Here is a 178,868-nt window from a genome sequence, read left to right as displayed (position 1 = left end):
GTCCGGACAGGCGGCTAAAAGACCGCTGCAAACCCCGCGACCCGACACACACTGGAGAAACCATGAGCAGACTGACTATTCTTACGACAATCACATTCCGGCGGCACCCGCTCTTTGTAGCGGGCAGCCACGAAGGTGGCCATGGCGACGAGATGGGCTGTCGCCGAACCTGGCGACGCAGTTTCACATCGACCGCACGGTCGAAGTGACGATGACCGAAACGGACGACGGCCAGATGCCGTACGCGCCAAGTTACGTGTCGTCTCACAAAGGTGAAACCGTCAAATTCGTCATCACCCCTCACAGGCCAATACTAGCATGAATTCGTTCTCGATACGCCCGAAAAAATCAGGAGCACAAAGGCCTGATGGAAGAGTTTCCTGAAACTTAAGACGCCGACCCGAACGGGGTAAGACTTGGTGCCGGGCGCATCGGGAGAGGTCATCTGGATCTCCGCCAACGCAGGCACATTCGAATACGCCCGCCTGATCCTCGGCCACTACGAATCCGGGCATGTTCAGCCCTGTCGTCGTCAACTGAACACTCGCAACACCCAAATCTCACACAAGGAAAACACCATGAAAAAGATCATTCTCTCGACCCTCGCCGCAGCAACACTTCTGTCATCGGCACCTCGACCGCCCTGTTCGCGCAGCAGGACGCGGCCTATACCAAAGTAGTCCACCGTCGGGGCGCTGGATGCTGAAGCGGGCAAAGTCACCATCGTTCACGAAGAACTACTCAACCTCGGCATGCCCGCCATGACGATGGTGTTCCGCGCCGATGAAGACATGATGGCCAAACTGTCGGAAGGGCTGTGACATTGAATTCGTCGCTGACCGCGTCGAAGGCAAGCTGACCGTCGTCGAGCTTTGCGACTGAACAACCACAGCAGCACCGCGTTTCCCGCTTTGCAGAGCGGGGCTCAATTCACTTATTTTCTCGCACGGGGTCCTCAGCGTCTCACCACATCGGGCCCGGCAATACCGGCTATGAAAGTCGACCTTATCATGAAAAACGATCTTTACCGTCCTACTCTGACGGCCGCGGTTTTGATCGCCGGTCTGTCCGGTGTCGCGTCTGCCGAAAGCAGCCATGACGGATCCCATGACCCGAGTCTCAGCCGTCGTGGCCGAGCACACGCACCAAGTCAGGGCGGGTGATCTCTTTCCTACAAGGAACTGGTTCGCAAGAACCCGGCGCCGGATGACGTCATCGAAGTGACCAACATCCACACAACCGGCATCGTCGACGCTCCAAGTCGCAACGACTGAAACCGTCGTTGACGGAGGAGTGTGGGGCGTCTGCGTGCCGTGGGCGCCCTCTCTTCCGCAGGCCGAAATCTACTTCAGTCTGAAGAGATACGGCGGAATCCATTTGTCCGAAACGGCAGCACCATAATGCCGCACGACAAGAAAAAGAGGCAGGCATGACCAGTTACCACCAGATTGTGCACGATGTGGCCGTCGTGTTCGGATTTCAATACGACGACAGCGCCCCGGACTGGATTCATCCGTTCATCCACCTGATCCTCGTCCTGGCCCCGGCGCTGCTCAGCGTCGTCCTGATTTATTTCCTGATCCTGGCGGTCGTGCGGATCTGGCGACGTCGCGGAACGACCGGGCCGTCGCGCCAACATGTCCGCGGGCTCGATCCAAGTCTGGTCGTCACCGTGCTGCGCTACTCGAGACTGCAGCAGGCAGCGATGATTGGCCTGAGCTTGCTGTCCATGCCCATTCTCTATGTCACGCTGGAGTTGCCGAAGAAAATCGTCAACAACGCCCTCAACTCCAGTAATTTCCCCGCAAACTTCATGGGCCTGCCGCTGAACCAGGTCGAATTTCTGTTGATGCTCTGCGGGCTATACCTTGTTGCCATCGTCCTGAACGGGGGCAACAAATACGTTCTGAATGTCTTCAAAGGGTTCGTGGCCGAACGCGTGTTGCGGCGGTTGCGACTTCTGATTTACCGGCAGTGGCGGAGCGACCCGACAACTGCGCGACAAAGCGAAATCATCCCAATCCTGGCGCAGGAAGTCGAACCGATCGGAGGCTTTGCAGCCGATGTTCTGGCGCTGCCCATTCTCCAAGGTGGGACACTGGCGACGATCCTGCTCTTCATGTTCGTTCAGGATCCGCTTCTCGGAGCGGCCGCACTGACGATCCTGCCGCTGCAGCTGATCCTTCTGCCAAAACTCCAAAGGCGCGTGAACGCTCTGTCGCGGACCGGGATCAAGGAAGTGCGCTGTCTTGGGCGCACCCTTGGCGATCAGCTTTTGTCCGATATGAAGGGTAAGGGCGACATCTCACGCATTGCGGCGAGCCTGCGGGATCTTGAACGCATCCGCCGGCGCATCTTCAGGCTCAAATTTTTCATCAAGGCGCTGAACAACTTCCTGACGTCACTGACACCGTTTCTCTTCTATTCCCTTGGCGGCTACTTCGTGATCGAGGGCCGCATCAGCCTCGGCGCTCTCGTCGCCGTACTCGCGGCACACAAAGACTTTTCTGCGCCTCTGAAAGAGCTGTTTGCGTACTATCAGGCGCTCGAGGACACCAGGATTCGCTACGCCGAAATCATGAATTTCTTCACACCCCGATCATCGATCACGGCCATTCAGACCGTCAACGCAGCACCGTACCGGGTCGAAGCCAGTGCATCCGCCGCCTGACGTCGGTCTGATCGCGCGAACGATACGTCCGGCGACTTCCGCGCGTCCTCCTCATCGGCCAATGCCTGACCGGCCCGGGGGTACAATCTGGCAGTTCAGACGCTGCACAGGGTACACATGAGCGACAAAACCGGAGTATTGTCACGATTGTACCGCAGCACAGGGTCGCCGATACTCCAGGCGACATCGGTGAAGCGCGAGACCCTGATGAGGTCGCAGCACGAAACAACGGGATCAGAAAACAATGCTGACGGCCATAATGATAAGCACGACTCTCATACTTTTAACGCTGACGGTCCACTATCTGGTCCTTCGGGAGGTCAGCATGAAACTTATCCAGTGGGGATGCCCCTGCTATCGCGGGCTCGCTCTGGCAGTCGTATCGATCACTCTGGCGCACATATTCGAGGCAGGTGCCTTTGCGATCGGGTTCTGGTTCGCAGACAAAATCAGCCACATCGGTTCTTTCGATACCGATCAGCCGATGTCGTGGATGGACTATTTTTACTTCTCTCTGGTAAACTTCACCACGCTGGGACGTGGCGATATTACACCTTTGGGACATCTGAGGTTTATCGGTGGCATTGAAGCCTTCGTCGGGTTTCTGATGATCACCGCGTCAGGCAGCTACGTGCTCCGGGTCATGTCAGGAAACCCGCCCCGCGTCGGCGTCAAAAATAGTTCCTGAAAACCGAACCGATACCCGGGCCTTGCTGTCAGGTGCAGTTCCGACCGCGCACCGACGCTTAACCTTGCCGCTTCGCGTACTGGCCTGGGCACAGTTGCCGCTCACAATGGCCAGCCCCTCATGTTGCAAGGAGGGCCGTCGAGAGATAAACAATCGACTGCGATTCCAATCAAAGTTGATCCTTTTCCGACATGTCATTGTGAATTGCCGTGGCCGCGATGGCGGCCTGACCCATCGCGTGCGCGATCTGATCGAGCCCGTCGGTGATGTCACCGATCGCATAGACCCCGTCGATGCTGGTTTTACGTTGGACATCAGTCACAATGCACCCATCTTTAGTGAGTGGCGCGCCCAGTGTTTCCGCGAGCTTGGAACAGGCGGATGTACCAAGAGCGACGTAGAGCGTGTCAAAATGCGCGACGGTGCTGTCTTCCAGCGTGACGATGACCTCCGACTCCGACAGCGACAGGCTGCTCATCGGTGAATCCGGGACATGAATTTTGTCCGCCGAAAGAGGACGGTCTCCAGTCGGCCGAATGAGTGTGACCGTGGATGAATAGTCACGGATGAAGCGAGCCTCTGCGAGACCGTGTGTGCCACTTCCCAGAACCGCGATGCGTTTATCGCGGACCTCGTACGCATCACAGACCGGGCAATAACGGATCAATCCTCTAGCCACGCCGCGATCATGAACGGGGTCGGGCAGGGGGTGGCCTGTGGTTCACAACGCCCGCTGCAAATATGACATATCTTGCAGTCTCACTCCCCCGGTCAGTCGTGACGCAAAAGCCATCATCCTGCCTTTCGACGGCTTCAACGGTACAGGTCTCGATGACGGCACCGTAACGCTCGGCATGCGATTGCATCCGGTCCAGAAGGTCGGGCCCGGAAATGCCGTCAGGAAAAGGTGCAAAGTTATGCGTCTTCGGGATCATTCTGGCCCGGCCCCCGCGCGCATCAAATACCGTGACGCTGTGCAGAAATCGCGCGAGGTAAAGTGCGGCGGTCAGACCCGCCGGACCGCCACCAATGATAACGCAATCTTTCATGTTCCGTTTTCCCTTTTTGTATGCGGCTCATAGTGGCCGGAGCCCATCACGCGGATGGACGTGTTGCGGTGATGTCGAGATCAGATGCAGTCCCTATCCATCCTTCGTCCAGAGTTGACCTCGAAATCGCGTTCGATATCCGGGGCATTTTTCCCGTCCCACGGGTGTCATTCTGCCGGTTGCTCTGTCGTCTGAGGCGAAGCCTCGCTCACTGTCTCGAGTCTCCATCCCTTGATGATGCCATATACCGCCGGAATGACGATCAGGGTCAGTAGCGTCGATGAAACCATTCCCCCAATCATCGGCACGGCAATACGCTGCATGATTTCCGAACCGGTGCCATGAGCCCAGAGGATCGGCATCAGGCCCGCCATGATTGCGACAACGGTCATCATCTTGGGACGGACACGGTCCACCGCGCCGACCATGATGGCGGCATAAAGTTCGTCGCGGGTCAGATCGCGGCCACCTACGCGAACACGCGCTTCAATAAGTGCATGATCGAGGTAGATGAGCATGATGACCCCGGTTTCTGCTGCGACACCAGCCAGTGCGATGAACCCGACGGCTACGGCGACCGACATGTTGAAGCCCATGAACCACATCAGCCAGATACCACCGACAAGGGCGAAGGGCAGCGACAGCATGACGATCAGGGTTTCGGTCAAACGTCGGAAGTTCAGGTAGAGGAGCAGGAAGATCACTGCCAAGGTCAGCGGTACGACTGTCGCCAGTCGCGCCTTGGCGCGCTCAAGGTACTCAAACTGACCGCTCCAGCCCAGTGAATAACCCGGTGGAAGCGTCACGGACGCCGCGACCGCCGCCTGCGCGTCGGCCACGTAGCCACCCAGATCGCGGCCGGCGATGTCGACGAAAATATAGACCGCCAACTGGCCGTTTTCCGTGCGGATCGAGGTGGCGCCGCGTGTGCGTTCGATCTTGGCCACATCACCCAAGGGCACCGTGCCGCCGCCCGGCAATGCAACCTGCACTTCGCGTGCGATCGCGTCGGGGTCCGACCGCAGTGCTGCCGGATATCGGACGGCGACGTCATAGCGCTCGCGTCCCTCGACGGTCTGCGTGATCGCCTTGGCACCAAGCGCCATGCCGATCACCTCCTCGGACGTCCTGAACCGACAGGCCGTATCGCCCCAGAGCCGCGCGGTCCGGCGTGATGTCGAGATAGTAGCCTCCGATCACACGTTCGGCGTAGGCACTGGTCGTGCCCGGAACGGTGCGCACGACCGCCTCGACCTCACGGGCGACCTTTTCCATCTCCGTCAGGCTGGTGCCAAACACCTTGATACCGACAGGTGTCCGGATGCCCGTCGACAGCATGTCGATCCGGGCGCGGATCGGCATGGTCCAGGCGTTGGAGACGCCGGGAAACTGCAGTGCGGCATCCATCTCCTGCCGCAGGCTTTCGGTCGTCACGCCGGGGCGCCATTCTGCCTCGGGGCGGAGCTGGATGATCGTCTCGAACATCTCCGTCGGTGCAGGATCGGTGGCCGTCAGGGCGCGGCCTGCCTTGCCGAAGACGGACAAGACTTCCGGGAAGGACTTGATGATGCGGTCCTGGGTCTGCATCAGTTCAGCTGCCTTTGTCACTGACAGTCCCGGCAAAGTGGTCGGCATGTACATCAAGGTGCCCTCGTTGAGGACCGGCATGAATTCCGACCCCAGTTGCCGCGCTGGCCAAATGGTGACGGCCAGTGCTGCCAGCGCCACGATGATCGTTAGCGTCTTTGCCTTCAGCACGGCACGGATGATCGGGCGGTAGACGGCAATCAGCGCCCGGTTCACTGGGTTCCTGTGTTCCGGTATGATCCGCCCCCGCACAAAAACCACCATGAGTGCAGGCACCAGCGTGACCGACAGGAACGCCGCTGCCGCCATGGAAAATGTCTTGGTGTAGGCCAACGGTCCGAACATGCGTCCCTCCCGCCCTCCAGCGCAAAGATCGGCAGGAACGACACGGTGATGATCAGCAGGCTGAAGAACAGAGCCGGACCGACTTCCGTCGCGGCCTCGATCAGCACTTCGAGGCGTGGCGTGTCGGGATCTGCGCGTTCCAGATGCTTGTGCGCGTTCTCGATCATCACGATGGCGGCGTCGATCATGGCACCGATGGCGATGGCGATACCGCCAAGGCTCATGATGTTCCCCCCGATCCCGAGAAACTTCATCGCCGTGAAGGCCATGAGCAGCCCGACGGGCAACATGATGATGGCAACCAGCGCTGAGCGGACGTGCAGCAGGAACAGGATCGTCACCCCCCGCCACGACAAGGCTTTCCTCCAGCAACGTGGTCTTGAGCGTTTTGAACGCCGACAGGATCAACTCGGACCGATCGTAAACCGGCACGATCTCAACACCGTCCGGTAGGCTTTGGGCCACGGTGTCCAGTTCAGCCTTGGCATTGTCGATCACATCCAGCGCATTCGCACCCACCCGCTGCAGGACAATGCCGCTGGCGACCTCTCCGTCGCCGTTCAGCTCGGCGATGCCACGGCGTTCGTTGGGCACGATTTCGACGCGGGCCACATTCTTCAGGCTGATCGGCACCCCCGCGACGCTTCGCAAGGTGATATTACCGATATCCTCTGTGCCAGACAGATAGCCCCGTCCGCGCACCATGAACTCGAATTCGGACAACTCCACCGTCCGACCGCCTGTGTCCATGTTGCTCGAGGCGATAGCGCTCCCGATATCCGAGAGGGTGACCCCCTGTGCGCGCATCCGCACCGGATCGACCGTTACGGAGTATTGTTTGACGAAACCACCGACGCTGGCCACCTCTGACACGCCGTCGGCCCGGCTGGCACCGTAGCGGACGACCCAGTCCTGCAGCGACCGCAATTCGGCGAGCGACAGGTTTTCCCCAGTGATCGCGTATTGGTAGACCCATCCCACCCCGGTGGCGTCGGGCCCTAAGGCGGGCGTCACCCCGTCAGGGGAGGCGGGCCGCTGCAGCGTTCAGATATTCCAGCACACGGCTGCGCGCCCAGTAAGGATCCACGCCATCCTCAAAGATGATGTAGACAAAGGAAATACCAAAGAACGAGAACCCCCGCACGACGCGGGACCGCGGCACCGTGAGCATGGCCGACGTAAGCGGATAGGTGACCTGATCTTCGACCACCTGCGGGGCCTGCCCCGGATAATCCGTCAGAACGATGACCTGTACATCTGACAGATCAGGAATGGCGTCGATGGGCAGGGACCGGAGCGACCAGACGCCGGCGGCCACGATCAGTGCGGTGGCAAAGAATACGAGGACCAGATTGCGGGCCGACCGGGCGATGATGCGGCCGATCATTGGTCCGCCTCCGGTGCGGTCAATGCCGCGAGCGCTGCATTCAGATTGCTTTCCGCGTCGATCAGAAACGTCGAGGTGGTCACGACGCGGTCACCGGCCGCGATGCCGTCCTGGACCTCGATCATCCCGGCGTTCTGCCGGCCCACGACGACATCCTGCGGTGCAAACTTGCCATCGCCAAGATCGCGTATCACCACTTGTCTGTCACCGGTGTCGATCACCGCCGTTTCCGGCACCTGCACCACGGGTGTCCCGTCGCCGCTTGCCAGTGCTACGTCTGCAAACAAGTTCACCAACAGCCGTCCGTCCGGGTTGGCCAAATCGATACGGACCCGCGCCGTCCGGGTCTGCATATCCACCTGTGGGTAGATCTCGTCGACGACGCCGACAAAGGTTTCCCCTTGCAGGCCTGGAAAGGTGATCGTCGCCGCATCGCCGCGGGTCAGCCCCATCACCGCACGTTCAGGGACATCGGCCATGATCCAGACCATGGATGTATCGGCGATCCGAAACAGCGTCTCGCCCGCACCGGACATCATGCCTTCGACAGCCATCCTTTCCAGCACGACGCCAGATCGCGGGGCCGTCAGAGGAATGCTCACCGGTGCGCGCCGGTCTGCCGCAATCTGGTCGATCACGATAGCGGGCACCCCCAGGTTGGCCAGTCGCTGGCGGCTGCCGTCGGCGCGTGCCTCCCCGTTGCGCAGGTCCGATACATAAAGCGCTGCAGCGGCGGCCACATCGGGCGAATAGAGCGTCGCCAGCGGTGCACCCGCGACGACATGCGATCCAGTCGTCACATCCTCCACGGTTTCAATAAAGGCATCGGCGCGTAATGCGATGACACTGACCCTGCGATCATCCAGCGCTACGATGCCCGGTGCGCGAATGGTCGTGGCCATGGGGGCCAGCGCCGCGAGTGTCGTGCGCACACCGGTACGCTGCAGTTTTCCCGGTGAGACGGTGACCGTTCCGGCGTCGCTTGCCTCGTCGGCGAAGACAGGAAGGTAATCCATGCCCATCGAGTCCAGTTTCGGCACGGGTGACGTGTCTGGCAGACCCATGGGGTGTCGATAGTAAAGGACGGTGCGCTCGCCGCCATCCGCCGCAACCGTTTCGGCTACCGCTGGATCGAAGGATACATCCTCGCTGGCGAAGACCGGTATAAAGGACCGGCCATCGGGCGTCGTTGCAGGCTTGGCAGACCAGTCCGCCACACCGTCCGGGTGGCGGTAGTAGATGACAGGACCTGACGCCTCCGGGGCCGCGGCAGTCATCGCTTCGGCTTTTGTTCCCGTCACGGCAGCGACCTGCGTCCTTACCCCGTCCGCAAGTGTCGCCGGTGTCCAGCCCCTGTCGCCGGCCTCAAGACCGGCCCACCCCGCCGCTCCGCCGACAATGCCAATCAGCACGACCTTTCCGAGGACGCTCATGGCTGCACCTCGATCACGATCTGCGCCTGCACTGTTTCCGCTTCGCCCTGCACCTTGGCCGCGACCGAAAACCGCCAGTTGCCATCCATCGTCAGATCCGCGGAAAAGCGATACTGACTCGGCTCTCCGGTTGGCACAGCCACCACCGGGGTTGTCATCGTCTCCATCCCGTCCGGCTCCATATCCAGACGAGTGGCAAAGATGACGGCACTGTCAACCGGCGTATCGGTGCGCATGTCGGTCAGGCGTAGATCGAGGAGCGCACCAGCACCGAACGGGAGATATGGGCAAAAGTTGGTGACGCTTGATCAGGCGGCGGTTTGAAGGTGACGGATACCGTCTCGGAACTCAATCCCTTGGACGATCTCAGGTAGGCGGTTTTGGCCGTCGAGTTTGCGCCATTTCTTTTGCGCTGACATCATCAGCTTGAAGGCCATGGCCAAACCGGTCTTTCGGCTCAGGCATCCCTTGGTGCGTTTCGTGCGATGCCGGACGGTGGCGAAGGTGCTCTCGATCGGGTTTGACGTCCGGATGTGTTTCCAGTGTTCCGCCGGGAAGTCGTAGAAGGTCAGAAGCGCGTCCCTGTCCTTGACCAGCTTGGCCACCGCCTTATCCCATTTCACGCCATAGGTTTCGACGAAGAAATCGAAGGCGGCGTTGGCTTCGGCTTTCGTCGCGGCCTGCCAGATATCGTGCAGATGCGCCTTCGCCTTGGCTTGGATGGAGTTCGGGAGCGCGTTCAGCACGTTCATGGTCTTGTGGACCCAGCAACGCTGCTCCCGCGTCGTCGCGAATACCTCGCGCAGGGCCGTCCAGAACCCCAGGGCGCCGTCGCCAACAGCCAATTTGGGGTCCTGTTTCAGGCCACGGCGCTTGAGATCGAGCAGCACCTCGCGCCAGCTCTGGGTGCTTTCGCGGAAGCCATCGGTCATCGCCAGCAGCTCTTTGCGGCCGTATTCGTCCGCCCCGATGATCACCAGAACACATTGTTTTTCCTCGGCCATGCGCGGTTTGAAGTAGACCCCGTCCGCCCAGATGTAGAGAAAACGCCGGTTGCCGAGATCGCGTTTCTGCCAGGCCTCGTAGTCTTTCCACCAGTCGGCCTTCAGCCGCGTGACGGTCTTGGCAGACAGGCCCTTGGCATTCGGGCCAAGCAGCGCCCCCCAGCGCCTCGGTGAAGTCGCCCGTGGACACGCCCTTGAGGTAAAGCCACGGCAGCAGATCCTCGACCGACTTTGCCTTACGCAGATACCGCGGCAGGATGCTGGGCGTGAAGGTGACCTTGTCTTCGCCTACGCCCCGATCCCGCACGCGCGGCACCTTCACGGGCACTGGACCAATGCCGGTCATCACCTCGCGTTCCGGTAAGTGACCGTGGCGCACTAGGCGCGCCCGCCCATCTTCGAGTTTCTCCCCGGAAAAGGCGCTCATGAGCGCGGCCAGTTCCGCGTGGATCGCCTGTTCGATCAGCTTGCGCGCTCCATCGCGCAGGACGTCAGTGAACGGGTCAGATGTAAAACCCGATGGATCGGACAGTTGAGTGATGGTAGTCTCTGACATGTGGCATATCCCTTTCTCACCAGAGAATTGACGGCGACTCGACACCGCCTTGATATGCCGCCCCTCAGGGCATCACCAACTTTCGCGCGTACCTCACCGAACGGGTAAGTCGTCTCGACAAGAACGAGGCTGTAATCGGATGCGGCAGCCTGTGCCATCGGCACGGACAACGGGGTCGAAACCACAAGGGCCGCAAGGATGCGGAAGATGAAATGGGGCATGAAAGGCCTGTCTTGACGGGCAGCGGTGGCACGCTTTTGCATCGCGACCGGAACTGGTCATGACAATACGAAAAAGCGCAGGTTCAGGGTGCGTGAAGCATCCGTCCCATCAAATCTTTGGCGGTTTACGCAAGCCTTCCATGGCATACTGCTGGCGATCGTTCTGCCTTACCGGCCGGAACCTGGCAGGCTCTGACAACAGATGGCTTTGCGAAAGCGCAAGGGTCGGCCCTGCCACGTATGGCATGGCACGACACTGTATTGAAGAGACGCAGATCGCGTTGCACTCCGGCATGTCCGGGCAGTCGTCAGGGCAGCAGTCTTCCTGCATCGCCATCATATGAGACGCACTGTCAGCTGAAATCGACGCCTGACTGGACTGCGCCAAGCCCAGGCCGATCATCAGTACCAACAGGAAAAGGCGCAGATTTTGCCACATGAAGCATCCTATGGGGGAAACCTGGCGATGCGACAAGACACGTTGTGCTGAACTCAGATGTGCCGCGCCAATGCCCTGATCGCGTTTTGAAACATAATCACCTGCGCTGTCATAAAATAGGGTCAGATTTTCTGCCGCGCGGATAATGTGGTCCCGCCCTGAGAGTTTTCGTTCACCGAAACAGCGCGCGTCCGGGAGTGGAACAAAAAATGAACAGGAGCAGTGTCAGCAAGTGCCTTGAGTACTTGCAGCCCCATCATATCATTTTAAATGTCGCGTCAACGCTCATGCGGCGTATTATCACTCCTTCGACAATCTGGAAGATGTCTCCGGCACAAACAAAAGGGCGACACCTGTCACGATCGCAACATCAGCGATGTTGAACGCTGGCCAATGGGTGTTGCCAACATAGAAATCCAGAAAATCCGTAACCGCCCCGAACCGAAGCCGGTCAATGATGTTGCCGAGTGCGCCTCCGACAATCAGCCCGTAAGCCATTGCCTCAATGCGCCGCGTGGAGCGCCACATCATCATTGTAATCAGACCGCAGACGGCAACGCCAACAAGTGCCAGCGCCCACCATGGCACATCGCCAAGCAGACCGAATGTAACGCCATCATTTCGCAGAAATGTCAGGTTGAACCCCGGGAGCAACGGCAGGCCATCCGAGAGGCGATCAGCATTCATCGCCACGATGGTTTTCGAGACTTGGTCGGTAACCAAAGCCGTGCACAGCGCCATCAACCCTGCTTTTCGTGTGTTCAGGACTGGCACTCGATGACCTCCCGCGCAGGTTTACCCGACAAAATAAGACCCTTTCGCTTCACGGTCACTTGACTGGACATTGATGACGCCTTCTCTTTTGGGTGGACCATACTCATTGCTGTCAAAGGCATGACCATCATATTTCTTGCCGGGGACACTTCCACATGTTGACCAGACGCCATTTCATCGCGACGACCGCAGCCATGTTCTCCGCTCCACTTGCGGGGCCCGCCTTCGCGAACACGTGGCCGACCGGCGCGGAAAAAGCTGCCTGGGATGCGCAAGTTACCCCACCCGGGTACAACCCGACCACGTCGAACCCATGGGGATTGCATCCGCGCCTGTTGCCGCAGCGTGTCGAGGCGCGGCCCGGTCTTCTGCCCGGCGACATTCATGTCGATGCCGTGGCGCGTTATCTCTATCATATCGAAGAGGGTGGAACGGCCATGCGCTACGGCGTCGCCATCGGTCGCGACGGCCTTTATGAGCCGGGCATCTACACCATCAAGCGCAAGGTCGAATGGCCGCACTGGACCCCGACAGCGACGATGATCGAACGCTCGCCTGATACCTATGCGCAGTTCGCCGACGGTCAGGAACCCGGTCCGGGCAACGCCCTCGGATCGCGGGCCCTCTATCTCTACATTGGGGATCGGGACACCTATCTGCGGATCCACGGCACGCCGCAACCATGGTCGATCGGCAGCCGTGCAAGTTCCGGCTGCGTACGTATGGTGATGCCGCACATCAACGATCTCTATGAGCAGGTGAATACGGGAGTTACGGCTCACCTTTATCCGGCTGAAGGCGATGGCCCGATGACGGCGCATACAACCTGAGATCAAACCACAGAGTGGGCAGGGCATGCCCTTACTCATCCTGTGATCTGCGGCATACCCTCACGTTGCAGGCAGATTTGGCGACCCTCCGATGTGCGCAATGGCAAGAGCGTCGTTTCGACCGGTCCTGCATGTTGGTACCAGTAACAGCCATCTTCCGGCTTCAACCGTACCAATTGCAGATTCTGGTAGGGGGCTGCCATCGCGACGACCTCAGGCGGAACCTCCGCGAGAAAAAATGGTGGTTCCGCCGGGACAGGCGGTAGCGGTCTGGCACAGGCTGCAACGGTGATCAGCGCCAACCCGATCCCAGCAGATTGAACCCAGTTTCGTGTCCGCCGACCACGTGTCTGATGTATTGTCGTCAGATTGTTGCCTGTCTGACCGGTTTGTCTTGGATAAATTACAAGATGCATGAATCAGTTTCCCGGATAGCTGGCAAAGACGTCCGTGGAACCGTCGTCGTTGATGAGAAAGACGTCGTAAGCGTCCGCACGTCGCCCCTGATCCATACCTGGCGAGCCAAGCGGCATATCCGGCACGGCAAGTCCGACTGCATCCGGGCGATCCTGTAAAAGGCGACGGATGTCAGCAGCGGGAACATGTCCTTCGATGATATAACCATCAACCATGGCGGTGTGGCAGGACATCATATTTTGTGGGACCCCATTTTCCATCTTGTACCGAATGAGCAGTCCACCATTCACATCTTCGCCCGTTGGCGCAAAACCATTGGCTTTGAGGTGCTCCATCCAGGCGAGGCAGCACCCGCAACCATTGGTTTTCTGCACATTGATCGGAGTCGCTTCTGCAAAGGCCTGCGTGGCCGAAAAGAGTGCGAGGGTGCCTATCAGAGCGGCGATACGTGGTTTCATGTTTCAAAGCCTTCCGTTTGTTTCTGTGACGTGCGCGCTGGCCAGACTTCGCTCCAGACCAGACCGTGCGGAGGCCAATTGTACCAGGTTCGCGGCATCATCGCCTTTGGCTTCCAAAGCCTCATTAAGCCGGTCGTCGGAGAGTGGATCTGTAGGACGACCGTTCACGCGCACTTCGTAATGCAAATTTGGGCCGGTGGCGGTGCCAGTGGCACCAACATTACCGATGATATCGCCTGCTGTGACGCGGTCGCCGGTGGATAGCCCTTCGGGTACGGCACTCAGGTGTGCGTATCGGGTCATGGTGTCTGATCCATGTGCGATTTCTACGGTCCGGCCGTAGCCGCCGCGGGTCCCGATGAAGCTGATGCGTCCTGGGGCTGTTGCCTGCACTGGTGTGCCGCGTGCCGCCGCAAAATCGATGCCCGTATGCATCCGTGTGTTCCCGAAAACCGGATGCTTGCGCTGGCCGTAGACCGAACTCAGGCGCGCACCCTCAACCGGCTGCGCAAAGGTCCGCATCACGGCACCATCGCGGTAGATGACAGCTCTCCCCGACCCATCTTCTGGCCAAACGATCTCGAAGACCGCGTCTCCGAGATCAAGAGCCGCAAACGTCATGTCTGGTTCGCCAATCACTGCATCGCCGACCCGTGCCTCGCGCCACATCACTTTCAGTGTTTCACCACCGGACAGGTCGCGACGAAAATCCACGGTACCGCCCAACATCTGAGCCAGATCGACAGCAAATCGTGCGGGTATCCCGGCATCCTCAAGCGCTGCGAAAATCGAACTGTCGATGACGGTCTCGCCTGCAAGAGTCGTGATATCCGGCGCGGGGGTCACGACACGCGTTGCAACACGGTCTCCAAAGACGGCTTCGATCTGAACGCCGTCGTCCACGTCGAGCGACACGCGTTTCGGGCGGCCATCCCCAGTTGTAACGACGGTGAGTGAATGACCTGGACGCAACCGCCTCAAATCGAATTCCGCCCCGAGTGCCAAGGCGATTTCTGCACGATCGGTGGCGGACAGTCCGGCCTCGCCCAAAACCGCGTCCAAAGTCTCACCTGTGGCGATCTCGCGGGACCAAGTCGTGACTGAGGGTTGAAGCGCGGGAAGGGAAATTTGGACCGGCGCTATGTTCAAGACGGCAGGTGCCGCGAGCGCCGGCGTTTCGTCTGGCGAAGACACTATGGAAGCCATATCGACCATGTCATCGAATGGCAGGGGTGCCACGGTGTCAGGCTCCCAGCGACCAATGTCCGTCAGTGCGACGGGAACAGCTTCCTTCGCCATAACATTCGACAGTACGATGACTGCAGACGAAGCGCCGCCTGCCAAAACAAGGCCAACGGCCAGGTATCTGAGTTTCATGTGGTGTCCCCCGTCTCGTTGTCCAAAGCGCGGCGGATTTTGGGCACCGCAAACGCTCTCGGCTCGTGATAGTCGATGGTGCCGGAAAATGCACCGGTTGCCGCGAAGGTAAACACGGTCGCGGTATGGTTCATCGTGTAGCTCCCGGTTTCGGCGGGAACCTTCTCATAGCGCACACGAAAGCCATCGGCCGCGCGTGCAATCTGATCCGCCGTGCCCGTCCAGCCGCGAATTGCAGGATGAAAATAGCCGACGTAGTCAGCCATGGCCTCCACTGTGTCACGGTCAGGATCGACGGTGATGAACACCACATTCAACCGCTCGGCGTCTGTCCCCAATTCATCGAGCCAGCCTGAGATATCCGACAAGGTGGTAGGGCAAACGTCAGGGCAAAAGGTGAACCCGAAAAATACCAGTGAAGCGCGGCCAATCAGATTTTCTGGCCCCACAGTGCGCCCTTCGTGGTCGGTCAGCTCAAAATCCATCGACGTCAGTGGCACCGGTCGCTGTGCAACCGGTTCTTCCGCGCCGGGGCCGTCGACGCGCCACCAGCCGGCAACGAGTGTCAGCCCGAGCGCACCCAGACTTGCTGCACCATATGTCAGAGCCGCGCGGCGTTGCATCAGCCGTCGGGCCCGCGGGCAGCGACACCAAGGATGGGAACCTCGACAACAATTTCGCTGCCGTCGTCAAATGTCAGTGTGAGTGGGAAGGTCTCGCCTGCGACCATCGGACCTTGCAGCATCATGAGCATCGCATGCAGTCCGCCCGGTTCCAGCGCAGCGCTATCTCCGGGTGAAATCTCGATCTGTCCGGCAGGTGCCATCGAACTGACGCCGTCTGCACTCAGTGTTGATTGGTGAATCTCAGCCATCATAGCCAGGGGAGTGGCGATGCCTGTCAGCGTCACTGCTTCAGTTCCCGTGTTGCGGACAATCAGGTAGGCCGCACCAGGGCGCGTGGTCCCGATCGCGGCGCGGGCCCAGGGGCTTTCCACGACGACGTCGTCGGATCCCGCAAAGGCATTTCCGGGGATTGAAATGATGGCGGCGCATGCGGCAAGTGCCGCAAGTGTCAGGCGTGTCATGCTATGGGGCCTCGAGGTGTGAAACATTGTTTTGTTCATGAGTCAGCTGCCGCAACCTCTGCCGCTACGAGGGCCCGCAGTTCCGCCTCACCGAATGGGTCGACCGGTTTGCCGTTTACAAAAAACGTAGGCGTCTGCCTGATGCCCATGGTCTCGACGTCGGTGCGGTCCTGATTGATGACCGCGACCACGTCCGGCATCAGCATCTGCGATTGTGCGGCGGCGACATCGAGCCCGGCGGACCGTGCGATTTGCAGGATCAGTCCGGGTTCGGGCGCACCATGGGATGCCCATCGCGGCTGTTCGGTCAGGATCGCTTCCAATACCGGCTCATAGACGTCCTGCATCCGCGCGGCTTCCAGAATGCGAATTGCCTCGTCAGACCCCGCACCATGGAATGCGGTGTAGCGTATCGCGACGCGCACTGCGCTGCCATGTTCGGCCATGATGTCTTTCACCACCGGATAGTAAGCGCGGCAGGCTTCGCAGGCGGGATCGAAAAATTCGACGATGGTCACGGGGGCATCCTGCGGCCCAAGGATCGGCGAGTAAGGACGCAGCAGAGCCTCGACCTGTTCAGGTGGCACCGTTGCCACGTCAGTCAGCGGCTCAGAGCGGCTTACAAACCAGCTTGCAGCGGCAAAGAGCACGATCGCTCCCGCAAGAACGGACAACAGAAGTGGCTTACGGTTCATGACCAGGGTCCTTCAAAGAGAGAGCGGAGAGGGTCGCTGTCAGGGCGAAGGCCAAAAGCGACAGCAGTGGGATTGGTACGCCGACGATCAACTGGTTGTCGTCGGTACAGGACGGGCCGGTTGCCGTGCAGGGCTGGATCGGTTCGGGGATAATCCCTGCGTACAGGCCCACATGCCAAAGAGCGATGGCCCCGCCGCCAAGGCTGAGAAGCACGCCATAACGTCCGATACGGGTGTCGCCCCACCACAGGCCAAGACCAAGGATGATTGCGAGCGGGAACATGAAGACCCGTTGATACCAGCAGAGCAGGCAGGGCATCTGACCCAGCACCTCGCCGATGAACAACACGGCCAACGACGCGCAGAGCGCCACGACCCATGCGCCAATCAGCGCGGGCTCTCCGGTCATGCGCACCGTCATTCGCGCAGACGACCGGTCAGGTCGGCAAGAATGTCTTCCGCCGGGGTGCCGTAAGCGTAGGTCTTCAGAAAGTCGCCCTCGGGGCCAAACAGAAATAACTGCGATGAGTGGCCCATCGTGTATCCCCCGGGTGCGGCGGCTTCCGCAACCTTCTCATAGAAGATGTAGAAGCCCTCGGCCGTGCGTTCGATCTGCTCGGGCGTGCCCGTCAGGCCGACGATCCCGGCGTCGAACTGTGGCACGAACTCTGCCAGTGCTTGCGGGCCATCGCGAGCCGGATCGATTGAGATGAAGAGCGGTTGCACAAAGGAGGCGTCAGACCCCAGCCCATCCATCACGGCCGCCACCTCAGCCAGTGTCGTAGGGCAAACATCCGGGCAATTCGTGAAGCCGAAAAAGACCAGCATCCACTTGCCTGCAAAGTCATCCTGTGTGCGGACCATACCGGTATGGTCCGTCAGCTCAAACACGGCCTTGAAGGCGGTGTCCTGTGTCGCTGCCACCTCCGTTGGATCGGTGCCCCAGATCTGAAGTGCCATGACGGTCGCCGCAGCGACGCCCACCAGCCCCCAGAGAATCTTTTGAAGAGATGTCAGTTTCAATGCGGATGGCCTGCCAAGCATTCTTAAGTCTTGAGGCTGATACAACCTCCAGCCACTTGAGCTTCAAGCGGTTATCGCAATTATATCCGCAGGATCACTCCTCTGTGAAACAGCGTGAAGGAGATCGCATGACGAGACCCGACGCAGGGATACGTGGCAGGTCGAAATCCTCCCCACGCTGGCAATTTCCAAGGTTGCGCATCCGCCGCTGATGTTTCAGTCGCTTTGGTGATGCTCGGACCGCATGTTGGTTTCAGACGGGTCGTGATCCAAACAGGATAATCCCCGCGCCAACCACGCAGATCGCAGCACCGGTCAAATCCCACGGATCAGGGCGCTGCTTCTCGATGACCCACAGCCAGGCCAGCGATGATGCGATGTAAACTCCACCATAGGCGGCGTAGGACCGACCGGCGAATACCGACGGGGCGAGAGTCAGCAGCCATGCAAATACACCTAAACTGAACAGGGCAGGGACCAGCCACAAGCTGCTCGCTTCGTGGCGCACCCACATCCAGACGGCAAAACAGCCTGCAATCTCCGCCACTGCGGCAAAGGCAAAGACGATGAGTGTCATGGCGGTCGTTATGGTGTCGCCTCCATTTCGGGATGATGATGGTCATCCGTTGCGCACAATGAATGGTCCCCCAACACTTCAATGACGCGGCAATTCGCAATGCGCCCGCCCGAGCATTGGACAACCATGCGCTCCAGTTCGGCTTTCAGGGCCGTCAGTCGCACGATGCGGCTTTCGACCTCCGCCAGTTGCGCACGTGCGATAATGTCGGCAGCGGCGCATGACTGGTGAGGACTGTCAGACAAGCTCAACAGATCGCGGATGGCTTCCAACCTGAAGCCCAGGTCGCGGGCATGCCGGATAAAGGCGAGACGGTCGAGTGTCGCCTGGCCGTAAAGGCGCTGGTTTCCCGCACTCCGGTCGGCCTCAGGCAGCAGACCGATTTGCTCGTAATAGCGGATCGTCGGAACCTTCACCCCCGCCGCCGCCCCGAGTTTCCCTATGGTCAACATCAGATACCTCTTGAAGCTATAGTTGCTAGAGACATTAAATCTATGATTCGATGAAGGCAACGGCCCGTGCCGGGCAAGAGGAACACGATGACACAAACGGAAATCGACGGTGGGACAGCCTGTGACTGGACCGTATCCGGCATGGACTGCGGATCCTGTGCGACCAAGGTCAGGTCAGCAGTGGCTCGTTTGCCAGGTGTCAGCGATGTCGAGATTGGCATCATGACCGAACGGTTGCGCCTGACGCTCGATGAAACGCAGACGGCGCGGGACAAGGTCGAAAAGACCGTACGCTCGCTTGGCTATGGCATCGCCCCTCGGACTGATGCAGCCAAAAAGGAATTCGTGATCCCGGGCGACGGCAAAGACCCCCACGGTGATGGCGATCATACGGGGCACGACCATACCTCGAATTCTGAAACGTCTGCTCCCGCTGCCACTGGTCATGGCAGCCCGGGTCACGTGCACGACGATCCCGCCGATCGGGGCAAATCCTGGTACCGGACGGGCAAGGGGCAGTTGGTTATCTTTACGGCTCTCTTGCTGGCGGCAGCCTGGAGCGTGGAACTGATTGCGCCCCAAATTGGCAGCTGGGCTTTCGTCGCGGCCTGCCTGATCGGTGTCGCGCCCGTCGCACGCCGTGCCATAGCTGCGCTGCGTGTCGGACAACCGTTCACCATCGAAAGCCTGATGACCATTGCTGCAGTCGGTGCGCTGTTTATCGGCGCCGCCGAGGAAGCGGCCTTGGTCGTCTTTCTCTTTGCCGTGGGCGAGGTGCTGGAAGGTGTTGCCGCAGGCAAGGCCCGTGACGGGATCCGCGCCCTTGCAAACCTCGTCCCCAAAACGGCTCTGCTGGAGACGGACGGCGTCACCCGTGAAGTGCCCGCCGCAAGCCTTGCTGTGGGCCAGATTGTCCTTGTCCGTCCGGGCGACCGCATCCCTGCCGACGGAGAAATTGTCGACGGCACCAGCGGCATCGACGAAAGCCCGGTCACCGGTGAGAGCGTGCCCGTGACGCGCGGCCCCGGCGAGGGGGTCTTTGCAGGCTCCATCAATACCGAAGCTGTACTGCGCGTCACGGTGACGAAGGCCGCGGAAGACAACACGATTTCGCGCATCATTCGCCTTGTCGAAGAGGCGGAGGAGGCACGTGCGCCAACCGAGCGGTTCATCGACCGCTTCAGTCGCTGGTATATGCCAGCCATTGTCGCCATCGCGGCGCTGGTCATCGTGGTTCCACCTCTGGCCTTCGGTCAGGCTTGGGACACATGGATCTACCGTGGCTTGGCGCTCCTGTTGATCGGGTGCCCCTGTGCGCTGGTCATATCGGTCCCGGCTTCGATTGCATCCGCCATGTCCACGGGGGCCCGGCGCGGTCTTTTGATGAAAGGCGGTGCGGTCATCGAAGCGGCGGCACAGGTCAGCCACATCGCATTCGACAAGACTGGCACCCTGACCCATGGACGACCGCGGGTCACTGACGTCGTGACGTTTGGTGCGACGACACAAGCCGAACTTCTGGCCGTTGCCGCCGGTGTGGAAAGCGGGTCCAGCCATCCCTTGGCCAAAGCGATCCTGAGCAAGGCTGAAGAAGGCGGGATCACACCGTTGGTTGCAGGGGATGCAAAGGCCCTGCCGGGCAGTGGCGTCGTTGCCTCAGTGGGCAGCGCGTTGGCCTGGGTCACCTCGCCTCGCTACGCGACGGACAACGGCGGTCTCGATGCGGAGAACCTGAAAAAAGCGACGGCCTTTGAAGAGGAAGGCAAAACAGCCGTTGCCGTCTACCGGGAAAACCAGCCACTCGGCTTGATCGCGATGCGTGACGAACCACGCGCCGATGCAGCAGACGCGGTGCGCCAGCTGTCGGCTATGGGGATCACGCCGGTGATCCTGACCGGCGACAACCCCCGCACGGCGGCCGCCATCGCAGGCAGCCTTGGCATGCAATTCCAGGCGAACATGATGCCCGAAGACAAGCTCGCAGCCATCCGCACGATGAGTGAGCAGGGTGGCGTCATGATGATCGGGGACGGGATCAACGATGCCCCGGCACTGAAACAGGCAAGTGTCGGTGTGGCCATGGGCTCGGGTACCGACGTGGCACTAGAAACGGCCGACGCGGCGATCCTGCGTGACCGCGTAACCGACATTCCCGCCACGATCCGGCTGTCACGTGCGGCCATGGCCAATATCCGGCAGAACGTGACCCTCGCGCTGGGGCTCAAAGCCGTGTTTCTGGTCACGACTATCTTTGGACTGACGGGACTGTGGATCGCAATCATGGCCGATACCGGAGCGACGGTTCTAGTCACGCTGAACGCCCTGCGCCTGCTGCGGTTCGAACCGGAGCGCGAGGCCTGACGGATGATCGCCGGCTTCGGGTGGGGTGCCCTCACCATTCTCTTTGGCTATATGGGCCTTTTCGCCTGGGGCAATGCCATGAGCAGAAAAGCGGCGGATGAAACGGTCTGGCTTTTTAGCCGTGCCACAGGTCGCGATCGCCTTGCAGCGATCGGCTTTTGTGCCGCGTTCGGTCTTGCCTTCTTTGGTCCCATGATCTGGCTGGTTTTGCCACGGCTGCACAAGATCGAATATCGGCAAACGGAAAGCCACGAGAAGATAAACCTGATGAAAAAAATGTGCCCCCGCTTTACTACTTCTGTCCTTGCGCTGATAATATTAGTCGTTGCGGGACCGAGCTTTGCCGATAATTCCACCGAAATAAAACTGCCTCTCGGCTCTGTCATCATGACGCAGACCTACGCCAACAATGATCTGACGCTCATCACCGATGTCGACATACTGACCTTTCAAAGCGCATATCTTCCGGAGGTAGAAGCCCTGTCGGGCAATTCCTTCTTAATCTTTCTGGCTACAGGCGAACACAAATGCGCCGGATATTACATCTGGGGGACACTTGACGACGCTGGCCTCCGCGCATCCCCCCAGTTCGGGAGCTGCTCTAACAGAGGTAAAGTCTTGCGCACCGCAAAGGGGTTGATGCTGATCATGCCCGGCCCGAATTCGTCCGCTGCCGTGAGGTACTACCTTAACAGAGATGGGACCGTCACCGAAAACACACAAGGGTTGGAAGCGGAGGGTATCGTCGATCCGTTCTGAGGCGGTTGAAGTTGTCGGATCGGAGAGAGTAGCCGAAAAGTCCCAGAAGCAGACCTAACGCATGTTTCAAAAACGCTCCAGACCGTGTGGAAACGCGCCTAATCGTGGGGAATGGAATTCCGAGGCTTGCATTGCGGTTTCGACGGGTTTGAACCGTGTGGGCGATGAGACCGCCAAAAAGCGGTTTCTGCATGGTATTTTGAGGCCTGCTTTGGTCCGTTTTGGCGGGCAATGCTCCCGTCAGGCCACGATTGCCTGAATGAGGCCGGTTGCCCCCAGAAGGGTTAAGGCGCGGCGCATATTGTAGTGCCAGTGCCGTCAGGGGTCGTTTGCGGAAGATTGTGAAATCCTACGCTAAGGCCAAGGGGGCTTGCTCAGGCATCACTCGTGGCGCTTGATCGGGCCACTTGCCGAATAACTGCTTCAGAAGCCGATCCGATTTCCAGATCGTGTCCCCATACTTGGTCTAAGAAGCGCGACCCTTGGAGAGGTCCGTGACTGATCAGGAGGCCACGGCGGGCATCTCGCGAGGTTGCGTGAGGCTGGCATGGTAGCGACAAGGCGCGAAAGCCAGGCCATTCACTATAGCATTGCCGATCCCCGTCTGCACGACATGATGGATGCGCTCTTCGCGTCTAATGTGAAAGGGATGAGAGCGCGTTGGGTTTACGAACCTACCGGCTACGTTGCCCGGACGGGCACGATTCTAACTACGGTGAAGAGTTCAGGATTTCGTGGACCACGATATTATCGCTCACGCTCCGCGAAAATTGTCACACACCTCAACACCCTTTGCGACCATATCGAGAAGGGCGTCAACATCATTCAAAAGGGCTGCAATGCGCGAACTGCTGATGCGGTAGCGGATGAAGCGTCCGTCGCGATCGCTGGCCACAAGTCCGCAATCCAGAAGACATCGGAGATGGTTGGAAACGTTTGGCTGCGATAAGTCCGTACGCGTCACTATCTGGTGAACGGCCAACGGCGCTTCGCACAAAGCGTCTAGAATCGCGAGGCGGCTCGGGTCCGCAAAGCCGCGAAACAGCTTCGCTCTTCGCTCAATAGCGGTAGTCCCGGTATTGCAGTCGGCGACAATCTGATCCATATCATTCCTCGCTGATATGTTGTTTGTTGATTCACTCTAGCAGGAGTATTGCACCCATGGCCAACGCCGACAGCGCCGGTTCGACGGCAGATATTCCATCATTCCGTTACCGCGTCTCCGGCATGGATTGCGCCAAGGATGCCGCGCAGATTGAACGGGCGGCGCAGTCTGCCGGGGTCGCGCCCGACGCGGTGAAAGTGTCGGCAGCGACACATATCATGACCTTGAAGGCCCCAGAAGCGCGGTTGCCGGAGATCGAGAAAGCCGTTGAGACCACGGGGTATGGGTTTGACCGCATCGAAAGCGATGAGGACCTTCAGCAAGGTGCGGCCCATCAGGACCCGGCCTACCGACGCGCGCTCTGGATCGTCGTGATCCTGAATGTTGGTTATGGTGTCATCGAGATGGTCGGCGGGTTCATCTCCGGATCGCAGGCTGTGAAGGCCGATGCGCTCGATTTCATCGGCGATGGCGCAATCACCTTCCTTGGCCTTCTGGCAATTGGTTGGAGCCTTGCCTGGCGAGCGCGATCAGCCCTGATTCAGGGCACCTTTCTCGGCCTGCTCGGTCTTGGGGTCCTTGGCACAACCATCATGCGGGCATTCGAGCCGACACCGCCAGACGCCACTCTGATGGGGATACTGGGCCTGATTGCTCTTGTGATAAATGTCATCTCCGTGTTGCCCCTGCTGAAATTCCGCAAGGGCGACGCGAACATGCGTGCCGTCTGGCTGTTCTCGCGCAACGACGCCATCGGCAATGCGGCAGTCGTTATCGCCGCCGGTCTGGTGTTTTGGCTGGGTAGCGCATGGCCCGACCTGATCGTCGCCTTCGGCATCGCCGCATTGTTCCTGCATTCTTCTTGGGCGATCATCCGCGATGCGCGCTCCGATCTGAAAGCGGCGGCATGAACAACCGCATTCTGGGTGGGCTCTGCGCGATTGCAGCTTTTGGTCTCGATCAGGGCACCAAGGCGCTTGCCCTGAACACCCCGGCGCTTGAGCATGGGGTCGAGGTTCTGCCCTTTCTGAATCTTGTTCGTGTCCTGAACGATGGGGTCAGCTTCGGCATCCTCGGCGGGATCGTGCCCTGGTGGGGTCTCATCGCGCTTGCTGCCGTGATCGTGGCATGGCTGCTGATCTGGTTATGGCGCGCGCCGGACAAGCTGACGGGGGCAGCGCTCGGACTGATCATCGGCGGTGCTCTCGGCAATGTCCTCGATCGGATACGGTATCAAGCCGTTCCCGACTTTCTGGATTTCCATTTCGGAACATACCACTGGCCGTCCTTCAACCTCGCTGACGTGGCGGTTTTCTGTGGAGCGGCACTGCTGTTCTGGGACAGCTTTCGCTCGACGAAAGACAAATCGGAGAACCCTGAACAGGGTCACCGCAAGGGAAATATTTCGGGGGGATAATCCATGTCCGGCATACCATCCGCAAAGGGCTTCGACGGCACGCTAGCCCTGCTACGAAATCCTATTGGTTCATTCCGGACACCTGACGCGCCCTTGACACCGATCTGTTTACCACCCGCATCCTCCTTCAAAAGGCGATCTGCATGACCGGGGCGGCGAGAGCGAAAGTTTTCTATTCCGAGGATAAACTGGTTCGCTAAGGCTCAATGCCCGGCTGCATTCAGACGACACTGCTCGGAAAAGGTGCGTTTGATGGACAATCATCCGATCGGTCCAAAAATACCAATAAAATGAATATCTGGGGTCTGATACCGGAGAGTGCAGGATCGTACGTTAAGCCCCTTGGTTTACTGTTTTGGCCACCTGTATTCGCCTGTGAGGAGGATATGTGCCCATCCGAGGGGTGAGGTATGTGCCAGTAGCATTGGTGAGCAATCCAACCCGTCGCGTTTTCGTGCGGCGACAGCTTGACCAAGGTGTTTGCTGTTCCAGTGGATGACGATGGCGGCGAGGAGGTTGAGGCCTGCCATGCGGAAGTGCTGACCTTCGGCGGTGCGGTCGCGGATTTCACCTTGGCAACCGATGCGGAGGGCGTTTTTCAGGGCGTGGTGTGCTTCGCCTTTGTTTAGCCCGATCTGAGCGCGGCGCTGCATGTCGGCGTCAAGTAGCCAGTCGATGATGAACAGCGTCCGTTCAACGCGTCCGATTTCTTTGAGGGCTTCGGCCAGCTCATGCTGGCGGGGATAGGCTGAAAACTTTCGCAGCAGTTGACTGGGCGGCATGACGCCCGCGACCATGGTAGCGGCACTGCGCAGGATGTCGGGCCAGTTGGTGGTGATGATGCTTTGCCTGACCTTGCCACCAATCAGGCCTTTCAGTTCCTTCGGGACAGCACTTGGATCGAAGACATAGAGCCGCTTGGAGGGCAGATCACGGATGCGCGGAATGAACTGGAAGCCCAGAAGGGCTGTGACGGCGAAGACATGATCGGTGAAGCCGCCGGTGTCAGCATATTGTTCGCGGATATTTCTGCCGGTCTCATTCATCAGCAGGCCATCGAGGATGTAAGGGGCCTCGCTCACGGTCGCCGGGATGGTTTGAGTGGCAAAGGGGCCGAACTGATCGGAAACATGGGTATAGGCTTTCAGCCCCGGTTCATTGCCATATTTGGCGTTGATCAGGTTCATTGCCTCACCTTGACGTGTGGTTGGAAAGAACTGCCCGTCGCTGGAGGCGGTGGTGCCGCCACCCCAGAAACGGGCCATGGGCAGGGTGGATTGCGCCGCGATCACCATGGCCAAGGCGCGGTTCAGCGCGTCGCCTTCAACATGCCACCGTGAGATGCGCGAGAGCTGGGAATAATCATGGGTGCTGGTGGCTTCGGCCATCTTGCTGAGGCCGAGGTTCAGGCCTTCCGCCAGCAGCACGGTCAGCAGTCCGATCCTGTCAGTGCAAGGTGCTCCGGTGCGTATATGGGTGAAGGCTTCCGTGAAGCCTGTGGCATTGTCCACCTCCAGAAGCAGATCGGTGATCCGCACATCGGGCAACCTTTTGTATAAATCCAGAACAAGTTCATGGGCCTCGGCGGGCACTGCGGCGGTGAGCCTGTCGATCTTCAGCATTCCGTCCTCAATAGAGCCACCCGGAATTGCCCCGGCACGGGCAGCGCGTGCCAAGCGTTTCAGTCCCTCAATCATACGGGTTTTGCGATCTCCCAGCCAATCCGCCGGGTCGAAGGGCACTGCCAATCTGGGTGTGGCCCGCGCCTCTGCTATTGGCACCAGCGCCTGCTTCAGGTCGGCATAGCGCCGGGACTGCACCAACCAGATATCGCCGGAGCGAAAGGCATCGCGCAGATGGAACAACACGGCGACTTCCCAAAGCCGATGGTCATCGGGGGGCTGCGCATGAAGGTGCTGGTGCCATTTGGAACTGCGGCGCAGAAAGGTTGTTGGCCGAACGGTCTCTTGTCCGCCCTTTGCGACAAGCCGAGTAGCTTCGACCAAAGGTTCGGCGACCGATGCTGCCTGAATATCGAGCGCCCTCAACATGCGCGGCGCGTAGCGCCGGAACCGATGATAGCCTTGGGCGACATGGGCCAAGGGATTGGCAGCCATTGTACTGGTCAACTGCATCGCCGTGGCGACAAGTCCTTCCAGATCACGCCAACCGCAGGCGGTCGTAACCGCGCTCTCAAGGGGTGCGCCATCGCCATGCGCTTCCAGGAGAGCGGCCCCCAAGCCTGAGAAAGAACGAAGTGTGTCCTGCAATGCTGCTTTGGCGCCGGTAATCTGCACATCACATAACCTCTTGGCATCGCGCCAGGTTTTACCCACGATCCGATCATGGGTCTCAATCACTGCATCAGCTATCGCAGCCTGCCATTCCACAGCACAGACGGTCATGATCGCCCACCGCCGATCGCTGGAAATGTCGCGCAAATCATCCGAGAAATATCGTTCGCCTTGGCGACGAAGTCGGGTGATCCGGTGGGGTGGAACGCCATCAAGGGCAGCGGTCGCAAGCCCGAGACCTTGCAGAAACTCCAACCGGTCCAGCAGGCGGTTCGCGTCTGCCGAGTTCTTGCCAACCTCAAATTGGCGCAACCAGACAAAACGGCTGACCCGGTCATCGACGTCTTCCGAAAGCAGGGCATCCAGCCTGCCTCTCATGGGCGCGTCGAGACGGTCGGCGATGCGCGTTTCCATCCGACGTTCGGCGGCGACAAGCGCATCAGCGCAGAGCCGTTCGATCACCGACACCCCGGGCAGAATGGTCTGGCTCCGGCGGCATTCTGTCACGAACCGACGCGCCAGCTCCTCATTAGAGCGCGCAACCTCAGCCTCAGTTTCAAGCCAAACCTTCAGGTCGCGGGCACCACGTCCGGTAAACATCTTGTAGCCATAGATCGCTCTAAGCTCGATCAGATGATCCCGCCGAGTCTCTTCGCGGACGGCGTAGCCCTCCAACTCAACCGCTTGCATTCCCAGCTGAGCCGCGATGAACCTGATCGCTTTTTCTGGGATGACCTCTCCAGCCGTCAGGAGGCGGCCGGGGTGTCGAAACGCGCAAAGCTGAAGGGCAAACCCAAGCCGGTTTTGTGATCGTCTTCGCAGACGAACATGTTCGATGTCATCATCGGCCAACGTGTAATGGTGAAGTAGTGCCGCTTCACTGGTTGGCAGATCAAATAGTGTCGCGCGCTGGCGCTCGGTCAGAATGGTGCGATGCGCCATGCTTCTTTTGCTTTCATGGGAGGTATTGAGTATATTTATTTATGATATGAGATAAGGAATAAATCCGTTGCCCGAAAGCGACCGCCGAACCCAAGCATCACAAACCAACGTTTGTGACACATGCTGATTGGCTATGCGCGCGTCTCTAAAGCCGATGGCAGGCAGTCTCTTGACCTGCAACGGGATGCCTTGATCGCGGCGAGCGTTGGAGAGGAGCAGATTTACTCGGATCTGGCATCTGGCAAAAAGGATGACCGGCCAGGGTTGGAGGCCTGCCTCAAGGCATTGCGTGACGGCGATGTTCTGGTTGTGTGGAAGCTCGATCGTTTGGGGCGTAGCCTGCATCATCTGGTCAAGACCGTCAGTATGCTGTCTGAGCGCGGGGTTGGCCTTAAAGTGCTCACCGGGCAAGGTGCGCAGATCGACACAACAACTGCGGCAGGACGGCTTTCATTCGGCATCTTTGCCGCTCTCGCCGAATTTGAAAGCGAGTTGATCCGTGAACGCACAGTGGCCGGTCTTCAGGCAGCCCGGGCGCGGGGGAGGAAAGGCGGACGAAAATTCGCGCTGTCAAAATCACAGGTGCGCATGGCACAGGCCGCAATGGCAAACCGCGACACGTCTGTTTCAGAACTTTGCAAAGAATTAGGCGTGAGGCCCGTTACTCTCTATCGCTACGTCGACCCGAACGGCAATCTGCGAGACTACGGCAAGCGCGTCCTCGGAGCCTAACGTACTATTCTGCACCCAGCCGGAATCTACCCCTATTTGTCAGTGTCCGGGGGGAAGGCCGACGCCGGGTAGACGAGGCATCAACAAAAACCCCAGCCCTTACAAAGCTGCAGAAGTAAAAAGCGTAGCCCCAGCCATGATAGCCCCGTCTCATCAATGCCAATACCCACGAAGACACTCTAACTTGGCCTGATAATGCAGGTTTAATTTCTACCGAAATGGTTGGCTGAGGCTTGATTCAGATATTTTTGAATCTAGACGCCAGATTTGAACCGTTGGCCATATTCAGAAATCAGGATGGACAGAAGATATAGGATATTGAGATAGTCTATCGCCTTCAAGTACGCTCAATGCGACGACCAACGCCCACCGCAAGGTGTTCTGAATGCGTTTTGAAGTCCCGCAGCGGCCTGAAATGGCTCACTACCAAAATTCCGTGTCACATACCGGACCGGACGTTTGACCCGGCCCGGTATGCGGGGTCTGTTACCGGGTCCAGCCTTCAGTTTTCATCAGGGACTGTGCTTCATCGGTCACCAGAAAATTCAGAAAAGCCTGCGCCTCCGGATCAGCATCAGGTGCCAGGGCGACGTTCAAATCGCGCCAGATTGCGCGGTCAGGAGAGAACGCAACGGCCTCGATCTTTTCAGGGTTACGCGATGTCCAGTCAGGCCAAGTGATCCAGGCGTCAGCGTCCAGATCGGTAAAAGCTTTAAAACCAGCACCTGATCCATGTTCAAACGCGACGATATTCTTACGCAATCCGACAACGTCCGACAGGCTGCCCGTACGTCCGGCCACATCTTCCCAGACGCCGGTGCCAGATGTGTTTCCGACGCCTGCGCCTTCGGTCACCACGACCTTGATGCCTTCTGCCAGCAGGTCGTCGAAACCGGTAATGGATTTGGGGTTGCCGGCCTTGACCGCAATAATGGCGGGACGCAGGTAAATCGGCATCACTTGATCCGACGAGAATGATTTGTAGGTCTCCAGAAAGGCCGTCATCGACTGTTCGGACGTGCCCCAGATGATGTCGGCATCTGCCTGGGCCTGCTGAGACCATTTGGGTTCGGGACCGAAGGTGATCGCGACGGTACCTCCCGTTTGCTCTTGCCAAAGATCGGCCACTTTTTGAAGTGCTGTATGGGGGCCGCCCGCCCCATATAGGCGGACAACACCGTCCTTCGCCTCATGAACAATGTCGGGATCAAACATCACCGTGTCTTGCGCAAAAGCCGGGGTCACCATGGCCATATTCAGGGCCACATATGAAATTAGTTTCATCTTCGTTCTCCGGTACCAGTCGTCCGCAGTTGCCATGTGGCGGTCGCGGCGATTGCAGGAAGAACGAACCGGAGGGTCAGTTTATTCCATCACAAAGTCAAATTCATGGTTTTCGCGGCATCACGTCTGCGTGGCGCTCTAACTAGACAGGAAGGTGGTACAGCCTTCGCGAAACGCGGATAGCCCGCCTTGGGCCGGATGCCTGACATAGGTCAGCGACACTCCGACGGGCTGGGCACAGCGCTCTGCGACACGTCCGATACACAAGATTTTCTGTGGTGCAAACATCGCTGCGAGTGCCGCAAGTACAGCCAGATTGGCCCGTATTTCCGGCGCTGACGGTGTGCGGATGGCATAGTCTGGTGCGCTGCGGTGCGGGACTTGCATGACCGCGTTCCAAAGTAACGGCACATCGTCTGGCATTGCTTCCCAGATTGCACGCGCGGTGACAGAGCCTGGATCGTCGTGTTGCGCGGTTGGATGGCGAAACGGCACGACCATTTTCAACCGCGTTGCTAATGGCAGCAGCATCCGGTCGCCGGTCAAGGGCAGCCCGGTCCGCCGGGCACCACGTCTGGACATGGCCTCGGCCAACCACATGACGCGAGGACGTCGAACTTGCATTGCCTGCAGATAGAGCGTCAGGTTCGCCCGCCGTATTTCTGGTGCATCCGCGCTCTCGAGCGCGGGATCATGGTCGCGATAGGGATTAAACAGCCGATCCGATCCCTCAATTTGCTCCAATAACGTTATGATGGCGGCAACCGTCATGGCGCAATGACATGTTGGATAAATGCCTGGGTCGCGCGACTGACATGACGCTGTGTCGCATTTACGGCAAAGAACTTCCGCTCGGGCAGCTTGAACGCTAATCGGGCCAGGCGCCCCACCTGCAGGGCGTCTGCGACAACCAGATGCGACAGCGCCGCAATACCGGCGCCAGCTTCGACAGCAGCGCGCACCGCTTCATTCGAGGGAAGCTCGAGGACAACAGACAAATCCATGACGGCAATGCCCGCCTCTTTCAGTGCCTGCTCGAGTATAGCACGCGTGCCCGAGCCAGGCTCGCGAAAGACCCACGGTGCCGTCCGCAGATCATCACCGTGCGCGGCCTGATCTGCGCGAGCGACCAGCACCAGGTGATCTGTAGCGGCGGGGATCAGGGTGATTTGCGGGTCCGCAACGTGATCTTCAACGAAGCCCAGATCGGCTTCGCCCGTGACGATGGCCTGACAGGCGGCATGGGTGTTCAGAATGCGCAGTGACAGATCAATTCCCGGAAAGGCTGTGTGGAAGCTCTGCATGCGGGGCGGAAGCCAGTAGTTTGCAACCGTCTGGCTGGACACAAGCCGCAGCTTGCCGTGGGCAAGGGCGGTGGATGCGCTGAGGCAGCCCGCAGCCTCGTCTGCCCGGGCGAGAACCGCGCGCGCTTCCGGCAGAAAATCACGACCAAGATTTGTCAGCACGATACCGCGCCCAATGCGGTCGAACAGCAGCACATCATGGCGTTCTTCCAACGCAGCAATGGCGGCACTCACGGCAGATTGGGTCAGGTTCAGCGCATGAGCCGCATCAGTCATATGCTGACGTTCCGCCACAGCAATGAAGATGCGAAGTTGTTCAAGCGTCATGATCTCTACACCTCACTCTCACCCATCAGTAAAATCGATCTGTTTTACAAATTCAATCCGTTGGATCGTTTGGTTCGCTTCGTCTATCGAGGTTAAGAACAGGAGATCCACAATGACATTCTACAAAATGCGCGCAGTATCGCTGGGATTGCAGCCTTTTTCGCAGCTGACCAGCCCAATGGAAATTATTCGCCAGTTCACCCCCAACTGGTTTGCGGCCACGATGGGAACGGGCATCCTCGCAATTGCGCTGGCACAACTTCCCGACGCGTTCAGCTCCCTTGGCAAAGCGCTTTGGCTGTTCAATATTGCCCTGTTCACGCTGTTTTCGGCGCTCTATGCGGCACGATGGATCTTATTCTTCCACGAAGCGAAGCGGATTTTCGGTCACTCGGTCGTCTCGATGTTTTTTGGCTGTATCCCGATGGGGTTGGCCACGATCATCAACGGATTTTTGATCTTTGGACTGCCATCAATGGGCAGCATCGCGATCGAGGTCGCGACCGTCTTATGGTGGATTGATGTCGGTATGGCAGCACTTTGTGGCATCGCCATACCCTATTTGATGTTCACCCGCCAAAGCCACGCCATCGATCAGATGACTGCCGTCTGGCTGTTGCCAATGGTTGCAGCCGAGGTCGCAGCGGTGTCGGGGGGGTTGCTGGCCCCGCACCTTGCCGACGCACATACCCAACTGCTGGTGCTGGTGTGGTCTTACGTCCTCTGGGCCCTGTCGGTCCCCATTGCGATGAGCGTCCTTGTCGTCCTGATCCTGCGGCTCGCCATCCACAAGTTGCCGCACGTTTCCATGGCGGCCTCCAGTTGGCTGGCGCTTGGACCGATCGGCACCGGGGCATTGGGCCTTATGACGTTAGGCCAGGCCGCCCCTGCCATCTTTGCGGCGAATGATCTGGGTCAGTATAGCAGCGCCGCGGCGGGCATCGGTCTCATCGGCGGATTGCTGATGTGGGGCTATGGGCTGTGGTGGTTTGCGATGGCAGTGCTCATCACCGGGCGCTATGCACGCGACGGTCTGCCATTCAACCTTGGTTGGTGGGGTTATACATTCCCGCTGGGTGTATTTGCCGTTGCTTCATTGAAGCTTGCGAGCTTGCTGCCGATTACTGCGATTTATGTTTTTGGCCTGATATTGGTGGCACTGTTGGGCGCTGCGTGGATCGTCGTCGGAACGCGCACGGTCTGCGGCGCCTGGCGTGGGGATCTGTTTGCAGCACCCTGCCTGAAGGACGATTGATAGGTTCGAACAGGCCTTCCCACTTATCGCAGAAAAGGACATGGCATAACGGGAAATCGTATTTTTCTGCCTTCGGGTGCGACCGCTGCCGTTGCCCGAATTGCAATGACACAAGAGACGGGGCAGCCGGCTGACAACCATGCGATGACGGATGGCGGTCATGTCTATGCAGGAAACCAAATCCGCGTGATGAAAGATTGGCGTCAAGTACGTCAGGCACGCTAGTGTCTGAGTGTCCGCCTGTTCCCGCCGTCGAGTACGGATGACCTGTCGTGAGTGCGCTATGCTGAATGCCAACCAACGCCAGATGCTCACCGCTGCCGCTGGCGGATTGTTCGGCTACGCGTTGGCGTTGACACGCAATCGCGATTCAGCCGCAGATCTCGTGCAAGATTGTGTCGTGCGTGCCATCTCAGCCAAGCAGGCGCCCCAGGACGAACGTGCATTTCGCGCGTGGCTGTTCACCATCGCACGGCATTTATGGTTCGATCGATTGCGATCGTGGCGCCGACGGCGCGCCATGCAAGAGGCGGTCGACCTGGATCAACGCACAAGCGGTGCACTCTACGATATCACGGTCACCCATCTGGCAGTCCGCGAGGCATTCTTTTTGCTGTCGGAAAATCACCGGGATGTGCTGGCGCTTGTGGACATCGGCGGGCTTACTTATGACGAAACCGCTGAACTTTTGCGGATTAAACGCGGCACGGTGATGAGCCGCGTGAGCCGTGCGCGTGCCGCCCTGGCAGAAAAGCTTTCAGGTCCGCATGTCGTGGAATTGCCGCGAAAGGGCAAAGGGATGCGCCGTGGTTGATGAACGAACTCGAGACGAACAGGTCAGCGCATATGTCGATGGCGCACTAGATCCGCAAGACGCGGCTCGGATGGCCGAGGCAATCGCACGCGATCCGGCGCTTGCCAGCCATGTGGCCCATTATCAGGCTTTGCGGGCAGGGGTCGCGTCACTGGCGTCAGACACAGTCATCATCGCGATCCCTGAGCGATACTCAGGAGCAGGAAGGCCTGCATGGCGTCCTGCCGTGCTGGCCGCCTCTGCCATCTTGATCGCAGCCGGCGCAGTATGGTGGTTAGTCCTGACTGGTCCCATTTCGGATGATATTCCGGCACAGATCATCATTGCAGAAAGTTCTGACCTTGCCACGATGATCGCACATTTCGATAAGTGGGCAAGTGGCGCTCAGAACGTGACAACGGAGGGTCCGCTCATCGGCATCGCCGCAATCGTTCAAGCCAATGGGTTGCAGCAGACGTCACTAGAAAGAGTCACCTTGCCACTTGGGCGCAAAGCGGACGCACTGGGTTTTGTCGGTCCCAGCAATTGCCATCTTGGGCTCTATGTGACCGCGCATGCCGGAGATCGCCCGGCCGGTCTCGCAATCTCAGATGACGGCCATGTCCTGATTGCACAATGGGCCGGACCCCATCAGCAGATGACGATGGTCTCGCGATCCATGAACGCGACTCGCTTCGCCATTCTCGCGCTGGCTCTGCGCAATGGGACTGACGCACCCAATGAGATACATCCCGATTTGCTCTCCTCTCTGGCGACGGCACGCCAGCCCTGTCTGGGCTGATGGACAAGTTTATTTTGCATCATGAGGAATAAACGCCCCCTGCCAATCGTCTGAACTTGCGACGATCTCAAACATGACAAGCACGTCATAGCGATCGCAGAAAAATGGGGGAACCATGTTCAACAGACGACAGATGATCGCATCCACCGGGGCTGCTGCCGGATTCGTGATGGCTGGCGGCACGCCATTGCTCGCTGAAACAGTATCGCTGGGTTTTGAAAATGGAGATCGGTCGCTGGTCGCCTATCCGGGGAAGCGGCCTTTGCTGCAGCTGTCATCCCGACCGCCGCAGTTGGAGACGCCGTTCAGTGTGTTCAATGAAGGCATGTTGACCCCCAATGACGCGTTTTTCGTGCGGTACCACTTGGCTGACATCCCGACCGAGATTGATCCTGACACCTTCACACTCGAGATCGCCGGCACAGTGGCCACGCCCATGTCGCTGTCTCTCGCTGACCTGAAATCGCAATTCGATACGATTGATCTGGTCGCAGTTCATCAATGTTCAGGCAACAGCCGTGGCTTTGTCACGCCACGTGTCGGTGGTGGGCAGGCAGGGAATGGCTTGATGGGTAACGCACGCTGGACTGGCGTTTCCCTAAAATCCGTCCTTGAAAAGGCGGGCGTGCAAGACGGGGCGATTCAGGTCGCATTCGAAGGGTTGGATGGGCCTGTCCTGCCCGACACCCCCGACTTTACCAAGTCGCTGGAACTGGCCCATGCCATGGACGGCGAAGTCATGCTGGCGTGGGCCATGAATGGCGAAGATCTGCCCTGGCTGAATGGCTATCCTCTCCGTCTTGTGGTCCCGGGGCACTACGGCACCTACTGGGTCAAGCACCTCAACCAGATAATCGTGCGCGACACGCCATTGGACTCGTTCTGGATGACGACGGCCTATCGCATCCCGGACAACAGTTGCGCATGTGTCGAACCTGGCACCAAGCCTGAAACGACCGTGCCGATCGCCCGCTTCAACGTCCGGTCCTTTATCACCAATGTGCTGGATGGCGCGGCAGTAGCTGCGAATGCGCCGCTCGCACTGCGGGGAATAGCGTTCGATGGCGGATCTGGCATTACCGAGGTCAGCGTCTCCGCAGATGACGGCAAGACATGGCAAAAAGCATCCTTGGGCGAGGACATGGGAAAATACGCATTCCGCGAATGGACGCTGTCGATGCCCGTGGCGTCGGGTGAGGTGTCACTGTTGGTGCGCGCGACAAATGCGAACGGCCAGACCCAACCGATGCAAGCGCAATGGAACCCATCGGGCTATATGCGCAACGTCGTCGAAACCACACGTCTCACGGCAGCCTGAGGAGATGACAATGAAAACCTTTCACATAGCCGCTTTGGCTGGACTGACCTTCCTGGCCCAAGCCGCCATCGCGGATTCCGTCATCTATGACATGCCCTATGATGGCTCCGTCGTGTTCCGCGCCGGAGACGGATCAGATGTGGCCGAAGCCAATTGCATAACCTGCCATTCGACCGATTACATCGAATACCAGCCTCCCGGCAAAGGCCCTGACTTCTGGAAGGCCGAAGTACACAAGATGATCGCAATCTACGGTGCGCCAATTACCGAAGAGGATGGCGATATCATCGCTGCGTATCTGGCCGCACAGTACTAGAGTTTACGAAACCCAAGTAAAAGATGATCGGAGCGTTCTCCGGTCATCTTGTCAAACTGCAACACTCCAAGCTTCTAAGTGCTAAATCAGAAGTATCTGCCTCTCGCTCTGGCAGCTGCTCATTCGGATGAGCCTAACCTGATTAACGCTGTACAAGGCTTGATCCATCCAACGTGCGTTTTATGGACAGAAATCTGGTAATGTCCGACACTTTTTTCCTGACGGGTTTTTGGACAAAGCTCAAGCCCCGAACCTCTATGACTTCGACGGCTCTCTTTCGTTGATGAATGTCTGAATGGCCTGCATGATCTACGCCATTGCGCTAGGTAAAGCCCATGTGATACCCGGCGTCACGACGATCTGACCGGGAACGGTGACGTCTGCGCCCCACGTTTTGCGAAAACGGTCGTTCTGCTCTGCGATCATTGCGGCGCGACCAATTTCGGTCTGCTCTTTCGCCGACAGGGTAATTTGGTCGTTCATGGCTTTGGTCCGTATGCGACAAGGCAGCCCCATGGGTTAAAGGGCTGCCTGTTAAGGGTTAGGACGTTTGCAAATCAACAGCGATTTAAAAACGATTGACCGCATGATCGATGGGCCAAAAAGGCGTTCGAACGTCCAGCCAACTTAGGTACCTTGGTTTAGCGAGTAGATTCCGGATAGTAAAACTGACTTGAGGAAAGTTCGCGTCAGTAATACAAGATTTTTCTCGTCTTATTCGGCAGCTTTAGTTTCGACTCCTGAATTAACCAGTGTGCGCCAGTCAATGTCTTTCGGATAAACACCCTCGTGCGAAGCAATTTGGGCCTGCGGCAAGACGGAGTCAGTGCCAATCGCACGTCCGCCTTCCGCAACCTTGCGAGCAGCATCCGTCATAAGGCGTCGAAACTCGACAATGGCAAGGTCAGAAGCGCCCAAAACATCAGTATGGCGCTGCACCCGGCTACCCATAGATACCCACATGATGATATCTTCATTGGGGATGCCCGGAACGCCTGTGAAATGGCCTTCGTTCATCAGGTTACGGTCTTGCATGAAGTCGTTTTCCAACGTGCGTTTGGTACGCCATTTCTCGTCAAGGTCCTCGCCTGGAACGGCATGGTTGAACGCGCGCCATTCGTTTGTCGAAGGTACGTTTGGCCCTCCAAAAGCGATAAAATGAAAAGCCGTTTCATCGTCGTTAATAGGCACGATGACGCTGGCTACCTTGTAGCTGCTATTTGGCGGAATCAGCGAATAATATGGCGCGATAAATTCCGTGACCCGCAGATAGTGATGTGTCTGCGCATTCTTGATGGGCTTGCGGATGGCTGCGTAATGAAACCCGTAGCTGGTAGTTTCGGTCTGCATCCGCGGTGCCTTGTCTGTCGATGGACGGTACCAAGATTTGTCATCAGCTCCCGCGCTTTCGACACGCGCGGGTTTCATCGTAGAGGAATGCAACGATGACGAGTGCGCACTATCGATCTGGCCCTCGTGAATTTGTGCCCAATTAGCAGGCACGCGGATTTTGAGGATCGCGACGGGCGTATCCTCGGTGGGTGCGAAGGCCGGCGGCTGGAATTTAGGAATGTCTTCCTGATCGCCAAGCCAGGCCCAGACGAACCCGCCCCATTCCTCCACTGGGTAAGACCGCGCCTTGACCTTATCCATCAGCGGGCTGCCCTCTGGTTCAGACGACATGGCGACGACATTGCCATCCACATCCATCTTCCAGCCGTGATACAAGCAGCGCAGGCCACATTCCTCGTTGCGACCATAGACCAAGGATGCCTTGCGGTGCGGACAAAGCTCATCCAGCATACCAAGGCGGCCCTTGGTATCGCGGAATGCGACATAACTTTCGCCCAAAACCTCCACCCGAAGCGGCTTACCATCCCGTTCAGAAACCTCCTCTAGCAAACAGACAGGGGTCCAATGCTGACGCATCAGTTTCCCCATTGGCGTCTCGCCTGACACTTGGGTCAGCATGTCATTTTCTTCGGGTGTAAGCATTATCTCGTCTCCTTCGGCCCAGTACGTGGAACAATTTGGTCTTCACTCAAGATACTTAGGTATCTAATGTTTTTCAACAAGGATTTGCGTGTCGCGTAAGGTTTGCGGGCATGCACATGCAAGGCCTTGCGGTCGAATGTTAGAACTCTAATAATACGCATCGCGATGTCTAGCAATATGCAGAAAAAGTTGCGCATTGCAGACGATGACCGGCGAAAATTTGGACAAGAGATGGGCTAGGACATGGATACCGCAAGAGTGTTCGGTGAACTCGAGACGAAGACGTTGGTTGCCTTGCAGGTTAGCCGGGCAGATGCCGAAGTATGCGCGGAGAAGCTCTTGGAAATTGATCGGTGTCTAAAAAAAGTGGATGGGTTCCGCGGTGTGGATGTCATTCGGCGAGATGACGGCGTGCAGGTGGACTTTTATATTCTGACCCGGTTCCGGGATCCTGCTGCACTGCGAGCTGGCGAAACATTGTCAGAGATGACCTCCATACTCACCGAAGTAGAGGCTTTCGCCTTAACAAATGTGTCACGCCAGAAGGCTGTGGGGGCCACTATCTGGTTTGCACCGATTGGCACAGTTTCTATCAAACCGATACTGCCGCCTTTATGGAAACGATGGGTGACCAGTTTGCTGGCCGTATATCCAGCTCTTGTCGTACTGGTTTACGGATTAAAACCTTTGACAAAAAGCCTGCCGGAAACCTTGGGCCTTTTTCTTGTAGCTGCTGTCTTGACGGGGCTGACCACGGCCTTCATCGCTCCGTATCTGACCCGTGCGCTGTACCCTTGGCTAACACGCCGCTAGATCCGTTTTGACCGCGATCATATGAGTTCCGTTCTTTCCCGGATAAACTTGACAGAATAATATTAGGTATCTAAGTAAAGTGATGAACTAACGTTGAGCGAGGAGCCATGGAGCCTATTAAGATGCGGGTCGCACAGAAGCGTGCGCTGACAGAACAGATCGCAGAATTCACCCTTGTTCCATTGGAAGATGCGAATTTGCCGCCCTACACGGCTGGGGCACATGTGACGGTTAAGACCCCGTCTGGTGCCATGCGGAGGTATTCTCTTGTCGGCGGAACCAGTGACTCTTCCAAATACGTCATTGCCGTGAAACGCGAGCCGCAGTCCCGAGGTGGGTCCGCATCTATGCACGATATGGCAACCGAAGGCACTGATCTTTTAGTGGAACCGCCTGAAAATGACTTCGAGCTGACCGACGTGAGTGAATATCTTCTAATTGCCGGAGGCATCGGTGTGACGCCGATCTATGCAATGGCACAGGAATTGGAACGTCAGAAAAAGCGCTTCAAAATCATTTACTGCACCCGCAGCCAGAACGAGACTGCTTATCTTGACGAGATGACCGTCGCTTTTGGGGATCGCATCCTGATTCATCACGACGACGGCGATCCTGCAAAAGTTTATGATTTTTGGGACCATTTTGCTGAACCCCAGACAACGCATGTCTTTTGTTGCGGGCCTCAGCCTTTGATGGAGGAAATCAGGGCCGTGTCCGGTCACTGGCCCGAAGGGCGCGTGCACTTCGAAGACTTTAAGCCGGTGGAAGTGGTTCGTGCCGATGACGTCGCCTTCGACGTGACCCTCTCGAAGTCTGGCAAAACGGTGACGGTCCCGGCAGATCGGTCAATCCTCGAAGCCCTGCGGGATTCGGGGCATCAGACTGTCAGTTCCTGCGAAAGTGGTACTTGCGGCACCTGCAAGACCCGCATTCTGAAGGGAGAGGCCGAGCATCGCGACATGGTGCTGATGGATCACGAAAAGGGCGACCACATCATGATCTGCGTGTCGCGGGCTAAGAGCGGGGACCTCGTCCTTGACCTCTGATCCTGTGCGCCTCGGAATTGCCGGTCTTGGCCGTGCCTTTATGCTGACCGTGCCCGCGTTTCAGGCCGACTCCCGCATACGTATTGTTGCCGCCGCCGCTCCCCGGGCTGATAGCCGTGCCGCGTTTGAGGCGCAGTTCGGCGGGCGCAGCTATGCGTCAGTCGATGAGCTTGCGGCTGATGTGAACTTGGATGTGATCTATGTCGCGACACCGCACCAGATGCACGCCGATCACGTTATCGCAGGATTGCGCGGTGGCAAGCATGTCATTGTAGATAAGCCGCTTTCAGTCTCGATGGAGGATGCAGATCGCATGGTCGCCGCTGCCGCCGAGACAGGGTGCCATCTGATCGTAGGGCCAAGCCACAGCTTTGATGCGCCCGTTGCACTTGCTCGCAGCATGATCGACAGCGGTGAATATGGTCGTTTGCGTATGGTGCAGGCTTTCAACTACACCGATTTTCTCTACCGTCCCCGCCGGCCCGAAGAACTCCGCACGGAAGAGGGCGGCGGCGTCCTATTCAGCCAAGGGATCCACCAGATCGATATGGTCCGCCTGTTGTGTGGTGGCCGGGCTGACCGGGTTGTCGCGATGACCGGCAATTGGGATCCCCACCGGCCAACCGAAGGGGCTTATTCAGCATTGCTGTCCTTCATTGGGGGTGCCTTCGCAACGATCACCTATTCAGGTTACGCGCATTTTGACAGTGACATCTGGATGGACGGGATTGGAGAACTTGGCGCACCGAAGAAAGCAACTGATTACGGCAAGGCTCGTAGTGCGCTCCAAGGCCTTGACGCCCACTCCGAGGCGAAGCTGAAAACGACCCGGACCTTCGGTCAGGGTGCGCTTCCAACTGCCGCGACGCAGCACGAACATTTCGGCCCGGTGATCGCACTGTGCGACAGAGCTGATTTGCGTCTGACACCCAGCGGGGTGGAAGTATTCGGCGATCAGGAACGCAAGTTCTTTGCGGCACCTGCCGAACGAGGTCCACGGCGTGAAGTGATCGATGCAGTGTATGACGCCGTCAGGCATGGGAACGTGCCGACGCAGACAGGTGCATGGGGGCGTGCAAGCTTGGAAGTGTGCCACGCGATCCTGAAATCAGCAGAGAGCGGCAACCCTGTAGCCCTCTCACGTCAATGTGGACTGTACGGAGAGGAGACCAAACATGAGTAAATTGAACCTGTCATTGGCAATGGGGAACTATGACCGCACTTCCGCCATCGTTGACGGCCGAGTGCAGATCGACGGTGTCAATCCTATTCACATGCTCCAGTCACCAGAAGAAATGTTTTTCCGCGCCTTTAGACATCAGGCTTATGACATCTCCGAACTTTCTTTCTCTTCCTACTCGATTTCGGTCGCGCGTGGTGACCCGCATTACATTGCGATTCCTATTTTTCTCAGCCGCGCCTTTCGCCATACCTCAGTCTACATTCGAACCGATCGCGGGATCGACGGGCCCGAAGACTTGAAGGGTAAGCGGATTGGCATTGCGGAATACCAACTGTCCGCGAACGTCTGGGTCCGCGGCATCCTCGAGGAACATTACAGCGTCAAGCCGTCGCAGATTACTTGGGTGCGCGGAGGCATGGATACACCCGGGCGCCCCGAGAAGATCAAAGTCGATCTTCCGGCGGATGTGATTGTGGAGTCCGCTCCCGAAGGTGCAACACTGAATCAGATGCTGATGGATGGCGAAATCGACGGCTTCGTCGGGCCGCGCTGGCCGCGCTGCTTTGCCGAAGGCCACCCACATGTCGGTCGCCTGTTCCGAGACAGCATCTCTGCTGCTGAAGATTATTACCGCGACACCCGCATCTTTCCGATCATGCATGTGGTCGGTATTCGGAGATCATTAGTTGACGAGCATCCATGGCTGCCCGGTGCCCTGATGAAGGCTTTTTCACAAGCCAAGAAAATTGCTCAGGATGCGCTACAAGATACTTCTGCGACAAAGGTCACGATGCCCTTCGTGGAGGATACCCTGAACAGGGCGCAGGCTCTAATGGGGTCAGACCCCTGGCCCTATGGCGTAGCCCCTAATGCGCATGTCCTAGACAAGTTTCTCGACTATCACGCTGAACAGGGATTGTCCCCAAGACGTGTCAAGATTGAAGAACTTTTCCACCCATCGACACTCGAAACATACAGTCTGTAAGGAAATGGCGATGCAGGAATTTATGCCCGGGGATCTGATAGAAATCCGGCTTGAAGGCCGGATCTCATATGTGCTCGTTACGCATGACCACCCAAGCTATCCGACCGTCGTCCAAGGCCTGACTGGTCACCACGATAAGCGTCCGAGCGATACCGGATCACTAACAAAAACTAAACCTGCCTTTACAGTCATGCTTCCCCTCGGCAGCGTTCTGAGCACGCTCAACATTGACCACGAGGTTGTGGAAAATGTCGATTTGTCGGACATGACTTTTCCAACCTTCCGAATGCCGATTCGCGACAAGCAAGGCGAGGTTGTTTACTGGTGGTACTGGGACGGTCGCGGATTAAGTTATGAGCTTGATCCAGGCGAGGAGCATAATGCGATGCCCCTGCGCGAGATCACTTCGGCGGAACGGTTCATCGACTTGCTCAGGCAAGCTTCGGCCTGACGCAAAGGGACAAAGATACAATCATGTCCATTCCGTTCCTCGGCGAAATATTCGCCTTGGCCTCAGCCTTTTGCTACGGCTTCAGTGCGGTTGCCATAAACAAGAATGCTGAGAACGGGCATTCCAATAACGGCGCTTACCTGTCGATCCTATTGACTGCGGTCATGGCGGGGGCTCTTTGGTTATTCTTTGGAAGTGCCTTACCCGCCGCTGACAGGGCGGTCTGGACCGGTTTGGGCTTCTTCGTGCTAGCTGGCGTTCTTGCAAATATCTCGGGACGGGTATTCATGTTCAAGGCGGTTGAACTCGTCGGCGCGATCGAGATCGGGATTCTTCGCCGGCTAATCCCGGTATTTGCCGCGACACTTGCAATTATTTTTCTCGATGAACGGATTACGACCTCGGTTTCGGTTGGTTTCCTGCTCGTGTTTTTGGGCATCGCGGCCGTGGTGGTCGGCGGTCGCAGAACGCGAGTAGTGACAGGCGGGACAGGCCATACTGGGCGACCGATGATGGAACGCGCAACCGACGACGTACAGAAGGGGCGGGTTTTGGGCGCAGTGTCATCAGCTAGCTATGGTGGGGCATACGTCTCTCGCAAGTTCGCACTTGCGGTTGTGCCGGACCCTCTACTAGGCACGTTGATCGGTGCAATCACGGGCCTCGTCTGCGGGTCTATTATTGTACCATTGTCTCGTCGGAGCCGCACGAACCACTTGCCACTGTTTCAGCGTCCCGCACCTTGGCAGGTCGTGGCGGCCGCCTCAGTTTCGTTTGGCCAGATATTCCAGTTCTTTGCACTTAACCATACCACTGTCACGGCCGTAGCAATCATCGGTTCAGTTGAGATGTTCATCGCGGCCTGGCTGTCGGCGGTTTTGCTCAAGTCCGAAAAGAAGCCCGGTCTGGTGTTCGCTGTTGCTTCTGTTCTCGCGATGACCGGCACCGCCGTGATCACGCTTGGGCAAGGGAATGGGCCGATTTAAGTCCCGTTGCGGTAAAACCGGGATATCTGAGAAAAGCGCGAGCCCGCCGGCAGAAGCGCAACAATGCGAGGGAAGAATGACCCAATCAACCAGTCAAGACTACCGTGATGTACTACCGCAGCATCTAGACCTTTATTATGCAGGCTGCTGGTCCAGACCAGTCAGCGGCAAATACAGCGAGACGCTGAACCCCGCGAACGGAGAGGTATTGGCCTCGGTCGCGGAGGCCGGCAAAGCGGATGTTGATGAGGCCGTCAGGACCGCACGCAAAGGCTTTTTTGAATGGCGGGACGTCAAACCGCTCGAGCGCGCAAGGATTCTCAAGGAGATCGCAACCCTTCTGCGGAAGCATGGCGACGAACTGGCGCTGATTGACGCTGCGAATTGTGGCAATCCCTATACCGAGATGCGCGGCGATGCGAACTTCGCAGCCGCACAGATGGATTTCTTTGCCGGTCTGGTCACCGAGATGAAGGGCGACACAATTCCCATGGGTCCCGACCGGATCAACATGTCGGTCCGCGAACCGCTTGGCGTCGTGGCCCGCATCCTTGCATTTAATCACCCGTTTATGTTTTGCGGTGGCAAGATGGCGGCTCCGCTAGCTGCGGGAAACGCGGTCATAATCAAGCCGCCCCTGCAGGCGCCTCTTTCGGCGCTCAGGCTTGCAGAACTTGTCGACGGGCTGATGCCTGCTGGGACCTTCAGTGTAATGCCCGGTGGAACCGAGGCTGGTGCCGCTCTTGCCGCACATCCCGACGTAGCCAAGGTCACGTTGATCGGATCGGTCGAAGCTGGCAGGTCGGTGATGCGCAGCGCAAGCGAAACATTAAAGCCCGTCCTGCTGGAACTGGGTGGCAAGAATGCTCTTATCGCCTATCCTGACAGTGACCCGGATCGGATCGCGGATGCCATCGTGCGTGGCATGAATTTCGGCTGGTGCGGCCAGTCCTGTGGTTCGACCAGCCGTGCCTTCCTTCATGACGATCTTCATGACGAGGTTCTGACCCAGGTGGTTGCCAAGGTCGAACACTACAAACCCGGGATCCCGACCGATCCAGCGACCACCATGGGGGCTCTTGTGAGCCGGACCCATTTCGACAAGGTGATGGGTTATATTGAAAGCGCCAAACGCGAAGGGGCCCGCATGGTCTCGGGGGGCCATGAGGTCAGCGATGGTGCGCTGGCCAACGGCTGCTTCATCGCACCCACGATCTTTGCCGACGTCACCCCGGACATGACCATCGCCAAAGAAGAAATCTTTGGGCCCGTCCTTGCCGTGCGGCGCTGGTCCGATGAAACGGCGATGATGGACGAGGTCAACTCCCTGCCGTTCGGTCTGACCTGTTCGATTTGGAGCAAAGACCTCGCCACAGCTCATCGCGCGGCACGTCAGGCAGAGGCCGGATTCGTCTGGATAAATGAAGTTGGTCTGCATTTCCTTGGCGCTCCCTTCGGCGGGGTCAAGCAATCCGGCATCGGGCGTGAGGAAGGGATCGGAGAACTGATCTCCTTTACCCATGAAAAGAATATTCACATCAACCTTGAAGGTCAGGGTTGACGACAGAAAAGGTGGCAATAGCCATGCAAGATGATATCGACCGACCGGCCCCGTCCGAGACTGAAACGCTTTATGGCAGCGACGCGCTAGCCGTTATGATGCGCAAGCTTGAAGTGCCATATGTAGCGCTGAATCCAGGTTCCAGCTTCCGCGGGCTGCACGACAGCCTGGTGAATTATCTGGGCAATCGGGAACCGCAGATGCTGCTGTGCCTGCACGAGGAACACGCAGTTTCCATCGCCCATGGCTGGGCCAAAGTCAAAGAAACTCCGCTGGCGGTGATCCTGCACGCCAATGTTGGACTTATGCATGCCGCCATGGCGCTGTACAACGCATGGTGCGATCGTGTGCCGATGTTGGTGTTCGGGGCAACCGGTCCTGTCGATGCAGCCAAGCGGCGCCCCTGGATCGACTGGTTGCACACATCGCGCGATCAGGCGGCAATTGTGCGTCCCTACATTAAATGGGACGATCAGCCGGCCTCGCTCGCCGCGTCGCTGACATCGATGATGCGGGCGGCACGTCTGACGGCGACGGCACCCATGGCCCCGACTTACGTCTGCTTCGACGTCACCGTGCAAGAGCAGAAGATTGACGCACTGCCGCAATTTCCAGATCCTGACCGGCATGTCCTGCCGCGGCTGCCATCCGTTGGGCCAAATGATGTCGCAGAGCTGTACGATATGCTGGCTCGTGCAATCGCGCCGGTTTTCCTGATGGGCCGCGTATCGCGTGATCGCGCGGCATGGGACCGGCGCATCGCGCTGGCCGAGCAGTTCGGCGCCCGCGTTGTCACCGACATCAAGACCGCCGCCGCATTTCCGACCCGGCATCCGTTGCACGCGGGCACGCCGGGCTACTTTCTGTCCCCGGATGCGGGGAAAGTTATTGCTGCGGCTGATCTTGTCGTCTGTTTCGACTGGGTGGACCCGGCCGGAAGTCTGTCGCAGGCTGGCCTGGGTACGGAAACCACGGTAGTCAACGTGACGCTGGAGCCGCTGCTCCAGAATGGGTGGTCGCTGGATCACCAAGCGTTCGTGTCATCGGATCTGTCTCTGCTGGCCGCACCCGACGCGGTGGTCGCGGCGCTTTGCGAGGTGGCAGGGATCGGTGAGGTCGGGTCGGCCCTGGCCTACGCGCCGATCGCCCGCACCGAGATTACTGGCGATACCGATAGATTACTTCTGCTGAATGAGCTGTCGGACCTTGTTGCCGACGCCGTTGCCGACAAGGATGTAACATATATGCGGCTGCCCCTTGGTTGGGACGGCGCAAAATGCGATTTCCGCGATCCAATGGACTATTTGGGATACGACGGTGGCGCCGGCATTGGCTCCGGTCCCGGAATGGCGGTCGGTGCGGCACTGGCTCTTGCTGGCGCGGGACGCATTCCCGTGGCAGTGCTAGGCGACGGTGACTTCATCATGGGGGCCACCGCGCTGTGGACAGCGACACACCACAACGTACCCTTACTGATCGTGGTGGCCAACAACCGATCCTATTTCAACGACGAAATTCATCAGGAGAGGGTAGCAAAAGATCGCAAGCGGCTAGTTGCAAACAAGCACGTCGGACAGGCCATTGACAACCCAGATGTCGATATTGCCGGACTTGCTCGTGCGCAGGGGGCAGTTGGGTTTGGTCCGGTGTCCGAGGTCGACGATGTGACACGTACCCTGTGCGAGGCGGTCAAACTCGTGAAGGCGGGAAAGACCGTAGTCGTCGATGTCCGGGTGATGCGGGGCTATTCGGAGGCGATGTCTGATGGCATGACACAAGATTGATCGTGCAGACGGCGCACACGCGAATGATGCGTAAGTTTTGTGATCCCGTTCCCATTCCGGGTTTCGCGGGAAGGAAATAGCTGATTATCTGTCCGACGACCTGTTGAATGGAATTTCATGAGCGATCAGTCATCACACCGCCCCGGCTCCATAGACCCTGTCCTCTACGAGGAGCGCATTGCGCGGTTGATCCGGCTGGCCGCCCGCGCATTCAACCGTTCGCTAACCCTGCGATTGGCAACGGAAGGCGTGACGTTCGGCCAGTGGATATTTCTGCGTATCCTCTGGCGAGAGGACGGCCTATCCCAGCGAGAGCTGAGCGCACGTGCGCATTTGACCGAACCAACGGCCCATACGGCGTTGTCCCGAATGGACGAGATGGGTCTAATTACCCGGCGCAACACCGACGGCAACCGCCGCAGACAGCACGCCTTTCTCACCAAAAGAGGCTGGCAGTTGCGCGAGCTGCTGGAACCTCTGGCGATCGAAGCCAACGACCTTGCAGTCGAGGGTCTGACAGAAGATGATCTCCAGGTTCTGCGCAAATCTCTGGCCATGATGATCAAGAATCTTGAACAAGATGAGCGCGATGCGGCGCGACGCGGCTTCAAGGTTCCACCGACCCGGCCACAGAATTAGAACTCGACCTATAGGTGTGAACCGGCTCTGACCTCGCGCGTCGCGCAGTCAATATCTCCTTCTCTGTGCTCAAATAGATTTAATAAGATATCTACATTCTTGACATGAGAAAATCACACTCTATAAAAATAGATGTCTAATGTTTGCACCCTGACTGTTTGATTTATGGCCGCTGGAGAGGGAGGCCATAAATCGGTGCAATGGCGTAAAACAAAGGGAGGATATCATGAGAAACATCTATCTTGCAGCCGTTTTGGGCTTGGCCATGACGACCACAGCACACTCTGAGCCGCTGAACCTCAATCTGTCTGGCGGTAACCCCGGCGGGCTTTGGTCTCTGCTCGGAGCTGGTATCGATCGCGCCGTGAGAGCCGATGATCCGAATTCGGTCATCACCTATCAGGCCACCGGCGGCGGCTTTGCAAATATCGGCCTACTGGCAACAGGTCGTACTGACTTGGGATTAATGCATGACGCAGAAGCAAAGATAGCGCTTTCCGGCGAAGAGCCCTTCAAGGCCCCGATCACCAACCTTCGTGCCATTGGCTACATGTACAACTGGGCACCAATGCACTTCTTCCTGACCAAAGCCATGGCGGACAAATACAACATCGACAGCATTGACGACATCGCGACCAGCGGCGCTCCGATCCGCATCGGAATTAACCGCTCTGGTAACATCACTTCGAACGTCGCGCTCATGATGCTTGAGCAGGCGGGTGTGACCGACGAGGTCCTGACCGGCAATGGAGGGCAACTTGTCCGGGCAGGCGCGAACGAACAAGGCGAATTGATTCAGGACGGTCGCCTGGACATGATTACCAACGGCATTTTCATCAATCACTCGTCGTTCCGGTCTGTGGACGAAAATGTTGATGTTGTGCTTCTGTCAGTACCGCAAGACGTTATCGATGCTACAAACAAAGCCTTTGGAACCGGCGAAATGGTCATTCCGGCGGGTAGCTACAAGAACCAGACCACTGACGTGAACACGGTATCACTGGGCGCAATTCTTGTTGCGACCGATAAAATGGACGATGCAACCGCGCATAATCTTGCCGCGTCGCTGCTGAAAAATGTCGGTGAAATACGGGCCGTACACAAATCCATGCAAGATTTGACGCCAGAACTTATGGCTAAGCCGAGCGTCATCGAGTTCCATCCAGGTGCCGCGAAGGCGTATGCGGAAGCGGGTCTATCACAGTGATTGGATCTCTGGTCTCCACCGGCCGCAGGCGTAAGCTTGCGGCCGGCCCGCATCGCGCACTGATCATAGCGGCCGCGACATTCTCGGCTTGGGTGGTTTATGCGAATCTTTTTACGATCTCGGATCCGCTGGTGCTCGGGATCCTGTTCGTATCGGGCATATTTGCGATTATGTTCGTTGCGATCGGTGCCAGTCCGAATGCCCCGGACCGGGTGCCCGCCTATGATTTTGCCTTGTCAGGGCTCAGTATCGCTTGTGGTGTTTTCTTCTTCTTAAACGCCACCATCATCTCTGACCGTATCAGCCTGCTGGAACCATTCACGACTTCACAGTTTTTTTTCGGCACAATTCTCATGATTTTAACGCTGGAAGCCACCCGGCGGACTACGGGATTGGGCCTCACTAGCGTGGTGGTCCTGTTTTTGATCTATAACTGGTTTGGATATCTTCTGCCGCCCCCTTTCGGACATGGTGTCAGTGAGTTCAGCTATCTTCTCGACATTCTTGTATTCACAACTGACGGTATCTTCGGTGTCCCGATTCAGGTCGTGGCAAGTTATGTGTTCCTATTTGTCATGTTTGGAACCTTTCTGTCGGCTTCTGGTGGTGGAGAGTTCTTCTTCAATCTCGCAGCACTGGTTACCGGCCGGACACGAGGTGGTCCCGCAAAAATCGCCGTTATTTCATCAGGCCTTTACGGCACAATGTCTGGCAGCCCGACATCAGACGTGGTGGCCACCGGATCCATCACAATTCCTGTGATGAAGCGCCTTGGATACACAGCCCGGTTCGCGGCGGGTGTCGAAGTCGCCGCCTCGACCGGTGGAAGCGCCATGCCGCCCGTCATGGGCTCAGCCGCGTTCATCCTGGCTGAATACACCGGGGTGCCTTACAACGATATTGTTGTCGCCGCCATTGTTCCTGCACTGCTTTACTATCTCGGCGTCTTCGGACAGGTTCATTTGCGCGCCGTAAAGTATGACCTTCGGCCTTCGGAAGACGAAATCCCCACTGTTCGCCAAACCTTTGCAACCGGCTGGGTCTTCCTGATCCCTATCATCGGCATCGTAACGGCATTATTGTCCGGGTATTCTCCCACCTTTACAGCCGGGGTCGGGGTCTTGATGATCCTTCTGGCTTCGTCCCTGATGAAACGTACGCGGCTCTCACCATGGGGCATTATTGAAGGGCTGGGTGATACTACACTTCGCATCCTTCCGGTCGCAGGGGCCTGTGCCGCAGCGGGTCTTGTCATCGGGGGCCTTTCAATGACCGGGCTTGGGATGAAGGCGGCAAACGTGATCCTTGTCGTCAGCAATTCTCAGCCATTCGTGACCCTCATCATCGCAGCAATTGTCACAATCGTGCTGGGACTTGGTATGCCAACGCCGAGTGCCTATATTCTTGCTGCGGTTCTTGTCGGCCCGGCGTTAGCAAAGTTGGGATACCCCATTTTGCAGAGCCACCTGTTTTTACTTTACTATGCTGTTTTGTCGGCACTAACACCGCCTATTGCAGTGGCGGCTCTCGCTGCCGCCGCCATAGCGGATGAAGATCCTTTCAAGATTGCTCTGAGCGCGGTGCGTCTCGCCGTTGTCGGCTTCTTGCTACCCTTTGCCTTCATTTGGAACCCTGGAATCTTGTTATTGGGTGACGTCGAAGCCAATACGCTTGCTGTCGTCGGCGGCATCCTGGCCACGATAGCGATCGCAATCTCGGTTGAGGGGACCTACGGGGCTAATATCACTTATATCGAACGGATCCTGCTGTTGATTGGCGCAGTTGCATGCATCACGCCACTCGTTGGAGTATCCTTGGCGGGTATCGTCCTGATCTTAGGGATGCTGATGCGATACGGAGTCCTTCTAAAGCGCCAGACCAAACCGGAGCCAATCAAAGCAGGCGGGTAGGAACCATTACAACTCCTCCGCGCCTTGGAAACCAATCCAAAAAGAATGAACTCGGCGAAGTTTCCGCTTCGCCGAGTTTCGGTTGTCACCGTCGGTTTCGAGGCCACACAGGAGGATACGAAGACAATGACAGCGTGCAGTGCACAGCGACCACCCGGGCGCTTCACGCCAAGGGGATTGCGTACGCGGTGGTCGATCTGACCACGGACGCAACGGCGATGATCCACGTGACGAGCCTTGGATACGCCACTTGATCTTGCTGCCGCGGTCCGGCAACCGAGCGTTTTCTGGACAAATGCGGAGGCAGTCCTAAAATTCAGGGGCAACGGGTAATTGGACAACTTGATTTTTGGACGAGTTTGCGGACAGATGGATCTGGAGGGGCTGATTATAGCGCCCTCAAGCCCAAAGGATTGTCATGTCGCTTGTTGGATACGCCCGGGGCTCGACCGCCGAACAAGATCTTGCCCTTCAGCTCGACGCTTTGAATGCCGCCGGGGCTTCCAACATATTCGAGGACCGAGGTATCTCTGGTGCCAAGACCGAGCGACCCGGGCTCACCGCGGCACTTTCGTTTTTGCGAGAAGGCGACACAATGGTTGTCTGGAAGCTTGACCGCCTTGGCCGGTCGATGACGCATCTGCTGCACACGGTTGCCGAACTTGAAGGTCGCGGTGTTGGCTTCAGGTCGTTGACGGAAAATATAGACACCACCACGCCGACCGGTCGGCTCGTTTTTCACATCTTCGGGGCACTTGGCCAGTTTGAGCGCGATCTGATCCGCGAGAGAACGAATGCTGGGCTAGCGGCCGCAGCTGTTAGAGGGCGCAAGGGTGGAAGGCCTATTGCAGTCACACCCGACAAGATCGTTCGCGCCCGCCGGCTCATGGCGTCAGGTCTGAACGTGCGCGAGGCGGCCGCACGCATGAAAATCAGTAAATCGGCACTCTATGCTGCGCTTAAAAACCTTACAGAATAATTGCCATCGTTGATTGGATGAGGTGAGGATGAGTCGTTGAGGCCGCGGTGAGCGGGCGTCCACGCTGCCCACATGGTCAGAAGGCTTTCAAAATAACCCCCTTGAATGTCAGAAAAAGATAGCCTATTTTCTGACATATGAAAGCTTCTACTGCATCAGTTCCTGATCGAGTGATGAACCTTGTCCGCGCAAGCGGACGCGGAAGCGTCTTCACGCCCAGCGACTTTCTTACCGTCGCCGCCCGTTCGTCCGTCGACCAGGCTCTCTCTCGGCTCGTAAAGGCGGGCCAGCTTCGCCGCCTCGCGCGGGGGTTATACGATTTCCCCAAAGTACATCCGAAACTCGGCCCCCTCTCACCAGCATCCGATGATGTCGCCCAAGCGCTCGCCCGAGAAACCGGCTCGCACGTACAGATTGCCGGCGCGCGGGCAGCGAACGCACTTGGCCTCTCGACGCAGGTGCCCGCTCAGAGCACTTACCTGACCGACGGCCCCTCTCGACGCGTCGTGTTGGGCAAGCGGGTCGTTGATCTTCGTCACGCATCGCCAAAGCATCTCATCGCTCCGGGAAGCCCTGCCGGAACTGTTGTTCAGGCCCTCCGCCACGTTGGCCCTGCGCGCGCAATCGACGTCGTGCAAGTCGCCGTGGGGCGACTTTCCGCCAAAGACAAGAAGACACTGGCTTCGGCCGCCGTTCAGGCCCCCGCCTGGATGCTTCCGACGCTCGTCTCAATCGCCACCGCAGCTACGGCCAATATTGATGGATAAGGTCGGTCGCCTTCCCGCTAGCGACCGCGCCGCCCTTTTTGGCGAGACCGGTGCCGGTCGGGGCGTTGCCGACACGATCATCGAAAAGGACTTCTGGGTCTGCTGGACTCTCAGGCGCCTGTTCGGTCTGCCAAAAGGGGAGACCGCCACCCTTGTCTTCAAGGGCGGCACTTCGCTCTCCAAGGCGTTCGGAGCTATCCGTCGCTTCTCCGAAGATATCGACATGTCGTTTGATCGTGCTGAACTTGGCTACACCGGCGACCGCGATCCCGAGATGGTAGGGATCAGCAGGAAACAGGCGGAACGACTGATCGACGAGCTGGTAGTTGACGTCGAGCGTCACATCGCCACAAAATTACTTCCGGCGCTCCGCGCCGCGATCGCCGAACAGCTTGGCGAACCGGCCAACGGTAAATGGACGCTGGAGATTGATGCCGCCGATGCACAGACGATCAACTTCCATTACCCGACGGCGCTGAAAACCACCGAATACGAGGGCATGGCCTACATCACTCCACGCGTGAAGCTCGAACTCGGCGCACGCGGCGATCCTTGGCCGACGGAAGCGAAAACCATCCGCCCATACGCTGCAGACGACTATCCCGATTTCTTCGAAGAGCCTGACACCAGGGTGACCGTCCTATCAGCGCGGCGGACCTTTTGGGAGAAAGCGACTGCGCTTCATGCAGAGGCGCACCGCCCGGCTAAATCGGCCACACCGCAATATTTCTCGCGACACTACTACGATCTTGCCATGATGCTCGACACCGACGAGGGGAAGGCTGCAGTCAAGGACCTCGAGCAGCTCGCTCAGGTCGTCAAGCACAAGGCAACGTTCTTCCGGTCGGGATGGGCCAGCTATGACACTGCCCAGCCCGGGACGCTGCAGCTTCTTCCGAACGAGACGCGAATGAAGGAGCTACGCGCCGATTATCGAGCCATGGCACCAATGATGTTCGACGAGATCCCGCTGCCATTTGATGAAATACTTGCGAAAATTGCGGCCATACAAAAAACAATAAATACATAGGAAGAAGCCGTCTTGTGGCGCTCTCGCATCAGATAAGCGCGGTGACATGTCCGAAGGACTGGGCAGGGGCCACGCGGGCATCCATGGAAAATGAAACGAAGGGCAACTCGGAACCCAGAGTGACCGATGCTGCGCAAAGCACAGATGAACACAGAGGGCGAGAACCGGTCATTCGCAGCCGGTGCGATGTGGATTGATGAAAACAGCACAAACGGCCATTCAAACAAATTCTACCATCCATCAAAATGAAACAGTCGGCCCTGTGCACCATCGTCATGAAGACGTAGGATGATGTCTTCATCATCAAAGCCACCATCACCATTACTTGGCAGATCAAAATCCATGACGGTAATGATCGATTGGATCCCCAGATCAGCGTACGATCTCACAGACTCAAGAAGGTTCATTTTGGGCCGAGGATCCAATAACTCGAAAATTCCATCATGAAAAACAAATCTTGGAAATGCCCCCTCCATGTGCGCGCGAACAATTGCTAGGTCAAAGGCCACGCAAAGCAGTTTCTTGAACGACGTTCCGTCTGCTTCGCTTGTAGACAACTCGTTCCCATCGACGAAATCGGTTCGAAACTCCAAATTGCCTTCGCCGTTCAGGCTGACGGACAAAATGGCATCGCGCCCTAAAACGTCCTTCAATTGACCGCTGAAATATTCCCGGATTTTATACAGGAGACTGGTGTGATCTTGTCTTGCCTCCTTAAGAGCCCATTCTGCAAGGCTTTGCGTCTTCGCGTAATCTGCTTTTGCTTCGCGCAGTTCGCGTTGTTTATCCTGAATATCAGACAATGTATTGTGTTGACGCTTTAGCAGTCCGATTTCCGCCGCGGCCTTGGCAACTTCGGCTGACAGCATCCGATATTTATCAAAAACGTCCTCACTGCGCAGGTATTCCAAATTCTTGCGCCGTCTCGCGTTCAAAACTTTTAGTTCCACAGTGATACGAGCAATCTCAGCCTTTGTTGAGGCGAGTTCTTCGCGAATGTATTCGACTCGTTCTTCTGTGATGGCTTTATTAAAAGCAATCAGCTGCTCAAAATCTGTTTTTACTTGATCTGGAAAGTTGATGCCCGCCTCCTCGAAAAGCGATTTCGCCTTTTCCGGATCGAAAATAATCTTGTCGGCAACCAAACCTCGTTCCAACTCTGCTATGGAATGAGACAAGCTATATCGTTCTTGGTTTAGAACCGCGATTTGAGAGTCGATTTGATCAACGATGGCTGTCGTTTTTCTGGCATCGAAACCCTCAAAATCAAATTCATCCAGCTCGTTCTGCATCCGGGTGACGTCTGCTTCCCGCAACTGGATCAGCGCGTCGACTTTTGCTGGCTCTGTTTCACTGCCCTTGGCATCCTTTTCAGCGCTCGCAAGCAACGCGGCTTTTACATCAATTTCTGCCTTTAGCTCGTACCGGTTGGTGAATATCGAAGCATCAAGGCCGAGGATCCGCGCAAGGATCGGCTTCCAGTCTTTGTCGAGACCCGCGTGGCGTTGGAGTTTGAAAACATCGTCATAATCCGCCTGTGTACGCAGGAAATACCCAATGGCATTTCGGAACTTCCAAGGATCAATGTCTCTTAAATCCAAGTATCCGTCCAAAAGGGACTTGGCTTTAGCAAATGGCAGTTCGAAATGGGACCAATCGTCGTCCGCCAGACTGGTTAGGTCTGGTTGAGTGGCCGAAGCCAGAGAAAAGCTCACTTTAGATGCATTCTCAACGGCCCGCCGTATGGTTAAGAAAGAACCATCAAGAAGCTCAAGCTCCAAGAAAAAGACAAATTCGGCAAAGAGGTCGTTACGTTTCTTGAGAAAATGCTCATTGGAAATGCCGCCCAACAGGCAGAAATCGATAACGCGGGCGAGAGTCGATTTGCCCAGGTTGTGAGAGCTTTTGGATTTATTTTCAGGTAGCCGTATTTCGGCCAAGACCACATTCAATCCATCGTTAAACAGGATTGGAGTGAAATAATGGTCAAGGTTGCTGTAGAGCCTACGCAACCTCACGATTGCACCAGATACTCAAAGCGGTCAGCCTTCGGCAGATATCGGATAAGCCCAAGCATGAAAAGGAGGTTTAAGGCCGGCAGAAGAAGCGTCTTTGCGTTCTTCGTGCGCTTTTCAACGAGGATGACCAGATCAGCATAAGTCTCGGTGCGCTTCGTTTTGAGTCGTTCCAAGATCACCGTTGCCACGCTCATGACTGTGAGATCGGGGTGGGCATGCTTAGACGGTCTGATCATCTTTGTCCCTCCCGATGTCACAGTTCCAATACATGTAATACAGCATAGCGCGGGTCAGTCTCTTGTTCGACCTCAGAATGCCGGACCGGGCAATCAGAAGGTCGAGCAGATAGTTGAAGACATCGTCGAATGTGTCATAGTCGGTTCGTTTTGCGATGATCTTCAGATTGAACTCTTCAACAGCCTCCTGGTACGAGGCTTTGAAGCTTTCGTTGATTGGGTCGGCCAAGAACCTGCGGATGTCAGCTGTAAGCTCCAAGTACCTCTTACGCAAAAGGGTCTCGAAGTCCGGTGTCATGTTGTTGAGGCGATTTTTCTCAACCAGAGTGGTGCGTGGGGTGGGGGTGCTGCGATCTTCATCCGAGGTCACAATCTGGACAACTTCGCGAAAACCCTCGATCGTGTCGGCGAGGTCATCGGGGCGAACGATGAGCGGCGATTGCAGTGGGTTGATCGACAACGAAGCATGCGCGTCAGGAAAGAGCTCTAGCCAATCATCGAGTTGCTGCGTCCCTGCAAGTGCTATGTTTTCTATCGACAGTCCGGTCATATCTGAAATCAGTTTAACGAGTTTTGGCTCGGCGACGCCAGACAGCTTTCGGTTGGAAACCAATAGATAGTTTTGGGCTTCTCCGCTCTGATAGAGAGCTTTGATCTTCGGGATTTCGTCACAGATAATTCCGGTGAGATTATCGATGTTGCAGACTGCCGGGTCGCTAAATGACGCGTTAATCCCATGTGTGTGTTTGGCCTGAATGATGGTGCAACCTGTCCAAGGACCGGCTGCCGATGGGTAGAGATCAGCGGTACCCTTGAATTTCGCATCTCGGCCGCCGTCGATACCCGCCGCAAAACCCATCAGACCCGCACCAAACAGTCTTTGGCCGATGGCGACCACGATTTTTTCGAACTGGTCGTCGCTCAGATCAAAGTATTGAAACATGTCGATTTGGGCCTCGGGTCTTTTTCTACTTATAGCGAAGCTACTAGAGCCAACAACATCAATCACCGAAATGCTGCGCGCCCTACAAATGTCAGCAAAGCGGGCTACGCCTGCAGCGCTGAGCGACCGCAGTTAGTGGCGGTTTTGGGCCGATTGCGGCCTGATAAACTCGAGCAACATGAGATTGCAAGCCAACTGTTCACTGCAGTTCAAGAGCGCTTTTTTAACATAATTTTACTTATGCGATAAGTCAGTATTACTGACTTTTTTCTGGTTTGCAAACGACATCGCCCTGCCCGCCATATGACTGATCACAAACCTTCAACAATCTCTGAGGTTTTGAACGGGGTTTTTAGCAGCGTCCATTGAGGTAGTTTGCGACCGTCTCAGAAGCGAGCGTATTCGGGAAGACGGTTGTGGCAAGAGGTATGTGTCCGACACCGGGCTTCGCTGCGATAGGTAAGGAACAGAAAAGCGAGCGGGTTTAGCAGCTGGTGAAACCAATATATCTGGTGGAATATACCGACTATGACCGATCAGCCGCCCGCAACCCCAAAGCGCAAGCTGCCTGCTGCCTTCGGCGGTGGTGCCGTCATCGGAACGCTTGGCGGACTGATCGGGCTAGGCGGCGCAGAATTCCGACTGCCGCTCCTGATCGGCTTGTTCCGTTTCGGCGCCCTAGAAGCGGTCATCTTGAACAAGGCAATGAGCCTAGTCGTCGTCGCGACCGCCTTGCCGTTTCGCACGGGAACAATCCCCTTCGCGGATATCGCGGGCAGTTGGCCGATCCTCCTCAACCTTCTGGTCGGCAGTTTACTGGGCGCATGGGTCGGCGCCGGTTGGGCGACGCGTATGAAACCCGAGACGCTTTACAAGGTGCTAGCCATCCTGATGGTTGGCATCGCCGCCGTCCTCTTGTTTGGCCATGAAGTGAGCGCGTCCGGGCCGCCAATGACCGGCGAGGCGCAAATGGCCGTTGGTGTCGCACTAGGATTCGGGATCGGCGTCGTGGCCTCGCTCATGGGCGTGGCCGGTGGGGAGTTGCTTATCCCCACGCTCGTTCTAGTCTTCGGGGTCGACATCAAACTGGCCGGATCGCTGTCCCTTGCGGTGAGCCTGCCCACCATACTTGTTGGGTTTGCCAGATACAGCCAAGATCGGAGTTTCGCAGTACTTGGTCGGAACAGGTCGTTTATAGTGGTCATGGCGGCGGGGTCGGTCGCCGGAACCTTCATCGGTGGCTTGTTGCTGGGCATCGTTCCCGGCAGCATCTTAATCCCGGCGCTCGCGATCATCCTCGTGCTTTCCGCAGTCAAAGTTTGGCGCCACCAGTGACCGGCTGAGACGCAATCCCGGGTGCATCCCTTTTTGAAGCCGACAACAATTTTTCGGTTGAAACTCTACCGCCTCGCGCCCTTCAGTCAAAAACCCAGCCGTTTTTGTCCTCGCCGGAAGCCACCGTTTTTTGAACGCCTGTCACTGGTCTCGCAATCTAAAGCTCAAACAAACGCGGCAAATCTCGCGACCCTTCTATCACACGCACGATCTGCACTTCATCACCTACCTCGATGAAGAATATCAGGTAACGCCCATGCCGCGCGTGACGCAGCCCTTTATGCAGTTCGTCGCGCTTCTGGAAGCTGTCTGGGCGCTCGCCTACTTCGACAATCTTTTCCTCGATCTCAAACACGAACGATGCGGCGCGAGGGCGATTGTCGAGCGCGATGAAATCGCCAATGTCCATGATGTCTGCCCGTGCAGCGGGCAGGATAACGACGTTTGCCACGATCATGACTTGTCGGCGTAACGCGCTCGCAGCTCGGCAAACACCTGGTCAGCCGGAATACCCGGCCCGCTGTCCAGCCCAGCTTTGATCGCGTTCCGTAAGGCCTCAAGATCTCGCAGCTCGGCATTGCGGCTGCGTGTCCAGTCGCGCAGCGCTTCGCGGACAACTTCGCTGGTTGAGGCATACTCGCCGCCAGCTACGGTCTGGCGCAGTGCCTCTGCCATATCTGTTGGCATCGTAATTGTCATTCGTTCAGCTGAAGGCATGGCGCGTCCTTTCATGATGTGTCATACATAAGCATACTTTTGATGCGCGCAATGTCGAGTCCGATCGTGATTATTTGGTTCACCACGAATTCTGTTTAGGCCGCGAGGCCATCTGTGCGCATGAGCCAAAACGGCGTTTTTGGCACGACTCTGAGATCAGCTGAGCGGATAATGCGGCCTCAAAAGGACCTTGACCCGCACCCCTTGTATCGATAATTCTCGATATATGGATAAAAATAACGCACTCGACGCTTTTGCCGCTCTCAGTCAAGCCACCCGGCTCGATGTGTTTCGTCTTCTCATCAAAGCTGGCGAGGCCGGCATGTCGGCTGGCGACATCAGCGACACCCTCGGGGTCCGTCAAAACACGATGTCGACCAACCTCGCGATCCTCGCGCGTTCAGGCTTGATCCGGAGTGAGCGCGAGGGGCGCAGCATCCGCTACTTTGCGGACATGGACGGGATGCGCGGTCTGCTGGCTTTTTTGATGGAGGATTGCTGCGGCGGTCGCCCGGAGCTGTGCCAGCCGGTCATCAACGAACTTGCCTGCGCCTGTTAGGAGACAGACATGACCAAGGAAATCTACAACGTCCTGTTCCTTTGCACCGGAAACTCTGCTCGGTCGATCATCGCAGAAGCCATCATGAACCGGGATGGGATGGGCAAATTCAAGGCTTATTCAGCCGGATCGAAGCCGGGAGCTGCACCGCACCCCTACACGCTCGATCTGCTTCGGGGCCTGCACCACGACACCGGCTTTGCACGATCCAAGAGTTGGGATGAATTTGCCAGCTCCGATGCGCCGCAGATGGATTTCGTGTTTACCGTCTGCGACAACGCGGCGGCCGAAGAATGTCCATTCTGGCCGGGTCAGCCGATGACCGCCCATTGGGGTGTGCCTGATCCTGTAAAGGTCGAAGGTCCCGAAGCCGTCAAGCGGCTCGCCTTCGCGGAAACCTACCGGATGCTCCGCAGCCGCATTTCCATCTTCGTCAGCCTACCGCTTGGCTCGCTTGATCGGATGGCTCTGCAACGCAACCTCGACGACATTGGCAAGTCTGCCGCCAAAGCCGACTGACCCCCACTCTTCTGAAAGCCTGACATGACCGATACATCGCTTCCCGCTGCGGCGGGACTGGGACCTTTTGAACGCTGGCTGTCCGTCTGGGTGGCGCTGGCGATTGGCGCGGGGCTGTTGCTCGGCAATCTGTTTCCGGGTGCGTTTGCAGCACTCGCCTCTCTGGAAATCGCGTCAGTCAACTTGCCGGTAGCGGTGCTGATCTGGGCGATGGTCTATCCCATGATGGTGGGTGTGGACTTCGGCGCGCTGCGCCAGGTCGGCGACAAGCCCAAGGGTCTGGTCGTCACGCTGGTCGTCAACTGGCTGGTCAAGCCCTTCACGATGGCAGCACTCGGTGTGCTGTTCTTCAACCACGTCTTTGCGGGGCTGATCCCGCCGGATGACGCACAGGCCTATCTGGCGGGCGTGATCCTGCTGGGGGCGGCACCCTGCACCGCGATGGTGTTCGTCTGGTCGAACCTGACGCGCGGCGACGCTACCTATACCCTCGTGCAGGTCAGCGTGAACGATGTCGTCATGGTCTTCGCCTTTGCGCCCATCGTGGCCTTCCTGCTGGGGGCGACGAACATCGTCGTGCCGTGGGACACCCTGCTGTTGTCGGTCGGCCTCTATGTCATGTTGCCGCTGTTGGCCGGATACCTGACGCGACAGCGCATGATCGCCAAGGGTGGCGGAGCCGCTGTCGATACCTTCAAGTCTCGCGTTCAGCCGTTCTCGATCATCGGCTTGCTGGTGACTGTCGTGCTGCTCTTCGCCTTTCAGGGGGAGGTGATCCTTGAGCGCCCGCTGGTGATCGCCCTGATTGCCGTGCCGTTGTTGATCCAGTCCTACGGCATCTTTTTTCTGGCCTACGGGGCCGCGCGGGCTTGGGGCATCCCGTTCAACGTCGCGGCCCCCTGCGCCCTCATCGGCACGTCCAACTTTTTCGAGCTGGCCGTAGCGGTCGCGATCAGCCTGTTTGGTTTGGGGTCGGGCGCAGCGCTGGCAACGGTCGTCGGCGTGCTGGTGGAAGTACCGGTCATGCTTTCACTTGTCGCATTCGCAAACAGAACCCAGCACTGGTTTCCCTCTGAAGGAGGTTCAGCATGACTGTCGTCATCCATCACAATCCCGACTGCGGCACATCCCGCAACGTCCTCGCCATCATCGAAGCGGCCGGCGAGGTGCCGGTGGTCATCCCCTACCTCGACACCGGCTGGACCCGGCCGCAGCTTCTGGCCCTGTTTGCCGCCGCCGGCCTGACGCCGCGCACCGCCCTCAGGACCACCAAATCCCCGGCCGCGGATCTGGGGTTGCTCGATCCATCCGTGGACGACGACGTGCTGCTGGACGCGATGCTGACGCATCCCATCCTGGTCAACCGCCCCATCGTCTGCTCACCAAAAGGCGTCCGCCTCTGCCGCCCGAGCGAGACCGTGCTGGACCTCCTCGACCGCCTGCCGCCCGGCCCGATGATGAAGGAAGACGGCACGCTGCTGATCGATGCGGAAGGAAACCGCGTTGGCTGATACTCTGAACATTGAAGAAGGGCATTTCGAGACGATCGACATGGATCGCCTGCTTGCGCCTGCGCGGGCAACGCACGCCCCACGTATTTTGCTGCTCTACGGTTCGCTCCGGGACCGGTCATTCAGCCGGTTGATGACCGAGGAAGCGGCCCGCATCCTGACGCGGTTGGGGGCCGAGACGCGCACCTATTGCCCATCTGGCCTGCCGCTGCCGGACGATACAGAGGCTACACACCCCAAGGTGCAGGAACTGCGCGATCTGGTCACTTGGTCCGAAGGGATGGTCTGGTGTTCACCAGAACGGCATGGGGCCATGACCGGCATCATGAAAACCCAGATCGACTGGATTCCGCTGTCCCTCGGCGGTGTGCGACCGACGCAGGGTAAAACGCTTGCCGTCATGCAGGTCAGCGGCGGTTCGCAAAGCTTCAATGCCGTGAACCAGCTCCGCATCCTGGGGCGCTGGATGCGCCTGCTGACGATTCCGAACCAGTCCTCCACGCCGAAGGCCTTTCTGGAATTCGACGATACCGACCGGATGAAGCCGTCGCCATTCTACGACCGGGTCGTTGATGTCATGGAAGAGCTGATGAAGTTCACAATCCTGACCAGAGACAATAAGGACTACCTGTTGGATCGCTACAGCGAGCGGAAGGAAAGCGCAGCCGATTTGTCGGCGCGCGTCAATCAGAAGGCGATCTGATCGACTTTTCCAAACCAATGGCTCCAAGGCGAGCTTCAGACGCAGTGCAGAGATTGTCCATTTGGGCTCACGCGACCTTCGCCGCGGCTCGCCCGAATGTCCGCTTTGCGATCCCGCAAGGCTTATCATCCCTTCGATATTTGAGGTCTCCGGGCTGCTAAACCTTGCTGCCGCCGGCGCTCCTGGTGACATTCCTGCTTTGCGCAGCGGATGACATTTCTGGATGGTTGCAACATCAGCAATACTGACTCATAACGCTGATATCAGCTCCCTATTCTTACCAGTGCTGGGTAGCCCTGTCTCTGTACAGCGATGGACTTGGCCACCCCAAGACTTGGGTCGCACCATCAAGCGGTAAGAACGTCAGCAACATCGACGATCACGAGTGGAAGCCGTTTCCGGCAAAACGACGGTCGCTTGACACGATGGTGATTTGACTTCCCCCTACTGGAAGGGCGCATCTGATGCGGATGAAGCACCTGATTGCCTTTATTTTCGTGATTGCCAGCGTTGTTGGAAGCTTTGTGGCTCCCGGCGCCAGCTATGCCGCTACGTCCGACGTGACCTCGGTCGAGCCGGTCAGTAGCGTTGTTCTCGTTGATGATTGCGATCAAAATGCGGCGATGAAGCGCACCGATAACATGCCCTGTCAAAAGACATGCATCGTGCCATGCACTGCAGGTTCTGCTGGTTTCTCTCTGTCATCATCAAACCTTCTGACCTTCATCAGACCGGCTCAAAATCGGTTTGAAAGAACTGCAGAGAACACTTCGAGTGGGATTATTTCAGCCGTCGATCTTTCGCCACCGCGACGGATTTTGTTGCGACGAAAATCGTCTGAACGATCTGATCCGGTGGACTGCGCCGACCGCTAGGCCGGTTAATGCGAACCTCAGAAACTCTGGCCAATCTTCTGACGTCGACATCCGTCGCTGGCGCACTGCCGCTCGAAATCTGCGCTTTGGATGCGAGGGTCAGGCCATTGAACAACTTTAAACCCACGTGAACGTCCTATTGAGGCGCTTTGTGGTTGTCATGTGAACGACCGACAGGCACGTCCCGGCGCCGGACAAACCTAATGCGAAGAGAAAAAGGAATACGTTATGATGAATGGTGGAATGATGATCGGGATGGCTTTGGTTTGGCTACTGATCGTGGCGGTATTGATCCTCGCCGTGGTTGCGCTGATCAAATTCATCCGCTCGGACAGAAACAAGACGCTGTAGGCGATGTTTGACAGAAGCGGCAACAGTCTTTTGACCATGGGATTGGCTTGGGCATTCCTTGTGCTGTTGGTCCTGATCAGCATCACCGGATCGGTCTTATTATGCATATGGCTTCAAAGGAAATGGAGCAAAAAATGATCAAGTGCCCTGACATGCCTGCCGGGCGGCATCGGACTACATTCAGCAGGCTCATGATGGCTGTCACCAAATTAAGCGGCGATAGCACATCAGAGGGCCGGCCATGACCAAAACGCCCGCTCAAGAGCCCGTTTCGCGCCGCGGGATCTCTGTCCTGATAGTGGTGCCCATTTTGGCACTGGCCCTGCTTGCCACGTTCGCGTGGGGATTGCTCAATGGGCCAAGTACTTTGCCATCCGCTTTGATCGGCAAACAGGTTCCGACGTTTGCCCTGCCTCCGGTTCTTGGTCGCGACGATGGACTATCGACACAGGACCTTGCCGGCCATGTGTCGATCGTCAATGTGTTTGCGTCATGGTGTGTACCTTGCCGCGCCGAACATCCGGTCTTTATGGCGTTCAGCACAACGGGCGAAGTGCCGCTGTATGGTATTAATTACAAAGACCCGCCGGAACAGGCCCGCGCCTGGCTGGATGAGTTGGGTGATCCCTATGCCCGCATCGGTGCCGACCGCGATGGGCGCGCCGGAATCGAATGGGGCGTATACGGCGTGCCTGAAACTTACATCGTCGCCGCCGATGGCACGATTGCCTACCGTCATGTCGGTCCCATCTCGCAGGCCATTTTGAATGACACGCTGCTGCCTATTGTGCGGCGGCTCCAAACATCCGCCCCCAAAGAGGTATCCCAATGAGTTCTTTTAAGCTGGCAGCCGCCCTTTTCCTGGCCTCAGCTGGTGCCGCTGTCGCGGCCCCGCAGGGGTTTGCCGTTCACGACGAACCGCAGGAGGTCGCCAATGTGCGTTTCGTCACCGAAGACGGCACCCGGATGGAGATGGCGGACTTTCAAGGCAAAGTGATCTTGCTGAACGTCTGGGCCACGTGGTGCGTCCCCTGTCGTGAAGAAATGCCCACGTTGGACGCGCTGCAAGCGAGCCTTGGCAGCGACCGTTTCGAGGTCGTGCCGTTGTCGATCGACCGGGCGGGTGTGCCCCCCGTGCGCCGGTTCTATGACGAGATCGGGGTGACGCATCTGGGCATGTATGTCGACAAGACGATGCTATCGGCGACAGCGCTGCGCACCGTAGGATTGCCGACCACGATCCTGATCGACGCCAAGGGGCAAGAACTCGGCCGTCTGGTCGGCCCCGCGGAATGGGACGACCAGGAGATGGTCAACTTCCTGAAAGGCTACATCGAACCGCCGCAATAAATGCAAACCCAAGCCTTGACCTTCCCGTTGCTGGAAGGACTACCTACGCAACATCGAGAGGAGAACTGAAATGACGGATATATCCCAAAGTCTGCCTGCAAAGCCCGAGACCCCTGCAGGTCCTGCACCGCTGCAATGGATGACGCGCAAGCGGCTGATCTTTGCGGGTGCTGCAGCCATCGTTGGCAGCGGTATGGCCATGAACTGGGGATGGCTGACTGCGATCGGTGTAGCGCCACTGATTATTTCTTTTGCACCCTGTGCCGCGATGTGTGGACTGGGTTTGTGCATGAAGGGCGGCCCCGGCAAGAGTTGTTCAAAATCGACTGACATGCCGTCACCTGATTGATGCTTTCGGTCTTCTATACACCCGATAAGGCTCCGACTGCGCGACCTGTGCTCATGATAAAACCACGCCGTAAATCTGAGCGCTGAAGCCTACGATTGCCTCGCCCATTTCTGGGTCGGCAGGGCGCAAAACCAAAGGACGAAACATTGAATACTCTGACGCGGCGCGCCGCCTTGGCTGCCCTTACTGCAGCGGCTTCCACACCGGCCTTGGCCAACCATCCGGGCGAGAACCTCGATGCCCGCATGATGGAGATGGAGCAATATTTCCAGATCATCGACGCTGCGGCCCCGCCATTTGCCTTGCAGGACGCTGACGGTAAGCCAGTCAGCCTGTCGGACTTTGACGACAAGATCGTTGTTCTGAACTTTATCTACGCCAGTTGCCCCGACGTCTGCCCGCTGCATTCCGAAAAAATCGCGGCAATACAGGCGTCCATCAACGATGGCCCGATGAAGGATCGCGTTCAGTTCATTACGATTACGACCGATCCGGTCAACGACACGCCGGATATCCTGCGCGATTACGCCGATCTGCACGGCCTTGATACCAGCAACTGGGTCATACTGACCAAGACCCCGGACCAGCCCGACGATGCCACACGGCGGTTGGCCAAGGACTATGGGCTGGAATTCACGATGACGGCGGAAATGGGTACCATGGTCCATGGTGCTGTGACCCATGTCATCGACACCGGGGGACGCCTTGCGGGCAAGTTTCACGGCATGGAGTTCAGCAAGGTGAACCTGATCCTGTATGTCAGCGAGTTGATCAGCAATGGTCAGCACCGGCAGCGTGAATCCGGTTGGTGGGATCGAGTTTCCGGTATCTTTCAATGAGTGCGAGAGCGCTCGCGGCGGCGCCTGTCGTCGGCTCCCAAATATCGTTGGGCGCGTTGCGCCGCTATTTCGCAGTGATCATCCCGGCGCATCTGATTTGGGAATTCGCGCATATGCCGCTCTATACCATCTGGAACGATGGCACGTGGGGCGAGATCGTCTTTGCCGCCGTTCACTGCACCGGCGGCGACATCCTGATCGGGATGAGTGCGCTGATGCTGGCCATGATGCTGACCGGCAGCGGCTGGCCCTTTGCTGCGGCAACCCGGCATCGCGTGACGATCCTCGCGGTGGCTTTTGGGCTTGGCTATACCCTGTTCAGCGAGTGGCTCAATATCGTGATCCGGGCCGCTTGGGCCTACTCGGATCTGATGCCGATCATTCCGGTGCTTGATGCAGGCTTGTCGCCCGTGCTGCAATGGATTGTCATACCATTGGCGGGGTTCTGGTGGGCCGCGCGTCACGTGGCAACAGAGGAAGCTTAGGCATGGATATCTCTGGCATCGGTATTTTTGCAGCGTTTGTGGCGGGGGCGATTTCGTTCCTGTCGCCCTGCGTGCTGCCTCTGGTGCCCGGTTATGTGTCCTATATCGCCGGTCAACCTGGCCTGCGGACGACACCCTCTGTCGGACTACGCGCCCGCGCTGGAGCCCTGGGGCTGAGCGCCTGCTTCGTTCTGGGGTTCTCGACGGTCTTCATCGCACTTGGCGCTGGCGCAAGCGCGTTGGGGTCGCTGTTGCTGACATGGCGGGCAGAGCTGAACTATCTGGGCGGCGGGATCATCATCCTGTTCGGGCTGGTCATGCTGGGCCTGTTCCGCATCCCGGCACTGTCGCGCGACACCCGGCTCGCGCTGGATATTCCCGGCGGTCGTCCGCTGGGAGCCTATGTGCTGGGTCTTGCATTTGCCTTTGGATGGACCCCCTGCATCGGTCCGATCCTTGGCGCGATCCTGACACTCAGCTCGACGGCAGGGGGCATGTCCGACGGGATCTGGCTGCTGGCAATCTATTCCGCAGGACTTGGCGTACCGTTTCTATTGGCCGCCTTATTCACCGACGCCATCGCGGCACGGATCCGTGGCATCGGCAAAGCCGGACGCTGGCTGTACAAAGGGGCGGGTATCGCGATGGTTTTGATGGGTCTGGCCATTTTGACCGGACAGCTATCGCGCATGGCCTACTGGATGCTGGGCACCTTTCCGTTCCTCTCGACGATCGGGTGACCGACATGGCCGCCAGCCCTCCTGCGCATATTCGCTAAAATGAGCCCGTGTTGTGCGCCATAGCCGGACCACGAACAGGCACCGTATCGCATCGAACCACAGGGCGAAAAAAGTCACCACGCGGAAATGCCGAAGGGCGTCGCTCTCGGGCCTCCCAAATCTAATGAACTTGTGAATGCAATAATAGGCAAACAAATGGACACAGCCCGTTCAAGCCCCTATCTGAGATTTATGCGCATCTGGATCCGCCTTGCCACGCTCTGTCTGTCTCTTGTCCTCTTGGGCGGGGTCATGCTGCATGACGTGGCCAGTGCCAACATGTCTTTCGATATGGCCAACCGCGACATGACCGCAGCAGTGGCCGCGGATGACAATTGCCCGGCTTGCACGTCAGACAAGACGACAAAGGTGGCATGCGATCTGGACTGCACCGCACCTGTCCTGCTGGCTGTGTCCACCCCGACCAGCGCCGTGAAAGCAGTGCGGAGGTCGGGTCTGATTTCAGTGGCCGCTCTCAGTCTGGAGGGGCTCGACCTTGGCGTCGATCCGACCCCTCCGCGAAGCACCCTCCTGATCTGACCTGCCGTTCCTTTATAGGATGACGGCCAGGTCTCGCCTTGTTTGCCGTTAGACGGCAGGCAAGCGTCTGACTGACCAATTTCCTTTCAGGATTTACTGCTATGTTAAAATCTCTCACGCGCCGATGCGTGCTTTCGTCAGGCTTTGCGGCCCTAAGCCTGGGATTGGCGGTGCCGCAGGCCTCGTTCGCCGCAACCGATCCGATGACATTCCAAGCCTTGACCTTTGATGACGGGGCCATCGTAGCCGCGTCGGACGACGGGCTTTGGCGCATCGTCGATACACGCGCGACCCCCCTTGCTGATCCCGGTGCGATCGTGTCGCTGACCAGCCATCCCGATCGTCCCGGCACCCTTTACGCAGCCCTTCGCGATGGCGGCCTGCGCGGCAGTACGGACGGTGGCGAAAGCTGGACCAAGGCCGATACGGGTCTGCCTGCTTCGCAGGTCCTGTCGGTCACGATGGCGGCCGAGGCACCTGATATGCTTTATGCAATGCTGGCAGGCGATGGTCTGTGGCGCAGCGAGGATGCCGGCGAAACCTGGACGTTCGTCATGGATCGTCCCTACCTCGATGGGGCCGAACATGATGTGCTCAGCCTTGTCTCGGTCGCGAGCCAGACCGGCATGGGCGGCATTTGGCTTTATGCTGGCACCGCCGCCGGCCTGACCCGCGTACCCGACTGCTTTTGCCGTTGGCAGGACGTGACGGCGGGCGATGCAATGGATACGCTGGCGGCCGGAAAAACACCGGCTCCGACGGCTCCTTTGCCAGCCGGTGTTGCCGTTCGCAATCTTGGCCTCGCCAACGCCGCCCCAGATCAGCTTTACGCTGGTCTGGAGACTGGCCTTTGGGCCTCGACCGACGCGGGCGTCGACTGGGCGCTTATGTCTCCGGAGCCAGTCGCAGCACTTGCTGTCGATCCCACTGATCCTCTTCACGTCGTGGCCGCGCGCGCCGATGGCCTGAGCGATACACGCGATGGCGGCGCAAGCTGGTCACCCCTCACTTTTACGAAGGAAAATTGATATGAACCGCAGATTTGTTATGGGCTCTGCCCTCTCTGTCGCCGCAGTTGCTGTTGCCGGGCTGGGCGTGACCACCCTGACCGCGCAGGAAAGTAGCCCAGTTGTTGCAACCGCATCTCCGTCTGATGCCGTGCCGGCGAACCGTCAAATGACGATCTGGCGCGATCCAGGTTGCGGGTGTTGTGACGCCTACGCCGATTACATGGAGGAAAACGGCTATGTCGTGACCCGCGTCGACGACAGGGATTTCGACAAGCGATCTATTGAGGTGGGCGTGCCGGAGAACGGCCTGGGCTGCCACCTGGCACAGGTTGACGGCTACTACGTCTCGGGTCTCGTGCCTGCCGAAATCGTCGACCGGCTGACAACAGAACGCCCGGAGATCATCGGCATCACGTTACCGGGTATGCCCCAAAACGCCCCGGGCATGGCTGGCAAGAACGGCCCGCTGAAAACCTTTGCCTTCGGTAAGGATGGGGTCTCTGTTTATGCCGATGAATGAATGTCCGATGGCTGACATGATGAACGGGCCGATGGCAGGCGTCATGATGGCAGGGGGCGGCGTTGTGCTGCTCCTTGTCATCGCTCTATTGGGTCTCAGCTTCCTCGCGCTTGTCAAATATCTCAGGAGGCCCGTATGAGCCGGATTTATCTTTTAAGCGCGGTCGGAACCGCCGTCGCGTTCGTCGCGGTCGCGGCATGGGCACAGACTTCTGGCGGTGACACGCCTGCCGCGCTTGCGGCCCCCGAAGCAGCAGCAAGCGTGGCAACGCTTGCGCAAGGCAAGGATATCTACGCCGCAAACTGCGCCGCATGCCACGGCGCCAATCTGGAAGGTCAGCCTGACTGGCGTCGGCGGTCGGAAAACGGCCGGATGCCCGCCCCGCCGCATGACGAAACTGGCCACACTTGGCACCACGCCGACAGCGACCTTTTTACCATCACCAAACTGGGCCTCAGCGCCGTTGTGCCGGGCTACGAGAGTGACATGCCTGCCTTCGAAAATATCCTGAGTGATACTGAGATCACCGCCGTGCTTGATTACATTAAAAGCACATGGCCAGACCGCCAGCGTGGCTTTCAAGCTGAAGTCACGGCCAATGATGAGTAAGGGTCGTAGCCTGAAGGTTGCTGGCCAGGTCTAGGTTGGAAACCGTTGATGATCGCGCCGACCGGTCAGATCACCGGTCGCAAGGGGGGTCTGGCCACGACGCATGTTCTGGCCAAGTGCCGCTGCACGGCGCGGTCATTCTGACGTTTACAGGGCATGGTGAATCCGTTCCCGGGAAAACGCGGCGATTTCCGAACGTCAGTCTTTAGAGCAAACTAAACCGCCAGATCGGCAAGGATCGGGCAATCAGGGCGGTGATCGCCGGCGCAGGACTCGACAAGATGCCCAAGTGTGGCACGCATCGCGGTCAGTTCGACGATCTTGCGGTCGATACGCCCAAGGTGTTCCTGCGCAATATGTTTGACCTCGGCGCTGGCGCGGTCGGTGTCGGCATAAAGCTTCAGCAGGCTGCGGCAATCTTCGATGGTAAAGCCCAGAGCCCGCGCCCTGCCCAGAAACGCCAGCTTATGGACGTCACTTTGCCGAAAGGTGCGATAGCCGTTGGCACTCCGCTGAGGCTACACAAGGCCAATATCCTCGTAATAGCGGATAGTTTTCGCAGGCAACCCCGAATGTGTGGCGACGTCTCCGATATTCATGATCAGGTCCTTATTGGGCTGGGGCAGGTGAAAGGTGTGACACTGGCTGTGCCGGGGTCGCCTCTCGCATGGCGGGTCTTACGCGGCGCAACCGCAACGCGTTGGTCAACACGAAGCTCGAGCTGAGTGCCATCGCGCCGGCGGCCAGCACCGGCGACAGCAAAAGCCCGAAGGCAGGATAGAGGATGCCGGCGGCCACCGGAATCAGCGCGACGTTATAACCGAAGGCCCAGAACAGGTTCTGGCGGATGTTGCGCATCGTTTTGGTAGAGACCGCAAAGGCATTCACTACGCCGCGCAGATCACCCGACATCAGCACCACATCGGCGGATTCAATGGCGACGTCGGTGCCGGTGCCAATGGCGATGCCGACATCCGCATGGGCCAAGGCGGGGGCGTCGTTGATACCGTCTCCGACAAAGGCGATATGCTGGCCCGCACCGCGCAATGCGTCCAGCGCCGCCACCTTGCCGTCGGGCAGAACACCTGCGATTACGTGGTCGATGCCGGTCTCGCGGGCGATAGCCTGCGCCGTTTCACGCTTGTCGCCGGTAATCATCGCAACCTTGAGGCCGAGATCGTGCAGCGCCCGAATGGCGACGGCACTGGCCGGTTTCACCGGATCCGCGACAGCGATCACCGCCGCGACACGCCCGTCGATGGCGGCAAACAACGCGGTACGGCCTTGTTCGGCCAATTGGCTTTCGGCCGCGACAAGCGCGTTGGTATCAATCCCTTCACGTATCATCAGACGGTCTGCGCCGATCAACACGTCGCGGCCCGCAACCTGCGCACGGACGCCGTAGCCAGTGATCGAGGTGAAGTCCTCAACAGGGCGCCGGGTCACATTTTCCGCCTGCCCCGCCCGCACGATGGCCTCGGCGATCGGGTGTTCCGACTGCGCCTCGACCGCTGCCACCAGCGTCAGGACCTCTGCGCGGTCAAACCCCTCGGCCAGTACCAGATCGGTCAGCGCCGGGCGGCCCTCGGTCACGGTGCCGGTCTTGTCGAGCGCCACGACCTTCACGCCGGTCAGCTGTTGCAGCGCGTCGCCCTTGCGGAACAGCACGCCCATGTCCGCCGCCCGCCCGGTGCCGACCATGATCGAGGTCGGCGTTGCCAGCCCCATTGCGCAGGGGCAGGCGATGATCAGCACCGACACACCCGCGACGAGCGCATAGGACAGCGACGGACCAAGCAGCAGCCAGATGATGACGGTCAGCGCGGCAATCGCCATGACGGCGGGGACGAACCACAGCGTGATCCGGTCGACCAGACCCTGGATCGGCAGCTTGGCCCCCTGAGCCTCCTCTACCATGCGGATGATCTGGGCCAGTGTTGTGTCGGCCCCGACGCGGGTGGCACGGAACTGGAACGCCCCTGCCCCGTTGACCGTGCCGCCGGTGACCGCATCGCCGGTGGTCTTGGCGACCGGCACAGGTTCGCCAGTGATCATGCTTTCATCGACCCGCGCGTGCCCCTCACTGACCTCGCCATCAACGGCAACCCGCTCGCCGGGGCGGACGAAAAGGATGTCACCGACATGGATTTTCTCAATCGACACGTCCTGCGGTTCACCGTCAACCAGTACCCGCGCGGTGCGGGCCTGCAATCCCAGCAACTTCTGGATCGCAGCCCCGGTGCGGCCTTTGGCGCGGGCCTCCAGCCAACGGCCCAGCAGGATCAAGACGACGATCACGGCGGCGGCCTCGAAATAGACCGCGCGGGAGGCTTCGGGCAGTAAGGTTGGCGCAAACAAGGCAACCAGCGAATAGAGATACGCCGCAGCGGTGCCGACGGCGACAAGGCTGTTCATGTCCGGCGCACCCTTGAACAGCGCCGGAAAGCCTTTGGTGTAAAAGCTGCGACCGGGCCAGACCAGCACGAGGGTCGTCAGCAGGAACTGGATCACCCAGCTGGTCTGATGCCCCAGCGTGCGCTCGATCAGATCGGCCATGCCGGGGACGATATGCGCGCCCATCTCAAGGATGAACACCGGCAGGGCCAGTGCGGCGGCAATGGCGGTCTTGCGGGCCAAGGCGCGGGCTTCGTCCGCCTTGCGGGCACCGCGATCCTCGGGTGCTGTATCCGCAGCGGGTTCCGCCGGATAGCCTGCCGCCGCGGCCGCCTGCAGCAGATCCGCGATGGTTACGGCACCTTCGAAATAGGCCACGGTCGCGGTTTCCGACGCCAGGTTCACGTTCACTGATTGCACACCCGGCACCGCCGAAAGCGCCTTGTCGACACGCCCGACACAGGACGCGCAGGTCATCGCGGTCACGTTCAAGCGCACGCTTTGGGTGCGCGCCGGATAGCCAGCCCAATCCAGCGCCGCCACGGCCTCGGCCACCCGGTCAGGCGTATCGACCTCGGCCTGCACCGTCTCGCTGGCCAAATTCACCCGCACGTCACTGACGCCCGGCAGCGCGGTCAACGACCTCTCGACCCGGCTAACGCAAGACGCACAGGACATGTTTTGAACAGAGAGCTGAATGGATTTCAACGTTGACATCGGACAATCCTGCTTTGGTTCCTTACACAGATGGGGGTTCCACTTGCTGGAAGGTCAAGGGGATCGACTTTATTATTGTGACGTCCTTGACCTTCCAGTGGCAGAACCCCCCACCTGTCAATCAGATCAAAGGAGAACGACATGACCACATACTTTCAGACGAGCCGTAAATTTCTTCTCGCGGCAACCGCATCGGTTGCGACCCTGCTGGGTGGCGTTGCCATCGCCGCATCCCACGACGGGCAGGGCCAGTCCGGGTCGATGAACGGTGGCGGCATGGCGATGCACGACGGCGGCAAAGGCATGGTGGGGGGCATGTCCGACATGATGGGCATGATGCAGCGCATGCACGGCAACATGATGGGCGGCGGTATGATGGATGGTGGCCAGATGGGCGGCGACATGATGAAGATGTTCGACACCAATGAAGACGGCACCGTCACCGCCGACGAGATGCGGACCGAGCTGCAAGCCAAGCTGACGGAATACGACGCCGACGGTAACGGTGCGCTTTCGATTGCCGAGTTCGAGACGCTGCACAGCGCCATGATACGTGAAATGATGGTGGACCGGTTTCAAGAGCTCGACGCCGACGGCGACGGCTCTGTCACAGGTGAAGAAATGACCGCTCCCGCCGACAAGATGGCGCGCATGGAAAAGATGCACTCCGGGATGGGCGGCATGATGGGTCAATCCGACGGTGGCATGGACATGAAAATGGACATGAACGACGACGAAACCAAGACCGGCAACTGATCGATCTGGCGCCGTCACAGTGTGACGGCGCCACTGCCTTGAACATCCATACAATACGGATGTCGCAGGATCACACAGGCGGCGACCTCGTCGTCCGGTCGCCAGGCAGGTGTCCTGCAGCTACTTTGCTTAAAGTGGCATCCACTCTCAACACTCCCGAAAGCGAAAACAATGCTGACTGCTGCAATCCCGTTTCCGGATATCGGCCCGGATATCTTTGCGATCGAGCTGGGGTCGTTGCACCTTGCGCTGCGCTGGTATGCGATGGCCTATATCGCCGGTTTCATCATCGCCGCGTGGATCTGCATGCGGACGATCCGAAAACCAGCCGTTTGGGGTATAGCGGGGCCACCGGTCTCGCGTAGCCAGATCGAAGACCTTGTCACCTGGATCGTAGCCGGTGTCATCATCGGCGGGCGTGTCGGCTATACGATGTTTTACCAGCCCGAATACTACCTGCAGAACCCACTGGAGATCCTGATGGTCTGGCAGGGTGGCATGTCATTTCACGGCGGCTTTATCGGCGTGGTCATTGCCGCAACGGCATTCTGCCTGCGCCAGAAAGCGCCCTTGCTGAGCACCGCGGACCTGCTGGCACTGGCCGCGCCGCCGGGGCTGTTGCTGGGGCGTCTGGCCAATTTTACAAATAACGAACTATGGGGCCGCCCGACTGACATGCCTTGGGGCGTCACCTTTCCGGGTGACGCGGCGCAGGCCTGCGAGGGCATCGCTGGGCTCTGTGCACGCCATCCGTCTCAGCTCTACGAGGCGCTGCTGGAAGGCGTCATGCTGGGCACGTTGCTCCTGGTTCTCGGATGGCGGCGCGGCTGGCTCAAATCGCCGGGTGCGATCACCGGAGTTTTCCTTGCGGGCTATGGTTTGTCGCGGGCTTTTGTCGAGCTGTTCCGACAGCCGGATCTTCAATTTGTCAGCCTTGGTAACCCGGTGGGCTATGTCTTGCAGATCGGGGACTGGGGTCTGACAATGGGTCAGATCCTGTCCTTGCCGATGGTGATCGTCGGAATGGCGCTGATCTGGTGGTCTTTTCAGCAGGTCCGTCATGACCCACAGGCTGCCTCAAGCACCACAGCGTGACGCCGTCGGATATGGAACGCACGCGATGGCGAGCAAGACCGAATCAATCAGATGTTCAGCAATACGGTATGCCGCGCGGCAGTTGTGCCCAGTTTGGCCAATCTACGGTGAAACCGGGGTGATCATGCGAAGTACATGGCTGTCGCTCCTGCCGCATTTGGAAATTACTCTCGCCTATCTAATCCGGCATGGCAGCGGTGCATCGCTCACCGCTGCCCCAGTCGCCTGCGATCTGGTGTTGCCCTACATCAACAGAGCTCAGATAAATGTTCAACCTCGTTGGACAGAAGAAAGCAGTTGCCGTAGCGGTCAAGAAACTCTCCGGGCGGCGGTGGTGGTCACAACTTGAAGAATGGCTTCAATCGGGGATTGCGATATCATGCCGGAGCAGAACAACCATGGTCAGGGAAGATAGTCGCATGGGAAAGTTCGAGGATATCTGGCGCGAACAGTGCGAGGCTACGCACGGCATCCGGAAACGCTTCGGTGACGAGGCGGCCTTGGATTATCTTGTCGGCGAAAAGCTCCTCCATTATGTCTCCGCCGCCCGCGACAACCCAGCCTTCGCCACATTGTTGCCAGCCTTTGTCGGAGAAGTCCGCCAGATGTTCCCGCGTGGGAATATGGCTTCCTACATTACCCGGCTCGAACAGCGTCTAACGAAGACTGCCACTTCGTTGCCATCGAGGATACGTATCTTGGGTCGGGCGCCATCAATGACCTGACCAGCCTGAAGCAGATTGTTCACCTGCTGCGTGCGGAGACGCTTGGCACGGCGTGACCGGCAGAGGCCAATCGACGCTGTCACCTTGCGATCTTGCTGACCACCGCAACCACCATCAATGTTGCAATAGTATATTTTCGTATGTAAGCTGGGTAAAGATTATCAAGGGTCCTTACCATGCGTTTCGACTTCAAAAACCTCGCTCTGGCGGCCTTTTTAGCTCTCGCCTTGACCGCGCCAACAGTTCCGACGCAAGCCCGCGCCCAAACCTATCAGATCGATTGCGCCATCCTGCTGTGTTTATCCGGTGGATGGCCAGCTTCCGTGCCATGCGGACGCACTCGGGCCGAGTTCATCCGGCGCATCACACCTTGGCCGGTGGAGCCGCCGCTTCAGATTTGGCGCTGCCCGATGGATGCGTCTTTCGATGGGCCTGCAAGGTCGCGCCCCACGGACCGGATATTCGATGCCCTGTATGGTACTGCTGGAACCCCACCAAACTCATCAGCCCCGCTCGTTGATCAGGCTACCAGGGCAGGCGGTATGCCCGGGTTCAAAGGCTCCGACGCTGGCTGGGGCAACCTCGTGCGGGCTGACTACGCCCTCCATCTCGTTGAAAACCGCGCCGACATCGATATCAGCGGGCCGGAGTTCAATTTCGTGCGCTCCATTCGCGTTTTTGACGTTCGTTATGCCCGCCAGCACGAGTCCGGGCGAGATGGCGACTGCAACCGCAGCGCCGTCGTTGTCCTCGGCACCTACGGGATCCAGGGCGATTTTTCGTGGAGGGAGTCTTCACCCGCAGCGCTTCCTGCTGCGCATGCCGGTCTCGAGCGATGGGGCGAGCACTGCCCGAGTATTTTTCACAGATCGGTCTTCGTAGACTGGCGTGATTATAGCGAGAATTACGGCTTCGAGCAGGTCAATTACTGACTGTTGAGCCGCAGCGAGGTCGCGCAGATTCTTGTGCAAATTCAAACCTGGAATGCAGGCACAAGCACACATTCGAGGGCCATAAAAGCCATATTTTCCCATGTCAGTCGTCGCGACAGGGCAGCTGCGTGAGAGACGCGAAGTCGATTTCAGCTTTATCGGCATCGCAGAGATCCGGGTAAATCCTTGAAACGCGCTGCGCGCCATGCAGGTCCCACCGGATTGCCAACGCACCTGTGTTCCATCGATAAACCCAGCCGACAACGTTGTTCTCATCGGCTGCAATCAAATTGGCGATAGCGACGCCTTCGACTTTATCTTCATTCACTATCTTTTAAACTTCCTGCAAATGGGCGTTGCGGATAGCAGCTTGGGCTTCAAAAGTGTTTGCTGCTGCGCCATGCCGGTTTTCGTTAATATCGGTTTTCTATTGTTCCCCGCGGTTCCGATATTCACACTGGAAGAAGTCAGCTCCCGTGTTCTCGATTGATGTAATGGCTCAAATCCGGTGGTCTGGCTTCGTGGTGGCTTCCACGATCGCCAGAACCTCGAAGGGGTCAAAGCCGATGGCGCGCGCCAGAACGACCAGTTCGACGACGTCGACCCGGCGCTGGCCGCTTTCAATGCGCGCCACAAGGGATTGATGGCACTTGAGCTTGACCGCCAAGTCCTCCTGACCGAGGCCCGCCTTGATGCGGGCGTCGACCAATGCTTCGCAGAGTGCCATCTGTCCCGCGCTTCTGATTGTCTTTGCCACGCGTCACATACCTTTTGTGACGTCGCTAGCGGATGAAATCTGTTATCTAAAAAGTAGATATTTGAGTATGTTTTCGGCGTCTGGTTTCCATGGGCTGCAAGCCTGATGCTTCCTAGGTTGCCCATCAATTCCCTACCATTTGCAGAAACCGGGCATAGTCGTCGCTGACTTCGCGCGCTTCCTCGAAGGCGCGGGCGCGTTCGCTGTCGAGGCAACGGAAGTAGCTCTGGATATCCTGGATGTAGTCTTCGAAATCGCCACGGATGATGTCGGCATAGTCCCGCACTGCCTGCGAATCGCTTGGCACGAAAGGACGGGATGGCGCGAAGCAGGATTCCGCCAAAACCGGCCCGGGAACGCAGATCAGAAGGACCATAGCTTGCAATGGGAGCAGGCCTGTCAACCTTGGGTTTCTCAAACCTGTTATCTCCTTGATCGCGGACACTGGCCGTGACTAGTGTTTGCGCAACCAAACTACAGCTAAAGCACGATATTACATCTTGCAGTTGATAGTATACTATCGTAACTCTGGGCTTCAAGTGGGAATGCCTAGGGTCGCGCCATTGGAGAAAGCGTGAGCCGGGCCATGAACTGGGACATCGAAGCACCAAATGTGGTTACGGAAGCCAGGTTCCGCGAGCTCGTGGAAAGCGGCTATAGCGCAGAAATCCTGTGCCAGGAGTCGGCACATAAGAAAGGCCCCAGCTATTACGGGGTCTGGATCATGCGCGTTGTCTCTGATGACGGGGTGGAAAAGCTCCTCGTCACCGCCCGCACGCGGACGACCTACAACGATATCAAGATCCGCGAGTTCAAGACGATCTCCGGCGTGGTGTCTTTCTTCATTGGCCTTGGGTTTGCGCAAGTCGACCTGCCGCTTGAGGCTGGTACAAGCCGTACGCACAAACTCGCGCCGTCAGACAAAACCCCATCAGACAAGGGCGCTGACACCTAACCTCATCTGCCTCTGGCTGGTCGCAGCACCTGCCTCAGCGCAGATGGTCCTGGTCATGGAGAGCGACGGCTCTCTGACCCCATCCCGGTCTCAGAGCAGTTTTGCCCGGAACTACAATGACGGCGTTGGTCAGGGATCGGCGTCCGATGGTTTGGCCATTTTCGGTGAGACTGAAGCAGCTTCCGAGCCTGACGCGCTGAGGTTTGCAGCGTTTGCCCAGCCAGCCCCCTTGCCCCGCGCAGACGTGCTCTCGGGCATAGAGGCAACAGCCCTGCGCTATGCCGGCCATCCCGGTTTGCGCCGCGCGGGACTGTCCGTCACGGATTGGCTGGCTCTCTACCGCGCCAATATCGAGGTGGAAAGCGCCTACAGACAGGATGCGATCTCACACGCGGGCGCCATTGGCCTTGGTCAGCTTATGCCCAACACCGCGCGCGACCTCGGCGTCGACCCGGGCGATCCACAACAGAACCTTGACGGTTCTGCTCGCTACCTCGCGATGATGCTGGAAAGCTTCGGCGATCCGCATCTGGCGCTTGCGGCCTACAACGCTGGGCCGGACGCCGTGCGCCAACACGGCGGCATTCCCCCTTACCGAGAAACCCAGAACCACGTGGCCCGCGTCATGGCCGTTGTGGCCCGATTGGAAGGATCAAATTCATGAGACAGATTTCAAACCTCTTTGTTGCCTCGCTGGTGCTATTCCTGCTGATTGCCGAACCCGCCCTTGCGCAAAGCATCGATCTCTCCCCGATCCAAAGCTTGTTGCAGGGCATTGTCGATGCGCTCACCGGACCCCTTGGCGTGGTCATCGCCACACTCGCGGTCCTCGGCGTTTTCTTGAGCTGGTTTTTCAACATCATCGACCTGCGCCAGGCGCTCTGGGTTCTCGTCGGGATCGCCGGTGTCGCGGCCGCCCCCACCATCGTTGCCGCGGTCTTTGCCGGTGGCTGAGCGCTCGCCTCTCTTCCTCGGCCTCGTGCGTCCGCCCAAGCTTCTGGGCCTGCCCATCATGTATGCGATGGTCTGGCTTTTCGGCTCGGTGCTTCTCTTCGTCTGGGTCCAGCACATCGCTGTGCTCGTTCTCGCCGCCCTTCTCTATCCGGTGCTGTGGAAGGCCGCAGATTGCGACCCGCGCTTCATAGATGTGATGATGACGGCCCTGCAGGAGACACCGCCCACGCGCAACAGGTCCATCCATGGCGGGGACAGCTATGCCCCGTGATGAACCCCGCAACGAGGCTCTCGACCTCCGCACGATGACGCCAGACTGGTATTCGCGCGAGACCCGACTTGCGCATATGCTGCCCTATGTGAGCCTCGTCGACGACCAGACCGTGCGGACCCGGGTCAACGAGCTCTTCCGCTGCATTCGGCTCGAGGGGATCAACAGCTACACGACCGACGATGCCTATCTCGACAAGGTGACGGCGCTTTTTGCCCGCATCGTCGCGCAGCTCGGGCCGGAATTCAGCTATTACGTCCACAAGGTCTCCAAGGCCATCAAACCTGATCTCGACCCGATCCGTGAGGACAGCTTCGCAGGCGAGGTTGACCGGCGCTGGCGCGCGAAACTCGAGACCAGCGGGCTCCGCGACAAAACACTGACGCTCACCGTCATTCACCGCCCGCCTCCGAAAAGCCTCCTGCCGTTCCTCAGCCGCAGCGCGCCGGACCGACTGAAGGAGGAGACCCGCAAACGCCTGCAGCGCTTGGGCGAGGCCGTGAACGTCTTCCTTTCGGGGCTTACCGAGCTCAAGCCGCGCCTGCTGTCAGCCGGATCGGGAGAGTTGGTGGGATTTTTGGGCGCGCTTAACACGGGCACCGAGCTGCCGCTCTACCCGGCCAACACCTACGGCTTTCTGTCCTTCAACGTCGCCAATACCCGCGTGACGATTTACGGCGACCATTTCGAGCTTTCCGAGGGCGTCGTGGGCCACCGCTACGGCAAGAGCTTCACCATCGGGGAATACTCGGAAGGCACCTCCTGCACCATGTTCGACATGCTGAACCTGCCGGTCGACATGATCGTGACGCACTCCTTCACGCCGATCAATTCGAACCTCATGGCGGGCCGCATCAAGCGGCAAAAGCGCCAGATGCAGGCCAGCCAGGACGCAGCCCTCTCGCTCCTGGAAGCCCTCGACATCGCCGCCGATGATCTCGAGGCCAAGCGCCAAAGCTTCGGCGAGCATCACATGGTGGTGACGCTCTTTTGCGACACGCTCGAAGAACTGCAAACCCTCAGCGCCGAGATCGTGAACGCCGCTGCGACCGAGGGCGTGAAGATGATTGGCGAGCGGGTCGCGGCCAAGGCGCATTACCTCAGCCAGCACCCCGGCAACCAGCCAAAGCGCGTCCGCGCCAGCGCCGTCACCAACCGCAACTTCGCGGATTTTGCGGCCTTCCACCGGACACAGCTCGGCAAACCTGCAGCACTTACCCCCTGGGGCCGGGTCGTCACCTATCTGCCCACGCCCGAGCAAAGCGCCTACCGGTTTTCCTATCACGAGCAGGGATCGCCCGACAAAGAACCGACCAGCGGCCATACCCTGATCATGGGGCGGCCCGGGTCGGGCAAATCGGTGCTGTCCGCCTTCCTGATGACCCAAGCCCGTCGAGCAGGGGCGCGGATCTTCGTCTTCGATTACCGTCTTGGCATGGAGATGGCGGTGCGCGCCAATGGCGGGCGCTACGCCTCCCTGAACGCCGGCCAGCCCACGGGTCTCAACCCGCTCTGGACCGAGACCGATGCGCGCGGCACCGCCTGGCTCTCGGATTGGCTCACAACCCTGCTCTACCGCGCCGACAAGCCCCTGACCCCGGCGCAGACCAACCGCATCCAGGAGGTCGTGCGCCAGAACGCGCAGGCCACCAATCCGGCCCTGCGGAACTGGCGGGATTTCGCATCGCTTTTTGTGTCCACCGATGATGGCGGCGATCTGCACCAGCGCCTGCTCGAGTGGACCGAAGACGGCCGCTATGGCTGGATCTTCGGCCAGAGCCTCGAAGACACGTTCTCGCTCAAGGGCGATGTGGTGGGCTTCGATCTGACCGGCATTCTCGACAGCGAGGCCGACAAGGAGCGGATGGCGGTCCTCTCCTATCTTTTCCGCCGGGTCGAACGCGAGATCGAGGATCGCCGCCCCACCATCATCGTGATCGACGAGGCTTGGAAGGCGCTCGACAACGCGTATTTCGCCGAACGGCTGTCGAACTGGCTGGTGACCGCGCGCAAGCAGAACACCGTCGCCGTGATGATGACGCAATACGCAAGCCAGCTCGAGCGCACCCGGACCGGCAAGACCATCGTCGAGGCCGTGCCGACACAGATCCTGCTGCCCAATATCCGCGCACAGCCTGCGGACTACGCCATGCTGAACCTCACGGAGAAGGAGCTCGACGTCCTTCTCAACACGGGCAGCAACAGCCGCTTGGCGCTCATCCGTGACGATCAGGGCTCGATCGTCGTCGATGCCGATCTGAGCGCTCTTGGGCCCAATCTCACCATCCTTGGCGGCATGGAAAAGGGCGAGGCGCTCGTCGGCGCCGATTATCGCGACCGCCCGGACTTCTGGAGGCTTTCATGATCCGTATTCTTATCGCTTTGGCTGCGCTCGGCGCGCTGGCTTCCTGCGCCCAGTACCAGGAACCGCAGGCGAACTGCTTCACATTCCTTGCGTCCACGGCACCCGTCGCGCCCGATTGTGACTTCACGCCCCTTGGCACCCCGGAGGGCGACATTGAAGTCTAGCCTGCCTCATATCCTGGCACTTTGCCTGCTGCCTGGTCTCGCCTTGTCTCAAGGTGTGCCGACCAATGACAATGGGCTGACCGCGCGTGACATCGTCGAGACCGGCGATCGCGAGGCTGACTTGGCCCTTCAGGCCGACAAGCTCGCCGTGCGCGAACTCATCGCGGAGATCGAGCGCGAACAGCTGGAAACCCTGCAACGCATCCTCGATGCCCAGACCAGCTTCGGCGGTCAGGGCTTGCCGGCTATGGTCTCGGGACTGGAAAGCGGCAGCGGCGATCCCGACCGCGCCGTGGAAGCCGTCTATGGCACGGGCGAGATCGACCCCAATCCCGGCGGTGCGCAGATGTTCGGGGATGCGGCAGAAAACATAGAGCAGCTCATCATCCGCGTGGCTCAGGAGACCAGCGGCTTTGCGGGTGTTGGCCGCGCAGGGCTCTCGCCTGTCCAGTGGCGCGCGTTGCTGCAAGCGCTGATCTGGCAGGAAAGCCGGTTTACGATTGGTGCACGGTCTCCCGTCGGCGCCTATGGCCTCACCCAGATCATGCCTGGCACGGCCAGCGATCTCGGCATCAACCCAGAATACTATGACAGCCCCTACCTGCAGGTGCATGGCGGCGCGCGCTATCTCGCGACCCAGCTCAACACATTCGATGGCAACATCATCAACGCCCTTGCGGCCTATAACGCCGGACCCGGCCGGGTTTTCGAGTATGGCGGCGTGCCACCCTTCCGCGAGACCCAGCACTACGTGTCGGTCATCCCTGAACGCTATAACCTCTATTTGACCCGTATCGGCGGGATCGATGCGCTTGGCACGATCGACCCCGCGCTTCTGGCCAATGCCAACCTCTCGCTCACCGGTCATGGGGCGGCCTTTTATGGCAGCAACTCACCAGCAGCGATCCGCCAAGCCGGCCTGCGCATCCGCGACATCGTCGAACGAATTTCCGAGACTGAAGACGTGCAGGAGAGCGTCGCACTCAACACCTATGCCCAAGCCGAACTCGTGCGCCTCGTCGCTGCACGCATCCGGCTTCAGGCGGCACGCACCCGCGTCCTTTCTGCCGAGGAGCTGGCCCAGGCCAGCGCCCGCATGGCCGAAGGCGCGTTCATGGATTTTACGATCAGGGTGATTGAATGATGGGACATCTGCTCTTGAGGACAGCTTTGGCCACGACACTTGGGATCGGTCTGCATCTTGGCGCCCTATCCCCTGCCCTCGCGCAAGGCGTGCCCGTCGTCGACACCCAGAACATCGCGCAAAACATCCAGCAGCTCCGGCAGATGATCGAGGACGAGATTCTGCAAAACGAGCAGCTGACGCAGCTCCGCGAACAGCTTGCCACGCTCACGGACCAACTCGCGGAGCTGCAAAGAACCTATGAAGCGCTCACCCGACTTGCCGAGCTTCCCGAAATCATCCGGACGGAAATGGAAGACGAGTTGAACGGTCTGCTCGACCAGGAGTTCGGGGACATCCTCGCCACGATTGAGGCGATCAAGACGGGGGATTTCTCGGGCCTCTCTGGCTCCGGCGCAGGCGAAATCGAAACCCAGATGGACCGGGTGCTGGCCGACCTCGGCTTTGACGAGGACACACTCTCGGAAATGGCCACCAGCGGCAATCCTGGGGCCAACCGCGTGGCGACGCAGGCCACCACCGGTGCGCTCGTCTCGGCGGCGGCCCAGAACAGCTATGACGATGCCGGCCAATCGCTCGAGCGGGTCGACCGCCTTGTCGGGCTCATCGACGACATGGACGAACTCAAGGAAAGTATCGACCTCAACACGCGCGTGACAGCGGAACTCGCCATTGCGCTGGTCGCCATGTGGCAGCTCGAAGCGATTCAAACCGTGGGCGACGGCACGGGCGGCGTGATCGATGCCGCCACCATCGCCGAAGAGCAGCGCTTCATGGATTTCACCTTGCCGGACCTGCGGGCAGACTAAGGCGTTTCGAAATTGATCCCCAAAAATAAATATCGGTTTTCGCGTTCGAGCGCAGCGAGAGGCAGCGAAGAACCGATTCAACTCATTTCGAAACGCCGAGCGGGGGCATGATTGGTGGCGACTGAACAAGAAATCATCGAGGAAGAACTGGTCTACGGTGCCCTGCGCCGCGAACGGCTCTGGCAACGCCTTGGCCTGATGGGTCTTGTCTTCGGTATCATCGGCTGTCTGAGTGCCGCGGCTGTCTCGATCCTCGATGTGGACCCGCCCCCCGTCGTTGTCCCCTATGATCCCGCCACCGGCTTTGCACTCCCCGAAGCCTCGGTGGGCACCTCCTCGGTGACCGCCAACCAGGCGATCATCGAGGCGGAGGTGTTCCGCTATGTGACCGACCGGGAGGTCTATAACCAGCTCGACAACGATCTGCGCATCCGCAGCGTCCTGCGCCACTCGGACGGGGCTGCCGAGAGCGGGCTCCGCCAGCTCTGGAACAGCGCCAACGAGAATTACCCGCCGACGGTCTATGGCCCCAATGCCCGGCTCGACGTGGAAATCCTCAGCATCAACCGGATCGGAACCAACCGCGCGACGGTCCGCCTGCGCAAGCGCCTGACGTCCATTAACGGCACCCAGACCGGCCTCTTCACTGCGATGCTTCTCTTCGAGTTCCGCCCGGAGACCCGCCGCTCCATAGACGAGGTCTGGACCAATCCGTTTGGGTTCACCGTGCTCGAATATGCCATCCGCTCCGACAGATTGGAGAACTGACGTTGTTGTTTATAAGATCGCTTATTTTTGTCATTGCCCTGTTGCCCGGCCTCGCCTCTGCCGAAGCCATCCCGCGTGGCGGTCCCAACGACAGCCGGGCGCGCTTGGCCACCTACCAGGAAGGCCAGGTCTACCGACTCAGCGTCTCGCTCACCCATGTCACCACCATCGAGTTTGGGATCGGTGAAAGCATCCGCTCGATTATCGCGGGCGACACGGAAGGGTTTGAGATCGATGGCGTGCCGGGGGGGCAGGCCTTCGCAATCAAGCCCGTCGCGCGCGGCGTCCATACCAATGTGACGGTCTACACGAACACGCGCAGCTACTATTTCAACGTCGAAGAGGTCCGAAGCCCGACCTTCTACGTCGTGCAGTTCCGCTATCCAGACGACGCTGCGCGCCCGACCCGGGCCATCGCGGCTCAAGCGCCGAACTACAATTACGGTGCCAGCGCACGGACCGCGTTTACGCCAACGCGCATCTGGGATGACGGGACGTTCACGTATTTCGCGTTTCCGCGGAACGCACCTGTGCCAGCGATCTTCCGCTACGCAGGCGGCCGTGAACGCACGGTCAACATGCAAACCCCTGAGGACGGCGTAATCCGCGTCACCGGGGTGAATCGCCAATGGGTCCTGCGACTGGGCGAAGAGGTGGTCTGCATCGAGGCAACACCGCCCGCGGAGGTGGCCTCATGACCGATACGGAGAACACTGAGCTGGAAAAGCGCCTCGCCGCCCTTGAGAAAGGCAGTGCCCGCGCCCCCACGGCGGCACAGCGCCGGTCGCCCCTTCTCGCGCTGATCGTGGTTCTCGTCATCGGCGCGGGTGGTGCCCTGCTTTATCTCCTCTCACAGCCCGACGAAGAGGAAGCCTTGCCGACGGCCACCCCGGACGTCTTCCAAAACGAGGGGGACGGCTTTGGCACCATCGAGACCTTGCCCCCGCCCGAGCCCGAGGTGGTGTTCGTCGCACCCGATCCGGTCGAGCCCAATGCCGAGCTTCTGGCGCAGATCACCGCCCTGCAGGCCCAGATCGAAGAATTGCGCAACGCTCCCGAACCGGTCGTCGAGGAAGACACGGCCGCCGCAGAGGCGATCGACGCGCTGACCGCTCAGATCGCTGCGCTGCAAGCTGCATCGGAAGCCGCACAGCAGCGCTTCCAAGATGAACTGACGGCGCGGGATCGCAGCCTCGAGCAATTGCGCATGGATCTGGAGCTGGTCCAACTCGAAGCCAATCGCCCGCAACCCGCCCCAGCCGGGCCCTCGGAAGACGAGCTGCGCGCACGCGAGCAAGAGCGACTGCGCCGCGAGGAAGAAGCCCGGCGCATGGCCGAGCTGGAGCGCCGCGCCGCGGAGGAACGCGCCTTTCAGGAGCGGCGCATCGCCTCACCGACCATCGCCTTTGGTGGCACGTCCGGAGCGAATGAAACGGCTTTGACCGAACGCACCTTCGGCGAGGTGACGGATTTCGTGCTGAACGGTGCGTTGCCCTCCACCGTGACGCAGGCCGAGGTGATCGCCAATCCCTCCAACACCATCGTGCAGGGCACCATGATCCAGGCCGTCATGGAAACTGCCCTCGACAGCTCCCTGCCCGGCCAGACCCGTGCCGTGGTCTCGGAAGATGTCTACAGCGTCGATGGTGCGCGCCTCCTGATCCCCCGCGGCTCCCGTCTGATCGGACGCTACCGCGCCGGTGTCGATATCGCGCAGCGCCGCGTCACCATCGCTTGGGACCGGATCATCCTGCCCGCGGGCCAGACCGTCCAGATCAGCTCTTTCGGGGGCGATGAACTGGGTCGCTCCGGTGTCACCGGTTTCGTGGACACGCGCTTTGCCGAGCGTTTCGGGTCGGCCGCCCTGATCTCGCTGATCTCCGCAGCACCCAGTGCCGCCGCCTCCGAGGTCCAGGATGAGACTGCCGCCGACGCTCTCGAAGACGTTGGCGATGATCTGGCAGATGCCACGGACAGCGTCATAGGCGATTACCTCTCCATCGGCCCCGTCATATATGTCGACCAGGGCGCCCGCGTTACTGTCATGGTCGACCGCGATCTGGAGATATTCTGAGCCCATGTCGCTGAGCTATCTCGAAACCTCGCTCGACCGGATCGACGCCGCCGCCCGCGACGATGTCATCGAGATCTGCATCAACCCCGACGGGACCTGTTGGGGCGAATTCCAGGGCGATCACTTCATGCGCGCGCTGGATCAAAGGCTGACCGGCGTTCAGGTCAGGGACCTCGGCAACCAGATCGCCTCCTCGGCCAATACCACGATGAGCAAGGACCACCCCATCGTCTCGGTCTCGATCACCTATAAGGGGCGCCCGATCCGCGCACAGGTTATCACCCCGCCTGCCGTTCTAAACGCCATGTCCATCAGCCTGCGGTTTTTCTCGAGCCTGCCGCTTGAGGGGATCTCGCTCGATTTCCTCTACGGAAAAGAGCGCAAGCTCGAAGACCTGCGCGTCGAAAAAAAGCGCGTCTTGCGCGCCGTGGTGGCCGCGGGTTTGATCGATGATGCGCTCGCCTTCTGCGTCGAGAACAAACTCAACATGATCGTCTCGGGCGGCACCTCCACCGGCAAGACCGTGGCCGCGCGTAAGATCCTCTCTCATGTACCGGCCGAGGAACGCATCGTGACCATCGAAGAAGCCGCCGAGCTTTTGCCGACCCAGCCAAATGCCGTGACCCTCATCGCCAATCGCGACGCAGAATTCCAGACCGCCGATGTGCTTCTCACCGCCACGCTGCGCATGCGCCCCGACCGGATCATCCTGGGCGAGGTGCGCGGCAAGGAGGCGATGACCTTTCTGGAAGCAATCAACACCGGCCATGGCGGGTCCATGACCACGCTGCATGCCGAAACCCCGCAACTCGCCGTGCAGCGGCTCGCGATCGCGGCGCTCAAGACCGAGATCCCGATGACCTATACCGACATGATCCAGTACATCGAGAACTCCATCGATGTGATCATTCAGGCCGGTCGCCATGACGGCAAACGCGGCATCACCGAATTCTACCTCCCCGGCGCAACTGAGATTGGAACTTCCCCATGAAAACCTTTGAATATGACATCCTGTTCTTTCCGGTGAAGAAGCAAAAGGACTACGACGAGGTGCGACGTGCTTTGAATGAGCGCGGCGCGGAAGGGTGGGAGGTTATCACCGCCGAAGCCGGCGACTACGGCTACACCACTTTCTTGAAGCGTGAGACTGGTACAATGAAGGCGGCATCGGAATGACACGGGCTATTGCAGTCGCTGGCCTGCTCTTGATCTTTGGCACAACTGCTGGCGTAGCCGAGCGGAACCTGATCCCGACGCTCGACAACCACCCAAATGTTTGCCCAGACCAGCCACCTGAGCCGAAGTGGATGCAGAACATCAATGTGCGCGAATCCTATAAGCGCCTTTTGATCCAACAGATATATCGGGCTCAAAGCATGGAGCGCGTCGTAGACTCGCAAAACTGCGACTGTCCCACACGGTATCCAACTTGGGAGGACGCCGTACGCTTCTACACAGAGCGCTATGCTTCATCTAAATACTGGGACGTTGTAGAAGCGACGTCCGAATACCGACGACAGGCAAATGAACTGCGCCGCGCCGCCATGCCAATCTGCGTAGCAGCTGGCAACTGGTAGCAATCCATGAGTGTCGTCACCTACTTCGTGGAAACGTCCGAAGGGTATCTAGATACCGCTGCCGAAACTCAGTTTGGTGCGGTCGCAGCAACGGTCGGCACGTTGCTGGTTCTGGGCACAACACTGGTTGTCATTCTGGTCTTCATCAACATGATCTACCAGTATCGCGCCATGGACGGCCGAACTGCCTTTTGGCTGGCCGTGAAGGTCGGACTTATAGGGGTCTTCGCGGCCAACTGGGTCCAGTTCAATGCGCTTGCCTCAGCAATACTGAACGGAATTGACAGCATTGCCGGGGCACTTGTGGCTTCTGTCGGCGGCGGATCACCTGGTCCGTCCGGTACCTTTGCAGAGGAATTTGACGAACTGATTGCAGCGCTCGGGGACTATCTGAATGCTGCGGGATCTGAGCTGAACTGGATGGCGGGTGCCTTGCTTGACACACTTGGGGTTCTGCTGCTCTCGATTCTTGGCGGGTTGGCGGCGTTCATTGTTGTGGCGTCCCGGCTCATGATCGCTCTGCTAATTGGCATTGCGCCAGTGATGATCTTCTTGACCCTGTTCGAGGTGACCAAGGATTATTTCGCGCGCTGGTTATCCGCGCTCATTTCATTCGCGATGTATCCGATCGTCGTCGCCGGAGTGTTCGCGACGATCACGGGGGTCTCTCGGGCGCTTCTTGCCGAGCTTGGCGACCCGGAGGGAGCCTCGAACATAGGGGCCCTTATCCCATTTTTCATGATGGTGCTGATGGCAAAGGGTTTCATCATAGCAACGCCTTTCTTGGTTCGGGCGATTTCCGGAAACATCATGATGCCAGCACTCTCAGCCGGGTTCGGGGGAAGCTATGCCTTCGCCAGAGGGCTTGCAGGTAGCCAACAAGTTTACAATCGCTATGCCATCGGTGGCGCAACTGGGGCTGAATACGCAGCCCTTCGAGCGCGACAATTCTTCGGCGTGCAAGCCTTGCCGAGCCGGCCAAATACTGCTGGAGGGCCAACTGCGGCTCGTCCGGGTGACGCAACCGGAACAGGCGCCCGAATGCTGGCACAGCTTTCGAGACTTGGTAGGTTGGGCAGGCGGTGACAGCCAGGTGCCAAAAACTTGCCAAAACTGCAAAGGTTTCGCCGCGGGTTTTTGTCATTGCTAAACGGTTGATCCCTCGCGACACAAGGCACGTGGCCAAACACGACCGTTTCTGCCACAGGCGGAATCGACAATTTTAGCACCGTGCCACGGCCCTGCGCATCGCCCGATTGCCAACTGGCTCAGGCTCTTCGCCGGGGTGTTGCCCTTCACCTTTCCAGTCGTCTGACCAAAGCCAATCTTCGAAATAATAGAGCCAAAGGTAAGTCCACGGAATGATGGTTTGGTCGATCCGCTTCCGCGCGTCCCATTCCCTGGCACCTGGAAGATAAAGACAAAGGCGCAGCGGATCTCTGTAGACGTGAGGCAAAGGACGCCCTGCCGCCAGCAACTCCAGATCCGGGTCGTCTATCTGAACACCGGGCGTTTGACCCGGCTAAAGCGTGATAGTGGCAAGGTAGGAGCGCGCCAAGGCGGTCGGTTGTATAGGCTCTTGCCATGTCAATTTGTTTGCGCGGACCTGCCCCACACCACTGATAGCCGGGCTTGCCTTCAGGAACAGCAGCTGCTGCGACAGGGTCAGGTCGTATTGCCCGCCTCGTCCTATCATCAATCACCGAAGAACGTATTTGTGGGCACGGTCGTTGATGCTGCGACCTTCGATGTCGTCAGCCCGACCACAGGTGCGACAGAAAGCAGACCCGATTTGCGACCATCCGACACCGCATTGACGCGGTTGCCGAGAACCCGTCCGGTGACACCGGAACCGAACGAACGCTCCATGTTCAATGACACACGGTCCTGACCAACAGCATCGCGAAGGACTTCAAAGTCGGACAGAGTTTGTGCGTGCCACGCATAGAATGCTGGTGCCCGGCGTTCATCCTTGTTCCAATTGTCGGCGAAGTTTTCCCCGTTGGTTGTCTCGTTCAGGATGGCATAGCCCCGCCGTCCGTCCAGAATGGGGCGGTCGATGAAGTGCGGCATCATCCGGATCGTTTCGACCAACAGATCCATTTCGTCATGGAAGACGTGGTTGCGCACGCAATAGGCATAGGTCTGCATCGCAAGGGTGGTAATGATAACGGAAATCGGGGCCACGTCTTGCGTGTTGTTCTGATAAAAAACGTCGCGGTGCCGTTTGAGCAATTGCACGATGCGGCGCAGGATGCCTTTCACTGCTTCTCGGACGGGGAACGGCTCCACCGTCGCCTCGTCCCGCTGCATGGCGATAAACTTGCCCACAAAGGTAGGCCGGAGTGCGGCGCGCTCATCGAACAGGGTCTTGTAGGCCCGCGGGTTTGTCGGATGCCATTCCTTCAGAGCCCGGTCGGGCACCAATTCGCCCCGGTTGCCGCAGACCGGGTTTGCTATCGTCGGGGATAGTTCGAGGTGGAAGTCCCCCGCATAGTTGAAACGCCAACAACGCTTTTTTTCTTCGAGAATGCGCACATAGGTGGCGTGTTCCTTGAGCCGGTTTCCAACCGCCGCCTTCAGGGTCGCTGGTGAGATGCCGGACGCGATACCTGCACAAAAGCAGATCAGATCGACATCGAATTCCCGCCGCCCGATTGGCTTCACGGCCGTTCCAAGCGCACTGGACCCTTGGAGATAGACCAGAACACTGACGAGTAGGGGATCAGTTGAACCGGACAGCCAATCTCCGACGGCACCATAGCTCTGGCGCGCACGATCAAACTGGGTTTCGGTGAGGTCCAGATCCTCGCCTATCTCGTCCAGGATGGTGAATATCTGCGTGCGCCGCCGAATATCACTGTCGGTCAGCGGCTGTCGCAACATCTGATTCATGCCGCTTTCTCCTTGAGTTGATAGACCGGCACGAAGGTATCGGCAGGCTGGGTGAAAAAGATCGGGGTCAGGTGGGGCTTTGCTTTTCGGGCTTCTGACATACCGAGGCCCTTGAGGCGGCCGATCTTCGTGGTGTCATCCAAGGTAAAAAACCCGCTCGGGACAGACGGCGAAATGCGGTAGATGCGATCCCCATCGTAAGGATGTCCCGTCAGAAGTTTTGCCATGCAGAGGGCGCCATGTGATTGCCCATCCGCGTAAAGGTTGAGGACTTTGAGGCCGAGTCCGGCAAACCCTGGACTTTCGGGCAGCATGTAGACTTCGTCCAGACACCCCAGGCTCAGAATGCGCAGGTCTGACGGATGCCACCCCAGAAGAGTGATGGCTTCGACGACAGCAATGGCTGTGGGATTGTTGGCCCATGTCCCGCCATCGGTCAGGCCAATATCATCAGCAGTGCGATGTCGCTTGAAATACGTAGGTGCCGCTGCCGTAGCCAGGGCGGCATCAAGCGCAGTCTTGCGATAATCGGTTTGCAGGCGTGTGTGATGCGCGGTCTTGTAGATATAAGGGCTGCGGAGATCGGCATCCCACGCCGGGATCACCAACCGGGTCTGTGATTGCCCGATCAGATCGTTGTTGAGAACGGCCTTGAGTTCACGGGCAAGAATTGCCGCATCGTGCTTTGGACCGACTACGTGCCGACCTGTGGCGGTGAGGGTGCGCCATGCCTGCCGTATCCTCCCCAGCGGTTCATCATCCGCATTGTCCTGACCGAAGATGACAGGCCCGCGACGCTCGTAAAGCTCGAGCAGTTCCTTTGCCGTGCGGCCGAGGCCAAGGCCGAGTGCGATGATGCCACCCGTCGATGTGCCTGCGATGAGATCGAAATAGCGCCCAATGGGCTGGCCCAGATCTTCCTCGAGCCCCGCGAGGAATGCAGCGGGCATCGTGCCCTTAATCCCGCCCCCGTCGATGGAGAGGATGCGACGTATCTGCCTGTTGTTCCCACCGTTGCTCATCCTAACATCCATTCCGCTTATGCCCTTCAGCCTTTCGGCGGATACGGGTCCTTGCCATAGGTGTTGCGCTCGCGGATGCGACCGTTCTCGCCGTGGATCAGCATCTCGCTGCCCTGACGAATGGCGGATTCCCGCGCGGCCGTGATGGCCTCGCGCTGCGTGCCGTGGACGGAAGACGCGCGGGAGTTACCCGCCCCCTTCACTGCCCAACCGCTTTCATGCGGCACAACATGCTAATTTTTCTTAGACATTTCAAGCCTCACGTGTCGATTTCGGTTGACGATGCGACAACCTTGTGTTAAAATGTATATAAAGAAATGGCGTTTATCAACCACAACAATAACCGCCGGGAGAGGATCATGTTCGGACAAAGACTCAGGCTTGCCCGCAAGCGGGCGGGTCTATCCATGCAAGCGCTCGCGGAGCGCGTAACCCCAAGCGTGTCAGCGCAGGCCATCAGCAAATACGAGGCGGACAAGATGATGCCGTCCTCGTCGGTGCTGGTCGGCCTCGGCAAGGCGCTCGGCGTGTCACTGGACTTCCTGCTCGGCGGTCAGGTCGAAGCTCTGGAAAGCGTCGAGTGGCGAAAGAACTCGACCGCCTCGGCGCAGGATCGCGCGATGGCGGAATCCATCGTCATCGAGAAGCTCGAAGACTATCTCGCCATCGAGGACATCCTCGATATGCACCCCGCTGAAGACCCCTTCGCCGCGCTGCGCGTGGACATGGTGGCCGATGAAGAGGCCATCGACGCCAAGGCGCGGGACGTGCGGCGCGAGTGGCAGCTTGGGATCGACCCGATCCCGAGTATGACCGCCCTGCTCGAAGACAAGGGACTCAAGGTCATCGAGGCCGATCTCCCGGAACGCATCAACGGGCTGGCCTGTCATGTCGAACGGGCGGAGGGCGCACCGACTGAGGTGATCATCGTCTCGCGGCACACCAATGTCGAACGCAAGCGCTTCAACCTCGCCCACGAACTCGCGCACCGGATCATCACCGAAACCGGCAATGCCGCACTGAAAAAGGAGCCCTCGATGCACCGCTTCGCGGGGGCGTTCCTCATTCCGCGTGAGCATCTGGAAGAGGAAGCTGGCCGAAACCGTCACGGCATGACCTGGATAGAGATCATGCGGCTCAAGCGCACCTATGGCGTCTCCGCCGCCGCGATGCTCGTGCGGCTCGGCCAGGTGGGCATCCTGTCGAAGAGCGCTGTGGAATATGCGTTCAAGACCTATGCGCGAAGCTGGCGGCGCGAGGAGCCGGAGCCTATCGGTCCAGGCGAGGGCTTTGCGGCCTTCGAGAAGCCGCAGCGCTTCGAGCGCCTCGTCTGGCGCGCGCTCGGCGAGGAGATGATTTCCCCCGTGCGGGCGGCGCAGATGCTCGGGCTCCCCTTGAGCGTTGTCGAACGCGACATCAGGGGGCCTCGTGACCAGTGACCTGTGTTGTCGTCAATGATGCGTCCTGTCTGATCGACTTGAAGAAGGGAGAGTTGCTGCACGTCCTGCTGCGGCTGCCCTATCGCTTCATCGTGCCCCTGCCCATCCGTGAGGAGGAGCTGCTCGATTTCACGGCGCAGGAATGGCGGATGCTCGAAGACGGCGGCCTCGCCACCTACGATCTGCCGGGGGAAGAAGTCGCGCGGGTTTTCGCTCTAAAGCGGGAACATAGCCGCCTGTCGGCCAATGATTGCTTCGCCCTCGTGACGACAACCTGCCAAGAAAACGGCATCCTCCTAACCGGCGACAACCTTCTACGCAAGGTCGCCACCGCTCGCGCGGTGCGCGTTCATGGCGTCCTCTGGATCATCGACGAGCTGCACGCCGCCGAAGCCTGCGATGTCGGGCTTCTTGTCTCCGCCCTGCAAATCTGGCGGGCGGATGAGGCGGTCTTCCTACCCCCCGCCGAGATCGACAAGCGGCTGCGCCGTCTCGGGGCATAATCTGAACAAGGTGGAGATGGCTGGACCCTGCCCACGACGTTCCGAGCGAAAGATCGAACGGTCATGCAAACCAGCCCCTTTTTTCGGCGTCAAAAAGCATCGTTTGTGACATTCAGCGTTACGGAAGCTACGCGCAGGTCGCCATGCCCGCCACCCTATCGCGCAACCAGCCTTTCACCATCCTCCTCTCGCAGCATCGCTTCCATGTCCTCCAAGCCATCGACTGCAGAACGCATCTGCGCCTCATCAGCTACGCTCGCTGCCTCTGCATCGGCGACCTGGCTTCCAAAATCCATCTCCATCTGGCGCTGTTCCTCGGCGATAACGGTTTGAACGACAGGCGCGGTCTTTTTTGGAGCGACGTCGGTTTGCTTTGACGTTTGGCTGCCAGCATCTTGGTGTGCGGTCTCCACAACGGCGTCAGACCCACCTGGTCCGTTCGAAGGCGGAGTCATCGGCATGGCGCGCACGCTCAACGGGAGATTGCCCTGCGATCCCCCTCCCCCCGGCTTCGGAAACGGCAACTCGCCCGTCTGTGCCGCGTGGATCGCCTTGAACAGCCGATCATCAAAATACTGGATCCGCTTTGCCCGGACCGGCATCTGGGCATCGATCACCATGACAATCTCGTCGAGGGGCAGACGGCGCGCTTCGTCTTCAGGCAACAACGAGCTCTCTTCAGTCCGGGTCGATTGGCTGCGGCCCTCGAAGGGGTTCTTGCCGATGGACTGGGACCGCGTGATGACGGTCTTTGTGGTCTTTCCGACAGCCTTGCTGAGCTCCTCGACCGTTTTCTCATCCGAGGGCGTCAGGTAGAGCTTCACGCCGGCATTGCCCTGCAGGGCGCGCCGGGTATTCTCGCCATAGATTTCATCGAGGGCGGGAATGGTTTGGGTGACCACAGCGAGGTGACCACGATAGGTCCGCAGCGTCTCGATGCTCTCGACCACGATCGGCATTTTTCCGAGGCGATTGAACTCGTCGAGCATGATCATTACGGGCCAGGGCTCATCCGGCCCCGGGTCCTTTTCCTGCATGGCGGAGAGGAGATCGGAGAAAAACAGCCGGATCAGCGGTGCGAGTGGCTTTACCATCAGCGGCTGGACCACGAGATAGACCGAAAAGGGCTTCTTGCGGATCGTCCGGAAATCAAAGTCCGAGACCGCCGTCGCCTCGTCGATGGCCGGGTTCTGCCATTGATCGAGCCCCGAGGTCATCAGGAGCGAGACGTATGAGGTCAGCGTGTCGTTGTTGGTTGAGGCCAGCCGGGTGAAGATCAGCTTGGCGGCCCTGTTGTCGACCTCATGGCCCCGCGCGAAGTATTCCTTCTGCTTGTTCCCTCCGGAGGCCGCGATGCGATAGATCTCGCCCAAGGTGGGGCGCTTGCGCTGGAACGCCAGCAGACCTGCCGCCACGAAGAGATCGATCCCGCCTTTGAGCAGGCCCTGCACCCGGTCATTGTCGCTTTGCAGGAAGAGCGTCGCCAGAAGCTGTAATTCCATCTGTTGGCGCGCGGGATCTTTCAGCTCGAAGATACGCAGGAGCGGGTTGTAGCGATGCGTGCGCTTGCCCTCCCAATCGGTGGGGGCAAAGCGATAGACCTTGTCGCCTTGAGCTGCGCGGTGCCGGGCCGTGGCCTCGAAACACTCGCCCTTCACATCGAGCGTCACGGCGGAGCCTTTCCAGGTCAACAGGTTCGGAATGACGAAGCCCGTGGTCTTGCCGCGGCCCGTGGGCGCCACGATCAGCGCATGGGGGAAGACCTTGGAGCAGATGTAGCTGGCGCGGGAGCCCGGCGGCCCCAGCTTGCCGAGGATGAACCCGGTGCCGGGCGCCCCGAAGAACCCATTGGCCTTCATCTCGCGCGCGCTCTGCCAATGGGTCTGGCCAAAGCGTGTCAGGGCGGACCCCGAGAGGGCGAGGCTCAGCATGAGGCCGGCGGCGGCGAAGCTGCCGATGATCAGGTGAATAAGTTGGGCGTCCTCCGGGCGGCGATCGAGGATCGCCATGTAGTTCTGCGCGATATAGGCAAAGTCGATCTCGGCCCCGAAGCCGAGATCCTGGTAGGTCAGCACCGCCGAGGCGAAGGTATAGCCCATGGCGGCGGTCACCAGCGTCACCAGCAAGACCCCTGTTGCGATCCGCGCTTTTCCCGTGGAGGCGCTCAATGGACCTGACCCCGCTCGGTCTCGCCATCCACGTCAGCGGTGCGGTGTTTTTCATATTCGGTGTCGGCAAGATCATCGACCACCTGGCGCAGGGCCTCCGTGTTGGCCGTTGCTGCATCCGATTGCAGATAGACCTTGGCGACATAGAGCCGGTCGAGGCGGTCCTCGAGAACCTTGTCCAGCGCATCGGCATCGCCGGATGTGAGCCGATCGCGTTGGCGAACGTCCAGCACCCGCGCGATCTCGTCGCGAAAGGCGTCCCGCTCCGCCTCGGTCTCGAAGGGCGCGGACAATTCCCCGGCCCGCTCATGGTCCAGGACACGCGCAATCTCGTCTGCTAGGCGGTCGGCACGGCCAGACTGCGAAGCAGTTTCACCGCGGGCTGCGAGGAGTGCGTCGCGCGTGCCAGAACCGAGCCCGTCGCGCAACTCGTTTTCGCGGCGGACCTGATTGATGACCTCCGTGTCGCGGATCTCGACGACGGCCGCATAGGTCGCGCCGAGCCCGCGGGCGAGGTGGGACGGCATGTCCGGATAGCGCGCGCGCAAGTCATCCGTGACAGCATCTGCAACAGGCGTGCGGAGGTCGCGTCCCTCCATGATGCGGTCGACCTCGCTGGTGATCTCGCTGGCGCGGGCCGCATCGGTGACGGTCTCCCTGTAGGGCTCAGACCGGTCAATCACATCGCCGGGGCGTGCGAGCAGGTCCGGGTGTGCTTCGAGATACGTGCGCTGCTCCGTCTCGATCCGGCGCTCCGCTCGCGATACAACCTCCCAATCCCGGTCCTCGATCTGCTGCGCTGTCAGACCGTCTGCGCGCATCTCCTGACGGATTGTCCCTTCCATCGCCCGCACCGCGTCCTCGTGATAGTGGAACCGCTCGCCGACCGCTTCCTCCTCCACGACACCATCCCGGCGCAGCACGTTCTCGCGCTCCAACAGCGTGCCAAGTTCCACATGCACACCGTTGAGAATGTCTCGCGCCTGTTCCAGATCGGCGCGGCGCTCGAGGTTGAGATCCCGCGCTTCGGCCACCTTGGAGAGATCATCTGCGATCCATTGATGCTCCAGCGCGGCGCTCGAGGCCCCCGTCTCGATCCGGGCCACCACTTCCGATGTGCTGATCCCGGTGCCGTGTAGTGCCGCGTCAATGCGCGATCTCAGATCGGGCTCTGCCAGACGCTCGCGCTGGCTGGCGTCGATATTGGCTTCGGAATAGATCCCGCCTTCCGAGGGGGTCTCTGACAGCGTGGATGATCGCAAACCGAGAGGCTGCATGTGCTGGACCTGCGTCTGGATCTCGATGAGACGTTTTTCCAGCACGGGACGTTCCGCGTCAGACTTCTCGGCGATCATGCCCTGCACCCGCGCGAGCTTTTCCGCATAGAGGCTTCTGAGATCCTCGAAGCTTTGATCCTCGGCCATATACACATCTCCTGTTCGGTCCACCTGCCCGCCATGCGCCAGCACCTCGCCCGCGCGGAAGAGTGCTGCGGCAATATCCTCGCGGGCCTCCCGGGAGGCCTCCGCAGCAAGCGAATGGTAGACGGTTCTGGTGTTGGCGATCTCCGCCAGCGTCCGGGTTAGGTCGGTCCCCACGCGTTCGCGCTCGCGGGGCGCGCGACCCTCTTCTTTCGCGGCGTAGACCTCGCTGGTCCGGGCTGGGTAATGCACAACCCCGCGATCCACCCGGCGCGTGGCTTCCAGCCGCACGCCATACTTCTCGGCCTCCTCGACCATGGCGAGGCGGAAGTCGTCATAGTTGAAGCGGTGGTTGCGCCCCAGAAAGAAGAACTCGCCTTCCTGCGAGCGGCGGTTCAGCACCAGATGCGCATGGGGGTGATCGCGGTCCTCATGCACCGCGATGATGTAATCGAAATGCCCCTCATCAGTCTGGAAGAACCGCTCGGCCACATCGGTTGCGATGTCGCGCACATCCTCCCCGCGCGTGCCAATGGGGAACGACATGAGCATATGGGTCGTCTGGCCCAGCTTGGGCTTGAAGCCCGCACCCCACCGCTTGGCAAAGCGCTCGGTGAGGTCCTTGATGTCGCCCGCCTCGAGCTTCGCCTTGCCATCCAGGAACCCGCTACTGTCGACGATATGGGTGGACTTGGTGGTGAGGTAGTCGAGCTGGTTTGCAAGCTGCGATTTGGTATGCGTGCCCCCGCCCCGGATCGCCTTGAAGACCGCTGGCCGATGCCCAGCTGACGCGCGCGCGAGCTGGGTCTGCTTGGCAACATGCAGCCCCTGCATCGAGCCCCGGACGCGGCTCCAGCCATCCCGGAAGACCTCGCCCGTGACGGCATGGACGGCATCATTCAGCCGCATGGGCAAACTCCCTCAGCGCGGCCGTGGCCTGCAGCTGCATCCCATCGCGACGGCGGCGCAGAAGCAGATCGATCTCGTCAGCGGAATCCAGGATGAACCGCGCCAGCCCGCGCATCTGCGCAAGGCGCAATTCGGTGAACTCGGCACTCGTGCCGCCCACGGCCCCCTGCCCCCGCCGGTTGGCCTGCGTCATCTGCTTGGCGATCTGCGCGACCCCATTGCCGACCTCGTGCAGCGAGGCGCGATAGCGCGCCATCTCTGCCGCCAACTGCGCGTCCGGAACGAACACCCCGCCTGCGGCCTGAATGAGCCGCCGCAGCCCCTCGGCCCGGCTCTCGATCCCCGCTTTCGCCAACACCGCGTCAAGGGCCGCAAGCTCCGCAGCCGTGACCTTCACACTGACCGCTGAGACCGGGATCGCGGCATCCGTCTGGCGCTCGACATCGGCTTTCAGGACGTAGCGCACGGCCCGCGATGTGACCTCGAAACGCTCGGCCAGCTCGGACGTCGGCACACCCTCCGCGGCCTCGCGGACGATCTGCATCTTCTCGATCTCTGTCAGGCGTTTTGTTCGGGACATGCGGAAGAAAGACCCCCTATTTCCTGCCACCTTCCACCAAGGCTGCTTCCACCTTACGATAATATACAAAACTGTCAATTATATACTTACGTCGCATTCAGACTCAGGCAGCCTTGGTGTCCGCTTCACGCCGCGGCCCGCAGGGACGCGGCTCTGCCGCCCTCACCACCAGGCGACCCACCTGTCCTAGGGGTCCCGTCCACCAGCCCCGCCCGAGGCTCTGGCCGAACGCCAAGTGTTCGGACGGAACCGCGGGCGGGCGCAAACCCCACCGACAGGGCGGACAGGCAGGGTCAAGGAGGGCCAGATTTGGCTTGCCAAATCTCTGCCGCAAAAACCGGGAGGCCCTGGCCGATAGGTTTTTGTGGATGGCCCCCTTGAGGCTGACTGGCCGGTCTGTCGCGGCCTGATCATTCCGGGCGGAGTGCGTCCGTTGAACGCGCAGGGACCGGCATCCCTGGAACAGGGACAGGGCCGCCCCAAGATCGTCCTGGGGCGGCCCATCCTCGTCAGAGGATTTAGTCCTGGGGATCTTTCGCGCTCGGTGGGAACATCACCAGCTCCGAGACCGCGACCGGGAAGTCGAGCTTGAGGCTGAAGAACTCCGAGCCGTCCCCGTTGCGAGTGTTGCGGAACATCGCACCCACGCGCTGAAAACGGGTGCGCTCCTGGCCATCGGTGTCGGTGAACTTGACGGGGACGGTGGCGACGTAGTGGTTGGTCATTTGGGTTACTCCTTGTTGCGATGGGGATCACCCGGCACGGGGGCAAGAGGCCCGGTCGCAAGCGCAAATGCGGAGGGTCCGCGGCCAGCCGTGGAAGCCGTATTTGTGCTTACCGAAGCGCGAGCTGAGGGCACGAACGGGCCGACCCCGTGCGATCCACATGCATAGCAAAAAGGAGTGACCCGGATGACCCATGCCATCACCCCGCCGCCACCATCCGCGTCCTCGTCCCGCCGAGCCTGGCCGGGGTGCTGACGGAGCCCGCCTGCGTGGATGCGATGTTCCGAAACACCACCGGAGGGACGCGCAAGTCTTCAGCCTCAAGTGCGACGTCTCGACCCCTCGCGTCTTGCCCCGCTGACGATGTGCGTGAGGTGCGCACCATCCCCAGCCCGTACCGATGCGGATGGGCCGCACGCTGACGGACCGGGTAGAGGGATAACGGTGCTGGCCGCCGCAGACTGCCGATCACGCGTGACCGACCGCACGCGCCATGAGACAGGACGAAAGGGCCGCGCCAAGCGCGACCCCCTCTCTTCAATCCTGCGCAGTCTTCTTCGCCGGGTCCGCAACCCGCATGACCGTCAGACCTTTCGCTTCCGCCTTCTGCCCGAGGTTCAGCGCGACCCCGTTGCCGCCGAAGAGTACAACCCCCGTCGCCGCGAACTTGTCGTCCAGCATTTCGTCGTTGCACTTGAACGGTGCCGCCCGGCCATGTGCGGACCAGCGCGGATCGAAGCGCGCCTGCGCGACCCCGCGTGCCCGGGCCCACCGAGCCGCAATCATCTCCGCCCCGTGCTTGCCACCCTTGTGGCAGAGGAAGATGTCTTGATTGCGGTTCTGCTTGATCCGTTCGCGAACCTTGTCGAGCGTGTTGAAGATCACATCGACATCGGTCCAGACGGTGGCGCCTGAGACGATCAGGGGAACCCCCACGACTTTCGACTTCTCGGCGGTCTCGCGGTCGTGCTGCTCCAGGAGCTGCCGTGCCTCGAAGACCGCCCCGGTCTCTTGCGCCCGGACGCTTGCGCGCGACCCGGCTGCCGGGATGAAGGCGTGGCCCGTCTCGATCTCGTAGCATTCCGCCGCTGCCTCGCTCATCACCTCGATGGCGCTGACAATCTCGCGCAACTGCAGGAAGCGCGCCTGCCCCTCTTCGAGCGCGGTCTCGGCGATTTCCGATCCGTCGTGAGATTTTGCCAGCGCGCCGATCTTGTCGGCGGTGCGGTCGACCTCTTTGCCAAGCGCCACCTTGCGGCGCTGCAGGATCGTGGCGAGCCCATGGGCCAGCGGTTCGATTTCTGCCTCAAGCCCGGTTCCGCGCAGCTGACCGAGCAGAGCCTCGAAGCTCTCGCGGATGATGTGGTCGGTCAGGATGTGATCTTCCGGGATCGGCAGGTGGGCGTCCTTCTCGGTCAGTCCGAAAAGCTCGATGGTCTCGTAGGTGTTCGCAGTGTCGTAAGCCATGTCTGGTCTCCAGTGTTCGGTTGCAAGGCCACCACGTGAGTGTGGGGGCATGGCCGAATGCCTGGTTTCCGAATCTGCCCGGGTCAGGGACGGCGCAGCCGCCGGCTTGCCGGGCGCAAAAGTTTTCCGCGCGCAGCACCCGACACACGCGCACCCTCACGCACGGGACCGCCCCAAGCCACCCGCTCCGCCCTCGCTGAAAAGTTTTGCGATCCTTGACGCGGGCTGATTTGGGGGCCATCCGGAGGATATGCTTCCGCACTCATGTGTGTGTGTTTTGACGGTAGGTTTGCCCGACCCGAGCAGGCAAACGGCCCGACCGGACGCGGGAGACGGATGGAGCGGCGGGATCGTTTTGGCCTCGGGCCAAAACAGACCAGAGCGCAATCCGGCGGAGCGGCCGGGGAGGGACGTGCTCGCGAGGCGGGCAAACCGGGATGCCGGGTGCGACGCCGCGGTGAGGCCGCATGGCCGAATGCGCGACGGACCGAAGGGCCGTTCTCCCCTGCGACACGCGAAGCCGAGCTGGGGAGGCCGCAAGGCTTAGCCCAAGGTTGATGTGCTGGCGACGCCGCTGCCGACTATACGGATTACTTGTCCAAGCATTCGACGTGATGGGCGGGAAGTCGTCATTCACAGCTAGTGCAAGCCGAAAAAGCTCCACTTCAAAAGCCGTCATTGGTGCGCTTGCGGCCCTAATGCGCCGAACACCTTGGTGAGCGATGATTCATGGATGATTTACCCGGCTGAACAACTAATCTAGCTTCACCCTAGAATTGCATTCTAAGGTGGAAGACTTGAAGAACTAAGGCTTATCCCTTTCAGTCCGGTCGGCCTACATGTTGACGCGGCGCAGAACTTCGCGCCGTTGGGTTGAGAGGTTGCCCGCATCAGTTTTGAGTGCTTCGCTGATTTACGGGTGGCGGCTTTTGTGGGGAACGAGGGCCTTCAGGCCCGCAGCTCAACGAAATCGCGATATGTCGCGGGACCGAGACCAACACCGATCCCGAGCAGCGTGTCGAATGCGCTGCGCATGTGTCGCCGTCGGTTCCAGCGGAACACGAATTCGTCCAGATAGCGTTGCAGATGGCGCTTTCTGAGGCCGTGGAAGACACCTTTTGCCCACGCTTTCAGGTTGGAGAACACGCGGTGGACCCAGTGGAGGATCTCGTGTGCCTTCTTGCCGCTGACGACCTTCGCCTCGTGCGTGTTTGCCGGAGGATTTTCGTAACCGAGCCAGCCGTCCGTGATGATGTGTGCGCCGGGTTCCACGACCTGACCAATGAACCCGTGCAGCGTCTTCGCCGCACCGTCGGGAATGTGCTTCATCCTGATCCGGCGCGGCTGACCGTCATCTGATAGCTCGACGGCACAGACGACAAACATCTTTCCGACGGGGCTGCGACCGCCCTTTGGCCGATCCGGTGGATCATGCCGGGACCGGAACGGCATCTCTGTCTCATCGATTTCAACGAGGTCTTTCAGGGGATTGCGTTCAGGATTGACCATGGACCGCCGCAGCTTTTGTAAGAGGAGCCAAGCTGTCTTGTAACTGCCGAGGCCAAGTTGGGCCTGAAGTTGCAGTGCTGACATGCCATTGGAATGACTGGTGATGATGTGCGCGGCGAGGAACCACGTTCGCAACGACAAGTGGCTGCTATGCATCACCGTGCCGGCCGTCACGGATGTCTGCCGCGCGCAACCGGCGCACTCCCAAGTCGCGCGATTTCGCTTGAGTGGCCAGCCCTTGCACGTCCCACAGGAGGGGCAGACGAAGCCCTCGGGCCAACGATGCTCCGCCAGATAATGCGAGCACGCTTCCTCGTCGGAAAACCGGGCGTCGAACGCCTGGCGGGACATAGGTTTGTCGTTTTTCCATCTGGCTGGCATGGGTGGAACAATACCAGAACACTTCGGGTTGGCAAGCCGCGTCGCCCTACATCATGTGCCGCCGGATCGAAGGGGATAAGCCTTTGAAGAACTTTTGGGATGGAGAGCTGGTAGGAAAAAAGGAGTTGCTGCGCCTGTTGACGCGCGACGGCAAGTGGCTGCGCTGGGAGGGTGAGAAGGAAGACCCGGACGACCCCAGCAAGAAACCCAAGGCCGGATGCAAGGATCAGGTCGACGAGGCTCTGTTGGCGGCGCTGCATTCAACCAATGTCGTGGTGCTGTTGGGGTCTGGGGCGTCCTTCTCGGCCAAGAACGAAGGCGGGCCGAATGCGCCGGGGATGGGCGATCTGTGGCATGCTGTGCGAGATGCCGTTTCCGAAGGAAATTTGGTCGACCACAAAGAGTTTGACGATCTCGCAAAGAAAGTAATGGGTGGCCTGCCGCAGAACGACAGCGAGGGGAAGCAGAAGGCCGGAGATATCGAAAGCCTGTTGAGCCTCTGCAAAATGCAAATTGAGCTGCTCAATATTCGGGCGAAAAACGACCCTGATTTCGCTGATGGGCCTTGGTTGGATGAGCTGATCGAGTTTGTTCGCGTTGCTGAGAACACGATCTTGGGCAAGGTAGGTTTTGTTGGCGCGGGCACGGATTTGCCCGCGCAATTGGCATTCTTGAAGAAGTTCGCCCGCCGATCTCCGGAAAAGCCCAGAGTGAAGCTGTTCACCACGAATTACGATCTGTGTGTTGAGACGGCAGGTCTACGTCTCGGTGTCGTGCTGATCGACGGTTTTTCCCACAGTGCCGAACAGCGGTTCAACCGTGATCACTTCGACCATGACATCGTGCGGCGAGCCGCATCGGGCACGAAGGCCGACTACCTCGACGGCGTGTTTCACCTCTACAAGCTGCACGGGTCAGTGGATTGGCGGCGACGTTCCGATGAAGTCGTTATCCGAAGCGTCGATGCCCCCGGCGAGGACCGCAAGCCAGTCCTGATCTATCCTCGGTCTTCGAAATATCAGGAAGCATTCGGAAGCCCCTATCTCGACATGTTCGCGGCCTTGCAGGCAGCGTTGCGGGAACCTGATACAACGTTGATCGTCTCAGGCTTCGGGTTTGCTGATGATCACATCAGCGCCCCGATCTGGTCAGCCATCGAAACGAACCTGTCGCTTCGCCTTGTGCTTTGTGATCGTGGGTTCGTAGAGCACCAAAAGCTCTTCGATGAAGACGTGCAGGAAATTGACCTCGATCTAGGTGGACAACGCCAATACCAAAGCAAGATTGCGCGTCTTGTGCAGCAGGGCGATACGCGCATCACTATGCTGAACGGTCGTTTCGAAGACCTTGCCGATGCTCTCCCAATGATATCGGGCAAGACGGATCGCCAGCTCTTGCGGGATCGGCTTGAGAAGCTGCGCGAGGGCGATGGCGCATGAGCGAGCTTGCCTCCCTGATCGACCCGTCGAAGCGCATCGGAACGGTCACACGGGTGACGGCCAGTGCTGTAGAACTCACCTTGCCGAATGCACTTGCAGCCCTCGGGCGGCGTGGACTGGCAAAGGGTTCAGTTGGTGATTTCGTGTTTGTCGATTGCGATCGCTCAGCGATCTTGGGACGCGTGACGGAGGTTGGCATTCCAGACAGGCAACGAAACGTCCTTGAGCACCAGATCGAAACCGATCCCACGGTAGAGCCGCAGGGGCGTGTTCAATTGTTGGCGACCGTCAGCAAGACCACTCGGAAAGTGACGCGCGGTATCAACACGCAGCCAAGGGTCGGTGATGGAGTCTACCTCGCAGAAGGCGGAGCGTTGTCCAATTCCATCAAGGATGCCTTGGAAGGCGATATGAAGGGAGACAGTGCACCGTTGCTCGTCGAGCTGGGGAACCTATCTGGGCTGGATGATGCCGCCCTCAGCATTCCGCCGGAGAAATTGTTCGGTCGTCATTGCGGAGTATTTGGTGCGACAGGCGGGGGGAAGAGCTGGACAGTGTCCCGCCTCGTCAATGAGATCGTGCGTATAGGTGGCAAGTGTATTCTGTTCGATCCAACGGGAGAGTTCGCAGGAAAGGTAGCCACCGCACGGGAGTTTGAGTTCTCAAATGACCAAGCCGCTGAAGGCCGCTTGGCGCGGTTTCCGAGTGAGAAGCTGTCCGAGCTTGACTTGAACGCCCTGCTCAGACCAACCGGGCAAAGCCAAGGCCCCACTCTTCGCAGTGCGATTATCAGCTTGAGACTGGCTCGACTGCTGTTGGCAGACCCAGTGCGGTTTCCGCAGCATGCCGTCGAAGGCAGCGATGCTCTTCGAATAGAAGTTCAACACAACGACCAAACAGTCGGCTTCATCCACCTTGACGAGAACAGAACTGTTTCGAAAGCAAACCAACAGAGGAAACCGCTTGGTCGCGCTCAGCTGATGCTAGCCGATCAGTTGGCGGCAGATGACTGTGACTTCGATCTCAAAGTGCTTTCCAACCAAATTGGCAAAGAGTGTTTGTTCCCGGCTAACACGGACGGCACATTTGGCGGGGTGGACCCGAAGCAAGTAGGTTACAACAATACCTTGGTTATTCGGATCGAGACGCTTTTGAACTCTCCTGATATGTCATGCTTTTTTTCTCAAGAAGGCTTGGATATATGCGAAGAAATCGAGGGGTTTCTTGATGATCCAGATGCGAGGGCTTTGGTGCTTTCATTCGAAAACGTGAGCTTTAAGCACAATGCGCGTGAGTTGCTACTGAACGCTATTGGACGCTATCTGCTTGGCATCGCACGGCAGGGGCGTTTTCGACAAAATCCGCTTGTTTGCTTCTTGGATGAAGCTCACCAGTTTATTGGCCGGTCTGTCGGCGATGACCAGAATAGCGTTAACCTCGATGCCTTTGGCCTCATCGCCAAGGAAGGCAGGAAGTACGGACTGACCACCGTTGTCGCGACGCAGCGTCCCAGAGATGTGCCACAGGATGTTCTCAGTCAACTTGGAACCCTCTTTGTACATCGGCTAACCAATGAGCGAGACCGGGAAACCATTGAAAGGGCATGCGGTGATCTTGATCGCAGCGCCGCCGCCTTTATCCCATCTCTATCACAAGGCGAGGCGATCATTGTCGGCCCCGATTTACCCGCACCGTTGCCGATCATGATGAGTAAACCCGAAAAAGGTCAGCAACCAGAAAGCCACGGCCCGAAGTATCAGGAATTTTGGGGCAAAACCGAAGCAGCCCCATTGACCGAAGATTTTTGATCAAAATAGTAGGAAGTATTGATGTTCGATTTCTACTCAGCTGACTATCGTCGAATGCTTTTCCCGATATCGACAAACCGCTACTTGATCGAAAATGGTCATGCCGAGATTGCCGAGTTTTTGAATCGTTGCCTTGATCCCGATCAGGAATCTTTTTCATTCCGTTCGCAAACCAGGGTTTATGCCGACAAGCCCGGTTTTCACCTGAGGCGAACCGTTAAACTGGACCCTGTGGCGGAGTATTTTATTTACGATCTCGTCTTACGAAATAGAACCCGCTTCAGAGCGCCCTACCACGAGCACAAGAAGCATTTTGGCTACCGCTTTCAAGATGGTGAGCCACTCAATCCTTCGGGATCATATCGAGGATATAAGGGGGCCATTGCTGCGTATCGAGATCAATTCAGATACAGCTTGAGCTTCGATGTCGCTGCTTATTTCAACTCAGTTTACCACCATGACCTCGTTTCTTGGTTGTCCAGAACCGGAGCATCCGAACAGGATTACCAGGCGTTTGGTCAGTTTCTTCGGGAAATAAACACGGGGCGGTCAGTCGATTGTCTGCCACAGGGCATTTACCCAACGAAAATGATAGGCAATGATTTTCTCCGTTTTGTCGAACAGTTTCACGGATTGCGCAGCAATGCGGTTGTTAGATTTATGGACGATTTTGTACTTTTCTCCGACTCGCGGCGTGATCTTCGTCATGACTTCATTACGATCCAGCGCTTGTTGGGTGAGAAAGGCCTTTCACTGAATCCAAACAAAACCAGTGACGGCGTGCGGGAGAACGTTGAACTTGAGGATGCGATCGAAGACGTAAGGATACAGCTACTCCAAAGACGGCGTGTAGTTATCACCGACTATGATGGTATTTCCGATGAAGAGGTCGAAGTCGAACAGGATTTGTCGGATGAAGAAATGGGTTTTCTGCGAGGCCTACTACAACAAGATGATATCGAAGAAGAGGACGCAGAGCTCGTGCTGGCGTTGATGGCAGAGCATGCCGAAGAAGCGATTGAACGTCTTGCAGACATAGCGCGTCGCTTCCCACACCTATTCAAGAATATTCACTCATTTTGCCGTGAGGCGGAAGACGAGGAAGCCATAGCCGCATTCGTCTTGGAACTACTTCGTGACAATGACGCGATGATCTACGAGTTCCAGCTTTTTTGGCTGACCCACATTCTTGAAGATCGGCTTCTGAACACCAATTCAGCGGCAGAGATCATAGACAGGCTGAACAATCATCCAAACGCCACATCGATCTCCAGAGCTAAACTCCTCGAAATACCCGACTTGAGGTACGGATTAGTAGAGCTTCGCGACGCCCATTTGGGTGCTGGGCAATCCGATTGGTTGTCCTGGTCTAGCGCGGTCGGCCACAGAGGATTGAATAGAATCGACCGCCGTCACAGATTGGGTTACTTTGCCAAAGCTTCAAACTACAACAAGCTTGTGTTTGACATAGTGTCGAAGGATTGAGTGGGCCTTTAGGGTTCGCCTGAATTTTTGATATTGTCAGTATTACCGAATTTTGCACAGCGTCCGCTCTGGTGAAGCTGCGTCGCAGCACCTGACTAAATCGGCAAAGTCCGCTACGGACCGACCACGTCGGGCGTACTGCTTCATTCCAGATCGACGTCGCCCAAGCGTGGCGCATGGACATGCGTCCGGACAAGGACTGCAGCGGCCGCGCCCGCGATGGCGCCGAAGAGATGCGCCTCCCACGAGACGCCGGATTGGCCCGGAAGAACGCCCCAGAGAATGGAGCCATAGAGGACACCGACCACCAGTGCCGCGCCTAGCGTGATCAGCGAGCGATCCACGAGGCCGCGCACCACGAGGAAGCCGAACCAGCCGAAGACCAGCCCTGACGCTCCGATATGAATGGCCGAGCTGCCGAACAGCCACACGAGACCGCCGCCGAAGCCGATCACCACGGCGTTCACCGGCAGCAAGGCTCGCGTGGTTGTTGCCACCAGCAGTCCACCCATCACCAGCAGCGGCGGCGTATTGGCCATCAGGTGCGCGAAGCTCCCATGCAGGAGGGGCATCGCGATGATGCCATCCGGTAATCCTCCCATTTTTAACGGGATTTGGTCGTAGAACTTACGCAGCCATTTTCAGTTTCATTGCAGGTGTGATGCCGCCAATGCCCATGTTCGGGCGGTCGTTGTTGTAAGTCCAGAGCCACTGGGTGGCGAAGTGCTGGGCCTCCTCGATGCTATTGATGATGTATTGGTCCAGCCATTCATGCCGGACCGTGCGGTTGTAGCGCTCGATGTAGGCGTTCTGTTGCGGCTGACCTGGCTGTATGTGGGCCAAGGCGATGCCCTGCTCTTCGGCCCATTCCAGCAGCGCATGACTGATGTATTCCGGGCCGTAGCATGTTGGGAATGAAGTGCCGTTCAAGGTTATGGCCGCCTGCGCAGCCTCCAAAATTGCGCAGCAGGCGGCCATAACCGGGTCTCGGGTCTCTATGGTGGTTTTGCGAACCACACCACAGAGGAGACCGGCCATGGCCAAGGTTGAACATACTTCGGATGCCCGCGTTCTGGTAGGCATCGACATTTCCAAACACCGGCACGAGGTGCTGATTGCCGTCCCGGGCAAGACGCGGCGGCGGCGCATGACGATCACCAATTCCACCGACGACTTCATGCGCCTGATCGCGATCTTGCGGGAATATGGCCTGCCGGTCCGGATCGGGTTTGAGGCCACCGGCAACTATCACCGTGTGCTGATGTATCATCTCGGCGTCGCCGGGTTCGACCTGAAGCTGGTATCCTCGGTCGCCCTCGCCCGCACACGCGAGGCGCTACACAACAGCTGGGACAAGAATGATCCGAAGGATGCGCAAGTCATCTTGCACATGCTGCAAATCGGCGCGGTGCAGATCTTCCAGGACCCGATGGTCGCCGGTACGAATGACATTCAGGAATTGTCCAAGACTCATGATGCGGTGTCGCGGTCCAAGACCGAGCTGTGGCATCGGATTTTGACCCACTATCTGCCACTTTATTTTCCCGAGGCCGACCGCTTCCACCGCAGCTCGCGCACCGACTGGTTCCTGGCCTTCCTCGAGATGTTCCCGTCTCCACACATGATATCTGCCCTGACCAAGGATGCGTTCACCAAGGCGGCATGGGAAGTGGTTGGACGCAAGGTCGAGAAGACCCTCATGTTGTCAGATATTTACGAGACGGCGAAGACTTCCGCGGGGCTGCCCGTGTCGCCGGATTCTGACGCCATCAGGATGTTCCGCATGATGCTGGCCGAAGGCAGAAGCCTGATCCGCCAACGCAATGCCATCGAAGGCCGTGCCGTCGAACTGCTCGGCGATCGTCCCGATTACCTGCTGCTGCGCACCATTCCCGGCATCGGGCCGATCAACGCCCTGACGATCCCGGCCGAGACCGGTGACCTGCGCCGCTTCCGTCATCACCGGCAGTTTCTGAAGTTTTGCGGCATGGATCTGGCAACCGTCCAGTCCGGCATGTTCCGCGGTCGAAGCAAGATCTCCAAATACGGCAACGCCCGTTTGCGCCGCACTTTGTGGCTTGCAGGGCAGACGGCGGTCATGAAGAAGGCCAACAGCTTCCGCGACAAGTTCGAGCGTTACATTGCGCAAGATCGTCACAACCCGGATTTGCGCCGCAAGGCTTACACAGCCATCGCCGCAAAGATGGCCCGCACCATTCACGCCGTGATCAAATCCGGCGAACCCTATCGTCCCTTCTTCGAGGGGACGAGCCCAGGCGGAAGGACCCCTCTCTGTAGAGCCGTGGAGGCAGGTTCCTGACCTCGTAGATAATGTTCGGGCCTTCCGCTTGGGATTTAGGATCTCGTCTTAAGGACGGTGAGGGCGGCATCGTGGCCGACCCTGTATTTGCTATGGGAGAGACCACTTCTTGACGGCGGAGCCCGCCTGGGCAACAATTCAAAAGGTATCCGGTAGCTCGGATGCCATGTGATCTGACGCCCTAAACAGCGTTTTGTTCCCGAGCTAGGACGTTGTCCACGCGGATGGTCTTGGGCTTGCCCCGCCACTCGATGATGTTGTTAAGGCTCCGGATGACCCGCTCGGCCGGCAGAGAAAAATCTACCTCGATCCCCAGACCTTCGCGGTTGAAGTCATCCAGCACGTTCAGCAGCCGGAAGGCCCGACCGTCCTCAAGCCGATCTGCCATGAAATCCATCGACCAGGTCACATTCGGCCTCTCGGGCACGGCCAGAGCGTCCGGCACGTCCCGCTTCAGGCGCTTGCGCGGCTTGATCCGAAGGTTCAACTCCAGGGCGCAGTAGATCCGATAGACACGTTTGTGATTCCACGGGTGCCCCTTCACGTTGCGCAGGTGAAGGAAACACAGCCCAAATCCCCACGTCTTGCGGGCTTCGGTGAGGCCGACGAGCAGATCAGCGATCATCTCGTTCTCATCGCTGAGCAACGGACTGTAGCGATAGCACGTCTCGCTCACGCCAAACGCCCGGCACGCCAGCGCGATGCTGACTCCTCGGTGTTTTACGGCCTTGGCGGCCATCTCGCGTCGCTGAGATGGCCCAATCACTTTTTTTCCAAGGGCTTCCTTCAATAAATCAGCCTGCATGCTCAGATCCGCGAACATGCGCTTCAGCCGGCGGTTCTCGTCCTCAAGGCTCTTCATCTGGCTGATCATGGACGCATCCATGCCGCCATACTTCGCGCGCCACTTGTAGAAGGACGCCGAGCTCATGCCATGCTCACGGCACAGCTCAGCCACAGGCACACCGCCTTCAGCTTGGCGCAAAATCGCAAGGATCTGGGGTTCGTTAAATCTCGTCATCTTCATCAGATTCTCCTCAGGTATCTTGCTGAGAAAATTCTACGTCCGCATCCCCTTAGTTCCGGGGGGGATTACCCGCCGCAGCGCGCCGAAAAAAAGCGCGCATGTGATCCCGGTTCATCATGGCGGCGACAGTAGACGTCTCCGCAAGCCCTTCAACGGCTTTCGCGCGCTGCACAGGGTGCCACTTCCGGGAAAGGGGGTTTCAGGCGGTCAACCTTGGTACGGCTCAAGCCAAGAGATTGGCTTCGATCTTACACAGTGTTCCCCGGCCGCAGCGGCATGATTTCACGCTCGGGGCGCTTCAGGGCTTCGGCGTATTTGCGGGCATTGTCATCGATCGTGCTGTGCCACAGCTTCGAGACGAACGCTCGGGCGTCTTGGACCGTCATGTCCTTCAGCGATGAGGACAGCGCCATGAAGAGCTCATCCTCACTGATCGCAGCGGCACGGTGCATGGCTTCCGCGTAGAATTCGGAATCGTTCAGAACCTGCTCGCTTAGCGGCATCCGCGCGAGGTTCTCTTCCGGGATCGCCATGAAGATCGTGTCCTGCAGGTCGGTCAGATACGCACGCCGCGATGTGGACACCGGCTTTCCCACCGCCTTGGCCTCCAGATACGCCTGCAGGTTCTTGTCGAGCTTTGCCCTTGCATGGGTCATGATAACATCACGCTTGCGGTCAGGCAGCGAAAATCCAGTGCAGCGCTCGATATGAGCAAGGAGTTCTGCAACCTCTGCCTCAACATCAAAGCTCTCGAACCATGGAACCGTCCCTGATCTAGCCGCCACGCGCCCGCCCTCGATATTGCGTTAATATATTATTGTATTGCATTTACACCAGATCGCAAGCGGGTGACGTCCTTCACGCAAACGGACATGGAAAAAGGGGAACCGTGGTCCCACGGCTCCCCTTTGGGTTCAGATCGTCTCCCCCTCGCGCGCCGATTAGGCGACCAGCGAGAGCCCCACGCCCGCGTCCTGCGGCTGCTCACCACTGTCGATGAACGGGATGATCGAGAAGGTCTGCCCGCCGCGCTGTTCTTCGTTCTGCACGGCGTTCACGCGCAGGTCGCCATCAGGCGTGTTGATCAGCAGCGACAGGTAGTCATTGCCAGTACGGCTGCTTTTCGCCATCCAGGCCGAGCCGACGCGGATCGGTGTGCCCCGGGGCGAGCTGACCTCGATGCGGTAATCGGGGTGGGTCTCCTCGGATTTGTAGCTGTTTTCGATCAGCATGAACTCCAGATCGAACATCATGTTGGCGATGTATCCGGTGAAGGCGTTGTCGGCGTCCATGGCGGTGAGCTCGCCCGAGATCGAGCCGGATTTCATCAGGCCGTTCGAGACCAGCGGGATGATCTCGAACGCGCCGCTTTGGGCCGCACGCGCCTCCTTCGTCTGCACTGCGTTGACCCGGAACGGGCCGAGGCCGACATCGATCTGCATCGAGATGTAGGGGTTGCCGCTGGTATTGCCGGTCTCGTTCCAGGCCGTGCCGATACGCACCTTGCGGCCTGATTTGTTGACTGCCGTCACGTCAAAATCCGGGCTGCGTTCAGACATCTTGGCCCGCGCCTCCAACTGGATGGCGATGTCAAAGCGCGCCCCGTGGATCATGCCGGTGTACTCGGCGACTGCGGTTTCGACATTGCGGGTGAGGGTTCCTGCGAACATGGGATGGTTCCTTTTGGATTGGCCGGTGCCTGACGTCCTTGCCAGCGCATCCGGGATTGCTTTCTCGACCCCTTGAGGGATCACAAATCAGAAAGCTTGCTTTCCTTTCAGCCCCGCCCACGGGTCAGAGCTGCCGTCCGAGTGGGAATGCCCCGCGCCTCCGGGTGCTGCGCCCCTCCCCTGCCCGTCTGGTCTTGATTGGCTGCCCGGATTTTCCGCGCTGTCCTCCGATCGCGCGATGAAGAACTCCGCCTCTTTTCCGTTCAACCGGTGCCCGCTCCGGTCGGTCAGGCCGATGCAGCTACCGTTCGGCTGATAGGTGATCAAGTACTGACCGAGCCTGTCCTTGTGGACAATGTAGCCGGTATTGGCCCAATGCACGGTCTGGCCGGCATCGACGGCCGCCTTGATATCAACGAGTGTCATGCGAACCTCCTTACGAAGAATGGTGGGTAAACGACGCAAGAAGCCCGATCGTCCGACCGGGCTTCCGTGCGGCATTCGTTTGGCAAAAAGCGGAGACCTGTCAGGCACCTTGCGTGGCTTGCGTCATGCGCGACGCCATCCAATCTTTCAGGCCAAGAACCGTTCGGCCGGCGGCGACCTCGGAGGCCCAGGCAACCCTTGGGTCGCCGCAGGGCTCATCGCCGGTATGCCGGTCGATGTGGCCATTGGCCATCCATGGCTCGGGCTGGATCCGTCGCAGCCAGTCCGCCATGCTCGGGATGCGGCCTTGGCAATCTTCACGGACATGCTGCTCGCCGATCCAGCGCACGGGGATTTCTCGACCAGCGCTATTGGTCAGGGTCAGGCCGAAGACACGTTCGGCCTCAAACAGGCCAAGGGCGTGATGGCGCAAAGCTCGGTGCGTAAAGAGCGCGAGGTGCTCTTTCGAGGCATCGAACCAGTCATGTATGGACTGATAGTCAGACGGCACCCCGCCGAATTTCCGGGCAGAGCTTTCGGCATGATGAAGCGGATGGGCCATCTCACAGCCCCTCGTCATAGCTGTGCGAGCATTCGACATAGCGGTCCGCGTGATCCAAGGTGATACTGTCTAGTGCTATGTCCCAGGTCAGCGTGCCGTAGCCACCCTCGTTGTTCTCGAACCCCGGGTGATGGTGATAGGCGAGTGACCAGGCGAAGTCGCCAACCTCTGTGGCAAGCGCCTCCGGCAGTTTGACCTCTGCAGGCTGCACCGTCACATCCTCGACATTGCCGGAGTCGCCATAGCCTTCGTATTCGGCAGTGACCTCGCTGATGCCAAGGGCACGTAGTTGCGCGAGCAGCTCCACTCGGGATGCCTTCAAGGTGGTTTCACGCTCCGCGCGTCACTGAGCCGCCATTACGGCATAATCGATCTGGGGATTGGTCATGGGTCTGTCCTCTTGTCTGAAGTTGGGGGGCCGGGCGTGGCATTGGTCTGCGCGCGCCCGGAAAGCGCAGACCGGTGAAACCAAGATCCGCGACGCCCGACCGGAAGCTCGCTTTGACTTTTCAGGCGGCTTGTTCTGACGTCATGCTGGCTTCCTGCCCCACGATCCGGGCCAGAATGCTTCCCGTGTCGATCCCGTCCCCATGCGGCAGGAACACCCGCAACTGGAAGGCGATGATCTCGGTGAAGCAGCCGAGGGCCTTGAGGCCGTCGATCATGCCCTTGTCCGCGCCGCCAAGCTCGAGGCGCATCTCGCCTGCGACACGGCGACGGGTCAGAGTCAGACCCCGGCCCAGATCGACAGGCGCAGTGGTGCCGAGGGCGGCGGTCAACATCTCCTGCGGTGTTTGCGGGTTGGACACGAGGAAGCTGGCGCGCAGCGCGGCCGCCCCTTCCTCGCTCAGCGTGCGCCCGATCATGGCGGTCGCCCCATCGGGCGTGACCCGGTAGATGCGCTCATTGGTGGTCGGAATGTCCTTCCAGATCGGCAACAAGAGCCCGGTCAGCAGGTAAAGCTTGGTCGTGGTGGTTTTCGGCAGGGACGCAGCCTCTTCATCCCAAAGCCGTACGAACTCAGGCTTGCCGATCTCTTCCCAGGCCGAGGACTCGAACCGTGCCTCTTCGAGATAGCTCGACCCGTTTGGCCGCACCGCCTTGCGCATCAGCGTGACAATGTCCTCGTCATACATCTGCATCGGGCGTGCCGAGATGAGCGCCGCGCGACCGGAGGCGCGATTCACCATCGGCAGCTTGTCGGGATTGCGCGATATGGCCTCTTCGGCGCCCAGGACATACACTGGGTCCGTCACCTCAAGTCCGATGATCCGCGTCACGGCGCCGGATTTCGGGCAGGTCCAGAGATCCTCTGTGGAGACCTGCTCGATCTTTTCGCCGCGCAGGGTTTCGACGCCGAGATCGAGCGTGCCCGCCGCCCGCGCGCGTTCGGTCTGATCAGCGATCCGGCGCATGAACTCGGCAAAGAGCGCGTTCTGCATGTGGATGGGCAGCGCAAGCACCCGGTTGAGAAACCGCTGGATCGGCGGCAGCTCCTCAAGGAGCACCCCGTCCTTGTCGATCAGCCGCAGGGCTGTCCAGTCGGTGAAGCTCTCGTAGCTCATCGCCTCGGCGCGCCCGGCGGCAAGATCGGCGAAATACCCACGCAGTGCCGCCCGCGCGATCGGGCTTTCGAGATTGTCCTCCTCGCGGAACATGCCCTGCGAGCCGGTCTCGCGCTGACCCTTGGTCAAGGCCCCCAGCTGGTCGAGGCGCTTGGCTATCGTCGAGGTGAAACGCTTTTCGCCATGCACATCCGAGGTGCAGACCCGGAAGAAGGGCGCGCTGACCTGAGCCGAGCGATGCGTGCGGCCCAACCCTTGGATGGCCGCATCGGCGCGCCAGCCGGGCTCCAGCAGGTAGTGCCGCCGCCGTTTCTGGTTCTTCGCCGTTTGCGCCGCATGGTAGGATCTGCCCGTGCCACCCGCATCGGAGAAGATCAGGATATCCTTCTCGCCGTCCATGAAGGCTTGGGTCTCCGACGAATTGCTGCTGGCGGCGCGCTTCTCGATGAAGAGATGGCCGTCCTCGGCCTTGAGGGGCCGTATGGAGCGCCCCGTGACCTCGGCGACAGCCTCATCGCCAAAAGCCCAGAGGATCTGGTCGAGCGCCGAGGGGATCGGCGCCAGCGTCATCAACTCCATCATTGCCGCATCGCGCAGGGCGAGCGCCTCGCGCGATACGACCAGCGCCCCGGTCTCATCGCGGAGCGGCTCGGCCACCATATTGCCGTCGATTTCGACCAGCTTTTGCGCATGGATCGGGAAGGCCTGTTCGAGGTAGCCCAGCACGTAGTCACGCGGTGTCAAGGCCCCCTCAACGAGTTCATCCTCCGGGTCCATTGTCTCAAGTCGGCGTTTCAGCAGGCTCTCACCTGTCGAGACCACCTGGATGACGCAAGCCTTGCCCGCCGCCAGATCGTCCTCGATCGCGCGGATGATGCTTGGAGCCTTCATGCCCATCAGGAGATGGTTGAAGAAGCGCTGCTTCGTGCTCTCGAAGCGGGACTTGGCCGAGGCGCGTGCGGCCGAGGCATTGGTCTCGCCCGAGGCATTGTTGACGCCGGTCGCCGTCAGCGCGGCTTCGAGATTGTGGTGGATGGTGCGAAACGCACCCGCATAGGCGTCGTAGATCTCGATCTGGGCCGGGGTGAGCGCGTGTTCGAGCACGTCATACTCCACGCCGTCGAAGCTGAGGGCGCGGGCCGTGTAGAGCCCGAGCGTCTTGAGATCGCGCGCGACCACCTCCATGGCAGCGACACCGCCGGCTTCCATCGCAGAAACGAAGCTCTCGCGACTTGGGAAGGGGTATTCGGGGCCCTGCCCCCAGAGCCCCAGCCGCGCGGCATAGGCCAGGTTGTGCACGCTCGTGGCACCCGTGGCCGAGATGTAGAAGACGCGAGCGCGGGGTGCTGCCAGTTGCAGCCGCAGGCCAGCAAGGCCCTGCTGGGAGGGTTTGACCCCCCTGCCCTGCTCGGACCCGGCCGCGTTCTGCATGGCATGGGCCTCATCAAAGGCCAGTACGCCTTCAAAGTCTTCGCCCATCCAGTCGAGGATCTGGCTCAGTCGTGTGGTGCCGCATTTGCCCGCGGACCGCAGCGTGGCGTAGGTGACGAAGAGGATCCCGTCGCCCATCGGGACGGGCTGGTCCGGTTTCCATTTGGAAAGCGGCTGAATGTCGGCTGGCGAGCCGCCGAGATCGGTCCAGTCGCGGATCGCGTCCTCGATAAGCGTGGCGGATTTGGAGACCCAAATCGCCTTTCTGCGCCCGGCCAGCCAATTGACAAGGATGAGCCCCGCGCATTCGCGGCCCTTGCCGCAACCGGTGCCGTCGCCGAGGAAATAGCCGAGGCGATAGGCCCGTGCATTAGGGTCATCATCGGCGCGCGTCAGCTTGGTCTGGTCGTCATCTAGGCGCATCCGCCCCGGCAGGTCGCGCCCATGGGCATCATGCGCCATGACGATGGTCTCGAGCTGCGCCTCGGAGAGATGTCCCTCCTCGATCAACCGCGCAGGTAGGCGCAATTCCGACTTCGCGGCACCAGAGGGCATGGGCGGTGCCACAGAGGCCATGGCGATGCTTTCGACGAGCGGCGTGGGATGTTCCTGCGCGCCCGCGATTTCGATCCGCTGTGGGCGATAGCGCGCATAGATGTCCGAGACAGGCGTGTTGTCGCGCGGGACATCGAAGCTTGTGACGCTGAGCGGGAGAACGGCATTAGTTCGGGTTTTGGAGGCGGCGGCAGGCGCGGCGCAGCGCTTGCGCGGGGCAGAGGATGGAACGGTCGGCCGCCCGTGAGGGATCGCCGCCGCCTGTTGTACGGGGCGCATCTCGGGCCGGGTCGCGGCCACGGCGTCGACAAAAGGAAGGGCTTCATCCAAGCCCCGGACATTGGCGCGGATCATCTCGCCGTCCTCCTGCACCTTGTCGAAGACCATGAGCTGGGTTTCGACAGAGGTGCCGAGCTTGCGGTAGACCTGTCCCGGCATCGTGAGTGCCAAGCGCGGCGTGAGCAAACCGCAGGCGCGGGTCCAATGCGCGGCATCGCGTTCGGGCGTGAACCCCGGCGGCATGATCGCCACCAGCCGTCCACCGGGTGCCAGGCGCTTTGCAGCCGCAATGAGATGTTTAGCCGCGATGTACTTGTCTCGGGAGCGATCGACCGAGGAGGCGAAGGGCGGATTCATCACCACGACGTCGGGTAGAACCGGCGTCTGCAGCAGATCATCGATATGCTCGCCGTCATGGCCTGTGACCTCGTCAGCGAAAACCGCACGCAGGAGGCGCTGGCGAAAGGGGTCGATTTCATTGAGCAAAAGCGTGGCACCGGCCTGGGCAGCGAAGGCAGCCAGGGCACCGGTGCCAGCCGAGGGCTCCAGCACGGTCTCGCCCTTGCGAATGGCTGCCGCCCGCACGACCATTGCCGCGAAAGACAACGGCGTGGAAAACTGCTGCAGCCGGATCTGCTGCTCTGACCGGCGCGTTTCCGTCAGGAGCCGTGAGGCAATCTGCTTAGCGGTGGCGATGTCACCTGCTGCACCGTCCCCACGCAGCAGCACCTGGATGGCCGCGGCCTGCATCAGATCATAGGCCATGCGCCAGTCCCAGGCACCGCCGGCATCGCTGCCATGGAACGTCTCGCGCATGATGCGCGCGAGCGCTGAGCTGCGCAAGGGTTGGAGGTCGACCTCCGCGCCGATCTGCGCGATGGCTGAGGTGAGGTTAGCGTCGGATTCAACAGGATTGAGGAGCGTTGAGAGAGGCTTGGACATGGGGAATTCCTTTGGATCAAGGTCTGAGTTCCAAAGGACAAAAAGCCCGCTCTACACTTTGAAGGCGTAGAGCAGGCAATTTCTTAGCGGGGGGCCTGCACCCCGATCATGGCCACTGCTGCGCAGCATGAAGAACGCGCAAAATGGTCACCATCTCAGGGCTTTCAGCATAAACCACGATGTAGTTCGGCCGAACAACCATCTCCCTAGTCCCGTCCACACGGCCCGCGCGGTACATCTGAGGGCGTTCTGGAAGGAGGGACGTCTTGTGTTCAATCTCGTCTTTGAGAACTTGGGCGGCATCCGGGTTGTCGTCAGAGATGTAGTCAATGATTGCCAGCAAGTCGGCTATGGCCGTGGCTTTCCATTCAAGATTTGGCAAGGCGCTTCCCGTCAATCAATGCCTGGGCGTCTTGCATCGCCTTGGCATGGGGCGTTGTGGGCCTTGGATCGTCCAGCGCTTCCTGTACCTTCGCCCTGAACCAGGCGTCATAGGCATCCGGATCAGCGGTCAATCCGGCAGGCAAGCCGCCTTCTGCGGCCACGCGGGTCAGAAGAATACGCACCGCGTCGGAGAGCGTCAGACCGACGCCCGCAAGTGCGTCCGAAGCCTGTGCTTTCAGCTGATCGTCAACACGGACATGAAGCATGGATGTTTGGGCAGGCATGGATGGTCCTCCAGTTGATGGGAGTGATGTATCTCATTTGAGATACGAATTCAAGTCGGCAGTATGTTCGCGCGTGGTCCCGTGATGTTGTCTCAGCGGGAAACTCAGCCACCCTGCCCCGCGAGATACTCCGCCAGCACAGGACTGGCCGCACCCTTCGCGGAACTGAGCAGCTCCGAGCCCGCAAGCGAGGCCTTCGACAGGCGTACGAGCCCACCGGTTTCCTCGATGCGGTAACAGCGGCGTTTCTGCCGGCCACGCCTGTAGTGCGTCGCGGTGACGATCTGGCAGGTGCTGCCATCGGTGAGCGTCACGGGCGTGGCGAGCCTGATCTTGTCGCCTTCCTCGTAGTCCGGGATCGCAGCCCAGTCCCGGCAGCGCTGACGCCAGTCCTGGGCGTAGCTGCCTTCGTCTTTCAGGTCAGAGAGAAGCTCGATCAGCGCAAGGGGAGCGCTCGACTCGTTCGGACCAGCGCTTTCCTCCATGTCCTTGTAGCCCCAGCAGCCGTCATCGTATCGGGTGAGGAAGACAGCACCGAAAGTGATGGAGCCATCCGCATCGGTCACATAGGTTGTGTCTTCGACCGGCGAGCCATCGATACTTGTGACCTTTGCCGCCGCGTACCAAGTCGAACCCACCTTGCAGGCTTTGACCAGTTCGGTTTTGCGCGTATCGCCATGAGAGGTGCAGAGCCGGGCAATCTCCGCTTTCTCATCCGCGTACGTCTGGACGCGGCGATCGGTGTAGAAGAGCCAACCCATCAAGCCGCCCTCCGATCATCGAGTTCCATCAGCGCATCGAGCGGCACGCGGTAGGGCTGCATGGCATCGAAATCCTCGCAATTGCCGCAGTTCTGCACGATCGCGAAGGTGTCGCAGGCATCCTTGAGGATGACCCGGAAGGTGCCGCCGAGGCCCGAGGGCACCTCGTAGGTTCCGCCGATGAGATAGTCCGAGGCCCGACGCACGAAGACGCGGATGCTGTGGCCATCGGTGGCGAGCCGGATGGCACCACGCCCTCGGTCGATGAGCACCTGCACGTCATCCAGGATGTCGGTGTAGAACTGGCCGGTCAGTTCGCGAAACGCCATGCGGCGCTGCGCCATCCAGTCGGTGTCCCGAAACGGGTTCATGCCGTCGGCGAGGGCGAAGGAGGGATCGGCCTGTTCGGTGGTGACGATGCGGGTTGTCGTGCCATCGATGCCGTTCGAGCGCAGATGCACGCCATTGCCGACGATGAGGATCAGGGCGGGCCTGTCCACCGGCCCGTTCCAGTTGGGCAGGAAGGTTTTGCAGGCGCGCGCATGGGCGATCTGCGCCGCGACAGCGGACGCGGAGAACTTGAGAATAGCCATGGGGATGTCTTTCCGTTGGGTGTGGGAGGGTCGACCCGCGCGGGTGGCATGATCTACGCGCGGGTCGCGTGATGCGTCAGGCCGCTTGCGCGACCTCGCTGTCAGGCTCCGGGGTTTCCGCAGCGGGCTCCGCCTCATCAAAGGCGATACCGGCGGTCTGCATCATCGGCGGGCACCAGGCGGCCACGGCAGCGCGCTGCGCGTCCGTCAGCGTGGCGAAGGGTTCAGCGAAGAGCTTGTCGCAGAAGGCGACGATCTCCTTCTTGCTCGATGAGGCGAGCGTCACCGCCTCCTGGGCGAGACCCAGATCCTTACCGAGGATCTTCAGGAGCCACGCCTTTTTGAAGCGATTGAAGAGCGCCGCGTTCGGCGTCCAGTGGGCGCGGATATCGGGCATGATCTCGATCTCGAACGCATGCATCAGGCTGTCGCGCGATCGGTCCCGCGCGAAGCAGGACTGCGTGGTGCTGGCGGTGGCATAGGCGACGAGCTTGGCCTTCTCGCCGGCCTTCAGCGCGCGAAACGCCGCGAACTGATCGGCAGGCGCACGGGTGTCATCGAGCCAGGACAGATCAAGCGCATCATGCGCCGCCGCCACCTGCTCAAGCGAGGTCTCGTCGATCTCGTCCATCTTGGCGTGGGTACGGTATTCCTTGCGGGCCTCGATCTTGATCGCCTGCGTGACACTCATGCCGCTGACCAGAACGTCACTGACCAGCTTGAAGAGCGTCAGATCGAGCGTGGCCTCCGGATGCAGCGCCATCGCAGCGCCAAGCGCCATGGCACGCTCGGTCTTGAGGTCCTCAGCCAGTGAGGCTGGATAAGTGATTTCGCCCGGGTCCGGGGCCTCCTCCCCGGTCGGGCTAGCCGAGGAGCCGCGCGCGCCCTCCTCTTTGATGGTGTCTTCCGGGCGGACGAGACCAACATGGAGCGTGATCTGCCCACCCTGCCACGAGGCGATCACCCCAGACCGTGCGAGGTCCTCGGCGCTGTAGGCCTCCTGCAGATCGCGCGCTTCCTCTTCCAGAGCGTCGACGCGGTCGTAAACGGCATTGTAGGCACCGTCCTCGAGCCCCTCATCCTCCATCTCGAGCTGCAATTTCTCAAGCTCGGCGGTGATCTCATTGATGCGCTTCTGGGCAGCCTCATCCGGCTCGATCTGGCCGGGATAGACGCGGCCATAGTCGGCCATGGTCGCGTAGTCATAGCGCACCATCGCATCGGCCCAGGCAAACCCCAGCCTCATACGGGCCTCTTCGGCAGCGGCACCGAGCTTTTCGAGCAAGATGGTCTCGACCAGCGCCGCATCCTCAAGCACGGAATGCTCTTCAAGAAGGTCAGCCGCGACGGCGCCGCCACGCGCCTTGTAGTCCGCGCGCACGAAAGCCCCGATATCGTCACTGACCTGCACGCCGCGGGATTTGAGGGCCTGACGGACGGTATAGGCCTGCAGATAACCGCCGTCCTTCGTGAGCGCCTCGAAGACCTCGCGCTGCGCCTCCTGGCTCGGGTGCTCGGCGAAGGCTTTCATCGTGTCGAGCGTGATCACCTTGCCCCGGGCCGCGGCGCGGATGTCGGGGTGTATCAGGCCATAGCGCAACCGGCCTTTCACGGCGGCCACCGTGGTGCCGAAGGTCTTTGCGATGGTCTCGGGCGTCTGGCCGTCGACCTCCATCATCCGGGCGAAAGCCTCGAACTCGTCGATTGCGTTCATCGGCGCCTGGGTGATGTTCTCGGCAAGCGACAGTGCCGTGGTCGCGTCACACTCCTCTGGCACAAGGCGGCAGTCGACCTTGGTTTTCGCAGTGAACCCCTTGGTGGCCTTGTCGGCGACCAGCTCCTTCAGCGCGGCATGGCGTCGGCCGCCCGCGAGCACGGCGTATTTGCCGTCGAGCTGCTGGACCAGAAGCGGCTGGAGCAGGCCCAGAACAGCGATACTGGCCTTCAGATGCGCGATGTTCTCGGGGTCATAAGTTTCCGGCGAGTTGCTGCGCACATTGGCGGGATGCGGGACCAGATCGCCGATGGCGACGGTGAGAGGGGCAAAGCTTGTGGTCATGGGATATCCTTCCAGGTGGGTGAGGTGTGGCCCGCGCCTTCACGCGCGTGACCAATCCCCGGCTTCAGGGATCACCACGACAAAAGGCCCACTTTCCCTTTGAGGGGTCAGTGGGCCTTCATCGCCTGAGGTGTCAGGAGGGGAGTCCCCTGCCCTTCTACCAGTCGCGCGCCAGCATGATGGTCAGCACGCGCATGGTGGTGGCGGGATTGTCCGGGGTCTCAGCCCCGTAGCGGAAATCCGAGTCTGCTTCATAGAGATCGATTTTCCAGAACACGGTCTCGCCACGGATCTCGACCGCCCCGAAATCGTGCCATCCCTCGGGATCATTCTCAGGCTCGAATGTATCGAACGCACCAGTCGCCTTCACCGCCTCGGCCATGAAGCCATCGCCGGCCTCCATAAGCGAGCGGGTGACATGCATCCGGCCCTGGATGGGCTGCGCGGGCGGCACTCCAAGGCACGCGAGCTTGCGAAACGCGTCGTTTTGCGCCGCGATCACGGTCGGATCTGGACGGTCTGGCTGGGGTTGAACGGTCATGGACATGGGGATCTCCTTTGAGAAGTTGAAACACCCTTCCCAAAGCCCGCTTTTCCTTTTCCGCCTGGCGGCAGGACCGAAGGAGAAGGTGCCCTACCCGAACAGACCCTTGGGTCTGTAATTCGGGTTGGGGATGGTCTCGACCCAGCCACCGTTTTCCTTGATGGTCTCGAGCGCGTCCGAGAGTGGATAGGCACCCTCGGACGCTCTCCACCAATAGGCACTGCGCTTGAAGGTGATGATCTTGCGGCGGCCATCTTTGAAGCAGGCCACCCGCAGCGTCTTGGGTTCCTTGCATGACATGGAAGTCTCCGTTCTCCGTGTGGTCAGGCCGCTTTGGCGCTGCGCCCTGCCCTGCCCGCCTCCGATCTGGCGATCAAGTAGTCGCAAGCGCGCTGCGCGTCCGCGGCGTGCTTGAAGATCGCACCCTTGTCCGAGCGCAGGACGCGCAGCCAGTTGTGGAGATAGGCGGTATTCATCTCGAGCGTATGCGCCGTGAAGCCGAGCGTCTGACCCAGGAACACCGAGGTCAATTCCGCGACGATCTCCTCGCGCGCATAGGACGTGTTGCCAAACTTCGAGAACCCGAAATCACGGTTCAATCGATGGGGGGCTTTCGTGGCATGGGCGAGCTCATGGGCCCAGACCCCGTAGAAATTGCGCGGGTCCTGGAACCGCGTGATGGACGGCATGTAGACCTTGTCCACGGGCGGCAAATAGTACGCCTCCGTGCCCGTGAAGACGGTCGTGATGTCGATGGCATCGAAAAACGCCTGCATGTGCGGGATGGGCTCGGACGGCGGATGCTCGGGCACGGGCTCCGGATCGGGGAAGAAGCTGTCGGGCAAGCCCTCGATCTGGCAGGCATTGAACACGCGGTAGGATTTCTGGAAGCGGAAGATACGGGCTTCCTCGGAGTGATCATCCCCGTCGCTGTGATCATGCTCATCGGCTGCGTCTCTCCGGCTTTGACCGTAATAGACGACGACAGAGGACTTTTCGCCCTTGCGGACCTTTGCGTCCAACGCATTGGCCTGCGGCAGCGTCATCCAGAAGGGAGAGCTGTGGCCCGCCATCACGGTCCGCATCGTCAGCAGGAAGTTGTTCACTCCCTGGTAGGGTTCCCCGCCCACGCGCAGGGGGCGACAGCTGCCACCTGCGGTCCATGGCTTGCGCCACGGCAGGACGCCGCGCTCGATGATGCGGATGATTTCGTTTGTGATGACCCCTGAGGCATCGAATTTGGGCGTACGGGATCGGGCCATGGCTGGCCTCCTTTTCGAGTTTTGGTGAGAGGGAGTGGTGACTAGGTTGACCGACAGGGGCGCGGATCGTTGGCGATCCTGGCACCGAGGGCTTCGACCATGTCGATGTAGGTGGTCAGCGACACGGACTTGCCGGGACCCGAAGAGTCAGGGTCGACCGATCCGTCCCGCGCCACCCGCGGCAGGTTCGCGAAGGTGATGACATCGGTGACGGGTCGGATATCGATGAACGGCGTGCCACGTGCGACCGCAAGAGCGGCCAAGGGAAAGCGCTCGATGGGCGCGAAGGTCGACACGGTGGTCCAACCGAGATGGATGAATGTTCCACCCTCTCCGCAGATCACATGCGCGTTTGGCAATGACGCCGCCTGCTTCAGATAGCCGAGGTCACGCAGGACAGTCTCGCGCTCGAGCCGTTGTGCCTGCCCCGTCTGGCCGGTTCGGCGTAGTTCCTTGTGTCGCCACCAAGAGGCAGCGGTTGCGCGGAGCACGCGCAAGACACCTGTTTGCATGGGAATGCCCTTCATCCGGAACGGAACGGCAGACCGGAACCCGGCCCGGACCCATCTGAGGGACCCCAAAGGCCCTCATCTGCCAGTCAGAAAGTCCCGAAGGACACTTTCACTCTTTAGGGATCTGATGCCGGAGAATGTTAAATGGGAAGCTCATGAGAACCTAGGATCCTCCACTTTCCGGCATCAGACCCCGATGAGGAACAGGATCAGGCCGGGACACCCTCTTTCGGGCACCCTCTCTCAGACACCCTCTGGCTTGACCCTCCCCAGCCCTCCTCTTCCTCTCAAACCCCATGATTTCCGGAGGTGGCTTGATTTTGTTCCTGTTATGTTCTATTTTAAGAGCTGCGCTAAGAAGGGAGATCCCCGATGGAAAGTACCACTTACGCCCTGCCCGCGACGCCCAAGCAGATCGCCTATGCGCGCGCACTGGCCCTGCGCAACCAGACGCTTCTGCCGTGGGAGGTTCAGCAAGATCGGCGCTCCTTGAGCGCCTGGATCGACGCACAAGCCAAGTTGAACCCGGGCGCGCAGGACAGCCGCCCGACATCAAACCAGGTCGCCTTCGCCGAGCGTCTCGCCCGGATCAAACGCCGCGCCGTCCCGGATGAGTGTTTCCGCGACAAGGGGCTGATGTCAAAATGGATCGATGGGAACAAATGAAGCTGGGTAGCCCCTGCGGTGATTGAGACTACTTCAGCCGATCAACAATCGATGCCCCGCCCGACTTGGCAAGCGCGATCAGGCTGGACTGGATTTTGGATGTGAAGACGGAACTGAACGTGCCGATGGGCGTGCGGTCCTCCCAGACATAGGACCTCTCCAGCACTCGGCTTAGTCATCCGCCCGCGTCAAGTCCCGCTCGAGCCCTTCTATCATCTGCGCCTTGAGATCCTCGGGCATCTCGTCAACCATATGAGCCTGTTGCGTGGTCCCCCGCGCGAGCTGCTGGTACTGGTCCATGCTCATCAGCACGAATTTGGGTTTGCGATGCTTGGTGATCGCGATCGGCGACCGAATGGCCGCATCGAACAGGTCACTTGTGTGCCGCGTCAGGTCGGCCGCCTTGAACTCGGGAAGCTCATGCATGATCTGGGTCTCCATTTGTGCAGAATATACATACATTCTGGATATTCTGCAAGAGATGGGTTGAGCCCTCCCATGTTTCATCCGAACCGCCGCACGGTCTCAGTGTAGGTGTACTCATAGGCGGTGTTGCCGTTCTCGATGGACTCGTCTGAGGTCAGGTGGTCATAGCCGCGAGAGATTGCCAGCGCGCCGTAGCGGTCAAACATGACGAAGGCCCCTGCCCGCCCGATGTCCGTCGGATTGAAGGCTATCGGCCGGATCTCGATCTTTTGGACCTCTGCTTCCAACACGCCAAGCTGCGTATCGATCTCGGGGGGGGTTCATCTTGTCTAGCGTACTCTTTTTCCAAGGCCTGATACTCGGAGAGTAGTTTGGTATGGGTCGCTTCTTCATCCGTCAGCAGCCAATCGAGCAGCATTGTGCCACCCTCAGCGTTATAAGCATTAACACAGACAAAGACGGCGGTAAGGTTGGCCACCTAGGCCGAGGCGTCTGTGAACATCTAGCAAACTTGGAATGGCTTCTTGTCCCATGATAAGTTGATCACATCCCAGACCTGCACCTGACGCGGGTGATCTGGGTCCACCTTCAAACCAACATTCTTCTTCTTGATGATCGTATGGTTTGAAGTGTGCCGCATTTGTCTTTTGATCTTCGATGGCTATGCAGACTCACCAGCCGGTCGAGTTTATGTGGCAAGAACATCAGTTTCCTTGCCTCATCATAGCGTCGAGGTAGGCGTTGTTGTTTTTCACCTGTCCTGTGCTGGCTCTCAAAATTAATTCGTCGAGTGCAATAAGGAGCTGCCCTGGACCTCGGTCTCTAAGGTGTTTCATGATCCTGCCTTGTTCTATTCTTAGCAATTTTCCGACATCGGCCAATATTTCGAGAACTGATTGATGATCTTTTGGTTCATGCGGGAAGAAGTCCGATACGTTTTTCAGGTCCGTCCAAGCCATAATTGTTGGATCTCGGCGGTCCTGAAAACCAGAGGTGCTGTGCGCATCTGCTCTATCCTTTTTTATATTCAATCTTGTGGGTTCTACGTGCCGGACATTTTGTCCGTCGTCGCCGGACATTTGGTCGGGCATTGTTTCCTGAGCATCATGGTTTCCGGCCGGAAACTCTCTGATGGTCGCTCCGACCAACTCTGCCAGCCTCTTGATAAGCTCTATGATCTCGTCGGCTTTGAGAGTTGCACGGCGTAGGATGTTTCGTACGTTCTGGAGAAATGAGACAGTCTCAACATCCTTTGCTTGGCGCAAAGCCTCGACACGAAGAGCCAGTGCCTCCGCCTTGAGTGACCGTAGCTTTTCCTGATCGCCCACAAGCTGTTCTGCGTGTTCGGTGAGCTCTCTTTCCCGATCGTACATTGGCTGCAGATCGAAGCCAAAGGCATCTCTGATCAATCCACCGTAGCGAAGAGGGAACCGTTTGCGGGTTGCGCTATCCCTGCGCTGGATCAGCCCGGCATCCACGAGGTGTCCGATACACCGTCGAATCGTTCTCTCGTTCAGACCGTTCGTTCTCTCAGACAATGATGCGTTTGAGGGAAAGACGATAGTCATTGGAGACGTTCGTCCGGCCTTCTTCGGCATGAAGCTGATCAAGGCCTGCAGTGTTACTAGGTCATTTGGTGTCAGACCGAGTTCTTTGCGAAGCGCTCGGATCGGCTCGATGACCCTGTACGGATTCGTACCGGGTACAGAAGATCGTTCCGCCAAGGCGGGTGTGTGAGAAAATACCTGTCTCATGATGATGTCGGCTGAAAAAGCTTCCCCGTTCACCGCGAACGGTGTTGAAAACGATTCGGCTTCGGGGTATCAATCAGGTGTCTAAGCTAATCGAGGCCCTTCGGAAGCACTGCTTTCGGGGGGTCTTTCCTTTTCTGGCCTGTCCTCCTTTCTGCTCAGTTTTCGTTATCGTCTATGTCAGGACCATCAAGATCCTGATCCCTGCCGGAGACTGGGTTACCCTAGGGTTCCATTTTCTCTGGGGTAATGATCTGCTCTGGACCAGCGGCCTTCGCGTTCGCCAACGCGAGAAGAGCGGCCTCTGGATTCTCAGAGATCCACTTATGAAGCCCGTCATCTCCGTTCTTGACGGTGATGATCACGTTTCTTTTGGTGACCTTCACCATCCCGAGTTTTGTCTTGATTGCCGATGGGGCAGGGGGCTTGTGCTGTTTCAGGAGCCCTTCGAAGATCGCAAAGCGTTCGTCGGAGGTCTTGCCTGAACCTCTGGATTCCATGAGAGCATCATGGAATTCTCGGTTTCCGGCCGGAAACCCTTCATCTCCAGAGAAGCCAAGGCTCTCATAAGACTTTGCGGCAGCATACCAACGATCCCGTCCAACCCCGGGTGCCGCCCCGATCTTTTGGATGAGTTCAGTCGGAATACAGGAAGTGACTTGTTTCATGCGAGCAAGTCCCGTGAGCTTGTCACCGGCTTTCCTGGCTTTCTGATCGATGTTGAGGGCGTCACAGACCAGTCCCTCATCCTTGCCGGACTCTATGAGAGAACGTGCAAACAGGGCTTTCTCGATCCAGCTGAGGTCTTTTCGGAAGCTGTTCTCTTGGCCTTGTGCAAGAATCGCTTGATCCTCATCCAAGCCTCTGATGAGAGCCTTTGCGGGCTTGCCGATAAGTCGAAGGGCCGCTAATCGCCTGCGCCCATAGATGATCCTATACCGCCCCCCTTCGGGGCTCAGAAGTATCGGGATAAGCTGTCCCTGCTTGTCAATGCTTTCAGCCAGTTCCCTGATGTCATCTTCGTCATCCAGGGCCAGACGATCTTGGAACTCGGAATCATCAATAAGGTCGGTACTGATTTCTTGAATTGAAGATTGTGCCGCATCCTGAAGAGAACGGGCCATTCCCGAAAGGGCAGGGGCTCGTGACTGGGTTCGAGTCGGAGAAATCGACGAGCTCTGCTGCTTTTCTTCATCCTCGGGAATGTCGAATGTGACTTTGCGGGCCATTACTTACGCCCCCATGCCGTTTTGATGAGCCCTTCGACCTCCGCCACAACCCCGTTGATGGACTCGATAGCCCGATCGTACGTCTGGCGATGAAAATCCGTTCTGGCGATCTCGAACAGTGTCTGTTGCGTGAGCCCAGCGTCAGAGACTGCGGAGGATTTCAGGAAAGGCTGAGTAAGAACGTCATCCGTGAACATGGTCCGCAGGAATGCCGCCATCTGGGTTTGGGGGCCGTCATTGGGCTCGAAACGAGTGATTAGAAATCTCATGAAGTCCCAGTCGGGCGATGCGCCCACATCAGCAATTGTTGCCATGAGGCTGGATGTGAGCTGCAGGAATTGGGCCATCGAGGCGACGTCAAGCATGCTTGGAATGACAGTGACGACTAGGGATGTCGACGCCACCAAAGCCGATAGTGTGGTAAACCCGAGTTGGGGTGGGCAGTCGATGACGACGATGTCGTAGTCTGTCTCGACTTCATTAATGCAAAGAGCAAGCCGCTGATAGAACGGCGGCCTGATATTGTTTCGAAGGGCGTGTGCGGTTTCGGTCTCGAACTCAGAGAGCAGCAATCCGGCCGCAGCTAGATCGAGGTTGTGGAAATACGTTTTGCGCACAACGTCTCTAAAGGGGATAGGGTCCTCGTACCGTAGGGCATCGTACACCGTTCCGGCTTCAGGGAAGTCGATTTCCGGCCGGAAACCGAACATGGTGGTCATTGAGGCTTGTGGGTCGAGATCGATTGCCAGAACTCGATAACCATCAAGGGCAAACTTTTGGGCCAGATGGATCGCCGTTGTCGTCTTCCCAGCGCCCCCTTTGAAGTTGGCGATCGAAATGATCTGGATATGCTCCCCATCCCGGCGACGAGGAACGATATGCTGGAACTTGGTGCTTGACCGGGCTATTTCGTGGCGCGCTATATCGATTTGCTCTGCAGTGTAGAACCTGCGGCCGCGGGCGTCTGTCTCGATATCACCGAGATCGAGCTTGTCCTCGAAAAACATCTTCCGCAAAAAATCTTGGCTTACCCCGAGGATCTGGGCAACTTCCGTGGATGAGAAGCGTCTGAGAGCTTTTCGTTCATCAGGTAGAAACGACTTGCGCATATTCACATCAAGCGATTTGCTTAGACGTGTCGCCATCGTTTGGATCTTTTGATCCATTCTGATCCGCTGCTCGTTCATGCCCGTCCCGCCGCCCGTCTTCCGGGTCTATCTTGAGAAGGAACGCAAAACCGCCGGAAACTGATGGTTAGCGTTCTTCCGCAAAAATGTCAGGAAAGCGTTTGACAGGCAAGGATTTTTTCAAATGGTGGGCCGGTATCCGGTGAAATCATTTATTTACAATGACTTATCTTATTTCGCGGATCCAGTGCGTCAAGTGCTTGTGTCGCTGCCATCTCTTAAACGCAAGATGTACCCGATTCACATAGGCGGTTTTGCTTCCAAAGAACGAATCTGAGTCTCTTAAATCATTCCCAGACTCTCGGCTCGCTCCAACAGCATCTTGACCGATGAGGGCTGCCATTTCGTTCGGCCACGGGGCGTGCGTTCGCGCATAGATTCCAGCCGTTCACAGATCGCTTGAAGCGTGATGTCACGATCTGCGCCCTTGATGCCAGCAATAATGGCGGGCAGGCGGTCGTCGGTTTCGCGGCGCCCGGCGCGGGCCAGCACCTCGGCAGGCAGGAAGCCGTCGCGGACATAAGCCTTCACAGCGCGCAAGAGACGGCTTTGGGTCCAGCGACGCGCCTCAGGCAAGGGGCCGTTGATGATGCGCAACACGTCTTCCCAGGCCAAGTCGGGGCGCAACCGGCGCAGATGGGGCACCCAGTCTTGTGCCGTCTCGTTCAGGCGCTCCATGTAGCCGTCCTGTCTTGCCAGCTTTACCTTACGAAGAGCGGCAGGGTCTTTGGCCCGCAGCCCAGGGTTCCCGCCCACGCGGCCCCTTGTGCGCGCGCTGGCGAGGCCGGCCTTGGTGCGTTCCCGGATCAGGGCGCGCTCGAACTCGGCTGCAGCGCCCAAGACCTGCAGCGTGAACTTGCCTTGCGGGGATCCGGTGTCGATCGGGTCCTGAATGGAACGAAAGAACGCACCCTTGGCCTCCAACCGCTTGATCACCTCCAGCAGATGCGACAGGGATCGCGCGAGGCGGTCAATCCGCACGACCACCAGCGTGTCGCCCTTGCCGATGCGCTCCAACACCCGCGCAAGCACCGGCCGCGCACGATTGCCGCCCGAGGCCTGTTCTTCATGGATCTCGGCGCAGCCCACGGATTTCAGGGCCTGCGTCTGGGGCAGGGGGGTCTGATCCTCGGTCGAGACCCGGGCGTAACCTATCAGGGGCATCAAAACAGTCTTTTTGCAGTTTTATGTATCGCTAATAAACGGTAAGCATTCGGCGTAGGCCGCGGTCATGCCGCGATTTGGTGCTCCGATTGCTGCCAGTTCCATGGCAGTAGGTCCGGCACCCGGGAAGCTGTCGTGCCGGGCAGCCGAGCCAAGACATCGGCGAGCCAGGCCTGAGGATCGACATCGTTCATCTTGGCCGTGAGGATCAGGGAATACATGAAGGCAGCGCGGTCGCCTCCGCGCTCGGAGCCGGCGAATAACCAGGATTTCCGTCCCAATGCGATACCGCGCAGTGCGCGTTCGGCCGCATTATTTGTCAGGCAGATGCGCCCATCCTCAAGGAACATCGTGAAGGCATCCCACCGGTCCTTCTTGAACATGTAGCTGATCGCCTTCGCGACCGGGTTGTGCTTCGACATGGTTCCCTGTTCTGCCCGCATCCAGTCGCGCAGTTCCTCGACCAGAGGGCGCACCAGTCGGTGCCGGGCGTCGAGCCGACTGGCGATGTCCAGTCCGTTGATCTGACGCTCAATGTCGAAGATGGCGTCGATCTTCTTCACGGCTTCCAGCGCGACAGGCGATATGTCGTGCGCGGGCTTCTTCTGGCGGGCATTCTCCTTGATGTCCGCAAGCTCGAAGAACTTGCGCCGGGCGTGGCTCCAGCACAGGGCACTCAGCACGGGCCCCGGGTCACGGTCACCGCGATAGAGGTCGTTGTAACCCCCATAGGCATCGGCCTGGAGAACACCCTGCCACCCGGCGAGATGCCGGTTGGGATGGGCCATTTCCCTGTTGCGCGAGAAGTGGAACAGCGCGGCCGGTGGCGCGCCGCCGCCGAAAGGCCGGTCGTCGCGGACATATGTCCAGAGCCGCGCTGTCTGCGTCCCTCCCTTCGCCAAGAGGGGGACCGTGGTGTCGTCGCCGTGGAGGCGTTTGGCCGCCAGAACATGGTTCCGGATCAGGGCATGGATCGGTGCCAGAGCCGCGGTGCAGGCGCCGACCTGGTCGGCCAGCGTCGAGAGGCTGAGGTCGACGCCTTCCTTGGCGTAGCGCTCGGCCTGCCGGTTCAGGGGCTGGTGCTGCCCGAACTTCTCGAACAGAACCATCGCCAGCAGGTTCGGACCGGCCCATCCCCGCGGCGTCGGATGGAACGGTGCTGGCGGCTGGCTGATCTTCTCGCAGGTCCGGCACGTGAACTTCTCTCGGACGGTCTGGATCACCTTCCACTGACGGGGAATGACCTCGAGCGTCTCGGTGATGTCCTCGCCCATCTTCACGATGCGGTCCGAACCACAGCAGAAGCAGGCTGTCGGTGCCTCGATCACCACCCGATCACGCGGCAGGTGCTCCGGGAAAGGTTTGCGCACCGGTCGGCGGCGCTCGAAGCCGGCAACCGCCGTGGCCTTCGTATTTCCGGCGGCAACTTCATCCTCGGTGGCAGCCGCCTCGAGTTCCTCAAGCTGCATCTCCATCTGGTCGATCAGGCGGGCGCTGCGTTCGGAGCTATGGCCGTAGTGGTCGCGCCGGAGCTTGGCGACCTCGAGCTTGAGGTGCTTGATCATCGCCTCCGATGTGGAGACCACCGCCCGGGCTTGTGCCAGTTCGCTCTCAGCAGCCTCGGCACGGGCATCCGATGCCGCCAAGGCAGCGCGCAGTCGGGCAATCTCGGAAGCACTATCGGACATGCCCGAAACATACCCTGAACGGATAAAAAACCAACAAAATATGGGATCTGGGGGGCTTTTATCCCGCCTTTGTCGGGCGCTGCGTCCAGCGCGGATTGCGCCAGTCTATCCCCTCCAGAAGATAGCTGAGTTGGGCCGCCGAGATCTGCACCGCCTCGCCGGTCCCGCTGGTCGGCCAGATGAACTTCCCGGCTTCCAGCCGCTTGGTGTAGAGCGACATGCCCACGCCGTCGTGCCAGAGCAGCTTGACCAGGTCGCCCTTGCGGCCACGAAAGCAGAAGATCTCTCCGGCATGCGGATCGCGCCCCAACCCCTGTTGGACAGTCAGCGCCAGCATGTTCATCCCGCGCCGCATGTCTGTCACGCCGCCAGCGATCCAGACGTGCACACCCGCCGGGAACGCGATCATTTGCCCTCCAGGATCGGCAGTAGCCGGGCCAATGCGCCCGGGTCCACCGAAGACGGGACGAGCAGTCGCCGTCCGTTCCGCAGAAGGATCTCGAGCTGGACGTCGGGGGCCGACTGACGCGACGACGTGTCCATCTCGGAGGTCATCTGCACAGGCACGAAAGCAGGGGCGCTTGCGTTCGCGAGTTCGCCGTTTCGATACTGTTGCCGCCAGACGGTCAGCAGCGAGCGAGAGATACCATGCCGCCGCGCTGTTGCTGAGACCTGGCGATGTCCCCGATGGCTTTCCTCGACCACCCGGATCTTGTCCGCGTCGCTCCAGTGCCGACGCCGCGGCGAGTTCTCGGCGGACAGGATCTCGATCTGGGGTGTGAACTTAAGGTCGACCATAACGTCGGACTTATCATCGCGTCCAACGCCCCGTCAGACGGTCCACGCCGGAGCGTTACAATAAACGACTGGTTGGAAACGAAACTAATTCTGCGTGACCTGTCCCCCGGTCGTCCCTCGCTCAGAACGAGAGTGCTTGGGTATATGCGCTGCTCCCAAACCTTGGACCGCCAGATGCTGGAGTTCTCCGGCTCCGACGACTTTGGGCAGGCCGATGGGCATTAGGAAGAGACCTTTAGGTCCTGCCTGTCCGGTCCGAGGTGCACGAGTTATCGAACCGGTGGCTGACCAGACACCTGAACTGAACTGCACCGGTTTGGCGTAAAGGAAAGTGTCCGGTTATTGTTCAGCAATATTTTCGTTGGCAAAGGCACTCGTCGCCAAGGGTTGTGTCACCTGTTTAGGCGAGCCTATCCAGCGATTTGCAGTTTCAGTTCGATCCAGTCACGACACGGTAAATTGCCCCATCATGCCAGCGTCTTCATGTTCGAGGATGTGGCAGTGATACATAAACGGCGTCTCTGCCGTCGCACGCTTATCAAACCGTACGAGAATTTCCGTCGGGCCGTCCACAAGTACCACGTCCTTGAGCCCGACCTGCTGCGGATCGACGGCGCGGCCACCTTGCGAAATGACCTGAAAAGAGGTGCCGTGCACATGGAACGGATGGGTCTGCATATCTGCATCGATGCGCCACAACTCGGTCTCGTTCATTTGCACGGCCTGGTCGATGCGGTTCATATCGTAGGAGTCACCGTTGATGCCCATGGCCTGCCCGTCGCGGCCGATCAGGGTATTGAACATACGACCCATCATGCCGCCGCCGTGCAGATTGAGCCTGAAGGAGCGCGTGCGCACGGGATCACCCATATTACGGATGTCGCTGGGCAACGTCTTGGGCAGGGTGGCCGGCGCTGTAACCGCCGCGTCGCCGACATCGAAGGACATCACCTCGAACGTACTGTCGGAATTGCCGCCGCCGTTCATCATTCCGCCACCGCCCATCATGCCGCCGCCACCCATCATGCCACCACTGCCGACGTCACGGGACACCAAGCGGGTAGGGGCGCGGTTCGCAAAATCCACGACGACCTCGGCCCGTTCGGCAGGGGCCAATTGAAGTGTCGTGTGCGCCACAGGTGCGGGCAGCAGGCCACCGTCGGTGCCGACCTGATGGAACGTGCGACCGTCGGTAAAGCTGAAATCATAGACGCGGGCATTGGATGCATTTAGCACCCGCAGGCGTACCAGCCCCGCTGGCACCGTCAGCTTGGGCCTGATGACGCCATTGACTAAAATCTCTGATCCCCGGAAACCCTGCATGACCCCCATCATTCCAAGGTCATAACTCATGCGGCCGGATCGGTCGAAGCTGCGATCTTGGACGATCAAGGGGATGTCATTGACACCATAGTCATCGGGTAGCCCGGCATCGACATCCGGTTCATCGACGATGATCATGCCCGCCAACCCGCGATAGACCTGATCCGCAGTCTGTCCGTGGACGTGGCTGTGGTACCAGAGGGTCGCGGCGGGATGATCGATGGGCAGTTCCGGTGACCACGTCTGGCCGGGGGCAAAAGCAAGCTGCGGTCCACCATCTAAATGACCTTGCACATGCATGCCATGCCAATGGGCCGTGATGGGGTCATCGGTGCGGTTGACCACGTCAATGTTGGCCGTCCGTCCGCGCTGAAACCGCAGCAACGGGCCAAGGTAGTCCTGACTGTAACCCAATGTATCAGAGGCGGCACCCGACATGAACGCCCGCGTGCCATTCTGGGCCGTCAGGGCGTTGCCGGCACCCGGGCCGATGTCCATCACGTCCGGGGTCGGAAGCGGTGCCCCCGGTTCTGCCGCAAAGGCGCGGTGTGTCAGCAGTATCGGCGTTGCCAGAGCCGCGGATGCGCTTGTCAGAAATTGACGTCGTCTCATGGCGATGTTCCGTTCTTTGCTCAAGTTGTTTGCGGGATCGCTGGCCAGCGGCATGTGGCGCTATCCCGCCAGTCGTCCCGGTGACGGTGGCAGGGCGGTCGTCAAAACTTGTCGACGGGCATCTTCAGGTAGTGGCCGCCGTCGGATTCGGCATCGGGCAGACGTCCCGCCCGCAGATTGATCTGCAAGGCCGCCAACATACGGTCTGGTAGCGCCAGCGTCTTGTCGCGATCCGTTCGGGTCTTGATGTAGTCGGCCTTCGCGGTGCCATCCTTGACATGCACGTTGCGCGCTTTGTGATCGTCAACCGTCGCCTCCCATTCGGGTCTGTCACGCCCGTCGGCACCGTAATCGTGACCGACGAACAGCCGCGTGTTGCCGGGCAGGTCAAGAATCGCCTGCAGCGTCTGCCACAGATCGTCTGCGCTACCGCCGGGAAAGTCTGCCCGCGATGTGCCGCTGTCCGGCTGCATGAAGGTGTCGTGCACGAACGCCGCATCTCCGCAAACATAGGTGATCGACCCCAACGTGTGCCCTGGAGAAAGCATGACTCGCACGGTCAGGTCGCCTACATCGAAGGTAGCACCATCCTCGAACAGGTCGTCGAAATCCGCTTCGGGATCGAAGGCATCAGGCGTGTTATAGTAGTCCCGCCAGAGCTGTGCGATCTCCCGCACTTTCGCGCCGATGGCGTTTGGGGCACCTATTCTTGCCTTCAGGTGGGCCGAGGCCATGACGTGATCCGCGTGCGGATGGGTATCGAGGACGCGTTCGACGGTCAGTCCATGTTTTTTCACCAGGTTCAGCACCTGATCGATGCTTTGCGTGCTTGTCGCGAAACTCGCCGGATCGAAGTTCCAGACCACGTCGATCAGGGCGGCCTTCCAGGTGGCCGGATCGGCACAAATATACTGGATCGACCCAGTGTCGGGTTCATAGATGCCCCAGACGTGAGGGCTGCCCGCGCCAGTCGAAGGGGAATGCCTGACGACCCGCTGTTCAAGTTCAGATGTCATCGTTTTGATCCTTTCGCTTGGAAGATGGAGAGATTTTTTGCCCGTCCACCGACGATGATTCCTAGAACCATCGCAGGTAGAAACAGGAGGATACTGCCAGTCATCGTAGACAGCGCCGTCCACGCGGGACCCGGGCAAAAGCCGCCAATGCCCCAGCCGATGCCGAACACCGCCGACCCAATCAAAAGAGGTGCGTCGATTTGCTGCGATCCAGGCAGATCGAATTCATTGTTCATGACTGGTTCATCACGGCTCCAGATCAGGCGGTAGCCGATGAACGCCGTCAGCGACGCGCCACCCATGACGAAGGCCAAGCTGGGGTCCCACGGCCCCAATATATCGAGAAAGTTAAAGACTTTGGCCGGATCCGCCATGCCCGAGATAATGAGCCCGAGTCCAAAGATCAGTCCAGCGATCAATCCAGTGAATGTACGCATGTTGATCCCCTTAGAAAACGTGCCGCAGCACGGTCGTCGTGGTGACGGCGGTCGCCAGAAACGACGCTACTGCCGCGAAAGACCTGCGTGACAGACGGGCGATCCCGCAGACGCCGTGACCCGATGTACAACCCGAACCAAGCGATGTGCCGATGCCCACCAGAAGACCCGCAACGGCCATGCCGATCAGGCTGGGGGGGATCGTCGCCTTCGGATAGGAACCTGTTGCCATGACAACCAGCAGCGGGGACAGGATCAGGCCGGCCAGAAACGCGATGCGCCATGCCCGGTCGTCGGGTCCGCCAGCGAGGGGCAGGGTAGCGACAATACCCTTTGTAATACCGGTGATGCCCGCGATCTTGCCGAACATCCCCATGACCATGACGGCGCTGATTCCAATCAGCACGCCGCCTAGCAAAGATAGCCAAGGGGTGAATGCGGTGGTAACGACAGGCTCCATAAGGCCATCCTTTCCGATAGACGTTGTATGATCGCAGGTTAAGAATTAACGTAAGTCATGTCTAATTTAGTCAACCCTAATGGATCTGAAAATCCGTTGTCGCCGGCGGACATGCAGGCCCGTGCGCAAGAGGTCGCCGTTCATCTGTCGATGATGTCGAACGCAAATCGGCTGATGGTATTGTGTCATCTGCTGGATGGCGAAATGACGGTTGGTGCATTGCTAGGCCGGCTGGAGCTGAGCCAGTCCGCGCTCAGCCAGCATTTGGCCAAACTACGAGAGGCTGATTTGGTGGCGACCCGCCGAGACGGGCAGACCATTCACTACCGCATCGCGGATCCTAAGGTCCGGGACATGATGGCAGCGCTGTACAAAATCTATTGCCAGCCAGAGTAGGTGGAATGGTCACGGTCGCCTCGAGCCGGTACCGCAAGCTTACCACATCGGCAACAGGGTGCTGACGCGGAAGGCGGCGAACGCGAATTGTGCGACAACGGCACCGCCCAGGACCGCGATGGCAGCCGCCCACATCGCGACCCCGCTGAGACGGTCCAGAACCTCTACGGTGTCAGGCGGCGTTCCAAAATACATGGTCCCCATGATGCGCGCATAATAGAACAATGACGCCGCGGTATTCGCCGCGGCAAGCAAGGCCAACCACAGGTAGCCGCCCTGCATCGTTGTCAGAAACAGCGTCAGCTTGCCCAGAAATCCGACGGTCGGCGGGATACCGACCAGCGACAGGAATGCCAGGACAAGCGCTGCAGCCGCGATGGGTTGTCGCCGCGCCAACCCGGCATAGTCCGCGATCGCCGTGCGCCCACGCAGGTGCGCCACGACGGCGAAGGCCGCCAGATTGCCGATGGCGTAGCTGGCGACGAAGGCCAGCACCGCCATCAGCGCGTCGGGGCTGAGGCCCAGCACCGTGACTGCCATCAGCAGATATCCGGCCTGTGCGACCGAGGACCAGCCGATCAGGCGACGTACGTCGTCTTGCCAGAGTGCGGCGAGGTTGCCGACCGTCATGGTCAAAGCCGCCATGACGGCGAGCAGAGGGCGCAGTCCCAATGCGTCGGGCGGGACGAGTTGCACCAGCCGCGCCATTGCGATCGCGGCCCCGATCTTTGGCACGACGGTCAGAAAGGCGGCGGATGGGACCGGCGCGCCTTCGGCGACATCGGGCAACCACGCCTGCGCAGGCACGGCCCCCAATTTGAAGGCCACGCCGACGAGCGTCAGGGCGAAGCCCACGAACAACAGGGGCGATGGCGTAACACCCGCCGCGAAGGTCGCCGAGAGTGCGGTGTAGCCACTGTCGCCCAGCAGTCCCAGCACCAGCGCGACGCCCGTCACCAGCAAGGCGTTCGCCAAGGCCCCCATCAGAAAGTATTTCATGCCCGCCTCGACCGACAGGGCCCAGTCGCGGTGCCACGCGGCCAGTGTGTAGCCGGTGACCGATGACAGCAGCACCGCGATCACCAGTTGCAGCAGATCGCCGGCCCCGGCCATGGCCATGGCACCCAAAGCGGACAGCAACAGGATGGTGTAGTATTCGCCGTGGCGGGGGTCCGTGCGAAACCAGCCGGGCGACAGCAGGATGCAGAACGCCGTCGCGAACAGGATCATCAGCCGCGCCCAGATGCTGGCCCCGTCGATGGCCCAGGTGCCGGAAAAGGTAAATCGCGTCTCACCAATTTGCTGCACCAGCAGGGTGGCGGCGACAAGAATACCTGCCAGAGCGATCAAGGCCGCACCCGCCTGCCACCTGCGAGGCGCAAAGGCCGCAAACAGCAGGGCCAGCACCGCGGCGACGATGATCGCGATCTCTGGGGACAAGTCGCCGATTGGCATCACCTATCCTCCGACGATCGCACGGGTTGCGCTGCCGATCAGATCCAGCAGCCAGCGCGGATAGATGCCGATCAGCACGACGAGGAACAACAGCAACGACAGGACGGCCCCCTCGCGGCGGCTAAGGTCGGGAAAGCCTTTCCGCGCGGTCGGCAGATCGCCGAAAAAGACCTGCTGCAAGAGCCGCAGGAACAGCGCGGCCGTGATCAGGATACCCAGAAGGCCGATGGCTGCGATCACGGGGAACACGGCAAAGGCGCCGACGAAGATCTGCACCTCGGCCACGAAACCTGCCAGTCCCGGCAGGCCAAGGCTGGCGAAGGCCGCAATGACGGCGGCGACGGTCAGTTTTGGTGCAACGCCCGCCAATCCGCCAAAGGCGTCAAGATCGTAGGTCTGGCTGCGCGCCCAGAACCCGCCTGCGATCAGAAACAAGGCACCGGTAATCAGGCCATGGGCTACCATTTCGACCACGGCACCGGTCAGGGCAAGGGACCGCGCATTCTCTGCACCGGCCAGCATGGCCCCGGCGGCGGCGATCCCCAGCACGGTATAGCCCATGTGATTGACCGAGGTGTAGGCGATGCGGCGTTTCAAGTTGGTCTGCCCCAGTGCCACGATGGCCCCCCCACAGGATCGAGGCCAGCGCGAACAGCGCGATGGGCAGGGCATAGGCGGCAAAGCTTTCGCGCAGCATCTGCAGCGGAATGCGTACCATGCCGTAGGTGCCCATCTTCAGCAGCACGCCTGCAAGGATCGCCGATACCGGGCCGGGGGCCATGACGTGCGCCGGCGGCAACCATGTATGGACCGGGAACAATGGCGTCTTGACGGCAAAGCCCACCATGAAGCCCAGCAGGATCAGCCCGCCGCGCAGGTCCATGCCCGCCAGTGGCTGCGCCGCGATCAGCGCGCGCATGTCGAACGTGATCGGGTCCACAGACAGGACCAGCCCGATGATCGCCAGCAGGATCGCGAGCGATCCGGCCAGCGTATAGATAAAGAACTTCAACGCTGCCCGCTCTGCGCCGTTGTGGCCCCATCGCCCGATGAGGAAGAACATGCCGACAAGGCTCAGATCGAAGAAGACGTAGAACAGCAAAAGGTCCAATACGAGGAACAGGCCCAGCGACACGGATTCCAGAAACAGGAACCACGCGTAATAAGCGATAGGCCGGTCCGGGTTTTCCATCGGCCAGGCAATGCAGGCAATGAACAGCACGCCGCTCATCAGTGACAGGGCCAGCGACATGCCGTCCACGCCCACGCGCCACGCGACACCCAGCGACGGGATCCACGGCACCTCGGCCACGGATTGAAATGCCGGTGCCTCTTCTCCGGTCCTGAACAGCGCCCAAACGATGATCAGGCAGGCAAAGGACAGGACCGATGCGCCGATGGACAGCCACCGGGCCTTTTCATGTCCAAGGCCCGGTGAAAGGACCAGCGCCAGTGCCCCCAGCATCGGGATCAGGATGGCGAGTGTCAGCATGTCAGGCTCCTGCAGCGAGTATGGCGACGACGGCAAAGATGCCGCAGACGATGTAGGCGTAGTAGTGATGTGACAGGCCGGATTGCAGGCGTCGTGCCTCGCGCCCCAGCATGCCGGTGATATCGGCCGTGCCTTCGGGTATGCCGTCCGACAGCGCTTCTCCGAAGCGGTCGGCGATCCGGGCCAGCCAGTCGCCAAAGGCGGCGGTGGCGCGGACGCCCTTGTCGACGACCCGGTTGTCCGTGGCGGCAATCGCCCTTGATCCGCGTCGGGCCAGCGCGGCAACGCGACGGGGTCCGGCATCGAGTATGTCGTCGTCCAAACGTGCGGCAGCGCGTGCCAGCGCATCGAACGGCAGCACCACGCCCCGTGTGATCAGCGTCGGCAGGCCAAGCCAATCCGACGCGGCCGCCGCAGCGCCGGTGCGGCCAAGGGCGGGGTTGTGGCGCACGACGTAGATGCCGGAGGCGACCCCCACAGCCACGCAGATCAGCGAGAGGACGAGGCCCAGTGTGCTGCCTTCGGGCAGGGTGAATCCGGTTGCTGCCGCCAGCGTGTCGGACGGGGGCCACACCCACAGCAGACCGGTCGCCAGCGTCAGGGCGCCAAGTCCGGCAAGACCTGCGGTTTCCGACCAACCGGGGGCCGCGATGTCGCGGTCCTCGTCACTGCGACGGCCAAACGCCAGCAGCACGAACCGGGTCGCATAGGCGGCACTGAGGGCACCGCCGATCATGACGCCGACCGAGAGCCAGAAATCTGCGTGCTCTGCGGCCTTGACGATTTCTTCCTTGCTCCAGCCGCCGCCGGTCAGTGGCAGGCCCGCGAGACCTGCCGCGGCGATCACCGCAAGGCCGGCGATCAGCGGCATGATCCGCCCCAGCCGCATCCGGTCCAGCCGGTAACTGCCTGTCGCATCGCCAGCTGCGCCGGCGACAAGGAAAAGCGGGGCCTTGAAGGTCGCATGAACGATCAGGTGAAGCGCCGCCACACCGGGGTAGCCCGCACCGATAGCGACAAACATGAATCCCAACTGGGCAGAGGTCGAAGCCGCCAGAAGGCGTTTGGCGTGGTTTTGCAGGACGCCGGTGACGCCGCCTGTCAATGCTGTCGTCAGGCCGATCGCGATGGTCGTTGCCTGCCACCCCGGGACGACCGACAGGGATGGATGCAGGCGCGCGATGATGTAGGCTCCGGCCGCCACCAGCGTTGCGGCGTGCAGCAGGGCGGATACAGAGCTTGGCCCTGCCATTGCGCGAAACAGCCAGGGCGCGAACGGCACCTGTCCTGCCTTCGATGCGGCGGACAGCAAAATCCCGTAGGCGACAATGAACGCCAATGGCCCTGACAGCGTCGCGATCCCGGCATAGTCAAACGATCTGGTCCCTGCAAACAGGGCCATCGCGGCGGCGAAAAGGCCCAGATCGCCAAACCGGGTGACGACAAAGGCGTAAAGGCCAGACCGAGGGTTTTCGATGGCGCGCCACTTGTGCGCGATCAGCGCCCATGAACAGGCACCGATCAATTCCCATCCGATCAACAACGTCAAAAGATCGCCCGCGACGACGACCAGCTGCATCCCGCCCGTGAACAGGATCATCAGTCCGGTCAGACGTCCGATGCCCTGCGCGGCCTCGTGCTGGGTCGCATGAAACACCACCGCGAGCGCCACCGTCGGCACCATCAGCGCAATGGCGGCCGACAGCGGCGTGAGTGCGGCGGACAGACGGATTGCATCGCTCCAGATCAGTGTCGCGGTCCAGCCCTGTGCGGCGGCCAGCAGCGTCAGACACAGCGTGGCGCCCAAGACCACGACAGCAACCGTGCCCAGCCAGCGCCGCGACCGGTCGCCCATCGCTGCGATCACAGCGCCGGTGACGATCGGAAAAAGGGGGATCAGCCAGAGCATCAGTTCTTCAAGGTCTTGATGGATTCGATGACGTCCGCCTGCCGCTTGCGATAGACCGCCACGACCAGCGCAAAGCCGATGGCCAGTTCGACCGCCATCACGGCCATGATCAGGATCGCCAGCAACTGCCCCTTTGGCAAACCGCCAAGGCTATAGGCCCAGAATCCGACGGTCGCCAGAAGGGTCCCGTTCAGCATCAGCTCCAGCCCCATCATCAGCATGACGAAGGACTTCTGCGACAGCGCGCCGAACAGGCCAATGCCGAACAATGCCGCGGCGACAATCAGAAGGGCCGTCAGGGTCATGTCAGTGGCCCTTTCCGTGATCGTCATGGGCCTGCATCGCGGGCTTTTTCTGCATGCTCATGCCGTGGCCGGCGTGGCCACCGTGGCCCTTGCCGTCTTCGGCCTTGCGACCCGCCGGGGGACCGCCTGCGGTCAGGCCGGGCGGGACGGAGCCTTGCCCGGCCGAGCCGAAGCGTCCACTCGCGCTCGACAGCACGACGGCACCGACCATTGTTGCCAGAAGGGTCACGCCCGCCGTCTCAAAAATCAGCATGGAGTTACCGAGAAGTTCGAACCCGAGATCGCGCAGCGTGTCGCCGCCCGGCGGCAACGGGTTATCGGGCAGCGGTGTCGTCAGGATCGCAACGGTCAGGCCGACGAAGGCGGCGATCCCGGCCCCGATGGAGAAGCGATACTGGTGGACCATCTGCATCGGGTTCAGGCCAGCGGGGTTCATCATGAACATGACCATGAACAGGCCCATGACCATCATCTCGACCGCCATCATGAACACGGTGGCGACGCCAATGTAATCGGCCGACATCAGCAGCGCGATGCCACCTACAGCGATAAAGGACACCATCAGCGCAAATGTCGCGCGAATCATGGAATCGACCCGAAAGACCCGCCAACCGCTCCAGATCGCGAGTGCGGAGAGGGCGTAGAACAAGATATCCTTTGTCATAGCGCCACCAGTCCTGCCCAGATCAGGTCAGCGAACGACAGCGGCAACAGGACCATCCAGATCAGGCCCATCATGCGGGACACGGGCATGCGCGCTGCCAGATGCGACAGGCCGATCACGAGGGTCATGACGAGTAGGGTCTTCAAAGCGATCCAGAGCGGCCCCGGCAGCACTGGCCCGAGATAGCCGCCCAGAAATACGGTCGCAGCCATGGCCGAAAACCCCGTCAGTATCGCCAGCCGCGCGATCTGCCAGCCCAGGCGGTCCGGTCCAGACGCCTCGACAGAGGTTCCACCCGCCAGATCGGCGCTGTCCGCATAGTCGAACGGGCCGCGCAGGGTCAGTGACAGGCCAAGCAGCAGGAACAGCGGCAGACCCAGCGGCTGGCGGATCAGGTTCCAGACATCGGCTTGCGAACTCACGATGTCGCGCAGGTCCAGCGACTGGGCGGGCAGGGCGGCCGCGATCAGGACGAACATGCTCAGCAGCATGATCGGCAGGCCAATCGCGACATAACGGTAGGCCCCGATCATCGCCAGCGGCGCATTCGGCGACCAGCCATGCAGAAAGACGACGACAACGACCAGCGCTTCGCACGCGCCCCACAGGACCACGCTGGTCGGAAGGGCGATAAGGGCCGTGTCGGGTCCCAACGGCACCAGCGCCAGCCCGGTCAGGGCCAGCGCCATGTAACCGGCAATGGACAAAAGCGCGTTCATCCTATCGGGGGCCTCTGTGGTCAGCCGCTGTTGCGTCAGCCACAGGGCCGCTGTCCTGAGCGGCCCGCCCCCGTGCCCGACATCCCGTCCCGAGATCCAGCCGCGACACGCGGTATCAAGAGCTGCCGCCAGCCAAACGCTGGCGCACAGGAAAACGAGCATGCCAAGTATCGTCAGCAGCGTCATGACATATGCCCCGCGTGCATATCATGCCCAGAGTGGTCCTGGGTGTCGTCCTGATCATCCTGATCGCTGTTGTTGCAGATGACGCGCAATATCGCGGTATCGAGGCTGCACAACACCAGCATGGCCGCATGCCATTCCAGACCGACCAACAAATTTTCAAGCGTCGTGTCGCCGGCTTCTGGCCAGGCGGCATCTGGTTCTGTCCCTGTCATGCGATCAAACCGGGTGCGCACGTCCGACCCGTCTGGCAACCGACCCAGCCCGGATGGGATCGCAAACCGCGCACCGGACATCCGGATCAGCCGCCGCAGAACGGGATCACCGGCATGGTTGCCTAATGATCTGATGGCGAGAGCGGGCAAACCCAGCAGGCTTAGCATGGATGCCAGCGGTGCCCCGTCATGGTCGAACGGCAGATGCGTCACCACGACCTTCTGGATTACATCGCCCTGCAGCGTCAGTGTCAGGACCAGACCGGGCGGAAAGAACTGCAGGAACGGTCCGAAAGCAGCTGTGTAACTGTCCAGCGCCAACCCGTCGCGGATGTCGTCGTCGGTCATGGCCATCGGCCGACCGTAAGGTGTACCACCCATCATGCCCTTGCCGCCTTGCCCGTGAGGGCCGACACCGCGCCATTCCGAAGGGGGCGCGTCGGGCAGGATATCGGGCGCGGAGGCACGCTTGCCTGCCAGCACCGCGGTGAAAACCTCTGCCACCGCCCGGCCGATGTCATCATCAGCGGCGACTGCGATGGCATCCGGCAACGAGGGGAGGGGAGGGGACTGCCACAAAAGCGTCGCTCTGGGATGCGGCAGCTGGTCGTGCAGACGATGCAGATAGGGGATGAGAGCGTCAGGCATCTGGCCAGCCACCAGCAGAATGCTGGCAGCGCGTGGCGTATCAACGACTGACAGACCCGGATGCCGAGAGAGCGTCAATGCCGCGGCTGGGGCACCGTCCCCCATAGCGATGAACACAGGCACCCGTGCGCCCGCCGCGAGGCGCGTGATCCACGTCATTCCCATTTGAAAATGCCTTCCCGCCATCCATAAAGGATGCCGACGGACAAGATAGCCAGGAACATGCCCATCTCAGCCAAGGCCTTGCCGCCTTCTGCGACATAGACGACAGCCCACGGATACATGAACATCATTTCCATCTCGAAGGCGACGAAAAGCAGGGTCATGGTGTAATAGCGGGCGTGGAAACGTTGCCACGCGTGGGTTTGCGGGTCGCCACCGCCCAACACCGGGCGCTGCTGCGGTGCCGTGGCCGGGCCGGAAAAATCAGACCAGCCGGCCGCGCGAAGACCGCCGACGAACACAAGCGTCAGAGCGAAGATTCCGGCAAGAATTAAAATTGTTTCCATGGAAATGCGAGGAGCCCTCCCTTGGGGTCGTCGGACATGATGTGCCATATGGGGTCATGCACAACCTATAAATCAACAGACCTCCCGCGCGGGAGGGTTCCGCACCAGCGGGATTGTTTTAATTTCCCGACATTATTGCAGCAGTTTTCCTGCAATGCCTTGCTGATGATGTTGACGTTTTACAGATGTGCTAGGTGTTCCGAAGCGATATCAATTTCATGCAGCCGATTTGGCAAAGCGGGACCGCAAACTGGCCCTGCGAGGTTGCATGGTACCAAGCAGAACCTCTCGGCCGTCTCGCACATAACGCGCTTGGCATTTCGATGGCAGCAAGGCTGCTCTATCCCGTGACGGGGCTGCTTCTATCTCCGATGATTGCAGATGCGGCGACGAGCTTCTCATCAGTCTCAGTCTCAGTCTCAGTCTCAGTCTCGGTCACTGCCAGTGCATTGTGACAGCGCCAGGTGGAATTGTAGCGCATGAGATGATCCCGATGGCCCTGACGTCACCACGCACCCTGCGAACACGCTGCGATAATCACAGGACCGCGATCTGAGGCCGGCGGCCTCAAAAGCGACTTGCCTTCCCCTGCAGGAAGGTGGGTAGCGGAAAACATCGATAAAATCTGCTTTCAGGCCAGTCACATCGGAGTTCTCCCCATGCGCGACCAATACGCCGTCGACCGTCGTCAATTTCTGGCTCTCGCCGGGTCCACCACGCTCGCTGCAGGTCTTGGTTTCAGCCCGGCTGCGTGGGCTGCGACGCCCCGTCAATCACTAACGGTTGGCACACGCACGATCGAAGTGAATGGCAAGGCTGCGACCGTCTTCGGGATTACAGATACCAATGGACGATCCGGTTTGATCCTTGACGCGGCGGGCGGGTTCAACGTGTCGTTGACCAACGCGACCGACGTGGCCACGATCATGCACTGGCACGGGCTGACGCCCCCGTTCGGCATGGACGGCAACCCCCTGTCCCAGCAGCCCATCGCGCCCGGTGCGTCCATGGCTTACAGCTTCGATCTGCCGCGCGGCGGGACCAACTGGATGCATTCGCACTTTGGCTTGCAAGAGACGCAGCTCATGGCCGCCCCCCTCATTGTCCGCGAGGGCGAGCCGCAGATGCAGGAGGTCGTCGTCCTGTTGCACGATTTTTCATTCACACCTCCAGAAGAGATCCTTGCGACCCTGAAAGGGAAAGGCGCCGCGGTCGTCGGATCCGGCACGGCAGCGATGGACATGGGGATGCCCGGCAGCGGGACCGCGATGCCGGGGATGGCCATGGGCGGCATGGCGGGGATGGACCATTCCGGCATGACCATGAACGGGAACGATGGTGCCACGGCAATGCCGGGGATGAACATGCGCGGCATGGCGATGGGTGGCATGGCGATGGGCACCATGGACATGGACCTGAACGATATCACCTTCGATGCCTATCTCGCCAACGACCGCACGCTGGCCGATCCTGAAATCGTCGGTGTCGACAAGGGCGATACTGTCCTGCTGCGGATCATCAACGGGGCGGCATCGACAAACTTCTGGATCGACCTTGGCCAGATCGAGGGTACGGTCAAAGCCGTCGATGGCATGCCCGTTCAACCCCTGCGCGGCAGCAGGTTTGGCCTGGCCATGGCGCAACGTATCGATATCGAGGTCACGATGCCGGCAGACGGTGCCGCGGTTCCTGTGTTGGCGCAGCGCGAAGGGGACATCGCCCGCACGGGAATCGTGCTGGCACCGACCGGTGCGACGGTCACGAAGATCGCCGCGGCCGCCGACACAAAATCCGCCCCCGTCCTTCTGGAACTGGAACGTCAGCTTGTGGCCGCATCGCCGCTTTCGGCCAAACCTGTCACGCTGCAGATCATGGCGATGCTGACGGGCGACATGCAGACCTATGTCTGGGGGATCGACGGGCGGACCTTCGACAACCGTCAACCGCTGGAGGTCTCCATGGGCGACCGCGTCGAGGTCACGATGCACAACATGACCATGATGTCGCATCCCATGCATTTGCACGGACACCACTTTCAGGTCGTCGGCATCGACGGGCAGAAAATATCCGGCGCGATGCGGGACACGGTTCTGGTCCCGGCGATGGGAATGGTCACGATCCAGTTCGACGCTGACAACCCCGGTGAATGGCCGTTGCACTGCCACAACCTTTACCACATGGCGGCGGGCATGATGACGACGGTAAAATACGTCTAGATCGGGCAGCGCAGGGAGCGCACCCATCTCAGGCTATATGTGCTACCACTTGCAGGCCGGGCCTCGACGCATTGAAGGTCGAGCCTGACTCCGGTTGTCGTGCTTGATAGGTGTCCTGCATCGCATTGCGCGTTTGAAACCTGCCCCTACGCGAGAGACAAGGCACAAAATGAACAACACTTATAAGGCCATCATCGCGGTTTTCGTGCTTGGCGGCTTGGGCTTCTACTGGACCGCCCGACAGGCTTCACCCGAAGATACGTCTGCGTCCATTCAACCTGCTGCTCCAAGCGCGCTGGCCAGCAATGCGCCGATCGTCGACGTTGCGGTTCCGGCCGAACTCTCGGCCGACGCCCGGATGGGGCAGCGTGGGTTTGAGGCGAAATGCGCATCGTGTCACGGCACGCACGCTGCAGGGCAGACTGGCGTGGCGCCACCGCTGGTACACAAGATCTACGAGCCCAACCACCACTCTGACGTGGCATTCGTACTGGCGGCAAAAAATGGCGTACGGGCGCATCATTGGCAATTTGGAAATATGCCCCCGGTCGATGGCGTGACCAACGCCGACGTCATGTTGATCGCGCGCTATATTCGCGAACTTCAGCAGGAAAACGGTATCTTCTGATGTCACGCAGATGAGACGTTCAGACTAAGGGCGTCCCCCGAAACGCACACATCTGTTGTTCTTCCAATGAAGATACTTGCGGGCACGTGTCCAACACCCGGCTCATTTTTTTGAATGAGAATGATGCAGGGATCTACGTTCGTTCTTTTTGAGTATGGCCGTCAGTTGGCAGGATCGAAGCGCTCAACTCCTCCAGGCTGGTTTGCATGCGACCGCGTTGGTCTGCCGGGTAAGCCTCAACGGGCGGCAGCCCACCATTGAGATAAAACAGAACGAGATCACGTGCGATGGGGGCTGCAGCAAGCGAGCCGCCACCACCGTGTTCCACGAGGACAGATACCGCGATGCGCGGTTGCGCTGCCGGGGCGAAAGCGGTGAACAGCGCATGGTCCCGGCGGTTCCACAAAAGGTCCGCCTGACTGCGCACGCCGGCAGCCCGTTCTGCCGCCGTAATGCTGAACACCTGACTGGACCCGGTCTTACCCGCCATGGTCTGCCCTTCGGCCACAATCCGCGATGATCTTGCCGTGCCACGTGCTGCATTGACAACATCCGTCATGCCCGCGTGGACAAGTGCGAGGGACGCGGGAGACAGTCCCATGTCCTCGAAATTCCGGGTGTCGCCTGCCATCTGCGGTTTGAACAAGCGGGGCTCGACGTTCTTTCCCGACGCAACCCGCGCCGCCATGATGGCAAGTTGCATCGGCGTTGCCAGCACGAAGCCCTGACCGATGGACGCGTTGATCGTATCGCCGATCAGCCATTCCGTCCCGTAGCGTTCCAACTTCCAGACCCGGGAGGGGTTCAGACCCGATGAAATGCCTGAGAGGGGCAGGTCGGGCCGCTGACCGAGACCCAGTCGTGCGCTCATGGCGTGCAGGTTGTCGATCCCCACCCGCCGCGCCATCTCGTAGAAGAATACGTCACAGGACTCGCGCAGGGCACCGCGCAAACTGATGTGGCCATGCCCGCCGCGCTTCCAGCAGTGAAACCGCCGACCGCCGATTTCGACAAACCCGGGGCAATAGACGGTCTCTTCGGGGCCAACCTCGGTACCCTCCAGTGCCGCAAGTGCCAAAGACATCTTCAGAACGGAACCTGGCGGATAGGCCCCTTGGACGACCTTGTCCGACAAAGGCCTGTAAGGATCGTCGCGCAGCGCATTATAGTCCTTCGACGAGATACCATCGACGAAGAGGTTCGGATCGAATGTCGGGGCCGAAGCACAGGCCAGCAGGTCACCGTTCTGCACGTCTATGACCACGGCTGCCGCACTCTGGCCAGCCAGTCGTGCAAGCGCGAAGTTCTGAAGATGATGATCAATCGTCAACTGCAGGTCCGCGCCCGGCACAGGTGGCACCCGGTCCAGGCTCCGCATGACACGGCCCGCAGCGTTGACCTCGACCGACAGGCGACCCGCGGTGCCGCGCAAGGACGTCTCCTGCGCCTTTTCGATACTGATCTTGCCGATATGAAACCCGGGCAGGGTCAGCAGGGCGTTATTGCCATCGTTGTCTGCGACGTCCTGCGCATTGGCACGCCCGACGTAGCCAATGAGATGGGCGAAATCGGTCCCGAAGGGATAGACCCGCTGAAGCACGACGTCTGCCGAAATGCCCGGCAAAGCAGGAGCATTCAGTGAGATCTGTGACAGCTCGTCCCAGGTAATGTCCCTGGCAACCGTAACCGGTACGAAACTGCTGCGATCCGCCATCTCGTCCAGAATCTGCCTCAGGTCATCGTCGGACAGCCCCAAAATCTTCTGCACGTCCGCCAGGACCTTTTGGGGATCGCCGGCCCGCTCGCGTACGATGGTCACCTGATAGGTCGGCCGGTTATCAGCCAGCACGGCACCGAACCGATCCAGAATGCGCCCACGGGGCGGCGCCACGAGTTGCATGCTGATCCGGTTTTCCTCGGCCATCATGCGATACGTGTCTGCCTCATCGATCTGCATCCTGTGCATTCGCAAACCGAGCGCGCCTGCGACCGTCAGTTGGGCCCCTCCCAGGATCATACTGCGGCGCGTCAGCCGGGGATGTGCCTTCGGGTCTGTTTGCAATTTGGTCATGGCACGAGCCATTCCGTGGCGAGGGCCGTGCGCCGGGCTGCGATGTTGCGCCAGATACCGATGGCCAGAAGGATCAACCCGGCCAGAGCGACGTAGGGTCGGACAGGATCGAAATATGCCAGCAACAGGGGACCGCCGAAGATCAGCATGAGGATCTTGTTGCAGACAGGGCAGGCGATACCGACAAAGGACAGGACGCCGCCGATCCCGGCCCGGCGCGCGCCACAGGCCGTAAAGCGCACTGCAAAGAATACCCCGGTCAGGATGGCCAACAGAAGTACTGCCGGAAATTCCCAGGCAGCAACGGGTGTCATCCGTATGAACAAGGGGTTGGACCAGACTGCGGTGATCGTGCCGACACTCGCGAAGGTGATCAGGCCCCAGATCAGGCCGGCCCGTGGGCGATAATGAGATTCCACGTCAGTTTCCTCCGCTTTCCATACCGGCCATTCCTTCCATACCCGCCATACCGCCCATCGTTGGATCGGTTACAGGAGTAGGCAGTCCAACGCTCGTCTGACCCGCCGGAGTGAGGAGATAAGTCGCGATCGCTTCCCGGTCGCGATCGGTCAGCATTCCCGTGCCTTGCGCAATCGCTTCGGCCATACTGCCGCCCAGGACGTCTCCGTCTGGCATGATCCCTGTCCGCAGGGCGTAGGCCATGTTTGCAACGGTCCAGCCCCGCGTCAACAGGGCCTCCGTCCTGATGGATGGGGCCTTGTTCCCGCCAGGCAAGTTGGCATTGCCAGCGAGGCTCTCACTGGTGTCCAATCCACCGAACAGTCCGCGGGCTGTGTGGCATGCTGCACAATGCGAAGCACCGTTCACCAGCTGTTGTCCACGGTTCCAGGCATCCGACTGCGCCATGACCGGTGTCATTTCGGACTGTGTCATGTACCGCGCCCGCCATAGCTTGAGACCCCATCTGAGGTTGAACGGAAAGTTCAGATCATGGCGCGCCGCGGCGACAGGGACGGGGGGGACCGTGCGGAACGCCGTCCAGAGATCCGCAATGTCCCCATCGGTAAAGCGGTTGTAGAACTCGTAAGTAAATGCCGGATAATAGGCCTTTCCATCGGGTCTGACGCCCTGCCGCACCGCGACAGCAAACTGGTCGAGCGTCCAGTTTCCAATGCCATGGACCGGATCCGGCGTCAGGTTCGGCGGAACGAAGCGACCGAACGGCGTGTCCAGCGGTGCCCCGCCGGCGAGTGCGGCTCCGCCTCTCTGAACGTCCGTGTGACATGCGACGCACCCAGCGGATCGCGCAAGATAGGCCCCGCGCTGTGCATCGCCTTCCATCATGCCAAGGGTGACAGGTTCCACGATGGGCCAGCGCGATACGGTAAAGATGCCCGCACTTGCAAGGATTCCTCCCAGGACCAGCGCAACGACAAGCCATCGCATCTCAGCTGCCCCGCCGAAATTGGCTGTGGCAGGCGGCACATGTCTGGCTGACCATTTCAAAGGCGACCGGTGCGGGCATGGTGGCATAATCGAGGACGCCATTGTCGCGCTCCTCCGGCAGGACTGTTGCGCTTGCGCGCGCGTCAGCCGTCGGTTCGACACCCATCAGTTGCGCCACTGTCAGATCCTGCGAGGGTAGCGCGTCGGTATCGGCCATGCCGGACATGTCGGCCATGCCTTCCATTGTCCCCATGTCGTGAAGCGGGCTTGCCGGTCGTGGCGCTGTCAGCCCATTGGGAACGGCCATCGCCAATCCGAAGGCCTGACTCGCGAGCAAATCGGCCAGATCGGAAAAGTCATCCCACCGCTCCCATAGCGCCGACACTGCGTAGGATGTCGCGGGAATGGCCTCCTCTGGGAATAGCTTGACCATGTTACCGCCCGCGTGTGCCATGATCGTCGCGGCACCCTTCTGAGCCGCGGCGATATCATAGGGAGCCTCCCCGCGCATCATCGGCGCAAGCTCACCCATGACCTTCTTCATGGCGGACATGCCGTTCATGCGCTCAAGCACGACGCCTGTGGCACCATTATGGGCAAACGCGGCGGCACCCAGCGACGATGCAATGATCGCGCCGATCGTTATCGATCGTTTCATATCTGTCTTCTTCTCGAATGTGGCGATGTGGCGAAGCGGTCCCCGTTAGGGACATGGCTTCAGACGCGCGGTGGCGGCACATCGGACCCGCGGCCCTGCTGATCGGCCGCGGTCGAAATCGCTGGCCTCGCATGCAGTGCTGCGGCGGGCGTGGGTCTGGGCGGAATGGCGTTTGTGACTCCGATGGCCAATCCACAGGCCATCAGGGTATGGCACCCCGTTGCAGCGGAATGGCTGGGTGTCGCCACCGTCACGGACTGTACAACAGCGTGCGGGCGAACGTGGCTCTCGGAAGCGGATCGGACATGTCCACCGTCCAGAAACAGCAGCGCGATGAGAAGTGACATGAGACAAGACGCCACCCGTAAGGGGCGTCCACGCGGACATCGCGAGAAAAGACCGCTCATCAGCAGCTTGCAAGTGTCAGTCACCCAGCACCTTTGCCAGCCGAACGCATTGCAGCTGCGGAAGCGCGCCGGCGTCGTCGTGGTCTGCGTTGGGTAAAAACTGGTCATGTCGCCTGCACGCCGTGTTTGAACGGTTATTATTGAGACAACTTGGAACAGGTTCCAGCGCTGGAGGGTCAAACGCTTTCTGATGCGGTCCTCCGCTAAAGTGCCACTCTGGATCCTCAATTTGCACTTTGCTCACTGAGGTCTTCTGCATCTGGCACACTTGCGAGCAGCTGATCTCCTTGATGCTTGCGAATATTGGGCGTCCGGTCAGTTTCCTACTGCTGGACCGTCCATCGTCAGGTGACGGCCGCATCGCAAGGCCGGTCCGTTTCGACACCGATCAAGGCTTTGAACAGGGAGACCGTGACGGTTCCCAGAAATGCTGTTCGCCCCACAACAAAGGCCGGCGTGCCGATGAAGTGAAAGAGACTTGCAACAGCCTTGCTCTTGAGGAGCTGGTCGGTGGTGCGGGATGATTGCATATCCGATTGGAACGCTTCGATATCGAGCCCGATGCTGGCCGCGATCTGGGACACATAGGCCAGATCGGTGACCGCAGGCGTACGGATCAACCGGGCGTACATCTCGCTGTAGGCACCTTGCCTCTGCGCTGCCAGCACAGCCCGGCTGGCAATGATCGACGCATCGCCAAGGATCGGCAGTTCATGACGGACGATGTAGAAGCGATCGGGCATATCCTGTTCGATCTCTGACAACCGCGCATCCATGACGCGGCAATTGGGGCATCTGAAGTCGGAAAAGACTGCGACAGGAACGCGGCCCGGAACAGGATCGCCGTAAAGAGCATCACAGGGGTGGTCGCGAACGTCCTGAGCCAAAACGCGGGCCGCGGCCGACACGGCGTCTCCGTTCGAAAGTCCGGCAAAGATTGGCTGGTTTGTGGTAATGGTGCCGGCGGCCGTGAGTTCCCGGAAGGGCGGCAAGTCGTCAAGGTTTCTAAAGTCGAGAGACGGCGTCCGCAAAGACAGTAGGTGCGGTGCCCCTTTCACCCAAGCGCCAACAGCCAGTGCGCCACCCGCCAACAGAGCGCGTCGTTTCCAGACACTCATGATTGACGTCGTCCCAGCGCTGCCGCCTCGTCGTTTTTTAACGCTCTCGACTGGGGCATGCTCATGCAAACAGCAGGACCAGCATGACGACCGACATCGCCACCATGCCGAGGTTTTCGGTCAGCGACACGAAGCCCAGCGGTACGTTGCTGTCTCCGCCGACACAGGCGCATTTCAGTTCGCGCTTATCGATGTAGACCGCTTTGAAGACGCTCACCGCGCCGATTGTACCGATCAGCAGCGCCAGCGGGGCCGACAACCATGTTGCGACCATCGCCGTCATCAGGATGCCAGCCCCGGTCTCGATGAAGGGGTAAATGTATCCGTACCGCACCCAGCGCTTGGCCAGCAGGTCGTAGTTCAGGAACATTGTCGAGAAACTCTCGATGTCCTTCAGCTTTTGCAGGCCCAGCAGGATCATCGACAGTGACACGAACCATCCCAAAGTCTGCCAGGTCAGCAGCGTCTGAAACGCATACCACGTGAAAGCCACTGCCGTCAGCGCCGCGACCGAGAACAGCGCGATGACGGGGGTATAAGACAGTCCGTCGTCATCCGGGTCGGCCTTGCCAAAATACACCTGCAGATCGTCATGGCCTCCGATCCGCTGACCGTCGATGAAGGTCTGCGGCGTCGTCTTGACGTCGTGCTCCGACTTGAAGGCCTCGGTCTCTTCCTTGGTTTTCAGGTGATGATCTTCGACTGTATAACCCTGCCGTTCCAGCAGGTCCTTGGATTTCAGGCCGTAGGGGCAGGTGTGTTCTGGCATGACCATCCGGTAAAGGACGGCCGTTCTGGCGTCCGCACTGTTGTCTTTGGGCATGGGGCAGTTTCCTTATCTTACGTGATGCCGTTCAGGACGCACAGGCCCAGTAACCATCGTACCCGACGGTCAAAGGTTGCCCGGTGGTCAGATCGAACAGCAGGGTGGCTTCATCCTCAGCGGCATGGGGCGTAACTGTCACCCGCAGTCCCTCCGTCTGGGCCGCAACGCCAGCATTGTCGGGTGTGCCGTCACCGGTCAGCATGACCAACTGGCCGGACACCTTCGTCACCGATGCGCCGTCGGCGGCAACGGCGAACACCGGGTCCGCATCGACGCCACGGCGGAAATTGCAAACCGCTCCGGCGGGCAGGGCGCGGGTGATCTCATCATCGCTCAGCGGTGCGAGATCGACAGAGGCGATGACGGCGGACGACAACGCCTCGGTCAGCGAAGCCACTTCGGCCGGGGCATCGGCTTCGCCCAACGGATACGTCGTTTGTTCGCCATTGGCTTCGATATCGGCGATCATCCAACGCATTTCCGCGATCTCGCGGTCCTGCGCCTCGATGATCTCGTCGGCCAGCTTGCGCACGCGGGGATCCGAGATGTTGGCGCGCGACGACGTCAGGATTGCGATGGAGTGGTGCGGGATCATTGCCTTCATCCACGCGACGTCGCCGACCGTCTCTTGTGACCGCACCAGCCAGAGCGCCAGCGCGAACACCACTGCGGACCCGCCGAAGATCGCCATATTAACTGTACGGTTCTTGTACATGCCCAGCATGAACGCCAGCATGATAATCGCCATGATCGCACCCATATAGAGCGCCATCCACATGCGGGTCTGCGAGAAATAAATATGCTCAAGGGAATACGAGTTCAGATACATCAATCCGAACATGACCACAGTGGAGGTGGCGATCATCGCGAAGAAGCGGACATAATGCATGGGGTATCCTTCTTGAGTACGGCTTTGCAGACGCAACCAAGTTCCGGCGCTGGAATGTTCCCATAAAATCAGTATTTTTATACAGCGCCCCGTGATGCGAGGCGGACCGGGGCAAACCGTCACCTTTGCTGAAAGGCATCAGGTCGGGATGAAAGTGAGTTCAGCGAACCGTGGGCACCTGAAATCCGGTGATGCCATGGCCATCCTCAATCCATCCGGGCAGTATTAAAAGGGAATGCCGTGACGGTGAACATCTGCATCTGCAACACCTGCGCACCGGCGGCATCTGTAACGGTGTCCAGGCTGCGGCTGATGGCGGCCATCGGTGCTGCAGGTTTGAACGACACCGTGAGCGTGTCGACGGCCGCCTGCCTCGGCGCGTGTCAGACCCCGTCGTCTGTGGCACTCCAAGGTCAGGGTCGCGCCACATACCTGTTCTCGGGTGTGTCCTTCGATACGGATATCGACGATCTGATCGCGACGTGCCGCACCTATCTGGAGGCTCCGGACGGGTGGATCGAGGACGCGCGGCCGTGTGGCAGACTGCGGTCCTGCCTGCGGGCCCGCATCCCCGTCATGCCTGCGCAGAAAGTCTAACCGCTCGGTCGTTCAGGCCGGTTCAGCTTGTTCGCGTCGCCAGACGGCACCCGCGACCATTCCCAGGACGATCCAGGTCAGCAATCCGACGCCAAGTGATCGCGCGGTGAAGAGTGCTGCCAGTTCCATTGGTGCGCTGCCCGTCAGGACATCCGGCAAGCGCGGACCGACCAGATGAGGAGCCACCAGCAGCAGGGCCGCAACGGCCCATTGGCCAGGCGTCTTGCCGTACGCCAGGATCCAAGCACCCCCCGCGGCTGACAGCACGAATATCACCCACCAGATCTGACGCATGGCAAGCTCAGTCTCGGTCGCCCCCGGTAGTTGTGCAGGCAGCGAAAACGCCGGAGCGAGCATGACGACGGCAAAACCGGCGATCCCCCACAGGAGGCCGGACCGCGCATCGATCCGGTCGCCTGCCTGTCCGCGAAACGCCATCAGTGCGACGAGGATCACGCCATAGCCGCAGTAGAGCACAACCATGACCATGATCGTCAGCGCATTGCGCATCGTCAGAAGTGCGGCGGGGGCTTGTTCGGATCTAGTCTCGAATACTTCGGCCGAGAGAAGAATGTCCTGAACGAAGACAAGGTGAAGCACGCCGGCTGCCACACCGGCGGCCGCGCCGGCCAGCAGCGCGGTCGTCAGAATGGGACGCAACATGTCAGTGGCAGGGAAAGCCGGTCGCGTGGCGCACATCGTGCGCAGCGTCGTGAATGGCACCGGCCGAGGCAAAGCCAACGGACGCGATCAAAGCCAGGCCGAACGCCAGGGCCATGATGATTGCGCGTGTGCCGCCTGCATCGCGCACCTGCGATTGAACGAGGGTCGTCATAGGTCATTCTCCTTGCCGTCACACCCGACGGTCGGTCTGCACTGTGCCTGGCAGGTCTCCTGGCTCGCGGGTCGTGACGATCTGCCGGCCTTCCCCACATCATGGGATGTGAGTGGACAATTCGGCAGTCGCTCACCGCTTACAGTCGCGGGGGCGGCTCTGGCATCGGATCTCCATACCGGATCGATCCTGACCAGATTCCCTGTTCGGTTCCTGCACTTTGTGCGTATGGAACACCAAGCAGGATCACTAGACCGGGCCTGAACCGAAAATGCAATATCCGTTACGCGGCACCGCGCCCGTCACAGGCCAGGGCAGGGCGCTTCGCCCGGGCTATCTCGTCGCCTTTCCCAGGCTTTGCAGGATGGGCCGGGATTGCGGTGCGGCTGGCGGGGCGATGACGGGTGCCGCCACCGGGATCAGCGCCACATTGTAGCCAGAGGCCCAGAACAGGATCGGGCGGATACTGCGCATCATCGCACGATTGACGGACATGACATGCACCGCTTCCGTCGCCAGATTGACCGCGGCCGCCGTGGCGCTGTGCACCGCCAACGTGACGCCCGGATCCGCCACAAGAGCGCGCTGAACCCGCCCCAAGCAGGACGCACAAGACGTGCCAGTAACGGACAATGTGATCGGGGACATATCGGACATGGAAGGTACCTCACGCTTTGGTTCAGCGCCTTACATAAGGGTTGCAGTCCGGGGATAAGGTTTCCAGTCCGGGGGAAGGTCGACAGTCCATACCTACAGAATTGCATTTGACCTTCCAGCGGGGGAAGGCCCCACATATTTACCACAGCATAGGAGACTGTTATGACCACCTATTCCATTCCTGCCATGAGTTGCGGCCACTGCAAGGCGACCGTCGAAAAAACAGTGCTGGCTCTCGACCCCGCCGCGACCCTGTCGTTTGACATGCCGGCCCGCACGGTCGCCATCGACAGCGGGCGCGACGACGCACTGCTGCGTGCAGCCCTGAAAGACGCCGGCTATCCGGCGGTAACGGTCTGACCCAAGCGTCACGCCCAAGACTGTCTCATTTCGACGACTGCGCCGGGCACCGGCGCGATCGTGTTTTCTGTGTAAAAGGTTTTTGATATGACACGCGGTTCTCTGTTTTCTCTTATCGCAGGCCTTACGTTCGGCCTGACCGGCAGTTCGGGTGCCGCGCAGGTCTTTTCCACGCTGGCCGAAATCGACGTGCCCAGCACCGGCGTCGTCGAGGAGCCGTCGCTTGTGACGCTGGCCGACGGTCGCGTTCTGATGTCCTGGACCGAAGTGTCCGGTGACACCTTCGCCAAGGTCGAGACCGCGATCTACGACGGTGTAACCTGGTCAGACCCCGTCACCGTCGCTGAAGGTGATGACCTCTTCATCAGCTATGCGGACTTTTCCTCTGCCGTAGGCCTGCCAGATGGCCGGATCGCCGTCAGCTGGCTCCGGATGAACGGGGACTCGTACTATGATTACGACATCAACATTGCGATCTCGGGTGACGGTGGCAAAACGTGGGACACGCCCATCGTGCCGCACCGGGATGGCCTGAGCCGCCAACACGGTTTCGTCACGCTGCTGCCCGATGCAAAGGACGGTCTTCTGGCGATGTGGCTCGATGGACGGTCTTACGAGACCGGCGATACGTTCGGCAGCGATGACGCAGACGCCGGCGCCATGCAACTGCGGGCGACGACTGTCACTGGCGACCGAACCCTGTCGGACGATCTGCTTCTGGACGACCGGACCTGCACCTGTTGTCAGACGAGTGCGGTCGTGACCGATGATGGGACCGTCCTGCTGGCCTACCGTGATCGGACCGCAGACGAGGTCAGGGACATTTCGGTGGTGCGGCGCGTGGAGGGGACATGGACAGATCCCCAGCCGGTCAGCGGCGATGGCTGGGAAATCGACGGATGCCCGGTGAACGGCCCCGCCATCGCAGCCCGTGGCGATCATGCAGCCCTTGTATGGTTCACCGGCGCCGGCGGCGTGCCAGCGGTCAAGATGGCCTTCTCGGACGATCGGGGGGCCAGCTTTGGGCCCGCACGACAGATCGATCTGGGCGGACCCGCGGGCCGGGTCGACCTGCTGCAACTCGTGGACGGATCGGCCCTCGTCAGCTGGGTCGAATGGACGGCAGCCGGAGAAGTGCTCCTGACCTGCCGGGCGACCGCGGCGGACGGATGCGGAGACCCGGTCGCCATCGCGGTCAATCGCACGGGAAACGCGATGGGCTTTCCCCGCATGACGCTGGCGGGCGACGACGTTTACATCGCCTGGACCGAACCATCAGTTGACGCAGAGGGTCGCCCGGATGATGGGACCGCCATCCATGTCGCGCGCGGAACGGTCGATCTTTCTGAATGACCTGACCCGATGAGATTGAGGCAGTCGCTTTTGGAAACGTGCGGCCTTTCATGCCCGGCCTGCAGGGGGCGCGACCGCACGTGTGGCCGTGGCCTGCGACACCGACAGTCGGTTTGATCTTGCCCTGAACAAACAAGGCAAGCGTCGTTCGCTTGTCGGACGATCTCCCCGGCCTTTACGAAAACGTGAACAATTAAAGAATGTTGCGGGATTTTGGCCGGAGAGACCCGCTGGCGTAGGTGTTGCGATACATCACACCATCGGCAAAATGCTGCAGTGCGACGCCAAATACCGAAGTAGCAATTGACGGGTGCCTGATCCAAATTTAAATAGGCATTCATGACAACTCTCGCCGCCCTTCTGAAACTCCTGCGCTGTGCCATGGTGATTGCCGTGGCCGCGGTCCTGGCGTTCGGCGCGTTGGCGGGGCCGTTGTCGGCGCAGCAGCAGCAGCACGAGCATGAAACGACGATGTCATCTGACGAGATCGCCGAGCATGAAGTACACGAAGCCCGTGCGGCCTGCCCCGCCAATCATAGCTCCGATATGCACGGTAGCGAAGACGGCAATTGCTGCGTTCAGGCATGCGCAACGATTCTGGGCGTTCCATCACGCATCGATGGCCCGACGGGACGTTTGAGCTCGATTGATCCGTTCTATCTCGCAATGGTGCCGCGTCACGCTGCCATCAGCTTTATCCGTCCGCCCTCTCTGACATTCTGATCGCGGCCCGCAGGCGGGCCTGACTTCAGATATCGGTCCCTCGAACGTGAGGGACCGCGTTCAGCAGAGCAGGATACTTCGTGACATTCAGATTTCTATTCGTCGGGGCCGTGCCCCTGACGCTGTCAGCGTGCATGCCGCCGCCGACACCCTTGCCTGACACGGCCTATATTGCCGCACCAGCGACAGCCACTGTGGCCGCCCGGCAGACCGGTTACGTCAACCCTATCCGCAACTATACGGTGCGTCCCGTCATGGATCCTGCCGACTGGCGCGAGTCCAACACATCACAGGCGGATCTGTGATGCGGGTGCTCAAGATGACGGTCATCGCATTTCCGCTGGCCCTGGGGGCCTGTGCAACAACACTCCCACCCGGGATCACGGCACCGGACGCCGGTTTCTCCCTTGTTGCGGACAAGACGCGGGCCGCGACGGGCCGTAAGTCCGTCTGGTTGCAGACCAGCGCCCAATCACAACAGGTTGCGAAAGAGATCCACGCTCTGACGCACCGCAAGACGATCACGGCCGATACGGCGGTGCAGGTTGCCTTACTGAACAATCGTGGCCTGCAGGCATCCTATGCCGCCGTGGGTCTGTCGGCGGCCGACATCTGGCAGGAGTCGACACCGGAGAACCCGATCGTCTCGGTTGGCCTGCTCGGAATCGGCGCACCGGAACTTGGACTGTTCCGAGCACTGGAATCCCTCGCCAGGGTCAATCTCCTCGATGCGCCAACCCGAAAGCGCCGCGTTGCCGTGGCACAGGCCGATTTCCAGCGTGCTCAGATGCAGGCCGTCGTAGACACGCTGACACTGGCGGCGGAAACGCGTACCGCCTGGATCGATGCCGTTGCCGCGTTCGAGACGGTGACGTTTCTCAATCAAGCGTCGCAGGCGGCTGACGCGTCTTCCGAACTGGCACAGCAGCTGGGTCAGACCGGTGCCCTGAACCGGGCGGGTCAGGCCCGTGAGCAGGTCTTCGACGCGGAGCTCGCCGCCCAGACGGCAGAAGCCCGTTTGGCGGCCTCTGTCGCCAAGGAACAACTTACACGCCTGATGGGGTTGTGGGGCACCGAGGTCGATTATTTCGTCCCCGATGCGTTGCCGCAGCTGCCGGGCGGCCTGCGCGGAACCGGCGCCATCGAGGCGCAGGCCTTGCAGAACCGCGTTGATCTGGAAGTGGCACGGCTGAGCCTTGCGGCGACGGCACAGGCTTACGGGCTGACGGACGCAACCCGCGTGCTGACGGATCTTGAGGTGATTGCCGGTGCGGAACTTGAACGCGAATTAGGCGAAGACGGCGATGTAGAGACAAAGATCCTGCCGCAAGCCGAACTGGAGTTTCAGATCCCGATCTACGACAGCGGCAAGGCCCGCATGCGTAAGGCGGAACTGTCTTATCTGCAGGCGGCCAACAGTCTTGCCGAAATAGCCGTTGCGGTGCGCTCGGAAGCGCGGGTTGCCGAGACCAGGTATCGCGGCACTTATGCCATTGCGAAACAATACCGCGATGTCGTTCTGCCGCTGCGCCGGATCATTGACGACGAATCCCTGCTGGCCAACAACGGCATGATCACCAGCACATTCGAACTGCTGATCGATGTCCGCGAAGGACTGGGCAGCAAACTCGATGCGGCAGAGGCCAAGCACCAGTTCTGGCTCGCCGCAGCCGGCCTTGACGCAGCCATTTACGGTGGCGGTGGCGGGGCAGGGGGCGGCGATGCCGGCGGCGTCGAACTGGCCGCCGGTGGCGGGGCCGGACACTAACCCTGAAATCTCACAAAAGGAAAAAGACAGATGATGAACAGACGTCAACTTTTGGGAACCGGAGTGGCAGGGGCAACCCTGGTATCGACCAAGGCGTGGTCCCAGACCGACAACCGTAGCTTGCCAGAGGCGGCTTTGACAGATGCGGCTGGCACGCAGCCGCCTGTCGTGCCCACCTCCGGTCCCGACTACAATCCGGTCGTCACGCTGAACGGCTGGACGCTGCCACACCGGATGAAGGACGGGGTGAAGGAATTTCACCTTGTCGCCGAACCTGTTGAACGGGAACTGACCGAAGGCACCACGGCCTATCTGTGGGGATACAACGGCACATCCATCGGCCCGACCATCGAAGCGGTCGAAGGCGACAGGGTCCGCATCTTCGTCACCAACCGCCTGCCGGAGCACACGACCGTACACTGGCACGGGCTGATCCTGCCGTCCGGCATGGACGGCGTGCAGGGATTGAGCCATCCGGGGATCCCGCCGGGCAAGACCTTTGCCTATGAGTTCGATCTGATCAAATCGGGCACGTTCATGTACCACCCGCACGCGGATGAAATGGTGCAGATGGCCATGGGTATGATGGGCATGTTCGTCGTCCACCCCAAAGACCCGGCATTCCGGCGCGTCGACCGCGATTTCCTGATCATGCTGAACGCCTTTGACATCGATCCGGGCACCTACATTCCCCGCATCATGGAAATGACCGACTTCAATCTGTGGACCTGGAATAGCCGTATTTTCCCGGGCATCGATCCGCTGGTCGTGAACAAGGGCGATGACGTGCGTGTGCGCGTCGGCAACCTGACGATGACGAACCATCCGATCCACATGCACGGCTACGACTTCAAGGTGTCCTGCACTGACGGTGGCTGGGTGAACCCCGACGTGGCGTGGTCCGAGGTGTCGATCGACATCCCCGTGGGGGCGATGCGTGCGTTCGACTTCAAGGCCGAGCATGAGGGCGACTGGGCAATTCACTGTCACAAATCGCACCACACGATGAACGCAATGGGCCACGACGTCCCGACGTTCATCGGGGCCGACAAGACCAACGTGACGCAAAAAATCCGGCGCGTGCAGCCGGAATACATGCCGATGGGCACGGCCGGCATGGCCGATATGGGCGAGATGGAGATGCCGATCCCCAAAAATACCGCGCCGATGATGTCCGGATGGGGCAAGTACGGCCCCATCGAGATGGGGGGCATGTTTTCCGTCGTAAAGGTCCGCCCCGGCGTCGCGTCCGACGATTACGCGGACCCCGGTTGGTATGAAAACCCGCCGGGCACCCAGGCCGCCGAATGGACCGGCGAGGTACCGGAACCCATGCAGGTTGCGGATGCCACGACCCGATATACCGATCCGCCGGTGTCGCGCGGCTGACCGGGCCCGCGACCGCACACGGCAGATCATTCAGAAATCCGGGCCCGAAAAGGTCCGGACAGGCGGCTAAAAGACCGCTGCAAACCCCGCGACCCCGACACACACTGGAGAAACCATGAGCAGACTGACTATTCTTACGACAATCACACTTTTGCTGGCGGCACCCGCCTTTGCAGCGGGCAGCCACGAAGGTGGCCATGGCGACGAGATGGCCGTCGGTAAACCCGGCGACGCAAGCCACATCGACCGCACGGTCGAAGTGACGATGACCGAAACGGACGACGGCCAGATGCTGTACGCGCCGCGTGACGTGTCGTTCACAAAAGGTGAAACCGTCAAATTCGTCATCACCAATGCGGGCCAACAAGAGCATGAATTCGTTCTCGATACGCCCGAAAAAAATCAGGAGCACAAAGGCCTGATGGAAGAGTTTCCTGAAATGGAACACGCCGACCCGAACGCCGTAAGACTGGTGCCGGGCGCATCGGGAGAGGTCATCTGGACCTTCGCCAACGCAGGCACATTCGAATACGCCTGCCTGATCCTCGGCCACTACGAATCCGGCATGTTCAGCCCTGTCGTCGTCAACTGAACACTCGCAACACCCAAATCTCACACAAGGAAAACACCATGAAAAAGATCATTCTCTCGACCCTCGCCGCAGCAACACTTGTCATCGGCACCTCGACCGCCCTGTTCGCGCAGGACGCGGCCTATACCAAAGGGTCCGTCAAGGCGCTGGATGCTGAAGCGGGCAAAGTCACCATCGTTCACGAAGAACTGGTCAACCTCGGCATGCCCGCCATGACGATGGTGTTCCGCGCCGATGAAGACATGATGGCCAAACTGTCGGAAGGTCAGGACATTGAATTCGTCGCCGACCGCGTCGAAGGCAAGCTGACCGTCGTCGAGCTGAAAGACTGAACCACATAAAAATTGAGCCCCGCTTTGCAGAGCGGGGCTCAATTCACTTATTTTCTCGCACGGGGTCCTCAGCGTCTCACCACATCGGGCTCCGGCAATACTCACATGAAAGTCGACCTATCATGAAAACGATCTTTACGTCTACTCTGACGGCCGCGGTTTTGATCGCCGGTCTGTCCGGTGTCGCGTCTGCCGAAAGCAGCCATGACGGATCCCATGACCCAGTCTCAGCCGTCGTGGCCGAGCACACGCACCAAGTCAGGGCGGGTGATCTCTTTCCCTACAAGGAACTGGTTCGCAAGAACCTGGCGCCGGATGACGTCATCGAAGTGACCAACATCCACACAACCGGCATCGTCGACGCTCCAAGTCGCAACGACTGAAACCGTCGTTGACGGAGGAGTGTGGGGCGTCTGCGTGCCGTGGGCGCCCTCTCTTCCGCAGGCCGAAATCTACTTCAGTCTGAAGAGATACGGCGGAATCCATTTGTCCGAAACGGCAGCACCATAATGCCGCACGACAAGAAAAGAGGCAGGCATGACCAGTTACCACCAGATTGTGCACGATGTGGCCGTCGTGTTCGGATTTCAATACGACGACAGCGCCCCGGACTGGATTCATCCGTTCATCCACCTGATCCTCGTCCTGGCCCCGGCGCTGCTCAGCGTCGTCCTGATTTATTTCCTGATCCTGGCGGTCGTGCGGATCTGGCGACGTCGCGGAACGACCGGGCCGTCGCGCCAACATGTCCGCGGGCTCGATCCAAGTCTGGTCGTCACCGTGCTGCGCTACTCGAGACTGCAGCAGGCAGCGATGATTGGCCTGAGCTTGCTGTCCATGCCCATTCTCTATGTCACGCTGGAGTTGCCGAAGAAAATCGTCAACAACGCCCTCAACTCCAGTAATTTCCCCGCAAACTTCATGGGCCTGCCGCTGAACCAGGTCGAATTTCTGTTGATGCTCTGCGGGCTATACCTTGTTGCCATCGTCCTGAACGGGGGCAACAAATACGTTCTGAATGTCTTCAAAGGGTTCGTGGCCGAACGCGTGTTGCGGCGGTTGCGACTTCTGATTTACCGGCAGTGGCGGAGCGACCCGACAACTGCGCGACAAAGCGAAATCATCCCAATCCTGGCGCAGGAAGTCGAACCGATCGGAGGCTTTGCAGCCGATGTTCTGGCGCTGCCCATTCTCCAAGGTGGGACACTGGCGACGATCCTGCTCTTCATGTTCGTTCAGGATCCGCTTCTCGGAGCGGCCGCACTGACGATCCTGCCGCTGCAGCTGATCCTTCTGCCAAAACTCCAAAGGCGCGTGAACGCTCTGTCGCGGACCAGGATCAAGGAAGTGCGCTGTCTTGGGCGCACCCTTGGCGATCAGCTTTTGTCCGATATGAAGGGTAAGGGCGACATCTCACGCATTGCGGCGAGCCTGCGGGATCTTGAACGCATCCGCCGGCGCATCTTCAGGCTCAAATTTTTCATCAAGGCGCTGAACAACTTCCTGACGTCACTGACACCGTTTCTCTTCTATTCCCTTGGCGGCTACTTCGTGATCGAGGGCCGCATCAGCCTCGGCGCTCTCGTCGCCGTACTCGCGGCACACAAAGACTTTTCTGCGCCTCTGAAAGAGCTGTTTGCGTACTATCAGGCGCTCGAGGACACCAGGATTCGCTACGCCGAAATCATGAATTTCTTCACACCCCGATCATCGATCACGGCCATTCAGACCGTCAACGCAGCACCGTACCGGGTCGAAGCCAGTGCATCCGCCGCCTGACGTCGGTCTGATCGCGCGAACGATACGTCCGGCGACTTCCGCGCGTCCTCCTCATCGGCCAATGCCTGACCGGCCCGGGGGTACAATCTGGCAGTTCAGACGCTGCACAGGGTACACATGAGCGACAAAACCGGAGTATTGTCACGATTGTACCGCAGCACAGGGTCGCCGATACTCCAGGCGACATCGGTGAAGCGCGAGACCCTGATGAGGTCGCAGCACGAAACAACGGGATCAGAAAACAATGCTGACGGCCATAATGATAAGCACGACTCTCATACTTTTAACGCTGACGGTCCACTATCTGGTCCTTCGGGAGGTCAGCATGAAACTTATCCAGTGGGGATGCCCCTGCTATCGCGGGCTCGCTCTGGCAGTCGTATCGATCACTCTGGCGCACATATTCGAGGCAGGTGCCTTTGCGATCGGGTTCTGGTTCGCAGACAAAATCAGCCACATCGGTTCTTTCGATACCGATCAGCCGATGTCGTGGATGGACTATTTTTACTTCTCTCTGGTAAACTTCACCACGCTGGGACGTGGCGATATTACACCTTTGGGACATCTGAGGTTTATCGGTGGCATTGAAGCCTTCGTCGGGTTTCTGATGATCACCGCGTCAGGCAGCTACGTGCTCCAGGTCATGTCAGGAAACCCGCCCCGCGTCGGCGTCAAAAATAGTTCCTGAAAACCGAACCGATACCCGGGCCTTGCTGTCAGGTGCAGTTCCGACCGCGCACCGACGCTTAACCTTGCCGCTTCGCGTACTGGCCTGGGCACAGTTGCCGCTCACAATGGCCAGCCCCTCATGTTGCAAGGAGGGCCGTCGAGAGATAAACAATCGACTGCGATTCCAATCAAAGTTGATCCTTTTCCGACATGTCATTGTGAATTGCCGTGGCCGCGATGGCGGCCTGACCCATCGCGTGCGCGATCTGATCGAGCCCGTCGGTGATGTCACCGATCGCATAGACCCCGTCGATGCTGGTTTTACGTTGGACATCAGTCACAATGCACCCATCTTTAGTGAGTGGCGCGCCCAGTGTTTCCGCGAGCTTGGAACAGGCGGATGTACCAAGAGCGACGTAGAGCGTGTCAAAATGCGCGACGGTGCTGTCTTCCAGCGTGACGATGACCTCCGACTCCGACAGCGACAGGCTGCTCATCGGTGAATCCGGGACATGAATTTTGTCCGCCGAAAGAGGACGGTCTCCAGTCGGCCGAATGAGTGTGACCGTGGATGAATAGTCACGGATGAAGCGAGCCTCTGCGAGACCGTGTGTGCCACTTCCCAGAACCGCGATGCGTTTATCGCGGACCTCGTACGCATCACAGACCGGGCAATAACGGATCAATCCTCTAGCCACGCCGCGATCATGAACGGGGTCGGGCAGGGGTGGCCTGTGGTTCACAACGCCCGCTGCAAATATGACATATCTTGCAGTCTCACTCCCCCGGTCAGTCGTGACGCAAAAGCCATCATCCTGCCTTTCGACGGCTTCAACGGTACAGGTCTCGATGACGGCACCGTAACGCTCGGCATGCGATTGCATCCGGTCCAGAAGGTCGGGCCCGGAAATGCCGTCAGGAAAAGGTGCAAAGTTATGCGTCTTCGGGATCATTCTGGCCCGGCCCCCGCGCGCATCAAATACCGTGACGCTGTGCAGAAATCGCGCGAGGTAAAGTGCGGCGGTCAGACCCGCCGGACCGCCACCAATGATAACGCAATCTTTCATGTTCCGTTTTCCCTTTTTGTATGCGGCTCATAGTGGCCGGAGCCCATCACGCGGATGGACGTGTTGCGGTGATGTCGAGATCAGATGCAGTCCCTATCCATCCTTCGTCCAGAGTTGACCTCGAAATCGCGTTCGATATCCGGGGCATTTTTCCCGTCCCACGGGTGTCATTCTGCCGGTTGCTCTGTCGTCTGAGGCGAAGCCTCGCTCACTGTCTCGAGTCTCCATCCCTTGATGATGCCATATACCGCCGGAATGACGATCAGGGTCAGTAGCGTCGATGAAACCATTCCCCCCAATCATCGGCACGGCAATACGCTGCATGATTTCCGAACCGGTGCCATGAGCCCAGAGGATCGGCATCAGGCCCGCCATGATTGCGACAACGGTCATCATCTTGGGACGGACACGGTCCACCGCGCCGACCATGATGGCGGCATAAAGTTCGTCGCGGGTCAGATCGCGGCCACCTACGCGAACACGCGCTTCAATAAGTGCATGATCGAGGTAGATGAGCATGATGACCCCGGTTTCTGCTGCGACACCAGCCAGTGCGATGAACCCGACGGCTACGGCGACCGACATGTTGAAGCCCATGAACCACATCAGCCAGATACCACCGACAAGGGCGAAGGGCAGCGACAGCATGACGATCAGGGTTTCGGTCAAACGTCGGAAGTTCAGGTAGAGGAGCAGGAAGATCACTGCCAAGGTCAGCGGTACGACTGTCGCCAGTCGCGCCTTGGCGCGCTCAAGGTACTCAAACTGACCGCTCCAGCCCAGTGAATAACCCGGTGGAAGCGTCACGGACGCCGCGACCGCCGCCTGCGCGTCGGCCACGTAGCCACCCAGATCGCGGCCGGCGATGTCGACGAAAATATAGACCGCCAACTGGCCGTTTTCCGTGCGGATCGAGGTGGCGCCGCGTGTGCGTTCGATCTTGGCCACATCACCCAAGGGCACCGTGCCGCCGCCCGGCAATGCAACCTGCACTTCGCGTGCGATCGCGTCGGGGTCCGACCGCAGTGCTGCCGGATATCGGACGGCGACGTCATAGCGCTCGCGTCCCTCGACGGTCTGCGTGATCGCCTTGGCACCAAGCGCCATGCCGATCACCTCCTGGACGTCCTGAACCGACAGGCCGTATCGCCCCAGAGCCGCGCGGTCCGGCGTGATGTCGAGATAGTAGCCTCCGATCACACGTTCGGCGTAGGCACTGGTCGTGCCCGGAACGGTGCGCACGACCGCCTCGACCTCACGGGCGACCTTTTCCATCTCCGTCAGGCTGGTGCCAAACACCTTGATACCGACAGGTGTCCGGATGCCCGTCGACAGCATGTCGATCCGGGCGCGGATCGGCATGGTCCAGGCGTTGGAGACGCCGGGAAACTGCAGTGCGGCATCCATCTCCTGCCGCAGGCTTTCGGTCGTCACGCCGGGGCGCCATTCTGCCTCGGGGCGGAGCTGGATGATCGTCTCGAACATCTCCGTCGGTGCAGGATCGGTGGCCGTCAGGGCGCGGCCTGCCTTGCCGAAGACGGACAAGACTTCCGGGAAGGACTTGATGATGCGGTCCTGGGTCTGCATCAGTTCAGCTGCCTTTGTCACTGACAGTCCCGGCAAAGTGGTCGGCATGTACATCAAGGTGCCCTCGTTGAGGACCGGCATGAATTCCGACCCCAGTTGCCGCGCTGGCCAAATGGTGACGGCCAGTGCTGCCAGCGCCACGATGATCGTTAGCGTCTTTGCCTTCAGCACGGCACGGATGATCGGGCGGTAGACGGCAATCAGCGCCCGGTTCACTGGGTTCCTGTGTTCCGGTATGATCCGCCCCCGCACAAAAACCACCATGAGTGCAGGCACCAGCGTGACCGACAGGAACGCCGCTGCCGCCATGGAAAATGTCTTGGTGTAGGCCAACGGTCCGAACATGCGTCCCTCCTGGCCCTCCAGCGCAAAGATCGGCAGGAACGACACGGTGATGATCAGCAGGCTGAAGAACAGAGCCGGACCGACTTCCGTCGCGGCCTCGATCAGCACTTCGAGGCGTGGCGTGTCGGGATCTGCGCGTTCCAGATGCTTGTGCGCGTTCTCGATCATCACGATGGCGGCGTCGATCATGGCACCGATGGCGATGGCGATACCGCCAAGGCTCATGATGTTCCCCCCGATCCCGAGAAACTTCATCGCCGTGAAGGCCATGAGCAGCCCGACGGGCAACATGATGATGGCAACCAGCGCTGAGCGGACGTGCAGCAGGAACAGGATCGTCACCCCCGCCACGACAAGGCTTTCCTCCAGCAACGTGGTCTTGAGCGTTTTGAACGCCGACAGGATCAACTCGGACCGATCGTAAACCGGCACGATCTCAACACCGTCCGGTAGGCTTTGGGCCACGGTGTCCAGTTCAGCCTTGGCATTGTCGATCACATCCAGCGCATTCGCACCCACCCGCTGCAGGACAATGCCGCTGGCGACCTCTCCGTCGCCGTTCAGCTCGGCGATGCCACGGCGTTCGTTGGGCACGATTTCGACGCGGGCCACATTCTTCAGGCTGATCGGCACCCCCGCGACGCTTCGCAAGGTGATATTACCGATATCCTCTGTGCCAGACAGATAGCCCCGTCCGCGCACCATGAACTCGAATTCGGACAACTCCACCGTCCGACCGCCTGTGTCCATGTTGCTCGAGGCGATAGCGCTCCCGATATCCGAGAGGGTGACCCCCTGTGCGCGCATCCGCACCGGATCGACCGTTACGGAGTATTGTTTGACGAAACCACCGACGCTGGCCACCTCTGACACGCCGTCGGCCCGGCTGGCACCGTAGCGGACGACCCAGTCCTGCAGCGACCGCAATTCGGCGAGCGACAGGTTTTCCCCAGTGATCGCGTATTGGTAGACCCATCCCACCCCGGTGGCGTCGGGCCCTAAGGCGGGCGTCACCCCGTCAGGGAGGCGGGCCGCTGCAGCGTTCAGATATTCCAGCACACGGCTGCGCGCCCAGTAAGGATCCACGCCATCCTCAAAGATGATGTAGACAAAGGAAATACCAAAGAACGAGAACCCCCGCACGACGCGGGACCGCGGCACCGTGAGCATGGCCGACGTAAGCGGATAGGTGACCTGATCTTCGACCACCTGCGGGGCCTGCCCCGGATAATCCGTCAGAACGATGACCTGTACATCTGACAGATCAGGAATGGCGTCGATGGGCAGGGACCGGAGCGACCAGACGCCGGCGGCCACGATCAGTGCGGTGGCAAAGAATACGAGGACCAGATTGCGGGCCGACCAGGCGATGATGCGGCCGATCATTGGTCCGCCTCCGGTGCGGTCAATGCCGCGAGCGCTGCATTCAGATTGCTTTCCGCGTCGATCAGAAACGTCGAGGTGGTCACGACGCGGTCACCGGCCGCGATGCCGTCCTGGACCTCGATCATCCCGGCGTTCTGCCGGCCCACGACGACATCCTGCGGTGCAAACTTGCCATCGCCAAGATCGCGTATCACCACTTGTCTGTCACCGGTGTCGATCACCGCCGTTTCCGGCACCTGCACCACGGGTGTCCCGTCGCCGCTTGCCAGTGCTACGTCTGCAAACAAGTTCACCAACAGCCGTCCGTCCGGGTTGGCCAAATCGATACGGACCCGCGCCGTCCGGGTCTGCATATCCACCTGTGGGTAGATCTCGTCGACGACGCCGACAAAGGTTTCCCCTTGCAGGCCCGGAAGGTGATCGTCGCCGCATCGCCGCGGGTCAGCCCCATCACCGCACGTTCAGGGACATCGGCCATGATCCAGACCATGGATGTATCGGCGATCCGAAACAGCGTCTCGCCCGCACCGGACATCATGCCTTCGACAGCCATCCTTTCCAGCACGACGCCAGATCGCGGGGCCGTCAGAGGAATGCTCACCGGTGCGCGCCGGTCTGCCGCAATCTGGTCGATCACGATAGCGGGCACCCCCGAAGTTGGCCAGTCGCTGGCGGCTGCCGTCGGCGCGTGCCTCCCCGTTGCGCAGGTCCGATACATAAAGCGCTGCAGCGGCGGCCACATCGGGCGAATAGAGCGTCGCCAGCGGTGCACCCGCGACGACATGCGATCCAGTCGTCACATCCTCCACGGTTTCAATAAAGGCATCGGCGCGTAATGCGATGACACTGACCCTGCGATCATCCAGCGCTACGATGCCCGGTGCGCGAATGGTCGTGGCCATGGGGGCCAGCGCCGCGAGTGTCGTGCGCACACCGGTACGCTGCAGTTTTCCCGGTGAGACGGTGACCGTTCCGGCGTCGCTTGCCTCGTCGGCGAAGACAGGAAGGTAATCCATGCCCATCGAGTCCAGTTTCGGCACGGGTGACGTGTCTGGCAGACCCATGGGGTGTCGATAGTAAAGGACGGTGCGCTCGCCGCCATCCGCCGCAACCGTTTCGGCTACCGCTGGATCGAAGGATACATCCTCGCTGGCGAAGACCGGTATAAAGGACCGGCCATCGGGCGTCGTTGCAGGCTTGGCAGACCAGTCCGCCACACCGTCCGGGTGGCGGTAGTAGATGACAGGACCTGACGCCTCCGGGGCCGCGGCAGTCATCGCTTCGGCTTTTGTTCCCGTCACGGCAGCGACCTGCGTCCTTACCCCGTCCGCAAGTGTCGCCGGTGTCCAGCCCCTGTCGCCGGCCTCAAGACCGGCCCACCCCGCCGCTCCGCCGACAATGCCAATCAGCACGACCTTTCCGAGGACGCTCATGGCTGCACCTCGATCACGATCTGCGCCTGCACTGTTTCCGCTTCGCCCTGCACCTTGGCCGCGACCGAAAACCGCCAGTTGCCATCCATCGTCAGATCCGCGGAAAAGCGATACTGACCTGGCTCTCCGGTTGGCACAGCCACCACCGGGGTTGTCATCGTCTCCATCCCGTCCGGCTCCATATCCAGACGAGTGGCAAAGATGACGGCACTGTCAACCGGCGTATCGGTGCGCATGTCGGTCAGGCGTAGATCGAGGAGCGCACCAGCACCGAACGGGAGATATGGGCAAAAGTTGGTGACGCTTGATCAGGCGGCGGTTTGAAGGTGACGGATACCGTCTCGGAACTCAATCCCTTGGACGATCTCAGGTAGGCGGTTTTGGCCGTCGAGTTTGCGCCATTTCTTTTGCGCTGACATCATCAGCTTGAAGGCCATGGCCAAACCGGTCTTTCGGCTCAGGCATCCCTTGGTGCGTTTCGTGCGATGCCGGACGGTGGCGAAGGTGCTCTCGATCGGGTTTGACGTCCGGATGTGTTTCCAGTGTTCCGCCGGGAAGTCGTAGAAGGTCAGAAGCGCGTCCCTGTCCTTGACCAGCTTGGCCACCGCCTTATCCCATTTCACGCCATAGGTTTCGACGAAGAAATCGAAGGCGGCGTTGGCTTCGGCTTTCGTCGCGGCCTGCCAGATATCGTGCAGATGCGCCTTCGCCTTGGCTTGGATGGAGTTCGGGAGCGCGTTCAGCACGTTCATGGTCTTGTGGACCCAGCAACGCTGCTCCCGCGTCGTCGCGAATACCTCGCGCAGGGCCGTCCAGAACCCCAGGGCGCCGTCGCCAACAGCCAATTTGGGGGTCCTGTTTCAGGCCACGGCGCTTGAGATCGAGCAGCACCTCGCGCCAGCTCTGGGTGCTTTCGCGGAAGCCATCGGTCATCGCCAGCAGCTCTTTGCGGCCGTATTCGTCCGCCCCGATGATCACCAGAACACATTGTTTTTCCTCGGCCATGCGCGGTTTGAAGTAGACCCCGTCCGCCCAGATGTAGAGAAAACGCCGGTTGCCGAGATCGCGTTTCTGCCAGGCCTCGTAGTCTTTCCACCAGTCGGCCTTCAGCCGCGTGACGGTCTTGGCAGACAGGCCCTTGGCATTCGGGCCAAGCAGCGCCCCCAGCGCCTCGGTGAAGTCGCCCGTGGACACGCCCTTGAGGTAAAGCCACGGCAGCAGATCCTCGACCGACTTTGCCTTACGCAGATACCGCGGCAGGATGCTGGGCGTGAAGGTGACCTTGTCTTCGCCTACGCCCCGATCCCGCACGCGCGGCACCTTCACGGGCACTGGACCAATGCCGGTCATCACCTCGCGTTCCGGTAAGTGACCGTGGCGCACTAGGCGCGCCCGCCCATCTTCGAGTTTCTCCCCGGAAAAGGCGCTCATGAGCGCGGCCAGTTCCGCGTGGATCGCCTGTTCGATCAGCTTGCGCGCTCCATCGCGCAGGACGTCAGTGAACGGGTCAGATGTAAAACCCGATGGATCGGACAGTTGAGTGATGGTAGTCTCTGACATGTGGCATATCCCTTTCTCACCAGAGAATTGACGGCGACTCGACACCGCCTTGATATGCCGCCCCTCAGGGCATCACCAACTTTCGCGCGTACCTCACCGAACGGGTAAGTCGTCTCGACAAGAACGAGGCTGTAATCGGATGCGGCAGCCTGTGCCATCGGCACGGACAACGGGGTCGAAACCACAAGGGCCGCAAGGATGCGGAAGATGAAATGGGGCATGAAAGGCCTGTCTTGACGGGCAGCGGTGGCACGCTTTTGCATCGCGACCGGAACTGGTCATGACAATACGAAAAAGCGCAGGTTCAGGGTGCGTGAAGCATCCGTCCCATCAAATCTTTGGCGGTTTACGCAAGCCTTCCATGGCATACTGCTGGCGATCGTTCTGCCTTACCGGCCGGAACCTGGCAGGCTCTGACAACAGATGGCTTTGCGAAAGCGCAAGGGTCGGCCCTGCCACGTATGGCATGGCACGACACTGTATTGAAGAGACGCAGATCGCGTTGCACTCCGGCATGTCCGGGCAGTCGTCAGGGCAGCAGTCTTCCTGCATCGCCATCATATGAGACGCACTGTCAGCTGAAATCGACGCCTGACTGGACTGCGCCAAGCCCAGGCCGATCATCAGTACCAACAGGAAAAGGCGCAGATTTTGCCACATGAAGCATCCTATGGGGGAAACCTGGCGATGCGACAAGACACGTTGTGCTGAACTCAGATGTGCCGCGCCAATGCCCTGATCGCGTTTTGAAACATAATCACCTGCGCTGTCATAAAAATAGGGTCAGATTTTCTGCCGCGCGGATAATGTGGTCCCGCCCTGAGAGTTTTCGTTCACCGAAACAGCGCGCGTCCGGGAGTGGAACAAAAAATGAACAGGAGCAGTGTCAGCAAGTGCCTTGAGTACTTGCAGCCCCATCATATCATTTTAAATGTCGCGTCAACGCTCATGCGGCGTATTATCACTCCTTCGACAATCTGGAAGATGTCTCCGGCACAAACAAAAAGGGCGACACCTGTCACGATCGCAACATCAGCGATGTTGAACGCTGGCCAATGGGTGTTGCCAACATAGAAATCCAGAAAATCCGTAACCGCCCCGAACCGAAGCCGGTCAATGATGTTGCCGAGTGCGCCTCCGACAATCAGCCCGTAAGCCATTGCCTCAATGCGCCGCGTGGAGCGCCACATCATCATTGTAATCAGACCGCAGACGGCAACGCCAACAAGTGCCAGCGCCCACCATGGCACATCGCCAAGCAGACCGAATGTAACGCCATCATTTCGCAGAAATGTCAGGTTGAACCCCGGGAGCAACGGCAGGCCATCCGAGAGGCGATCAGCATTCATCGCCACGATGGTTTTCGAGACTTGGTCGGTAACCAAAGCCGTGCACAGCGCCATCAACCCTGCTTTTCGTGTGTTCAGGACTGGCACTCGATGACCTCCCGCGCAGGTTTACCCGACAAAATAAGACCCTTTCGCTTCACGGTCACTTGACTGGACATTGATGACGCCTTCTCTTTTGGGTGGACCATACTCATTGCTGTCAAAGGCATGACCATCATATTTCTTGCCGGGGACACTTCCACATGTTGACCAGACGCCATTTCATCGCGACGACCGCAGCCATGTTCTCCGCTCCACTTGCGGGGCCCGCCTTCGCGAACACGTGGCCGACCGGCGCGGAAAAAGCTGCCCGATGCGCAAGTTACCCCACCCGGGTACAACCCGACCACGTCGAACCCATGGGGATTGCATCCGCGCCTGTTGCCGCAGCGTGTCGAGGCGCGGCCCGGTCTTCTGCCCGGCGACATTCATGTCGATGCCGTGGCGCGTTATCTCTATCATATCGAAGAGGGTGGAACGGCCATGCGCTACGGCGTCGCCATCGGTCGCGACGGCCTTTATGAGCCGGGCATCTACACCATCAAGCGCAAGGTCGAATGGCCGCACTGGACCCCGACAGCGACGATGATCGAACGCTCGCCTGATACCTATGCGCAGTTCGCCGACGGTCAGGAACCCGGTCCGGGCAACGCCCTCGGATCGCGGGCCCTCTATCTCTACATTGGGGGATCGGGACACCTATCTGCGGATCCACGGCACGCCGCAACCATGGTCGATCGGCAGCCGTGCAAGTTCCGGCTGCGTACGTATGGTGATGCCGCACATCAACGATCTCTATGAGCAGGTGAATACGGGAGTTACGGCTCACCTTTATCCGGCTGAAGGCGATGGCCCGATGACGGCGCATACAACCTGAGATCAAACCACAGAGTGGGCAGGGCATGCCCTTACTCATCCTGTGATCTGCGGCATACCCTCACGTTGCAGGCAGATTTGGCGACCCTCCGATGTGCGCAATGGCAAGAGCGTCGTTTCGACCGGTCCTGCATGTTGGTACCAGTAACAGCCATCTTCCGGCTTCAACCGTACCAATTGCAGATTCTGGTAGGGGGCTGCCATCGCGACGACCTCAGGCGGAACCTCCGCGAGAAAAAATGGTGGTTCCGCCGGGACAGGCGGTAGCGGTCTGGCACAGGCTGCAACGGTGATCAGCGCCAACCCGATCCCCAGCAGATTGAACCCAGTTTCGTGTCCGCCGACCACGTGTCTGATGTATTGTCGTCAGATTGTTGCCTGTCTGACCGGTTTGTCTTGGATAAATTACAAGATGCATGAATCAGTTTCCCGGATAGCTGGCAAAGACGTCCGTGGAACCGTCGTCGTTGATGAGAAAGACGTCGTAAGCGTCCGCACGTCGCCCCTGATCCATACCGCGAGCCAAGCGGCATATCCGGCACGGCAAGTCCGACTGCATCCGGGCGATCCTGTAAAAGGCGACGGATGTCAGCAGCGGGAACATGTCCTTCGATGATATAACCATCAACCATGGCGGTGTGGCAGGACATCATATTTTTGTGGGACCCCATTTTTCCATCTTGTACCGAATGAGCAGTCCACCATTCACATCTTCGCCCGTTGGCGCAAAACCATTGGCTTTGAGGTGCTCCATCCAGAGGCGAGGCAGCACCCGCAACCATTGGTTTTCTGCACATTGATCGGAGTCGCTTCTGCAAAAAGGCCTGCGTGGCCGAAAAGAGTGCGAGGGTGCCCTATCAGAGCGGCGATACGTGGTTTCATGTTTCAAAGCCTTCCGTTTGTTTCTGTGACGTGCGCGCTGGCCAGACTTCGCTCCAGACCAGACCGTGCGGAGGCCAATTGTACCTGTGTTCGCGGCATCATCGCCTTTGGCTTCCAAAGCCTCATTAAGCCGGTCGTCGGAGAGTGGGATCTGTAGGACGACCGTTCACGCGCACTTCGTAATGCAAATTTGGGCCGGTGGCGGTGCCAGTGGCACCAACATTACCGATGATATCGCCTGCTGTGACGCGGTCGCCGGTGGATAGCCCTTCGGGTACGGCACTCAGGTGTGCGTATCGGGTCATGGTGTCTGATCCATGTGCGATTTCTACGGTCCGGCCGTAGCCGCCGCGGTCCCGATGAAGCTGATGCGTCCCTGGGGCTGTTGCCTGCACTGGTGTGCCGCGTGCCGCCGCAAAATCGATGCCCGTATGCATCCGTGTGTTCTTCGAAAACCGGATGCCGTGCTTGCGCTGGCCGTAGGCCGAACTTCAGGCGCGCGCACCCTCAACCGGCTGCCTCAAGAGGGGTCCGCATCACGGCACCATCGCGGTAGATGATTTCTCCCCGACCCATCTTCTGGCCAAACGATCACGAAGACCCGCGTCTCCGAGATCAAGAGCCGCTGAAACGTCATGTCTGGTTCGCCAATCACTGCATCGACCCGTGCCTCGCGCCACATCACTTTCAGTGTTTCACCACCGGACAGGTCACGACGAATCACGGTACCGCCCAACATCTGAGCCAGATCGACAGCAAATCATTGCGGGT

Annotated in this window: 181 protein-coding genes, 15 pseudogenes and 1 riboswitch; of the genes and pseudogenes, 89 read left to right on the top strand and 107 right to left on the bottom strand. The window is 59.7% G+C overall.

Features of this window, described 5'->3' with window-relative positions; translation table 11 throughout:
- From GLR48_RS23285 to GLR48_RS23270, 4 genes and pseudogenes are all read left to right on the top strand, one after another.
- Positions 1–322: pseudogene (locus GLR48_RS23285) on the top strand (hypothetical protein); the annotation flags it as partial.
- Positions 323–695: 373 nt separating this feature from the next.
- A complete protein-coding gene (locus GLR48_RS26170) occupies positions 696–821 on the top strand; it encodes a copper-binding protein (RefSeq protein ID WP_442915873.1) in 126 nt (41 codons plus the stop codon).
- A 608-nt stretch (positions 822–1,429) separates the two neighbouring features.
- Positions 1,430–2,671, top strand: a complete 1,242-nt coding sequence (locus GLR48_RS23275) for an ABC transporter ATP-binding protein (RefSeq protein WP_237066276.1) — start codon at positions 1,430–1,432, stop codon at positions 2,669–2,671.
- A gap of 325 nt (positions 2,672–2,996) precedes the next feature.
- Positions 2,997–3,359: a potassium channel family protein gene (locus tag GLR48_RS23270; protein WP_237066274.1), complete on the top strand. Its 363-nt coding sequence runs from the start codon at positions 2,997–2,999 to the stop codon at positions 3,357–3,359.
- 169 nt (positions 3,360–3,528) lie between these two features.
- On the opposite strand, the gene GLR48_RS23265 is transcribed toward GLR48_RS23270, so the two are convergent.
- From GLR48_RS23265 to lspA (GLR48_RS23235), 11 genes and pseudogenes are all read right to left on the bottom strand, one after another.
- The gene (locus GLR48_RS23265; RefSeq protein ID WP_237066272.1) at positions 3,529–3,837 is read right to left on the bottom strand and encodes an FAD-dependent oxidoreductase; all 309 of its coding nucleotides are present in this window, start codon (positions 3,835–3,837) and stop codon (positions 3,529–3,531) included.
- Between the two features lie 208 nt (positions 3,838–4,045).
- Positions 4,046–4,408, bottom strand: coding sequence for an NAD(P)/FAD-dependent oxidoreductase (locus GLR48_RS26165; protein ID WP_442915871.1), 363 nt, complete (start codon positions 4,406–4,408; stop codon positions 4,046–4,048).
- Positions 4,409–4,575: 167 nt separating this feature from the next.
- Positions 4,576–5,514 (bottom strand): efflux RND transporter permease subunit, encoded by a 939-nt coding sequence (locus GLR48_RS25865; RefSeq protein WP_272911705.1) that lies wholly within the window; start codon positions 5,512–5,514, stop codon positions 4,576–4,578.
- Positions 5,459–6,630, bottom strand: a pseudogene (locus GLR48_RS25860) (efflux RND transporter permease subunit). Before GLR48_RS25860 ends, GLR48_RS25865 begins: the two are co-directional and overlap by 56 nt.
- 118 nt (positions 6,631–6,748) lie before the next feature.
- Positions 6,749–7,321, bottom strand: a pseudogene (locus GLR48_RS25855) (efflux RND transporter permease subunit); the annotation flags it as partial.
- A 37-nt stretch (positions 7,322–7,358) separates the two neighbouring features.
- The gene (locus GLR48_RS25850; RefSeq protein WP_272911696.1) at positions 7,359–7,727 is read right to left on the bottom strand and encodes an efflux RND transporter permease subunit; all 369 of its coding nucleotides are present in this window, start codon (positions 7,725–7,727) and stop codon (positions 7,359–7,361) included.
- Complete coding sequence (locus GLR48_RS23255) at positions 7,724–9,160, bottom strand: efflux RND transporter periplasmic adaptor subunit (RefSeq protein WP_237066270.1); 1,437 nt, start codon at positions 9,158–9,160, stop codon at positions 7,724–7,726. Before GLR48_RS23255 ends, GLR48_RS25850 begins: the two co-directional genes overlap by 4 nt.
- Positions 9,157–9,396, bottom strand: a complete 240-nt coding sequence (locus GLR48_RS23250; RefSeq protein ID WP_237066268.1) for a FixH family protein — start codon at positions 9,394–9,396, stop codon at positions 9,157–9,159. Before GLR48_RS23250 ends, GLR48_RS23255 begins: the two co-directional genes overlap by 4 nt.
- A 72-nt stretch (positions 9,397–9,468) precedes the next feature.
- Positions 9,469–10,720, bottom strand: a pseudogene (locus tag GLR48_RS23245) (IS256 family transposase).
- 330 nt (positions 10,721–11,050) lie between these two features.
- The gene (locus GLR48_RS23240; RefSeq protein ID WP_237065862.1) at positions 11,051–11,380 is read right to left on the bottom strand and encodes a hypothetical protein; all 330 of its coding nucleotides are present in this window, start codon (positions 11,378–11,380) and stop codon (positions 11,051–11,053) included.
- A 300-nt stretch (positions 11,381–11,680) separates the two neighbouring features.
- Positions 11,681–12,121, bottom strand: a complete 441-nt coding sequence (gene lspA, locus GLR48_RS23235) for a signal peptidase II (RefSeq protein WP_237066266.1) — start codon at positions 12,119–12,121, stop codon at positions 11,681–11,683.
- Between the two features lie 188 nt (positions 12,122–12,309).
- On the opposite strand from lspA (GLR48_RS23235), the gene GLR48_RS23230 reads away from it, so the two are divergent.
- Complete coding sequence (locus GLR48_RS23230; protein WP_237066258.1) at positions 12,310–12,984, top strand: L,D-transpeptidase; 675 nt, start codon at positions 12,310–12,312, stop codon at positions 12,982–12,984.
- Between the two features lie 419 nt (positions 12,985–13,403).
- On the opposite strand, the gene GLR48_RS23220 is transcribed toward GLR48_RS23230, so the two are convergent.
- The 9 genes from GLR48_RS23220 to GLR48_RS23180 all read right to left on the bottom strand — a co-directional run bounded on the left by GLR48_RS23220 (position 13,404) and on the right by GLR48_RS23180 (position 19,070).
- Positions 13,404–13,859: a DUF411 domain-containing protein gene (locus GLR48_RS23220; RefSeq protein ID WP_237066256.1), complete on the bottom strand. Its 456-nt coding sequence runs from the start codon at positions 13,857–13,859 to the stop codon at positions 13,404–13,406.
- 3 nt (positions 13,860–13,862) lie between these two features.
- Positions 13,863–15,236, bottom strand: coding sequence for a M23 family metallopeptidase (locus tag GLR48_RS23215; RefSeq protein WP_237066254.1), 1,374 nt, complete (start codon positions 15,234–15,236; stop codon positions 13,863–13,865).
- Entirely contained in the window at positions 15,233–15,859 is a 627-nt protein-coding gene (locus tag GLR48_RS23210; RefSeq protein ID WP_237066252.1) for an SCO family protein, read from the bottom strand. The genes GLR48_RS23215 and GLR48_RS23210 overlap by 4 nt, the downstream gene beginning before the upstream one ends.
- Entirely contained in the window at positions 15,859–16,323 is a 465-nt protein-coding gene (locus GLR48_RS23205) for a copper chaperone PCu(A)C (protein ID WP_237066250.1), read from the bottom strand. Before GLR48_RS23205 ends, GLR48_RS23210 begins: the two co-directional genes overlap by 1 nt.
- Positions 16,324–16,358: 35 nt before the next feature.
- Positions 16,359–17,018, bottom strand: coding sequence for a DsbA family protein (locus GLR48_RS23200; protein ID WP_237066248.1), 660 nt, complete (start codon positions 17,016–17,018; stop codon positions 16,359–16,361).
- Positions 17,008–17,427, bottom strand: coding sequence for a disulfide bond formation protein B (locus GLR48_RS23195; RefSeq protein WP_237066246.1), 420 nt, complete (start codon positions 17,425–17,427; stop codon positions 17,008–17,010). Before GLR48_RS23195 ends, GLR48_RS23200 begins: the two co-directional genes overlap by 11 nt.
- Positions 17,428–17,435: 8 nt before the next feature.
- Entirely contained in the window at positions 17,436–17,978 is a 543-nt protein-coding gene (locus GLR48_RS23190; RefSeq protein ID WP_442915872.1) for an SCO family protein, read from the bottom strand.
- 316 nt (positions 17,979–18,294) lie between these two features.
- On the bottom strand, positions 18,295–18,618 hold the full coding sequence (locus GLR48_RS23185; protein ID WP_237066241.1) for a YnfA family protein: 324 nt from the start codon (positions 18,616–18,618) through the stop codon (positions 18,295–18,297).
- Between the two features lie 8 nt (positions 18,619–18,626).
- Complete coding sequence (locus GLR48_RS23180; RefSeq protein ID WP_237066239.1) at positions 18,627–19,070, bottom strand: MerR family transcriptional regulator; 444 nt, start codon at positions 19,068–19,070, stop codon at positions 18,627–18,629.
- 87 nt (positions 19,071–19,157) lie between these two features.
- On the opposite strand from GLR48_RS23180, the gene GLR48_RS23175 reads away from it, so the two are divergent.
- Positions 19,158–21,431, top strand: coding sequence for a heavy metal translocating P-type ATPase (locus tag GLR48_RS23175; RefSeq protein WP_237066237.1), 2,274 nt, complete (start codon positions 19,158–19,160; stop codon positions 21,429–21,431).
- Between the two features lie 3 nt (positions 21,432–21,434).
- The gene (locus GLR48_RS23170; RefSeq protein WP_237066235.1) at positions 21,435–22,190 is read left to right on the top strand and encodes a hypothetical protein; all 756 of its coding nucleotides are present in this window, start codon (positions 21,435–21,437) and stop codon (positions 22,188–22,190) included.
- A gap of 754 nt (positions 22,191–22,944) precedes the next feature.
- Here the strand turns inward: GLR48_RS23170 and GLR48_RS23165 are convergent.
- Complete coding sequence (locus GLR48_RS23165; protein ID WP_237066234.1) at positions 22,945–23,295, bottom strand: ArsR/SmtB family transcription factor; 351 nt, start codon at positions 23,293–23,295, stop codon at positions 22,945–22,947.
- A 56-nt stretch (positions 23,296–23,351) separates the two neighbouring features.
- On the opposite strand from GLR48_RS23165, the gene GLR48_RS23160 reads away from it, so the two are divergent.
- Together GLR48_RS23160 and lspA (GLR48_RS23155) are read left to right on the top strand one after the other, a co-directional pair.
- Positions 23,352–24,206, top strand: coding sequence for a cation transporter (locus tag GLR48_RS23160; RefSeq protein ID WP_237066232.1), 855 nt, complete (start codon positions 23,352–23,354; stop codon positions 24,204–24,206).
- Entirely contained in the window at positions 24,203–24,712 is a 510-nt protein-coding gene (lspA, locus tag GLR48_RS23155) for a signal peptidase II (RefSeq protein WP_237066221.1), read from the top strand. The genes GLR48_RS23160 and lspA (GLR48_RS23155) overlap by 4 nt, the downstream gene beginning before the upstream one ends.
- Before the next feature lie 347 nt (positions 24,713–25,059).
- Here lspA (GLR48_RS23155) and GLR48_RS23150 read toward each other — a convergent pair whose 3' ends face one another.
- Positions 25,060–27,948 (bottom strand): Tn3 family transposase, encoded by a 2,889-nt coding sequence (locus tag GLR48_RS23150; protein WP_237066212.1) that lies wholly within the window; start codon positions 27,946–27,948, stop codon positions 25,060–25,062.
- A gap of 120 nt (positions 27,949–28,068) precedes the next feature.
- On the opposite strand from GLR48_RS23150, the gene GLR48_RS23145 reads away from it, so the two are divergent.
- Positions 28,069–28,680 carry a recombinase family protein gene (locus tag GLR48_RS23145; protein ID WP_047998005.1) on the top strand — a complete coding sequence of 204 codons (612 nt, stop codon included), beginning with the start codon at positions 28,069–28,071 and terminating at the stop codon, positions 28,678–28,680.
- A 486-nt stretch (positions 28,681–29,166) separates the two neighbouring features.
- Here GLR48_RS23145 and GLR48_RS23140 read toward each other — a convergent pair whose 3' ends face one another.
- From GLR48_RS23140 to GLR48_RS23130, 3 genes are all read right to left on the bottom strand, one after another.
- Positions 29,167–29,964 carry a substrate-binding domain-containing protein gene (locus GLR48_RS23140; protein WP_237066210.1) on the bottom strand — a complete coding sequence of 266 codons (798 nt, stop codon included), beginning with the start codon at positions 29,962–29,964 and terminating at the stop codon, positions 29,167–29,169.
- A gap of 138 nt (positions 29,965–30,102) precedes the next feature.
- Positions 30,103–30,735: a hypothetical protein gene (locus GLR48_RS23135; protein ID WP_093734036.1), complete on the bottom strand. Its 633-nt coding sequence runs from the start codon at positions 30,733–30,735 to the stop codon at positions 30,103–30,105.
- The gene (locus GLR48_RS23130) at positions 30,732–31,595 is read right to left on the bottom strand and encodes a LysR family transcriptional regulator (RefSeq protein WP_093734035.1); all 864 of its coding nucleotides are present in this window, start codon (positions 31,593–31,595) and stop codon (positions 30,732–30,734) included. The genes GLR48_RS23135 and GLR48_RS23130 overlap by 4 nt, the downstream gene beginning before the upstream one ends.
- Positions 31,596–31,707: 112 nt before the next feature.
- Here GLR48_RS23130 and GLR48_RS23125 point away from each other — a divergent pair, with 112 nt between their 5' ends.
- The 5 genes from GLR48_RS23125 (at position 31,708) to sorB (ending at position 36,079) form a co-directional block, all read left to right on the top strand.
- Complete coding sequence (locus GLR48_RS23125; protein WP_093734034.1) at positions 31,708–32,850, top strand: TDT family transporter; 1,143 nt, start codon at positions 31,708–31,710, stop codon at positions 32,848–32,850.
- A 283-nt stretch (positions 32,851–33,133) separates the two neighbouring features.
- Positions 33,134–33,664, top strand: a complete 531-nt coding sequence (locus GLR48_RS23120) for an RNA polymerase sigma factor (RefSeq protein WP_237066208.1) — start codon at positions 33,134–33,136, stop codon at positions 33,662–33,664.
- Complete coding sequence (locus GLR48_RS23115; protein ID WP_093734032.1) at positions 33,657–34,445, top strand: anti-sigma factor family protein; 789 nt, start codon at positions 33,657–33,659, stop codon at positions 34,443–34,445. Before GLR48_RS23120 ends, GLR48_RS23115 begins: the two co-directional genes overlap by 8 nt.
- 133 nt (positions 34,446–34,578) lie before the next feature.
- Entirely contained in the window at positions 34,579–35,763 is a 1,185-nt protein-coding gene (sorA, locus tag GLR48_RS23110; protein ID WP_237066206.1) for a SorA family sulfite dehydrogenase catalytic subunit, read from the top strand.
- A 10-nt stretch (positions 35,764–35,773) separates the two neighbouring features.
- Positions 35,774–36,079 carry a SorB family sulfite dehydrogenase c-type cytochrome subunit gene (gene sorB, locus GLR48_RS23105; protein WP_237066204.1) on the top strand — a complete coding sequence of 102 codons (306 nt, stop codon included), beginning with the start codon at positions 35,774–35,776 and terminating at the stop codon, positions 36,077–36,079.
- Positions 36,080–36,388: 309 nt separating this feature from the next.
- On the opposite strand, the gene GLR48_RS23100 is transcribed toward sorB, so the two are convergent.
- Together GLR48_RS23100 and GLR48_RS23095 are read right to left on the bottom strand one after the other, a co-directional pair.
- Positions 36,389–36,562, bottom strand: a complete 174-nt coding sequence (locus tag GLR48_RS23100) for a hypothetical protein (RefSeq protein WP_237066201.1) — start codon at positions 36,560–36,562, stop codon at positions 36,389–36,391.
- 231 nt (positions 36,563–36,793) lie between these two features.
- Positions 36,794–38,074 (bottom strand): Rieske 2Fe-2S domain-containing protein, encoded by a 1,281-nt coding sequence (locus GLR48_RS23095; protein WP_237066199.1) that lies wholly within the window; start codon positions 38,072–38,074, stop codon positions 36,794–36,796.
- Between the two features lie 243 nt (positions 38,075–38,317).
- Between GLR48_RS23095 and GLR48_RS23090 the strand changes: the two genes are divergently transcribed.
- From GLR48_RS23090 to GLR48_RS23020, 14 genes are all read left to right on the top strand, one after another.
- Positions 38,318–38,887: a hypothetical protein gene (locus tag GLR48_RS23090; protein WP_237066197.1), complete on the top strand. Its 570-nt coding sequence runs from the start codon at positions 38,318–38,320 to the stop codon at positions 38,885–38,887.
- A gap of 122 nt (positions 38,888–39,009) precedes the next feature.
- Positions 39,010–39,933 (top strand): PDR/VanB family oxidoreductase, encoded by a 924-nt coding sequence (locus tag GLR48_RS23085; protein WP_237066194.1) that lies wholly within the window; start codon positions 39,010–39,012, stop codon positions 39,931–39,933.
- Entirely contained in the window at positions 39,923–41,116 is a 1,194-nt protein-coding gene (locus GLR48_RS23080; RefSeq protein ID WP_237066192.1) for a Gfo/Idh/MocA family oxidoreductase, read from the top strand. Before GLR48_RS23085 ends, GLR48_RS23080 begins: the two co-directional genes overlap by 11 nt.
- Complete coding sequence (locus tag GLR48_RS23075) at positions 41,109–42,101, top strand: ABC transporter substrate-binding protein (RefSeq protein ID WP_237066190.1); 993 nt, start codon at positions 41,109–41,111, stop codon at positions 42,099–42,101. The genes GLR48_RS23080 and GLR48_RS23075 overlap by 8 nt, the downstream gene beginning before the upstream one ends.
- Before the next feature lie 10 nt (positions 42,102–42,111).
- Positions 42,112–42,552 (top strand): hypothetical protein, encoded by a 441-nt coding sequence (locus GLR48_RS23070; RefSeq protein ID WP_237066188.1) that lies wholly within the window; start codon positions 42,112–42,114, stop codon positions 42,550–42,552.
- Positions 42,553–42,575: 23 nt separating this feature from the next.
- Positions 42,576–43,538: a DMT family transporter gene (locus GLR48_RS23065; RefSeq protein WP_237066186.1), complete on the top strand. Its 963-nt coding sequence runs from the start codon at positions 42,576–42,578 to the stop codon at positions 43,536–43,538.
- Between the two features lie 76 nt (positions 43,539–43,614).
- On the top strand, positions 43,615–45,099 hold the full coding sequence (locus GLR48_RS23060) for an aldehyde dehydrogenase family protein (protein WP_237066185.1): 1,485 nt from the start codon (positions 43,615–43,617) through the stop codon (positions 45,097–45,099).
- A gap of 23 nt (positions 45,100–45,122) precedes the next feature.
- A complete protein-coding gene (locus GLR48_RS23055) occupies positions 45,123–46,883 on the top strand; it encodes a thiamine pyrophosphate-binding protein (RefSeq protein WP_237066183.1) in 1,761 nt (586 codons plus the stop codon).
- Between the two features lie 117 nt (positions 46,884–47,000).
- A complete protein-coding gene (locus tag GLR48_RS23050) occupies positions 47,001–47,522 on the top strand; it encodes a MarR family winged helix-turn-helix transcriptional regulator (RefSeq protein ID WP_237066181.1) in 522 nt (173 codons plus the stop codon).
- Between the two features lie 226 nt (positions 47,523–47,748).
- Entirely contained in the window at positions 47,749–48,729 is a 981-nt protein-coding gene (locus GLR48_RS23045) for a TAXI family TRAP transporter solute-binding subunit (protein ID WP_237066178.1), read from the top strand.
- Entirely contained in the window at positions 48,726–50,639 is a 1,914-nt protein-coding gene (locus GLR48_RS23040) for a TRAP transporter permease (protein ID WP_237066176.1), read from the top strand. Before GLR48_RS23045 ends, GLR48_RS23040 begins: the two co-directional genes overlap by 4 nt.
- A gap of 418 nt (positions 50,640–51,057) precedes the next feature.
- Entirely contained in the window at positions 51,058–51,618 is a 561-nt protein-coding gene (locus GLR48_RS23030; RefSeq protein ID WP_237066174.1) for a recombinase family protein, read from the top strand.
- A 173-nt stretch (positions 51,619–51,791) separates the two neighbouring features.
- On the top strand, positions 51,792–52,385 hold the full coding sequence (locus GLR48_RS23025; protein WP_237066172.1) for a DUF6088 family protein: 594 nt from the start codon (positions 51,792–51,794) through the stop codon (positions 52,383–52,385).
- Positions 52,378–53,415 carry a nucleotidyl transferase AbiEii/AbiGii toxin family protein gene (locus GLR48_RS23020; protein WP_237066170.1) on the top strand — a complete coding sequence of 346 codons (1,038 nt, stop codon included), beginning with the start codon at positions 52,378–52,380 and terminating at the stop codon, positions 53,413–53,415. Before GLR48_RS23025 ends, GLR48_RS23020 begins: the two co-directional genes overlap by 8 nt.
- A gap of 230 nt (positions 53,416–53,645) precedes the next feature.
- Here GLR48_RS23020 and GLR48_RS23015 read toward each other — a convergent pair whose 3' ends face one another.
- The 3 genes from GLR48_RS23015 to GLR48_RS23005 all read right to left on the bottom strand — a co-directional run bounded on the left by GLR48_RS23015 (position 53,646) and on the right by GLR48_RS23005 (position 56,612).
- Positions 53,646–55,361: a DUF2326 domain-containing protein gene (locus GLR48_RS23015; RefSeq protein WP_237066168.1), complete on the bottom strand. Its 1,716-nt coding sequence runs from the start codon at positions 55,359–55,361 to the stop codon at positions 53,646–53,648.
- Between the two features lie 68 nt (positions 55,362–55,429).
- A complete protein-coding gene (locus GLR48_RS23010; RefSeq protein WP_237066166.1) occupies positions 55,430–55,669 on the bottom strand; it encodes an ABC-three component system middle component 8 in 240 nt (79 codons plus the stop codon).
- Positions 55,653–56,612: an ABC-three component system protein gene (locus GLR48_RS23005; protein ID WP_237066164.1), complete on the bottom strand. Its 960-nt coding sequence runs from the start codon at positions 56,610–56,612 to the stop codon at positions 55,653–55,655. Before GLR48_RS23005 ends, GLR48_RS23010 begins: the two co-directional genes overlap by 17 nt.
- A 528-nt stretch (positions 56,613–57,140) precedes the next feature.
- Between GLR48_RS23005 and GLR48_RS23000 the strand changes: the two genes are divergently transcribed.
- The gene (locus tag GLR48_RS23000) at positions 57,141–57,947 is read left to right on the top strand and encodes a sulfite exporter TauE/SafE family protein (protein ID WP_237066162.1); all 807 of its coding nucleotides are present in this window, start codon (positions 57,141–57,143) and stop codon (positions 57,945–57,947) included.
- A 157-nt stretch (positions 57,948–58,104) separates the two neighbouring features.
- On the opposite strand, the gene GLR48_RS22995 is transcribed toward GLR48_RS23000, so the two are convergent.
- A complete protein-coding gene (locus tag GLR48_RS22995; RefSeq protein WP_237066160.1) occupies positions 58,105–58,398 on the bottom strand; it encodes a type II toxin-antitoxin system RelE/ParE family toxin in 294 nt (97 codons plus the stop codon).
- 2 nt (positions 58,399–58,400) lie between these two features.
- Entirely contained in the window at positions 58,401–58,679 is a 279-nt protein-coding gene (locus GLR48_RS22990; protein WP_237066159.1) for a type II toxin-antitoxin system ParD family antitoxin, read from the bottom strand.
- Positions 58,680–58,890: 211 nt separating this feature from the next.
- Here GLR48_RS22990 and GLR48_RS22985 point away from each other — a divergent pair, with 211 nt between their 5' ends.
- The 18 genes from GLR48_RS22985 to GLR48_RS22910 all read left to right on the top strand — a co-directional run bounded on the left by GLR48_RS22985 (position 58,891) and on the right by GLR48_RS22910 (position 69,663).
- Entirely contained in the window at positions 58,891–59,223 is a 333-nt protein-coding gene (locus GLR48_RS22985; protein WP_237064985.1) for an ArsR/SmtB family transcription factor, read from the top strand.
- Positions 59,224–59,232: 9 nt separating this feature from the next.
- On the top strand, positions 59,233–59,742 hold the full coding sequence (locus GLR48_RS22980; protein ID WP_237066157.1) for an arsenate reductase ArsC: 510 nt from the start codon (positions 59,233–59,235) through the stop codon (positions 59,740–59,742).
- Positions 59,743–59,766: 24 nt separating this feature from the next.
- Positions 59,767–60,834 (top strand): ACR3 family arsenite efflux transporter, encoded by a 1,068-nt coding sequence (arsB, locus tag GLR48_RS22975; RefSeq protein WP_237066149.1) that lies wholly within the window; start codon positions 59,767–59,769, stop codon positions 60,832–60,834.
- Entirely contained in the window at positions 60,831–61,253 is a 423-nt protein-coding gene (arsC, locus tag GLR48_RS22970) for an arsenate reductase (glutaredoxin) (RefSeq protein ID WP_237066147.1), read from the top strand. The genes arsB and arsC overlap by 4 nt, the downstream gene beginning before the upstream one ends.
- Positions 61,228–61,956 carry an arsenical resistance protein ArsH gene (arsH, locus tag GLR48_RS22965; RefSeq protein WP_272911695.1) on the top strand — a complete coding sequence of 243 codons (729 nt, stop codon included), beginning with the start codon at positions 61,228–61,230 and terminating at the stop codon, positions 61,954–61,956. Before arsC ends, arsH begins: the two co-directional genes overlap by 26 nt.
- 464 nt (positions 61,957–62,420) lie before the next feature.
- Complete coding sequence (locus GLR48_RS22960) at positions 62,421–62,831, top strand: hypothetical protein (RefSeq protein WP_237066145.1); 411 nt, start codon at positions 62,421–62,423, stop codon at positions 62,829–62,831.
- 228 nt (positions 62,832–63,059) lie between these two features.
- Positions 63,060–63,182, top strand: coding sequence for a hypothetical protein (locus tag GLR48_RS25845; RefSeq protein WP_272911694.1), 123 nt, complete (start codon positions 63,060–63,062; stop codon positions 63,180–63,182).
- A 241-nt stretch (positions 63,183–63,423) separates the two neighbouring features.
- Complete coding sequence (locus GLR48_RS22955) at positions 63,424–64,014, top strand: DsbE family thiol:disulfide interchange protein (protein WP_237066143.1); 591 nt, start codon at positions 63,424–63,426, stop codon at positions 64,012–64,014.
- On the top strand, positions 64,011–64,532 hold the full coding sequence (locus tag GLR48_RS22950; protein WP_237066141.1) for a TlpA family protein disulfide reductase: 522 nt from the start codon (positions 64,011–64,013) through the stop codon (positions 64,530–64,532). Before GLR48_RS22955 ends, GLR48_RS22950 begins: the two co-directional genes overlap by 4 nt.
- A gap of 70 nt (positions 64,533–64,602) precedes the next feature.
- Positions 64,603–64,881, top strand: coding sequence for a hypothetical protein (locus GLR48_RS22945; RefSeq protein ID WP_237066138.1), 279 nt, complete (start codon positions 64,603–64,605; stop codon positions 64,879–64,881).
- A 146-nt stretch (positions 64,882–65,027) separates the two neighbouring features.
- Entirely contained in the window at positions 65,028–65,720 is a 693-nt protein-coding gene (locus GLR48_RS22940) for an SCO family protein (RefSeq protein ID WP_237066136.1), read from the top strand.
- Entirely contained in the window at positions 65,717–66,205 is a 489-nt protein-coding gene (locus GLR48_RS22935) for a hypothetical protein (RefSeq protein WP_237066134.1), read from the top strand. Before GLR48_RS22940 ends, GLR48_RS22935 begins: the two co-directional genes overlap by 4 nt.
- Positions 66,206–66,207: 2 nt before the next feature.
- Positions 66,208–66,945, top strand: a complete 738-nt coding sequence (locus tag GLR48_RS22930) for a cytochrome c biogenesis CcdA family protein (RefSeq protein WP_237066132.1) — start codon at positions 66,208–66,210, stop codon at positions 66,943–66,945.
- A gap of 231 nt (positions 66,946–67,176) precedes the next feature.
- A complete protein-coding gene (locus GLR48_RS22925) occupies positions 67,177–67,524 on the top strand; it encodes a hypothetical protein (RefSeq protein ID WP_237066130.1) in 348 nt (115 codons plus the stop codon).
- Positions 67,525–67,727: 203 nt separating this feature from the next.
- Positions 67,728–68,552, top strand: coding sequence for a sialidase family protein (locus tag GLR48_RS22920; protein WP_237066128.1), 825 nt, complete (start codon positions 67,728–67,730; stop codon positions 68,550–68,552).
- Between the two features lies 1 nt (position 68,553).
- Positions 68,554–69,054 carry a DUF411 domain-containing protein gene (locus tag GLR48_RS22915; protein ID WP_237066126.1) on the top strand — a complete coding sequence of 167 codons (501 nt, stop codon included), beginning with the start codon at positions 68,554–68,556 and terminating at the stop codon, positions 69,052–69,054.
- Positions 69,055–69,061: 7 nt separating this feature from the next.
- Positions 69,062–69,193: a hypothetical protein gene (locus tag GLR48_RS25840; RefSeq protein WP_272911693.1), complete on the top strand. Its 132-nt coding sequence runs from the start codon at positions 69,062–69,064 to the stop codon at positions 69,191–69,193.
- A complete protein-coding gene (locus GLR48_RS22910) occupies positions 69,190–69,663 on the top strand; it encodes a c-type cytochrome (protein WP_237066124.1) in 474 nt (157 codons plus the stop codon). The genes GLR48_RS25840 and GLR48_RS22910 overlap by 4 nt, the downstream gene beginning before the upstream one ends.
- A 215-nt stretch (positions 69,664–69,878) precedes the next feature.
- Here GLR48_RS22910 and cueR read toward each other — a convergent pair.
- Positions 69,879–70,262, bottom strand: a pseudogene (gene cueR, locus GLR48_RS22905) (Cu(I)-responsive transcriptional regulator).
- 10 nt (positions 70,263–70,272) lie between these two features.
- Positions 70,273–72,774: a heavy metal translocating P-type ATPase gene (locus GLR48_RS22900; protein ID WP_237066122.1), complete on the bottom strand. Its 2,502-nt coding sequence runs from the start codon at positions 72,772–72,774 to the stop codon at positions 70,273–70,275.
- A 141-nt stretch (positions 72,775–72,915) separates the two neighbouring features.
- On the opposite strand from GLR48_RS22900, the gene GLR48_RS22895 reads away from it, so the two are divergent.
- From GLR48_RS22895 to GLR48_RS22880, 4 genes are all read left to right on the top strand, one after another.
- Positions 72,916–73,530: an EF-hand domain-containing protein gene (locus tag GLR48_RS22895; RefSeq protein ID WP_237066120.1), complete on the top strand. Its 615-nt coding sequence runs from the start codon at positions 72,916–72,918 to the stop codon at positions 73,528–73,530.
- Positions 73,531–73,701: 171 nt separating this feature from the next.
- On the top strand, positions 73,702–74,625 hold the full coding sequence (lgt, locus tag GLR48_RS22890; RefSeq protein ID WP_237066118.1) for a prolipoprotein diacylglyceryl transferase: 924 nt from the start codon (positions 73,702–73,704) through the stop codon (positions 74,623–74,625).
- Positions 74,626–75,044: 419 nt separating this feature from the next.
- Positions 75,045–75,350, top strand: a complete 306-nt coding sequence (locus GLR48_RS22885; protein WP_237066117.1) for a hypothetical protein — start codon at positions 75,045–75,047, stop codon at positions 75,348–75,350.
- A 176-nt stretch (positions 75,351–75,526) separates the two neighbouring features.
- Positions 75,527–76,282 (top strand): hypothetical protein, encoded by a 756-nt coding sequence (locus GLR48_RS22880; RefSeq protein ID WP_237066115.1) that lies wholly within the window; start codon positions 75,527–75,529, stop codon positions 76,280–76,282.
- Positions 76,283–76,385: 103 nt separating this feature from the next.
- Here the strand turns inward: GLR48_RS22880 and GLR48_RS22875 are convergent, their stop codons facing one another.
- From GLR48_RS22875 to GLR48_RS22865, 3 genes are all read right to left on the bottom strand, one after another.
- A complete protein-coding gene (locus tag GLR48_RS22875; protein WP_237066113.1) occupies positions 76,386–76,610 on the bottom strand; it encodes a hypothetical protein in 225 nt (74 codons plus the stop codon).
- A 171-nt stretch (positions 76,611–76,781) separates the two neighbouring features.
- Entirely contained in the window at positions 76,782–77,039 is a 258-nt protein-coding gene (locus tag GLR48_RS22870; RefSeq protein WP_237066111.1) for a helix-turn-helix domain-containing protein, read from the bottom strand.
- 124 nt (positions 77,040–77,163) lie between these two features.
- The gene (locus tag GLR48_RS22865; RefSeq protein WP_237066109.1) at positions 77,164–77,415 is read right to left on the bottom strand and encodes a hypothetical protein; all 252 of its coding nucleotides are present in this window, start codon (positions 77,413–77,415) and stop codon (positions 77,164–77,166) included.
- Between the two features lie 210 nt (positions 77,416–77,625).
- Here GLR48_RS22865 and GLR48_RS22860 point away from each other — a divergent pair, with 210 nt between their 5' ends.
- The 14 genes from GLR48_RS22860 to GLR48_RS22795 all read left to right on the top strand — a co-directional run bounded on the left by GLR48_RS22860 (position 77,626) and on the right by GLR48_RS22795 (position 89,206).
- Complete coding sequence (locus GLR48_RS22860; protein WP_237066107.1) at positions 77,626–77,994, top strand: hypothetical protein; 369 nt, start codon at positions 77,626–77,628, stop codon at positions 77,992–77,994.
- 43 nt (positions 77,995–78,037) lie between these two features.
- Positions 78,038–78,658 carry a lytic transglycosylase domain-containing protein gene (locus tag GLR48_RS22855; RefSeq protein ID WP_237066105.1) on the top strand — a complete coding sequence of 207 codons (621 nt, stop codon included), beginning with the start codon at positions 78,038–78,040 and terminating at the stop codon, positions 78,656–78,658.
- The gene (locus tag GLR48_RS22850) at positions 78,655–78,948 is read left to right on the top strand and encodes a TrbC/VirB2 family protein (protein WP_237066103.1); all 294 of its coding nucleotides are present in this window, start codon (positions 78,655–78,657) and stop codon (positions 78,946–78,948) included. The genes GLR48_RS22855 and GLR48_RS22850 overlap by 4 nt, the downstream gene beginning before the upstream one ends.
- Positions 78,941–79,219 carry a type IV secretion system protein VirB3 gene (locus GLR48_RS22845; RefSeq protein WP_237066101.1) on the top strand — a complete coding sequence of 93 codons (279 nt, stop codon included), beginning with the start codon at positions 78,941–78,943 and terminating at the stop codon, positions 79,217–79,219. Before GLR48_RS22850 ends, GLR48_RS22845 begins: the two co-directional genes overlap by 8 nt.
- On the top strand, positions 79,209–81,584 hold the full coding sequence (locus tag GLR48_RS22840; protein WP_237066099.1) for a type IV secretion system DNA-binding domain-containing protein: 2,376 nt from the start codon (positions 79,209–79,211) through the stop codon (positions 81,582–81,584). Before GLR48_RS22845 ends, GLR48_RS22840 begins: the two co-directional genes overlap by 11 nt.
- Entirely contained in the window at positions 81,581–81,748 is a 168-nt protein-coding gene (locus tag GLR48_RS22835; protein ID WP_231036290.1) for a hypothetical protein, read from the top strand. The genes GLR48_RS22840 and GLR48_RS22835 overlap by 4 nt, the downstream gene beginning before the upstream one ends.
- On the top strand, positions 81,738–82,892 hold the full coding sequence (locus tag GLR48_RS22830) for a lytic transglycosylase domain-containing protein (RefSeq protein ID WP_237066084.1): 1,155 nt from the start codon (positions 81,738–81,740) through the stop codon (positions 82,890–82,892). Before GLR48_RS22835 ends, GLR48_RS22830 begins: the two co-directional genes overlap by 11 nt.
- Positions 82,892–83,701 carry a type IV secretion system protein gene (locus tag GLR48_RS22825; RefSeq protein ID WP_237066283.1) on the top strand — a complete coding sequence of 270 codons (810 nt, stop codon included), beginning with the start codon at positions 82,892–82,894 and terminating at the stop codon, positions 83,699–83,701. The genes GLR48_RS22830 and GLR48_RS22825 overlap by 1 nt, the downstream gene beginning before the upstream one ends.
- A 114-nt stretch (positions 83,702–83,815) precedes the next feature.
- Positions 83,816–84,469 carry a virB8 family protein gene (locus GLR48_RS22820; protein ID WP_237066082.1) on the top strand — a complete coding sequence of 218 codons (654 nt, stop codon included), beginning with the start codon at positions 83,816–83,818 and terminating at the stop codon, positions 84,467–84,469.
- A gap of 2 nt (positions 84,470–84,471) precedes the next feature.
- Positions 84,472–85,167 (top strand): TrbG/VirB9 family P-type conjugative transfer protein, encoded by a 696-nt coding sequence (locus tag GLR48_RS22815; RefSeq protein ID WP_237066080.1) that lies wholly within the window; start codon positions 84,472–84,474, stop codon positions 85,165–85,167.
- On the top strand, positions 85,164–86,543 hold the full coding sequence (locus GLR48_RS22810) for a TrbI/VirB10 family protein (RefSeq protein WP_237066065.1): 1,380 nt from the start codon (positions 85,164–85,166) through the stop codon (positions 86,541–86,543). Before GLR48_RS22815 ends, GLR48_RS22810 begins: the two co-directional genes overlap by 4 nt.
- Before the next feature lie 4 nt (positions 86,544–86,547).
- Positions 86,548–87,534, top strand: coding sequence for an ATPase, T2SS/T4P/T4SS family (locus tag GLR48_RS22805; protein ID WP_237066063.1), 987 nt, complete (start codon positions 86,548–86,550; stop codon positions 87,532–87,534).
- Positions 87,531–87,719, top strand: a complete 189-nt coding sequence (locus GLR48_RS22800) for a hypothetical protein (RefSeq protein WP_009820227.1) — start codon at positions 87,531–87,533, stop codon at positions 87,717–87,719. Before GLR48_RS22805 ends, GLR48_RS22800 begins: the two co-directional genes overlap by 4 nt.
- A gap of 407 nt (positions 87,720–88,126) precedes the next feature.
- Complete coding sequence (locus tag GLR48_RS22795; protein WP_009815563.1) at positions 88,127–89,206, top strand: type IV secretion system protein; 1,080 nt, start codon at positions 88,127–88,129, stop codon at positions 89,204–89,206.
- Positions 89,207–89,815: 609 nt separating this feature from the next.
- Here the strand turns inward: GLR48_RS22795 and GLR48_RS22790 are convergent.
- Genes GLR48_RS22790 through GLR48_RS22780 form a run of 3 tightly spaced genes read right to left on the bottom strand, consistent with a single transcriptional unit; the run spans position 89,816 to position 92,264 of the window.
- Complete coding sequence (locus GLR48_RS22790) at positions 89,816–91,015, bottom strand: nucleotidyltransferase domain-containing protein (protein ID WP_237066048.1); 1,200 nt, start codon at positions 91,013–91,015, stop codon at positions 89,816–89,818.
- Positions 91,012–92,037 carry a CBASS cGAMP-activated phospholipase gene (locus GLR48_RS22785; RefSeq protein WP_237066038.1) on the bottom strand — a complete coding sequence of 342 codons (1,026 nt, stop codon included), beginning with the start codon at positions 92,035–92,037 and terminating at the stop codon, positions 91,012–91,014. Before GLR48_RS22785 ends, GLR48_RS22790 begins: the two co-directional genes overlap by 4 nt.
- Positions 92,038–92,063: 26 nt before the next feature.
- The gene (locus GLR48_RS22780) at positions 92,064–92,264 is read right to left on the bottom strand and encodes a DUF2188 domain-containing protein (protein ID WP_237066036.1); all 201 of its coding nucleotides are present in this window, start codon (positions 92,262–92,264) and stop codon (positions 92,064–92,066) included.
- Between the two features lie 90 nt (positions 92,265–92,354).
- Here GLR48_RS22780 and GLR48_RS22775 point away from each other — a divergent pair, with 90 nt between their 5' ends.
- Positions 92,355–93,476 carry an XRE family transcriptional regulator gene (locus tag GLR48_RS22775; protein WP_237066034.1) on the top strand — a complete coding sequence of 374 codons (1,122 nt, stop codon included), beginning with the start codon at positions 92,355–92,357 and terminating at the stop codon, positions 93,474–93,476.
- A 53-nt stretch (positions 93,477–93,529) separates the two neighbouring features.
- Positions 93,530–93,979, top strand: coding sequence for a type II toxin-antitoxin system VapC family toxin (locus GLR48_RS22770; protein WP_224769642.1), 450 nt, complete (start codon positions 93,530–93,532; stop codon positions 93,977–93,979).
- A gap of 155 nt (positions 93,980–94,134) precedes the next feature.
- Here the strand turns inward: GLR48_RS22770 and GLR48_RS22765 are convergent, their stop codons facing one another.
- From GLR48_RS22765 to GLR48_RS22740, 6 genes are all read right to left on the bottom strand, one after another.
- Positions 94,135–96,078, bottom strand: coding sequence for a type IV secretory system conjugative DNA transfer family protein (locus tag GLR48_RS22765; RefSeq protein ID WP_237066281.1), 1,944 nt, complete (start codon positions 96,076–96,078; stop codon positions 94,135–94,137).
- 65 nt (positions 96,079–96,143) lie between these two features.
- Positions 96,144–98,477 (bottom strand): relaxase/mobilization nuclease domain-containing protein, encoded by a 2,334-nt coding sequence (locus GLR48_RS22760; RefSeq protein ID WP_237066026.1) that lies wholly within the window; start codon positions 98,475–98,477, stop codon positions 96,144–96,146.
- On the bottom strand, positions 98,464–99,057 hold the full coding sequence (locus tag GLR48_RS22755; protein ID WP_237066021.1) for a transposase: 594 nt from the start codon (positions 99,055–99,057) through the stop codon (positions 98,464–98,466). The genes GLR48_RS22760 and GLR48_RS22755 overlap by 14 nt, the downstream gene beginning before the upstream one ends.
- Positions 99,058–99,575: 518 nt before the next feature.
- Positions 99,576–99,782, bottom strand: a complete 207-nt coding sequence (locus tag GLR48_RS22750; protein WP_007120662.1) for a hypothetical protein — start codon at positions 99,780–99,782, stop codon at positions 99,576–99,578.
- A gap of 537 nt (positions 99,783–100,319) precedes the next feature.
- Positions 100,320–101,249 (bottom strand): DUF2493 domain-containing protein, encoded by a 930-nt coding sequence (locus GLR48_RS22745; protein WP_237066020.1) that lies wholly within the window; start codon positions 101,247–101,249, stop codon positions 100,320–100,322.
- Positions 101,250–102,197: 948 nt separating this feature from the next.
- Positions 102,198–103,139, bottom strand: a complete 942-nt coding sequence (locus GLR48_RS22740; RefSeq protein ID WP_237066019.1) for an IS1595 family transposase — start codon at positions 103,137–103,139, stop codon at positions 102,198–102,200.
- A gap of 2 nt (positions 103,140–103,141) precedes the next feature.
- On the opposite strand from GLR48_RS22740, the gene GLR48_RS26020 reads away from it, so the two are divergent.
- The 3 genes from GLR48_RS26020 to drt5 are packed head-to-tail and all read left to right on the top strand — an operon-like array spanning position 103,142 to position 107,871.
- A complete protein-coding gene (locus GLR48_RS26020; RefSeq protein WP_237066018.1) occupies positions 103,142–104,578 on the top strand; it encodes an SIR2 family protein in 1,437 nt (478 codons plus the stop codon).
- Positions 104,575–106,386, top strand: a complete 1,812-nt coding sequence (locus GLR48_RS22730; RefSeq protein WP_237066017.1) for an ATP-binding protein — start codon at positions 104,575–104,577, stop codon at positions 106,384–106,386. The genes GLR48_RS26020 and GLR48_RS22730 overlap by 4 nt, the downstream gene beginning before the upstream one ends.
- A gap of 21 nt (positions 106,387–106,407) precedes the next feature.
- Positions 106,408–107,871, top strand: coding sequence for an antiviral reverse transcriptase Drt5 (gene drt5 / locus GLR48_RS22725; protein ID WP_237066016.1), 1,464 nt, complete (start codon positions 106,408–106,410; stop codon positions 107,869–107,871).
- A gap of 143 nt (positions 107,872–108,014) precedes the next feature.
- On the opposite strand, the gene GLR48_RS22720 is transcribed toward drt5, so the two are convergent.
- Together GLR48_RS22720 and GLR48_RS22715 are read right to left on the bottom strand one after the other, a co-directional pair.
- Entirely contained in the window at positions 108,015–108,473 is a 459-nt protein-coding gene (locus GLR48_RS22720) for a rhomboid family intramembrane serine protease (RefSeq protein ID WP_237066015.1), read from the bottom strand.
- 25 nt (positions 108,474–108,498) lie between these two features.
- A pseudogene (locus tag GLR48_RS22715) lies at positions 108,499–108,771 on the bottom strand (integrase core domain-containing protein); the annotation flags it as partial.
- Positions 108,772–108,907: 136 nt separating this feature from the next.
- On the opposite strand from GLR48_RS22715, the gene GLR48_RS22710 reads away from it, so the two are divergent.
- Positions 108,908–110,191 (top strand): IS110 family transposase, encoded by a 1,284-nt coding sequence (locus tag GLR48_RS22710; protein WP_237066014.1) that lies wholly within the window; start codon positions 108,908–108,910, stop codon positions 110,189–110,191.
- Between the two features lie 211 nt (positions 110,192–110,402).
- On the opposite strand, the pseudogene GLR48_RS22705 reads toward GLR48_RS22710, so the two are convergent.
- The 16 genes and pseudogenes from GLR48_RS22705 to GLR48_RS22630 form a co-directional block, all read right to left on the bottom strand.
- Positions 110,403–111,218 (bottom strand): annotated as a pseudogene (locus GLR48_RS22705) (IS3 family transposase); the annotation flags it as partial.
- 248 nt (positions 111,219–111,466) lie between these two features.
- A complete protein-coding gene (locus tag GLR48_RS22700) occupies positions 111,467–111,874 on the bottom strand; it encodes a hypothetical protein (protein WP_237066011.1) in 408 nt (135 codons plus the stop codon).
- A gap of 285 nt (positions 111,875–112,159) precedes the next feature.
- Positions 112,160–112,888: a DUF736 family protein gene (locus tag GLR48_RS22695; protein ID WP_237066009.1), complete on the bottom strand. Its 729-nt coding sequence runs from the start codon at positions 112,886–112,888 to the stop codon at positions 112,160–112,162.
- Between the two features lie 124 nt (positions 112,889–113,012).
- Positions 113,013–113,314: pseudogene (locus tag GLR48_RS22690) on the bottom strand (hypothetical protein).
- Positions 113,315–113,414: 100 nt separating this feature from the next.
- Positions 113,415–113,876: a DUF6915 family protein gene (locus GLR48_RS22685; protein ID WP_237066005.1), complete on the bottom strand. Its 462-nt coding sequence runs from the start codon at positions 113,874–113,876 to the stop codon at positions 113,415–113,417.
- A 1-nt stretch (position 113,877) separates the two neighbouring features.
- On the bottom strand, positions 113,878–114,198 hold the full coding sequence (locus GLR48_RS22680) for a DUF6878 family protein (protein WP_237066003.1): 321 nt from the start codon (positions 114,196–114,198) through the stop codon (positions 113,878–113,880).
- Between the two features lie 187 nt (positions 114,199–114,385).
- Entirely contained in the window at positions 114,386–118,648 is a 4,263-nt protein-coding gene (locus GLR48_RS22675) for a strawberry notch-like NTP hydrolase domain-containing protein (RefSeq protein ID WP_237066001.1), read from the bottom strand.
- A 106-nt stretch (positions 118,649–118,754) separates the two neighbouring features.
- Positions 118,755–119,030 (bottom strand): type II toxin-antitoxin system RelE/ParE family toxin, encoded by a 276-nt coding sequence (locus GLR48_RS22670; RefSeq protein ID WP_071974127.1) that lies wholly within the window; start codon positions 119,028–119,030, stop codon positions 118,755–118,757.
- Entirely contained in the window at positions 119,017–119,316 is a 300-nt protein-coding gene (locus GLR48_RS22665) for a type II toxin-antitoxin system RelB/DinJ family antitoxin (RefSeq protein WP_044353023.1), read from the bottom strand. The genes GLR48_RS22670 and GLR48_RS22665 overlap by 14 nt, the downstream gene beginning before the upstream one ends.
- Before the next feature lie 104 nt (positions 119,317–119,420).
- Positions 119,421–120,077: a DUF6927 domain-containing protein gene (locus GLR48_RS22660; protein ID WP_237065993.1), complete on the bottom strand. Its 657-nt coding sequence runs from the start codon at positions 120,075–120,077 to the stop codon at positions 119,421–119,423.
- Positions 120,077–120,670 carry a regulator gene (locus GLR48_RS22655; protein ID WP_237065991.1) on the bottom strand — a complete coding sequence of 198 codons (594 nt, stop codon included), beginning with the start codon at positions 120,668–120,670 and terminating at the stop codon, positions 120,077–120,079. The genes GLR48_RS22660 and GLR48_RS22655 overlap by 1 nt, the downstream gene beginning before the upstream one ends.
- Positions 120,671–120,746: 76 nt before the next feature.
- Positions 120,747–122,729, bottom strand: coding sequence for a ParB/RepB/Spo0J family partition protein (locus tag GLR48_RS22650; RefSeq protein ID WP_237065989.1), 1,983 nt, complete (start codon positions 122,727–122,729; stop codon positions 120,747–120,749).
- Between the two features lie 157 nt (positions 122,730–122,886).
- A complete protein-coding gene (locus GLR48_RS22645) occupies positions 122,887–123,276 on the bottom strand; it encodes a DUF3768 domain-containing protein (RefSeq protein WP_133344248.1) in 390 nt (129 codons plus the stop codon).
- Between the two features lie 87 nt (positions 123,277–123,363).
- On the bottom strand, positions 123,364–123,573 hold the full coding sequence (locus GLR48_RS22640) for a DUF6330 family protein (protein ID WP_237065981.1): 210 nt from the start codon (positions 123,571–123,573) through the stop codon (positions 123,364–123,366).
- Between the two features lie 23 nt (positions 123,574–123,596).
- The gene (locus GLR48_RS22635; protein ID WP_237065974.1) at positions 123,597–124,535 is read right to left on the bottom strand and encodes an ArdC family protein; all 939 of its coding nucleotides are present in this window, start codon (positions 124,533–124,535) and stop codon (positions 123,597–123,599) included.
- A 41-nt stretch (positions 124,536–124,576) separates the two neighbouring features.
- A complete protein-coding gene (locus GLR48_RS22630; protein WP_237065972.1) occupies positions 124,577–125,047 on the bottom strand; it encodes a hypothetical protein in 471 nt (156 codons plus the stop codon).
- A 372-nt stretch (positions 125,048–125,419) separates the two neighbouring features.
- Here GLR48_RS22630 and GLR48_RS22625 point away from each other — a divergent pair, with 372 nt between their 5' ends.
- Positions 125,420–125,713, top strand: coding sequence for a hypothetical protein (locus GLR48_RS22625; RefSeq protein WP_237065970.1), 294 nt, complete (start codon positions 125,420–125,422; stop codon positions 125,711–125,713).
- A 171-nt stretch (positions 125,714–125,884) separates the two neighbouring features.
- Here GLR48_RS22625 and GLR48_RS22620 read toward each other — a convergent pair whose 3' ends face one another.
- From GLR48_RS22620 to GLR48_RS22560, 13 genes are all read right to left on the bottom strand, one after another.
- Positions 125,885–126,139, bottom strand: a complete 255-nt coding sequence (locus tag GLR48_RS22620; RefSeq protein ID WP_237065968.1) for a type II toxin-antitoxin system prevent-host-death family antitoxin — start codon at positions 126,137–126,139, stop codon at positions 125,885–125,887.
- A gap of 77 nt (positions 126,140–126,216) precedes the next feature.
- A complete protein-coding gene (locus GLR48_RS22615) occupies positions 126,217–126,429 on the bottom strand; it encodes a hypothetical protein (RefSeq protein ID WP_237065966.1) in 213 nt (70 codons plus the stop codon).
- A 414-nt stretch (positions 126,430–126,843) separates the two neighbouring features.
- Positions 126,844–127,893 (bottom strand): helix-turn-helix domain-containing protein, encoded by a 1,050-nt coding sequence (locus tag GLR48_RS22610; RefSeq protein ID WP_237065964.1) that lies wholly within the window; start codon positions 127,891–127,893, stop codon positions 126,844–126,846.
- A 221-nt stretch (positions 127,894–128,114) separates the two neighbouring features.
- Entirely contained in the window at positions 128,115–129,119 is a 1,005-nt protein-coding gene (gene repB / locus GLR48_RS22605) for a plasmid partitioning protein RepB (RefSeq protein ID WP_237065962.1), read from the bottom strand.
- Complete coding sequence (repA, locus tag GLR48_RS22600; protein ID WP_237065960.1) at positions 129,119–130,306, bottom strand: plasmid partitioning protein RepA; 1,188 nt, start codon at positions 130,304–130,306, stop codon at positions 129,119–129,121. Before repA ends, repB begins: the two co-directional genes overlap by 1 nt.
- Positions 130,307–130,588: 282 nt before the next feature.
- On the bottom strand, positions 130,589–131,470 hold the full coding sequence (locus GLR48_RS22595) for a recombinase family protein (protein WP_237065953.1): 882 nt from the start codon (positions 131,468–131,470) through the stop codon (positions 130,589–130,591).
- Positions 131,471–131,535: 65 nt separating this feature from the next.
- Positions 131,536–133,158 carry an IS66 family transposase gene (gene tnpC, locus GLR48_RS22590; RefSeq protein ID WP_237065951.1) on the bottom strand — a complete coding sequence of 541 codons (1,623 nt, stop codon included), beginning with the start codon at positions 133,156–133,158 and terminating at the stop codon, positions 131,536–131,538.
- A 58-nt stretch (positions 133,159–133,216) separates the two neighbouring features.
- Positions 133,217–133,567 carry an IS66 family insertion sequence element accessory protein TnpB gene (gene tnpB / locus GLR48_RS22585; protein ID WP_237065949.1) on the bottom strand — a complete coding sequence of 117 codons (351 nt, stop codon included), beginning with the start codon at positions 133,565–133,567 and terminating at the stop codon, positions 133,217–133,219.
- Positions 133,564–133,956 (bottom strand): IS66-like element accessory protein TnpA, encoded by a 393-nt coding sequence (gene tnpA, locus GLR48_RS22580; protein ID WP_237065947.1) that lies wholly within the window; start codon positions 133,954–133,956, stop codon positions 133,564–133,566. The genes tnpB and tnpA overlap by 4 nt, the downstream gene beginning before the upstream one ends.
- A 444-nt stretch (positions 133,957–134,400) precedes the next feature.
- Positions 134,401–135,891: a multicopper oxidase family protein gene (locus GLR48_RS22575; protein WP_237065945.1), complete on the bottom strand. Its 1,491-nt coding sequence runs from the start codon at positions 135,889–135,891 to the stop codon at positions 134,401–134,403.
- A gap of 101 nt (positions 135,892–135,992) precedes the next feature.
- Entirely contained in the window at positions 135,993–136,907 is a 915-nt protein-coding gene (locus tag GLR48_RS22570; RefSeq protein WP_237065943.1) for an MBL fold metallo-hydrolase, read from the bottom strand.
- Positions 136,904–137,344: a DUF6691 family protein gene (locus GLR48_RS22565; protein ID WP_237065941.1), complete on the bottom strand. Its 441-nt coding sequence runs from the start codon at positions 137,342–137,344 to the stop codon at positions 136,904–136,906. The genes GLR48_RS22570 and GLR48_RS22565 overlap by 4 nt, the downstream gene beginning before the upstream one ends.
- Positions 137,345–137,354: 10 nt before the next feature.
- On the bottom strand, positions 137,355–137,804 hold the full coding sequence (locus GLR48_RS22560) for a YeeE/YedE family protein (protein ID WP_237065939.1): 450 nt from the start codon (positions 137,802–137,804) through the stop codon (positions 137,355–137,357).
- Between the two features lie 57 nt (positions 137,805–137,861).
- Here GLR48_RS22560 and GLR48_RS22555 point away from each other — a divergent pair, with 57 nt between their 5' ends.
- Positions 137,862–138,200, top strand: a complete 339-nt coding sequence (locus tag GLR48_RS22555; protein ID WP_237065931.1) for an ArsR/SmtB family transcription factor — start codon at positions 137,862–137,864, stop codon at positions 138,198–138,200.
- Positions 138,201–138,239: 39 nt separating this feature from the next.
- On the opposite strand, the gene GLR48_RS22550 is transcribed toward GLR48_RS22555, so the two are convergent.
- The 9 genes and pseudogenes from GLR48_RS22550 to GLR48_RS22515 all read right to left on the bottom strand — a co-directional run bounded on the left by GLR48_RS22550 (position 138,240) and on the right by GLR48_RS22515 (position 146,347).
- Positions 138,240–139,655 carry an NADH-quinone oxidoreductase subunit N gene (locus GLR48_RS22550; protein ID WP_237065928.1) on the bottom strand — a complete coding sequence of 472 codons (1,416 nt, stop codon included), beginning with the start codon at positions 139,653–139,655 and terminating at the stop codon, positions 138,240–138,242.
- Between the two features lie 3 nt (positions 139,656–139,658).
- On the bottom strand, positions 139,659–140,327 hold the full coding sequence (locus GLR48_RS25830; RefSeq protein WP_272911690.1) for a proton-conducting transporter transmembrane domain-containing protein: 669 nt from the start codon (positions 140,325–140,327) through the stop codon (positions 139,659–139,661).
- A gap of 7 nt (positions 140,328–140,334) precedes the next feature.
- Positions 140,335–141,120: pseudogene (locus GLR48_RS25825) on the bottom strand (complex I subunit 4 family protein); the annotation flags it as partial.
- A gap of 28 nt (positions 141,121–141,148) precedes the next feature.
- The gene (locus GLR48_RS22540; protein WP_237065927.1) at positions 141,149–143,056 is read right to left on the bottom strand and encodes an NADH-quinone oxidoreductase subunit 5 family protein; all 1,908 of its coding nucleotides are present in this window, start codon (positions 143,054–143,056) and stop codon (positions 141,149–141,151) included.
- Positions 143,056–143,361, bottom strand: a complete 306-nt coding sequence (gene nuoK, locus GLR48_RS22535) for an NADH-quinone oxidoreductase subunit NuoK (RefSeq protein WP_237065925.1) — start codon at positions 143,359–143,361, stop codon at positions 143,056–143,058. The genes GLR48_RS22540 and nuoK overlap by 1 nt, the downstream gene beginning before the upstream one ends.
- A gap of 1 nt (position 143,362) precedes the next feature.
- Complete coding sequence (locus tag GLR48_RS22530) at positions 143,363–144,025, bottom strand: NADH-quinone oxidoreductase subunit J family protein (RefSeq protein ID WP_237065922.1); 663 nt, start codon at positions 144,023–144,025, stop codon at positions 143,363–143,365.
- Positions 144,022–144,930, bottom strand: coding sequence for an NADH-quinone oxidoreductase subunit H (locus GLR48_RS22525; RefSeq protein WP_237065921.1), 909 nt, complete (start codon positions 144,928–144,930; stop codon positions 144,022–144,024). The genes GLR48_RS22530 and GLR48_RS22525 overlap by 4 nt, the downstream gene beginning before the upstream one ends.
- A complete protein-coding gene (locus GLR48_RS22520) occupies positions 144,927–145,955 on the bottom strand; it encodes a hypothetical protein (protein ID WP_237065919.1) in 1,029 nt (342 codons plus the stop codon). Before GLR48_RS22520 ends, GLR48_RS22525 begins: the two co-directional genes overlap by 4 nt.
- Positions 145,946–146,347, bottom strand: a complete 402-nt coding sequence (locus GLR48_RS22515) for an NADH-quinone oxidoreductase subunit A (RefSeq protein ID WP_237065917.1) — start codon at positions 146,345–146,347, stop codon at positions 145,946–145,948. Before GLR48_RS22515 ends, GLR48_RS22520 begins: the two co-directional genes overlap by 10 nt.
- Positions 146,348–146,958: 611 nt before the next feature.
- On the opposite strand from GLR48_RS22515, the gene GLR48_RS22510 reads away from it, so the two are divergent.
- Entirely contained in the window at positions 146,959–148,515 is a 1,557-nt protein-coding gene (locus tag GLR48_RS22510; RefSeq protein WP_237065915.1) for a multicopper oxidase family protein, read from the top strand.
- A 169-nt stretch (positions 148,516–148,684) separates the two neighbouring features.
- Positions 148,685–149,143 (top strand): c-type cytochrome, encoded by a 459-nt coding sequence (locus tag GLR48_RS22505; RefSeq protein ID WP_237065913.1) that lies wholly within the window; start codon positions 148,685–148,687, stop codon positions 149,141–149,143.
- 133 nt (positions 149,144–149,276) lie between these two features.
- Here the strand turns inward: GLR48_RS22505 and mrdA are convergent, their stop codons facing one another.
- The 7 genes from mrdA to GLR48_RS22470 form a co-directional block, all read right to left on the bottom strand.
- The gene (gene mrdA / locus GLR48_RS22500; protein ID WP_442915870.1) at positions 149,277–151,214 is read right to left on the bottom strand and encodes a penicillin-binding protein 2; all 1,938 of its coding nucleotides are present in this window, start codon (positions 151,212–151,214) and stop codon (positions 149,277–149,279) included.
- Positions 151,211–151,633 carry a hypothetical protein gene (locus GLR48_RS22495; RefSeq protein WP_237065911.1) on the bottom strand — a complete coding sequence of 141 codons (423 nt, stop codon included), beginning with the start codon at positions 151,631–151,633 and terminating at the stop codon, positions 151,211–151,213. The genes mrdA and GLR48_RS22495 overlap by 4 nt, the downstream gene beginning before the upstream one ends.
- Position 151,634: 1 nt before the next feature.
- Positions 151,635–152,540 carry a c-type cytochrome gene (locus GLR48_RS22490; protein ID WP_442915869.1) on the bottom strand — a complete coding sequence of 302 codons (906 nt, stop codon included), beginning with the start codon at positions 152,538–152,540 and terminating at the stop codon, positions 151,635–151,637.
- Positions 152,541–152,622: 82 nt separating this feature from the next.
- Complete coding sequence (locus tag GLR48_RS22485; protein ID WP_237065907.1) at positions 152,623–153,279, bottom strand: c-type cytochrome; 657 nt, start codon at positions 153,277–153,279, stop codon at positions 152,623–152,625.
- A 751-nt stretch (positions 153,280–154,030) separates the two neighbouring features.
- Positions 154,031–154,804 carry a DsbA family protein gene (locus GLR48_RS22480; protein ID WP_237065905.1) on the bottom strand — a complete coding sequence of 258 codons (774 nt, stop codon included), beginning with the start codon at positions 154,802–154,804 and terminating at the stop codon, positions 154,031–154,033.
- A gap of 61 nt (positions 154,805–154,865) precedes the next feature.
- A complete protein-coding gene (locus tag GLR48_RS22475) occupies positions 154,866–155,627 on the bottom strand; it encodes a glutaredoxin (RefSeq protein ID WP_237065904.1) in 762 nt (253 codons plus the stop codon).
- A 31-nt stretch (positions 155,628–155,658) separates the two neighbouring features.
- Positions 155,659–156,519: a DUF6692 family protein gene (locus GLR48_RS22470; RefSeq protein WP_237065903.1), complete on the bottom strand. Its 861-nt coding sequence runs from the start codon at positions 156,517–156,519 to the stop codon at positions 155,659–155,661.
- Positions 156,520–156,759: 240 nt separating this feature from the next.
- Here GLR48_RS22470 and GLR48_RS22465 point away from each other — a divergent pair, with 240 nt between their 5' ends.
- Positions 156,760–157,116 carry a DUF1636 family protein gene (locus tag GLR48_RS22465; RefSeq protein WP_237065902.1) on the top strand — a complete coding sequence of 119 codons (357 nt, stop codon included), beginning with the start codon at positions 156,760–156,762 and terminating at the stop codon, positions 157,114–157,116.
- Between the two features lie 12 nt (positions 157,117–157,128).
- Here GLR48_RS22465 and GLR48_RS22460 read toward each other — a convergent pair whose 3' ends face one another.
- From GLR48_RS22460 to GLR48_RS22450, 3 genes are all read right to left on the bottom strand, one after another.
- A complete protein-coding gene (locus GLR48_RS22460; RefSeq protein WP_237065901.1) occupies positions 157,129–157,779 on the bottom strand; it encodes a CbtA family protein in 651 nt (216 codons plus the stop codon).
- Between the two features lies 1 nt (position 157,780).
- Positions 157,781–157,951 carry a CbtB domain-containing protein gene (locus tag GLR48_RS22455; RefSeq protein ID WP_237065900.1) on the bottom strand — a complete coding sequence of 57 codons (171 nt, stop codon included), beginning with the start codon at positions 157,949–157,951 and terminating at the stop codon, positions 157,781–157,783.
- A gap of 32 nt (positions 157,952–157,983) precedes the next feature.
- A riboswitch (cobalamin riboswitch) is annotated at positions 157,984–158,207 on the bottom strand.
- A 77-nt stretch (positions 158,208–158,284) separates the two neighbouring features.
- Positions 158,285–158,608: a hypothetical protein gene (locus tag GLR48_RS22450; RefSeq protein WP_237065899.1), complete on the bottom strand. Its 324-nt coding sequence runs from the start codon at positions 158,606–158,608 to the stop codon at positions 158,285–158,287.
- A 162-nt stretch (positions 158,609–158,770) separates the two neighbouring features.
- Between GLR48_RS22450 and GLR48_RS22445 the strand changes: the two genes are divergently transcribed.
- The 11 genes from GLR48_RS22445 to GLR48_RS22395 all read left to right on the top strand — a co-directional run bounded on the left by GLR48_RS22445 (position 158,771) and on the right by GLR48_RS22395 (position 167,592).
- Complete coding sequence (locus GLR48_RS22445; RefSeq protein ID WP_237065898.1) at positions 158,771–158,968, top strand: heavy-metal-associated domain-containing protein; 198 nt, start codon at positions 158,771–158,773, stop codon at positions 158,966–158,968.
- Between the two features lie 87 nt (positions 158,969–159,055).
- A complete protein-coding gene (locus tag GLR48_RS22440) occupies positions 159,056–160,321 on the top strand; it encodes a sialidase family protein (protein ID WP_237065892.1) in 1,266 nt (421 codons plus the stop codon).
- Between the two features lie 339 nt (positions 160,322–160,660).
- Positions 160,661–161,044 carry a hypothetical protein gene (locus GLR48_RS22435; protein WP_237065890.1) on the top strand — a complete coding sequence of 128 codons (384 nt, stop codon included), beginning with the start codon at positions 160,661–160,663 and terminating at the stop codon, positions 161,042–161,044.
- Positions 161,045–161,124: 80 nt separating this feature from the next.
- Positions 161,125–161,349 (top strand): hypothetical protein, encoded by a 225-nt coding sequence (locus tag GLR48_RS22430; RefSeq protein ID WP_237065888.1) that lies wholly within the window; start codon positions 161,125–161,127, stop codon positions 161,347–161,349.
- Complete coding sequence (locus GLR48_RS22425; RefSeq protein ID WP_237065886.1) at positions 161,349–162,812, top strand: TolC family protein; 1,464 nt, start codon at positions 161,349–161,351, stop codon at positions 162,810–162,812. Before GLR48_RS22430 ends, GLR48_RS22425 begins: the two co-directional genes overlap by 1 nt.
- A 30-nt stretch (positions 162,813–162,842) precedes the next feature.
- The gene (locus tag GLR48_RS22420; RefSeq protein ID WP_237065884.1) at positions 162,843–164,201 is read left to right on the top strand and encodes a multicopper oxidase family protein; all 1,359 of its coding nucleotides are present in this window, start codon (positions 162,843–162,845) and stop codon (positions 164,199–164,201) included.
- Between the two features lie 115 nt (positions 164,202–164,316).
- On the top strand, positions 164,317–164,793 hold the full coding sequence (locus tag GLR48_RS22415; RefSeq protein ID WP_237065882.1) for a cupredoxin domain-containing protein: 477 nt from the start codon (positions 164,317–164,319) through the stop codon (positions 164,791–164,793).
- 38 nt (positions 164,794–164,831) lie between these two features.
- Positions 164,832–165,125 (top strand): copper-binding protein, encoded by a 294-nt coding sequence (locus GLR48_RS22410; protein ID WP_442915868.1) that lies wholly within the window; start codon positions 164,832–164,834, stop codon positions 165,123–165,125.
- A 122-nt stretch (positions 165,126–165,247) separates the two neighbouring features.
- Complete coding sequence (locus GLR48_RS22405) at positions 165,248–165,508, top strand: hypothetical protein (protein WP_237065880.1); 261 nt, start codon at positions 165,248–165,250, stop codon at positions 165,506–165,508.
- Between the two features lie 154 nt (positions 165,509–165,662).
- Positions 165,663–166,904, top strand: coding sequence for an ABC transporter ATP-binding protein (locus GLR48_RS22400; protein ID WP_237065878.1), 1,242 nt, complete (start codon positions 165,663–165,665; stop codon positions 166,902–166,904).
- Between the two features lie 325 nt (positions 166,905–167,229).
- Positions 167,230–167,592 (top strand): potassium channel family protein, encoded by a 363-nt coding sequence (locus GLR48_RS22395; protein WP_237065876.1) that lies wholly within the window; start codon positions 167,230–167,232, stop codon positions 167,590–167,592.
- Positions 167,593–167,761: 169 nt separating this feature from the next.
- Here the strand turns inward: GLR48_RS22395 and GLR48_RS22390 are convergent, their stop codons facing one another.
- From GLR48_RS22390 to lspA (GLR48_RS22355), 9 genes and pseudogenes are all read right to left on the bottom strand, one after another.
- Positions 167,762–168,640, bottom strand: coding sequence for an NAD(P)/FAD-dependent oxidoreductase (locus GLR48_RS22390; RefSeq protein ID WP_237065874.1), 879 nt, complete (start codon positions 168,638–168,640; stop codon positions 167,762–167,764).
- 93 nt (positions 168,641–168,733) lie between these two features.
- Positions 168,734–171,958 (bottom strand): efflux RND transporter permease subunit, encoded by a 3,225-nt coding sequence (locus tag GLR48_RS22385; protein WP_237065872.1) that lies wholly within the window; start codon positions 171,956–171,958, stop codon positions 168,734–168,736.
- Positions 171,955–172,251 carry a hypothetical protein gene (locus GLR48_RS22380; RefSeq protein WP_237066286.1) on the bottom strand — a complete coding sequence of 99 codons (297 nt, stop codon included), beginning with the start codon at positions 172,249–172,251 and terminating at the stop codon, positions 171,955–171,957. The genes GLR48_RS22385 and GLR48_RS22380 overlap by 4 nt, the downstream gene beginning before the upstream one ends.
- 45 nt (positions 172,252–172,296) lie before the next feature.
- A pseudogene (locus GLR48_RS26160) lies at positions 172,297–172,676 on the bottom strand (efflux RND transporter periplasmic adaptor subunit); the annotation flags it as partial.
- Positions 172,627–172,860: pseudogene (locus GLR48_RS26155) on the bottom strand (efflux RND transporter periplasmic adaptor subunit); the annotation flags it as partial. The pseudogenes GLR48_RS26160 and GLR48_RS26155, both read right to left, overlap by 50 nt.
- 527 nt (positions 172,861–173,387) lie before the next feature.
- Complete coding sequence (locus GLR48_RS22370) at positions 173,388–173,627, bottom strand: FixH family protein (protein WP_237065864.1); 240 nt, start codon at positions 173,625–173,627, stop codon at positions 173,388–173,390.
- 72 nt (positions 173,628–173,699) lie between these two features.
- Positions 173,700–174,951, bottom strand: a pseudogene (locus GLR48_RS22365) (IS256 family transposase).
- Positions 174,952–175,281: 330 nt separating this feature from the next.
- Positions 175,282–175,611, bottom strand: coding sequence for a hypothetical protein (locus GLR48_RS22360; protein WP_237065862.1), 330 nt, complete (start codon positions 175,609–175,611; stop codon positions 175,282–175,284).
- 257 nt (positions 175,612–175,868) lie between these two features.
- Entirely contained in the window at positions 175,869–176,354 is a 486-nt protein-coding gene (lspA, locus tag GLR48_RS22355) for a signal peptidase II (protein ID WP_237065860.1), read from the bottom strand.
- Between the two features lie 188 nt (positions 176,355–176,542).
- On the opposite strand from lspA (GLR48_RS22355), the pseudogene GLR48_RS22350 reads away from it, so the two are divergent.
- Positions 176,543–177,216 (top strand): annotated as a pseudogene (locus tag GLR48_RS22350) (L,D-transpeptidase).
- 420 nt (positions 177,217–177,636) lie between these two features.
- On the opposite strand, the pseudogene GLR48_RS22340 reads toward GLR48_RS22350, so the two are convergent.
- Positions 177,637–178,097: pseudogene (locus GLR48_RS22340) on the bottom strand (DUF411 domain-containing protein).
- A gap of 3 nt (positions 178,098–178,100) precedes the next feature.
- Positions 178,101–178,857 (bottom strand): annotated as a pseudogene (locus GLR48_RS22335) (M23 family metallopeptidase); the annotation flags it as partial.
- Positions 178,858–178,868: the final 11 nt, after the last annotated feature.

The organism is Loktanella sp. M215 (assembly GCF_021735925.1).
GTDB lineage: Bacteria > Pseudomonadota > Alphaproteobacteria > Rhodobacterales > Rhodobacteraceae > Loktanella.
Note: the sequence above shows the minus strand (reverse complement) of the source record. Positions and strands in the feature narration are given on the sequence as shown.

Excerpts from the sequence above, each read along its gene's own strand:
- GLR48_RS23275 (WP_237066276.1), top strand. The coding sequence starts at position 1,430 with ATGACCAGTTACCACCAGATTGTGCACGATGTGGCCGTCGTGTTCGGA.
- GLR48_RS23270 (WP_237066274.1), top strand. The coding sequence starts at position 2,997 with ATGAAACTTATCCAGTGGGGATGCCCCTGCTATCGCGGGCTCGCTCTG.
- GLR48_RS23265 (WP_237066272.1), bottom strand. The coding sequence starts at position 3,837 with ATGAGCAGCCTGTCGCTGTCGGAGTCGGAGGTCATCGTCACGCTGGAA.
- GLR48_RS26165 (WP_442915871.1), bottom strand. The coding sequence starts at position 4,408 with ATGAAAGATTGCGTTATCATTGGTGGCGGTCCGGCGGGTCTGACCGCC.
- GLR48_RS25865 (WP_272911705.1), bottom strand. The coding sequence starts at position 5,514 with ATGGCGCTTGGTGCCAAGGCGATCACGCAGACCGTCGAGGGACGCGAG.
- GLR48_RS25850 (WP_272911696.1), bottom strand. The coding sequence starts at position 7,727 with ATGATCGGCCGCATCATCGCCCGGTCGGCCCGCAATCTGGTCCTCGTA.
- GLR48_RS23255 (WP_237066270.1), bottom strand. The coding sequence starts at position 9,160 with ATGAGCGTCCTCGGAAAGGTCGTGCTGATTGGCATTGTCGGCGGAGCG.
- GLR48_RS23250 (WP_237066268.1), bottom strand. The coding sequence starts at position 9,396 with ATGCGCACCGATACGCCGGTTGACAGTGCCGTCATCTTTGCCACTCGT.
- GLR48_RS23240 (WP_237065862.1), bottom strand. The coding sequence starts at position 11,380 with ATGTGGCAAAATCTGCGCCTTTTCCTGTTGGTACTGATGATCGGCCTG.
- lspA (WP_237066266.1), bottom strand. The coding sequence starts at position 12,121 with ATGGCGCTGTGCACGGCTTTGGTTACCGACCAAGTCTCGAAAACCATC.
- GLR48_RS23230 (WP_237066258.1), top strand. The coding sequence starts at position 12,310 with ATGTTGACCAGACGCCATTTCATCGCGACGACCGCAGCCATGTTCTCC.
- GLR48_RS23220 (WP_237066256.1), bottom strand. The coding sequence starts at position 13,859 with ATGAAACCACGTATCGCCGCTCTGATAGGCACCCTCGCACTCTTTTCG.
- GLR48_RS23215 (WP_237066254.1), bottom strand. The coding sequence starts at position 15,236 with ATGAAACTCAGATACCTGGCCGTTGGCCTTGTTTTGGCAGGCGGCGCT.
- GLR48_RS23210 (WP_237066252.1), bottom strand. The coding sequence starts at position 15,859 with ATGCAACGCCGCGCGGCTCTGACATATGGTGCAGCAAGTCTGGGTGCG.
- GLR48_RS23205 (WP_237066250.1), bottom strand. The coding sequence starts at position 16,323 with ATGACACGCCTGACACTTGCGGCACTTGCCGCATGCGCCGCCATCATT.
- GLR48_RS23200 (WP_237066248.1), bottom strand. The coding sequence starts at position 17,018 with ATGAACCGTAAGCCACTTCTGTTGTCCGTTCTTGCGGGAGCGATCGTG.
- GLR48_RS23195 (WP_237066246.1), bottom strand. The coding sequence starts at position 17,427 with ATGACCGGAGAGCCCGCGCTGATTGGCGCATGGGTCGTGGCGCTCTGC.
- GLR48_RS23190 (WP_442915872.1), bottom strand. The coding sequence starts at position 17,978 with ATGGCACTTCAGATCTGGGGCACCGATCCAACGGAGGTGGCAGCGACA.
- GLR48_RS23185 (WP_237066241.1), bottom strand. The coding sequence starts at position 18,618 with ATGACACTCATCGTCTTTGCCTTTGCCGCAGTGGCGGAGATTGCAGGC.
- GLR48_RS23180 (WP_237066239.1), bottom strand. The coding sequence starts at position 19,070 with ATGTTGACCATAGGGAAACTCGGGGCGGCGGCGGGGGTGAAGGTTCCG.
- GLR48_RS23175 (WP_237066237.1), top strand. The coding sequence starts at position 19,158 with ATGACACAAACGGAAATCGACGGTGGGACAGCCTGTGACTGGACCGTA.
- GLR48_RS23170 (WP_237066235.1), top strand. The coding sequence starts at position 21,435 with ATGATCGCCGGCTTCGGGTGGGGTGCCCTCACCATTCTCTTTGGCTAT.
- GLR48_RS23165 (WP_237066234.1), bottom strand. The coding sequence starts at position 23,295 with ATGGATCAGATTGTCGCCGACTGCAATACCGGGACTACCGCTATTGAG.
- GLR48_RS23160 (WP_237066232.1), top strand. The coding sequence starts at position 23,352 with ATGGCCAACGCCGACAGCGCCGGTTCGACGGCAGATATTCCATCATTC.
- lspA (WP_237066221.1), top strand. The coding sequence starts at position 24,203 with ATGAACAACCGCATTCTGGGTGGGCTCTGCGCGATTGCAGCTTTTGGT.
- GLR48_RS23150 (WP_237066212.1), bottom strand. The coding sequence starts at position 27,948 with ATGGCGCATCGCACCATTCTGACCGAGCGCCAGCGCGCGACACTATTT.
- GLR48_RS23145 (WP_047998005.1), top strand. The coding sequence starts at position 28,069 with ATGCTGATTGGCTATGCGCGCGTCTCTAAAGCCGATGGCAGGCAGTCT.
- GLR48_RS23140 (WP_237066210.1), bottom strand. The coding sequence starts at position 29,964 with ATGAAACTAATTTCATATGTGGCCCTGAATATGGCCATGGTGACCCCG.
- GLR48_RS23135 (WP_093734036.1), bottom strand. The coding sequence starts at position 30,735 with ATGACGGTTGCCGCCATCATAACGTTATTGGAGCAAATTGAGGGATCG.
- GLR48_RS23130 (WP_093734035.1), bottom strand. The coding sequence starts at position 31,595 with ATGACGCTTGAACAACTTCGCATCTTCATTGCTGTGGCGGAACGTCAG.
- GLR48_RS23125 (WP_093734034.1), top strand. The coding sequence starts at position 31,708 with ATGACATTCTACAAAATGCGCGCAGTATCGCTGGGATTGCAGCCTTTT.
- GLR48_RS23120 (WP_237066208.1), top strand. The coding sequence starts at position 33,134 with ATGCTGAATGCCAACCAACGCCAGATGCTCACCGCTGCCGCTGGCGGA.
- sorA (WP_237066206.1), top strand. The coding sequence starts at position 34,579 with ATGATCGCATCCACCGGGGCTGCTGCCGGATTCGTGATGGCTGGCGGC.
- sorB (WP_237066204.1), top strand. The coding sequence starts at position 35,774 with ATGAAAACCTTTCACATAGCCGCTTTGGCTGGACTGACCTTCCTGGCC.
- GLR48_RS23100 (WP_237066201.1), bottom strand. The coding sequence starts at position 36,562 with ATGAACGACCAAATTACCCTGTCGGCGAAAGAGCAGACCGAAATTGGT.
- GLR48_RS23095 (WP_237066199.1), bottom strand. The coding sequence starts at position 38,074 with ATGCTTACACCCGAAGAAAATGACATGCTGACCCAAGTGTCAGGCGAG.
- GLR48_RS23090 (WP_237066197.1), top strand. The coding sequence starts at position 38,318 with ATGGATACCGCAAGAGTGTTCGGTGAACTCGAGACGAAGACGTTGGTT.
- GLR48_RS23085 (WP_237066194.1), top strand. The coding sequence starts at position 39,010 with ATGCGGGTCGCACAGAAGCGTGCGCTGACAGAACAGATCGCAGAATTC.
- GLR48_RS23075 (WP_237066190.1), top strand. The coding sequence starts at position 41,109 with ATGAGTAAATTGAACCTGTCATTGGCAATGGGGAACTATGACCGCACT.
- GLR48_RS23070 (WP_237066188.1), top strand. The coding sequence starts at position 42,112 with ATGCAGGAATTTATGCCCGGGGATCTGATAGAAATCCGGCTTGAAGGC.
- GLR48_RS23065 (WP_237066186.1), top strand. The coding sequence starts at position 42,576 with ATGTCCATTCCGTTCCTCGGCGAAATATTCGCCTTGGCCTCAGCCTTT.
- GLR48_RS23060 (WP_237066185.1), top strand. The coding sequence starts at position 43,615 with ATGACCCAATCAACCAGTCAAGACTACCGTGATGTACTACCGCAGCAT.
- GLR48_RS23055 (WP_237066183.1), top strand. The coding sequence starts at position 45,123 with ATGCAAGATGATATCGACCGACCGGCCCCGTCCGAGACTGAAACGCTT.
- GLR48_RS23050 (WP_237066181.1), top strand. The coding sequence starts at position 47,001 with ATGAGCGATCAGTCATCACACCGCCCCGGCTCCATAGACCCTGTCCTC.
- GLR48_RS23045 (WP_237066178.1), top strand. The coding sequence starts at position 47,749 with ATGAGAAACATCTATCTTGCAGCCGTTTTGGGCTTGGCCATGACGACC.
- GLR48_RS23030 (WP_237066174.1), top strand. The coding sequence starts at position 51,058 with ATGTCGCTTGTTGGATACGCCCGGGGCTCGACCGCCGAACAAGATCTT.
- GLR48_RS23025 (WP_237066172.1), top strand. The coding sequence starts at position 51,792 with ATGAACCTTGTCCGCGCAAGCGGACGCGGAAGCGTCTTCACGCCCAGC.
- GLR48_RS23020 (WP_237066170.1), top strand. The coding sequence starts at position 52,378 with ATGGATAAGGTCGGTCGCCTTCCCGCTAGCGACCGCGCCGCCCTTTTT.
- GLR48_RS23010 (WP_237066166.1), bottom strand. The coding sequence starts at position 55,669 with ATGATCAGACCGTCTAAGCATGCCCACCCCGATCTCACAGTCATGAGC.
- GLR48_RS23005 (WP_237066164.1), bottom strand. The coding sequence starts at position 56,612 with ATGTTTCAATACTTTGATCTGAGCGACGACCAGTTCGAAAAAATCGTG.
- GLR48_RS23000 (WP_237066162.1), top strand. The coding sequence starts at position 57,141 with ATGACCGATCAGCCGCCCGCAACCCCAAAGCGCAAGCTGCCTGCTGCC.
- GLR48_RS22990 (WP_237066159.1), bottom strand. The coding sequence starts at position 58,679 with ATGAAAGGACGCGCCATGCCTTCAGCTGAACGAATGACAATTACGATG.
- GLR48_RS22985 (WP_237064985.1), top strand. The coding sequence starts at position 58,891 with ATGGATAAAAATAACGCACTCGACGCTTTTGCCGCTCTCAGTCAAGCC.
- GLR48_RS22980 (WP_237066157.1), top strand. The coding sequence starts at position 59,233 with ATGACCAAGGAAATCTACAACGTCCTGTTCCTTTGCACCGGAAACTCT.
- arsB (WP_237066149.1), top strand. The coding sequence starts at position 59,767 with ATGACCGATACATCGCTTCCCGCTGCGGCGGGACTGGGACCTTTTGAA.
- arsC (WP_237066147.1), top strand. The coding sequence starts at position 60,831 with ATGACTGTCGTCATCCATCACAATCCCGACTGCGGCACATCCCGCAAC.
- arsH (WP_272911695.1), top strand. The coding sequence starts at position 61,228 with ATGCGGAAGGAAACCGCGTTGGCTGATACTCTGAACATTGAAGAAGGG.
- GLR48_RS22960 (WP_237066145.1), top strand. The coding sequence starts at position 62,421 with ATGCGGATGAAGCACCTGATTGCCTTTATTTTCGTGATTGCCAGCGTT.
- GLR48_RS25845 (WP_272911694.1), top strand. The coding sequence starts at position 63,060 with ATGATGAATGGTGGAATGATGATCGGGATGGCTTTGGTTTGGCTACTG.
- GLR48_RS22955 (WP_237066143.1), top strand. The coding sequence starts at position 63,424 with ATGACCAAAACGCCCGCTCAAGAGCCCGTTTCGCGCCGCGGGATCTCT.
- GLR48_RS22950 (WP_237066141.1), top strand. The coding sequence starts at position 64,011 with ATGAGTTCTTTTAAGCTGGCAGCCGCCCTTTTCCTGGCCTCAGCTGGT.
- GLR48_RS22945 (WP_237066138.1), top strand. The coding sequence starts at position 64,603 with ATGACGGATATATCCCAAAGTCTGCCTGCAAAGCCCGAGACCCCTGCA.
- GLR48_RS22935 (WP_237066134.1), top strand. The coding sequence starts at position 65,717 with ATGAGTGCGAGAGCGCTCGCGGCGGCGCCTGTCGTCGGCTCCCAAATA.
- GLR48_RS22930 (WP_237066132.1), top strand. The coding sequence starts at position 66,208 with ATGGATATCTCTGGCATCGGTATTTTTGCAGCGTTTGTGGCGGGGGCG.
- GLR48_RS22925 (WP_237066130.1), top strand. The coding sequence starts at position 67,177 with ATGCGCATCTGGATCCGCCTTGCCACGCTCTGTCTGTCTCTTGTCCTC.
- GLR48_RS22920 (WP_237066128.1), top strand. The coding sequence starts at position 67,728 with ATGACATTCCAAGCCTTGACCTTTGATGACGGGGCCATCGTAGCCGCG.
- GLR48_RS22915 (WP_237066126.1), top strand. The coding sequence starts at position 68,554 with ATGAACCGCAGATTTGTTATGGGCTCTGCCCTCTCTGTCGCCGCAGTT.
- GLR48_RS25840 (WP_272911693.1), top strand. The coding sequence starts at position 69,062 with ATGGCTGACATGATGAACGGGCCGATGGCAGGCGTCATGATGGCAGGG.
- GLR48_RS22910 (WP_237066124.1), top strand. The coding sequence starts at position 69,190 with ATGAGCCGGATTTATCTTTTAAGCGCGGTCGGAACCGCCGTCGCGTTC.
- GLR48_RS22900 (WP_237066122.1), bottom strand. The coding sequence starts at position 72,774 with ATGTCAACGTTGAAATCCATTCAGCTCTCTGTTCAAAACATGTCCTGT.
- GLR48_RS22895 (WP_237066120.1), top strand. The coding sequence starts at position 72,916 with ATGACCACATACTTTCAGACGAGCCGTAAATTTCTTCTCGCGGCAACC.
- lgt (WP_237066118.1), top strand. The coding sequence starts at position 73,702 with ATGCTGACTGCTGCAATCCCGTTTCCGGATATCGGCCCGGATATCTTT.
- GLR48_RS22885 (WP_237066117.1), top strand. The coding sequence starts at position 75,045 with ATGGGAAAGTTCGAGGATATCTGGCGCGAACAGTGCGAGGCTACGCAC.
- GLR48_RS22880 (WP_237066115.1), top strand. The coding sequence starts at position 75,527 with ATGCGTTTCGACTTCAAAAACCTCGCTCTGGCGGCCTTTTTAGCTCTC.
- GLR48_RS22865 (WP_237066109.1), bottom strand. The coding sequence starts at position 77,415 with ATGGTCCTTCTGATCTGCGTTCCCGGGCCGGTTTTGGCGGAATCCTGC.
- GLR48_RS22860 (WP_237066107.1), top strand. The coding sequence starts at position 77,626 with ATGAACTGGGACATCGAAGCACCAAATGTGGTTACGGAAGCCAGGTTC.
- GLR48_RS22855 (WP_237066105.1), top strand. The coding sequence starts at position 78,038 with ATGGTCCTGGTCATGGAGAGCGACGGCTCTCTGACCCCATCCCGGTCT.
- GLR48_RS22850 (WP_237066103.1), top strand. The coding sequence starts at position 78,655 with ATGAGACAGATTTCAAACCTCTTTGTTGCCTCGCTGGTGCTATTCCTG.
- GLR48_RS22840 (WP_237066099.1), top strand. The coding sequence starts at position 79,209 with ATGCCCCGTGATGAACCCCGCAACGAGGCTCTCGACCTCCGCACGATG.
- GLR48_RS22835 (WP_231036290.1), top strand. The coding sequence starts at position 81,581 with ATGATCCGTATTCTTATCGCTTTGGCTGCGCTCGGCGCGCTGGCTTCC.
- GLR48_RS22825 (WP_237066283.1), top strand. The coding sequence starts at position 82,892 with ATGGGACATCTGCTCTTGAGGACAGCTTTGGCCACGACACTTGGGATC.
- GLR48_RS22810 (WP_237066065.1), top strand. The coding sequence starts at position 85,164 with ATGACCGATACGGAGAACACTGAGCTGGAAAAGCGCCTCGCCGCCCTT.
- GLR48_RS22805 (WP_237066063.1), top strand. The coding sequence starts at position 86,548 with ATGTCGCTGAGCTATCTCGAAACCTCGCTCGACCGGATCGACGCCGCC.
- GLR48_RS22800 (WP_009820227.1), top strand. The coding sequence starts at position 87,531 with ATGAAAACCTTTGAATATGACATCCTGTTCTTTCCGGTGAAGAAGCAA.
- GLR48_RS22795 (WP_009815563.1), top strand. The coding sequence starts at position 88,127 with ATGAGTGTCGTCACCTACTTCGTGGAAACGTCCGAAGGGTATCTAGAT.
- GLR48_RS22790 (WP_237066048.1), bottom strand. The coding sequence starts at position 91,015 with ATGAATCAGATGTTGCGACAGCCGCTGACCGACAGTGATATTCGGCGG.
- GLR48_RS22785 (WP_237066038.1), bottom strand. The coding sequence starts at position 92,037 with ATGAGCAACGGTGGGAACAACAGGCAGATACGTCGCATCCTCTCCATC.
- GLR48_RS22775 (WP_237066034.1), top strand. The coding sequence starts at position 92,355 with ATGGCGTTTATCAACCACAACAATAACCGCCGGGAGAGGATCATGTTC.
- GLR48_RS22765 (WP_237066281.1), bottom strand. The coding sequence starts at position 96,078 with ATGGGCTATACCTTCGCCTCGGCGGTGCTGACCTACCAGGATCTCGGC.
- GLR48_RS22760 (WP_237066026.1), bottom strand. The coding sequence starts at position 98,477 with ATGCGGCTGAATGATGCCGTCCATGCCGTCACGGGCGAGGTCTTCCGG.
- GLR48_RS22755 (WP_237066021.1), bottom strand. The coding sequence starts at position 99,057 with ATGTCCCGAACAAAACGCCTGACAGAGATCGAGAAGATGCAGATCGTC.
- GLR48_RS22750 (WP_007120662.1), bottom strand. The coding sequence starts at position 99,782 with ATGACCAACCACTACGTCGCCACCGTCCCCGTCAAGTTCACCGACACC.
- GLR48_RS22745 (WP_237066020.1), bottom strand. The coding sequence starts at position 101,249 with ATGGCTTACGACACTGCGAACACCTACGAGACCATCGAGCTTTTCGGA.
- GLR48_RS22740 (WP_237066019.1), bottom strand. The coding sequence starts at position 103,139 with ATGCCAGCCAGATGGAAAAACGACAAACCTATGTCCCGCCAGGCGTTC.
- GLR48_RS22730 (WP_237066017.1), top strand. The coding sequence starts at position 104,575 with ATGAGCGAGCTTGCCTCCCTGATCGACCCGTCGAAGCGCATCGGAACG.
- drt5 (WP_237066016.1), top strand. The coding sequence starts at position 106,408 with ATGTTCGATTTCTACTCAGCTGACTATCGTCGAATGCTTTTCCCGATA.
- GLR48_RS22720 (WP_237066015.1), bottom strand. The coding sequence starts at position 108,473 with ATGGGAGGATTACCGGATGGCATCATCGCGATGCCCCTCCTGCATGGG.
- GLR48_RS22710 (WP_237066014.1), top strand. The coding sequence starts at position 108,908 with ATGGCCAAGGTTGAACATACTTCGGATGCCCGCGTTCTGGTAGGCATC.
- GLR48_RS22700 (WP_237066011.1), bottom strand. The coding sequence starts at position 111,874 with ATGACCCATGCAAGGGCAAAGCTCGACAAGAACCTGCAGGCGTATCTG.
- GLR48_RS22695 (WP_237066009.1), bottom strand. The coding sequence starts at position 112,888 with ATGTTCGCAGGAACCCTCACCCGCAATGTCGAAACCGCAGTCGCCGAG.
- GLR48_RS22685 (WP_237066005.1), bottom strand. The coding sequence starts at position 113,876 with ATGGCCCATCCGCTTCATCATGCCGAAAGCTCTGCCCGGAAATTCGGC.
- GLR48_RS22675 (WP_237066001.1), bottom strand. The coding sequence starts at position 118,648 with ATGTCCAAGCCTCTCTCAACGCTCCTCAATCCTGTTGAATCCGACGCT.
- GLR48_RS22665 (WP_044353023.1), bottom strand. The coding sequence starts at position 119,316 with ATGCCTGCCCAAACATCCATGCTTCATGTCCGTGTTGACGATCAGCTG.
- GLR48_RS22660 (WP_237065993.1), bottom strand. The coding sequence starts at position 120,077 with ATGGGTTGGCTCTTCTACACCGATCGCCGCGTCCAGACGTACGCGGAT.
- GLR48_RS22655 (WP_237065991.1), bottom strand. The coding sequence starts at position 120,670 with ATGGCTATTCTCAAGTTCTCCGCGTCCGCTGTCGCGGCGCAGATCGCC.
- GLR48_RS22650 (WP_237065989.1), bottom strand. The coding sequence starts at position 122,729 with ATGACCACAAGCTTTGCCCCTCTCACCGTCGCCATCGGCGATCTGGTC.
- GLR48_RS22645 (WP_133344248.1), bottom strand. The coding sequence starts at position 123,276 with ATGTCCATGACCGTTCAACCCCAGCCAGACCGTCCAGATCCGACCGTG.
- GLR48_RS22640 (WP_237065981.1), bottom strand. The coding sequence starts at position 123,573 with ATGTCATGCAAGGAACCCAAGACGCTGCGGGTGGCCTGCTTCAAAGAT.
- GLR48_RS22635 (WP_237065974.1), bottom strand. The coding sequence starts at position 124,535 with ATGGCCCGATCCCGTACGCCCAAATTCGATGCCTCAGGGGTCATCACA.
- GLR48_RS22630 (WP_237065972.1), bottom strand. The coding sequence starts at position 125,047 with ATGCAAACAGGTGTCTTGCGCGTGCTCCGCGCAACCGCTGCCTCTTGG.
- GLR48_RS22625 (WP_237065970.1), top strand. The coding sequence starts at position 125,420 with ATGGAAAGTACCACTTACGCCCTGCCCGCGACGCCCAAGCAGATCGCC.
- GLR48_RS22620 (WP_237065968.1), bottom strand. The coding sequence starts at position 126,139 with ATGCATGAGCTTCCCGAGTTCAAGGCGGCCGACCTGACGCGGCACACA.
- GLR48_RS22610 (WP_237065964.1), bottom strand. The coding sequence starts at position 127,893 with ATGAGACAGGTATTTTCTCACACACCCGCCTTGGCGGAACGATCTTCT.
- repB (WP_237065962.1), bottom strand. The coding sequence starts at position 129,119 with ATGGCCCGCAAAGTCACATTCGACATTCCCGAGGATGAAGAAAAGCAG.
- repA (WP_237065960.1), bottom strand. The coding sequence starts at position 130,306 with ATGAACGAGCAGCGGATCAGAATGGATCAAAAGATCCAAACGATGGCG.
- GLR48_RS22595 (WP_237065953.1), bottom strand. The coding sequence starts at position 131,470 with ATGCCCCTGATAGGTTACGCCCGGGTCTCGACCGAGGATCAGACCCCC.
- tnpC (WP_237065951.1), bottom strand. The coding sequence starts at position 133,158 with ATGTCCGATAGTGCTTCCGAGATTGCCCGACTGCGCGCTGCCTTGGCG.
- tnpB (WP_237065949.1), bottom strand. The coding sequence starts at position 133,567 with ATGATCGCGTTCCCGGCGGGTGTGCACGTCTGGATCGCTGGCGGCGTG.
- tnpA (WP_237065947.1), bottom strand. The coding sequence starts at position 133,956 with ATGGTCGACCTTAAGTTCACACCCCAGATCGAGATCCTGTCCGCCGAG.
- GLR48_RS22575 (WP_237065945.1), bottom strand. The coding sequence starts at position 135,891 with ATGAGACGACGTCAATTTCTGACAAGCGCATCCGCGGCTCTGGCAACG.
- GLR48_RS22570 (WP_237065943.1), bottom strand. The coding sequence starts at position 136,907 with ATGACATCTGAACTTGAACAGCGGGTCGTCAGGCATTCCCCTTCGACT.
- GLR48_RS22565 (WP_237065941.1), bottom strand. The coding sequence starts at position 137,344 with ATGCGTACATTCACTGGATTGATCGCTGGACTGATCTTTGGACTCGGG.
- GLR48_RS22560 (WP_237065939.1), bottom strand. The coding sequence starts at position 137,804 with ATGGAGCCTGTCGTTACCACCGCATTCACCCCTTGGCTATCTTTGCTA.
- GLR48_RS22555 (WP_237065931.1), top strand. The coding sequence starts at position 137,862 with ATGTCTAATTTAGTCAACCCTAATGGATCTGAAAATCCGTTGTCGCCG.
- GLR48_RS22550 (WP_237065928.1), bottom strand. The coding sequence starts at position 139,655 with ATGCCAATCGGCGACTTGTCCCCAGAGATCGCGATCATCGTCGCCGCG.
- GLR48_RS25830 (WP_272911690.1), bottom strand. The coding sequence starts at position 140,327 with ATGCCCTGCCCATCGCGCTGTTCGCGCTGGCCTCGATCCTGTGGGGGG.
- GLR48_RS22540 (WP_237065927.1), bottom strand. The coding sequence starts at position 143,056 with ATGCTCTGGCTGATCCCCCTTTTTCCGATCGTCACCGGCGCTGTGATC.
- nuoK (WP_237065925.1), bottom strand. The coding sequence starts at position 143,361 with ATGACCCTGACGGCCCTTCTGATTGTCGCCGCGGCATTGTTCGGCATT.
- GLR48_RS22530 (WP_237065922.1), bottom strand. The coding sequence starts at position 144,025 with ATGACAAAGGATATCTTGTTCTACGCCCTCTCCGCACTCGCGATCTGG.
- GLR48_RS22525 (WP_237065921.1), bottom strand. The coding sequence starts at position 144,930 with ATGACGCTGCTGACGATACTTGGCATGCTCGTTTTCCTGTGCGCCAGC.
- GLR48_RS22520 (WP_237065919.1), bottom strand. The coding sequence starts at position 145,955 with ATGGGAATGACGTGGATCACGCGCCTCGCGGCGGGCGCACGGGTGCCT.
- GLR48_RS22515 (WP_237065917.1), bottom strand. The coding sequence starts at position 146,347 with ATGGCACATCATGTCCGACGACCCCAAGGGAGGGCTCCTCGCATTTCC.
- GLR48_RS22510 (WP_237065915.1), top strand. The coding sequence starts at position 146,959 with ATGCGCGACCAATACGCCGTCGACCGTCGTCAATTTCTGGCTCTCGCC.
- GLR48_RS22505 (WP_237065913.1), top strand. The coding sequence starts at position 148,685 with ATGAACAACACTTATAAGGCCATCATCGCGGTTTTCGTGCTTGGCGGC.
- mrdA (WP_442915870.1), bottom strand. The coding sequence starts at position 151,214 with ATGACCAAATTGCAAACAGACCCGAAGGCACATCCCCGGCTGACGCGC.
- GLR48_RS22485 (WP_237065907.1), bottom strand. The coding sequence starts at position 153,279 with ATGAAACGATCGATAACGATCGGCGCGATCATTGCATCGTCGCTGGGT.
- GLR48_RS22480 (WP_237065905.1), bottom strand. The coding sequence starts at position 154,804 with ATGAGTGTCTGGAAACGACGCGCTCTGTTGGCGGGTGGCGCACTGGCT.
- GLR48_RS22475 (WP_237065904.1), bottom strand. The coding sequence starts at position 155,627 with ATGCCCAAAGACAACAGTGCGGACGCCAGAACGGCCGTCCTTTACCGG.
- GLR48_RS22470 (WP_237065903.1), bottom strand. The coding sequence starts at position 156,519 with ATGCATTATGTCCGCTTCTTCGCGATGATCGCCACCTCCACTGTGGTC.
- GLR48_RS22460 (WP_237065901.1), bottom strand. The coding sequence starts at position 157,779 with ATGTTGCGTCCCATTCTGACGACCGCGCTGCTGGCCGGCGCGGCCGCC.
- GLR48_RS22455 (WP_237065900.1), bottom strand. The coding sequence starts at position 157,951 with ATGACGACCCTCGTTCAATCGCAGGTGCGCGATGCAGGCGGCACACGC.
- GLR48_RS22450 (WP_237065899.1), bottom strand. The coding sequence starts at position 158,608 with ATGTCCGATATGTCCCCGATCACATTGTCCGTTACTGGCACGTCTTGT.
- GLR48_RS22445 (WP_237065898.1), top strand. The coding sequence starts at position 158,771 with ATGACCACCTATTCCATTCCTGCCATGAGTTGCGGCCACTGCAAGGCG.
- GLR48_RS22440 (WP_237065892.1), top strand. The coding sequence starts at position 159,056 with ATGACACGCGGTTCTCTGTTTTCTCTTATCGCAGGCCTTACGTTCGGC.
- GLR48_RS22435 (WP_237065890.1), top strand. The coding sequence starts at position 160,661 with ATGACAACTCTCGCCGCCCTTCTGAAACTCCTGCGCTGTGCCATGGTG.
- GLR48_RS22425 (WP_237065886.1), top strand. The coding sequence starts at position 161,349 with ATGCGGGTGCTCAAGATGACGGTCATCGCATTTCCGCTGGCCCTGGGG.
- GLR48_RS22420 (WP_237065884.1), top strand. The coding sequence starts at position 162,843 with ATGATGAACAGACGTCAACTTTTGGGAACCGGAGTGGCAGGGGCAACC.
- GLR48_RS22415 (WP_237065882.1), top strand. The coding sequence starts at position 164,317 with ATGAGCAGACTGACTATTCTTACGACAATCACACTTTTGCTGGCGGCA.
- GLR48_RS22410 (WP_442915868.1), top strand. The coding sequence starts at position 164,832 with ATGAAAAAGATCATTCTCTCGACCCTCGCCGCAGCAACACTTGTCATC.
- GLR48_RS22405 (WP_237065880.1), top strand. The coding sequence starts at position 165,248 with ATGAAAACGATCTTTACGTCTACTCTGACGGCCGCGGTTTTGATCGCC.
- GLR48_RS22400 (WP_237065878.1), top strand. The coding sequence starts at position 165,663 with ATGACCAGTTACCACCAGATTGTGCACGATGTGGCCGTCGTGTTCGGA.
- GLR48_RS22395 (WP_237065876.1), top strand. The coding sequence starts at position 167,230 with ATGAAACTTATCCAGTGGGGATGCCCCTGCTATCGCGGGCTCGCTCTG.
- GLR48_RS22390 (WP_237065874.1), bottom strand. The coding sequence starts at position 168,640 with ATGAAAGATTGCGTTATCATTGGTGGCGGTCCGGCGGGTCTGACCGCC.
- GLR48_RS22385 (WP_237065872.1), bottom strand. The coding sequence starts at position 171,958 with ATGATCGGCCGCATCATCGCCTGGTCGGCCCGCAATCTGGTCCTCGTA.
- GLR48_RS22370 (WP_237065864.1), bottom strand. The coding sequence starts at position 173,627 with ATGCGCACCGATACGCCGGTTGACAGTGCCGTCATCTTTGCCACTCGT.
- GLR48_RS22360 (WP_237065862.1), bottom strand. The coding sequence starts at position 175,611 with ATGTGGCAAAATCTGCGCCTTTTCCTGTTGGTACTGATGATCGGCCTG.
- lspA (WP_237065860.1), bottom strand. The coding sequence starts at position 176,354 with ATGGCGCTGTGCACGGCTTTGGTTACCGACCAAGTCTCGAAAACCATC.